167 protein-coding genes, 5 tRNA genes, 3 rRNA genes and 1 pseudogene (1 of these 176 cut by a window edge) are annotated in these 230,686 nt (G+C 63.1%); 97 read left to right on the forward strand and 79 right to left on the reverse strand.

The features are described from left to right. Positions 1–56 carry the 5' end (the start) of a type 1 glutamine amidotransferase domain-containing protein gene (locus OU994_RS07340; RefSeq protein ID WP_281610214.1) on the reverse strand. 625 nt of this gene lie to the left of the window's left edge, so the window shows 56 of its 681 coding nt (coding positions 1–56); the start codon lies at positions 54–56; its stop codon lies beyond the left edge, outside the window. A gap of 625 nt (positions 57–681) precedes the next feature. On the opposite strand from OU994_RS07340, the gene OU994_RS07345 reads away from it, so the two are divergent. The 7 genes from OU994_RS07345 (at position 682) to OU994_RS07375 (ending at position 6,079) form a co-directional block, all read left to right on the forward strand. After that, positions 682–1,248, forward strand: a complete 567-nt coding sequence (locus OU994_RS07345) for a hypothetical protein (RefSeq protein WP_281610215.1) — start codon at positions 682–684, stop codon at positions 1,246–1,248. Positions 1,249–1,339: 91 nt separating this feature from the next. Continuing rightward, positions 1,340–1,789, forward strand: a complete 450-nt coding sequence (locus OU994_RS07350; protein WP_281610216.1) for a hypothetical protein — start codon at positions 1,340–1,342, stop codon at positions 1,787–1,789. A 371-nt stretch (positions 1,790–2,160) separates the two neighbouring features. Beyond that, positions 2,161–2,856: a metallophosphoesterase gene (locus tag OU994_RS07355; protein ID WP_281610217.1), complete on the forward strand. Its 696-nt coding sequence runs from the start codon at positions 2,161–2,163 to the stop codon at positions 2,854–2,856. A gap of 362 nt (positions 2,857–3,218) precedes the next feature. Then, a complete protein-coding gene (locus OU994_RS07360; RefSeq protein WP_281610218.1) occupies positions 3,219–3,524 on the forward strand; it encodes a hypothetical protein in 306 nt (101 codons plus the stop codon). Between the two features lie 138 nt (positions 3,525–3,662). Further along, on the forward strand, positions 3,663–4,667 hold the full coding sequence (locus tag OU994_RS07365) for a YafY family protein (protein WP_281610219.1): 1,005 nt from the start codon (positions 3,663–3,665) through the stop codon (positions 4,665–4,667). Between the two features lie 174 nt (positions 4,668–4,841). Next, positions 4,842–5,417 carry a hypothetical protein gene (locus OU994_RS07370; RefSeq protein WP_281610220.1) on the forward strand — a complete coding sequence of 192 codons (576 nt, stop codon included), beginning with the start codon at positions 4,842–4,844 and terminating at the stop codon, positions 5,415–5,417. A gap of 17 nt (positions 5,418–5,434) precedes the next feature. Further along, positions 5,435–6,079: an SGNH/GDSL hydrolase family protein gene (locus OU994_RS07375; RefSeq protein WP_281610221.1), complete on the forward strand. Its 645-nt coding sequence runs from the start codon at positions 5,435–5,437 to the stop codon at positions 6,077–6,079. A gap of 16 nt (positions 6,080–6,095) precedes the next feature. Here OU994_RS07375 and OU994_RS07380 read toward each other — a convergent pair whose 3' ends face one another. Together OU994_RS07380 and OU994_RS07385 are read right to left on the reverse strand one after the other, a co-directional pair. Continuing rightward, positions 6,096–7,205 (reverse strand): hypothetical protein, encoded by a 1,110-nt coding sequence (locus tag OU994_RS07380; RefSeq protein ID WP_281610222.1) that lies wholly within the window; start codon positions 7,203–7,205, stop codon positions 6,096–6,098. Positions 7,206–7,223: 18 nt separating this feature from the next. Further along, complete coding sequence (locus tag OU994_RS07385; protein WP_281610223.1) at positions 7,224–9,323, reverse strand: AAA family ATPase; 2,100 nt, start codon at positions 9,321–9,323, stop codon at positions 7,224–7,226. Between the two features lie 271 nt (positions 9,324–9,594). Between OU994_RS07385 and OU994_RS07390 the strand changes: the two genes are divergently transcribed. Genes OU994_RS07390 through OU994_RS07400 form a run of 3 tightly spaced genes read left to right on the forward strand, consistent with a single transcriptional unit; the run spans position 9,595 to position 17,138 of the window. After that, positions 9,595–12,309 (forward strand): PD-(D/E)XK nuclease family protein, encoded by a 2,715-nt coding sequence (locus tag OU994_RS07390; RefSeq protein ID WP_281610224.1) that lies wholly within the window; start codon positions 9,595–9,597, stop codon positions 12,307–12,309. 1 nt (position 12,310) lies between these two features. Further along, on the forward strand, positions 12,311–15,754 hold the full coding sequence (locus OU994_RS07395; RefSeq protein WP_281610225.1) for an exodeoxyribonuclease V subunit beta: 3,444 nt from the start codon (positions 12,311–12,313) through the stop codon (positions 15,752–15,754). A 52-nt stretch (positions 15,755–15,806) separates the two neighbouring features. After that, complete coding sequence (locus OU994_RS07400; RefSeq protein ID WP_281610226.1) at positions 15,807–17,138, forward strand: hypothetical protein; 1,332 nt, start codon at positions 15,807–15,809, stop codon at positions 17,136–17,138. 525 nt (positions 17,139–17,663) lie between these two features. Here OU994_RS07400 and OU994_RS07405 read toward each other — a convergent pair. Next, a tRNA-Pro gene (locus OU994_RS07405) sits at positions 17,664–17,740 on the reverse strand. 209 nt (positions 17,741–17,949) lie between these two features. Between OU994_RS07405 and arsC the strand changes: the two genes are divergently transcribed. Further along, entirely contained in the window at positions 17,950–18,297 is a 348-nt protein-coding gene (gene arsC, locus OU994_RS07410; RefSeq protein ID WP_307731810.1) for an arsenate reductase (glutaredoxin), read from the forward strand. Positions 18,298–18,359: 62 nt separating this feature from the next. Here arsC and OU994_RS07415 read toward each other — a convergent pair whose 3' ends face one another. From OU994_RS07415 to ispB, 4 genes are all read right to left on the reverse strand, one after another. Beyond that, positions 18,360–19,583 carry a DUF4861 family protein gene (locus OU994_RS07415; RefSeq protein ID WP_281610227.1) on the reverse strand — a complete coding sequence of 408 codons (1,224 nt, stop codon included), beginning with the start codon at positions 19,581–19,583 and terminating at the stop codon, positions 18,360–18,362. A 9-nt stretch (positions 19,584–19,592) separates the two neighbouring features. Continuing rightward, a complete protein-coding gene (locus OU994_RS07420) occupies positions 19,593–20,996 on the reverse strand; it encodes a glycoside hydrolase family 105 protein (protein WP_131147489.1) in 1,404 nt (467 codons plus the stop codon). 275 nt (positions 20,997–21,271) lie between these two features. Beyond that, positions 21,272–21,967, reverse strand: a complete 696-nt coding sequence (locus OU994_RS07425) for a FadR/GntR family transcriptional regulator (protein ID WP_131147488.1) — start codon at positions 21,965–21,967, stop codon at positions 21,272–21,274. 152 nt (positions 21,968–22,119) lie between these two features. Further along, the gene (ispB, locus tag OU994_RS07430; RefSeq protein ID WP_281610228.1) at positions 22,120–23,103 is read right to left on the reverse strand and encodes an octaprenyl diphosphate synthase; all 984 of its coding nucleotides are present in this window, start codon (positions 23,101–23,103) and stop codon (positions 22,120–22,122) included. A 221-nt stretch (positions 23,104–23,324) separates the two neighbouring features. Here ispB and rplU point away from each other — a divergent pair, with 221 nt between their 5' ends. The 4 genes from rplU to proB all read left to right on the forward strand — a co-directional run bounded on the left by rplU (position 23,325) and on the right by proB (position 26,498). Continuing rightward, a complete protein-coding gene (rplU, locus tag OU994_RS07435; RefSeq protein ID WP_130185982.1) occupies positions 23,325–23,636 on the forward strand; it encodes a 50S ribosomal protein L21 in 312 nt (103 codons plus the stop codon). Between the two features lie 37 nt (positions 23,637–23,673). Next, positions 23,674–23,937 carry a 50S ribosomal protein L27 gene (gene rpmA / locus OU994_RS07440; RefSeq protein ID WP_130185981.1) on the forward strand — a complete coding sequence of 88 codons (264 nt, stop codon included), beginning with the start codon at positions 23,674–23,676 and terminating at the stop codon, positions 23,935–23,937. Between the two features lie 116 nt (positions 23,938–24,053). Next, the gene (gene obgE, locus OU994_RS07445; RefSeq protein ID WP_131147486.1) at positions 24,054–25,163 is read left to right on the forward strand and encodes a GTPase ObgE; all 1,110 of its coding nucleotides are present in this window, start codon (positions 24,054–24,056) and stop codon (positions 25,161–25,163) included. 201 nt (positions 25,164–25,364) lie between these two features. After that, positions 25,365–26,498: a glutamate 5-kinase gene (proB, locus tag OU994_RS07450; protein ID WP_131147485.1), complete on the forward strand. Its 1,134-nt coding sequence runs from the start codon at positions 25,365–25,367 to the stop codon at positions 26,496–26,498. 310 nt (positions 26,499–26,808) lie between these two features. Here the strand turns inward: proB and nth are convergent, their stop codons facing one another. Together nth and rsxB are read right to left on the reverse strand one after the other, a co-directional pair. Next, a complete protein-coding gene (gene nth / locus OU994_RS07455) occupies positions 26,809–27,456 on the reverse strand; it encodes an endonuclease III (RefSeq protein ID WP_281610229.1) in 648 nt (215 codons plus the stop codon). After that, positions 27,453–28,157: an electron transport complex subunit RsxB gene (gene rsxB, locus OU994_RS07460; RefSeq protein WP_281610230.1), complete on the reverse strand. Its 705-nt coding sequence runs from the start codon at positions 28,155–28,157 to the stop codon at positions 27,453–27,455. The genes nth and rsxB overlap by 4 nt, the downstream gene beginning before the upstream one ends. 171 nt (positions 28,158–28,328) lie before the next feature. Here rsxB and OU994_RS07465 point away from each other — a divergent pair, with 171 nt between their 5' ends. Beyond that, positions 28,329–29,183 carry an ABC transporter substrate-binding protein gene (locus tag OU994_RS07465; protein ID WP_281610231.1) on the forward strand — a complete coding sequence of 285 codons (855 nt, stop codon included), beginning with the start codon at positions 28,329–28,331 and terminating at the stop codon, positions 29,181–29,183. Between the two features lie 378 nt (positions 29,184–29,561). On the opposite strand, the gene OU994_RS07470 is transcribed toward OU994_RS07465, so the two are convergent. The 5 genes from OU994_RS07470 to OU994_RS07490 form a co-directional block, all read right to left on the reverse strand. Next, on the reverse strand, positions 29,562–30,785 hold the full coding sequence (locus tag OU994_RS07470; protein WP_131147482.1) for a polyhydroxyalkanoate depolymerase: 1,224 nt from the start codon (positions 30,783–30,785) through the stop codon (positions 29,562–29,564). 255 nt (positions 30,786–31,040) lie between these two features. After that, entirely contained in the window at positions 31,041–32,108 is a 1,068-nt protein-coding gene (locus OU994_RS07475; RefSeq protein WP_281610232.1) for an NAD(P)/FAD-dependent oxidoreductase, read from the reverse strand. Between the two features lie 140 nt (positions 32,109–32,248). Then, positions 32,249–32,572 carry a ferredoxin FdxA gene (gene fdxA, locus OU994_RS07480; RefSeq protein WP_131147480.1) on the reverse strand — a complete coding sequence of 108 codons (324 nt, stop codon included), beginning with the start codon at positions 32,570–32,572 and terminating at the stop codon, positions 32,249–32,251. Positions 32,573–32,770: 198 nt separating this feature from the next. Beyond that, complete coding sequence (locus OU994_RS07485; RefSeq protein ID WP_281610233.1) at positions 32,771–33,058, reverse strand: protealysin inhibitor emfourin; 288 nt, start codon at positions 33,056–33,058, stop codon at positions 32,771–32,773. Positions 33,059–33,265: 207 nt separating this feature from the next. Next, positions 33,266–34,744, reverse strand: a complete 1,479-nt coding sequence (locus OU994_RS07490) for a hypothetical protein (protein WP_281610234.1) — start codon at positions 34,742–34,744, stop codon at positions 33,266–33,268. Positions 34,745–34,935: 191 nt separating this feature from the next. Here OU994_RS07490 and OU994_RS07495 point away from each other — a divergent pair, with 191 nt between their 5' ends. Next, positions 34,936–36,195, forward strand: a complete 1,260-nt coding sequence (locus OU994_RS07495; RefSeq protein WP_281610235.1) for a putative Na+/H+ antiporter — start codon at positions 34,936–34,938, stop codon at positions 36,193–36,195. A 59-nt stretch (positions 36,196–36,254) separates the two neighbouring features. Further along, positions 36,255–36,530 carry a polyhydroxyalkanoic acid system family protein gene (locus tag OU994_RS07500; RefSeq protein WP_131147477.1) on the forward strand — a complete coding sequence of 92 codons (276 nt, stop codon included), beginning with the start codon at positions 36,255–36,257 and terminating at the stop codon, positions 36,528–36,530. Positions 36,531–36,572: 42 nt separating this feature from the next. Here OU994_RS07500 and OU994_RS07505 read toward each other — a convergent pair whose 3' ends face one another. Together OU994_RS07505 and OU994_RS07510 are read right to left on the reverse strand one after the other, a co-directional pair. Next, positions 36,573–36,827 (reverse strand): acyl-CoA-binding protein, encoded by a 255-nt coding sequence (locus OU994_RS07505; RefSeq protein WP_131147476.1) that lies wholly within the window; start codon positions 36,825–36,827, stop codon positions 36,573–36,575. A 174-nt stretch (positions 36,828–37,001) separates the two neighbouring features. Next, entirely contained in the window at positions 37,002–37,289 is a 288-nt protein-coding gene (locus tag OU994_RS07510; protein ID WP_050409188.1) for an HU family DNA-binding protein, read from the reverse strand. Between the two features lie 214 nt (positions 37,290–37,503). On the opposite strand from OU994_RS07510, the gene OU994_RS07515 reads away from it, so the two are divergent. After that, positions 37,504–38,307: a hypothetical protein gene (locus OU994_RS07515; RefSeq protein ID WP_281610236.1), complete on the forward strand. Its 804-nt coding sequence runs from the start codon at positions 37,504–37,506 to the stop codon at positions 38,305–38,307. Between the two features lie 247 nt (positions 38,308–38,554). Here OU994_RS07515 and OU994_RS07520 read toward each other — a convergent pair whose 3' ends face one another. Both OU994_RS07520 and OU994_RS07525 read right to left on the reverse strand, forming a co-directional pair. Beyond that, a complete protein-coding gene (locus OU994_RS07520) occupies positions 38,555–38,779 on the reverse strand; it encodes a hypothetical protein (RefSeq protein WP_131147474.1) in 225 nt (74 codons plus the stop codon). Beyond that, the gene (locus OU994_RS07525; protein WP_131147473.1) at positions 38,779–39,135 is read right to left on the reverse strand and encodes an FKBP-type peptidyl-prolyl cis-trans isomerase; all 357 of its coding nucleotides are present in this window, start codon (positions 39,133–39,135) and stop codon (positions 38,779–38,781) included. Before OU994_RS07525 ends, OU994_RS07520 begins: the two co-directional genes overlap by 1 nt. A gap of 285 nt (positions 39,136–39,420) precedes the next feature. On the opposite strand from OU994_RS07525, the gene OU994_RS07530 reads away from it, so the two are divergent. From OU994_RS07530 to OU994_RS07550, 5 genes are all read left to right on the forward strand, one after another. Further along, positions 39,421–40,257 (forward strand): EI24 domain-containing protein, encoded by an 837-nt coding sequence (locus tag OU994_RS07530; RefSeq protein ID WP_281610237.1) that lies wholly within the window; start codon positions 39,421–39,423, stop codon positions 40,255–40,257. Continuing rightward, the gene (locus tag OU994_RS07535; RefSeq protein WP_281610238.1) at positions 40,254–41,057 is read left to right on the forward strand and encodes a molybdopterin-binding protein; all 804 of its coding nucleotides are present in this window, start codon (positions 40,254–40,256) and stop codon (positions 41,055–41,057) included. Before OU994_RS07530 ends, OU994_RS07535 begins: the two co-directional genes overlap by 4 nt. Positions 41,058–41,344: 287 nt before the next feature. Then, positions 41,345–44,482: a transglycosylase domain-containing protein gene (locus OU994_RS07540; RefSeq protein WP_281610239.1), complete on the forward strand. Its 3,138-nt coding sequence runs from the start codon at positions 41,345–41,347 to the stop codon at positions 44,480–44,482. A 334-nt stretch (positions 44,483–44,816) separates the two neighbouring features. Next, complete coding sequence (locus OU994_RS07545) at positions 44,817–46,172, forward strand: TAXI family TRAP transporter solute-binding subunit (RefSeq protein ID WP_281611599.1); 1,356 nt, start codon at positions 44,817–44,819, stop codon at positions 46,170–46,172. A gap of 146 nt (positions 46,173–46,318) precedes the next feature. Continuing rightward, positions 46,319–48,835, forward strand: coding sequence for a TonB-dependent siderophore receptor (locus OU994_RS07550; RefSeq protein ID WP_281610240.1), 2,517 nt, complete (start codon positions 46,319–46,321; stop codon positions 48,833–48,835). A 137-nt stretch (positions 48,836–48,972) separates the two neighbouring features. Here the strand turns inward: OU994_RS07550 and OU994_RS07555 are convergent, their stop codons facing one another. Continuing rightward, positions 48,973–49,602 carry a hypothetical protein gene (locus OU994_RS07555; RefSeq protein ID WP_281610241.1) on the reverse strand — a complete coding sequence of 210 codons (630 nt, stop codon included), beginning with the start codon at positions 49,600–49,602 and terminating at the stop codon, positions 48,973–48,975. Between the two features lie 34 nt (positions 49,603–49,636). Then, positions 49,637–50,092, reverse strand: a complete 456-nt coding sequence (locus OU994_RS07560) for a rhodanese-like domain-containing protein (RefSeq protein WP_281610242.1) — start codon at positions 50,090–50,092, stop codon at positions 49,637–49,639. Between the two features lie 336 nt (positions 50,093–50,428). Here OU994_RS07560 and glnA point away from each other — a divergent pair, with 336 nt between their 5' ends. The 5 genes from glnA (at position 50,429) to corA (ending at position 56,407) form a co-directional block, all read left to right on the forward strand. Next, a complete protein-coding gene (gene glnA / locus OU994_RS07565; protein ID WP_131147467.1) occupies positions 50,429–51,844 on the forward strand; it encodes a type I glutamate--ammonia ligase in 1,416 nt (471 codons plus the stop codon). Between the two features lie 114 nt (positions 51,845–51,958). Then, complete coding sequence (locus tag OU994_RS07570; protein ID WP_281610243.1) at positions 51,959–52,456, forward strand: DUF4124 domain-containing protein; 498 nt, start codon at positions 51,959–51,961, stop codon at positions 52,454–52,456. Continuing rightward, positions 52,453–53,574, forward strand: coding sequence for a nitrogen regulation protein NR(II) (glnL, locus tag OU994_RS07575; RefSeq protein ID WP_281610244.1), 1,122 nt, complete (start codon positions 52,453–52,455; stop codon positions 53,572–53,574). Before OU994_RS07570 ends, glnL begins: the two co-directional genes overlap by 4 nt. A 58-nt stretch (positions 53,575–53,632) precedes the next feature. Next, positions 53,633–55,117: a nitrogen regulation protein NR(I) gene (gene ntrC / locus OU994_RS07580; RefSeq protein ID WP_281610245.1), complete on the forward strand. Its 1,485-nt coding sequence runs from the start codon at positions 53,633–53,635 to the stop codon at positions 55,115–55,117. A 324-nt stretch (positions 55,118–55,441) separates the two neighbouring features. After that, positions 55,442–56,407, forward strand: coding sequence for a magnesium/cobalt transporter CorA (corA, locus tag OU994_RS07585; protein ID WP_281610246.1), 966 nt, complete (start codon positions 55,442–55,444; stop codon positions 56,405–56,407). Positions 56,408–56,719: 312 nt separating this feature from the next. Here the strand turns inward: corA and OU994_RS07590 are convergent, their stop codons facing one another. After that, positions 56,720–58,351 (reverse strand): NAD(P)/FAD-dependent oxidoreductase, encoded by a 1,632-nt coding sequence (locus tag OU994_RS07590; protein ID WP_281610247.1) that lies wholly within the window; start codon positions 58,349–58,351, stop codon positions 56,720–56,722. A 239-nt stretch (positions 58,352–58,590) separates the two neighbouring features. On the opposite strand from OU994_RS07590, the gene OU994_RS07595 reads away from it, so the two are divergent. From OU994_RS07595 to OU994_RS07605, 3 genes are all read left to right on the forward strand, one after another. Continuing rightward, positions 58,591–59,340 (forward strand): tetratricopeptide repeat protein, encoded by a 750-nt coding sequence (locus tag OU994_RS07595; RefSeq protein WP_281610248.1) that lies wholly within the window; start codon positions 58,591–58,593, stop codon positions 59,338–59,340. Positions 59,341–59,773: 433 nt separating this feature from the next. After that, positions 59,774–62,839 carry a carboxypeptidase regulatory-like domain-containing protein gene (locus OU994_RS07600; RefSeq protein WP_281610249.1) on the forward strand — a complete coding sequence of 1,022 codons (3,066 nt, stop codon included), beginning with the start codon at positions 59,774–59,776 and terminating at the stop codon, positions 62,837–62,839. A gap of 371 nt (positions 62,840–63,210) precedes the next feature. Further along, positions 63,211–66,078, forward strand: coding sequence for a TonB-dependent receptor (locus OU994_RS07605; protein ID WP_281610250.1), 2,868 nt, complete (start codon positions 63,211–63,213; stop codon positions 66,076–66,078). Between the two features lie 277 nt (positions 66,079–66,355). On the opposite strand, the gene OU994_RS07610 is transcribed toward OU994_RS07605, so the two are convergent. Continuing rightward, positions 66,356–67,081, reverse strand: a complete 726-nt coding sequence (locus OU994_RS07610; protein ID WP_281610251.1) for a 16S rRNA (uracil(1498)-N(3))-methyltransferase — start codon at positions 67,079–67,081, stop codon at positions 66,356–66,358. Between the two features lie 210 nt (positions 67,082–67,291). Between OU994_RS07610 and tkt the strand changes: the two genes are divergently transcribed. Further along, a complete protein-coding gene (tkt, locus tag OU994_RS07615) occupies positions 67,292–69,289 on the forward strand; it encodes a transketolase (protein ID WP_281610252.1) in 1,998 nt (665 codons plus the stop codon). A gap of 89 nt (positions 69,290–69,378) precedes the next feature. Then, a complete protein-coding gene (gap, locus tag OU994_RS07620) occupies positions 69,379–70,389 on the forward strand; it encodes a type I glyceraldehyde-3-phosphate dehydrogenase (protein ID WP_130185952.1) in 1,011 nt (336 codons plus the stop codon). A gap of 143 nt (positions 70,390–70,532) precedes the next feature. Here gap and OU994_RS07625 read toward each other — a convergent pair whose 3' ends face one another. From OU994_RS07625 to glnE, 4 genes are all read right to left on the reverse strand, one after another. Continuing rightward, the gene (locus OU994_RS07625) at positions 70,533–71,549 is read right to left on the reverse strand and encodes an IS110 family transposase (protein WP_281606659.1); all 1,017 of its coding nucleotides are present in this window, start codon (positions 71,547–71,549) and stop codon (positions 70,533–70,535) included. A 341-nt stretch (positions 71,550–71,890) separates the two neighbouring features. After that, positions 71,891–74,599: a TonB-dependent receptor gene (locus OU994_RS07630; protein WP_281610253.1), complete on the reverse strand. Its 2,709-nt coding sequence runs from the start codon at positions 74,597–74,599 to the stop codon at positions 71,891–71,893. Between the two features lie 341 nt (positions 74,600–74,940). Beyond that, on the reverse strand, positions 74,941–77,898 hold the full coding sequence (locus OU994_RS07635; RefSeq protein ID WP_281610254.1) for a TonB-dependent receptor domain-containing protein: 2,958 nt from the start codon (positions 77,896–77,898) through the stop codon (positions 74,941–74,943). 217 nt (positions 77,899–78,115) lie between these two features. Then, a complete protein-coding gene (gene glnE, locus OU994_RS07640) occupies positions 78,116–80,857 on the reverse strand; it encodes a bifunctional [glutamate--ammonia ligase]-adenylyl-L-tyrosine phosphorylase/[glutamate--ammonia-ligase] adenylyltransferase (protein WP_281610255.1) in 2,742 nt (913 codons plus the stop codon). Positions 80,858–81,164: 307 nt separating this feature from the next. Here glnE and OU994_RS07645 point away from each other — a divergent pair, with 307 nt between their 5' ends. From OU994_RS07645 to tldD, 3 genes are all read left to right on the forward strand, one after another. Further along, positions 81,165–85,493, forward strand: coding sequence for a YhdP family protein (locus tag OU994_RS07645; RefSeq protein WP_281610256.1), 4,329 nt, complete (start codon positions 81,165–81,167; stop codon positions 85,491–85,493). Between the two features lie 4 nt (positions 85,494–85,497). Next, positions 85,498–86,310, forward strand: a complete 813-nt coding sequence (locus tag OU994_RS07650) for a carbon-nitrogen hydrolase family protein (protein WP_281610257.1) — start codon at positions 85,498–85,500, stop codon at positions 86,308–86,310. A gap of 101 nt (positions 86,311–86,411) precedes the next feature. Next, on the forward strand, positions 86,412–87,872 hold the full coding sequence (gene tldD, locus OU994_RS07655) for a metalloprotease TldD (protein WP_281610258.1): 1,461 nt from the start codon (positions 86,412–86,414) through the stop codon (positions 87,870–87,872). Positions 87,873–88,076: 204 nt separating this feature from the next. On the opposite strand, the gene OU994_RS07660 is transcribed toward tldD, so the two are convergent. Then, a complete protein-coding gene (locus OU994_RS07660) occupies positions 88,077–90,749 on the reverse strand; it encodes a TonB-dependent receptor (RefSeq protein ID WP_281610259.1) in 2,673 nt (890 codons plus the stop codon). Between the two features lie 168 nt (positions 90,750–90,917). Beyond that, positions 90,918–93,785, reverse strand: coding sequence for a TonB-dependent receptor (locus OU994_RS07665; protein ID WP_281610260.1), 2,868 nt, complete (start codon positions 93,783–93,785; stop codon positions 90,918–90,920). Positions 93,786–94,851: 1,066 nt separating this feature from the next. Between OU994_RS07665 and aroG the strand changes: the two genes are divergently transcribed. After that, positions 94,852–95,910 carry a 3-deoxy-7-phosphoheptulonate synthase AroG gene (aroG, locus tag OU994_RS07670; RefSeq protein ID WP_131147450.1) on the forward strand — a complete coding sequence of 353 codons (1,059 nt, stop codon included), beginning with the start codon at positions 94,852–94,854 and terminating at the stop codon, positions 95,908–95,910. A 135-nt stretch (positions 95,911–96,045) separates the two neighbouring features. Here aroG and OU994_RS07675 read toward each other — a convergent pair whose 3' ends face one another. The 3 genes from OU994_RS07675 to OU994_RS07685 form a co-directional block, all read right to left on the reverse strand. Further along, entirely contained in the window at positions 96,046–98,820 is a 2,775-nt protein-coding gene (locus OU994_RS07675; protein ID WP_281610261.1) for a TonB-dependent receptor domain-containing protein, read from the reverse strand. A 122-nt stretch (positions 98,821–98,942) separates the two neighbouring features. Continuing rightward, a complete protein-coding gene (locus OU994_RS07680; protein ID WP_281610262.1) occupies positions 98,943–99,257 on the reverse strand; it encodes a hypothetical protein in 315 nt (104 codons plus the stop codon). Positions 99,258–99,368: 111 nt separating this feature from the next. Beyond that, positions 99,369–102,155, reverse strand: a complete 2,787-nt coding sequence (locus OU994_RS07685; RefSeq protein WP_281610263.1) for a TonB-dependent receptor — start codon at positions 102,153–102,155, stop codon at positions 99,369–99,371. 413 nt (positions 102,156–102,568) lie between these two features. Here OU994_RS07685 and OU994_RS07690 point away from each other — a divergent pair, with 413 nt between their 5' ends. The 12 genes and pseudogenes from OU994_RS07690 to truB all read left to right on the forward strand — a co-directional run bounded on the left by OU994_RS07690 (position 102,569) and on the right by truB (position 119,524). Next, on the forward strand, positions 102,569–103,507 hold the full coding sequence (locus tag OU994_RS07690; protein ID WP_281610264.1) for an ABC transporter permease: 939 nt from the start codon (positions 102,569–102,571) through the stop codon (positions 103,505–103,507). Between the two features lie 7 nt (positions 103,508–103,514). Next, positions 103,515–104,603, forward strand: coding sequence for an ABC transporter permease (locus tag OU994_RS07695; protein WP_373922564.1), 1,089 nt, complete (start codon positions 103,515–103,517; stop codon positions 104,601–104,603). Continuing rightward, positions 104,600–106,354, forward strand: a pseudogene (locus OU994_RS07700) (ABC transporter ATP-binding protein). The gene OU994_RS07695 and the pseudogene OU994_RS07700 overlap by 4 nt, the downstream one beginning before the upstream one ends. Before the next feature lie 12 nt (positions 106,355–106,366). Then, the gene (locus OU994_RS07705) at positions 106,367–107,332 is read left to right on the forward strand and encodes a VTT domain-containing protein (protein ID WP_281610265.1); all 966 of its coding nucleotides are present in this window, start codon (positions 106,367–106,369) and stop codon (positions 107,330–107,332) included. Between the two features lie 318 nt (positions 107,333–107,650). Next, a complete protein-coding gene (locus OU994_RS07710; RefSeq protein ID WP_281610266.1) occupies positions 107,651–108,667 on the forward strand; it encodes a glucokinase in 1,017 nt (338 codons plus the stop codon). Between the two features lie 359 nt (positions 108,668–109,026). After that, the gene (gene scpB / locus OU994_RS07715; protein WP_281610267.1) at positions 109,027–109,746 is read left to right on the forward strand and encodes an SMC-Scp complex subunit ScpB; all 720 of its coding nucleotides are present in this window, start codon (positions 109,027–109,029) and stop codon (positions 109,744–109,746) included. Then, positions 109,733–111,994 carry a 23S rRNA pseudouridine(2605) synthase RluB gene (rluB, locus tag OU994_RS07720; protein ID WP_281610268.1) on the forward strand — a complete coding sequence of 754 codons (2,262 nt, stop codon included), beginning with the start codon at positions 109,733–109,735 and terminating at the stop codon, positions 111,992–111,994. Before scpB ends, rluB begins: the two co-directional genes overlap by 14 nt. Before the next feature lie 1,046 nt (positions 111,995–113,040). Beyond that, entirely contained in the window at positions 113,041–113,529 is a 489-nt protein-coding gene (gene rimP / locus OU994_RS07725) for a ribosome maturation factor RimP (protein ID WP_281610269.1), read from the forward strand. Next, positions 113,526–115,091: a transcription termination factor NusA gene (gene nusA, locus OU994_RS07730; RefSeq protein WP_131147441.1), complete on the forward strand. Its 1,566-nt coding sequence runs from the start codon at positions 113,526–113,528 to the stop codon at positions 115,089–115,091. The genes rimP and nusA overlap by 4 nt, the downstream gene beginning before the upstream one ends. Before the next feature lie 70 nt (positions 115,092–115,161). Further along, entirely contained in the window at positions 115,162–118,038 is a 2,877-nt protein-coding gene (gene infB, locus OU994_RS07735; protein WP_281610270.1) for a translation initiation factor IF-2, read from the forward strand. A gap of 107 nt (positions 118,039–118,145) precedes the next feature. Beyond that, positions 118,146–118,568: a 30S ribosome-binding factor RbfA gene (gene rbfA, locus OU994_RS07740; protein WP_281610271.1), complete on the forward strand. Its 423-nt coding sequence runs from the start codon at positions 118,146–118,148 to the stop codon at positions 118,566–118,568. Next, positions 118,565–119,524 carry a tRNA pseudouridine(55) synthase TruB gene (truB, locus tag OU994_RS07745; RefSeq protein WP_281610272.1) on the forward strand — a complete coding sequence of 320 codons (960 nt, stop codon included), beginning with the start codon at positions 118,565–118,567 and terminating at the stop codon, positions 119,522–119,524. The genes rbfA and truB overlap by 4 nt, the downstream gene beginning before the upstream one ends. 46 nt (positions 119,525–119,570) lie before the next feature. On the opposite strand, the gene OU994_RS07750 is transcribed toward truB, so the two are convergent. Continuing rightward, positions 119,571–120,260: a PEP-CTERM sorting domain-containing protein gene (locus OU994_RS07750; protein ID WP_281610273.1), complete on the reverse strand. Its 690-nt coding sequence runs from the start codon at positions 120,258–120,260 to the stop codon at positions 119,571–119,573. A 507-nt stretch (positions 120,261–120,767) separates the two neighbouring features. Further along, the gene (locus OU994_RS07755; protein ID WP_281610274.1) at positions 120,768–123,167 is read right to left on the reverse strand and encodes an ATP-binding protein; all 2,400 of its coding nucleotides are present in this window, start codon (positions 123,165–123,167) and stop codon (positions 120,768–120,770) included. Between the two features lie 230 nt (positions 123,168–123,397). Here OU994_RS07755 and typA point away from each other — a divergent pair, with 230 nt between their 5' ends. After that, positions 123,398–125,230: a translational GTPase TypA gene (gene typA / locus OU994_RS07760; RefSeq protein ID WP_281610275.1), complete on the forward strand. Its 1,833-nt coding sequence runs from the start codon at positions 123,398–123,400 to the stop codon at positions 125,228–125,230. A gap of 170 nt (positions 125,231–125,400) precedes the next feature. Further along, positions 125,401–126,444: a glycoside hydrolase family 43 protein gene (locus OU994_RS07765; protein ID WP_281610276.1), complete on the forward strand. Its 1,044-nt coding sequence runs from the start codon at positions 125,401–125,403 to the stop codon at positions 126,442–126,444. A gap of 165 nt (positions 126,445–126,609) precedes the next feature. Here OU994_RS07765 and OU994_RS07770 read toward each other — a convergent pair whose 3' ends face one another. The 6 genes from OU994_RS07770 to OU994_RS07795 are packed head-to-tail and all read right to left on the reverse strand — an operon-like array spanning position 126,610 to position 133,481. Then, complete coding sequence (locus OU994_RS07770) at positions 126,610–127,980, reverse strand: FGGY-family carbohydrate kinase (RefSeq protein WP_281610277.1); 1,371 nt, start codon at positions 127,978–127,980, stop codon at positions 126,610–126,612. After that, positions 127,977–129,011: an ABC transporter permease gene (locus OU994_RS07775; protein WP_131149287.1), complete on the reverse strand. Its 1,035-nt coding sequence runs from the start codon at positions 129,009–129,011 to the stop codon at positions 127,977–127,979. Before OU994_RS07775 ends, OU994_RS07770 begins: the two co-directional genes overlap by 4 nt. 5 nt (positions 129,012–129,016) lie before the next feature. Continuing rightward, positions 129,017–130,024 carry an ABC transporter permease gene (locus OU994_RS07780; protein WP_281610278.1) on the reverse strand — a complete coding sequence of 336 codons (1,008 nt, stop codon included), beginning with the start codon at positions 130,022–130,024 and terminating at the stop codon, positions 129,017–129,019. Then, a complete protein-coding gene (locus tag OU994_RS07785; protein ID WP_281610279.1) occupies positions 130,021–131,571 on the reverse strand; it encodes a sugar ABC transporter ATP-binding protein in 1,551 nt (516 codons plus the stop codon). The genes OU994_RS07780 and OU994_RS07785 overlap by 4 nt, the downstream gene beginning before the upstream one ends. Before the next feature lie 3 nt (positions 131,572–131,574). Then, positions 131,575–132,561, reverse strand: coding sequence for a rhamnose ABC transporter substrate-binding protein (rhaS, locus tag OU994_RS07790; protein WP_131149285.1), 987 nt, complete (start codon positions 132,559–132,561; stop codon positions 131,575–131,577). A gap of 53 nt (positions 132,562–132,614) precedes the next feature. Then, positions 132,615–133,481, reverse strand: a complete 867-nt coding sequence (locus OU994_RS07795) for a DeoR/GlpR family DNA-binding transcription regulator (protein ID WP_131147430.1) — start codon at positions 133,479–133,481, stop codon at positions 132,615–132,617. A 316-nt stretch (positions 133,482–133,797) separates the two neighbouring features. On the opposite strand from OU994_RS07795, the gene OU994_RS07800 reads away from it, so the two are divergent. From OU994_RS07800 to OU994_RS07820, 5 genes are all read left to right on the forward strand, one after another. Continuing rightward, positions 133,798–135,897, forward strand: coding sequence for a bifunctional rhamnulose-1-phosphate aldolase/short-chain dehydrogenase (locus OU994_RS07800; RefSeq protein WP_281610281.1), 2,100 nt, complete (start codon positions 133,798–133,800; stop codon positions 135,895–135,897). A gap of 86 nt (positions 135,898–135,983) precedes the next feature. Beyond that, positions 135,984–137,300, forward strand: coding sequence for an L-rhamnose catabolism isomerase (gene rhaI, locus OU994_RS07805; RefSeq protein WP_281610282.1), 1,317 nt, complete (start codon positions 135,984–135,986; stop codon positions 137,298–137,300). 218 nt (positions 137,301–137,518) lie between these two features. Next, entirely contained in the window at positions 137,519–138,964 is a 1,446-nt protein-coding gene (locus OU994_RS07810) for a glycoside hydrolase family 28 protein (protein WP_281610283.1), read from the forward strand. Positions 138,965–138,972: 8 nt separating this feature from the next. Beyond that, the gene (locus OU994_RS07815; protein ID WP_281610284.1) at positions 138,973–140,187 is read left to right on the forward strand and encodes a glycoside hydrolase family 105 protein; all 1,215 of its coding nucleotides are present in this window, start codon (positions 138,973–138,975) and stop codon (positions 140,185–140,187) included. A gap of 10 nt (positions 140,188–140,197) precedes the next feature. After that, positions 140,198–140,545, forward strand: a complete 348-nt coding sequence (locus OU994_RS07820) for an L-rhamnose mutarotase (RefSeq protein ID WP_281610285.1) — start codon at positions 140,198–140,200, stop codon at positions 140,543–140,545. 143 nt (positions 140,546–140,688) lie between these two features. On the opposite strand, the gene OU994_RS07825 is transcribed toward OU994_RS07820, so the two are convergent. The 3 genes from OU994_RS07825 to OU994_RS07835 form a co-directional block, all read right to left on the reverse strand. Beyond that, positions 140,689–141,321: a transcriptional regulator gene (locus OU994_RS07825; protein WP_281610286.1), complete on the reverse strand. Its 633-nt coding sequence runs from the start codon at positions 141,319–141,321 to the stop codon at positions 140,689–140,691. Positions 141,322–141,374: 53 nt separating this feature from the next. After that, positions 141,375–142,295 carry an alpha/beta hydrolase gene (locus OU994_RS07830; RefSeq protein WP_281610287.1) on the reverse strand — a complete coding sequence of 307 codons (921 nt, stop codon included), beginning with the start codon at positions 142,293–142,295 and terminating at the stop codon, positions 141,375–141,377. Between the two features lie 266 nt (positions 142,296–142,561). Continuing rightward, positions 142,562–143,905 carry a hypothetical protein gene (locus OU994_RS07835; RefSeq protein WP_281610288.1) on the reverse strand — a complete coding sequence of 448 codons (1,344 nt, stop codon included), beginning with the start codon at positions 143,903–143,905 and terminating at the stop codon, positions 142,562–142,564. Positions 143,906–144,026: 121 nt separating this feature from the next. On the opposite strand from OU994_RS07835, the gene OU994_RS07840 reads away from it, so the two are divergent. Then, positions 144,027–145,727 (forward strand): GDSL-type esterase/lipase family protein, encoded by a 1,701-nt coding sequence (locus OU994_RS07840; protein ID WP_281610289.1) that lies wholly within the window; start codon positions 144,027–144,029, stop codon positions 145,725–145,727. A 146-nt stretch (positions 145,728–145,873) separates the two neighbouring features. Here OU994_RS07840 and OU994_RS07845 read toward each other — a convergent pair whose 3' ends face one another. From OU994_RS07845 to OU994_RS07870, 6 genes are all read right to left on the reverse strand, one after another. Continuing rightward, positions 145,874–147,844, reverse strand: a complete 1,971-nt coding sequence (locus OU994_RS07845; RefSeq protein WP_281610290.1) for a rhamnogalacturonan lyase — start codon at positions 147,842–147,844, stop codon at positions 145,874–145,876. Between the two features lie 114 nt (positions 147,845–147,958). Then, positions 147,959–149,386, reverse strand: coding sequence for a glycoside hydrolase family 105 protein (locus OU994_RS07850; RefSeq protein WP_281610291.1), 1,428 nt, complete (start codon positions 149,384–149,386; stop codon positions 147,959–147,961). Positions 149,387–149,747: 361 nt separating this feature from the next. After that, entirely contained in the window at positions 149,748–152,162 is a 2,415-nt protein-coding gene (locus OU994_RS07855) for a TonB-dependent receptor domain-containing protein (protein ID WP_281610292.1), read from the reverse strand. Positions 152,163–152,507: 345 nt separating this feature from the next. Then, positions 152,508–153,464 carry a glycoside hydrolase family 43 protein gene (locus OU994_RS07860; RefSeq protein WP_281610293.1) on the reverse strand — a complete coding sequence of 319 codons (957 nt, stop codon included), beginning with the start codon at positions 153,462–153,464 and terminating at the stop codon, positions 152,508–152,510. After that, positions 153,461–154,759: a rhamnogalacturonan acetylesterase gene (locus OU994_RS07865; protein ID WP_281610294.1), complete on the reverse strand. Its 1,299-nt coding sequence runs from the start codon at positions 154,757–154,759 to the stop codon at positions 153,461–153,463. Before OU994_RS07865 ends, OU994_RS07860 begins: the two co-directional genes overlap by 4 nt. A 277-nt stretch (positions 154,760–155,036) precedes the next feature. Next, complete coding sequence (locus OU994_RS07870; RefSeq protein ID WP_281610295.1) at positions 155,037–156,263, reverse strand: DUF4861 family protein; 1,227 nt, start codon at positions 156,261–156,263, stop codon at positions 155,037–155,039. Positions 156,264–156,570: 307 nt separating this feature from the next. Between OU994_RS07870 and OU994_RS07875 the strand changes: the two genes are divergently transcribed. The 10 genes from OU994_RS07875 (at position 156,571) to OU994_RS07920 (ending at position 164,963) form a co-directional block, all read left to right on the forward strand. Continuing rightward, a complete protein-coding gene (locus OU994_RS07875) occupies positions 156,571–157,140 on the forward strand; it encodes a DUF2867 domain-containing protein (protein ID WP_281610296.1) in 570 nt (189 codons plus the stop codon). Positions 157,141–157,261: 121 nt separating this feature from the next. Beyond that, entirely contained in the window at positions 157,262–157,837 is a 576-nt protein-coding gene (locus tag OU994_RS07880) for a PEP-CTERM sorting domain-containing protein (protein ID WP_281610297.1), read from the forward strand. Positions 157,838–158,247: 410 nt separating this feature from the next. Further along, positions 158,248–158,817 carry a PEP-CTERM sorting domain-containing protein gene (locus OU994_RS07885; protein WP_281610298.1) on the forward strand — a complete coding sequence of 190 codons (570 nt, stop codon included), beginning with the start codon at positions 158,248–158,250 and terminating at the stop codon, positions 158,815–158,817. 250 nt (positions 158,818–159,067) lie between these two features. Next, positions 159,068–160,078, forward strand: coding sequence for a tRNA dihydrouridine(20/20a) synthase DusA (gene dusA, locus OU994_RS07890; protein WP_373922610.1), 1,011 nt, complete (start codon positions 159,068–159,070; stop codon positions 160,076–160,078). Between the two features lie 801 nt (positions 160,079–160,879). Further along, on the forward strand, positions 160,880–162,652 hold the full coding sequence (locus OU994_RS07895; protein ID WP_281610300.1) for a methyl-accepting chemotaxis protein: 1,773 nt from the start codon (positions 160,880–160,882) through the stop codon (positions 162,650–162,652). A gap of 51 nt (positions 162,653–162,703) precedes the next feature. After that, positions 162,704–163,036 carry an energy transducer TonB gene (locus OU994_RS07900; RefSeq protein WP_281610301.1) on the forward strand — a complete coding sequence of 111 codons (333 nt, stop codon included), beginning with the start codon at positions 162,704–162,706 and terminating at the stop codon, positions 163,034–163,036. Between the two features lie 33 nt (positions 163,037–163,069). Next, positions 163,070–163,405 carry an energy transducer TonB gene (locus OU994_RS07905; RefSeq protein WP_281610302.1) on the forward strand — a complete coding sequence of 112 codons (336 nt, stop codon included), beginning with the start codon at positions 163,070–163,072 and terminating at the stop codon, positions 163,403–163,405. Between the two features lie 251 nt (positions 163,406–163,656). Then, a complete protein-coding gene (locus OU994_RS07910; RefSeq protein ID WP_281610303.1) occupies positions 163,657–164,238 on the forward strand; it encodes a hypothetical protein in 582 nt (193 codons plus the stop codon). 26 nt (positions 164,239–164,264) lie between these two features. Further along, positions 164,265–164,441 carry a hypothetical protein gene (locus tag OU994_RS07915; RefSeq protein ID WP_281610304.1) on the forward strand — a complete coding sequence of 59 codons (177 nt, stop codon included), beginning with the start codon at positions 164,265–164,267 and terminating at the stop codon, positions 164,439–164,441. Positions 164,442–164,594: 153 nt separating this feature from the next. After that, positions 164,595–164,963, forward strand: a complete 369-nt coding sequence (locus OU994_RS07920) for a hypothetical protein (protein WP_131147374.1) — start codon at positions 164,595–164,597, stop codon at positions 164,961–164,963. A gap of 384 nt (positions 164,964–165,347) precedes the next feature. Here OU994_RS07920 and OU994_RS07925 read toward each other — a convergent pair whose 3' ends face one another. From OU994_RS07925 to OU994_RS07940, 4 genes are all read right to left on the reverse strand, one after another. Continuing rightward, complete coding sequence (locus OU994_RS07925; RefSeq protein ID WP_131147373.1) at positions 165,348–165,797, reverse strand: hypothetical protein; 450 nt, start codon at positions 165,795–165,797, stop codon at positions 165,348–165,350. 119 nt (positions 165,798–165,916) lie between these two features. Beyond that, on the reverse strand, positions 165,917–166,276 hold the full coding sequence (locus OU994_RS07930; RefSeq protein ID WP_281610305.1) for a hypothetical protein: 360 nt from the start codon (positions 166,274–166,276) through the stop codon (positions 165,917–165,919). A gap of 345 nt (positions 166,277–166,621) precedes the next feature. After that, positions 166,622–167,290: a pentapeptide repeat-containing protein gene (locus tag OU994_RS07935; protein WP_281610306.1), complete on the reverse strand. Its 669-nt coding sequence runs from the start codon at positions 167,288–167,290 to the stop codon at positions 166,622–166,624. A gap of 151 nt (positions 167,291–167,441) precedes the next feature. After that, positions 167,442–168,476, reverse strand: a complete 1,035-nt coding sequence (locus OU994_RS07940; protein WP_281610307.1) for an acyltransferase — start codon at positions 168,474–168,476, stop codon at positions 167,442–167,444. Between OU994_RS07940 and OU994_RS07945 the strand changes: the two genes are divergently transcribed. Together OU994_RS07945 and OU994_RS07950 are read left to right on the forward strand one after the other, a co-directional pair. Then, positions 168,475–169,191, forward strand: coding sequence for a Rap1a/Tai family immunity protein (locus tag OU994_RS07945; RefSeq protein WP_281610308.1), 717 nt, complete (start codon positions 168,475–168,477; stop codon positions 169,189–169,191). The genes OU994_RS07940 and OU994_RS07945 overlap by 2 nt on opposite strands. 110 nt (positions 169,192–169,301) lie before the next feature. Further along, positions 169,302–169,592, forward strand: coding sequence for a hypothetical protein (locus OU994_RS07950; protein ID WP_281610309.1), 291 nt, complete (start codon positions 169,302–169,304; stop codon positions 169,590–169,592). A 60-nt stretch (positions 169,593–169,652) separates the two neighbouring features. Here OU994_RS07950 and OU994_RS07955 read toward each other — a convergent pair. The 4 genes from OU994_RS07955 to OU994_RS07970 form a co-directional block, all read right to left on the reverse strand. Next, positions 169,653–169,728, reverse strand: a tRNA-His gene (locus OU994_RS07955). A gap of 325 nt (positions 169,729–170,053) precedes the next feature. Then, complete coding sequence (gene murI, locus OU994_RS07960; RefSeq protein ID WP_281610310.1) at positions 170,054–170,890, reverse strand: glutamate racemase; 837 nt, start codon at positions 170,888–170,890, stop codon at positions 170,054–170,056. A 291-nt stretch (positions 170,891–171,181) separates the two neighbouring features. After that, positions 171,182–172,711: a fumarate hydratase gene (locus OU994_RS07965; protein WP_281610311.1), complete on the reverse strand. Its 1,530-nt coding sequence runs from the start codon at positions 172,709–172,711 to the stop codon at positions 171,182–171,184. 25 nt (positions 172,712–172,736) lie between these two features. After that, the gene (locus tag OU994_RS07970) at positions 172,737–173,345 is read right to left on the reverse strand and encodes a TIGR00645 family protein (protein ID WP_281610312.1); all 609 of its coding nucleotides are present in this window, start codon (positions 173,343–173,345) and stop codon (positions 172,737–172,739) included. A gap of 280 nt (positions 173,346–173,625) precedes the next feature. Here OU994_RS07970 and OU994_RS07975 point away from each other — a divergent pair, with 280 nt between their 5' ends. The 5 genes from OU994_RS07975 to OU994_RS07995 all read left to right on the forward strand — a co-directional run bounded on the left by OU994_RS07975 (position 173,626) and on the right by OU994_RS07995 (position 180,150). Next, positions 173,626–175,194, forward strand: a complete 1,569-nt coding sequence (locus tag OU994_RS07975) for a methyl-accepting chemotaxis protein (protein ID WP_281610313.1) — start codon at positions 173,626–173,628, stop codon at positions 175,192–175,194. 169 nt (positions 175,195–175,363) lie between these two features. After that, positions 175,364–177,361, forward strand: coding sequence for an acetate--CoA ligase (gene acs / locus OU994_RS07980; RefSeq protein WP_281610314.1), 1,998 nt, complete (start codon positions 175,364–175,366; stop codon positions 177,359–177,361). A 380-nt stretch (positions 177,362–177,741) separates the two neighbouring features. Further along, positions 177,742–177,832, forward strand: a tRNA-Ser gene (locus OU994_RS07985). 705 nt (positions 177,833–178,537) lie between these two features. Next, entirely contained in the window at positions 178,538–178,945 is a 408-nt protein-coding gene (locus tag OU994_RS07990; protein WP_281610315.1) for a hypothetical protein, read from the forward strand. 2 nt (positions 178,946–178,947) lie between these two features. Then, on the forward strand, positions 178,948–180,150 hold the full coding sequence (locus OU994_RS07995; RefSeq protein ID WP_281610316.1) for a DGQHR domain-containing protein: 1,203 nt from the start codon (positions 178,948–178,950) through the stop codon (positions 180,148–180,150). Between the two features lie 1,042 nt (positions 180,151–181,192). Here OU994_RS07995 and OU994_RS08000 read toward each other — a convergent pair. After that, positions 181,193–181,993: a BglII/BstYI family type II restriction endonuclease gene (locus OU994_RS08000; protein ID WP_281610317.1), complete on the reverse strand. Its 801-nt coding sequence runs from the start codon at positions 181,991–181,993 to the stop codon at positions 181,193–181,195. Between the two features lie 214 nt (positions 181,994–182,207). On the opposite strand from OU994_RS08000, the gene OU994_RS08005 reads away from it, so the two are divergent. Beyond that, positions 182,208–183,479, forward strand: a complete 1,272-nt coding sequence (locus OU994_RS08005) for a DNA adenine methylase (protein WP_281610318.1) — start codon at positions 182,208–182,210, stop codon at positions 183,477–183,479. A gap of 390 nt (positions 183,480–183,869) precedes the next feature. On the opposite strand, the gene OU994_RS08010 is transcribed toward OU994_RS08005, so the two are convergent. Genes OU994_RS08010 through OU994_RS08020 form a run of 3 tightly spaced genes read right to left on the reverse strand, consistent with a single transcriptional unit; the run spans position 183,870 to position 185,331 of the window. Next, on the reverse strand, positions 183,870–184,187 hold the full coding sequence (locus tag OU994_RS08010) for a transglutaminase family protein (RefSeq protein WP_281611601.1): 318 nt from the start codon (positions 184,185–184,187) through the stop codon (positions 183,870–183,872). Further along, positions 184,142–184,384, reverse strand: coding sequence for a transglutaminase N-terminal domain-containing protein (locus OU994_RS08015; protein WP_307731815.1), 243 nt, complete (start codon positions 184,382–184,384; stop codon positions 184,142–184,144). The genes OU994_RS08010 and OU994_RS08015 overlap by 46 nt, the downstream gene beginning before the upstream one ends. Then, complete coding sequence (locus OU994_RS08020; RefSeq protein WP_281610320.1) at positions 184,345–185,331, reverse strand: alpha-E domain-containing protein; 987 nt, start codon at positions 185,329–185,331, stop codon at positions 184,345–184,347. The genes OU994_RS08015 and OU994_RS08020 overlap by 40 nt, the downstream gene beginning before the upstream one ends. 185 nt (positions 185,332–185,516) lie before the next feature. Here OU994_RS08020 and OU994_RS08025 point away from each other — a divergent pair, with 185 nt between their 5' ends. The 7 genes from OU994_RS08025 to OU994_RS08055 all read left to right on the forward strand — a co-directional run bounded on the left by OU994_RS08025 (position 185,517) and on the right by OU994_RS08055 (position 192,134). Next, on the forward strand, positions 185,517–186,797 hold the full coding sequence (locus tag OU994_RS08025; protein ID WP_281610321.1) for a sensor histidine kinase KdpD: 1,281 nt from the start codon (positions 185,517–185,519) through the stop codon (positions 186,795–186,797). 183 nt (positions 186,798–186,980) lie between these two features. Next, positions 186,981–187,847 (forward strand): STAS domain-containing protein, encoded by an 867-nt coding sequence (locus OU994_RS08030; RefSeq protein ID WP_281610322.1) that lies wholly within the window; start codon positions 186,981–186,983, stop codon positions 187,845–187,847. A 7-nt stretch (positions 187,848–187,854) separates the two neighbouring features. Beyond that, complete coding sequence (locus OU994_RS08035; RefSeq protein WP_281610323.1) at positions 187,855–188,211, forward strand: STAS domain-containing protein; 357 nt, start codon at positions 187,855–187,857, stop codon at positions 188,209–188,211. 19 nt (positions 188,212–188,230) lie between these two features. Continuing rightward, complete coding sequence (locus OU994_RS08040; protein ID WP_281610324.1) at positions 188,231–188,647, forward strand: anti-sigma regulatory factor; 417 nt, start codon at positions 188,231–188,233, stop codon at positions 188,645–188,647. Positions 188,648–188,956: 309 nt separating this feature from the next. Then, on the forward strand, positions 188,957–189,121 hold the full coding sequence (locus OU994_RS08045) for a hypothetical protein (RefSeq protein ID WP_281610325.1): 165 nt from the start codon (positions 188,957–188,959) through the stop codon (positions 189,119–189,121). Beyond that, the gene (locus OU994_RS08050) at positions 189,111–190,820 is read left to right on the forward strand and encodes an ATP-binding protein (protein WP_281610326.1); all 1,710 of its coding nucleotides are present in this window, start codon (positions 189,111–189,113) and stop codon (positions 190,818–190,820) included. Before OU994_RS08045 ends, OU994_RS08050 begins: the two co-directional genes overlap by 11 nt. A 354-nt stretch (positions 190,821–191,174) precedes the next feature. Then, positions 191,175–192,134 carry a hypothetical protein gene (locus tag OU994_RS08055; protein WP_281610327.1) on the forward strand — a complete coding sequence of 320 codons (960 nt, stop codon included), beginning with the start codon at positions 191,175–191,177 and terminating at the stop codon, positions 192,132–192,134. Between the two features lie 283 nt (positions 192,135–192,417). Here OU994_RS08055 and OU994_RS08060 read toward each other — a convergent pair whose 3' ends face one another. The 4 genes from OU994_RS08060 to OU994_RS08075 form a co-directional block, all read right to left on the reverse strand. Beyond that, the gene (locus tag OU994_RS08060) at positions 192,418–193,353 is read right to left on the reverse strand and encodes a transglutaminase family protein (protein ID WP_281610328.1); all 936 of its coding nucleotides are present in this window, start codon (positions 193,351–193,353) and stop codon (positions 192,418–192,420) included. Further along, positions 193,350–195,938, reverse strand: coding sequence for a circularly permuted type 2 ATP-grasp protein (locus OU994_RS08065; RefSeq protein WP_281610329.1), 2,589 nt, complete (start codon positions 195,936–195,938; stop codon positions 193,350–193,352). Before OU994_RS08065 ends, OU994_RS08060 begins: the two co-directional genes overlap by 4 nt. Before the next feature lie 44 nt (positions 195,939–195,982). Then, positions 195,983–199,375, reverse strand: a complete 3,393-nt coding sequence (locus OU994_RS08070) for a DUF2126 domain-containing protein (RefSeq protein WP_281610330.1) — start codon at positions 199,373–199,375, stop codon at positions 195,983–195,985. A gap of 212 nt (positions 199,376–199,587) precedes the next feature. Then, the gene (locus OU994_RS08075; RefSeq protein WP_281608087.1) at positions 199,588–200,724 is read right to left on the reverse strand and encodes an IS481 family transposase; all 1,137 of its coding nucleotides are present in this window, start codon (positions 200,722–200,724) and stop codon (positions 199,588–199,590) included. Positions 200,725–201,050: 326 nt separating this feature from the next. On the opposite strand from OU994_RS08075, the gene OU994_RS08080 reads away from it, so the two are divergent. From OU994_RS08080 to OU994_RS08090, 3 genes are all read left to right on the forward strand, one after another. After that, positions 201,051–202,463 carry a circularly permuted type 2 ATP-grasp protein gene (locus OU994_RS08080; protein ID WP_281610331.1) on the forward strand — a complete coding sequence of 471 codons (1,413 nt, stop codon included), beginning with the start codon at positions 201,051–201,053 and terminating at the stop codon, positions 202,461–202,463. A 1-nt stretch (position 202,464) separates the two neighbouring features. After that, complete coding sequence (locus OU994_RS08085) at positions 202,465–203,418, forward strand: alpha-E domain-containing protein (RefSeq protein WP_281610332.1); 954 nt, start codon at positions 202,465–202,467, stop codon at positions 203,416–203,418. A gap of 128 nt (positions 203,419–203,546) precedes the next feature. Beyond that, the gene (locus OU994_RS08090; RefSeq protein ID WP_281610333.1) at positions 203,547–204,341 is read left to right on the forward strand and encodes a transglutaminase family protein; all 795 of its coding nucleotides are present in this window, start codon (positions 203,547–203,549) and stop codon (positions 204,339–204,341) included. Here the strand turns inward: OU994_RS08090 and OU994_RS08095 are convergent. Next, entirely contained in the window at positions 204,324–205,406 is a 1,083-nt protein-coding gene (locus OU994_RS08095; protein ID WP_281610334.1) for a putative zinc-binding metallopeptidase, read from the reverse strand. The two genes, OU994_RS08090 and OU994_RS08095, sit on opposite strands and share 18 nt — an antisense overlap. 185 nt (positions 205,407–205,591) lie before the next feature. Between OU994_RS08095 and OU994_RS08100 the strand changes: the two genes are divergently transcribed. Continuing rightward, positions 205,592–206,077, forward strand: coding sequence for a DUF4265 domain-containing protein (locus OU994_RS08100; RefSeq protein WP_281610335.1), 486 nt, complete (start codon positions 205,592–205,594; stop codon positions 206,075–206,077). A gap of 78 nt (positions 206,078–206,155) precedes the next feature. On the opposite strand, the gene OU994_RS08105 is transcribed toward OU994_RS08100, so the two are convergent. The 3 genes from OU994_RS08105 to OU994_RS08115 form a co-directional block, all read right to left on the reverse strand. After that, complete coding sequence (locus OU994_RS08105; RefSeq protein ID WP_281610336.1) at positions 206,156–207,082, reverse strand: hypothetical protein; 927 nt, start codon at positions 207,080–207,082, stop codon at positions 206,156–206,158. A 272-nt stretch (positions 207,083–207,354) separates the two neighbouring features. Further along, the gene (locus OU994_RS08110; protein ID WP_281610337.1) at positions 207,355–207,828 is read right to left on the reverse strand and encodes an AtaL-like protein; all 474 of its coding nucleotides are present in this window, start codon (positions 207,826–207,828) and stop codon (positions 207,355–207,357) included. A 23-nt stretch (positions 207,829–207,851) separates the two neighbouring features. Further along, positions 207,852–208,721, reverse strand: coding sequence for an SDR family oxidoreductase (locus OU994_RS08115; RefSeq protein WP_281610338.1), 870 nt, complete (start codon positions 208,719–208,721; stop codon positions 207,852–207,854). Positions 208,722–208,825: 104 nt separating this feature from the next. Here OU994_RS08115 and OU994_RS08120 point away from each other — a divergent pair, with 104 nt between their 5' ends. Both OU994_RS08120 and OU994_RS08125 read left to right on the forward strand, forming a co-directional pair. Next, positions 208,826–209,716 (forward strand): LysR family transcriptional regulator, encoded by an 891-nt coding sequence (locus tag OU994_RS08120; protein WP_281610339.1) that lies wholly within the window; start codon positions 208,826–208,828, stop codon positions 209,714–209,716. A gap of 226 nt (positions 209,717–209,942) precedes the next feature. After that, positions 209,943–210,320 carry a hypothetical protein gene (locus tag OU994_RS08125; protein WP_281610340.1) on the forward strand — a complete coding sequence of 126 codons (378 nt, stop codon included), beginning with the start codon at positions 209,943–209,945 and terminating at the stop codon, positions 210,318–210,320. A gap of 172 nt (positions 210,321–210,492) precedes the next feature. Here the strand turns inward: OU994_RS08125 and OU994_RS08130 are convergent, their stop codons facing one another. Both OU994_RS08130 and OU994_RS08135 read right to left on the reverse strand, forming a co-directional pair. Next, positions 210,493–211,443, reverse strand: a complete 951-nt coding sequence (locus OU994_RS08130) for an alpha/beta fold hydrolase (protein ID WP_281610341.1) — start codon at positions 211,441–211,443, stop codon at positions 210,493–210,495. A 121-nt stretch (positions 211,444–211,564) separates the two neighbouring features. Then, a complete protein-coding gene (locus OU994_RS08135) occupies positions 211,565–213,943 on the reverse strand; it encodes a TonB-dependent receptor (protein ID WP_281610342.1) in 2,379 nt (792 codons plus the stop codon). 516 nt (positions 213,944–214,459) lie between these two features. Between OU994_RS08135 and OU994_RS08140 the strand changes: the two genes are divergently transcribed. Beyond that, on the forward strand, positions 214,460–215,290 hold the full coding sequence (locus tag OU994_RS08140) for an alpha/beta fold hydrolase (RefSeq protein WP_281611602.1): 831 nt from the start codon (positions 214,460–214,462) through the stop codon (positions 215,288–215,290). 560 nt (positions 215,291–215,850) lie between these two features. Here the strand turns inward: OU994_RS08140 and OU994_RS08145 are convergent. The 3 genes from OU994_RS08145 to OU994_RS08155 form a co-directional block, all read right to left on the reverse strand. Then, entirely contained in the window at positions 215,851–216,330 is a 480-nt protein-coding gene (locus tag OU994_RS08145; RefSeq protein WP_281610343.1) for a nuclear transport factor 2 family protein, read from the reverse strand. Between the two features lie 88 nt (positions 216,331–216,418). Continuing rightward, the gene (locus OU994_RS08150; protein ID WP_281610344.1) at positions 216,419–217,372 is read right to left on the reverse strand and encodes a PDR/VanB family oxidoreductase; all 954 of its coding nucleotides are present in this window, start codon (positions 217,370–217,372) and stop codon (positions 216,419–216,421) included. After that, a complete protein-coding gene (locus OU994_RS08155) occupies positions 217,369–218,325 on the reverse strand; it encodes a pyridoxamine 5'-phosphate oxidase family protein (protein WP_281610345.1) in 957 nt (318 codons plus the stop codon). Before OU994_RS08155 ends, OU994_RS08150 begins: the two co-directional genes overlap by 4 nt. Positions 218,326–218,519: 194 nt before the next feature. Between OU994_RS08155 and OU994_RS08160 the strand changes: the two genes are divergently transcribed. Both OU994_RS08160 and OU994_RS08165 read left to right on the forward strand, forming a co-directional pair. Further along, positions 218,520–219,419 (forward strand): LysR family transcriptional regulator, encoded by a 900-nt coding sequence (locus tag OU994_RS08160; protein WP_281610346.1) that lies wholly within the window; start codon positions 218,520–218,522, stop codon positions 219,417–219,419. Between the two features lie 131 nt (positions 219,420–219,550). Continuing rightward, positions 219,551–219,922 (forward strand): DsrE family protein, encoded by a 372-nt coding sequence (locus tag OU994_RS08165; protein ID WP_281610347.1) that lies wholly within the window; start codon positions 219,551–219,553, stop codon positions 219,920–219,922. Positions 219,923–220,150: 228 nt separating this feature from the next. On the opposite strand, the gene OU994_RS08170 is transcribed toward OU994_RS08165, so the two are convergent. The 4 genes from OU994_RS08170 to OU994_RS08185 all read right to left on the reverse strand — a co-directional run bounded on the left by OU994_RS08170 (position 220,151) and on the right by OU994_RS08185 (position 223,673). Then, on the reverse strand, positions 220,151–220,987 hold the full coding sequence (locus OU994_RS08170; RefSeq protein ID WP_281610348.1) for a spondin domain-containing protein: 837 nt from the start codon (positions 220,985–220,987) through the stop codon (positions 220,151–220,153). 229 nt (positions 220,988–221,216) lie between these two features. Beyond that, positions 221,217–222,233 carry an IS110 family transposase gene (locus OU994_RS08175; RefSeq protein WP_281610349.1) on the reverse strand — a complete coding sequence of 339 codons (1,017 nt, stop codon included), beginning with the start codon at positions 222,231–222,233 and terminating at the stop codon, positions 221,217–221,219. Between the two features lie 316 nt (positions 222,234–222,549). Next, positions 222,550–223,185, reverse strand: a complete 636-nt coding sequence (locus OU994_RS08180; RefSeq protein ID WP_281610350.1) for a DUF1109 domain-containing protein — start codon at positions 223,183–223,185, stop codon at positions 222,550–222,552. Next, the gene (locus OU994_RS08185) at positions 223,185–223,673 is read right to left on the reverse strand and encodes a sigma-70 family RNA polymerase sigma factor (RefSeq protein WP_281610351.1); all 489 of its coding nucleotides are present in this window, start codon (positions 223,671–223,673) and stop codon (positions 223,185–223,187) included. The genes OU994_RS08180 and OU994_RS08185 overlap by 1 nt, the downstream gene beginning before the upstream one ends. Positions 223,674–224,416: 743 nt before the next feature. On the opposite strand from OU994_RS08185, the gene OU994_RS08190 reads away from it, so the two are divergent. The 5 genes from OU994_RS08190 to rrf all read left to right on the forward strand — a co-directional run bounded on the left by OU994_RS08190 (position 224,417) and on the right by rrf (position 229,561). Further along, a 16S ribosomal RNA gene (locus OU994_RS08190) occupies positions 224,417–225,947 on the forward strand. Between the two features lie 95 nt (positions 225,948–226,042). Further along, positions 226,043–226,119 (forward strand) — tRNA-Ile (locus tag OU994_RS08195). 24 nt (positions 226,120–226,143) lie between these two features. Next, a tRNA-Ala gene (locus OU994_RS08200) sits at positions 226,144–226,219 on the forward strand. Between the two features lie 222 nt (positions 226,220–226,441). Continuing rightward, positions 226,442–229,317, forward strand: a 23S ribosomal RNA gene (locus tag OU994_RS08205). A 131-nt stretch (positions 229,318–229,448) separates the two neighbouring features. Then, positions 229,449–229,561: ribosomal RNA gene (rrf, locus tag OU994_RS08210) — 5S ribosomal RNA — on the forward strand. The 16S, 23S and 5S rRNA genes sit together here with 2 tRNA genes alongside, the layout of an rRNA operon. A 558-nt stretch (positions 229,562–230,119) precedes the next feature. Here rrf and aac(6') read toward each other — a convergent pair. Beyond that, positions 230,120–230,566 carry an aminoglycoside 6'-N-acetyltransferase gene (gene aac(6'), locus OU994_RS08215; RefSeq protein ID WP_281610352.1) on the reverse strand — a complete coding sequence of 149 codons (447 nt, stop codon included), beginning with the start codon at positions 230,564–230,566 and terminating at the stop codon, positions 230,120–230,122. Positions 230,567–230,686 lie beyond the last annotated feature (120 nt).

The raw sequence follows: 230,686 nt of genomic DNA on the forward strand, positions 1-230,686 counted from the left end.
CGGCCGGTGTTGCCGAGTTGATCGTGGGACGTGAGAACCATCAGGACTTTTTTCATGGTGTTACTCCAATAAGTTAGATTTGAATTAGACCGGTCGTCTTGGGTTGAGGCAAGCTCGACCGGGTGTTGTCATGGGTGCGGATCGCTTGTTTGCTGCACCCATGGAGACAAGATAACAGTAAGTAGACCGGTCGTCTAGAATTATTTTAAGTTTTTTTGTGGGGTAGGGATCGGTGGATGGGAAGGGTGCTGGCGCCCGGAACGGAGGTGGTGCGAAGTGTGATGAAAAGTTGGAGGCGCGAGCAGGCGGAGATGAGAAGGCAACTGACGCTGCTCCGTGCAGACTGCGGTTGAGTGCCGTGGAGCTTTCGTTCGTCAGGGATGAATCCGGCTTCAGACGTGTTCTTTGAGTAAAAAGGCAAGAAGCGATTCAAGTTGCTATCACAAGCTATCGGACCGCACTGCCTCGCTACGCTAGCGCGCTAGCATTGGATCGGCGTTAGGCGTAGCATAAAGTCTTGCGCTACAACGCCACTCGTTACTCTATCTCTGATGAAATTTTTTCGACAGTTTATCGAAGCACAGATGCTACAGTTGTTCGGAGTAATTCCGAATAAGCATGTAGATGGAAAATAAAAACTTGTAGTTCTGATCAATAGTTCGAAGGCAGAAGGGATAAGAAATGCATGATTATTTTTATTTGAGGTTTCCCCTCCAGCTCAGGAGGCTACGATTTGAGACGACCCCAAGGCATATCGATGAGATTTTCCGTTTGGATAGCGCGCAGTTTTTTGGAGGTGAAGATTGGCAACGAGTTGAAGAAGATTTGTCAGGTATTCCGGGAGTGGATCGCGCACGTTTCATCCTTTCCCTATTCATGATTGTTGTCACGGATCAAACACTGTACACGTATAACGCCAAGACATACGACACGTGGAGAGATGCAACACGGTATCCGAAATTTGGCTGGTTCGGATATGATGTGCATTACGGGAATCCGCTGAAACTTTTGTGGGCGCCCGAGAATGCAGAGCTCATCGATGCCCCAGCCGTTATCGCCGAGATACCGGCGTTCGTTGATTTCTTCGTCACTGAAACTGAGCGTGTGGTCATCGCGAACGGTTATGCCTCGAATCTCAACATCCATTTTGCCAATATGCGGAACGATCCTGCCTGGGCTTTTAACAGAGGCATAGTAGTTCCTGCCTTTAAAGCGGCACTCGATGCGCGATTTCCGCCCCAAATTTGAACGAAAGGCCACCTTGGCATTCTGCTCATTAATTTCGACATTTAACGTAAATGATCCTAGGTCATAAGGCGTAACTGACCTGAGTGCGAAGATGAGTACCATTTTTCCCGACTGCTTGCACATCAACGCGGCCATATACAAGATCGACGTACACCCCCTTGAAGATTACCTAGTGCTGTTGCCAGTGCAACCTCCAAGGCGGGTGACACCATTTACCTCGACGGGCTATGTAGCGACATGGGAAATTCACGAGGGCATCATGTACCTGGTGGAGATCACTTCGGAACCCCATGCAGCATTGTTCTCGAGAATGCCCCGTCCGGTGGCTGCCTCTTGGTACAGCGGTTTCATCCATGGTAGGCGCGGAAATCATCGCTACACCGGCTATCCTCCACGCAAATTCTGCGACGATGAAATCGTTCTCGAGATCAATGCGGGAATCGTTATGCGTGAATGGCTACTGGACCTGCGAGCCGTTCCTGATCAATCAAATGCAGAACAGCGTCAGTCTCTTCCGTCGTTTTTACTCAAAAGCACGTGATTCAACAAGCGAATGGGGCGGATCTGTATGTTCCATGCTCTTTGGGAGAGCTTTGTTGCACTGTTTGTGCGCCTGACTGGATCACCAGGCGGCGCTGAACTTTCGAAGGCCCAAAGGCAGCGTGTCCTAATACGGTAGTTTCACCTCAGTATCAGTGCCCGATGCGACACTAGCTGTCGCATCGGGTTTCATAATTGGTCTTACGGCGCATGAGCATCCCGATGCTCATGCAGGCACCCGTTCCGGTAGCGTGGGAGCGTCGGCAGCAGTCATAGGGCCAGATGTGGCTGGTCTATTGGCGACCCGATGCTGGCGCAACAAGCACTGCAACGCTTGCGTTCTAGAATATTTCACAGCAGATACTTTCTTATATGACCTCTTTCGTTCGACGCGTGAATGCGAATCAAGTCGGCCGTGATTTTGTCGTGGGCGACGTTCACGGTTGTTTTAGTGAATTGCAGGCAGAGCTGGATCGACTCAAGTTCAATGGTGACGTTGATCGCCTGTTCAGTGTCGGCGATCTGGTCGACCGTGGTCCTGAGTCAGCAGCGGTCGCCGAATGGCTAACCCGGCCTTGGTTTTACGCTGTACGCGGCAATCATGAGCAGATGGCACTGGACTATCTCGTCGGCGACCTGGATTACCTGGACTATCAACAAAATGGTGGCGCCTGGTTCTTGGAGCTTGATCTCCCGAACCAGGAGAGCATTGCTGCCCAGTTCGATGCACTTCCTGTAGTTCTGGAAATAGAAACCTGGTCAGGCCTGGTTGGCATTGTGCATGGTGACTGTCCATTTGCGTCGTGGGAAGCGTTAATTTGGGAATTGGAAAGCGATGATGCACCCCAGGTCGCTGATACTTGTCTTTACAGCCGCAAGCGTATCACCGAGATGGATGACTCTGGCGTGGCGGGCGTGTCCAAAATATTTGTCGGGCACACGCCCGTGCCGAGGCCAATCGTGCTTGGAAACGTACACTACATCGATACAGGTGCAGTGTTCGGCAATCGCCTGACAATCGCCAGATTAAATGGTGGGACTCCACGAGGGCACCGCAACCTGCTGTAGTCCAGTAGCTTCCCAAGTGGTTACTAGTGCTTTTAATGATCAGCCATATGGTTCGTCTTCATTTTCAGAGTATAAGCAGCCAGTATGCTAAGCTACTTCGCAAAGCCAAGTTTATCCAGGAAGAAACTGGCGAAATCGATTTAACCTGCGTGGTGATGAGCTTGCCGGGATGGTATTGCTGTATTTGGGGAGGCTGGGGTCGATAGGGTCACGGATACGCATTATTTCGTTCTTTGAATTTTAGCGGATCATGCAGTACAGCGCCGTGGATAAAAGCCGTGGTGTTTACGTTAGTCTGGAAGGCAGCATTTATTGTCTAGGTTAGGCGTTGTCTTCGATGCCTGCATTATGGAAGGAAAGTTATGAAAGCTATTCATTTCATCGAAAAGATCAACAAGGTAAAGCGAATCTCCGATACGCCGTTGATCTATGAAACTGGGGACTGGGACGTGTCAGAGGCGGCAGCCTCGGCGTTGATTGGTGGCGACCTCTACCTCCATACTGCACAAAATGAACCTTCTCATTTCGGCGGCCGCATCCTGGGTTATCGCGTGTTGTCAACGGAACCGGTAGGGCGCATCGTATTCCAGATCGCGCCAACAATGGATCACAAAGGTGTGCGTGCAGGAAGAGGGGGATGGCGTAACGAGCAAAAGCGTGATAAGTAGAAATTTTTGAGTGGCGATAACCAGATACAGTCCTGGTGCACCGAACTTTCAATTGCCTACTCCCAGATCTCGCATGATCCAGGTGTACACTGGTAAGCCGCTTTGATCGTGCCATCCGTGTTCTGAAAATAGACAATCTTGACAGCTAACTTAACGCTTCTCCGTCACTGGACGATGCTCCGCCTCATACCGCGAGCGCCTGCCAAGATCGCCGTCAGGGATTTGCAGCGGCAGCTTTGCGATGCGGATTTCAAGGTAACTACGCGTACCGTCCAACGTGACCTGGTCGAGTTATCGACTCTGTTTCCGCTGATATCCGACGACCGGGAAAAACCGTATGGCTGGAGTTGGCAACGCGAGGCATCCAGCTTCGACCTTCCAGGACTGTCAATTCCTGACGCGCTGACGCTGACGCTGGTCGAGCAACATCTTGGCAACCACCTTCCTCCTGCAGCACTGGACGCATTGCAGCCCCAATTTCGCTCCGCAGCACGAGTGCTCAACGCCATGGAGCAATCAGCCGGTTCAAAGGCCTGGCTTGGCAAGGTGCGCACGATAGCCCCGCTGCAGCCTCTGCAGGCCCCAGCGCTTGATGAACATTGTCAACGCACTGTTTACCAGGCCTTGATGAAAGACCTCCAACTCAAGTTAAGTTATAAGAAGCGGGATGCGGAGGTTGTAACGGTTTACCCCGTTGTCCATCCCCTGGCGATCGTACAGCGCGGCGGAATCATCTATCTGGTGTGCACCTTCGCGGAATACAAAGACGTACGCACGCTTGCCTTGCATCGCGTTAAACAGGCTGAACTCATTTACACGTCTGCAAGACGAAGCCCGGACTTCGACCTGGATGCTTTTATCGCCTCTGGCGCCTTCGGTTTCCTGACCGGCCCCCCTATCGTCTTGCGTGCGACATTCCAACGCCCTGTAGGCGAGCATCTTTTCGAAACACCGTTATCGTCTGACCAGGTACTCGAAGTGCAGGACGACGGGTCGATTCATTTGACAGCGACCGTTGCCTCTACACGTACGCTTGTTTTCTGGCTCACTGGTTTTGGCGCGGCCGTCGAGGTACATCGCCCGGCGAAGCTTCGCGCTGAGTTGAAAGCAATTGCAATCGCCATGGCGGCAAACTATGCCTAGCTGATCGCCTTGCGACACATATTGTCGCGTCCCGGCGTAAGCTGCGGAGGTCGTCAGCAGCATACATGGCGGTGGAACAGTTTGGGCACGTACTGAGATTGTTCACGGGTGGGACGAAATATTCCCCTACGAAGATGCTGTTAGATTCGCACGCGTTCAAACCAAGGAGTGATCATGACCATTTTTCGCGCCGTACCACGTGCTGCATACAAAGCTGAGAAAGTTCACACGCGGTATCCCGGCGCTCGCCTGCCGGGAAATGTCCCGTATTTTGTCGATAATATGTGGGAATTCACGCGGCCAGAGGATAAACCTTCGCGGCGCCACGCGGTATATGCCAGCCCGACTGCCGCACTGGCCCTGGATGGCGCGGCTGGCGTCGGGCAACCGCAAGATGGCTTCATCGCATGCCGCGTTGAATGCCGCACTTCACCAAAGACGTTTCAATTGTCGGTGGTGGATGCGCGTTACCACCCCGATGTCAAAAGACTGCAGAGAGTGGTCCACGACAGGCTCGGGGGGCATCCCCACATCGGGCTTGAAAGCAAGCTCGCCCTGGCGCCACTTTTCCTGCCTGGAGTGACCCGCGATGAGTTGAGGAGCGCAATGGAAGGAAATACCGAGCTTGACGGTTTGGTAAAGGAACTTGCGGCCCTTGTCACCCTGTGGACGGATACGCCCGACACCGCTGTTGGCGAACTGTTCTTCGAGATCGACGAAGACAATTCCTATACCTTGCACCAGATCTAGACTTTTTGGGGTTTTGCATGCGTCATATTTTTCTGCTGGGCGACTCGATCTTCGACAACGTCTCATACGTGTCACCGGGATGTGAAGTCCAGGCGCAATTGCAGGCGCTGCTGGGGGAGGGCCATCGTGTCATTCTGCTTGCACGCGATGGCGACGTGCTGGAGGACATGCGGACGAAGGTAAGTCGCTTGGTTGGCATGCCGGCCGAGTCCACGCACGTCGTCGTAAGTTGCGGTGGCAATAACGTCCTGGGGCTGATCGGACACATGCAATCGAGTGTCAAGTCAGTTCTCGAGGCCACCGAAATGCTGGCGTCATGGCAAGCCGACTTTCGCATCGAGTACCAGCGTATGCTCGGTCAAGTACTGGCACTGGGCTTGCCAGTAGCGATTTCAACCATCTATGACGGTGTGCCGGGTCTCTCATCGGGCCTGCGCACCGCATTGGCTGTATTTAACGATGTAATCCTGCGCGAAGCAGCAGAAAGAGGACTGCCTTTGCTCGATCTTCGACTGGTCTGTAACGACCCCGGCGATTACTCACCGGTTTCGCCAATCGAACCTTCCCAGCAGGGCGGGCGCAAAATCGCAGCTGCGATCGCTGAATTAGTGCGCTCGCAGGCTGCGCAGCGGACGGTCGTATTCGGCCGAGGCAGAGATTGAGAGCTGCAGATGCCGTCTACCTCCTGGTTACGCGGACCCACTCTCCAAGCCGGATTTCTTCTGTGACGTACATCATCGTGCCGCGCAGGCGGAACTGCGCCAATCCACCAGCAGTGACGATCTCAAGCGTCCCTTCGTGACCAGTAAATCGATGACGGACCTTATCCCATCGTGCAAAACCGGTTTCCTCTTCCAGTGAATACGCCTCGATTTCATCGATCTGCTTGCGAAGAGAATTAAGCTCGTCTTCCGCCTGCATCCGGTCCTGGCGAAGCTGCTCCATTTGCTCCTTCAGGGAACGGGTTCGACGGTAAACAATCGCCTGCTGTTCGGGTTTCATCGCGCCCGCGCGGCGCAGTGCGGTCTTACGGGAGCGGAGCTGTGCGATCAGCGCATCGCTCTCGGTAGGGAAAGTAGGTAAAAGTTGAATGTCCAGGCATTCTTGGTCCAGGCGGCCCCGCTCCACCAAAGTCTCCATGGCCTGTACGTCTCTCATCAGGCTGCGCCTGGTCGCCGGATCAATCTGCATGGTTTGCCAGTTGCCATTGTCGTCCGTACTGCCGATCACATAGGCCATGAGGAATTCGAATTCGCCCGCATCGCCGATGCTTTCCCGATGGCGTGCAAAATACAAATTGTCTCCGCTGGTTATTTCGCAATCAGGAACCGTGGAGGGATTGAATAGCGGGCCGTCGAACCGTATGACGAGGAAAGTGATTCCGTTCACCATGTTCAGGCCCACTACTGCCTGATTGTCCTCCCAGAATGCGTCAACTGGATCGCCATCCGCGCGCGCAGGATGGGCAAGTGAATTGCGGATTGCATCGAGCGAAAGCAGGCGTCTTGTCATTTTCGATAAGCTTGCGATAGCGCTTGGTTTAGGACCCGAATGCGAGATATTGGCAAGATGAAAAAGATCGCTGACAATCGGCGCCGCATTGGCAGCTATGGCTGCCGCTTGGGCCGGGCTGGCCTTGCATAGCGCCCAATATCGGTCGATTTCAGCTCGGCGAGCTCTTTCGGCCTCCGCCAGCATGCGGTCGGCCTCGCGGCTCGAAAGTTCCGTAATCTGGCGCGCACAACTTGATGGCGAAGGAGTGCAATCTGGAGGCGTATCGTTTCGCATGGCTTTGCCTCCACACCCTTAGGGCAGGAATCCGATTGCCGAAGACACCGGCGATTTCAGCATGCATTCCTGCATGAGTGCCTGGACGAAAGCCGCCGCCGACATGACCGGGCGGAAGCGATTCTGGCGGACCACGGCCGCGAAATCGCCAGGGGTAAGATTACGCAGCGAGCGCAACTTGCCGAGTTCAGCCGCCGTCGCGGGCTCGAGCTTGAGGCTGGCGAGGTAACGTGCAAGCAGCAGTGCCGCCTGATCCGGCAACAGGAAATCGAAGCAGACTTTCAGGTCGAACCTGCGCAGCGCAGCGGGATCGAGGCCAGACATCAAGTTGGTCGACGCGATGAACACACCGGAATATGCCTCCATCCGCGTCAGCATTTCGTTGACCATCGTGACTTCCCAGGACTGGCGCGCATGGGCACGGTCCTGCAGAAAACTGTCGACTTCGTCGATGAGCAGCAGGGCGCTTTCGCTTTCGGCCCGGCGAAATGCGGCGGCAATATTCTTTTCGCTTTCGCCCACCCATTTCGATACCAGGTCGGACGCGGTATAGAGCAAAAGTGGCATCCCCAGCCGTTCGGCCAGCCAGCGGCCATAGGCAGTCTTCCCGGTGCCGGGAGGACCATACAGGCAAAGCCTGGCTGCACGCGTTGCGGCAAGTCCCTCGGCAAGCTGCAGCATGTCAGTGCCTGCATTGAGCAGCGCGGCGTCATACTCGAGCGGCAGGCGTGCTGCATCGCCTTGCTTCAACGACGCGAGTCCCTGGGCTTCGAGCGACTGGTCGATCAGAAACTCGACGGCGCGCGCCGCAGATGCGGAATCGATACGCCCGCCAATGGTGCGCACCACGTTGGCCGCGCGGCTGACGACCGCAGGTGCCAGCTGCTGCGAGGACGCGACGCGGCGCACGGCAGTGTCGTCCAGCATGCCGGCGCAGGCATGACGCACGATCCGTTCGCGCTGCTTGCGCGGTGGCACCGGCATTTCGATGACCATATCGAAACGCCGCAGGAAGGCAGGATCGATGCCGTCGATCGTGTTGGACAACCACAGCGCCGGGACATCATTCTGCTCCAGCGTGCGATTGAGCCAGGCCTTGCGCTTTTGCGCCGTGCTCTTGCGGCCAAACACACGGTCGCCATCGTTAAAGACATCTTCCACTTCATCGAACAGGATCATGGCCTTGCGCTGCGAGAAAAAACTCTGCGCGGCGCGGAAAGCACGAAGGCGCCGTTCTCCCAGCACCGGATCGCCATCGGTGTCTTCGCTGGCGACTTCAAACAACTGGCATTCCAATGCTTGAGCCATCGCGCGCGCCAGTTCGCTCTTGCCGGTGCCCGGGGTACCATGCAGGAAAATATTGACGCCCACTCGTTCAGTGAGCAGTGCCTGCTCGAGATATGGCTTCAACAGGGCAAGGGACTCTGCGAGATGCTCGTAGTCGGCCAGGTCGAGCAGTGCCGGCGAGCTGGGGCTGACCATGTCCTTCAACAGGGCCATTGGGTCTGCTTCTTCGCCCAGGATCATGTCCGCAAAACTGTCGGAGAGCAGATCCAGTTTGCTGCGCAGGGAGCCGCTGCTTCCCCGGTCGATCGCCAGCAGGCCGGAGCGGGCCAGCAGGCCTTGCGAGCTGAGCGCACTTTGCACGCAGCGGCGGTCGAGAGCCAGGATGGTAGCCAGTGCGTCGATAACCTTCAGCGAGTTGAGCCGTCCAAGGGTGTCAGCGCAGTCGTCGAGTACCCGGTCATGGTGGATCGTCGCGGCGAACTCGAGGATGCGACAGTCGATCTCCGACAATCCGACCAGCTGGGAAAGCCGTGCCATGTTGGCACGCAATCCGGGAGACGGTGCAAGGCGCGCCGCACGTGCTTCCGCATCGACATGCAATTCCCGCAACTGGGTGCGAACGGCAGCGCTGTCAAAATCGAGCTCATCGTTGTCCAGCCAGTCTCCTACGCCGATAAAACGGGCTACCGTGTCCTCCGAAAAGCCATTCCGCATGACAAAGTCTTTATGACCGGACAAGGGGACGAGGATGCGCAACATCCAGAGCTCGCTGATCGAATCAATCTCCTTGACCGGGGAAGGGTTGGAAGCACTGCGGCGGCGGGTTTTCATAGAGCATCTCCTTAAGAGATACTCATCATACGGAGGGGTGCGACCGGTTGTGTCGCACCAGGCCGTCCGGGATGAGGACGTCCATGCTTTCGTGGGTGTAGATAAGCTGATAAAAAAGGTGTGTCGCGACTGCAACGGCAAGGGGCGAATAGACAGGTAATCGGGCCGCCTGGCCGGTTTCCGGGTCACACGAATAGACAAACCAAAATGCCTTGGCCATACTTTCTGTGCGGCAATCACTTCAGCTTCTTCTCGTCAAGTCTTCCACCCCATGACAAGTCCAATCATCCTTTGTGCCACGAACCGGCTTGCCCAGACCTTGCGTTCGGCAATTCCGGAACATGCTGCTGCGGTATGGAACACGCCTCAGGCCTTTGCACTCGAAGCCTGGATGGATCAGCTTGGTGAGGAAGCCATGCTGTCAGGCGTCATATCGGCGGCAATCCTGCTGGATGCGTTTGCCGAAAAGCTGCTATGGCAGCAGGTTATTGCCGACAGCATCAACCTCGACGATACCCCTCTGTTCGATATCGCGGCGATGGCGGTCAAAGCGGCGGATGCCTATGCCATTGCACGGATATGGGCTCTTGATTCATGGCCAGATGCAATGTCGCGAGAGGCTCAGCTGTTTGCACAGTGGCGCATGGAGTTCCAGCGCAGGCTTGGCGAGAATGGCTGGACCGTTGCCGTCGATCGTCGTGAAGCGGTCGTGGGAGCACTCGAACAGGGCGCGCTGCGTATGCGCTCACGCGTCGTGTTCGCCGGGTTTAATGAGCTAAACCCGCTTCATCAGCGCCTGCGCGCCGCCCTCGATGCGACGATGCTTGCTTCCCCCATGGGAAACCAATCCGCCGGTGCACCAACAGTAATCGCGTTCCAGGATGTCGGCGCTGAATGTCGGGCGGCTGTACGCTGGGCTGGCACTCAGCTGGCAACGAACCCATCATGGCGAATCGGTATTGTCGTTCCCGACCTGAGCAGCGTGCGCGACCATCTTGAACATGAGCTGGAACATGCACTGCACCCCGAGCTGGCAGGCCCGGCATTTGCGGAACATCCACGCCGTTACAACTTTTCACTTGGCCGCGCGCTAGCCGACACGCCGATCGTCGCATGTGCATTGCAGCTGCTCGGCTTTGCCAACGACATGGACGAAATTGAGCAGCCAGTCCTGACCAGCCTGCTGCTGAACCCGTATTGGTCAGACAGCGTGAACGAAACCGATGCGCGTTCGGTACTCGATGCGCAAGTGCGCCGGCGGCTGAGGCGCCATCTCAGCGTTGCACAGGTCGTCACACTCGCCTCCAGGCCGAGTGTACAGGCCAGGCTTGCATGTCCCATGGCACTCCAGCACCTGTCGCAGTTGCTCCACCATGCCGCCATCTGTGCCGGTGAGGCGCGCTTGCCGTCCGAGTGGGCACAGGTCGTGCGCGCTCTGCTGCACGCGGCAGGCTGGGCCGGCAGCGGTGCCCGGGAGTGCCGCACCCTGTCAAGCCATGAATACCAGGCGCGAGAGGCATGGTCCGAGCTGCTCGACCGCTTTGCCCGTGCCGACCAGATCATCGGCGCGCTGCCGTTCTCGCAGGTTCTGGCGCACCTGCACGCGCTATGTGGGGAACGCATGTTTCAACCGCAGACTCGTGGCACGCCATCGGTGCATGTCGTCGGCATGCTCGAGAGCACCGGACTGCATTTCGATGCCCTGTGGGTCATGGGAATGCATGATGGTGCCTGGCCGCCGGCGCCTGCGCCGAATCCCCTGATTCCCGTCGCGCTGCAGCGATCGCACGGCATCCCCAACTCCTGCGCTGCGGTGCAGTTGGCCTATGCACGCACGATCCTGCGCCGCCTGCAATGCCAGGCACCGGTGGTGCACTTTTCATGTGCGCTGATGAACGGCTCGCAGGAATTGCGCCACAGCCCGCTCTTTGTGTTGGCGACCGATGGCCCGACTGCCGCACCAGTAGGAACAACGCCGGCACGGTGGGGCATGGCCCTCGAGTGCCTCGATGACGCGGCCGGTCCGGCACTTCAGGAAAACGAACGTGTACGAGGTGGTGTGTCGTTGCTGCGCGCGCAGGCGGTCTGCCCGGCATGGGCGTTTTACCAGTACCGTCTCGGCGCTGCCGCACTGGAACGGCCGCAAGCGGGACTAGGAGCGCAAGAACGGGGGACGCTTGTGCACGACGCCCTCGAGTGGTTCTGGAACCAGGTGGACAGCAGGCAGGCATTGGCGGATCTGGCAGCCGCCCCGGGGGCACTTGACCTCCAAATCCATGCCGCGGTCATTGCGAGCCTGGAAGCATACGAGGCCCGCTCGGACGCGATGCCGGCTGGTGCGCGCGAACTGGAAGTGCTGCGTTTGACCCGGCTGCTGCGTGAGTGGTTGCAAGCGGAAATATGCCGCGCGGATTTTGTCGTTCTCGAGTGCGAGCGCGAACTCAAGCACCAGATTGGCCCGGTGGCGCTGACATTGCGGATCGATCGGATTGACCAACAGGACGGCAAGCTCGTCGTCATCGATTACAAAACCGGAACTCCCGGGAGTATCCATACCTGGGCTGCGACGCGCATCATCGAACCCCAGTTGCCCATTTATGCGCTTGCCCTGTCGAACACGACGCCGACAGTGCAAATCGGGGCGCTGGTCTATGGCAAAGTGCGCCTGGGGGAATCGCGATTCCTGGGCCTGAGCGCTACCGATAACTTCGTCGACCGCGTGCGCGGCATGCACCATGTGCGCGGCGCGCCGTTTGCTGCGTTTGCTGACTGGGAAGCGTTGCAGGTGCACTGGCAGGAGCGCATCGAAGCGGTGGCTGACGAGTTCGCGCGCGGGATGGCCGGCGTCAGTATCGACGGTATGAACGGGCTGGACTACTGCGAAGTACTGCCACTCCTGCGCCTGTCCGAACGCGAAGCGTACCGGATGGGGCTATTGAACGAGCCCGTTGGCCATGGCAATCAGCCGTCACGACAGGAATTCTGAGATGCACAATGCACGCTTTACCCCGGCGCTCGAAGAAGATGCACGCGCGCGCCACCGTGCGCTCGACCCCGAGTCTTTCATTGTCCAGGCACCGGCCGGCTCGGGGAAAACCGAACTGCTGACCCAGCGATTCCTGGCGCTGCTGGCCCGCGTCGACCATCCCGAAGAGGTAGTTGCCTTGACCTTTACGAACAAGGCCGCCGGCGAGATGCGCAGCAGGATCGTGGCCAGCCTGGGGATGGCAGCAACCCGGCCGCGGCCTGGCGATGAGCTACCGCACCGGCAGACAACGTATGACCTGGCGAGCGCTGTGCTCGAGTGTGACCGGGTACGTGGCTGGGACCTGGTCGAGCATCCCGGGCGCCTCAACATCCTGACTATCGACGCCTTGTGCGGCAACCTTGTGCGCCAGATGCCTTACCTGAGCCGTTTCGGCCACCAGCCACAAGTCGAGCCTGACGCCACGCGCTACTACCGAATCGCGGCGGAGGAAACCCTTGCCATGGTAGAGGGGACGGATGCCGATGCCCAGTGTGTCCGCAGCGCCCTGCGTTACTTCCATAACGACACCTTCACTTTGGGTTCAATGCTGGCCAGCATGCTGGCACAGCGCGACCAGTGGCATTGCCACGGAGCGAACGGACAGGACGTACGCACCGGTGCACAGCAGGGCCTGGACGTGCTGGTGGCAAGCATTCTCCGCGAAGGCGCTGATATCCTCGATGCGCCGGTACAAAAGCGGATCATGCCTGCGGCGCGCTTTGCCGCGTCGACAAACAATGAGCTTGCCGCGCTCCTTGACTGGAACGAAGTGCTGACGGGGCAGGCCAGCGAACTGGCGGCGTGGCAGGCGCTCGCGTCGCTGCTTCTGACTTCCGATGGCAAGGTTCGCCGCACGTTGAGACGGCCGGACGGCTTTCCTGCTGGAGATCCACAAGCCAAGGCGATGCGCGATGACCTGCTGCATCTGCTGGGTGAATTGCCAGTTGAGGCGGCGACATGCCTGCATGGACTGCGCAGCCTGCCGCAGCCGAGTGCGATCCAGGACAGCTGGGAGATGGTCGACATAATGGACCGCCTGCTGACGGTGGCCGAAGCCCGCCTCACGCTCGTGTTTCGCCAGGTCGGCGCGGTCGACTTCGTCGCCATTGCGCAGCATGCGCTGGGTGCGCTCGGCACCGAGGATGCACCGACGGATCTGACCCTGGCACTTGAGCACCGCATCTCGCACCTGCTGATCGACGAGTTCCAGGACACCAGCCCCGGGCAGGTCGCGCTGGCTGCGGCGCTGACGCGGGGTTGGCGACCAGGCGACGGACGGACGCTGTTCGTCGTCGGCGACCCGATGCAATCGATCTACCGCTTCCGCAAAGCGGAGGTGGGCCTGTTCCTGGACGTTGCGCGCAAAGGCATCGGAGACATCCGCCTTGAACACCTGCGCTTACATCGAAATAACCGTTCCGATCCTGTCATCGTTGACTGGATCAATGCTGTTTTTCCTTTTGTCTTTCCACAACAGGCAGACGCCCGTGCCGGCGCCGTCAGCTATGCCTCATGCTCGACAGACCGCCCGGCATGTGGCCATGCGAAAGTCAGCGTTCATTCCGTGCATGCGGGTCAAGACGAGGAAGCGCTCGGGAGCGACGAAACCAACCGCATCATTGGTATCATCGAGGCAACGCGCGCTGCTCATCCATTGGCAAGTATTGCCGTTTTGGTTCGGGCCCGCCGCCACCTGAATGATCTGGTAGGCACGATCCGGCAACTTCGCCCTGATCTGCTCTATCAGGCGGTCGAAATAGAGTCTCTCTCAGGCCGCCAGGTCGTCCAGGATCTTCTGTCGCTCACCCACGCCGTGTCGCACCGTGCAGACCGCGTGCATTGGCTGGCGATCCTGCGCGCTCCATGGTGTGGTCTCACACTCCACGACCTGCACTGCCTGGCCGGCGACGATCACGACAGCACGATCTGGCAGCTCATGCATGACGATCGACGTTTTACAACCTTGTCACAGGATGGGCAGCGGCGCCTGCTGCATCTTCGCCTGGTATTGGAGGAGGCCTTCGCCCACCAGGGGCGGCAGCTGCATGCTCGTTGGATCGAGCAAATCTGGCGACACCTTGGCGGCCCGGTTTGCTTAAGCACCGATGCCGACCTGCAGGATGCGAACGCCTATTTCACCTTGTTGGGACAATGCACACGCTCCGGCAACATTGATCTGGAATTGCTGGTTGAACGTGTAGAGAAGCTGTATTCAAGTCCGAATCCCGACGCCGCAGCTCGCCGGGTTCAGTTAATGACGATCCACAGGTCGAAGGGCCTGGAATTCGATTGCGTCATCGTACCGGGACTCGGTCAATCTCCCCGTCCACCGGACAGGCGCCTGATGTTGTGGGAGCGTCTTGATTTACCGACGGCAGGCACGTGCATTATTCCGGCTGTTGTGCCGCCGAAGGCCAGCGAGGACACAGAAGGCGACCCCGGCGCCGGTGATAAGGGAGACCTGGTCTATAAGCTGCTGCAGCGGATGGAGGCCAAACGCGAGTATTTCGAGGCGCAGCGCCTGCTCTACGTGGCAGTGACGCGCGCGCGTCAAAAGCTTTATCTGCTCGGAGCCTTGAAGGAAAAAGGCGGTGAATTCGAGCCGGCAAAGGGGAGCCTGCTGTCGCTGTTATGGCACAGCCCGGCTAAGGAGGCATTTGTACGAGCTGCACTAGCCTCGGTGCCGAACAATATAGAGGTGCCGCAGATTGGCCAGCAGGACGAGTTCGTAGCGCCACTCGTGCGCTTGCACAGTCCAGTGATCGCCGGCCACTCAAAACATCGGAATCACTGCACGCCAAACCCCAGGGCCGGAGCTGTTGTTAAGCTCGACCGTGATAAATCAGACATCTCGCTGGATGCGGCAACGGGTACGCTCGTTCACCGCTACCTTGAAATGATCGCGAACGACGGTTTGGCATTATGGCCGGTAGCACGCTGCGCCGCGCTACAACCGGCTTGCGAAGCCTGGCTGCATAGCCAGGGTTTTTCTCATCAATATGCTATCGAAGGTGCACAACGTGCGCTGCTCGCATTGTGCGCGGTGCTAGAGTCGGACATCGGTAAGTGGATCTTGAGTGAACATCAAGAAGCGCATGCCGAGAAACCGCTGACGAGCCGTCTGCAGGATGATGGTGGACAGGTGAATCACATTGTCGACAGGACGTTTGTGTTTCAAGGCGAGCGCTGGATTATCGACTATAAGACTGTGTGCTGTAATGATGCACATCCACGGGATTTCCTGGAGCGTCATGCTGAGGAGAATTATCGTGGGCAACTGGAACGTTATGCTGCGCTATTTTCCGACGAAGGGCTTAAAGTGCGAGCTGCGATTTTATACGTGATGCAAGGGGAGTTGGTTGAGCTAATGCCCAAGCATAACGTGTCAAAACAGTTGATTTAATACGATTTACACGACAACTATCTTGACGCGCATTGTTGCAAGGAAGACATAGATGATTGAAGATATTCTGAAAAACTTGTGGAACAACTGGATGTTCCGGCTCAGTCTTTCCTCTAACGAGCTGTTTCATTCGAACTTCCTTCAAACAGCCTTAAGTGATCCATTGCCCGACATGGCTAACGAACACGCGGGCGTAAGTTCATGGGCACGTGTACAGGAATTTGCGGCATGGGTTGGCCTTGACGCTGCGTGGCTGGCAGAACGCCAGGTGGAATATGCGCTCCATCCAGTATTCGTCTACCGCGAATGGAAAGATCTCGACTTGGCCATCGTAGTTCGCGTGCCGCGCGAAAATGGTGGCTATCGTGAAGTAGTCATTTTCGCCGTCGAGGTGAAGATTAAGTCGTATCCCGCGCTGGAACAAGTCAAACGCTATCTTGCTTTGATGGTGAGTCACAATCGAGAAACCGCATTCATCCCGAGGCTCGTGCTTCTGTCGCTAGTCCCGCCGCCACCACACTTCAACTTGATCGAAAATCTGACTGTGTCGCATTTTGGAGCGCTGGCGGAAGGTATCGCTCATGTTGTTCCCTACCAGCCCGCACTGCAAGCGCCGATCGATGAATATGCACGTTTGTGCCAGCTACTGGATCAGCTGAGTCAATTCTGGAACGAAAGCTTGAGTCCGTTGACTCCCCTGCATGCCGTGACGGGACAGCGAAACGTCTATCGCCGGCTGAATCCGATCTGGTCCAAGCTGTGCGCGGCTTATCTTTGCGAACTCGTAAAGCAGGAAATGGCCGACTTTGCGCTACATGACGACATCACTCTGCAAATCGACCCCGGCTTCTCACGCTCTACCTGGAAAGCCGATTTCCTATGGTGCGCAAGCTCCGGTGGCGCTGCAGCAAGAGAAGTCATCGCCAAGGCCGGTGTACAGGTGGAAGGGGACACTATCCGGTTTATGCTCAACGCACAGAACGTGGGCAGTGGAGGAGTAAATGCGCGCTTGATCGTGCAAGAGACCCTGCTGGCCCAAGCCAATGCCAGCGGCTTGTACCAGCGTCTGCACCAGTTGTATTGCATCACTCAAGAGCCGAACGTAGACCTAGCGGTCGAGGTCACGGCATTCTGGCAGAATGCCAATGGCATCAGGCGCGACAATTACGGAATACCTTGCCTGAGTCTGCCTCAAGGCGATTTTACCCTGCCCGGCTACAACAACAGCCCGACCTTTGGCCACGCTGACTATCGTTTGAAACTTCATAAAAATGCGACCCTGAATGAGATCTGCCACTTAGTCTGTGCTGCATTACGTGGTGAGTACAATGCTAATGGCGCCGCCGCGTTCCTCCCAGTGCTCACCGATCTAGACGTATTTTAGGCGCTTGGCAGTAAGCGGCGAAGCACGCCACTTTTCAGCAGTATGCCGTGTGAGCCGCAGCCGTGTCGGCTTTCGGTTCGAGCCTGCCCTCCAGGGAACCGATCTCGGCGCCTAATTGAAGCTATTTGCGCCGCGTCACCAAGTGAGACGAGTAAATGCCTTCCTGCCGGAGCAAGGCGCTGATTTGCCCATGGACCGTGCAGACGTTCGCAGCGGCAAGAGTGCGCAGTCTCTCTGCCTTGGAGAACGTGCGTCGCTTTGCGACAGCGACCACCACGGGATCGAGGCTCGAGGCCTCTACGGACGATAAATCGATAGCGTTATTGGAGGCTGTGGGAGTGCTAGCCTGATGCTTTCGGTTTGTGCATGTTATTAACCTGCCGCTGTACTCCTAATTAATCGGGTTGGCGCCTCAAGTTATTGGCACAGGGGTGATGCCATGTCTGCGGAAAACCTTAGACCTACGATCACGACCGCACAAAGCAAAACAGCAGACCAAAGGTCTGCTGTTTTCAGAAAAATTCTTGGTCGGGGTGAGAGGATTCGAACCTCCGGCCTCTACGTCCCGAACGTAGCGCTCTACCGGGCTAAGCTACACCCCGACTGGTGAGGCATTATTAGACCAGATTTCAGCGCGCCTGGCAACCACCTCTGCAGTAATTTACCCTGCCGCCACGCCAGCGGGCCTTTGTGCTGTTGGCTCGGTTACGCCAACGGGCTCCTCTATGCGGTTGGCTTCCTTGCGCAGTTGGCCACTTACCCGGCAGGCTCCGTTATGATCCGGCCTCGCCAACATGACTCGGAAATTTCCATGGCCATCACCATCTACCACAACAACGCGTGCAGCAATTCGCGTGGCGCGCTGGCGCTGATCCGCGAGGCGGGCATCGAGCCTGTGATCATCGACTACCTGAAGAACCCGCCCACGCGCGCCGAGCTGGCGGACCTCATCGTCCGCGCGGGCCTTACGCCACGCGGCGCCATGCGCGACAAGGGAGACGTGTACGAACAGCTGAACCTCGCCGATCCAACGCTGACGGATGACCAGCTGCTCGACGCGATGAGCGCGCATCCGGCGCTGATCAACCGGCCGTTCGTGGTGACGGACAAGGGCGTGCGGCTGTGCCGGCCGCCGGCGGTCGTGCACGAGGTCTTGTAAGAGACCGGAAAAAGAAAAGGCCGGCATGAATGCCGGCCCGAATCGCTGTAACGTGCCCCTGCTTAAGGCTGCGTTTGCAGGCCGACCTTGACGGGATTCGCGGCGCGCTTCGCGAAGTCGGCCACGTAGGCTTGCCATTGCGCGGCCGTGGTGATTTCCTTCGCGCCGCTCCATGCGCCGCCCGCGTAGTAGCGCAGCGGTTCGCCCGATTTCACTTGCGCGAATACGAGGTTGTTCAGGGCATCGTCGGTGAAGTCCTGCGCCGAAGGCAGGATCACGGCGGTACCGAACGCGCCCTTGCTGCGCTGCTCGATCCACTGCAGCAGCGTGCCGGTGGACTTGTCCCGCTTCACGTCGACCACGCCGTTCTCGCCCTTGTCGGTGGGCGCCTTGTTCAGGCCCACGGCCACCGTCAGCGTGGCCGGGCCCTTGAACTCGAACGTGCTGTCGATGCGGTCCAGCTGGTGGCCCGCGTCGACCGTGAAGCGCTTCACTTCGGTGACGGGCGTGCCGGCCGCGTCCCAGCTGTCGTAGCGCAGTTCGAAGATCGAGCGGATCGGGCCGTTGGCCAGCACCTTCCAGCCCGCGTAGTTGGCCGAGACGTGCAGCGCCTTGCCATCCCACACGCCGGTGCCGCCGGCACCGCGCGACTTGCCGACGTTGTAGAAGTCCATGCCTTCGCCTTCGTCCTTGTGGTAATGGTCATGGCCCTTGTTGTACCAGCGGTCGACGACCGGATACGGCACGCGCTTGAACCACAGGTCCAGGCCTGACGTCTGCAGCACTTCCTTCACGGTGCCCGGCGCCGCCGGCGCCATCAGCGCGGGGCCGTAGGTGCGGTGCGCCAGCTTGTCGTTTTCCCAGCCGAAGTCGTCGAGCCGTTCCTGGATATAGCGCGCCGTCGTCTGCTGCGGGAATACCGGCGCGATCGCGTCGGACTTCTCCACCGTGTACGTGGCGCTCTTCTCGCCGGCCTTGAAGCTGTGCTGGAAGATCAGTTCACCGTAGGCGGCGCCCACGTTGTGCGGATCCTTGGCCTGCGGGGCCACGTTCGTCACCTGGAACGGCACCGCCTTCCCGGCCGCATCCTTCACCACGATGCGCTGGATCAGCGCGCCGGGCAGGGCGGCGTTCACCTCTTTCCACGGCACCGTCACCGTTTCGGATGGGCGGGCACTGTCCAGGTCATGCGACAGCGTCACGCGCAGTGCCGCCGCATTGGCCAGGCCGGCTGCCAGCAGCAGCGCGGACAGGGCCGCCAGTTTGGGGGTATAGCGGGAAGTCATCGTCGTCCTTTACTGGTGTTCGCGGTAGTCGGTCTTGCCGCCATCCTTCGGCTGGTAATGGTAGGTGCGCAGCTTGTACTCGACGCTCACGTTCGGGTTCTTCAGCAGCTTGATCATCTCCGCGCCGGCCAGCAGCACCGGGCCGTAGCCGTGCAGCGCGTGCACGCTGGTCGGGCGGTTGTAGTAGTACACCTGGTCCGATGCCAGCGTGGTGCCCACGCAGGTGCCTTCGACCTGGCCCTTGTCGTTGATCTTCGTCGTCAGGCCCACCCAGCCGGCCTGCGCGATCGAGCCGTACGTGGTGGGGCTGATCCAGCCCTGGTTGATGGCGTGGGCGATCACGTAGGTGAACATGGCCGACGCGGACGTTTCCAGGTAGGAGTCGTTGCGGTCGATCATCTGGTGCCACAGGCCGGTGCCGGACTGCAGTTCGGAGATGCCCTTGATGGCGCCGCGCAGCTGGTTCAGCACCTTGTCGTAGCCGGGATGGTCCTTCGGCAGCACGTCGAGCAGGTCGCTCATCGCCAGTACCGCCCAGCCGTTCGCGCGCGCCCAGTAGAAGCGCGGCGAGTTCGGCACGTGCTCGTGCCAGCCGTGCGTGAAGATGTTCAGCTGCGGGTTGTACAGGCGCTCGGACATGCCCAGCACATTGGCCACGGCCAGGTCGAAGTACTTGCGCTCACCCGTCATGCGGCCTGCCTCGGCCAGCGCGGGAATACTCATGTACATGTCGTCGCCCCACAGCGAGACGGCTTGCGGGCGCTTGCGCGCCATGGTGCCGTCGGCCAGGCGGAACTGCTTGTTGGCCACCCAGTCGTTGCAGCTGTCGATCATCCACTTCAGGTCCGGGCCGATCTTCGCGGCCTTCGCCCGCATCAGCGCGGCGCACATGGAGCCGGTGTCGTCCAGCGAGCGCGGATCGATGAAGCGCGCGAAGCTGTTCTGGCGCTCCAGGTGGAACTTGGCTTCCTGGGCGCGGAAGTAGGGCAGCGTCTGGCCGAAGAAGTCGAAGTGGCGCTTCGTCATCGCGGTGAAGTTCTTGTCGCCCGTGGCTTCGGCCGCGCGCAGCAGGCCGGCGTGCACCACGCCCATCTCATAGACCATGATGCCGTAGTCGCCGGCCGCCTCGGCGAAGGCGGCATCCGCCACCGGTGTCTTGAAATCGGTGATCGGCGCGCCGGTCTTCTTGTTGACCACGCGGGTCGGCGTGGCGTGATCCATGTAGGCGCGGATGCGGTTCAGCTGTTCGGTGATCTCGGCCACCACCGGCATCTTGTACGGTACCGGGTACGTGCCTTCGGACACGTCCTTCAGGTTCTTGTTGTCCGTGTTGCGGAAGGGGCCTTCGGCATGGGCGGTGCCCAGCAGCGTGCAGCAGGCCAGGGCGGCCAGCAGTTTGGTCGAGTTCTTCACCTTGTCTCCGTCAGGGTTGGCGTGGCTTTTTGGTCAGGCCATTCTAGATTGGTCTGGCCAGTTAAGCAAGGTGGGCGACCACGATGACGGTAGAGAGTTGCAGCCGAGCCCGTGTCATGGTGCCTGACCCCCTGACACGAACTCAGCAAGATTTACGCTTGCTTTCCGATTGCACATAGGGCGTGAGCAGCGCGAGCCATGGCCGAGCCCGTGTCATGGTGCCTGCCCCCCTGACACGGGCTCGGCAGGAGGCGGAGCTGATTGGTGGAGGGCGGTCAGCCGCGCGAGAAGGTGCGCGTGACGCGCTCGAGGTGCGAGCGCATGGCGTGGCGGGCGCCGGCGGGGTCGTGCGCGGCGATGGCTTCGAGGATTTTCCGGTGGTCGGGCAGCGTTTGCAGCCGCAGTTCCTCGGTCTGGTAGTGTTCCTTCAGCTTGTGCCACAGCGAGCCGCGGTTGTTCCACAGGTATTCGACCACGCCGACGAGGGCCGTGTTGCCGGTGGCGCGGGCGATGGCCAGGTGGAAGTTGCGGTCGGCCAGTTCGTTGCTGGCGCGGTCTTCGTGGTGCCGTTCCATCTGTTCGACGGCCTTCAGGATCGCGTCGACGGCGGCGCCGGTGGCGGCCTTGGCGGCGATGGCGGCGATCTCGGATTCGATCATGCGGCGCGCGGCCAGCACCTCGAACGGGCCCGGGCCGGTTTCCGGCACGTCCGCCGGCAGCGGCTGCTCGCAGACGTAGACGCCGGAACCTCCGCGCACTTCAACGACGCCACCCAGTTCCAGCGCGATCAGCGCTTCCCGCAGCGAGGCGCGGCTGACGGACAGTCGGGCGGCCAGGTCGCGTTCGGCGGGCAGCCGTGCGCCGGGAGCGATCTTGTCGTCCTGGATCATCTGCTGGACGCGATCGGCAACGACGCGGTAGAGCCGCGGTTCTGCGGTGGGGGTCTCGCCGTTTGCGGAGTTCTTTTTCATGAATGGATTCCCTTGTGGAACGCCGATTATAGTTGTGTTCCAGCCAATGCGTGCAGGGGGCAGCGGCTTATTTCGGGCACATTCGGGGGTAAATTTGGGGCCGGGTGGAAACGATCACCATCTTGCGTGGCCAGCCCCGGCCGGAGCGGCGTTCAGTGCGTGCGTTCGACGGCGAAACGGGCCAGCTGCAGCAGCGAATCCTTGTAGCGGCTTTCCGGCATGGAGGCCAGCGCCGCGGTGGCGCGGTCGGCCTGCACTTCGGCGGCGCGGCGCGTATAGTCGAGCGCGCCGCTGCTGGTGATGGCGGCCAGCACGGCATCGAAATGCTGTTCGTCGCCCGTTTCGATGCAGGAGCGCACCAGCTGGCGCTGTTCCTCGCTGCCATGTTCCATCAGGTAGATCAGCGGCAGTGTCGGCTTGCCTTCGCGCAGGTCGTCGCCGACGTTCTTGCCGATCTCGCTGGCGTCGCCGGCGTAATCGAGCACGTCATCGATCAGCTGGAACGCGGTGCCCAGCGAGCGGCCGTATTCGCCGGCGGCGGCGATCTGCGCGTCGCTCGCGCCGGCCACCAGCGCGCCCAGTTCGGCGGCCGCCTCGAACAGCTTGGCCGTCTTCGAGCGGATCACCTTCAGGTAGCTCTCTTCGCTGACATCCGGGTCGTGCATGTTCAGCAGCTGCAGCACTTCGCCCTCGGCGATCACGTTGGTGGCATCCGACAGGATCCGCATCACGCGCATATTGTCGAGCGAAACCATCATCTGGAACGAACGCGAATACAGGAAGTCGCCCACCAGCACCGAGGCGGCATTGCCGAACAGCGCATTGGCCGTGGCGCGGCCGCGGCGCAGCGACGATTCATCGACCACGTCGTCGTGCAGCAGCGTGGCAGTGTGGATGAATTCGACCACCGCCGCCAGCTCGTGGTGCGCGGCGCCTTCATACTGATAGGCGTTCGCCACCAGCAGCACCAGTACCGGGCGGATCCGCTTGCCGCCGGCGCTGATGATGTATTCAGCGATCTGGTTGACCAGTGCCACCTCGGAATGCAGTCGCTGGCGGATCACGCCGTTGACGGCATCCATGTCGGCCGCGATGGTGCTGATGATGTGGTTCTGGCTGGTGGGTTGGGTGGACAAGGCGAGCCTGCTGCGGTCGGGTTTGAAGTGCCGCGATTATACGACATGCACGCTTGCCGTTGCCGACATACCACGAGCACGGGGCTTTGTGAATAAGTTTTTGACGTCAATTTGCCTTGCATGTATAATCGTTGGTTCTCTGGCCTCCGCCCAGCTGTTTGCAGTACCGCCGCGGGTCGTCGAGGGAGGGAATTTTCTTAACATTTGTGAGGTTTCAAATCATGTACGCGGTCATAAAAACCGGTGGCAAGCAATACAAAGTTGTCGCTGGCGAAAAACTCAAAGTAGAACAGATACCTGCTGACATTGGTTCCGAACTCACCATCGATCAAGTCCTCGCCGTTGGCGCGGGCGACAGCATCAAGTTTGGTGCTCCACTGGTTGAAGGTGCAACGGTTCTGGTGAAAGTGGTTTCCCAAGGTCGTCACGACAAGGTCAAGATCTTCAAGATGCGCCGTCGTAAGCACTACCAGAAGCACCAGGGCCATCGCCAGAACTACACCGAAATCCAAATCGTTTCGATCAACGGCTAATCGCTGTTATCTGAATTAGTCAATCAAGGAGCAATAAATGGCACACAAAAAAGGTGGCGGTACTACCCGCAACGGCCGCGATTCCGAATCAAAGCGCCTGGGCGTTAAGGTTTACGGCGGTCAAACGATCAACGCCGGCGGCATCATCATCCGCCAGCGTGGTACCCCAGTGCGCGCCGGCGAAGGCGTGGGCACCGGCAAGGACCACACCCTGTTCGCACTGGTCGACGGCGTGGTCAAGTTCGTGACCAAGGGCGCTGGCAGCAACAAGTTCGTCACCGTCGTTCCGGCTGCTCAGTAATCCAGCCCAAACGGTGATGTAAGGCGCAAGCCTTTGTTATCGAAAGGCTCTGCCATCGGTGGAGCCTTTTTTATTTCCAGGCGCCTGTTTCCGGGCGCTTAGTCAAGGCGGTAATCATGAAGTTCATCGACGAAGCACGTATCGAAGTCATCGCTGGCGACGGCGGCAACGGCTGCGCCTCTTTCCGGCGCGAGAAATTCCGTCCGTTCGGCGGTCCCGATGGCGGCGACGGCGGCAAGGGCGGTTCCATCTGGGCCGTGGCCGACCGTAACATCAACACGCTCGTCGACTACCGCTATTCCAAGATGCACCGCGCGTCGAACGGCGAAGCGGGCCGCGGCTCCGACTGCTATGGCAAGGGCGCGGACGACATCATGCTGCGCATGCCCGTCGGCACGCTGATCATCGACAACGTGACCGGCGAGATCCTCGCCGACATGACCGAACACGGCCAGGTCGAACTGCTCGCCAAGGGCGGCGAGGGCGGCTGGGGCAATATCCACTTCAAGACGTCGACCAACCGCGCACCGCGCCAGAAGACGGAAGGCAAGGAAGGCGAACGCCGCGACCTGCGCCTGGAACTGAAGGTGCTGGCGGACGTGGGCCTGCTGGGCATGCCGAACGCCGGCAAGTCGACCTTCATCACGGCCGTGTCGAACGCGCGCCCGAAGATCGCCGACTACCCGTTCACCACGCTGCACCCGAACCTGGGCGTGGTGCGTGTGTCGCATGAAAAATCGTTCGTGATCGCCGACATTCCCGGCCTGATCGAAGGCGCCGCCGAAGGCGCCGGCCTTGGCCACCAGTTCCTGCGCCACCTGTCGCGCACGGGCCTGCTCCTGCACATCGTCGACCTGGCGCCGTTCGAGGCGACCGTGGATCCGGTGAAGGAAGCCAAGGCGCTCGTCAAGGAGCTGGAAAAATACGACGAGGCGCTGGTCGACAAGCCGCGCTGGCTGGTGCTGAACAAGCTCGACGTGGTGCCGGAAGCGGAGCGCGCCAAGCGCGTGAAGGACTTCGTCAAGAAGTTCGGCTTCAAGGGCCCCGTGTTCGAGATCTCGGCACTGTCGCGCGAAGGCACGCAGGAACTCGTGACGGCGATCTACCAGTACCTGGAACAGAAGCGCCACGGCGAGCAGCGTGCCGAGGAAACCCAGATGACGGAAGAAGCACGCGGCATCTCCTCGATCGATCCGGACGATCCCCGCTTCAAGGTTCTCGACTAAATTGTCGGCGAGATGAACAAGAGGCCCGTTTAACGGGCCTTTTCCTTATCTCCTTCGGTAAAGAAGGACGTTACCGGTTAAAATTCTCTTTACCTGTTACCTGCACGGTTCGCGATCCGCGAAGCGCGCGGCGTCAGCGGCAAAGCGGGGCGACCGGCCCGGCGACATGCAGTCCACTTCCAACAAGAGATTTGCCGCCCAATGAATTCGCGCACCACACAATCCGTCGTCCAGAAAGCCGGCCGCATCATCGTCAAGGTCGGTTCGTCGCTCGTCACCAACGATGGCCGTGGCCTCGACCAGGCCGCCATCGCCCGTTGGGCCGCGCAGATTTCCGCGCTGCGCGCGCTGGGCAAGCAGGTCGTGCTGGTCAGCTCCGGCGCGATCGCCGAAGGCATGCTGCGCCTGGGCTTCGAGCACCGCCCCACCGACGTCCACGAATTGCAGGCCTGCGCCGCCGTGGGCCAGATGGGCCTCGCGCAAATCTATGAAACGAGCTTCCGCGCGCATGGCATCGGCACCGCGCAGGTGCTGCTGACGCATGCCGACCTGGCCGACCGCGAACGCTACCTGAACGCGCGCTCCACGCTGACCACCCTGCTGTCGCTGGGCGTGGTGCCGATCATCAACGAGAACGACACGGTCGTCACCGACGAGATCAAGTTCGGCGACAACGACACGCTGGGCGCGCTGGTCGCCAACCTGATCGAGGCCGATGTGCTGATCATCCTGACCGACCAGCGCGGCCTGTTCTCGGCGGACCCGCGCAAGGACCCGGCAGCCTTCCTGATCACCAACGGCATCGCCGGCGATGCGCAGCTGGAAGCGATGGCCGGCGGTGCCGGGTCGAGCCTGGGCCGTGGCGGCATGCTGACCAAGATCCTCGCCGCGAAGCGCGCCGCCAAGTCCGGCGCGCACACGGTGATCGCCTTCGGCCGCGAAGAGGGCGTGCTGACGCGCCTGGCTTCCGGCGAAGCGATCGGCACCGAACTGCAGGCGCAGACCGGCCACCTCACGGCGCGCAAGCAGTGGATGGCCGATCACCTGCACACGCTGGGCCAGGTCGTCATCGATGCCGGCGCCGTCGAGAAGCTGTCACGCGAAGGCAAGTCGCTGCTGCCGATCGGCGTGCTGGAAGTGCGCGGCGAATTCGGGCGCGGCGCCGTCATCACCTGCATCAGCGAAAAGGGTGTTCCCATCGCCCGCGGCATCACCAACTACACGAGCGGCGAAGCACGGCGCATCCTGCGCAAGCCATCGGCGGAGATCGAGAGCATCCTCGGCTTCCTCGAAGGTCGCGAGCTGATTCATCGGGATAATCTGGTGCTGCTGTAGGCGTTGGCGCTGGGTCAGTGTTGGCTGCAGGGGGGGCAGGGGCTGCCGTACCGCCCCGCCAGTCGCTGACGGTCGAGTCGCTGGGGTCTGTCCCCGCCAGTCGTTGGCCGCAAGCTTTGTACGCGGCTTCTATCGAGGGGACTGACCCCGGTGTTTGCCGGCGTCATCGCAACGCTGGCAAAAACCGGGGTCAGTCCCCTTGATCAACGCTCGCGGTTGCGTTCAAGGCAACGACTGTCGGGGACAGACCCCAGTGCTCCACTGCCAACGACTGACGGGGCGGTACGGCGCTCCGCCAGCCCCCTCAAAATCAAACTACCGCCGGCGCCGCCGTCTTCGGCTTGTACTCGCACAGGTCCACGATCATGCAATTCCAGCACTGCGGCTTGCGCGCCACGCACGTGTAGCGGCCATGCAGGATCAGCCAGTGGTGGGCATCCTGCAGGAATTCCTTCGGCACGAACTTCAGCAGCTTCTGCTCGACGATGTCCACTGTCTTGCCCGGCGCGAGATTGGTGCGGTTCGCTACCCGGAAGATGTGCGTGTCGACCGCGATCGTCGGTTCGCCGAACGCGGTGTTCAGCACCACGTTGGCGGTCTTGCGGCCCACGCCGGGCAGCGCCTCCAGCGCCTCGCGGTCGCGCGGCACCTCGCCGCCATGCTGCTCGACGAGGATCTTGCAGGTGGCCATCACGTTCTTGGCCTTGGTGTTGAACAGGCCGATGGTCTGGATGTACGGCACCAGTCCGTCGAGGCCCAGGTCGAGGATCGCCTGCGGCGTGTTCGCCACCGGGTACAGCTTGCGCGTGGCCTTGTTGACGCCCACGTCCGTCGCCTGCGCCGACAGCAGCACGGCGATCAGCAGTTCGAACGGGGTCGTGTATTCGAGCTCGGTGGTGGGGTGGGGGTTGGCTTCGCGCAGGCGGCGAAAGATTTCGTGGCGTTTGGCTGCGTTCATTGTTCCGGTTTGTTTTCCTGCGCCGCTGCGGCCTTGGCCGCTTCGGCCTTCAGGCGGGCGCGTTCCATCGCGGCGGCGATGATGGCCCGCTTGCGCTCTTTCTCGGCCAGTTCGGCGGCATTTTCAGGGGCCAGGTTGTCGACCGCCGCCATCTTGGCCTGGGCCTTGGCAGCCAGCCGCGCATCGTTTTCCTCGCGCTCGCGCTTCAGGCGGGCGATGCGGAAATCGTGGCGGTCGCGCGCGGCGTCGGCGGCGGACTGCGACCAGGCATCCCAGCCCGTGGCCTCGGTCACCGGGTACATCACGATGCAGTCTACCGGGCACGGCTTCACGCACAGGTCGCAACCCGTGCACAGTTCGGGAATGATCGTGTGCATCTGCTTGGCCGCGCCCATGATCGCGTCGACCGGGCATGCCTGGATGCACAGCGTGCAGCCGATGCACAGGGCTTCGTCGATGAAGGCGACGGCACGCGGCCGTTCCAGCCCGTTCTCGAGATTGAGGGGAATGACGGGAAGCCCGGTAACGGCCGACAGCCGCACGATGCCTTCGGCGCCGCCCGGCGGGCACTGGTTGATGCGCGCCTCGCCCGCCGCGATCGCTTCCGCGTACGGCCGGCAGCCGGCATAGCCGCATTTCGTGCACTGCGTCTGCGGCAAGACGTCTTCGATACGGTCGGCAAGGGAAGTCGGTTGGGTCACGATGGCAGCCAGGATGCGCTAACAACAGCAAAGACGCATTATCCTTCATTCGCGCGCCCTCGTGCAGCGGGCCGGCACGTGCGCGCAGGCTCCGCTTGGCTTTGCCGCCGCCTTGTGGGAGCATGCGAACATGGAACAAGCAACACCGCCCGTCATGAAAACGATCCGCGCATGAGCGTGCGCCGAGCGCTGGCTCACACCGCGGCCCGGATGCTGGCCGCCGTGCTGGCCTCTGCACGGTCCGCCACGCCGGCCCGCATGCTGCATTGCGTGCTCGGCGGCGCGGCTGCCGCCGTGTTCACTTCGGCCGCGGCGCAAACGCCCCAGACCATCCGCTTCGCCGCCGAGGAATGGCCGCCATTCGTCAGCGATGCCTTGCCTGACGACGGCCTGTCCGGCGCGATCCTGCGCGCCACCCTCGACCGCCTCGGCTACACGGCCCGGATCGATTATTTCCCGTGGAAGCGCGCGATGGACCTGGGCTTGAACGACAGCCGCTATGCCGGCTTCCTTGCCGTCTGGCGCACGCCGGAACGGGAAAGGCTGTGCCATTTCTCCAGCCCGGTCGGCAATACCCTGACGGTGCTGGCCTACCTGAAGGACAAGCCCGTGCGCGCCGTCCAGTTGCCCGACCTGCGCGGCATCCGCATCGGCACCGTGGGCGGGTTCGCCAATGGCGACCAGTTCGATGCGCTGGTCCGCCAGGGCCTGCTCGACGTGGAAGAGGGCGTCAACGACGAGACCAACCTGCGCAAGCTGCTGGCACGGCGCTATCCAGCGATCCTGATCGAGCGGCGCGTGCTGCGCCACCTGCTGACCACGCGCTTCCCGGCGGCGGAGCGGGGCCGCATCGCCCTCAACGAGCGCCTGTTCAGGGAGCGGCCGGTGCATGTGTGCTTCAAGCGCACGCAGGCGGGGCTGGTGCAGCAGCGGGCCTTCAACGACGCGGCGAAGACGGTCGATTTCGGCCAGGTGGAGAAGGACTACTGGCGCAGGATCGGCGAGGTGGGCGTGGCAGGCGACTGACGTAAGGGATTAGGGACGCAAGCAAAAAAAACCGTGGCAGTGCCAGTGCCGTTAAGTCAAGCGTCCTTTGGCATATTGAAGGCGCATGCATTCACCCCAACAGCGAAGGGCTGGGGTCAGGAGGGGGTGCTGGCCTGCATGCCAGCACCGTTCCGCAGGCGCGAAGCATGCTTCGCGAAACCCCTGCTTCACCCCGGCGGGTCTGACCCCGGAATTTGCCCTTGGGTGGAATTACATTAACGGCATTGGTGACTGTCACCGTTTTTCGTGAAACTTTTCCCGGAAATCGTGCCTGTCACCATGGCGAGCGCCAGCGTGCGCGGGAAGCGGAACAAAAAAAAGCCGCCCCGTAGGGCGGCCAGTCTTCGAGGAGACGGATCAGGCGTGCTGCCGGATGAACGACGTGATCTTCGGGCACACCAGTTCGCGCCAGCGGCGGCCGGAGAAGATGCCGTAGTGGCCGGCCTGCGGCACCACGAAGTCTTCCTGCATGCCGGCCGGGATGCCGCTGCACAGTTCGTGCGCGGCCTGCGTCTGGCCGGCGCCGGAAATGTCGTCCAGCTCGCCTTCGACGGTCAGCAGCGCCACGTTCTTGATGTCCTGCGGGCGCACCAGCTGGCCACCCACTTCCCACGTGCCGTTCGGCAGGCGGTGTTCCTGGAACACGGTCTTGATGGTGTCGAGGTAGTACTCGGCCGGCATGTCGAGCACGGCGTTGTATTCGTCGTAGAACTTGCGGTGGCTTTCCGCCGATTCATCGTCGCCGCGCACCAGCTGCATGTAGAACTCGCGGTGCGATTGCGCATGGCGGCCCGGATTCATCGCGATGAAGCCGGCATGCTGCAGGAAGCCCGGGTAGACCTTGCGGCCGAAGCCCGGATAGTTCGGCGGCACCGGATAGATCACCGTGTTCTCGAACCACGAGAACGGCTTCTCGGTGGCCAGGTTGTTGACGGCGGTCGGCGACTTGCGCGGGTCGATCGGGCCGCCCATCATCGTCATCGTCTTCGGCAGCTTCGGATCGTTGTTGGACGCCATCAGCGAGATCGCGGCCAGCACCGGCACCGTCGGCTGGCACACGGAAATCACGTGCACGTCCGGCCCCAGGTGGCGGATGAAGTCCTGCACGTAGTAGATGTAGTCGTCGAGGTGGAACGGGCCTTCGCTCAGCGGCACCATGCGCGCATCGGTCCAGTCGGTGATGAATACATCGTGTTCCGGCAGCAGGCCGCGCACGGTATCGCGCAGCAGCGTGGAATGGTGGCCGGACAGCGGCGCGACCAGCAGAACGGTCGGCTGCTTCAGTGCCTCCCGCGTATCCTTGCGGAAGTGCAGCAGGCGGCAGAATGGCTTGGTGACGGCGGCGTGCTCGATGATCGAGACAGGCTTGCCGTCGACGGTGGTGGTATCGATGCCGAATGGCGGCTTTTCGTAATCCTTGCCCAGGCGGTACAGCAGTTCATAGCCGGCAGCGATACGCTGCGCGAACGGCGTGTGCGCCAGTGGCGACACCGGGTTGCTGAACAGTTTCGAGGACGCTTCGGCCCACTGCATCAGCGGGTTCAGGAAGGTCCGTTGCATCTCATGGAGTTGGTAAAGCATAGGTGTTCCCGGGTCATAATGCGCTGCTGAAATAAGATGCAGCGCGGAAATCATAAGCCCATTATAGGCCGTTTCTTATTAACGTAAAGCATTTTCAAGGTGTCGCGAGAAAGGTGTACAAAAGCAACAAATCAGGCAAAGATGCCCGTAGTTCCTACGATAATAGTGCCGCTGAAACAAAAAAAGCAGCGTTTCCGCTGCTTTTTTGTAGGACAGGTCTGAACACTTGGTCAGACTCATGGTTGCACCCCTAGATCAGTCGAAGACTGGCGATTCGACACCCAGCACCTTGTGGAGTTTTGGCGACGTCGTGGTGTACTGCATGTGGATTTTCTTGTCCGGGAAGATATACGGCGCGGCGCCAAAGGCGGCCAGCGCGGCTTCGTGGAAGCCCGACAGGATCAGCTTCTTCTTGCCCGGATACGTGTTGATGTCGCCCACGGCGAAAATGCCCGGCACGTTCGTTTCGAATTTCTCCGTGGAAGTCACCTTCAACTGCTTGCGCTCGATGTCCAGGCCCCACTCGGCGATCGGGCCCAGCTTTGGCGACAGGCCGTAGAACACCAGCAGCATGTCCAGCGGTACGCGGCGGGTCACGCCGTCGGCGCCCGTGACGCGCAGTTCGGACAGCTTGCCCTCCTTTTGCTCGATGCCGGACACCTGGCCGATGATCAGCTGCATTTCATAGTCTTCGCACAGCTGCTTCATCTTTGCCACGGAAGCGGGCGCGGCGCGGAAGTCTTCGCGGCGGTGCAGCAGCACCACGGACTCGGCCTTGCCGACGAAATTCAGTGCCCAGTCCAGCGCGGAGTCGCCGCCGCCGCAGATGACCAGGTTCTTGCCTTCGAATTGCGAAGGATCCTTGACGCGGTAGAACACCTGCGAACCTTCGAACGCTTCGAGGCCTTCGGTCTTCATCGTGCGCGGCTGGAACGAACCGACGCCGGCGGCGATGAAAATGGTCTTGGTGATGAACTTGGTGCCCAGGCTGGTCTCGACGTCGAAGCGGCCATCTTCGCGCTTGTGCACGACGGTGACTTCCTGGCCCAGGTGGAAGGTGGCGCCGAACGGCTCGATCTGCTTGAGCAAGCCATCGGTCAATTCCTGGCCGGTGCAGGAAGGAATCGCGGGAATATCGTAGATCGGCTTGTCCGGATACAGTTCCACGCACTGGCCACCGACGGCGGCCAGCGAGTCGATCACGTGGGCCTTGATTTCCAGCAGGCCCAGTTCGAAGACCTGGAACAGGCCGACGGGACCGGCGCCGATGATGACGGCATCCGTTTCATGGAAGCCACCTGGAGGGGTGCTGACGATATTCATGACGATTTCTATCCTGTGTATTCAATGGCGGCAGGCGCGCATGACAATGAAAGAGCCGATTACAGAGTCAATGACAAAGCCGATTACATAGCCAATAAGCGCGGGCGTGGGCGCGCGGCGCGACTGCCGGGAAACTGCCGTTAGCGGGCCAGCAGGTGGAGTTTTTCCTTGACGTCCTTGAACTGCTCGGCTTCCGGCAGGGCTGCCTTGGTCTTCGTGATCGAAGGCCAGTTGCGGGACAGGTCCGCATTGAGCTTGATGTATTGCTGCTGGTCGGACGGCACATCTTCTTCCGCGAAAATGGCGTTGACCGGGCATTCCGCCACGCACACGGCGCAGTCGATGCATTCGTCGGGGTCAATTGCCAGGAAATTCGGGCCTTCGCGGAAACAATCTACCGGGCAAACATCGACGCAGTCCGTATACCGGCAGGCGATGCAAGATTCGGTGACAACGTGGGTCATAGCAGTCCTATCAATGTTGGTGCGAAGCGGTCGATAACACAATCCCAACTTCAGCAAAGCACTGTATTTTAGGGCAATTCTCCCTTTCTCACAATTCAGGCTTAGACACAATACATATAAGCAAATGCGCCGCGCGCCGTTGCCGGTGCGCGGCGCCAGCGGGTTGCCAGCCGCGTGGATGCCGCCGTGAAAAAGGCGTCAGGCCGCCAGGATACGGTCCAGTAATTCGCGCCAGCGCGCGTTCGCCGGGTTGCCATCCTCGGCGAAACTCACGCTGTGGCGCTGGCCGTTCGCATCGACCGTGATGGTCCAGCGGGGAATGTCGGCGCCGACCGGTTCCTCGGCCGCGCCGCGCGGGTTGGCGAAGAAAGCGCGGGAAGCCAGCTCGGCTTCCAGTGCCTGGCCCGCAGGACTGGTGGCCGTATCGACTTCATGCTGGCGGGTGATGCCGGCGAAGCCGCCGCTGCTGGTAGCGCTGATTTTCATGAGGTTCTCCGGTGAACATGTAAAGTACGGACCAGCCGTTGAAGTACGAACCGGCCGTAGAAGTACGAACCAGCCGTTGAAGTACGAACCGGCAGTACGAACCGGCCGCTGGCCGAACCGAACAGAACCGGCCGATCCGCCGCGGGGGGCAGCGCCGGTGTCCAGCCGCCAACGACCGGCGATCGGCGCAATCGACCGGCAAGCAGGCTATTTGTTCACGGCCCGCTCGCCGCTACCGGCGGCTGCCGCGGCGGCATCCTTGTGCTGGTGCCGCGCGGCATACCCCTGGCACCAGCGCGCCAGCGCCTGCCGCTCCGCTTCCAGCACGTCTTCCAGGTCGAAATACTGCGCATTGTTCATGGTACCGCAGCAGGCGCGGCGGTCCTGCATCGCCTGAGGCTGGTCGACGATCGCGGCCGCCAGTGTCGCATGGGGCGGCACGTCGTCCGACAGCGGCGTGTCGGACACGACCACTTCGCGCAGCGTGAAGCGGTTGCGGATGAAGTTGCGGTACTCGACCGGCTTGCCGTCCGCCTCGGCCAGGCGCAGCATGTGGTTCGCCACGTCCGCATAGGTGGCGCCCGCGTCCGGCGCGGCCACCAGCGCGCGCAGCGTCAGGCTGCACAGGTAGCCGCCTACCCGGTGCAGCACGGCGGCGTCGTCTTCCAGCCCCGGCTGGCGTTCGTACGAAAAAATGTCGGCCAGGATATCGTAGACGGCCCCGGTGAACACCTGGGAGATCGCGTGCACCTGGTTGCCCGCTTCCGCCAGCGTCAGGTCGTTGTCGGCGTTGCGCAAGCCATTGCTGCGGCCCAGCGCCAGGCCGAACTGTTCGGCCATGTCGGCCAGGAAGGTCTTGTCGTGCAGGTCGGCCTTGGTCTGCGCGATGACGGCTTCCACCTGGTCCATCTGCGACAGCGCCAGGAAGATCGCGGTCAGGTCGCCGAACGATTCGTGCAGGCCGCCCGTTTGCGGCGGCGCGGAGGACAGGATCCACTTCGGCTTCAGCCCGTCGAGCACGGCGTGGCCCGTTTCATGGGCCACAATGTCGAACGAGCGGCAGGTAAACATGCGCTCCGGTGCGCCGCTGGGAATGAAATGGCCGAATTTCAGGGCCCGTTCGGTGCGGCTGTAGTAGGCGTTCATCACATCCGGCAAGCCGTGCGGGAACACCTGCAGCGGCGCCGTGTTGTTGCCGCTGTTCCAGGCCCACGGCAGCAGGGCGCCGCTGTCGTCCGCGGCCAGCACGCGCTGGTACATCGTCAGCGTCTGGCGCACCACCGTGAAGGTGTGCACGGCATCGAACTGTTCGGTGTCCGGCGGCACGATGAAATCGCCGAACGCGTTCGGGCTGACCGGCGCGATGCCGGGCTGGCCGGACGTAATGCGGGCATCGCGCGGACCCTCCAGGATCACGCCGTGCAGGAAAGCCTTGCGGGTGCCCACGTCGCTGACGGAAGGGTCCTGCTTCCACATCAGCACGCGTGCGCCGGCCGAGGTCGCCGGTACCGGCAGCGGCACGCCGGGTGCCGTCCTCAGCCGCGGGTAACCCGGCTGCTCGGTCAGCTTGGCCACCTTGCGGTGGGTGCGGTAGGGTGCGGACGGGGTCGGCACGAATCCAACGGGCAATTCAGGGCGGGTCGCCAGCACGGCTTCCAGTCCCGGCACGATCACTTTCTGGTCCATGGCTATCTCCTCGGTATCGATGCGCGGTGCGTTGCAGGGCACTTGGCAATTCCGCACCCCGAGGAACGATGGTCATCCCGCGCCAAAGACGGAAGTTTGATTCGCGTCAAACTTCGCACGCGCCAGCATTGATACGTGCCCTTTCACTATTGCTGACTTACAATTCCTGTCTTCACAGCCCGGAGTTGCGCATGACGCCCAGCATCATCGAGAGTGCCGGCGCGGTATTGTTTGCCGTCGCCATCCTGCATACCTTTTCCGCCCAGGTGTTCGAGCGCCTGGCGCAGCGCTATCCCGCGCACGCCGGCATCTGGCACCTGCTGGGCGAGGTCGAGGTGGTGTTCGGCTTCTGGGCCATGGTGCTGGTGGCGTTCATCGCCATCACGGGCGGTACGGGCGACGCGGTGGCCTACGTCGACAGCCGCAACTTCACCGAGCCCATGTTCGTGTTCGTGATCATGGTGATCGCCGCCACGCGGCCGATCCTGCAGACGATGAAATCGGCCGTGGCCCTGCTGGCCCGCGCCATACCGCTGCCGGACGGCATGGTGACGTATTTCCTCGTGCTGGCCGGCGTGCCGCTGCTGGGCTCGTTCATCACGGAACCGGCCGCGATGACGCTGGCCGCGCTCATCCTCTCCGAGCGCATCTTCGCCAGCGGCATCTCGGAACGGCTGAAGTACGCCACGCTGGGCGTCCTGTTCGTCAACGTGTCGATCGGCGGTACGCTGACCCCGTATGCCGCGCCGCCGGTGCTGATGGTGGCCGCCAAGTGGGGCTGGGACCTGCCGTTCATGCTGTCGCACATCGGCTGGAAGGCGGCGCTGGCGGTGATCGTCAACGCGGCCGGCGTCACGGCGCTGTTCGCCCGCGAACTGGCCGCGCTGCGCCCCGGCGCCACGGCCGGGAAGGACACCGCGGTACCGCTGCCCCTCGTGCTGGCGCACCTGGCATTCCTGGCCGGCGTGGTGCTGTTCGCGCACCATCCGGCCGTGTTCATGGGCCTGTTCCTGTTCTTCCTGGGCGTGGCGCATGCCTACGAGCGCTTCCAGGACCGGCTGATCCTGCGCGAGGGCTTGCTGGTGGCATTCTTCCTGGCCGGCCTGGTAGTGCTGGGCGGACAGCAGCAGTGGTGGCTGCAGCCGGTGCTGATGAGCATGAGCAGCGATGCCGTGTTCTATGGCGCGACGGCGCTGACAGCGGTCACCGACAATGCCGCGCTGACTTACCTGGGCTCGCTGGTGGAAGGCTTGAGCGACGAATTCAAGTATGCGCTGGTGACGGGCGCGGTGGCGGGCGGCGGCCTCACCGTGATCGCCAATGCGCCGAACCCGGCCGGCATGTCGATCCTGAAAGGACACTTCGCGCTGGAGACGGTATCGGCGCTGCACCTGCTGCTGGCCGCGCTGCTCCCGACGGCGGTGGCGATCGCCGCCTTCCGTTTGCTGTAGCCGCCTGCTGGAAAGGCTGCCGTTATGGCATGATGGCGCCTTTTTTTGCCGACCCAAGCATGATCAACATCATCCAACCCCATAACCTCGCTCCCGACGCGGCGCGTGCCGCCGCCCAGCAAGTGGCCGACAAACTGGCGCGCGAACTGGACCTTTCCTGCCAATGGCAGGGCGACGTGCTGCGTTTCGGAAAAAGCGGCGTGGAAGGCACGCTGACGCTGCTGGACAAGCAGGCGCAGATGGAAATCAGGCTGGGATTCCTGTATGGCGCTTTCGCGCCGGCGATCCAGAGCAAGGTCGCCGAGAAGATGCGCAAGGTGTTCGCGCCGGAATGATGGGCCGGCGCGTGCCAGGCCGGGCCGGCACGCGCTGGAAGGTCAGGCCTTCAGGTCGGCGATCAGGTCGATGTACTGCTGCTGCGCGTCTTCCTGCGGCGTGCCTTGCAGGGCGGCCCAGGCGTCGTACTTGGCACGGTTGACGAAATCGGTCATGCCGGGGCGCTCGCCGGTGGCGTCGCCGGACGAGCCCTGCTTGTACAGCGCGTACATCTTCAGCAGCGTCATGTTGTCCGGGCGTTCCGGCAGGGTCTTCGAATCGGCGACTGCCTGGTCGAACTGTTGTTGCAGGCTCATAGGGTCCTCTTGGGGTTGCAGGGTTGCAGGATGTTCGGCGCATCATACAAAACCCGCGCGCCGGCCGGAGCGGGAAACTGTAGAGCAAGCCCTCGAAATGGCCCGCCAAATGAACACGGCGGCCAGGACCCGAGGCGACCGGGGCCTGACCGCCGTTTGATCTCGACAGCGGGATTACTTTTTCTTGGTCGGGTTCACAGCCGCCTTCAGCGTGGCGCCGGCCGAGAACTTCGGCGTCTTCGACGCGGCGATCTTGATCGCTTCGCCGGTTGCAGGATTGCGGCCTTTGCGAGCAGCGCGCTTGGCAACCGAGAAGGTGCCGAAGCCGGTGATGCCGACCGTATCGCCTTTTTTCAGGCGCTCGGTAACGATGGCAATCAGGGTATTCACTGCGTCGTTGGCGGCGGCACCGGACATTTCGGTACGCTTCGCAAATTCTGCAATCAGTTCGCCTTTTTTCATTACTACCTCCGTGGTTAATAGAGGCCGCAGATTAGCACAATATTTGCGGAAAGTAATCCTTTGAACCAACAGAAACCCTTATGGCTGTTGGGCTGCTGCGGTGCGGCATGGTCTGGCGGGCCGGTGCGCGCCAGACCGGCGCAGCCGGACGCCTGACCAGTGCGGCGCGGTGCTAATATGAAGCATCGTCCCTTGAACACAGGCGGGCCACATCATGAGCTTTTCCGACGAAACCCTGATGGCATATGCCGACGGCGAACTGGACATGGCTACCCGCCGCGCCGTGGAGCAGGCCTGTTCCACCGACCTGGCGCTGGCCCGGCGTGTCGCCCATTACAAGACGCGGCGCAGCAACGTCTTCGCCGGCTTCGCGCCCGCCGACGACGGGCAGCGCATGCGCCCGGCGCGGCAGGCCACCGTGGTCAGCCTCGACGCGGTGCGCGCGCGGCGCGAAGCCACCCAGCTGGCGGCCCGCAAGGCCACGCGCGAGCGGCGCTGGTCGTGGCCGGAATGGATGGCGCTGGGCGGCGTGCTGGTGGTGGGCGTACTGGCCGGCACGTTCGGCCTCACGTACTTCCAGGCCGATGAACCGCGGGTCGAACTGGTCGCCAGCCACGAGGGCACGCTGGCCGCCGAGGGCCGCCTCGTCGCCGCACTCGAGCAGCAGCTGTCCGCACCGCCGGGCGCGGCGGGCGTGGCCACCAACGCGGCGGCGCGGGCCGCCGGCGCGGTGCGCATCGGCATGTCGTTCGTCTCCACCGATGGCAGCTACTGCCGCAGCTTCGCGAGCGGCAGCGGCACCTTCGAGATCGAAGGCCTGGCCTGCAAGACAGGGCAGGAATGGCGCCTGCCGCTGGTGATGCAGAACCCGCGTCCGTCGCCGGCAAGGAACGCCGACGCGGCCGCCGCCACCGAGCTCTCGCCACCGGTCAAGGCGGCGATCGAACAGCGCATCTCCGGCGAGCCGCTGGATGCCAAGGCGGAACAGGACGCCATGCAGCGCGCCTGGCAGCGCTAGCGCACAAAAGGCAGGGCAAGAAAAAGGCGCCGCAAGGGCGCCCGGGGTGATCACCGTGTGATCGCGGCGGTGATCCGCCGATGTGGTTCCGATGTAATTCCGATGTAATTCCGAGGTGATCCCGATGGGTTCCCGATGAGTTCCCGATGTGATCATCATGTGATCATGATGTGATCACCACGGGAACCCGAAGTGACCGGCAGCGTGTTCCGGGTTTGACCCGGTTTTCCCGCCAGTTCGGCTTCCGCTACTTCTTCTTCTCGTCCTCGTCTTCCTCGTCGTCGTCCGACAGGGCAGCCTTGCCCACGTAGACGACGCCCTTGCCGGCAGCGACGCCCACGTCGACCGCGGTCGATGCGACGCTGACTCCCGCACCCACCACGGCCGCGCCGACCGTGACGACGGCGCAGCCGGACAGGGCCGCCGTCGCCAGCAGGGCGGCCGCCAGGCGCGTCAATGCCGGCAAGCGCATCACACGCCCAGCAGTTCTACGTCGAAGATCAGCGTGGCGTTCGGCGGGATCACGCCGCCCGCGCCGCGCGCGCCGTAGCCCAGGTCGGCCGGGATGATCAGCTGGCGGGTGCCGCCCACTTTCATGCCCTGCACGCCTTCGTCCCAGCCGCGGATGACCATGCCGGCGCCCAGTGCGAATTCGAACGGATCGTTGCGGTCCTTGCTGGAATCGAATTTCGCGCCCTTGCTGCCGTCGGCGTTCTGCAGCCAGCCGGTGTAGTGCACGGTGACATTCTGGCCTGCTTTCGCCTCGGCGCCGTCGCCGACCTGGATTTCGTCGTATTGCAGGCCGGATGGGGTGGTGGTGATGGACATGGGCGTTCCTTTACATGTTGGTTCGGGCTGACGATTGTAGTGCAACGCGGGATGGGGGGCTAGTGCGGAGCGGCGGGCGCCGGCCTGCGGCCCTTGCGGCCAGGCCGGGCATTGGCCGTAGAATACGGCTTTGCCTTCCCAGTCGCGAGTTCCCATGTTTCGCAATACCCGCCGTGTCCCTGATGATCCCGGTATCCACCCTGCCGGCCCTGGCAACCTTGCGGACGATGCGTTCGACGGAACCGCACGGTCCCTGGCCGGCCGGCGCGGCAGGAGGGCGCACTGATGCGCGGCGTCCTGAATGCCTATGGCCGCGCGGTGCTGTCGCAACTGCATGGCCGCATGCTGATCCTGTCCGCGGTGCCGTTCCTGCTCTCCCTCGTCGTCTGGGGCGTGGTGCTGTACTTCACGCTGCAGCCGCTGGTGGACTGGATCGAGAGCCATTTCTTCCGGCTCGAGCTGTACACGTATTCGACCGCGTGGCTGGAAACCATCGGCATGACGTTCCTGAAGACCGTGATTCCGGTGCTGGTTTCCCTGCTGCTGCTGTTGCCGCTGATGATCCTTACGGCGCTGGTCTTCATCGGCGTGGCGGCGATGCCGGCGATCGTGAAGCACGTCGGCGACCGCCATTTCCCGCACCTGGAGAAAAAGCAGGGCGGCAGCCTGGTGAAAGGCGTCGCCAAGGCGATCTCGCTGTTCCTCGTGTTCATCGTGGTCTGGCTCTGCCTGCTGCCGCTGTATGCCGTGCCGCCGCTGGCGGTGGCGGCGTCGGCGCTGCTGTGGGGCTGGCTCACGTCGCGCGTGATGAGCTACGACGCGCTGTCCGAACATGCCAGCGCCGAGGAGATCGAGATCATCCAGCGCGAAAAGAAATGGCCGCTGCTGGCGATCGGCGTGGCCTCCGGCGCGGCCGGTACGCTGCCGGCGATCGCGTGGATCGGCGGCGCCGTGGCGCTGGTGGCCCTGCTGCCGTTGCTGCTGGCCGCGGCCCTGTGGCTGTATGTGCTGGTCTTCATCTTCACCGGCTTGTGGTTTGAGTACTATTGCCTGGAAGCGCTATCGCAGCTGCGTGCCCGCAGCGCCCCCACCGCCCCCACCGAAAACCTGGAGCAGATATGAGCAACAAGGTCACCACCATCGGCCTGATCGTGATCGGCGATGAAATCCTGTCGGGCAAGCGCGTCGGTGCGCACCTGGCGAAAGTCGTGCAGCTGCTGGCCGCGCGCGGCCTGCAACTGGGCTGGGCCGAGTACATCGGCGACGAGCCGGAGCGCATTACGGCCACGCTGAAACGTACCTTTGCCACGGATGACATCGTGTTCTCCACCGGCGGCATCGGCGCCACGCCGGACGACCATACGCGCCAGGCCGCCGCGGCCGCGCTGGGCCGTCCGCTGGTGCTGCATCCGCAGGGCGCCGAGAACATCCGCCAGCGCGTGCGGCAGGTGGCGCAGGAAGAGGGGCGCGAGGTGGACCTGGAAGCGCCGGAAAACCTGCAGCGGCTGAAGATGGCCGAATTCGCCGAGGGCGCGGAACTGATCCCGAACCCGTACAACAACGTGGCCGGCTTCGCGCTCGGTACCCATTATTTCGTGCCGGGCTTTCCCGTGATGGCCTGGCCGATGATCGAATGGGTGCTCGATACGCACCATGCGCACCTGTTCAACCGGCAGGCGCGCGCCGAGCAGGCGGTGCTCGTGTTCGACGGCGCCGAGGCGGCGCTTACGCCGCTGATGGAAGAGATCGAAGCGACCTGGCCAGGCATCAAGGTGTTCAGCCTGCCCAGCGTGGGCGATGCGCGCACGCGGCGGCACATCGAACTCGGTGTGAAGGGCGATCCGGCGCAGGTGGCGGCCGCCTTCGTGCGGCTGTGCGCGGGGCTCGATGCGCAAGGCGCCGAGTACCAGCGCATCGCGTGACCGGGGCGTGACCAAAGCGTGACCGCCGTGTGACGGCGGCATGACACGCCAGGGCCGCCGCCGGGCAGGTACTGTTGCTTGCAGATCAGGGTCGTTGTTTTTTTGCGAAAATACCCGTACCGCCCTAAATATTCGGCCTGTTTTCGGCCAGTTAACCCGTGCGCATCCATGCGATGTGGTGCAATGGCAATAAGCCGTGCGCAGTGCGCGGCAAGGCCCCTACAGCAAACAACTCGTAGCAGAACCCGTAGCAGAACCAGTAGCAGAACGTAGTTTCACTCGCAATCATGTCTTCCCAATACGATCAAGAAAGGCAAGGCCTGGACGACGAACAGACGGCCACGCCGCCGCCGTCCGAGCCCAAAAGCCGTCGCTCCCGTAACGCATTCATCCTGCTGATGCTGGTATTGCTGTCGCTGGTCATCTGGTGGATGGTCCACGAATCGCGCACCTCGACGATGCAGGCGAAATACTTCACCGGCGTCGTCAAGCAGCTCAATTACAAGGTCGAGCCGGGTCCCAGCAATGCGATCCGCTTCCCGCAGGACAGCCCCTATGACGAGCGGCTCGGCTATGCCAACATCCCGGACTACCTGGCACGCCTGAAGCAGCGCGACTACCAGGTGCTGGCGCAATCGCGCTTCTCGCCGAAGATGGTGCAGCTGGCCGACATGGGCATATTCACCACGTTCCGTGAAAAGACCCGCACCGGCCTGACGATCTACGATTGCCGCGCCCAGCCGCTGTTCTCGGCCAGCTACCCGGAACGCATCTACCCGGGCTTCGACCAGACCCCGGCGGCATTGGTGCACAGCCTGCTGTTCATCGAGAACCGCGAGCTGCTGGACAACACCTACCCGAAACGCAATCCCGCCGTGGAATGGGATCGCCTGTCGAAAGCGATCCTGGAAAAATCGGCCAGCGCCGTGGGCCTGGCCAGCAGCCGCGCCGCCGGCGGCAGCACGCTGGCCACGCAGATCGAGAAATACCGCCATTCGCCGGAAGGGCGCACCGGTTCGATGAAGGACAAGCTGCAGCAGATGGTGTCGGCCACGCTGCGCGCCTACCAGCAGGGCGAGGACACGACCGCGGTGCGCCGCCAGATCGTGACCGATTACCTGAACACGGTGCCGCTGTCGGCCAAGCCCGGCTATGGCGAGGTGAACGGCATCGGCGACGGCATGTGGGTCTGGTATGGCCGCGACTTCAACGAAGTGAACCGCCTGCTGGCCGGCCGCATGGACCAGCCGGGCAGCGCGCTCGTGTTCAAGGAAGCGCTGTCGCTGCTGATCGCGCAGCGCCGCCCCAGCTACTACCTGGGCGACGGCGACCAGGACCTGGAAACCCTGGCCAACAGCCACCTGCGCCTGCTGGCGCAAGTGGGCATCATCACGCCGTCGCTGCGCGATGCCGCGCTGAAGGAACGGCTGCGCCCGGCCAAGGGCAACGGCCTGCAGGCCGCGCCGCCGGTCAGCTACGTGACGAAAAAGGCCGCCAACACGGTGCGCGTGCACCTGGCCAACCTGCTGGGCGACAACCGCATGTACAACCTGGACCGGCTGGACCTGTCGGTGGTCAGCACGCTGGATGCGGACGCCCAGCGCGCCGTGGCCGCCATGCTGCGCGACCTGAAGGATGCCACCGTGGCCCAGGCCGCGGGCCTGACCGGCAAGGGCATGCTGGGCAATGGCGACCCGGCCAATGTCGTGTACAGCTTCACGCTGCTCGAGCGCGGCGACAAGGTCAACTACCTGCGCGTGCAGACGGATAACTACGACCAGCCGCTGGACATCAACGAAGGCGCCAAGCTGGACCTGGGTTCCACCGCGAAGCTGCGCACGCTGGTCACCTACCTCGACATCATGGACCAGCTGTTCAAGAAGTACGGCGCCATGAGCGCCGATGAACTGGGCAAGGTGCAGTTCGATCCGAAAGACCGGCTGACCGCGTGGGCCATCGAGTGGCTGTCGATCACGCCGCCGGACAAGCGCGACCTGACGGCGATGCTGAACGCGGCGATGGAACGCACCTATTCCGGCAATCCGGGCGAGGGCTTCTTCACCGGCGGCGGCCTGCATTACTTCGGCAACTTCTCGAAGGAAGACAACGGCCGCATCCTGACCGTGCGCGAAGGCCTGCGCCGCTCGACCAACCTGCTGTTCGTGCGGCTGATGCGCGACGTGGTCAAGTACTACATGTTCCAGATGCCCGGCTCGTCCGCCAGCCTGCTGGCCGACGCCGACGATCCGCGCCGTGCCGAGTACCTGGCCCGCTTCGCCGACAAGGAAGGCAAGGAATTCCTGTACCGCTTCTACGCGAAATACAAGGGCAAGCCGAAGTCGGAGCTCGACAAGATCCTGGTCGACAGCATCCGCCCCACGCCGCTGCGCCTGGCCAACATCCACCGCACGCTGTTCCCCAAGGCTTCGCTGGGCGAGTTCGCCATGTTCGTCAACGGCAACCTGCTCGAACAGAACGAAGTGCCGCAGGAGCGGCTCGAGAAGATGTACGAGCAGTACGCGATGGACAAGTGGAGCCTGGCCGACCGCGGCTACCTGGCCAACGTGCACCCGCTGGAACTGTGGCTGGTGGCTTACCTGCGCCAGCACGAAGGCGCCACGCTGTCGCAGGTGGTGGCGGCGTCCGACAAGGAGCGCCAGGAAGTCTACCAGTGGCTGTTCAAGACGCACCGCAAGCACGCGCAGGACCGCCGCATCGCCGGCCTGCTGGAAATGGAAGCCTTCATCGGCATCCACAACCAGTGGAAGAAGATGGGCTATCCATTCGGTTCGCTGGTGCCGTCGTATGCGACCACGCTGGGCGCCTCGGCCGACCGGCCTGCCGCGCTGGCGGAGATGATGGGCATCATCGTCAACGGCGGCGTGCGCAAGCCTACCCAGCGCATCGAGTCGCTGCACTTCGCCGCCGGCACGCCGTACGACACGAAAGTGGCGCGCGCCGAGAAGGTGGCCGCGGAACGGGTGCTGGCGCCGGAAGTGGCGCGCGTGGTGGCCGATGAAATCCGCGGCGTGGTGTCGGACGGTACCGCGAAGCGCGCGAAGACCGCCTTCGTGGCCGCCGACGGCACCAACCTCCCGGTCGGCGGCAAGACCGGTACCGGCGACCAGCGCTTCGACGTGTATGCCGGCGGCGGCCGCCTGATCGAATCGCGCTACGTGAACCGCTCGGCCACGTTCGTGTTCAATATCGGCGAGCGCTTCTTCGGCAGCATGACCGCCTACGTGCGCGGCCCGGAATCGAAGAACTACGACTTCACCAGCGCGCTGCCGGTGCAGCTGCTGACGGTGCTGGCGCCCAGCCTGATGCCGCTGATCGAGCCGAACCAGGCTGCGCTGCCCGCCAATTCTTCCGTGGCGGCTGCCGCTGCCGCGCTGGGGGCGCCTGTCAAGGCCTGCGGCGGGTGAGAAGAAAACCGGTGTCAGACACCCTGTAGGGTGTCTGACACCGGTTTTTGAAGCGTTACCCGACACGTTGAATGTGCATGCATTCACCCCAACAGCGAAGAGCTGGGGTCAGACCCGCCGGGTCTGACCCCCGCATCTGCCTCTGGGTAAATGGCTGCGCTAGCTCGTTTCATCCGCCATTTCCCTTGCAGGTTTCACCATTTGTTGGCATCGTGCCACCTATGATGAAATTGCTACTCAACCGTCGTGCCGGCTGCGGCCTGGCAAGGCTGCAGCGTTCCGCATTCACGGAGCATGCTCCGTGAATGCCCTGCGTCACCCACTCCGCTCCACGATGAACCGCCTGAAGAAGTTCACCAGCTTTTCGCTGCGCGACCTGGTCGCTTCGGCCGGCCCCACCATCCTCGGCATCGCCGCCGTCTGCATTGCCGCCTACCTGATCGTGGATCCGGCGCCGCCGCGCAAGGTCACGCTGGGCACGGGCCAGGACAACAGCGCGTATGACGTGTTCGGCAAGAAGTACCAGGAGCTGCTGAAAAAGGAAGGTATCGCCGTCACGCCGCAAGGCTCGCACGGGTCGCGCGACAACCTCAAGCTGCTGAAGGAAGGGAAGGTCGACATCGCCTTCATGCAAAGCGGCACGACCGATGAGGCGGCGCCCGAACGGGAAGGCCTGGTGTCGCTGGGCAGCCTGTTCACGGAACCGGTCTGGCTGTTCCTGCGTGCGAAGGAGGGCGCGCCGCCGCTTGCGCAGCTGACGCAATTGCGCGGCCTGAAGATCAACATCGGCGCGCGCGGCAGCGGCACGCCCCGCCTGGTGCGGCAGATCCTGGCCGTGAACGGCGTCGAGCGCGAAGAACTGCAGACCACGCAGCTCGACAACACGCCGGCCACGGTGGAATTGCTGGAAGGGCGCATCGATGGCCTGGTGTTCGCCGCCGCGCCGGACGACCCGCTGATCCAGATGCTGTTGCAGACGCCCGGCATCTACCTGTTCGACTTTGCCCAGGCCGAGGCGTACACGCGCCGCCTGCCGTTCCTCACGCACGTGACCCTGCCGCGCGGCATCGTGGACCTGGGGCGCGACCTGCCGGCGCGCGATTACCACCTGATCGCGCCGACCGCGACCCTGGTCGCGCGCGAAGACCTGCATCCGGCGCTGGTCGAACTGTTCGTGCAGGCCGCGGCCAGGATCCACGGCGGCGCTGGCTGGTTCCAGCAGCAGGGGCAGTTCCCGTCCGCGAAGTACACGGAAATCCCCGTGGCCGACGAAGCAGCCAAGTTCTACAAGGATGGCGCGCCGTTCCTGCAGCGCTACATGAGCTTCTGGCTGGCGAACTTCCTCGACCGGATGTGGGTGCTGCTGCTGGCGCTGTCCGCGCTGATCCTGCCGCTGTCGAAGATCGTGCCGCCGCTGTACGTGTGGCGCGTGCGTTCGCGCATCTACCGCTGGTACGGGCAGCTGCGCACCGTGGAGGGAGCGATCGAGGATGCGGTGGAAGTGGCGCCGGAAGAGCGTGGGCCGATCTATGCGGAGCAGCTGGTGCGCCTGAACGAGATCGAGGAACGCGTCAACCACCTGTCGATCCCGCTGTCGTTCGCCGACGACCTGTATGGCTTGCGCAGCCATGTGCATTTCGTGCGGCAACGGATCGAAGGGTTGATGGGCACCGCGGCAGTAGCCCCGTAAGCACTTTGTTCGGTACCGGTACGTAGAAGTACCGTGTAAATATTGCGACATTTTCAGCCGGCGGCAGCGTTACAAAATTGACACCCCGGCAGTCCGGCCCCGATGATGAGTCCGTCATTGACTTCATCACGAGATAAGGGACCAGGATGCTTTGCAATACCTTACCAGCCAGGGCGCTGCTTGCCGGCGCCATCGCCTCCCTGTTTGCCGGCACCACGGCGCAAGCCCAGCAAAACCAGCAAGCCCAGCAAACCCAGCAAGCCACTTCCACCGAAGACAACCAGGCCACCGTGGTGGTGACCGGCACGCGCGTCTCGAACCGCACCGTGCTGGACACCGCCGCGCCGGTCGACGTGATCTCGGCCGACACGATCAAGAATTCGGGCGTGCCGGAGATCACGCAAGCCCTGTCCGTCGCCCTGCCGTCGCTGAACTTCCCGCGCCCGGGCCTGGCCGATGGTACCGACACGATCCGCCCCGCGACCCTGCGCGGCCTGGCTCCGGACCAGACGCTGGTGCTGGTGAATTCGAAGCGCCGCCATGCCGCGTCGCTGGTCAACTTGAACGGCACCATCGGCCGCGGCTCGGCCGCCGTGGACATGAACACGATCCCGACCGGCATCGTGAAGAATATCGAGGTGCTGCGCGACGGCGCATCGGCGCAATACGGCTCCGATGCGATCGCGGGCGTCGTCAACATCCGCCTGCGCAACGACCGGAGCGGCGGCGAAGCGACCGTCAGCTATGGCAAGCGCATCACCGAATATGAATTCGCCGTGGCACCGCCGCCGGCCGGCGCGAACTGGGGCACGCAGGATGAACGCGAGCGCCGCGATGGCGGCGTCGCCACCGTCAGCCTGTGGAAGGGCTTGCCGCTAGGCGAGACCGGCTTCCTGACCATCGCCGCCGAGTACAAGGACCAGGAGCACACGGAACGCAGCGGCTACGACACGCGCCAGCAGTATCCGCTCGTGAACGGTGGGTTCGACCCGCGCGAGGCGACGATCAACCGCTTCAACGCCTGGTATGGCGAACCCGAGATGAAACAGTCGACCGTGTTCGCCAATGCCGGCGGCCAGGTCAGCGAAACGCTCAAGTGGTATGGCTGGGCCAGCTACCAGAAGCGCGAGGCGGAATCGGGCGGCTTCTTCCGCCGCGCCCTGCAGGACAACAACACCATCGAGATCTACCCGAACGGTTTCCTGCCGATCATCGCGCCGGACGTGGACGATTTTTCCGCGGCGGCCGGCTTCACGTGGACGAGCGGTGGCTGGGACATGGATTCCTCGTTCAGCTACGGCAAGAACAAGATGGACTTCACCATCCAGAACACGCTGAACCGTTCGCTGGGCCCGTCCAGCAAGACCGAATTCGAGGCGGGCGGCTTCTCGTATGACCAGCTGACCTACAACCTGTCGGCCGTGCGCCAGTTCGACGTGGGCCTGGCGTCGCCGCTGAACGTGGCACTGGGCGGCGAAGCGCGGCGCGAAGGCTACAAGCTGGAAGCGGGCGAACCGGATTCGTGGCGCAATGGCGGCGTGCTGCTCGCTTCCGGCCTGCCCACCGCGTCCGGCTCGCAAGTGTTCCCGGGCTTCCGCCCGTCCGACGAATCGGACAGCCACCGCACCGCCTACAGCGTGTTCGCCGACGTCGAGGCGACCGTGCTGCCTTCGCTGCTGGCGTCGTTCGCCGTGCGCGGCGAGCATTACTCCGACTTCGGCAGCAACTGGTCCGGCAAGTTCGCCGGCCGCTACGACTTCACGCCGAACTTCGGGCTGCGCGGCTCGGTGCAGAACGGCTTCCGCGCGCCGTCGATGCAGCAGCAGAACTTCACGTCCACCTCGACCAACTTCATCAACGGCGTGCCGTTCGACATCACCACGTTCAAGCCGACCGACGCTGCGGCGATCGCGCTGGGTGCCAAGCCGCTGGATGCCGAAAAGTCCACCAACTTCTCGCTGGGCGCGGTCACCAAGCTGGGCCGCGGCAGCCTGACGGTCGACGCCTTCCACATCGAGATCCGCGACCGTATCGTGCTGTCGGAAAACCTCACGCAGGCCAACGTGCGCAATTACCTGACGGCGAACGGCTTCCCCGGCGTGGGCGGCGGCCGCTTCTTCATCAACGGTGTCGACACGACCACGAAGGGCGTGGACGTGGTGCTGAACTATCCATGGAACCTGGGCGCCGCGGGCCGCTTCGACCTGACCGTGGCCGGCAACTACACCAAGACCAGCGTGGACAAGGTGCCGCAAACGGCCGAGCTGGCCGCCCTGTCGCCGGCACCGGTGCTGTTCGACCGCGTCAACGTGCTGACCTTCGAGCAGGGCACGCCGAAGACCAAGTTCACCACCAGCGGCACGTGGAACCTGGGCCCGTGGGGCGCCACGCTGCGCGCCACGCGCTACGGCAAGATCCTGACGCCGGGCACCACGCCGGCGCTGGACCATACGATGTCCGCGAAGACGCTGGTGGACCTGGAAGGGCGGTGGAAGATCAACCCGGCGCTGTCGCTGGCCGTGGGTGCCGAAAACCTGTTCGACCAGTATCCGGACGCCTACCCGGCCGCGCTCAACACGACCGGCAACGCCCCGTTCACGAACTACTCGCCGTTCGGCCGCTCGGGCCGGTTCGTGTATGCGCGGTTGACGTACGCGCTGTAAGCGTTAGAGCCGAGCCCGTGGTTAAAGCCGAGTCCGTGTCATGGTGCCAGGCACCATGACACGGACTCAAGCATGTTGCGCCCTGGTCAACCTCACCTCGCCAGCTGGGTAGCGTCGGGAATGACCCCGCCTTCGCCTCAAGCGTCGCGCGCAGGCGGAGGCCAGGCTCCCGCCAGTTCCGGGCGCCCGACCAGGTGCGGATAGTCGGTCAACAGTTGCTTGATCAGCTCTTCCGAGCGGGTGATCTGCTCTTCCACCTGCTGGATACTGTTGGTGATCGGCTCTGTCACGTCCGGGTTATCCGTCCAGTCGCCCAGAAGGGCAGTCTGGGAAACATGGAGCTTGCGCATATCGGCCAGGTTCTTGCACATCGCCCGCAATATGAATACCTCCTCGGGAGGTGCGACCCACAGGGGCGGATTCGCGGCGGCGCAATAACGTGCCAGCGCGCTGGCGTCGATCTTGTCCACCGGATTTCCCGCCACGGATTCGCGCAATGCCGCCGGCTCGACCAGGCTGACATTCGGCACTCCCTGGCCGCGCAGCCACAGGGCAACGCTCTCCGCCTGCCCGGTGCCGGACGTGATGCACACATGAGCCTGGCCGGGAACGACCTTTTGCCTGCGCATCCAGTCGATCAGGTCGAGGACACCGAAGGGCGAATTTTCCGCAGCCTTGACCTTCAGCTTGCCACCGGCAAACAGCGCAAGATGAAGCTTTTTCGAGCTGATCTCGATACCGGCTGTCGGGGAAGATGCCGTGCTCATGAGATCGATGCCTTCGCAGCCGCGGCCCTGGCCATCAGGCCCCCACCCAGGGCAGCCCCGCCTTGCACCACCCGCCCACGCTCTTGCGATGCCCCTCGGCATTCTTGTCGCCTTCAAAACCTTCCAGGATATCGAAGCTGTTGGCAAAACCGTTTTCGGTGGCCAGCTTCGCCGCATGCCGGGAGCGCACGCCGGAACGGCACAGGAACAGCAGCACGTCGTCCTTGCGGGCGATGGCGCTCAGCTGCTGGACGAACTCCGGGTTCGGTACACCGCCCGGATAGGTGCTCCACTGGACGGCGCCATGCTGCGCATCATCGATCGCCACGCGTCCCACCCAGTCGCGCTCGGCATTGGTGCGCACGTCGATGAGGCGTACGGTCGGGTTGCCCTGGATCAGCTGGTGCGCTTCCTGGGGCGTGACTGCGCCAGCATAGGGCAGGCCATTGCCGCGCTCGCGGGCGCGCTCGAGAATGTCGTTGGTGCTCATTTGGCGTTAAATCCTTGGGAACTGTCTCTATCATCGAAGGGCTTGTATCGAGGAAAATTTCGCCCTGGATACGTATGCCACATTTTGGGGCGCGGTGGTCGAAATTGGTGCAAAATGGTCTATCTGCACCAAAGTTGGGCGAGGTCTAGGATGCGCAATCCTGGTGCATTTCGCCGCACGTTTCCGTACGGATGATTTTAGTTTCCGTAGGGAGCAAGATCAATGTAACTCGCCGCATATGGATAGAAGCTTAATGCTGGCACGCTTCGTGCATTACAGTACGCGAGTTACCGCCGCACAATGTGACGGCAGCCCTTTTCACTTAGGAGATGAGTAATGGCACGTACCGCCGAAGAAGTCCTGCAATTGGTCAAAGACAACGAAGTCAAGTTCGTCGACTTCCGTTTCGCCGATACCCGTGGTAAAGAGCAGCACGTGACCGTGCCTGTGTCCCACTTCGATATCGACAAGTTCGAAAGCGGCCATGCTTTCGACGGTTCTTCCATTGCAGGCTGGAAAGGCATCGAAGCATCCGACATGATCCTGATGCCGGACCCGAGCACCGCCAACATCGATCCGTTCTTCGAAGAAACCACGCTGTTCATGCAGTGCGACGTGATCGAGCCGTCGGACGGCAAGGGCTACGACCGCGATCCGCGTTCGATCGCCAAGCGCGCCGAAGCGTACCTGAAATCGTCCGGCCTGGGCGACACCGCCTACTTCGGCCCGGAACCGGAATTCTTCATCTTCGACTCCGTGAAGTGGAAGATCGACATGTCCGGCGCGATGGTCAAGATCGATTCCGACGAAGCTTCCTGGTCGACCGACAAGGACATCGAAGGCGGCAACAGCGGCCACCGTCCGACCGTCAAGGGCGGCTACTTCCCGGTGCCTCCGGTCGATTCGTTCCAGGACATGCGCTCGGAAATGTGCCTGATCCTCGAATCGATGGGCATCCCGGTCGAAGTGCACCACCACGAAGTGGCCGGCGCCGGCCAGAATGAAATCGGCACCAAGTTCTCGACCCTGGTCGAGCGCGCCGACTGGACGCAGAACATGAAGTACGTGATCTGGAACGTGGCGCACAGCTACGGCAAGACCGCCACCTTCATGCCGAAGCCGGTCGTGGGCGACAACGGCTCGGGCATGCACGTGCACCAGTCGATCTGGAAAGACGGCAAGAACCTGTTCGCCGGCGACGGCTATGCCGGCCTGTCGGACTTCGCGCTGTACTACATCGGCGGCATCATCAAGCACGCCAAGGCGCTGAACGCGATCACCAACCCGGGCACCAACTCGTACAAGCGCCTGGTACCTGGCTACGAAGCACCGGTGAAGCTGGCCTACTCGGCACGCAACCGTTCCGCATCGATCCGCATCCCGCACGTGGCGAACCCGAAAGGCCGCCGCATCGAGACGCGCTTCCCGGATCCGCTGGCCAATCCGTACCTGTGCTTCGCCGCGCTGATGATGGCCGGCCTGGACGGCGTGCAGAACAAGATCCACCCGGGCGAAGCAGCGTCGAAAGACCTGTACCACCTGCCGCCGGAAGAAGACGCGCTGATCCCGACCGTCTGCGCATCGCTGGAAGAAGCGCTGGATCACCTGAACAAGGACCGCGAGTTCCTGACCCGCGGCGGCGTGTTCACCGATTCGATGATCGATGCCTACATCGAACTGAAGATGACGGAAGTGACCCGCATGCGCCAGACCACGCACCCGGTCGAGTTCGACATGTACTACTCGCTGTAATGGCGAAGCTGCCGGACGTCATGGACCGGTAGCGATCGACGCGGGGAGGGCAGCAGCCTTCCTCGCGTTTTTTTTCGGTTGTTGTATAGTCGGGGCATGATCGCACGCTGCTCGTTGTTACTGTTTTTGCTCACGGCCACCGCTGGCGCTTCGGCCCAGATCTACCGCTGCACGGATGCCGAAGGGCGCAAGGAATACACGGATCGCCAGATCCGCGGCAAGCAATGCGTGCTGCTGGATTTGCCGAATGCGGCCATTCCGGCACCGCCGCCAAGGGAGGCAGCACGGCCACGTCCGCTGGCGCCCGCACCGGCGGCCAGTCCGGCGCCGCGAGCCGCCAGCCCGGGCCCGGTGGCGTTTCCTCGCGTGAACACGGCGGAACAGAAGGCCCGCGATGCCGACCGCCGCCAGATCCTGACCGACGAACTGAACGCCGAAATGCAGAAGCTGGGCGAGTTGCGCCGTGAATTCAACAACGGCGAGCCGGAACGGCGCGGCGACGAGCGCAACTACGCCAAGTACCAGGAGCGGGTGGCCAGCCTGCGCGACGCCATCGCCCGCTCGGAACAGAACGTGGCAGCACTACAGCGCGAGATCGCCAACATACGATGAAAATTGTGACCAATATCGCCCGTGCCGCCGCTGCGGCGGCGGGCGCCATCCCGCGTTCGCACACGCTCGCGGGCCTCGACCTGCTGGCTTCCGCCGTGGTGATCGTGGATGCCGGCGGCCGCATCGCCTTTGCCAACGCTGCGGCCGAGAACATGCTGGAAAGTTCGCTGAAGGCCCTGTCGCGACAGCGGCTGTGCGACCTGTTTTCCAACCCCGCCGAGCTGGAGCACGTGATCACGCAGGCACGTGCCCACAAGTTTTCCGACCTGCGGCAAGAGCTGACGCTGGACCGCCCGGCCCGCGAGCCGCTGCACGTGCATGCCATCGCCAGCGCGATGGATGAGCCGGATGGCAACGTGCTGCTGGAATTGCGCGAGACCGTGCAGCAGATGAAGCTGGACCGCGAAGAGCGGCTGCTGGACCAGAGCCAGGTCAACAAGGAACTGATCCGCAACCTGGCCCATGAAATCAAGAACCCGCTGGGCGGCATCCGCGGCGCGGCCCAGCTGCTCGAGATGGAATTGCCGCCGCTGCACCTGCAGCAGCTGCGCGAGTACACGCAGGTGATCATCAAGGAAGCGGACCGGCTGCAGACGCTGGTCGACCGCCTGCTGGCGCCGCACCGCCGCCCGCACATCGTGGGCGACGTCAACATCCACGAAGTGCTCGAGCGCGTGCGCAGCCTGATCCTGGCCGAGTTCCCCACGGGCCTGCAGATCGTGCGCGACTACGATGCTTCCCTGCCCGAATTCCGCGGCGACAAGGAGCAGCTGATCCAGACGGTGTTGAACATCGTCCACAACGCGGCGCAGGCGCTGGCCGAGCGCATCGAAACGGGCGATGCGCAGATCACGTTCCGCACCCGCGTGGCGCGCCAGGTCACGCTGGCCAAGGTCCGTTATAACCTGGCATTAGATTTGCATATCATCGACAACGGACCGGGCATTCCGCCCCAGATCCGCGACCGCATCTTCTACCCCCTCGTCTCGGGGCGCGATGGCGGCAGCGGCCTGGGTTTGACGTTGGCGCAAACCTTCGTGCACCAGCACATGGGCGTCATCGAATGCGAAAGCAGGCCCGGCTTTACGGACTTCCGCATCCTGCTGCCCCTGCCATAAGCGGGGGAGGGATAGCCGAAGTCGCTGATGAATCCAAATTGCGGGAAGCACATCACATATGAAGCCAATCTGGATTGTCGATGACGACGAATCGATCCGCTGGGTACTGGAAAAAGCACTGGCGAGGGAAAACCTCGCCACCAAGAGTTTTGCCAATGCGCGCGACGCGATCGCCGCGCTGGAGTACGAGACGCCGCAAGTGCTCGTCTCCGATATCCGCATGCCGGGCGACTCCGGGCTCGACCTGCTGTCGCTGGTGAAGTCGCGGTTGCCGGGCCTGCCCGTCATCATCATCACCGCGTTTTCCGACCTGGATTCGGCCGTGGCGGCCTTCCAGGGCGGCGCCTTCGAATACCTCGCCAAGCCGTTCGACATCGACAAGGCCGTGGAACTGATCCGCCGCGCGCTGGACGAAAGCCTGCGCGAAGCCAGCGTGGAGTCCGGCCCGGCCGACACCCCCGAGATCCTCGGCCAGGCGCCGGCGATGCAGGAAGTGTTCCGCGCCATCGGCCGCCTGTCGCAATCGAACGTGACGGTGCTGATCACCGGCGAATCGGGCTCCGGCAAGGAACTCGTGGCGCGTGCGCTGCACAAGCACAGCCCGCGCGCGCAGCAGCCGTTCATCGCGCTGAACACGGCGGCGATCCCGAAAGACTTGCTGGAATCGGAACTGTTCGGCCACGAGCGCGGTGCCTTCACCGGCGCCCAGGCCACCCGGCGCGGCCGCTTCGAGCAGGCCGAGAACGGCACGCTGTTCCTCGACGAGATCGGCGACATGCCGTTCGACCTGCAGACGCGGCTGCTGCGCGTGCTGTCCGACGGGCACTTCTATCGTGTCGGTGGCCACCAGCCGCTGAAGGCGAACGTGCGCGTCATCACGGCCACGCACCAGAACCTGGAACAGCGCGTGCGCGACGGCCTGTTCCGCGAAGACTTGTTCCACCGTCTGAACGTGATCCGGCTGCGGCTGCCCAGCCTGCGCGAACGCAGGGAGGACATCCCCATCCTGGTGCGCCACTTCCTGGTGCAGAGCGCCCGGCAGCTCGGCGTGGAGACCAAGCGCATGAGCGATGCCGCGCTGGCCTTCCTGCAAAGCCTGGACTTGCCGGGCAATGTGCGCCAGCTGGAAAACCTGTGCAACTGGATCACCGTGATGGCGCCCGGCCAGACCGTGGAAGTGAAGGACTTGCCGCTGGAATTGTCCGAAGGGCAGAGCGCCATGCAGGCCGCGCCCGAGCTGGCGGAGGCGCTGCCGCATCACGCCGCGCATGGCGTGCCGATGGCCGCCGCCATGGCGCCCGCCGCGCCAGGCCCGGATGGCTGGCTGTCGCTGCTGGAATTGCAGGCGGCCACCATGCTGTCCGACGGCCAGCAGGATGTGATGGACGTGCTGGGCCGGCAGTTCGAGTCCGCGCTGATCCGCACCGCGCTGAAATACACGCACGGGCGCAAGAACGATGCCGCCGTGCGGCTGGGCATCGGCCGGAACACCATCACGCGCAAGATCGCCGAGCTGGGGATCGACGGGGCGAAGGAGGATTGACGCCCAGTGGGGCGTAGCAGGGAATTCGAGGAGCACAGCTCCTCGCCTGCGAAGCGGGTGAAGGCATGCATGCCGTCACCCTCCCAATCCAACTGATAAGCCCACCCCAAGTGCAGATTCCGGGGTCAGGGAGGAATACTGGCCTGCAGGCCAATACCGCTACGCCGGCAAGGAGCGATGCTCCTTGAAACCCCGGCTACGCCCCGCCGTGTCTGACCCCAGGGCCTGCAGTTGGGGTGAGCCCGGCAACAGCACGATTTCAGGTAAGCTCCCGGTGTCGCCACCGGGAGCTTTTTTCTTGAACCGCATCGTCTTCGCCCTCTCATGCTGATCAACTGCGTCGCCTACCAGCACGGCCGCAAGCTGGCCGACCTGCCGCCGGCCGATATCAGCGACTACCTCGCGCGCGACGATACGTTCGTCTGGGTGGCGATGCGCGATGCGGAGCCGGCCGAGCTGGCCGAGATGCAGCATGAGTTCAACCTGCACGAACTGGCGGTGGAAGATGCGCAGCGCGGCCACCAGCGGCCCAAGATCGAGGAATACGGCGATTCGCTGTTCGTCGTCGTCAAGACGGTCGAGCAGCGGGAAGAGGAACTCGTGCTCGGCGAGATCGACATCTTCGTCGGCCATAACTATGTGCTGTCGTCGCGCCAGAACAGCTCGCACGGCTTCCTCGGCGTGCGCGCGCGTGCCGAGCGCGAGCCGCACCTGCTCCGGCATGGCGCCGGCTTCGTGCTGTATGCGCTGATGGATGCGGTGGTCGACCGCTACTTCCCGGTGGTGGATGCCTTCGAGTCCGAGCTCGAGGCCATCGAGGACCGTATCTTCACGGGCACCTCGCAGCGCGACAATATCGAGCGGCTGTATGACCTGAAGCGCAAGGTGATGACCATGCGCCACGCCGTGGCCCCGCTGCTCGATGCCATCGGCAAGCTGCACGGTGGCCGCGTGCCGTCCGTGTGTGCCAGCAGCCAGGAATACTTCCGCGACGTGCACGACCACCTGGCCCGCATCAACGGCATCCTCGACTCGATCCGCGACACGATCGCCACCGCGATCCAGGTGAACCTGTCGATGATCGCGCTCGATGAGGGCGAAGTGAACAAGCGCCTCGCGGCATGGGCCGCGATCTTCGGGGTGCTGACGGCATTTGCCGGCATCTGGGGCATGAATTTCGAGTTCATGCCCGAGCTGAAGTCGAAGTGGGGCTATCCGCTGGCGCTGGCGGCGATGTTCTCGGTGTCCTTCTATCTGTATCGCCGCTTTAAAAAAGCCCGCTGGCTGTAGACAATGCCGCTTAGATAAGCCCTACCCGACACATTGAGGCGCATGCAGTCACCCCAACGGCGAAGGGCTGGGGTCAGGAGGGGGTACCGGCATGCATGCCGGTACCGCGACGCAGGCTAGGAGCAATGCTCCTCGAAACCCCTGCTCTGCCCCGCCGGGGTGAAGCAGGGGTTTCGCGAAGCATGCTTCGCGCCTGCGGAACGATGCTGGCATGCATGCCAGCATTCCTCCCTGACCCCGGAATTTGCACTTGGGGTGGATTTATCTAAGCGGCGTTACTGGCTATAGCCGCTGTGACGCTCGCTTCCAGGCTCAAGCCACGTCCGCGGCCGCCATCGACAGCGCGACCGCCTCCGCCACCTTGATGCCATCCACCCCGGCCGACAGGATGCCGCCCGCGTAGCCGGCGCCTTCGCCGGCCGGGAACAGGCCGCGCGTGTTCATGCTCTGCAGGTCGTCGTCGCGGCGCTTGATGCGGATCGGCGACGAGGTGCGGGTTTCCAGGCCTGTCAGCACGGCGTCGTGCTTGAAGTAGCCGCGCACCTGCCGGTCGAATGCCGGGAATGCCTCGCGCAGCGCTTCGGTGGCGTAGTCCGGCAGGATCGTTGCCAGGTCCGTCAGGTGCACGCCCGGTTTGTAGGATGGGATCACGGCGCCGAACTCGGTGGAAGGGCGGCCCGCCACGAAATCGCCCATCAGCTGGCCAGGCGCGTTGTAGTCCTCGCCCCCCAGGCGGAAGGCCGCTTCTTCCAGCCGGCGCTGGAATTCGATGCCGGCCAGCGGCCCGCCCGGGTAGTCTTCGGGGCTGATCGAGACCACGATCGCGCTGTTGGCATTGCGCTCGGCGCGCGAATACTGGCTCATGCCATTGGTGACCACGCGGCCCGGCTCGGAAGCGGCTGCCACCACCGTGCCGCCCGGGCACATGCAGAAGCTGTACACGGCACGGCCATTCTTGGCATGGTGCACCAGCTTGTAGTCGGCTGCGCCCAGGATCGGGTGGCCGGCGTTCGGGCCGAAGCGGCAGGTGTCGATCAGCGACTGCGGGTGTTCGACGCGGAATCCGATCGAGAACGGCTTGGCTTCCACGTATACGCCGCGCTCGTGCAGCGTGTAGAAGGTGTCGCGCGCGCTGTGGCCGATCGCCAGCACCACGTGGTTGGTCGCGATGCGCTCGCCGGAAGCCAGTTGCAGGCCGCGCAGCTGGCGCACGCCGTTCTTTTCCTCGATCTCGAAATCGGTCACGCGCTGCTCGAAGCGGATCTCGCCGCCCAGCGCGACGATTTCCTCGCGCATCGCCTCCACCATCTTCACGAGGCGGAAGGTACCGATGTGCGGCTTGCTGACATACATGATCTCTTCCGGCGCGCCGGCCTTGACGAACTCGGTCAGCACCTTGCGGCCCAGGTGGCGCGGATCCTTGATCTGGCTGTACAGCTTGCCATCGGAGAAAGTGCCGGCGCCGCCTTCGCCGTACTGTACGTTCGATTCCGGATTGAGCGCGCGCTTGCGCCAGAAGCCGAAGGTGTCCTTGGTGCGCTCGCGTACCGTCTTGCCGCGTTCCAGCACGATCGGGTTCAGGCCCATCTGAGCCAGGATCAGTGCGGCGAACAGGCCGCATGGCCCCATGCCGATGACGACAGGGCGCGGCTGGCGGCCATCGCGGTTCACGCCATGCGCAACGAACTTGTACGCCATGTCGGGGGAGGGCATCAGGTGCACGTCGCGCGCATTGCGGGCCAGCACATCTGCGTCGTCCACGGTTTCCAGGTCCACCGAGTAGATCAGCACGATGTGTGCTTTCTTGCGCGCATCGTAGCTGCGCTTGTGCACGGTGAAGCCCAGCAGCGCCTCGGCAGGAATGCCCAGCCGCTCGAGAATGGCGGCGCGCAACGCATCGGCATCGTGGTTGAGTGGCAGTTTCACTTCGTTCAGTCGCAACATCTCTAATCGTGTCCTGTGGTACCGCGGCGCGGCATGAAAAACCTCCATTTTACCTGTTCCGGTCGGCCGGCCCTCCGCTAGCACGCCCGCGCAGTCCATGAAAGTTGTTGCGGCAAAACGTCACTATCCTCGGGTTCACACTTTGACGACATTTTTCCATGGTCGCCATGTCATGATTGTTGATAGTTGTTTTTTCTTAACTTTCGAGAAAGCGGGACATCATGCGTGATAAGTGGGCAATGCTGGCCATCGTGCTATCCGCCGGGCCGGCGCTGGGCGCCGATCTGGCGACCGCGCAAAAACAATGGGAAGCCAAGCAGTTCAGCGAGGCATTCCGCAACTTCAAGGTACTGGCCGAGGGCGGCGAAAGTGCCGCGCAGCTGCAGCTGGGCGAAATGTACGGCTTCGGCGAGGGCACGGCCGAGGATCCGAAGCAGGCCGAGTTCTGGCTGAACAAGGCGCTGGCCGCGGGGCAGGCGGAGGCGAAGAATTCGCTGGCCCTGGTGCAGCAGCGGCAGCGCATGAAAGCCGACATCGCTGCCTATACGCACAACTTCACGGGCCAGCAGCTGGCCTATGGCAGCTACGGATGTGTGCGGCCATCGATCCCGGAACACTCCAGCACCAACGCCGACATCGCGCGCACCAATGAGGCCATCAACAAGTGGCGTGCGTGCTACGAAACGTTCGCCACCCGCCTGAACGGGGCGCTGCCCGTGACCAACACGATCCCGCCCGACATCATCAATGTGATGAACAACGACGAATTCCAGCGCGCCTCGACATCGATCGAAACGGTTTATGCACGGCTTGCGGCGGAAGGGCAGGCTGTCGCGGATCAGGTGGCTGCTGAAAATAAATCGTGGGCGGATAAAACCGTGCAGTTCGCCGATAAAACCAAAACGGATAAAGAGGTATTAATGCGCGAGTTCGAGAGAATCACGCGCGATAAACAGAACATCCGGGCCAATCTGCCATCAGGGAAATAACTATATTCGCTATTCATGCTTGGAAAACGCCGTTTTTTTAGCGGAATGGCAGTGTATGTGGCGTTTTCGCAACTTTGTTTCACCACAAGAATTGATACTTTTTTTGGCATGCCTCGTGGTTGCCCGAATTTTCTTTGGCTGAGCCACGGGTAGTAGCCCCTGTAAGTGCGCAGATTTTGCGCCCTTGCAGGGGCACGGATGCTAGTGACACGAGCGCTGCGACAGGCTCTTCGGCGCGTCAAGCAGCAAAAGTTGCAGCGTTGACAGCGCTGCTGAGCATATGGTTTGATGACCTTACGTCGACCAGTTAACAAAACTAGGCGGCAGACGACATTTACGCACAAATAGTCGGGACAAGTAGGCAGCTCAGGATCGCCTAGATAAAGGCAGCCGGGTGGCCTATTAACAGGTTATAAAATAACTAGGAAATCATATGATTCAAAAAACCATTCTGGTACGAGCTTTGTCCGCCGCGTTCAGTGCGGCGGCGTTGACGGTCGCGGTTGCGCCTGCCGCCTTTGCGCAGTCGAACGCGGCAGGTAACGTGTTCGGCCGTGTCGAGGCGCCCGCTGGTGCGACCGTGGTGCTGAACAACGTGGAGACCGGCTACCGCCGTTCCATCACGCTGGACAACAACGGCCGCTACAACGCGACCGCGATGCCGCCGGGCCGCTACAAGGTCGAGCTGGTGCGTGACGGCAAGGTCGAGAAGACGACCGAAGTCGAAGTGCTGGTTGGCCAGGGTACCGACGCTTCCTTCGTCGCCGCCGGCATCCAGGCCGTGCAGGTGACCGGCCGCCGCAGCCGTATCGACGTGTCGAACTCCAACAATGGCGCGACGTTCACCGCCAAGGAACTGGCCAAGCTGCCGATCGCCACCAACGTGGACGCGATCATCCAGCTGGCACCGAACACCACCCGTGCCGACTCGCGCTATGCCGCGGGCGCTTCGTTCGGTGGCGGCGGCGCTTCCGAAAACGCCTACTACATCAATGGTTTCCCGGTCACCAATCCGCTGACGCAGCTGGGCGGTTCCGAGCTGCCGTTCGGCGCGATCGCCCAGGCGCAAGTGCTGACCGGCGGCTTCGGTGCCGAATTCGGCCGTTCGGTCGGCGGCGTGCTGAACGTCACCACCAAGAGCGGTACCAACACGTGGGAAGCCGGCGCGAAGTGGGAATACGAGCCGAATCGCCTGCGCGCCGAAGCCAGGGACGTGTACTACCCGAATACCGGTGCCTATCCGAACGACGCCGAGCACCCGAATGGCACCGACAACACCATCTTCCGCCGCAATTCGAACAGCACGGTAACCGGCCGTACCTACAGCACCTATGTCGGCGGCCCGATCATCAAGGACACGCTGTTCATGTTCGCGGCCATCGAGCGCAAGGAAACCGACCGCGGCAACGTCAACCGCTACAACAGCACGCTGGGCATCCCGACCAGCCCGTCGCTGGCACGCACCGGCTGGGAAGACCGCCAGGACAGCTCAAACCGCTACCTCGCCAAGTTCGACTGGAACATCACGGACAATCACCGCCTCGAGCTGACCCTGCTCGGCGATGACAACAAGCAGGATCGCCAGCTGTACGGCTACGACTACAAGACCGGCCAGAAATCGTCCCAGCAGTCGTCGTCCGAGCACTACCGCAACAACTCGAACTACACCCCGGTCGGCGCCGACTCGCAGATCCTGCGTTACACGGGCAACATCACGGAAGACCTGACGATCACCGCCCTGTACGGCCAGAGCAAGACCAAGGTCGAGAACATATATGACGGCGACCTGAGCTCGCAGTACCAGATCACCGCGGCGGCCCGCGCCCAGTACCCGGGCCTGAACTATACGACCAGCCAGGTGCTCGCCGGCACGATCTTCCCGAACGATGCGAAGAACGATACGTCCTCCGGCCGCATGGACCTGGAATACAAGATCGGCAATCACCAGATCCGCGCCGGCTTCGACAACAACAAGCTGAAGTCGATCGCTGCGGGCGACGTGAACGCCGGTGGCGGCGTCTGGTTCTACGACTACAATCCGAACACCACCACGGCCGTCTCGCTGGGCGGTGTGCCGACCGTGCTGGGCAGCTATCCCGGCCTGGCGCGGGAGGGCTATTTCGTCAGCCGCCGCCTGTTCGACTCGTCGACCAACGCGTATTCCGACCAGACCGCGCAGTACATCGAAGACCGCTGGCAAGTTACGAAGGACGTGCTGGTCACGCTGGGCCTGCGTAACGAAGGCTTCAAGAACAAGAACGGCGATGGCGAGACCTTCCTGGAAGTGAAGAACTTCAAGTCGCCGCGCCTGGCCGCCACGTGGGACGTGAACGGTGACGCGTCGCTGAAAGTCTTCGGTTCGGCCGGCCGCTACGCGCTGCAGATCCCGACCCACCTGGCGGTGCGCGGCGCCAGCCGCTCGCTGAACACGCGTGAATACTTCAGCTACACCGGCACGGATGCCAACGGCAACCCGACCGGCCTGGTGGCCATGACCCCGGTAGTCTCGACCAACAACGAGTACGGCCAGGCCAAGGACGTCAACACGCTGACCTCGGTCGACATCAAGCCGACCTACCAGGATGAAATCACGCTGGGCCTGGAAAAAGTCCTGACCCCGTCGCTGAACGTGGGCGCCAAGGTCACCTACCGCAAGCTGAAGGAAACCATCGACGACTACTGCGACGACCGCGCCGTGGTGGCCTGGGCCGAGCGCAACAATGTCAGCCTCGACAACTTCCACGGCCTCGGCTGCGTGACGTTCAATCCGGGCAAGGACAACACGTTCCGCGTCGACTTCGAAGGCAACCAGCAGTACACGCTGGTCAACCTGAGCGCCGCCGAGCTGGGCTTCGAAAAGGCCAAGCGTACCTACTCCGCACTGGACCTGTTCGCCGAACACCCGCTGCGCAACGGCTGGTATGGCCGCGTGAACTACACCTGGTCGCGCAGCCGCGGCAACACCGAAGGCCAGACCCGTTCGGACAACGCGCAGACCGACGTGGCGGCAACGTCCACCTGGGATACGCAGGAGCTGATGTACGGCGCCTACGGCCCGCTGCCGAACGACCGCAAGCACCAGGTCAAGGCATTCGGCTACTACGAAGTCACGCCTGAGTGGAGCGTCGGCGGCAACTTCCTGGCAGCCTCCGGCCGCCCGCGCAGCTGCTTCGGCAACTACGGCAACCTGCCGGACGACGCGCCCGACTACGGTTCCGTGTACTTCTGGTGCGGCGACAGCGCAGCCCCGCGCGGCAGCCGCGGCAACCTGCCGTGGGATATCCGCCTGGATGCCAACGTAGCGTACCGTCCGGCCTTCATCCCTGGCCTGGCCGTGAAGGTCGACGTGTTCAACGTCACCAACAAGCAGGTCGCCCAGAACGTGGACGAAACGTACAACCTGACCGGTTCCACGATCAACGCGATCTACGAGCGCGTGATCAGCTACACGGCACCACGTTCGGCCCGCCTGACGATCGAGTACAACAAGCGCTTCTGATGAAACCAGGGCCGGCCTCGCCGGCCCCGCTCGACCGAACCCCGCCTTGCGCGGGGTTTTTTATTGTCTGCGCGCTCGACAATAGCCACGGCAGGGAAGGCGTGGGCGGGCATACCACTTTCAAGCCGTGGTACCCCCAGCAAGAGCGAAATACATGCATTTGTTGCACGTTTGCCGCATACCAATGTTTATAAATTGACACTTCATTTCCGCGCGTGGTTTCATGTCGGATTCGGAAATAAATAACAACAGCCACTGGTCTTCCGAGCGAATCGTTCCCGCGCATGGCGCGGGGGCGCGATCCATACAGCCTTGCCGAAAGCGTGATCCGAGATCGCGCCGCCGGCATCGCTGGCTCATAGAGGAAATCCATGATGGCAAACAAAACCGTTCTCGTACGGTCGCTGGCGCTGGCTTTCGGCGCCGTGGCCGCTCTTCCCGCACTCCCCGCACTGGCACAAAACACCGGCCCCGCTGCCGCTGAACAGCAGCCGATGCAGCGCGTCACGGTCACCGGCTCGCTGATCAGCCGGGCCGACAAGGAAACGCCCAGCCCGATCCAGGTGCTCACGGCAGCCGACATCGCCAGGTCGGGCCAGACGTCGATCGCCGAGGTGCTGAGCAACCTGTCGGCCAATGGCCAGGGCGCGCTGGGCTCGGGCTTCGCCGGCGCTTTCGCCGCCGGCGCCTCCGGCGTGTCGCTGCGCGGCCTGTCCGTCGGCCTGACGCTGGTGCTGGTCGATGGCCACCGCATGTCGCCGTACCCGCTGTCGGACGATTCGCAGCGCCAGTTCGTCGACGTATCGTCGATTCCGTTCGATGCCGTCGAGCGCATCGAGGTGCTGAAGGAGGGTGCCTCGGCGCTGTACGGGTCCGACGCTGTCGCGGGCGTGGTCAACATCATCCTGAAAAAGGAATTCAAGGGCTTCAGTGCCAGCGCCGAGGTCGGCAATTCGCAGCACGGCGGCGGCAAGATGCACAAGGTGACGGCCACCGGCGGCATCGGCGACCTGGATACGGATGGCTACAATGCCTACGTCAGCGCCGAGTACCGCCATGCCGATCCGATCAAGGTGCACCAGCGCGAACAATACGGCTGGGCCAGCGGCGACTGGACCACGCGCGGCGGCCTGTCCGTGCTGCGCGGCGTGCCCAACGAGAGCAACAGTTTCCTGACGGCCGCCAGCAGCCCGTTCCTGTACAACCCGGCCACCGGCGTCAACAATCCGGCCAGCTACCAGTTCCTGGACCCCACCTGCAACTTCGTCAAATACCGTGCCGGCCAGTGCATGGTGCGCGACGAAGTATCGAACCTGCAGCCCGAGTCGGACCGGATGAGCGTGCTGGCCGGCTTCACGAAGAAGCTGGGCGAGGACTGGACGCTGGCGCTGAAAGCGTCGATGTTCCGGCGCGAGAGCACCAACGGCCGCGGCCTGACGAATGCCGTGGCATTCACGCCCAGCAATACTTTCGGCGGCTATACCGCGCTGGTGCCCGGGCAGCCGCCGCGCATCGTCAACGGCGTGCCCGATACCCGGATTCCGGCGGGCGGCATCAACCAGCTGGGCGCGCCGGCCCGGCTGTACGGCCTGATTCCCGGCGCGGGCTCGGCGGCGCAGCAGAACAATGAATCGACCGCGACGCGCTTCGCGGCCGACCTGAACGGCAGCTGGGGCGGCTGGGACATCGGCGCCGCCGCCGGCTATTCGAAGGTGAAGACCGAGTCGGTCTACAGCGGCTTCGTGAACCGCGTGGCGCTGTACAACGCGCTGCGCCGCGCCACCAACCCGTACAACCCGCTGGGCGGCAATTCCGCGGCGGACAATGCGGCGATCGTGCCCACCTTCGGCGACAAGGCCGAGTCCGAGCTGACCTTCGCCGAGGCGCACGCGCAGCGCGAGCTGGCCCGCCTGCCGGGCGGCGGCCCGCTGACATTCGCGGCCGGCCTCAGCTGGTACAAGAAGGAACTGAACGCGCCGCCGCCGGACCTGCTGGCGCAGGGCGTGGTCGGCAACGGCGCCGCCTATGTATTCGGCGACGAAACCAACACGGCCGCCTTTGCCGAACTGAACGCGCTGCCGCTGCAGAACCTGGAGCTGAGCGCTTCGGCCCGCTATGACCACTACGATACGTACGGCAACTCGTTCACGCCGGGCGCGAAATTCAAGTGGAAGGCGCACCCGTCCCTGACGGTGCGCGGCACCTTCGCGCGCGGCTTCCGCGCCCCGAACGCGGCCGAATCGGGCATCTCGTCGTCCACCTTCTCGTTCAACGCGATCGACGATCCGATCCTGTGCGCGGACGGCGACCGCACCACGGCCGGCAACGTGCCATCCGCGTGCGGCTTCGTGCCCGCGTTCGTGCAGACGACGAATCCCGACCTGGAACCGGAAAAGTCGAAGTCGTTCACGCTGGGCCTGATCGTCGAGCCGGTGCGCAACCTGAGCGCCACGCTGGACTACTACAGCATCGAGGTGAAGAACCAGATCAACACGGAATCGGGCTTGCCCGACTTCGTGCCGGTGTACGCGCGCAATCCGGCGGTACCGATCGACATCGCCGACGGCAACGGCGGCCTGGTCACCGGCGTGCCGCCGGTCGGCACGATCGCCTATGCGCAGTCGTCGTACGTGAATTCCGGCGGCGTGAAGACCACGGGCGTGGAACTGGACCTGAGCTACCGCTGGAACGCCGGCGACATCGGCAACTTCCGCACTCAGCTGAGCCTTAACCACATGATCAGCTACAAGCTGGACCAGGTGGGCGTCGAATACGAACTGGCCGGCACGCATGGCCCGTCCGTGGTTTCCGGCAACACGGGCAATCCGAAGAACCGCGCCCAGCTGACCCTGGGCTACGAGAAGGGGCCGCTCACGCTGACCGGCACCTTCAACTGGACCGGTTCCTATAGCGGCCTGGACCCGTCGCTGGGCGTCAACGACTGCGCCGACATCGCCGGCAGCGTGGGCGGGCGCGCGTACTTCAACAACAACCCGAACGGCACGCCGCCGGAATACTGCAAGATCCGCTCGTTCATGTCGACCGACCTGAACGCCGTGTTCCGGCTGAACCGGAACCTGACGATCAAGGCCTCGATCCTGAACGCCTTCGACCGCCAGCCGCCGATCGACGTGGCCACCTACGGCAATGCCGGGCCGCAAACCGCGTACAACGCAACGCTGCACCAGGCCGGCGCGGTGGGCCGCTACTTCTCGCTCGGCGCCAGCTATACGTTCTGATAGCGTTACTTGGCATCGTGCGGGTTGGTGAACACATTCCACCCAACGGCAAATGCCGGGGTCAGAAGGGAGTGCTGGCCTGCAGGCCAGCACCGTTCCGCAGGCGCGAAGCATGCTTCGCGAAACCCCTGCTTCACCCCGTCGGGGCAGAGCAGGGGTTTCGAGGAGCATTGCTCCTAGCCTGCGTCGCGGTACCGGCATGCATGCCGGTACTCCCTCCTGACCCCAGTCTTTCGCCTCTGGGGTGTCTCATGCCCTTCGGCTCGCTCGGGAGCACTTACATCCCACCCCACAACCCGTTCAACATCGCCACTGCGGCCAGCGCCGCCGTTTCCGTGCGCAGCACCCGCGGTCCCATCGATACCATGGTCGCGCCGGCGCGCACTGCCGCATCCTCTTCCTCGTCCGTGAAGCCGCCCTCGGGCCCCACCAGCAGCGTGACCGGCTGGGGACCGGCCTGGCTCCCCCACTCGACGAGCGACGCCGTGGCGCGCGGCGACAGCAGCAGACGGGGCCCGGTAGCCGGCGTGCCGAGCCAGTCGCGGAAGTCCACCGGCCCGGCCAGGGCGGCCAGCCGGTTGCGCCCGCTCTGCTCGGCCGCGGCAACGATGACGCCCTGCCAGTGCTCGAGCTTTTTCTGTGCCCGCTCGGCCGACAGGCGCACCACGCAGCGCCGCGCGGCCAGCGGCTGCACGGCCGTGACGCCCAGTTCGACGGCTTTCTCGATGATCCAGTCCATTTTCGTGCCCTCGGGCAGCGCCTGGGCCAGCGTGACAGGGTAGGGCAGCTCGGCCTCGCGGCCATCGAACGCCTTGATCTCGGCCGTCGCGCGTTTCTTGCCGACCTCGACCAGCTCGGCTTCATATTGCCCGCCGGTGCCATTGAACAGGGTCAGCGCATCGCCCGGCGCCAGCCGCACGACGTGGATATGATGGGCGACTTCGGCCGGCAGGTCGAGCAACTGGCCGGTGGCGAGGGGGGCATCGATGTAGAAACGTGGCATCGTTATAAGAATAAGTCCAGAATGCACTGATTTTAAGCGCCGCCGCCGGCCTCTGGTAAAATAGCGGGCTACGCAGCCAAGGCGGTTTCAGCATGGTGGCAGTTCGGCAGTCCACCAGGTAGGGTACGTACCAGCGCTTTGATCAGCGCACTTACCAGCTCGAAACGGCTTGTAGCCCCCGGAATTCCAAACCTCCCGCACCAACTGATTATGAACGCTAAGCTTCCCCACACCCAGATGGCCAACGCGATCCGCGCGCTGGCGATGGACGCCGTCCAGAAAGCCAACTCCGGCCACCCAGGCATGCCGATGGGCATGGCCGAGATCGCCGTCGCGCTGTGGAGCGGGCACCACCGCCACAACCCGGCCAATCCGGACTGGGTCAACCGCGACCGCTTCCTGCTCTCCAACGGCCACGGCTCGATGCTGCACTACGCGCTGCTGCACCTGTCCGGCTACGACGTGTCGATGGACGACATCCGCGGTTTCCGCCAGCTGCACTCGAAGACGCCGGGCCACCCGGAAGTGGACATCACGCCGGGCGTGGAAACCACCACGGGTCCGCTGGGCCAGGGCCTGGCCAACGCGGTCGGCATGGCGCTGGCCGAGTGGCTGCTGGCGAACGAGTTCAACAAGCCGGGCCACGACGTGGTCGATCACTACACGTATGCGTTCGTCGGCGATGGCTGCCTGATGGAAGGCATCTCGCACGAAGTGTGCTCGCTGGCCGGCACGCTCGGCCTGCGCAAACTGATCGCGCTGTATGACGACAACGGCATCTCCATCGACGGCAAGGTCGAAGGCTGGTTCACCGACGATACGCCGAAGCGCTTCGAAGCCTACGGCTGGAACGTGATCCGCGACGTGGACGGCCACGACGTGACCGCCGTCGATGCCGCCATCGAACAGGCGAAAAAGTCCGACAAGCCGACGCTGATCTGCTGCAAGACCGTCATCGGCAAGGGTTCGCCGAACCTGCAGGGTGGCGACAAGGTGCACGGCGCCGCGCTGGGCGACAAGGAAATCGCCGCCGTCCGCGAATACATCAGCTGGGGCCACGAGCCGTTCGTCCTGCCGGAAGAAGTCACCACCGCCTGGAACTTCAAGGACAAGGGTGCTTCGTTCGAAACCGAATGGAACACGAAGTTCGACGCGTATGCCGCCGCATTCCCGGCTGAAGCTGCCGAGCTGAAGCGCCGCATGAACGGCGACCTGCCGGCCAACTTCGATGAAACGCTGAAGGCCGCCATCGCCGCCTGCGTCGAGAAGAAGGAAACCATCGCCACCCGCAAGGCTTCGCAGAACGCGATCCAGGCCCTGTCGGCGGTGCTGCCGGAATTCCTGGGCGGCTCGGCCGACCTGACCAGCTCGAACCTGACCAACTGGAAAGAGTCGACCAACATCCGTTCCGGCAAGCCGGGCAACCACGTCAACTACGGCGTGCGCGAATTCGGCATGAGCGCGATCATGAACGGCGTGGCCCTGCACGGCGGCTACATCCCGTTCGGCGCCACCTTCCTGACGTTCTCCGACTACAGCCGCAACGCGCTGCGCATGGCCGCGCTGATGAAGCAGCGTTCGATCTTCGTGTTCACGCACGACTCGATCGGCCTGGGCGAAGACGGCCCGACCCACCAGTCCGTCGAGCACGTGTCGTCGCTGCGCCTGATCCCGAACCTGGACAACTGGCGTCCTGCCGACACCGTCGAATCGATGGTCGCCTGGGGCGAAGCGGTCAAGCGCAAGAACGGCCCGAGCACGCTGATCTTCTCGCGCCAGAACCTGCCGTACCATGAGCGCACCGAGCAGGCCATCGCCGACATCGCCAAGGGCGGCTACATCCTGTCCGACGAAGCCGATGCGAAAGTCGTGCTGATCGCGACCGGTTCGGAAGTGGAACTGGCCGTCAACGCCGCCGCCGCGCTGAAGAGCGAAGGCATCCCGGCCCGCGTGGTGTCGATGCCGTCCACCGACGTGTTCGACCGCCAGGACGCGGCCTACAAGGCCAGCGTGCTGGGCAAGGGCATCCCGCGCGTGGCGGTGGAAGCCGGCGTGACCGACTTCTGGTACAAGTACGTGGGCCTGGAAGGCGCCGTCGTCGGTATCGACACCTTCGGCGAATCCGCCCCGGCCAGCGTGCTGTTCAAGCACTTCGGCTTCACGGTCGAGAACGTAGTGGCGAAAGCCAAAGCTGTAGTTAAAGCATAACCCTCGCTGCATAAAGAACCTCGCGCCCCACTCCTGTAGTGGGGTGTTGCATAATAAGAACCGTTTTTCTTTTATCAGGAGCATAGGTAATGACGATCAAGGTAGCAATCAACGGCTACGGCCGTATCGGCCGCAACGTACTGCGCGCTTTCTACGAAGGCGGCAAGAAGCAGGACATCCAGATCGTGGCCATCAACGACCTGGGCAATGCGCAATCGAACGCGCACCTGACCCGTTACGACACGGCCCATGGCAAGTTCAACGGCACCGTGGAAGTCGACGGCGATTTCATGATCGTCAACGGCGACAAGATCCGCGTGTTCGCGCAGCGCAATCCTGCTGAAATTCCATGGGGCGAGCTGGGCGTGGACGTCGTGCTGGAATGCACCGGCTTCTTCACCACCAAGGAAAAGGCTTCGGCCCACCTGAAGGGCGGCGCCAAGAAAGTCATCATCTCGGCACCGGGCGGCAAGGATGTCGACGCGACGATCGTCTTCGGCGTCAACGAAGGCGTGCTGAAAGCGTCGGACACCGTGATCTCGAACGCTTCGTGCACCACCAACTGCCTGGCCCCGCTGGTCAAGCCGCTGAACGATGCGATCGGCGTGGAAACCGGCCTGATGACCACCGTGCACTCGTACACCAACGACCAGGTGCTGACCGACGTGATGCACGAAGACCTGCGCCGCGCCCGTTCCGCCACCCAGTCGATGATCCCGACCAAGACCGGCGCCGCCGCCGCGGTCGGCCTGGTGCTGCCGGAACTGAACGGCAAGCTGGACGGCTTCGCCATCCGCGTGCCGACCATCAACGTGTCGCTGGTCGACCTGTCGTTCATCGCCAAGCGCGACACCACCGTCGATGAAGTCAACCAGATCATGAAGTCGGCCGCCGAAGGCGCGCTGGCAGGCGTGCTGACGTACCAGACCGAACCGCTGGTCTCGGTGGACTTCAACCACAACCCGGCATCGTCGAACTTCGACGCCACGCTGACGAAAGTCTCCGGCCGCCTGGTCAAGGTCTCGTCGTGGTACGACAACGAGTGGGGCTTCTCGAACCGCATGCTGGACACCACCGTCGCGCTGTTCAACGCGAAGTAATCGCTCCCGCGGTACCCGCAAAAAAGGCGCCTCCGGCGCCTTTTTTGTTGCCCGAACCGGGGGCGGACCATAACGCAACTCACGCAAAGGTTCATTGACGATACCGCTAGCTATTGCATTCACCCAAGACCCAACTGCTGGGGTCAGATACCGTCTTGTTTTGCAAGGCCCGAATTCAAAAAATTCGGGTCGAATGGCTTGCCAGAGCAAACCACGCCGTAAATCAGATGAACCAGCTTGCGCATGACGGCGCCGGTGACGGCCTTGGGAGCCATGCCATTGGCGCTCAGGCGCTCGGCAAAGGTCTTCAGCAAGGTGTTGTACCGCTTGGCGACCATGCCAGGCATGTACAGTGCACTACGCAGATCATTGTTGCCGATCTTGCTCATGCTTGTCCGACCGCGCACTGATGTTCCAGAGCTTTTTTGCTTTGGACTGACTCCAATAAATGCCGCAAGTGCCTTGGCCGATCCGAAGCGCCTAATGTCACCAATGTGGCCCAGGACCTTAGCTATCGTAGTGCTGCCAATGCCCGGAATACTGCGCATCAGATCGGCGTCATGTTTCAGGCCAGGATGCCTGTCGATGTGATCGTCGATCTCCTTTTCCAGCTCGGTGATCTTTTGATCGAGCCATTTTACGTGCTCATCGACGTTTTTCACCAAGTCGCCCTGACCGGCAAAATCATGAGCTTCCATCCGGTTCTTTTCCTGTTGCCTGATGTCCTTGAGCGCAAGCAGCCGATCGCTCAAACCCTTGAGTTCACGCTGTTCCTTTGGAGGTGGCACCCAAACTGGCGGCCTCTTCGCAGCACAGAATCGGGCGATCAGCCCGGCGTCAATTTGATCGTTTTTGTTGCGGATGTTTTCGGACTGCCCAAAACCTTTGATGCAGCCTGGATTGATGACGCTCACCATGATGCCCGCATCGTGCAACCACAGAGCAAGCGGCTCGCTATAGACACCGGTCGCTTCCAGACACACGTGAGCGCTGTCTGGAGAGACCTTCTGCTTGACCAACCATTGAACCAGTTCCTGGTAACCCTCCGGCGTATTGCTGAGCGTCTTCGATTTCGCTTTGCCACTGACCAGCAGAACAATATCGAGCTTCTTCTTACTCACATCAACGCCAACTACCGGGGTTACTGCCATTTCCATCATTTCCTCTCTCGTATGCGGGCTTAGCGTAAGAACGCCGTCCCAAGATACCGTACGGACTTCAATGAAAAAACAGGCAAGGCCACCTATCTGACCCACAGGCTCGAAGCCTTAATCCCGAGCGGTGTGACCTTGCCTGGCCGGAACTGCAGCGGAAGTATCCACTGAATTGCCGGTACGCTCAAGATACGAGACCCGATGGGTCTGACCCCGGAATTTGCCCCTGGGTGGTCTCAACGTATATTTGTGCAATGTTTCCTGAAACCGGGTCTGACCCCGGTTTTGAGCAATGAAAAAAGCCCCGCCGGCGCGAGCCGGCGGGGCTTTGTCATGCGGCGTAAAGCTTAGAAGCTGTACGAAGCGCGCAGGTAGAACGTGCGGCCGATCGCCGAGGCGAAGCGCGGGTCGTAGCCGGCCTGGAAGGTGTCTTCCTGGTAGGACAGCGGCGGGTCGCGGTCGAACATGTTGCGCACGCCGAACGTGACGGCGTAGCCCTTCGGCTGCGTCCACGACAGGTAGCCGTCGATCGTGGTGTAGGATGCCACGCGGTGGTTTTCCTCGAAGGCGTTATCCGCGTCCAGGTAGCCGGACTTGTGATTCGCGGTCAGGCCGGCACCCAGCTGGCGCAGGCTCCAGCGCACGTTGGCGGTGTTCTGCCAGCGGAACACCGGGCCGATGCCGCGGTAGGCGCCCAGGCGGTCGATCCATTCGCCGCCTTGCGACGTCTGGTACTTGAAGCCGTGCACCCAGGTGCTGTTCAGCGCGAAGTTGTACGTGCCGAAGTCACCCGTGCGCAGGCGGTACTGGGCAGCCAGGTCCACGCCGTGGGTCTTGATGTCGCCCAGGTTTTGCGTGCGCAGGTCGACGTAGCCGCAGTTGGCCGGCGTGACGCACTGCGAACCGTCGATCGACAGGTTGCCGGCCGGGTTGCGGTGGTACAGGGCCGCATACTTGGCGCCGTTGGCGAACACGTCATCCTCGGACAGGCCGTCGATCTGGTGTTCCAGCTTGATGGCCCACAGGTCGGCCGACAGCGTCAGGTTCTTCACGCCTTCGTAGACGATGCCCAGCGTGGCGTTCTTCGATTCTTCCGGATCCAGGTTCTGGTTACCGCCCTCCAGTTTCTGGAATTGCACGCGGCAGTTGGTGGCCGAACCTTTACCCGGGATCGGCGTGCCGTTCGGGCAGTTCACCGGATCGTTTTGGGTGGAGGTGTTGGTGTACGTCTGCGAAGCGTTGATCTCGTACAGCGACGGCGCGCGGAAGCCGGTCGAATACGAACCGCGCACCAGCACTTCCGGTGCCGGCTGCCAGCGGAAGCTGAACTTCGGATTGGTGCTGTTGCCGAAGTCGCTGTACTTGTCGTAGCGCACGGCGGCGGTCACGTCCAGCGTCTTCAGCAGCGGCACGTTCAACTCGCCGTAGGCGGCGTACACGGTGCGCGAACCTTCGTTGTGGGCGGTCGGGTCGATACCCGTGCTGGCCACCACTTTCTCGGCGTACTCGGTGTTCGATGCCTGCACGAAGTGCTCGCGGCTCGCCACGGCGCCGATCGCCAGCGCGGCGGCACGGCCGGCGCCCAGCCAGTCGGCCAGTTCGCGGCTGGCGTTCACGTCGAAGGTCTTGGTGGTGCCCTTGGCGTTCTGGATGTTGCCGTTCAGTGCGGCGGAGTGGATCAGGTCCAGGCCGGCCGCGGTCTGCTCGCCGAACGGGTTGATCACGCCATCGAGCACGCCCTTGGTGATGATGTCGCCGTTGCTGTAGCCATTCAGGTTCACCTTCACCTTGTTCTCGTTGTACGACAGGGCGGTCTGGTAGTCCCAGCCGGCCACCTTGCCGGACAGCGAAGCGACGAAGCGCTGCTGGCGGTTGATGTTTTCGTCGGCGCGCGAGCCACCCGGCAGGTTACGCCACATCACGTTGATGTAGCCGGGTTCGGCGCCTTCCGGCAGGCCGGATTCACCGATGAACGCCGGATCGAGCGGGATGTTCCGCGTAATGGCGCCGGGGTTGCCCGGGTAGTAGGGATTGAGCGAACCATTGGCCAGCGTACGGTTCATGATCAGGCCGCCGTACGGCACCGGCGCGATCGCGCTTTCCACCTTGCTGCGGCTGATCAGGTATTCCAGGCCCAGCTCATGGTTGTTCGGCAGCTTCAGCGTGCCCTTGAACAGGCCGGTGGCGCGCTCCGAGCGCGGCACGTAGTCGACGAAGCTCGACGTCGTCATCTTGCAGCTGGTACCGTCCGGCACCAGGTTCGGCGCGCTGGTGCAGTCCGGCGCGGCCGGGTTGCCGGCATCGCCTTCCTGGTAGTAGTTGGCCGGGCTGGTGGAGCCGGACAGGCCGCCGGCGTAGCGCGTGTTGAAATCACGGTCCAGGCCGCCGATGGCGCGCTGTTTCTGGAAGTCGCCCATGGCGAAGAAGTTCCAGCCATCCGTGTCCAGGTCGCCGAAGCCCAGGCCGATATTGCTGTTCAGGCTCTGGCCGCCCTGGTGGTGCGGCGAATCGCCACCCACCGTCACGACGCCGCCGGTAAAGTCTTTCTTCGTGATGAAGTTGATGACACCACCCACCGCGTCCGAACCGTACAGCGACGATGCGCCGTCGCGCAGCACTTCCACGCGCTCGATCGCCGCGAACGGGATCATGTTCAGGTCCGGCGCCGAGCTGTCGAACGCATTGTTGGCCAGGCGGCGGCCGTTCAGCAGCACCAGCGTCTTGTTCTGGCCGATACCGCGCATGTCGGCGAACGAGGCGCCGCCGGTGCCCAGGCCCACGACCTGGCTGGTGCCCTGGGTAGCCTGCATCGCGGAGACGGTGGACAACACTTGTTCCACGGTCGTGATGCCTTCCGCCCTCAACTGGTCCATCTTGACCACGGTGATAGGAACGGCGGTTTCGGCATCGATGCGCTTGATCGCAGAGCCGGTAACCTGTACGCGCTGGATCGGCTGATCCGTGGTTTGTGCTAATGCCGGCACGGCGATCATGCCCGCGAGCCCTGCCGCGCAGATCAGCCTGATCGAATGGGAGAGTGTTGTTTCTTTAATCATTGTAAGTTCCAGTGTCATGGTTCGCACGCGCGCGTCGCGGGGTTGTGCCCTGTTGGCGCGATCGCACATGAAACACTGTCACATTACTTTGAGTCAACAATAATTCAACTTCCAGCGCAATATTCATGTTTCATACAACATGCTTGTAAATTTTTGATATGAAACATCTAGAAATGTAGTAAGAGGATTGCCGCGACCGAACATTATTTTCCGTATTCTTATTTTGCGTTCGCCGGCCGCTGCATCGTGCAGGTCGTCAACCCCGCGTGAAAGCGGCCGGCGGTGTCGAAAAAAAGCGTTCCCGGGCATGGGCCAGGGAACGCTCGACCGGCCGGGCCACATCACAGGCTGAGGCGCAGGCCGGCGTAGTAGCGGCGGCCGATAGGGTCGTAGGTGCCGGCGACGGTTTCCGCCCCGGTGTCGCTGCCGGGCAGGCCGGAGACGACCGGCGGCGCTTTCGTGTCGAAGGCGTTGTCGATGCCGAGGTACAGCTCCCATTTCTTCCTGAACTCGTACGAGAGCTGGAAGTCCTGGTAAGTCTTCGCACCGACCCGCACGCCGTTGCGGGGAATCTCGAACTGGGCCAGGAACTGGTCATCCAGCGCCGCCTTGCCGATATAGGTGGTGGTGCCGTTGATGCTCCACGGGCCCCATTTGTAGCCCAGGTTCAGCGTGGCCCGGTTCTTCGCCGCGCGGTTCACTTCGCCGGCCCAGTAGTCGCGTTCCGCACCTGGCGTCGGTACCTCATAGCCTTCGCGCAGCCACGTCCAGGCCAGGCGGCTGGAGAGCCGCCCCGGTCCCACGCGGTCGGCCCACGAAACCGTCACGTCCACGCCTTCGGTGGCCACGCCGCCGCTGTTGCTGACCAGCGAATCGATGTACTCCAGCGAGCCGGCGCTGTTGCCGCCGACCTGCGTGGGGCGGCGGATGATCACGTTGCACAGCGAGCCGTCGCCGCCATAGCAGTTCTCCAGCGCGAACTGGCGCGGCATGAACACCAGCGCATCGTCGATCTTGATGTCGAAGTAGTCCACCGTGAACGCGAAGTTCCGGATCGCGGGGATCGAGCGGGGCGTCCACACGAAGCCGAGCGTGGTGGACCAGCCTTTCTCGGCTTGCAGGTTCGGATTGCCGCGGTCGTAGCCGCTGATGCCCTGCAGGTCGGACTGGTTCAGCGTGAACGCGCCATTGGCCGCGATGTTCTCCATCACGCCGGGGGCGGCCCGGCACGCGGCATCGCGCGTGCCCTGCGACGACGCGGTCACGCCTTCGCAGGGGTCCACGATATCGCCGGGGAAGGTCTGTTGTGGTGGCTGGAACAGTTCGTTGATGTTCGGTGCGCGGGTCGACAGCGCGCGCGTGGCGCGGAACTTCAGGTCGCTGACGGGCGACCATTCCACGCCCGCGTTCCAGCTGCTGGCATAGCCGACCGTCGAATAGTTCCCGCGGCGGAAGGCGCCGGTAAAGTCCAGTGCGCGCGCGAACGGCTTGTCCTTCAGGATCGGCACGCGGATCTCGGCGAACAGTTCCTTCACGTTGAAGTCGCCGAACGTCGGCGGCAGCTCGTTGCCGCCATTCAGGCCGGCCTGGGTCAGCGCATCGGGCACGGCGCTGGATTCCTCGCCGCGCCACTCGAAGCCGGCCGCGAAGCCCACCGCGCCCGCAGGCAAGTCGAAGATATCGCCGGTGATGGAGCCGCCGGCCAGTTTCTGCGTGATCTGCGTTTCCAGGCTGCCCGGCGCGCCCACGTACTTCAGCGCTTCCGGCGAAATCGTGCCGAAGCCGAACACGTTGATCGGCACGCAGCCCTGCAGGCGGGCATTCGCGTCGCGGCAGATCGTCTCGGTGCGGTTGCCGTTGTTGTTGTCGTCGTCCACGTCCTGGATGGTTTCCAGCGCGTTGCGGAAGTTCAGCACGTTGACCTGGCCCGTCGAGCTTTGCGCTTCCTTGGTCTGCCCGTAGGCCACAAAGGCTTCGTAGTTCCATTCGCGCACCAGGTTGAAGCTGCCCTTGACGCCGCCGGCAAGGCGGAACGTGTCGCGGTTGGCCTGGGCCGAGCGGGTGCCCACCTCGGCCAGCCGGCGCGTGAAGTAGTAGTCGCGCAGGCCATCGCCATCGGTGTCGCTGATGCGGTCGTACAGGTATTGCGGCACGATCGGATTGCGGCGCAGCGTGCCGTCGACGAGGAACTCGGCCGGTACCGCGCCGCCCGTGGCGGGATAGACGTCTTCCGCGCCCAGTGCGAAAGGTTCGATCCGGGTCGAGACCCGTGTGGCCGCGTAATTCCCTTCGAAGAACAGCGAATGCTTGTCGTTGAGCGCCAGGTTGCCCGTGGTGGCCAGCAGGTAGCGTTCCGTCGGCACGGCGATCGAGCGGTATTCCGAGCGGTTGAAGCCGGTGGCGGCTTCGGTGTCCGAGCCGTTCGTGTTCCACGGGATCACATTGCCGGCGCGGTCATACGTGTAGCTGCCTTCGTCATGGAAGAAACGGCCCTGCGGCGCGAAGCTGGAGTAGAACGGGCGGTCCACCAGGAACAGGTCGGTGGGATCGTTCTGCGAATTCTGGTCCACCGCGGTGGCCGGCCGGTCCTTCGAGTAGACCGCACCCTGCTTGCTGTAGCCGAAGTGCGTCATGATGTTGCTGGTGCCTTCGCCATTGCTGACACCCCACGTGAGCGAGAATTTCTTGCGCGTGTCGTCGTGCTTCGTGCTCTGGCCGCCCTGGGCATCGAGGATGAGGCCGTTGAAATTGCGCTTGGTGATGATATTGACGACGCCGGCCACGGCATCGGAACCGTAGGTGGACGACGCGCCGCCCGTCAGCATGTCGACGCGCTCGATGAAATCGGTGGGAATGACGTTCAGGTCGACGGCCGACTCGCCCGGCATGCCGGCCACGAAGCGGCGGCCATTGAGCAGCACCAGCGTGCGTGCCGTGCCCAGCGAGCGCAGGTCGACGGTCGATACGCCGCCGCTCGATGTCAGGAAATTCGAGTTCGTGCGGCTGACGGTCGGGGTACCCAGCGTGGGATTCTTCAGCAGCAGTTCCTGCAGGTTCGTGACGCCCGAGGCGGCGATGTCGGCCGCCGTCAGTACCTGCAGCGGCGATGCCGCTTCGGCGCCGGGCGCCCGGATGCGTGAACCCGTCACCTGCACCGTCTGCATCGGCCCTTGCTGCGCGGTTTGCGCGGGGGCCGCCTGGAGCGGCGCCTGCTGGTCCTGCGCCTGTGCGGCCATGCCCACCATGACGCCGCCGAGGCACATCAGGCGGACCGATTGCGAAAGTGATCGTTCTCTCATGCTCTCTGCTCCCTGGTTGGTCGAAGGTCGGCGCAGCGGGCCGATAAAACATTCTTTAGCCAGGGAAGCAAAAACTACCAATAACTTTCAATAAAAGAGGCACCGATGTGTGGGATGTACAACGGATCCTCTTGAAGGCCAGCAATTGTTCGGTATGGGCATTGGCACAGGCCGTGCTGCAAGCTTCGATGCATGCCGGCCTGAACCGCGCCCGCATTTACGCGACGTCACCCTCGCCGAACAGTGTCCGCCACAGCCGCGTCACGTGTTCCGCATGGAGCGCCACGCGCGCCGGATCGACATGTGACTGCTCGCCGCCCTGCAGCCGGATCTGGTGCTGCAGCTTGCGCATCGCCCGGTAGGCGTCGCCCACCTGCGCGGCCAGTTCGCCATCGATCAGGCCCAGGTCGGCAAACATGCGCAGCAGCGCGATATTGCCCCGGTTGGCCGTCAGCTCGCGGTGCCGGCCAGAATGCTGCAGCACCAGGTACTGCACGATGAATTCGATGTCGATCATGCCGCCGGCATCCTGCTTCAGGTCGAAGCTGGCCGGCCGGCTCGGGTAGGCGTCGTGCATGCGGCGCCGCATCGCCAGCACTTCCTGTTTCAGTTCGTCGCCCGTCACGCGGGGCTGCCGCAGCACGTCGCAGCGGATTTCCTCGAAACGCTGGCCGATCCCGGCATCGCCGGCGCAGAAGCGGGCACGGGTCAGCGCCTGGTGTTCCCACACCCAGGCCGACTGCTTCTGGTAGCGCTCGAAGGCGCCGACCGACGACACCAGCATGCCGCTGGCGCCATCGGGCCGCAGCGCCGTGTCGATGTCGAACAGGATGCCGGCCGGCGTGTGCGTGGTCATCCACGTGATGAAGCGCTGCGCCAGCTTGGCGTACAGGCCGGGGGCTTCCTGGTCGTCGTCGTCGTACAGGAAGATCACGTCCAGGTCGGAGACATAGCCCAGTTCCTTGCCGCCCAGCTTGCCGTAGGCGATCACGGCGAAGCGGGGCACGTCGCGGTGGCGCTTGGCGACCGTGCGCCAGGCGGCCTGGATCACCGCGGCCACGATCACGTCGGCCAGCGCGGACAGGTGGTCGGCCAGCTTTTCCACCGTCAGGTCGCCGGCCAGGTCTTGCGCCAGCAGGTGGAACAGCTGCGCATGGTGCACTTCGCGCAGGATGTCGAGCTGGCGCTCCGTATCGCCTTCGTAGACGGCCAGCTGGCCATCCAGGTCCTGCGCCAGCGCCACCGGGTCGAACACGGCGGTGCGGATGCGTTCGTCCAGCAATTCATCGAGCAGGATCGGGTGCTGGGTCAGGAACGTGGCCGCCCAGGCGCTGGCATGCATCATGTCGATCACCCGCGCCAGTGTGTGCGGATATTCGGTCAGCAGCGACAGGTACGATGAGCGGCGCGCGATCGCTTCCAGGAAATCGAGCAGGCGGCCCAGCGTGCCCAGCTGCGTGCCCACCGGGTTGTTCTCGGCCGCGCGGGCAATGCGGGGCAGGGCGGCGTTGATCAGCGCCACGAACAGCTGGCGGCTCGCTTCCGGCATCGACTGCACGCGCGGCGCCTGCCACGTGGCGATCAGCCGGCGCGCCGCGGCGGATGGGTTGTCGTAGCCCAGGCTGGCGAAGCGCGATTCGATCGCCTCGAAATTGTCCGGATCGGCGCATTCGTTGCTGGTGGCAGGGTCGATTTCCTCGTCGCTGCCCTTGTCGGCGAACATCGCGTCGAACTGTTCGGCCACGAAGCGCCGGTGGCCTTCGAGTGCGGCCAGCAGGGTGGCCGCGTCGGCCAGGCCCATCATGCGCGCCACCGTTTCGCGGTCGGCCTCGTTCGGCGGCAGCGTGTGGGTCTGCGCGTCCTCCAGGTATTGCAGGCGGTGTTCCAGGTTGCGCAGGAAGGTGTACGAGGCCAGCAGGCGTTCGACGATGTCCGCCGTCAGCAAGCCCTTGTCGGGCAATTGCCGCAGCGTGGCGCGGGTGGAGCGGTCGCGCAGGCTGGGGTCGCGTCCGCCGCGGATCAGCTGGAACACCTGGGCCAGGAACTCGATCTCGCGGATGCCGCCGCGGCCCAGCTTGACGTTGTGGCTGCGCTCCGGGTGCAGCCGTTCCTGCCGGTTCACCTCGGCGCGGATCTGCATGTGCATGGTGCGGATCGCGTCGATCACGCCGAAGTCCAGGTAGCGGCGGAAGCAGAACGGCCGCACGATCGCGTCCAGCGCGGCGATATCCTCGGCGCGGCCCGTCACGGCGCGCGCCTTCACCCACGCATAGCGTTCCCACTCGCGGCCCTGCACGATCAGGTATTGCTCGACCATGCCCAGGCTGGCCGCCAGCGGGCCCGAGCCGCCGTTCGGTCGCAGCGCCATGTCGACGCGGAAGGTGAAGCCGTCCTCGGTGATCTCGGCGATCGCCGCGATCAGCTTCTTGCCCAGGCGGACGAAATACTCGTGGTTCGACAGCACGCGCTGGCCCGGCGCCGTGGGCACCGTGTCGCCGTCTTCCGGATAGACAAAGATCAGGTCGATGTCGGACGACACGTTCAGCTCGAAGCCACCCTGCTTGCCCATCGCCAGCACAATCAGTTCCTGGGGGACCCCCGACTCGGCGCCCGTCGGCACGCCATGCGCCGCGCGCATCTCCGCATCGAGTTCGGCCAGGTGCGTGCGGATCGCGAAATCGGCCAGCCGCGTCACCGCCGTCACCACTTCGTTCAGGTCGGCCAGCCCTTCCAGGTCGCGCCGGATCAGGCCGGCGATCAGCAGGTTGCGCAGGCGGCGCATGCCGCGCGCCGCCGGCAGCGCGCCCCCTTCGCGTTCCACGGCCAGCAGGGCGGCCAGGTCCGCGCTGTCCAGCGGCTGCTGCACCAATGAATCGATCTTCGCCTGGCGGTCGGGCGCGGCGGCCAGCCAGCGCTGGTAGAAACGGCTGCTGGAGACTTCGGAGACTTGAGATGGCATGAAAGGACTTCGTAACGTTGTGTAATGGTCAGCTTTGTGCGGGCTAGTTTAACCGGGCCTTGGGGTAGAATGGGCACCCCTTGCGCCCTCAGGGGTATCTGGCAAGCGATTGGCCACCGATTCGCAACCGATTCGCAACCGATTCGCAACCGATTCGCAACCAATTCGCAACCGATCGTGGCATAAAAGCATGAAGATCCAGGCATTTTATGCATCGCGCCAGTGCCGGAGCCGCGTGGGGCACGGGTGAACCGACATTTATTTTTGCCGCCGGCGTTGTTTCCGCGGCTGATCCAGGGATTGTGTGTTGACGGAACAAACGGCAGAGAAAGAGCTGACAGGCGAGGGGCCGCTGGTAGCGCGCTGGCACCGTCTCCAGGCCGCTTACCGCCTGTGCAACCTGGCCACCCACCATGTCCTGGGCTTCACGATCAAGCTGGTGCTGGTCGTGTATTTCGCGCTGGCGCTGCTGTTCCTCGCGCTGCGCTGGGCCGTGCTGCCCAATATCGACCACTACAAGGACGATATCGAACGGCTGGCCAGCCGCGCCGCCGGCAATCCCGTCACGATCGAACGCATCTATGCTTCCTGGTCCGGGCTGCGCCCGACCCTGTTCCTGGGCGACGTGGTGCTGCGCGACGGCACCGGCCGGCAGGCGCTGCGGCTGCCCAGCGTTGCCGCCACGCTTTCCTGGTGGAGCCTGGCGTCGCTGGGCGTGCGCTTCGAATCGCTGGAACTGATCCGGCCCAACCTGGACGTGCGGCGCGATGCCGACGGCAAGCTCTACGTGGCCGGCGTGCTGCTCGATCCCGGCCGCAAGGACGATGGCCGGGGCGCCGACTGGCTGCTGTCGCAGCGCGAGATCGTGATCCGCGAAGGCCGGCTGGCCTGGACGGACGCGCTGCGCGGTACCGAACCGCTGGCACTGCAGGACGTGCACGTGGTGCTGCACAACAGCTGGGGCCGGCATCGCTTCGCCATCAAGGCCACGCCGCCGCGCGCGCTGGGCGGCACGCTCGACGTGCGTGCCGACTTCCGGCAGCGGGCCTTCACGCAGCACGCGGCCGACGTCAAGCGGTGGCGCGGCACGCTGTATGCCGCCGTGAAGGGCGCCGACCTGGCTGCGTGGCAGCCGCACCTGGCGTCGCCGCATGACGTGGCATCCGGCCGCGGCAGCCTGCGCGCCTGGTTCGACATCGACCGCGCCCGCCTGACGGGCATGACCGCCGACGTGGCGCTGGAGGACGTGGTCGCCACGCTGGGCCGCGACCTGCCGAGGCTGGACGTGGCCGCCCTGGCCGGACGGATCGAATTCAGCGAGGACAAGGCGCCGCGCGGCGCCGACCGCAACGCGCCGTTCGGCGCCTATGGCCACCGCGCCAGCGTCACCGGCCTCACGCTGCGCACCCGCGACGGTGCCGCGCTGGCGCCCACCACGGTGGCCGAGCGGACCACGCCGGCCACGAAAAGCCGCCCGGCGCGCACCGAGGTCACGGCGCCGGCGCTGGACCTGCAGGCGCTGGCTTCGCTGGCCACGCGGCTGCCGCTGCCGGCCGCGCAGCGCGGCTTGCTGGCCGACCTGGCGCCGCGCGGGCGGGTGGAAAACCTGCGCGCCGAATGGCAGGGGCCGTTGTCGGCACCGGCCGCATGGCGCGTCAAGGCTGACTTGCGCGAGCTCGGCATCGCGCCGCTGGCCGCGCGCGCGGCCGTCGCGGCAAGCGGCAAGGCCCCGGCGCTGCCCGCCATCCCGGCCCTGCCCGGGTTCGACAAGCTGTCCGGCACGATCGATGCCCGCGCCGATGGCGGCAGCGTCGTGCTCGATGCGCCGGGCCTGGTGCTCGACATGCCGGCCTGGTTCGAGACCGCCCGGATGCCGTTCAAGAAGCTGTTGCTGGATGCGTCGTGGGCGCGCGATGCGGACGGCCTGCGCGTCGACCTGGGCCAGCTGGAATTCGACCAGGACGGCCTGACGGGCGCGCTGTCCGGCAACCACCGCGTGCCCGCCGGCAAGGATGGCAAGCTGGCCGGCCCCGGCATCGCCGACATCCGGGGCAAGCTCGATGGCTTCGCGATCAACCGGATCGGCCGTTACCTGCCGATCGCCACGCCGCCGCACCTGAAGACCTGGCTCACCGGCGCGCTGGAAGGAGGCAGCGCGCACGACGTGTCCGTGCGGCTGGGCGGCGACCTCGCGCATTTCCCGTTCGCGGCCGACACGCCGGATTTCGGCAAGGGTGAATTCCGCATCGCCGGGCGCATCCGCGATGGCAAGCTGAACTACGAGCCCTCGCACTTCGCGCCGGACGGCAAGTCGCCGCTGTGGCCGCAGGCCGAACAGATCCAGGGCAGCTTCGTGTTCGAGCGGGCGCGCATGGAGATCCGCGGCGATACCGCGAAGACGGGCAACGTCAACCTGGCCAACGTGAAGGCCGTCATCGCCGACCTGATCCACCATGACAGCGTGCTGGAAATCGACGGCAACGCGGCCGGCGCCATGAGCGATTACCTGCGCTACGTGGCCAACAGCCCGGTGCTGGCATGGATCGGCCACTTCACCGACCAGACCACGGCCACCGGCAATGCGAAACTGGCCCTCAAGCTGAACCTGCCCGTGGCCCGGCTGCGCGAGAGCAAGGTCAACGGCACGCTGCAATTGCAGGGCAACGACGTGACCCTGTGGCACGACATGCCGCCCGTGCTGCTGGCCACCGGCAAGATCGAGTTCAACGAACACGGTGTCAACCTGAACGGCCTGAACGGCACGCTGCTGGGCGGCCAGCTGGCGGTCGGCGGCGGCACCCAGCGCGACGGCACGATCGCCGTGCGCATCGGCGGCAACGTCACGGCCGAGGGCCTGCGCCGCACCTGGCCATCGCCGGCGATGCAGCGGCTGGCCCGGCATATCGACGGCAGCACCCGCTATAACGGCCTGATCACGGCGCACAACCACCAGTACCAGGTCGTCGTCGAATCGCTGCTGACCGGTGTCGGGCTGGATTTCCCGGCGCCCCTGGCGAAGAATGCGGCGGATGCGCTGCCGGTGCACTTCGTGCTGAACGGCGCCGCCACGGATGAATCCGGGCTGGCGCGCGACGAGATCCGCATTTCGCTCGGCAACACGGTGGCCGCCTACTACCAGCGCCAGCGGCAGAACCGCGGGCAGGAACGCGGCACCTGGCAGCTGGTACGCGGCGGCATCGGCGTGCACACGCCCGCGCCGGAGCCGGACAGCGGCATGGCGCTCAATGTCAGCATGAAGTCGCTGAACGTGGATGAATGGCTGGCGCTGGGCACCGATATCGCCGGCGCGGGCGGCGCTGGCGACAGTAGCGGTAACAGCAGCGGTAACAGCAGCGGTAACAGCAGCGGTAACAGCAGCGGCGCCGGCACCGGTGGCGAAGGCATCAACCTCACGCAGTACATCGTGCCGGAAACGATGGCGGCGCGCGCCGATGAACTGATCCTGGCCAGCCGGAAGCTCGACGGCGTGGTGCTGGGCGCCACGCACCGTGGCGGCACCTGGCAGGCCAACATCGATTCGAAGCAGGCCAACGGCTACATCACGTGGGCCGAATCGCCCACCGGCCGCGGGCTGGGCAAGGTGACGGCCCGCTTGTCCAGCCTCATCATTCCCGAATCGGCGGCGGGCGACGTGAAGGACATGCTGGAACGCTCGGCCACGTCGCCGGCGATCCCGGCGCTCGACATCGTGGCCGAGCGTTTCGAGCTGTTCAACCGGCCGCTGGGAAGCCTGGAACTGCAAGCCTATAATGCGCTGATCACCTCGTCGCGCGAATGGCGCGTGTCGAAGCTGGCGCTGGTCAATGCCGACGGCGCGCTGCACGGTACCGGCCGGTGGGTCAGCCGCGGCGCCCGCCAGGAGGGCAGGAACGACGAGCGGCACAACACGGCGCTCAACTTCAACCTGGAGATCCATGACGCGGGCAAGCTGCTGGAACGCTTCGGCTTCGCCGACACGGTGAAGGGCGGCAAGGGCAAGCTGTCCGGCGATATCGCGTGGAAGGGGCTGCCGTACTCGCTGCACATTCCCACGCTGTCCGGCAAGCTGGACCTGAACGTGGAAAAGGGCCAGTTCCTGAAGCAGGACCCGGGGGCGGCGAAACTGCTGGGCGTGCTGAGCCTGCAGGCCCTGCCGCGGCTGCTGAAGTTCGATTTCAACGACGTGTTTTCGCAGGGGCTGCAATTCGACGGGCTCACGGCCGGCGCCCAGATCGACCGCGGCATCGTGAAGACGGAAAACCTGAAGATGCACGGCGTGCAGGCCACCGTGCTGATGGCGGGCACGGCCGACATCGCCAACGAATCGGCCAACCTGCACGTGGTGGTGATCCCGGAGCTGAACTTCGGCACCGCGCCGCTGGTCTACGCGCTGGCCGTCAATCCCGTGATCGGGCTGGGCAGCTACCTGGCCCAGCTGTTCCTGTCGCAGCCGATGATGAAGGCGCTGACCTACCAGATGCAGGTGACGGGGCCGTGGAAGGCGCCGGTCATCACAAAGCTCGACAGCAATAAACTTGAATCCGGCAAGCTCGACTCCGGCAAGCTCGATGCCGACAGGAACGATCCCAACAAGCTCGCCACGCCGGACCTGCCGGCCACCACCCGAACCCAGTGAGGACATGATGACTTCCGTCGCCAACTTCGTTGCCGCCGTCCAGATGGTTTCCACGCCCGACGTGGAAGAAAACATCGCCACCGCCCGCCGCCTGGTCGCGCAGGCCGCCGGGAACGAAGCCGGGCTCGTCGTGCTGCCCGAGTACTGGCCGATCATGGGCATGGCCGATACCGACAAGGTGGCCGTGGCCGAACAGCTCGGCAGCGGGATCATCCAGCAGACCATGGCCGAGCTGGCGCGCACGCACGGCGTCTGGCTGTTCGGCGGCACGCTGCCGCTCGTCAGCGGCGAGGCCGGCAAGGTGCTCAACACCACGCTCGTGTTCGACCCGGCCGGCGAGCAGGTGTCGCGCTACGACAAGATCCACCTGTTCGGCTTTGCCAACGACAGCGAATCGTACGACGAGGCGCGCACCATCGTGCCGGGCAAGCATGTCGGCACGGTCGAGACGGGCGCCGGCAAGGTGGGCATGGCGATCTGCTACGACCTGCGTTTCCCGGAACTGTTCCGCGCGATGGGGCCGGTGGACCTGATCGTGGTGCCCGCCGCGTTCACCTACACCACCGGCGCGGCCCATTGGGACACGCTGCTGCGCGCCCGCGCCATCGAGAACCAGTGCTACGTGCTGGCCGCGGCGCAGGGCGGCACCCACGTCAACGGCCGCCGCACCTGGGGCCGCAGCCAGCTGATCGACCCGTGGGGCGAGGTGCGCGCGATCATCGAGGAAGGCGAGGGTGTCGTCGGCGGGCTGGTCGACCGCGAGCTGATCGACAGCGTGCGGCAGAAGCTGCCGGCGCTGCGGCACAGGACGATGTAAGGCGCATGCTGGTAAAGCGCACACCATGCGGCGGCGGGGTGGCGGCGGCCGTGCCACGAATCCACTACAATGACAGCCAGTCATAGCTCGGGAAATTCAACATGAAACCATTCGAACCGAACCTTTCTTCGCTGGCCGTCGCGCGCGACGTCCTGCTGACCCCGTTCGGCCTGGACGAAGCCAAGCTGATCAAGACGCTCGGCACCATGTTCACGCACAAGGTCGACTACGCCGACCTGTACTTCCAGTTCACCAAGAACGAAGGCTGGAGCCTGGAAGAAGGCATCGTCAAGACGGGCAGCTTCTCGATCGACCAGGGCGTCGGCGTGCGCGCCGTGTCCGGCGAGAAGACCGCGTTTTCGTACTCCGACGAGATTTCCGAAGCGGCGCTGCTCGACGCGGCGGCCGCCACGCGCACCATCGCGCGCGCCGGCGCCGGCAAGATCAAGGTGGCCGGCAGCCTGGCCCAGCAGGGCGGCCGGTCGCTGTACCTGCCGAACGACCCGCTGGCCTCGCTCGACGCCGCCGCCAAGGTGAAGCTGCTCGAACGCGTCGAGAAGATCGCCCGCGCCAAGGATCCCCGCGTGGTGCAGGTGATGGCCGGCCTGGCCGGTGAATACGACGTGGTGCTGGTGGTGCGCAGCGACGGCGTGCTGGCCGCGGACATCCGCCCGCTGGTGCGCGTGTCGGTCACCGTCATCGTCGAGCAGGATGGCCGGCGCGAGATGGGCTCGTCCGGCGGCGGCGGCCGCTACGACTACGGCTACTTCACCGACGAGCTGCTCACGCAGTATGCGGAAGATGCCGTCAAGGGCGCGCTGGTGAACCTGGATTCGCGCCCGGCACCGGCCGGCCCGATGACCGTGGTGCTGGGCCCGGGCTGGCCCGGCATCCTGTTGCACGAAGCGATCGGCCACGGCCTGGAAGGCGACTTCAACCGGAAAGGTTCGTCCACCTTCTCCGGCCGCATCGGCGAGCGCGTCGCGGCCAAGGGCGTCACGGTGGTCGACGACGGCACGCTGCAGGACCGCCGCGGTTCGCTGAACATCGACGACGAGGGCAATCCCACCCAGTGCACCACGCTGATCGAGGACGGCATCCTGCGCGGCTATATCCAGGACACGCTGAACGCGCGCCTGATGAAGATGCCGGTGACGGGCAATGCCCGCCGCGAATCGTTCGCGCACCTGCCGATGCCGCGCATGACGAACACCTACATGCTGGCCGGCGACAAGGACCCCGCGGAAATCCTCGCCTCCGTGAAGAACGGCCTGTACGCGGTGAACTTCGGCGGCGGCCAGGTCGACATCACGAACGGCAAGTTCGTGTTCTCGGCCAGCGAAGCCTACATGATCGAAGACGGCAAGATTACGTACCCGGTGAAGGGCGCCACGCTGATCGGCAACGGCCCGGACGTGCTGAACCGCGTATCGATGATCGGCAACGACATGAAGCTCGACCCCGGCGTGGGCGTGTGCGGCAAGGAAGGGCAGAGCGTGCCGGTGGGCGTCGGCCAGCCGACCCTGCGGCTCGACGGCGTGACCGTCGGCGGTACCGCGTAAGCGCGTTTCGCTCACACAAAAAAGGCGCCTCGCGGCGCCTTTTTTGTTGTTGGATGCGGAAGAGTCCCTATTTTTGGGTTCCTGGTTTTTGACTTCGCCCGCGACCCGGCATGCATGCAGGTACCCCCGAAGCAACCCCTGGGGTCAGACCCGGCGGGTCTGACCCCGGCTTCTGCCGTTGGGGTATGAAGCGCCAGGGTCCGTTCAGAACGTGTACGAACCCCGCAGGTACAGCGCCCGCCCGATCGGGTCCGTATAGCGCGGGTCGTAGCCCTTCTGGAACACCGTGCCCTGGTTCGAGAATGGCGGGTCCTTGTCGAACAGGTTCTTGACGCCGGCCGTCAGCGTGATGTCCTTGAAGCCCGTGTACGTGCCCGACAGGTTCACCAGGCTGTACGAGGACACCCGGTTGACGAACTCCGGATCGACCAGGTTCTGGTCGTCGTAGCGCGTCTTGAAGTTGTGCGCGACGGTGGCGCTCCACGGGCCGGAGCGCCAGGTCACGGCCATGTTGTGCCGCCAGCGGAATACCACGTAGTTGTCCGCATAGCGGCCCACGTTCTCGATGAACTCGCCGTCGCGCTCGTTCTGGTACTGGTAGCTGTGCACCCACGTGCCGTCCAGCGTGAACGACAGGCCGCCCCAGCTCTGGTTCGGCGTGCGCGCCGTCAGGCTGACGTCGATACCGTCGGTTTCCACTTTCCCCAGGTTCTCGTTCAAGTCCAGGATCGCGTTCGGCGAGCCGTCCGGGAAGCGCAGGAAGCGGTCGCGGTACCGGTCGAAGTTGCCGAAGATGGTCTGTTCCGGCAGCGCGCCGATCTTGTCGCGCAGGTGGATGTCCCAGTAGTCGACCGCCAGCGTGAGAGCGGGCACCGGCTGGAACACGGCGCCGACCGAGAAGGTGCGCGACTTTTCCGGTTTCAGGTCGGGATTGCCGCCTTGCAGCTTGAACTGCTGCAGGTCGCAGTCGCGCAGCGGATTGGCGCCCGGCTGCGGCACGCCGCCCGGGCACAGGATCGGATCGTCATAGCTGTTGCTGGTATCGTTGCGCGACAGCGGGGCGTTCTTCTCGAACAGCGTGGGTGCCCGGAACCCGGTACTGGCCGAGCCGCGCAGCACCAGCGCCTGGTGCGGCTGGAAGCGCAGCGAGGCCTTGGGATTCCATGTGCTGCCGGCATCGCTGTAGTGGTCGTAGCGGGCGGCCAGCGAGGCTTCCAGGTTCTTCATGAACGGCGCGACGACTTCGCCGAACACGGCCTGGATGGTGCGGCTGCCATCCTTCGACAGCGAGCCGGACAGGCCCGAGCTGGCAGCCTGGCCGGCGATATCGCGGTTCACGTTGAAGTCGGCTTTCTCGTGGCGCAGTTCGGTGCCCAGCGCCACGGCGAACTTGCCGCCGGCCATGTCGAACAGTTCGCGGCTGGCCTTGAAGTCGAAGGCCGTCTGCTGGTTCTTGGCATCCTGCACGCGGCCGCGCAGCGCCGTGGTGGCCAGATAGGCGCGGCCCGCTTCATCCTGCAGGCCGAACGGGTTCAGGATACCGTTCAGCACACCCGCGGCGAAGCCGGCGTCCTGCACATACCCGCCCGTGAACAATTCCTCCGACCGGCTGACCGAAAAGCTCAGGCCACCCTGGTAATCCCAGCCGGCAATGAGGCCTTCCAGCGAGCCGACCAGGCGCGTGCCGCGGCCTTTCGACTGGATCTGGCGCTGGCCCGCCTCGGTCGGCCGCCAGCTCACATTGAGCGGTTCGCCGGACAGCCCCGGCTGCGCCGGCACGCCGCCCGCATTGCCCGGATACCAGCGGCTGCTGGCCGGCAGGATCAGGCCGGTCTGCGGCGGCGGCGCCGTGCGCGACATGACGTTGTTGACCGAGTACAGCAGCTCGACGGACGCGGTATGGTCGGCGCCCACCTTCATGCTGGCCTTGCCGTACGCGGTGACGTGCTCCTGTTCCGGGATGTTGTCGATCAGGCGCGTGTAGTCCTGGCGGCAGGTGCCGTCGCTGGCGCGCGGGATGGACAGCGGCGCGTCGCAACCGGTGGCGAAATAAGGGTTGCCGGCCACTTCGCTGACGGGATCGAAGTAGTTGCCCGGGAAGGGCGTGCCCGAGGTTTCGTTCAGCCCGCGCGAGGGAATCACGCCGGTGGCCGAGAACGGCCGCTGCTGCGACGTCATCACGTCCTGCTTGTGGTAGTCGAACACGCCCAGCACGGTCCAGCGGTCGCGGTCCAGGTCGCCGCCGCCGGCGGTCAGGTTGGCGCGCCGTTCGCGCCCGCCCGTCTCCTCGGGGAAGGTGGCTTCCAGCGCGATGGTGGCGCGGTCCACGCCGCGCTTGGTGATGAAGTTGATCACGCCGCCGATCGCATCGGTACCGTAGATCGCGGAGGCGCCATCGCGCAGCACTTCCACACGTTCCAGCGCCGCCACCGGGATCAGGTTCAGGTCCACGCTGGCGCCGTCGTACGGGTGAGTGGCCAGGCGGCGGCCATTGAGCAGCACGAGCGTCTTGTCGCCGCCCAGCCCGCGCAGGTCGGCCGTGGCCTGGCCGCCCGTCGGCAAGCCGCTGGCATTGCCGCCCACCGCGTTGGCCGCGCCGAAGCTGCTCTGGTTCGACGGGATCCGGTCCAGTACTTCCTGTGCCGTCGTCAGGCCCTGCTTGACGAATTCCTCGGCGCGGAACACGGTGAGCGGCGTGGCCGTTTCGGACTGGATGCGCTTGATCGACGAGCCGGTGATTTCCACGCGCGCCATCTGGCCTTCCTCGGCCTGCTGGGCATAAGCCGGCGCGGCAGCGGTGGCAAGGGAAGCAAGGGCGAGGGGCAGGGTAGCGAGGCGGAGGTTGAAGCGGGGATGGCGCGGACGGGTGGTCTTCATGGATGGGGGTTCTTCCTCAAGTAGTTTTCATGGAACTGCTCAGAAGTAGCCGATGTTTTCACTTGTGTGCATCAGCTCGCAATAACACTTTGACACGATATTGATCGTCAACAAATCGCAGGTGAAAAAAATGGGCCCGAAGGCCCATTTTTGTTGTAGCGATGTAGCTTAGAACGTGTAGCGCATGCCCACCTGGAAGTAACGGCCCAGTGCGCCGCTGTAGTCCAGCGGGTTGTAGCCGGCGGCACCGTAGGTCAGCGGATCCAGCGGCGGCTCCTTGTCGAGCACGTTCTGGATCGTGGCGAACAGTTCGGCCTTGTTGGTGAAGCGGTACTTGGCCGTCAGGTCCAGCGTCGTGAACGAGCTGATCTTGCAACCGTTCGGGGCATCGCCGCCACCAGCGCCTTCGGAGAAGTGGGAGGCGCAGCCTTCCGGATCGTCCTTGAACAGCGTGTTGTCGAACTTGCCGCGGTGGTTGATCACGCCCGACAGGCGCAGCGGGCCGCGGTCCCAGGTCAGACCCAGGTTGATGCGGTTATCCGGCGTGCCCATGCAGTTGGTAGCGTCGCAATTGCCGTGCGTGCCGGCGTAGTCGACCGTGTTGCCTTCCAGGTCGGTGCGCTCGAACTTGAACATGTGCGTCCACTTGATGTCGGCCGTCAGCGAACCGGCGTCGCCCATCTGGAACGTGGTGCGCGCATCGAGGTCGATACCGTTGACCTTGGTCGAGTTCGAGTTGATGTAGTTGGTCAGCACGGCCACGATCTGGCCGGGATCGCCGGGAGTTCCCGCCTGGATCGAACCCGGGTCGCGTACCACGTTACCCGCGGCGATCGCCGCCAGCGTCGTCTCCTGGTTGATCTCGTTCTTGCGCTCGATCTGCCAGGCGTCCAGCGAGATGCTGGTGCGCGGCAGCGGATCCCACACGGCGCCGACCGAGAAGCTCTTCGATTTTTCCGGCGCCAGGTCCGGGTTCGGCGAGGTGATCACCGCCACGGAAGCAGGGTTGCAGGCGCTTTCGATTTGCAGGGCGCAGCGGACCGGATCTTCCGACGTCGAATAGGCCGCCAGGCCGCCACGGCCATTCTCGGCCGCGCTCGGTGCACGGAAGCCCCGGGCGAAGGTACCGCGCAGGGCAAAGCTGCGCACCGGCGTCCACTTGAAGCCCGCTTTCGGCGTGTACGAATTGCCCACGTCGTTGAAGTGGTCGTAGCGCAGTGCGGCGGACAGTTCCAGCGTGGAGTGCACCGGTGCCACGAATTCGGCGTACAGTGCCGCCGAATTGCGCTGGCCTTCGTAGGCCGAATAGCCCAGGCCGATGATGTTGCCGCGCTCGGTGCCCGAGGTCGGCTGCAGCTCGGTCTCGTCGTGGCGGAACTCCGCGCCCACGGCCACGCCCATCGCGCCGCCCGGCAGCTGGCCGAATTCGCGCGACGCTTTCACGTCGGCCACGGCGATGCTCGTGGTGGCATCGTTGGTAATCGTCGGCGACAGTGCGTCGTAGATGGCTTGCGAGTTCAGGCCGGCGTTTTCGCCGATGCGCCAGAAGCTGCCGGCTGGCAGGCCGCGGTAGGCGGCGCTGCCGGCATTGGCGGCGGCAATGTTCGCATCGGTCGGGTTCAGCAGGGCGAATGCCACGTCGCGCTGGAGGTAGCCGTTCTGGTCACGATTCGTCTTGCTTTGCGAGAACAGCAGGGCGCTGTCGATATCCCAGCCTGCCACCGAGCCCTTCAGGCCGGCGACGGCGCGCACGAAGTTCGTTTCGATGGCGCTGGTGCGAGGGCCCACGTCCCATGCGTAGTAGCGCAGGCGCGCGGCGGTGCCGAAGTATGGATTGTCCGGGTGCGTCGCGCCCAGCGACACGGGAGCATTGTTGACCGGACCGCCTGGGTAGCCGACGCTGCCGCTGATGCCCGATGGCGTGGACCACGATTCCGAATCGCTGTGGTAGCCGTTCAGTTCCACGTAGGCCTGCCAGTCCTTGTTCAGCTGGAACGTTGCGCGGCCGAACAGGTTCAGCGTTTCCTGGCGCGGCTGGATCTGGCTGTATTCCTGCGTCGTATCCGTCAGGCAGCCACCCAGTGGATCGCCTTGCGGATGGTTGGTGAAGTTCGAGCAGGCCGCGCCCGGGAAGGTGCGGGTGAAGCCCACGCCGGCCGGATTGCCGCGGCTGTAGTAATCGTTGGTGAGCGGGTTGCGCACGTTGCCGACCACCGAGCTGCCCGACAGGTTGTTGTCTACGATCGCGCCGGTACCACCCAGCGATTCCTGCGCCGAGAAGCCGAAGTCGCGCAGGTCGGAGCGGCCGACGGCGCCACGGCCGGCACGGTCGCGGTTCCAGATTTCCCGTTTCTTGCCGTATTCGGCCGAGAACAGGAAGTTGTAGCGGTCCGTTTCCAGGTCGCCCACGCCGTGCGTGACGGCCAGGCGGGTGTCGCCGCCGTCGCTTTCATTCGACAGGCCCTGCGACAGGCGCACGGTGGTGCCCACGTAGTCCTTGCGCAGGATGACGTTGACCACGCCGGCGATGGCGTCGGAACCGTAGATGGCCGAGGCGCCGTCCTTCAGGATCTCGACGCGTTCCACGGCTTCCGCGGGAATGATGTTCAGGTCGGCGAAGACTTTCTGGCCATCGTCGGCCAGGCCGTACGGCGCGATGCGGCGGCCGTTCAGCAGCACCAGCGTGGACGCGGCGCCCAGGCCGCGCAGCGAGATGCCGGACGCGCCGGAAGCGAAGCCGTTGCCGAAAGTGGTCGGCACGGAGCCCTGGTTGTCGACCGCCAGCGTCTGCAGCAGTTCGGCAACGGTGGTCTTGCCCGATTTTTCGATATCGGCGCGGTTCACGGTCTGGACCGGGGATGCCGTTTCGGCCTGCGCGCGGCGAATGTTCGAGCCGGTGATTTCAACGCGCTGGATCGGCTGCGCGGTGGTCGTGGCAGGGGCGTTCTGCGCCTGTGCCGTCAGCATCGTCATCAACAGCGGTGCCGCGATGGGGAAGGCCCGCCGTACTACACCCGGAATTGGGCGTATTTTCATTCGTTTCATCTTCAACTCTCCGGAAATGTATCCATTTGTATTCGTGAGAATGAACGTTATATAGGAGTTAACGGTCATATGGAACTCGGATGTCTCCTGTGCGCAACAGATGCAACGGTAAGCGGGCTTTGAGATTAGCTGTGGTATATCCCCATATCAAAATCATATTCTCTGGTGAAATATATAGGGAGATTCGCCCACGTCATTCGCTAACGCCAATTTTTAGCTGCAGATAGACTGTTATTTATCGAAGTTGATTTGTGTTGCTGCAAGATGTCGCGTGATGGACGTGGCGTAGCACGGCTATTGCAAGCAAACCGGCCCATGATCAGGGCAGTTACGGAACATCCAGAACACCCTCCGGCGGCCCGGTCGCTATCTCCTCCAGATGCCCGGGCTTAAGAAGACTTAAATCTGCCTTAAATAAGAACGGCTCACCGACTATCAAATCGATACCATCGAGAAACCAATATTTGGTCGATCGGGGAATGTTATTTGCCGGGCCTCCTGCATTATCGGGCGGAGCGGCATTTATTCTGATAGCGCAATCTCACAGGTCACCGCACTGCCGGGCGAGGCGATGAATGGCCGCGCCGGTGTGTGCCGGGATGGAGCGATCTGGCAGTCAGGGGGCGCATGGCGAGTGTCGACCCGCATGGCTTGTCCACGGTGGCGATACGGCAGGCACTCCCGGGCACGCCGCATGGACATGGCTGGGCCATGAGGGCTCCTGGCGAAGCGTGCAAGCTGCCCCGTCAAACAATTCCTTGCCAAAACTCGAAGCTTGTTGTTATAGTGAACTTCACTCAAAGGACTCGATCCCATGCACCGCTTTGTTTTCTTTACCGGCTTTTTTTACTTTTGGCTCCCTGCCCCAAGGCGGTTGAGTAAAGGCCGGTGCACGTAAGCGAGAAGCAAGCGAGACCAGCAGATACGAAGAAACCGCCAGCGATGGCGGTTTTTTTTTGGCCGTACTTCTACCCGAACTTCCAGACCCGAACTTTCAAACCGAACTTTCGAACCCGACTTTCAATCCATTCGAGCCGCATTTTTCCAGGAGAGCACCATGCAACGCACCGACGACCTGCGCATCCGCGAGATGAAGGAACTGACTCCTCCCTCGCACCTGATCCGCGAATTCCCCTGTACCGAAGCCGCATCCGCCACGGCATCCGGCGCGCGGGTGGCCCTGCACCGCATCCTGCATGGCCAGGACGACCGCCTGATGGTCGTCATCGGCCCGTGCTCGATCCACGATCCGAAGGCGGCGATGGAATATGCGCGGCGGCTGGTCAAGGTGCGCGAGGCGTTGAAGGATGACCTGGAAATCGTGATGCGCGTTTATTTCGAGAAGCCGCGCACGACGGTGGGCTGGAAGGGCATGATCAACGACCCGTACATGGACAACAGCTTCCGCATCAACGACGGCCTGCGCATGGCGCGCGAACTGCTGCGCGACATCAACGAACTGGGCTTGCCGGCCGGTACCGAATTCCTCGACGTGATCAGTCCGCAGTACATCGCCGACCTGATCGCCTGGGGCGCGATCGGCGCCCGCACCACCGAATCGCAGGTGCACCGCGAGCTGGCGTCGGGGCTGTCGTGCCCGGTGGGCTTCAAGAACGGCACCGATGGCAACATCAAGATCGCTGTCGAAGCCATCAAGGCCGCCTCGCAGCCGCACCACTTCCTGTCGGTCACGAAGGGCGGCCACTCGGCGATCGTGTCGACCAGCGGCAACGAGGATTGCCACGTCATCTTGCGCGGCGGCAAGGCGCCGAACTACGACGCCGCCAGCGTCGAAGAAACCAGCAAGGCCATCGCCGGCTACGGCCTGGCCGCGCGCCTGATGATCGACGCCTCCCACGCCAACAGCTCGAAGAAGCCGGAAAACCAGGTGCCCGTGTGCGCCGACATCGCCGGCCAGGTGGCGGGCGGCGACACGCGCATCGTCGGCGTGATGGTGGAATCGCACCTGGTCGCCGGCCGCCAGGACCTGGTGCCGGGCAAGGAGCTGACGTACGGCCAATCCGTCACCGACGGCTGCATCGACTGGGAAGCCAGCGAGCAAGTGCTCGCCCAGCTCGCCGACGCCGTCCGCCAGCGCCGCCTGAAGGGCGAATAAACAACAAAAAGCGTTGTAAAACCGCTGGGGACTGTCCCCCTGGAGGGGACTGTCCCCAGCGGTTATGCAACAAAAAAGCGGCGCACGAGGCGCCGCTTTTTAATTGGGCCACCGGGCCGCGAGGCCCGGGGTCCATCAGAACCGGTAGGAACCGGACAGGTACAGCTGCCGGCCCAGCGCGCTGGAGTAGGCAGGGTTGTAGCCCATCTGGTGCGAACCGGCGTTACGCAGCGACAGCGGCGGGTTGCGGTCGAACATGTTCAGGAAGCCGGCCGAGATTTCCACGTTGGACAGCGGGCGGTAAGCCACCTGGTAGTCGAACGTGGTGTAGCTCGGCACCTGCAGCGCGGCGGCATGGCATTCGCCAGCCGAACCGGCCACGATCACGGTGCAGTCATCCTCGGTCCACACCTTGTCGGCGTAGCCATTGCGGTAGCTGGCCGTCAGCGTGTGCGTCAGCTGCTTGGTCTCGAACGAGGTCGACGCCTTGACCACGTGGCGGAAGCTGACCTTGTTGTCGATGCCGTAGCGGTTCAGGCTGGAGGTCCAGTCGTCGCTGGTGCCCGGCACGGTGAAGCGCGAGCGCAGCAGGTAGGTACCGGCCAGGCGGCTGGTCAGGCGGCCGCCCCAGATGTTCTGCTTGTGCGTCAGGTCGTAGTCGATACCGCGGTTCTCGCGCTTGCCGATGTTGATCGGGGCGAAGATCACCGCCAGCTGGTCGGCGCCGGTGGCGCTGACATGCTTCGTCGTGTACAGGTACGAGTACTTCACCGGATCGGCGAAGATCAGCGATTCGGACACTTCGTCCACCTGGTCGCGCATTTCCACGTTCCACAGATCCAGCGCCAGCGACAGGTTGTTGGTCGGCTCCCACACGGTGCCGATCGACCACTGCTTCGACTTTTCCGGTGCCAGGTTCGGGTTGCCGGAGCGGAAGGCTTCGAACTGCGTGCGGCCGACGCCGTTGCAGTACGATGCCAGCGGCAGGCCGGTGCCGGTCAGCGGGCACTGGTAAGTGCCTTCGGTGACGCCCCAGTCTTCCTGCACGCCGGCGATTTCCTGCATGTTCGCGACGCGGAAGCCCGTGCCGGCCGCGGCGCGGAACATCAGGCTCTTGGTGGCCGAGTACTTGGCCGACAGTTTCCACGTGTTGGCGCTTTCGGTATCGCCGTAGGTCTTGCCGCCGACGTTGTCCTTGACGGCGCCGATCCGGTCGTAGCGCGCCGAAGCGGTCATTTCCAGGGCCTTCGTCAATGGCATCATCAGCTCGGCATAGGCACCGGCATTGGCGCGGTGGTAACCGCTGTCGACACCGCCGCTCTCGGTCAGGATCTCGGCATTCGCAGCGACCTTTTCATAGGCCATGTGGTAGTTGGTGTCGCGGTAGTCGACACCCACGCCCAGCATGGCGGCGCCGCCCGGCAGCGTGAATGCTTCACGCGAGCCGCGTGCATCCCAGCCCTTCATGATCACGGTCTGCGTCTGGCCCAGGCCGGAGAAGCCGGTGCCCAGCAGCGTGTTGCGCATCGACTCGGGCATTTCGCCCAGGCCGTAGCTGAACGGGTCGAGCAGGCCGGCGTCGATCGCCGCTTCGAACTTCGCGGTCAGCGGGAAGCCGCGCACGTAGTCCTGTTCCTGGCGGTTGCGCGACCAGGTGAAGGCCGTATTCAGGTCCCAGCCGAAGGCATTGCCGTCCACGCCAGCCACGATATGGGTGGCCTTGGTGCCGTAGTCATACGTACGGTTGCCCATCTCCATCAGGCGGTAGTTGGCGTTCACGCTCGTCACGCCGGCAGCCTGCTCGGCCGTCAGGTACGGCAGGATGTAGCGGTTGTACAGGGAAGAACCCTGGTCGATCGAGAATTGCGCCGGCACCGGGGCGATCGCCGAACGCACGTTGGCCTTGGTGAAAGCGAAGTCGTAGAACGCGCGGAAGCCGCTGTTGCCCAGCTTCAGTTCGCCGGAGCTGAACACGCCGTCACGCTTGGTTTCCGGGTTGATCTCGATGGTCGACGAGGAATCGAACCAGCAGTTGCCGTCGTCGTACAGGTTGGCGTTCATCGGCGCGCACGCGCCGTTGTGCGACAGGGCGTACGGGTTCAGGTTGACCGAGCGGGTCGCGCCGTTGGCGTCCTTGTAGCGTACCGCGGCGTTGGCCGGCAGCGCGCGGCTCGAGCCGGTCGCGAACATCAGCGCCTTGCCGGTGGCCGGGTCGGTGAAGTCGATGAAGCCGCTGCTGGCGAAGTTGCGCTGCGAAGCCTTCAGCGACTTCTGCACGTCGTGGCTGGCCGAGAAGAACACGCTGTAGCCGTCTTCATCGATGTCGCCGAAGCCCTTCGAGATGGACACCGAGTTCGATGCGCCACCGGAGCGTTCCGGGTTGTTGTACTTGGCATCGATCTGCCAGTCGGAGGCACCCTTCTTCAGGATGAAGTTGACGACGCCGGCGATGGCGTCGGCACCGTACAGCGCCGAGGCGCCGTCGGTCAGCACTTCCACGCGCTCGACGGCCGACAGCGGGATCGAGTTCAGGTCGATCGTGGTGCCGGAGTTGGACGGGGCGATACGGCGGCCGTTCAGCAGCACCAGCGTGTATTGCTCGCCGATGTCGTGGATGGATGCCGTGGTGACGCCGCCGCCGCCGCCGCCGACGGACTGGGACGCCGCCGTGAAGCCCTGCATTGCCGGGATTTGCTGGATGAAGTCGGTAACGGTAGTGACACCGGTCTTCTTGATGTCCTTCTGGCTGAAGGACTGTACCGGCAGCGACGCTTCGGCGGCGATGCGCTTGATGGACGAGCCGGTAATTTCGATACGCTGCATGGGCTGCTCGGCGGCTTCCTGCGCGGTCGCGGCATGCATGCCCATCGCCAGGCTGCCCGCGAACATTACGCGCAGGGAGCGAGACAATACTTTCTCAATCATGAAACTTCTTTCAGGTTATTGCGAACGACAAAGCGGCCGCCGCCCGGATAGGGCGGAGGCCGGCGCAGCCCATGCTGCAACTGGAAGTAACTGTTTTGCAGTAACCACTAGCCCCGGTGATTCTCACAAATAATCACGGGGGGCATATCAAACCATCTAAACGTGCCTGTTGTCAATTTTTGTTCGGCGGATGTAAGTAAAAGTGACGGCCCGCTGCCAAGTTTTGGCAAATGGTCAAAAAGCGGCGTGACCAGGCTGGTAGCTATGAAAGTGGATATTTCATGAATGTATATCGGCTCTGCGGCGGCGCTTGCGGAAGACTCGCGGTGGCACGAAGTCCGGCAGTGATGTTGTTTCATCACCACAAAAATAGCCCTCGTGCGCGGCGGTCCTGCGGCTGGATCGTCGGGAAACGTCTGCATGAAGTATCCCGGCGGGACCGGATGCGGTGTCCCGGAGGGCGCGGGGTGGCGCGCCAGCGCAAAAAAAAAGCGCCCCTCGCGGGGCGCCTTTCAGGATTGCCGGATGCCGGCTTAGAAGAACTTGTAGCTTGCGCCGATCTTGAAGTAACGGCCGATCGCGCCCGATGCATCCATCGGGTTGTAGCTGATGCCGCCGTAGGTCAGTGGATCGAGCGGGGCGACGCGGTCGAACACGTTGTTGACCGATGCGAACAGCGTGAAGTTCTTGTTCACGTTGTAGCGGGTCGACAGGTCCAGCGTCGTGAACGAAGCGATTTCGCAATCCTTCGTGCCCGGCTGGCCGTTGGCCAGCGTGGATGCGCACTTGTCGCCGGCGAACAGCACGTTCTGCATCTTGTCGCGCCAGTTCAGGTTGGCGTTGAAGTTGAAGGCGGCGATGTCCCAGGTGGCGGACAGGTTGACCTTGTTCTTCGGCGTGCCGGCGCAGTTCGACGTGTCGCAGTTGCCGTGCGTGCCGGCGAACTGGTAGACCGTCGTCGCGGACTCCTGGCGCTTCCACGAGGCCACGTGCGTGATGACCATGCCCAGCGTGGCGCGGCCGTAGTCGCCCAGGCGCAGGCGCTGCTTGATGTCCAGGTCGACGCCCGAGATCTCCGTGAAGCTGGAGTTGCGGTACGGTGCCTGCGTCAGGATCAGCGTGCCCGAGTTCGGGATCACCTGGCCGTTCTGCACCAGGTTGTTGTCGTTGCGGATCGCGGTCGGCAGGGCGGCCGCTTCGTTGTACGGCAGCGGGTTGATCTCGTTTTCACGCTTGATCTTCCAGCCGTCCAGCGCCACGGAGGTGCCTTCGAATGGATCCCAGACCATGCCCAGGGTCACGCCTTTCGACGTTTCCGGCTGCAGGTTCGGATCGCCGACCTTGACGGCCGCGACCGGGATCGCGCAGTCGGTCTGCGTTGCGCCGCCGGCGGCAGGGCCGTTCGGGCAGCGGATCGGGTCGCGCACGGTGGACGTGCCGGTCGACTGCGACGACGAGCTGCCTTCGGCGGCGCCCGGTGCGCGGAAGCCTTCCGTGTACGTACCGCGCAGGGCGAACGTGCGGATCGGCGTCCACTTCAGGCCGACCTTCGGCGTGGTGGAGTTGAAGTTGTCGTACTTGTCGTAGCGGACGGCGGCGGACAGTTCCAGCGACTTCAGGATCGGTGCCAGGATCTCGGCGTAGACGGCGGACACTTTCGCGTCGCCGAACGCAGCCACGTAGGACGAGTTGATCGAGCCATTCTCGGAACCGGCCAGCGACGGGTTCGACACCTTCTCGCGGCGGTGCTCGGCGCCGATTGCCAGGCCGATGTTACCGCCCGGCAGGGCGATCGGCAGTTCGCGCGAAGCCTTGAAGTCGATCACGGACAGGCTGGTCTTCGAGTGCGACATGGCGTTCACGACCATGGCCTGGTACAGCGAGGCCGGGTTGCGGTGGGCCTGGTCGCCGATGTAGTACGGGAAGTACTGCGAAGCCGGGTTGGACAGCGCCTGGGTAACCACGTTCATGTTCAGCATGTTCGTGTATTCCAGGTCCAGCTCGGAATCGGAGTACGTGAAGCCGGTGTCGTAGTCCCAGCCTGCCAGGGAACCTTTCACGCCCACGACGAAGCGGCGGAATTCGTTGTCCGCGCGGCGCTCGGACGGGCCGATGTCGGTGGCGATGTAGCGCATGCGGGCATTGGCGCCGAACGGATTCTGCGGGTGCAGGGCCGACATCAGGTTGGCATTGCCGTAGTTGATGAAGCCCTGCGGCGTTTGCGCGTTCGGCGGGAAGGCCACGGTCGGGGTGACCGACGGCGGCGTCATCATGAAGGCGGTCGAGCGCTTCGAGTAGCCCAGTTCCACGTAGGCCTGGGTCGCTTCGTTGATCTGCAGCGTGCCCTTGGTGTACAGGTTCAGCGACTCGATCTCCGGCTGCATGTCGCGCCACTGGTCGACGTAGTACAGGCAGCCGCCGTTGGCGCCCGTCTGGTTCGTGGTGGCCGAGATGCCCGCGCAGCCTGGCAGGTTCACGTAGTTCGTGGTGACCGGGTCGCGCACCATGCCGGTCGGCGACGGGCTGACGCTGTTGGTGCCGTTGATGTAGCCGCCGGCGAACTGCGTGCCGACCGGGAAGCCGTAGGCGCGCAGGTCGCCGTTGCCGATGTAGGCACGGTCCTTGCGGTCGCTGTTCTTGATGCGGTCGGACTGCATGTACTCGGCGTTGACCACCCAGTTGTACTTGTCTTCGTCCAGGTCGCCCTTGCCGAACGTGACCGAAGCCTTGTTCTGCTTGCCGTCGTCATAGCGCGACCAGCCGGTGTCGGCCTTGAATTCCAGGCCTTGCACGTCCTTGCGCAGGATGATGTTGACCACGCCGGCGATCGCGTCGGCGCCGTAGGTGGACGAAGCGCCGTCCTTCAGGATCTCGATGCGCTCGACGATCTGCATCGGCACGGTCGACAGGTCGGTGAAGCTCTTCTGGCCATCGTCGGCACGCGCGAACGGCGCCATGCGGCGGCCGTTCAGCAGCACCAGCGTGGAGGTGGCGCCCAGGCCGCGCAGCGAGATCGCGGTGGAGCCGGCGGCGAAGCCGTTGCCGAAGCCGGTCGGCAGCGAACCGGCGCCGTCGACGGTCAGCGTCTGCAGGTATTCGGAAACGGTGCTCTTGCCGGAGCGCAGCAGCTCTTCGCGGCCGATCACCTGTACCGGCGACGCGGTTTCCGCGGTCGCGCGCTTGATGCTCGAACCGGTGATTTCCACGCGCTGCATGTTCGTGTTGTCCTGGGCCGCGGCCGTGCCTGCCATGCCCAGCGTGGCCATCAGGCCGCCCGTGAATAACAGGCGAACCGAACGGGCCATCATTTTCTCTACCATGGGTACTACCTCCACAAATAATTTCTGATGAGCTACAAAGGCGGCGTTGTGTGCGTATCCGTTGCTCGTGTCCAGGAAGCGCTCCGCTTCCTTGAGGCTGCATGTAATCATTTCGCGTTCGTGACGGTCAAATAAAAAGTTGTCGAAGTGAATTCCCCGGCGCGCGCGACTTATCATTTTATTAATCGAAAGACAAGCAAAGCGTGACAATTTTGCTCACTTGGATATCTTCTGTAATGATCTTCGGCCAACTCTAGGTTTCCTTGTTGAATAGTCGGGAGATCACGCTTGTGGACGAATTGATACACTTCTTGTCGAAAATTTGCATGTAGCAACTTTATTCGGCGCAGGCGGCGTGCCGCCGTGCCGCCGGGTTTTACGTTACCGTTACGTTTTCGCTCCCTGGCCCCTCCATGCTTCCATTCGTCCTGCGCCGCCTGTGGCAGATGCTGCCCACCATGGCCGGCGTGGTGCTGCTGGTATTCATCCTGTTCAACTGGGTCGGCGGCGATCCCGCCTATGTGCTGGCCGGGAAGATGTCGAGCGCCGAGGCCATCGCCGGCATCCGCCGCCAGCTCGGCGTGGACGAGCCGTACCACGTGCAGCTGATGATCTTCGTGCAGCAGATCGCCACCTTCGACTTCGGCCAGAGCTGGGCCACCGGCGAACCGGTGGGGCACATCATCGCCTCGCGCCTGGGGCCATCGCTGACGGTGCTGGTGCCGCTGACGATCCTGGAAACAGCGCTGTGCATCGCGCTGGCGCTGGCGATCGCCTTCGTGCGCGGTTCGCTGACCGACCGCGCCGTGATGGTGGCGTGCACGGCGGCCATGTCGGTATCGATCCTGGTCTACATCATCGCGTTCCAGTACGGCCTGGCATACCGGCTGGGGCTGTTTCCGGTGCAGGGCTGGGGCGACAGCCTGGCGGAGAACCTGCTGCGCTATGCGCCGCTGCCGATCCTGATCGGCCTGGCCGTCTCGGTGGCGCCCACGCTGCGGCTGTACCGCAGCTTCATGCTCGATGAAGCGAACCAGGATTACGTGCGCACGGCACGCGCCAAGGGCTTGCCGGAGCGGCGCGTGATGTGGGTGCACGTGCTGCGCAACGCCGCGATCCCGATCATCACGCACGTGATGGCCAGCCTGCCGGCGCTGCTGATCGGCGCATTCCTGCTGGAGCGCTTCTTCGGCATTCCCGGCATCGGGCGCGAAGTGATCCTGGCCGTCGAGCGCAGCGATTTCCCCGTCATCAAGGCGATCACCGTGTACGTGGCGGCCGCCACGATGGTGTTCAACCTGCTGGCGGACGTGCTGTACCGGATCGTCGATCCGCGGGTGCAGCCGGCATAAGGCGACGATGACGACGATGGTGACGATGACGACGACCAGGACGACCATGACGACGGCGCTGCACGCCAGCCCGGCCGGCCTGTGGAGGCTGGCCTGGCGCCGCCTGCGCGCCGACCGGCTGGCCATGGCGGCGCTGGCCGTGGTGGCCGGCTGGCTCGTGCTGGTGGCGCTGTCCGCCGCCGGGCTGGTGGCCGCAGGCTGGGAGCGCGAGGTGGGCGTCAGCCATGCGCCGCCATCGTTCCTCGGCACGCCGGCGCCGGGCGCGGCACCGGCCGCCATGCCGGGGCCGCCCGCGCGCGCCAATCCATTCGACCCGCTCGCCGCCGAGATCGCCGCCTTGCGGGCCGGCCTGGCCGCCTCGCCAGAGCCGGCACACGGCGCCGGCGCTGGCGCTGGCGAAGAGGGCGGGCGGCGGGCCACGCTGCCGTTCGGTGCCGACAAGTGGGGCCACGACATCGTGCAAAAAACCATCAAGGGCGCCGAGACGTCCATCGTCGTCGGCCTCGTGGCCGCGTTCGTCGCGGTGGGGCTGGGCACCCTGTGCGGCGCGCTGGCCGGCTATTGCGGCGGCATCGTCGACGACCTGTTCGAGTGGCTGTACAGCGTGTTCACCGCCATTCCGGCCATCCTGATGATCCTGACCGTGGCCGCGGTGCTGCAAACCAGGGGCGTCGCCACGATCGTGCTGATCCTGGGGCTCACCGGCTGGACCGGGCCCTATCGCCTGATCCGCGCCGAATACCTGCGCCACAAGGCGCGCGAATACGTGCTGGCGGCGGAGGCGATCGGCGCTTCGGCATGGCGCAAGATGTTCGCCCATATCTTCCCGAACGTCAGCCACGTGGCGCTGGTGCAGGTCTCGATCCTGGTGGTGGGCTTCATCAAGGCCGAGGTGATCCTGTCGTTCCTCGGTTTCGGCGTGCCGGCCGGCGTGGTGTCGTGGGGCTCGATGCTGAACGAGGCGCAGAACGAGCTGTTGCTGGGGAAATGGTGGCAGTTGACGGCCGCCGCGGCGGCGATGGCGGTACTGGTGACGGCATTCTCGCTGCTCGCCGATGCGCTGCGCGATGCGCTCGACCCGAGGGTGAAGGGATGAGCGCGCGCCTGCCCGGTGCCCTGCTGGAAGTGCGCGACCTGCGGATCGCCTTCAAGGTGGACCGGCGCACGACGATGGAAGCGGTCAAAGGCATTTCCTTCGACGTGCCGCGCAATGCGACGGTGGCGCTGGTGGGCGAATCGGGCAGCGGCAAGTCGGTCAGCTCGCTGGCGGTGATGGGCCTGCTGCCGCCGGATACCACGCTGGTCGACCCGGCGGCCAGCATCCGCTTCGATGGCCGCGAGCTGCTGCGCCTGCCGGCGGCCGAGCGGCGCGCGCTGTGCGGGCGCGACATCGCCATGATCTTCCAGGAACCCATGTCGTCGCTGAACCCCGTGTTCACGGTGGGTTTCCAGGTCGGCGAAGTGCTGCGCCGGCACCTGGGCATGAACCGGCGCCAGGCGCGCGCGCGCGCCCTGGCATTGCTGGACGAAGTGGGGATTCCCGAACCGGCCGTGAAGATCGATGCCTATCCGGGCCAGCTGTCCGGCGGGCAACAGCAGCGCGTGATGATCGCCATGGCGATCGCCTGCGCGCCGAAGCTGCTGATCGCCGACGAGCCGACCACCGCGCTGGACGTGACGATCCAGAAGCAGATCCTGGCCCTGATCGCCCGGCTGCAGCGCGAGCGCGGCATGGCGGTGCTGTTCATCACGCACGACCTGGGCCTGGTGGGGTAGATCGCCGACCAGGTGATCGTGATGCGCCATGGCGAGATCCGGGAAGCGGGCACGGCGGCGCAGGTGCTCGGCGCCCCGCGCGACCGGTACACGCGGGCGCTGCTGCATTGCCGGCCGTCGCTGCAGGGCCGGCCGGCGCGGCTGCCGGTGATCGGCGACTTCCTGCGCGAGGGCGTGGAGGAGGACATGCAGGAGGACAGTGAGCAGCAGGAAAATGAGCAGGAGGAAAATGAGCGGCGGGCCGGGGCGATCCCGCAGCGCGCGCGCGGCACCACGCCCGACGATGAGATCATTCTCGACGTGCGCCACCTGCGCAAGAGTTTTATCCTCCGCGAGGGGCTGTTCGGCAAGCGCGAATTCCAGGCCGTGAAGGATGTGTCGTTCCAGCTGCCGCGCGGGAAGACGCTGGGCGTGGTGGGCGAGTCCGGCTCGGGCAAGACGACGATGGGCCTGACCCTGCTGCGGCTGCACCGGCCCAGCGGCGGCAGCGCGCTGTTCGACGGGCGCGACCTGCTGGCGCTGCCGGACCGCGAGTTCCACCCGTATAAACGGCGTATCCAGGTGATCTTCCAGAATCCCTACGCCTCCCTGAATCCCCGCTTCACGGTCGGGCAGATCCTGCTCGAACCGATGCGATTGCACCGGATCGGCGCCGATGACGCGCAAAGGGTGGCGATGGCGCTGGAATTGCTGGACCGCGTGGGCATGCCGGCGCAGGCATTCCACCGCTATCCGCACGAGTTCAGCGGCGGCCAGCGCCAGCGCATCGCCATCGCCCGCTGCCTGGGGATGCGGCCGGAAATCCTCGTCTGCGACGAATCCGTGTCGGCCCTGGACGTTTCCGTACAGGCCCAGGTGCTCAACCTGCTGCAGGATTTGCAGGATGAATTCGGCCTGTCGTACATCTTCATCTCGCACGACCTGGCCGTGGTGAAGCACATCTCCGACCGGATCATGGTGATGCAGGGCGGGGCGGTGGTCGAGACGGCCGATGCGGACGAGCTGTACCGCAATCCGCGACATCCGTATACTCGCAGCTTGTTGTCGGCGTTTCCCCGTGGCGTGGAGTAAGATGGCGGGACTATGGCGAACTTGATCTATCTGTTACAGGAATACGGCGTACTGATCGTCTTCATCGTCGTCCTGGTCGAGCAGATGGGCGCGCCGATTCCCGCTTACCCCGTGCTGATCGTGGCCGGCGCGCTGGCCATGAATGGCGGCACCCCGCTGCCCGGCGTGCTCGCGGTGGCGCTGGCCGGCTGCGTGATGGCCGACCTGTTCTGGTTCAGCGCCGGGCGCCGCTACGGCAAGCGCATCCTGAAGCTGCTGTGCCGGATCTCCCTGTCGCCCGACTATTGCGTCTCCCAGACGGAAGACAATTTCAGGAAATGGGGCGTGAAGTCGATGGTGGTGGCCAAGTTCATCCCCGGCTTCAACACGATCGCGCCGCCGATGGCCGGCGCGATGGGCACGCGCCTGTCGCTGTTCCTGGCGTTCAGCCTGGTGGGCGGCCTGCTGTGGAGCCTGACGGGCATCCTGATCGGCGTGTATTTCAACGAGAATATCGACGAAGTGCTGGAAATCCTGTCGACGATGGGCGGCACCGCGCTGGCCGTGCTCGGCATCCTGCTGGCCCTGTTCGTGCTGTTCAAGTATGTCGAGCGGCGCCGTTTCCAGCGCGCCATGCAGACCGAACGCATCAACGTGGAACAGTTGCGCGAACTGCTCGATGCCGGCCACGAACCGGTGATGGTCGATGCCCGCAGCGCCACGGCGCGCCAGCTGGACCCGCCGGTGCCCGGCGCGCTGCCGGTGGACGGCAACCTGGCCGCCCTGCTGGGCGCACTGCCGCGCGACCGGCATATCGTCGTCTACTGCAGCTGCCCGAACGACGTCACCGCCGCCAGCGTGGCCAAGCAGCTGCACGACCAGGGCTATGCGCTGGCCCGGCCGCTGCATGGCGGGCTGGAAGCCTATAACTCCGCCTTCCGGGCCGGCGGGACGATCGTCGTCGGCGAGCAGGTTCCCGCGGTGGATGGACCGCGCTAACTTCGGTCCACCCCGACAGCAAACTGCTGGGGTCAGGAAGGAATGCTGGCATGCACGCCAGCACCGTTGCGCAGGCGCGAAGCAGGCTTTGCGAACCCCCCGCTTCACCCCGCCGGGTCTGACTCCGGAATTTGCCGTTGGGGTGGCCTGCACTTCACGGCATCGGAGCCTGTCACCGGTTTTTGGTAGTCATACTACCAGCGTGATTTTGCAGTGTTCCCACACTCATCACGCAGTTTGTACCCAAACTACAGCCAACTCTTGCGCGTTAGCCAAGAAATCCGCTAGCATTGGGGTTCATTTTTCTCTCTCGTGCCCATGAACGCCATGTCGACTCCCGCGCAGCAGATCCTCGTTACCGCATTTCCCGGTGGGCCCAGGCTGCTGGCCGACGTGGGCGGCACCAATGCCCGCTTCGCGCTGGAGTCGGCGCCCGGGCAGGTGAGCCACATCCATGTGCTGCCCGGCGCGGAATATCCGACGCTGGCGGCGGCGCTGCAAGCCTATCTGGCGGTGCCGGACGTGGTGGCCGCCGCGCCCGCGGTGCGCCATGGCGCGATCGCGATCGCCAATCCCGTCACCGGCGACTACGTGCGGATGACCAACCACCACTGGGAATTCTCGATCGAAGGCATGCGCCAGGAGTGCGGCTTCGAGGTGCTGGCGGTCGTCAACGATTTCACGGCGCTGGCCCGTTCGCTGCCGTTCCTGGGCGAACACAAGCGCCAGGTAGGCGGCGGCGCGGCGGTGGCCGAAACGCCGCTGGGCCTGATCGGCGCCGGCACCGGCCTGGGCGTGTCGGGCCTGATCCCGGGCCCGTCGGGCTGGACGGCGCTGCTGTCCGAAGGCGGCCACGTCAGCTTCTCGCCCGTCAACGAGACCGAAGTGGCGATCCTGCAGTTCGCCTGGCGCGAATTCGAGCACGTTTCGGCCGAACGGCTGATGTCGGGCGCCGGCATCGAGCTGATCTACCGTGCGCTGGCCGATCACCGCAAGCTGCCGGCCGAGGCGCTCACCCCGGCCGAGATCGCACGCCGTGCGCTGGCCGGCGATTGCGCGCTGTGCGACGAAGCGATCGAAACCTTCTGCGGCATGCTGGGCACGATCGGCGCCAACCTGGCGGTCACTCTGGGCGCGCAGGGCGGCATCTACATCGGCGGCGGTATCGTGCCCAAGCTGGGCGCGCGCTTCGACCGTTCCTGCTTCCGCGCCCGCTTCGAGGCAAAGGGCCGCTTCCGCCAGTATCTGTCGGGCATTCCCACCTTCGTCATCACGGCGGAATATCCGGCCTTCCTTGGCGTTTCCGCAATCCTCGCCGAGCGGCTGGCCGGCTGACCGGGCTACACTTGCCGGTTACCCCATAAATTCGCCTGACACCGCGAATTGCACTTCCCGCGGTTTTATGGAGTACAATGCCCGTCATTGGATGAAACGGCGCCACCCGATCCCGCAACTCTTCCGGGTAGGCCGACAAGGTTTTCAGGTCTTGAAAACACTTCGCTCCATCGTTGACCTAATTTGATAACTGACGCCCGGGTTTGATCACCGACCCAGGCGGCCCCCGGGCTTTACGCCCCGGTGTTTCCGGCAATCCGCTGAGATATTCACTAACTCGCTGAGGTAATTCGGCGACGTAATTCAGTGAACCTGTCAGCGGAATTTTTCAGCCGGACGCGGCGACCACATGTTGGTATATGGATACAGCTGAGGCGAAAAAAGTCCTCGAGACCGCATTGCTGTGCGCGCGTGAGCCGTTACCGGTGCAAAGCTTGCGACGGCTGTTTGTCGACCCCGATGCCGGCCTTCCGCTGGCGGACGGTATCAGCGCCGACGAAATACGGTCCCTGCTGGAGCAATTGCGGCAGGACTGGCAGGGCAGGGGTGTCGAAGTCGTCAGCCTGGCTTCCGGCTGGCGCTTCCAGAGCCGGCCCGAAATGAAGCAGTACCTGGATCGCCTGAATCCGGAAAAGCCGCAAAAATACTCGCGGGCCACGCTCGAGACGCTGGCGATCATCGCTTACCGCCAGCCCGTGACACGCGGCGATATCGAGGAGATTCGCGGCGTGGCGGTGAATTCGCAGACGATCCGGATGCTGGAAGAACGCGGCTGGGTCGATACGATTGGCCACCGCGATGTGCCGGGCCGTCCGGCGCTCCTCGGCACCACGAAACAGTTCCTGGATGACCTGGGCTTACAGTCGCTGTCCCAGCTGCCGCCTCTGCAGCAAATCAGCGATACGCAGAACGCCAATTCGATCGAGATGCTCGAAGCCGCGCTGCAGGAGAATTTCGAGAAGGCGGCACATGCCGCCGATGTCACTGACAATGTAGCGCCCGGGGAAGCATCCGCCACCGATGCGGTGCAGGCGCCTGACGCTGAGCCCACGCAAGAAAACACGCATGAACAATACTGAGAACATTATCGAGACCGGCACGCCGGCTGAACCGGCCGTGAAGCCGAAGCGCCGCACCAAGGCGCAGATCGCCGCCGAAGCGGCAGCCGCACCAGTGGCAGCCGAATCCGTGGCAGCCGCCGCGCCGGCGGAATCGGCCGATGCGCCGGCCAAGCCGAAGCGCACCCGCAAGAAGGTCGAAGCCGCCCCCGCCGCGGAAGCGCCAGTTGCTTCTGCTCCGGCCCCTGCTGCTCCGGCCGCTGCTTCCGCCCCTGCCGCGGCCGCGGAAGATGCAGCGCCCGTGAAGAAGCCCCGGGCCCGCAAGCCGAAGGCGGAAACCCCGAACGAAGCCGCCACCGTGGCCGCGCCGGCCCCGGCGGTAGCGCAACCGGCCGCCGAAGTCGCCAGCGCGGCTTCCGAAGCGGCAGGCAGCGCGGAAGCGGCGCCGAAAAAGCCCCGCGCGCCGCGCGGTCCGCGCCAGATGCGCGAAGAGCGCGCCGTGCGCGAGGCATTGAAGGCCGAGCAGGCACCGGCCGCCGAAGCGCAGCCGGCCGAACAGCCGGCCCAGCCGGCCGCCCAATCCGCCGCTCAGTCTGCTGAAAATGTGGGCATCCCGGTGCAGGCGGAAGGCGCGCCGCAGGAGCGCGCCGCGCGCGATGAAGCGCCGCGCCGCGAAGGTGGCCGCAACAAGGGCAGGAACAGGAACGACGGCAATCGCGGCGAAGGCGTCCGTGCCGAAGGCAACCGTCCCGAGGGGAATCGCCCTGAAGGTACTCGTCCTGAAGGTACTCGTCCTGATGGCAGCCGTGCCGAGGGTAATCGTCCCGAAGGTGGCCGCAACGACAGGAATGCGCAGAATCCCCGCGGCAAGGGCCAGGGCCCGCGCCAGGGCGCGCAAGGCCAGCGCCAGGGTAACGGCAAGCTGAGCGAAGCCGATGCCGTGTTCTCGTTCGTCACCTCCGAAGCGTTCGACAAGGAAGATGGCGCCCGCGGCAAGGGCCAGCAAAAGCCGGTGCGCCGCGACCTGACGGCCGAAGACGACGCGCCGAAGCTGCACAAGGTGCTGGCCGAGGCCGGCCTCGGTTCGCGCCGCGACATGGAAGACCTGATCGTTGCCGGCCGTGTGTCGGTGAATGGCGAGCCGGCCCACATCGGCCAGCGCATCCTGCCGACCGATGCGGTGCGCATCAACGGCAAGCTGATCCAGCGGAAGGTGTCCAAGAAGCCGCCGCGCGTGCTGGTGTACCACAAGCCGGCCGGCGAGATCGTGTCGCATGACGATCCGGATGGCCGTCCGTCCGTGTTCGACCGCCTGCCGCAGATGAAGGTCGGCAAGTGGCTGGCCGTGGGCCGCCTGGACTTCAATACCGAAGGCCTGCTGCTGTTCACCACGTCCGGCGACCTGGCGAACCGCCTGATGCACCCGCGTTACAACATCGACCGCGAATACGCCGTGCGCACGCTCGGCGAGCTGGAAGAAGGCATGCGCCAGAAGCTGCTGGCCGGCGTGGAGCTGGAAGACGGCCTGGCGCAGTTTTCCAAGATCGCCGACGGTGGCGGCGAAGGCGTCAACAAGTGGTACCGCGTGGTGATCGGCGAAGGCCGCAACCGCGAAGTGCGCCGCATGTTCGAAGCCGTCGGCCTGACCGTGTCGCGCCTGATCCGCACCCGCTACGGCGCGCTGACGCTGCCGTCGAACCTGAAGCGCGGCCGCTGGGAAGAGATGGAAGAAAACACCGTGCGCGACCTGATGGCCTTCGTGGGCGTCGAGAAGAAGGCCGCCCCCGGTGACAAGAAAGCCGGTCCGGTGGGCGAACGCAGTGGTGGCGAACGCAATGCCGGCGAGCGCAACGGCGGCGAACGCAATGGCAATGGCGGCGAACGCGGCGAAAAGCGCGGTGGTGGTGGCCGTGGCCGCGAGCGCGAGAGCGAGCCGAACTTCAACCGGATGGATATCTCGAACAAGAATGCCGATCCGTTCCCGCAGTCGCCGCGCGGTGGCCGTCCGGGCGGCCAGGGTGCCGGCAGCTACTTCGGCGCCGGTTCCGGCCTCGGTCGTGCCGGCCGCGGCCAGGGCGGCGTCGGCCGTGCCGGCCTCGGTGAGCAGGGCAGCGGCCGTCCGCAGCAGCAGGGCAAGAGCGGGCGTCCGCGCCAGCCAGACCCGCTGCAGACCACGTTCGGCTTCGGCGGCCAGCCGCAGCGCCGTGGCGGCGGGCAACCTCGCGGCGGTGCGACCGACCACGGCATGCCACGGCGGCGAAAGGGGTAAGCCAGGGGTTTCGTGGAGCCTGCTCCACGCCTGGCGAACGGCCCGGCCTTGCAAGGCCGGGACTGGGGATGCGCAGGGGTTTCGTGGAGCCTGCTCCACGCCTGGCGAACGGCCCGGCCTTGCAAGGCCGGGACTGGGGATGCGCAGGGGTTTCGTGGAGCCTGCTCCACGCCTGGCGAACGGCCCGGCCTTGCAAGGCCGGGACTGGGGATGCGCAGGGGTTTCGTGGAGCCTGCTCCACGCCTGGCGAACGGCCCGGCCTTGCAAGGCCGGGACTGGGGATGCGCAGGGGTTTCGTGGAGCCTGCTCCACGCCTGGCGAACGGCCCGGCCTTGCAAGGCCGGGACTGGGGATGCGCAGGGGTTTCGTGGAGCCTGCTCCACGCCTGGCGAACGGCCCGGCCTTGCAAGGCCGGGACTGGGGATGCGCAGGGGTTTCGTGGAGCCTGCTCCACGCCTGGCGAACGGCCCGGCCTTGCAAGGCCGGGACTGGGGATGCGCAGGGGTTTCGTGGAGCCTGCTCCACGCCTGGCGAACGGCCCGGCCTTGCAAGGCCGGGACTGGGATAGGGTTCGGATTAGCTCCTTGATTTTTCGCACAGTGTCCATAGATAGGACACCTGCCGGTCCGTGGCGTTGCGAGCAGCGCCACGCATCCTCTGTTTCTCCGGTTTGCCGCCACCCGGCGGTATAAAAACCAACCTTGACTCTGTTGTAACGGCGTCCGCTTTGCCTATGCGGCATTGCAGCGAAATGGATATGCCGTTATAATAAGCGGCCTAGTAAAAGTTCTCCAAAAGGATAGTTTCCTTAAGGGATTGTTCCCTTGAAGAGCCTGTTCCTCGAAAAGATGCTTTCAACTGGCCAGTAGGACAAGAAGATGGGCAGTTGCCCATTTTTTTTTTGCTCACGCAAAAGTAAGTGCTCCGTTGGTGCCGTGCAAGTGCCGAGTGGAAGCCTGCTGAGCGAACAGCAAGCTGTTAATTTGAACTGTTTTTTGGCGGTCCGCGGCGAGTTTGCCGGCGGCCCCCGATCTGGAGATTTTCCTTTGCAACTGCCGGAACTGATTGAGAAGACCGTCGCGGGTCTCGGCTACGACCTGGTCGATTTTGAACGGGCCGAGCGCGGCCTGCTGCGCGTGTATATCGATTTCCTCCCTGCGGACGCAGAGGAAAAGGGCCCGATCACGGTGGAAGACTGTGCCACGGTGAGTCACCAGCTGTCCCACGTGCTGACGGTGGAAAACGTGCCGTACGAACGGCTCGAGATTTCCTCGCCCGGCCTGGACCGGCCGCTGCGCAAGCTGTCCGATTTCGAGCGCTTCGCCGGCCACGAGGCCATCGTCAAGCTGCGCATGGCGCTGCCGGGCACGGCCAACCGCAAGTCCTACCAGGGCATCCTGCAGGCACCGGAAGGTGACCAGCTGGGTATTGAATTTGAAAGTAAAGATGGTCCTGCGGTGCTGAATTTCACGCTCGCGGATATGGATAAGGCACGCTTGGTGCCACAGGTGGATTTTAGGAGCCGCAAAGCATGAGTCGCGAAGTTTTGTTATTGGTGGACGCGCTTGCGCGCGAAAAGAACGTCGACAAGGACGTGGTATTCGGCGCGCTCGAATTCGCATTGGCGCAAGCCACGAAGAAACGCTATGAAGGCGAAGTCGACATCCGCGTTTCGATCGACCGTGATTCCGGTGAATTCGAGTCCTTCCGCCGCTGGCACGTGGTGCCCGACGAAGCCGGCCTGCAATTGCCCGACCAGGAAGTGCTGCTGTTCGAAGCCAAGGAGCAAATCCCCGATATCGAAGTCGACGAATACATCGAAGAGCCGATTGAATCGGTGGAATTCGGCCGCCGCTTCGCGCAGGACACCAAGCAGGTCGTATTGCAGCGCGTGCGCGATGCCGAACGCGAGCAGATCCTGCAGGACTTCCTCGAGCGCGGCGACGCGCTGGTGACCGGCACGATCAAGCGCATGGAACGCGGCGATGCGATCGTCGAATCCGGCAAGATCGAAGCCCGCCTGCCGCGCGACCAGATGATCCCGAAGGAAAACCTGCGTATCGGCGACCGCGTGCGTGCCTATATCCTGCGCGTGGACCGCAATATGCGTGGCCCGCAGGTGATCCTGTCGCGCACCGCGCCGGAATTCATCATGAAGCTGTTCGAGCTGGAAGTGCCGGAAATCGAGCAGGGCATGCTGGAAATTAAATCGGCTGCCCGCGATGCCGGCGTGCGCGCCAAGATCGCCGTGTTCACGGCCGACAAGCGCATCGACCCGATCGGTACCTGCGTTGGCATGCGCGGTTCGCGCGTGCAGGCGGTCACCGGTGAACTGGGCGGCGAGCGCGTGGACATCGTGCTGTGGTCGGAAGACCCGGCGCAATTCGTGATCGGCGCGCTGGCCCCGGCCAACGTGTCGTCGATCATGGTCGATGAAGACAAGCACGCGATGGACGTCGTCGTCGACGAGGAAAACCTGGCGATCGCGATCGGCCGCTCCGGCCAGAACGTGCGCCTGGCTTCCGAGCTGACCGGCTGGAAGATCAACATCATGACGGCCGAGGAATCGGCCGACAAGGCGGCCCAGGAAACGGCGGCGGTACGCTCGCTGTTCATGGAGAAGCTCGATGTGGACCAGGAAGTGGCCGACATCCTGGTCGAGGAAGGCTTCAGCAGCCTGGAAGAAATCGCCTACGTGCCGATCTCCGAAATGCTGGACATCGAAGCGTTCGACGAAGACACCGTCAACGAACTGCGTACCCGTGCACGCGATGCGCTGGTGACGGAGGCGATCGCTTCGGAAGAAGGGCTGGAAGGGATGGACGAAGGCCTGGTCGGCCTGGAAGGCATGGACCGCATCACGGCAGGCAAGCTGGGACTGGCGGGCATCAAGACGCTGGAACAGTTCGCCGGCCTGGCGTACGACGAATTCGGTGCCATCCTGGCGCTGTCGACGGACCGTGCAACTGAACTGATTAAAAATGAATTTGAAGATGTGACCGACGATGAAATGAAGCTGGTCGACGGAAAGTACGACGATCGTGCCAAGGCCCTGCAGGCCAAGGCATGGTCGCTGGCCGAGGCGGCCAAGGCCTGAGCGCCCTGGACACCCCAACCAGCCAAGCTTGTAATTATTCATCTACGCGACACATAGAAAAGAGGACTGAATGGCGAGTAACAACGTAGCCCAATTTGCCACCGAACTGAAGATGCCTGCAGACCTGCTGCTGACGCAGCTGCGATCCGCCGGCGTCGAGAAGAGCTCGGCGTCAGATCCATTGTCGAAAGATGATAAGGACAAGCTGCTGGAGCACCTGCGCCGTACGCACGGCGCGGCAGGTCAGAGCGAGAAGAAGAAGATCACGGTCACGCGCAAGGAAACCAACGAGATCAAGCAGGCCGATGCCTCTGGCAAGACCCGCACGATCCAGGTCGAAGTGCGCAAGAAGCGTACCTTCGTGCAGCGCGACGACCTGCCCGCGACCACCACGCCCGCCCCGGCGGCACCGGTGGTCGACGAAGCCGAGAACGCCCGCCGCGAGGAAGACGCACGCCGCCAGGCCGAGCTGATCGCCCGCCAGGAAGCGGACCTGCGCGAAAAGCAGGAAGCCCTGGCGCGCCTGGACGCCGAGAAGGAAGCGCAAGCCAAGGCCACCGCTGCTGCAGAAGCGGAAGCCAAGCGCCGTGCCGAAGAGGAAGCCGCGAAAGCAGCCGCCGAGAAGGCAGCCGCCGACAAGGCCGGTGCACGCGATGCGCAGAAACAGGCCGACACGGAAGCCGCCGACAAGAAACGCGCGGCCGACGCCGAGGAAGCCAAGAAGAAAGCCGAGCAGGCCACCAAGGAAGCCGCCGAACGCGCCGCGGCAACCGAGCGTGCCCGCAAGGCCGTAGCCGACGAAGTGGCCCAGATCAAGGCCATGATGGCGCAGCCGCGCCGCGTCATCAAGGCGCCGGAACCGGCACCCGTGGCCGCCAAGCCGGCTGCGCCGGCTGGCACGCTGCACAAGCCGGCCGACAAGAAGCCGGGCACCACCACGCCGGCAACGACCGACAAGAAAGACGATAAAAAGCCGGGCGATCGCAAGTCGATCAAGTCGGCCAACGTGTCGTCGACCTGGTCGGACGACGCCAAGAAGCGTGGCGCACCGGGCGGCGGCAAAGGCCGTGGCACGAGCGCCGGCCCGGCCAGCCGCGATGGCTGGCGTGCCGGCGGCGGCCGCGGTGGCCGTGGCCGCAATTCGCACCACGATGACCGCGAATCGAACTTCCAGGCACCGACGGAAGCAGTGGTCAAGGAAGTGCACGTGCCGGAAACCATCACCGTGGCCGAACTGGCCCACAAGATGGCTGTCAAGGCATCCGAGGTGATCAAGCAGCTGATGAAGCTGGGCCAGATGTGCACGATCAACCAGGTGCTGGACCAGGAAACGGCGATGATCGTCGTCGAGGAAATGGGCCACAAGGCGCATGCCGCCGCCGAGGACGATCCGGAAGCGATCCTGGCCGACCAGGGCGAACAGACGCATCACGAAGCGAAGCCGCGCGCTCCGGTCGTGACCGTCATGGGCCACGTCGACCACGGTAAAACGTCGCTGCTGGACTACATCCGCCGCGCGAAAGTCGCGTCGGGCGAAGCCGGCGGCATCACGCAGCACATCGGCGCATACCACGTCGACACGCCGCGCGGCATGATCACGTTCCTGGACACCCCGGGCCACGAAGCCTTCACGGCAATGCGTGCCCGCGGTGCCAAGGCCACCGACATCGTCATCCTGGTGGTGGCGGCGGACGACGGCGTGATGCCGCAAACGAAGGAAGCGATCGCCCACGCCAAGGCGGCCGGCGTGCCGCTGGTGGTGGCGATCAACAAGATCGACAAGCCGGGCGGCAACCTGGAACGCGTGACGCAGGAACTGATCACCGAAGGCGTGGTGCCGGAAGAATACGGCGGCGAATCGCCGTTCGTGCCGGTGTCCGCGAAGACGGGCCAGGGCATCGATGCGCTGCTGGAAAACGTGCTGCTGCAAGCCGAAGTGCTGGAATTGAAGGCACCGGTGGACAGCCTGGCGCGTGGCCTGGTGGTGGAAGCCCGCCTGGACAAGGGCCGCGGTCCGGTCGCCACGATCCTGGTGCAGTCCGGTACGCTGAAGCGCGGCGACGTGGTGCTGGCCGGTTCGTCGTATGGCCGTGTGCGTGCGATGCTGGACGAGAACGGCAAGTCGGTGACCGAAGCCGGTCCGTCGATCCCGGTCGAGATCCAGGGCCTGACCGAAGTGCCGGCCGCCGGCGAGGAAGTCATGGTCATGGCGGACGAGCGCAAGGCGCGCGAGATCGGCCTGTTCCGTCAAGGTAAGTACCGTGACGTCAAGCTGGCCAAGCAGCAGGCCGCCAAGCTGGAGAACCTGTTCGACCAGATGGCCGAAGGCGAAGTCCAGAACGTGCCGCTGATCGTCAAGACCGACGTGCAGGGTTCGCAGGAAGCGCTGGTGGGCTCGCTGCAGAAACTGTCGACCTCCGAAGTGCGGGTGCAGATCGTGCACGCGGCCGTCGGCGGCATCACGGAATCGGACGTCAACCTGGCGACCGCGTCGAAGGCAGTCATCATCGGCTTCAACGCCCGTGCCGACGCCCAGGCGCGCAAGCTGGCCGAGACCAACGGCGTGGACATCCGCTACTACAACATCATCTACGACGCGATCGAAGAGGTGAAGGCGGCGATGTCGGGCATGCTGGCACCGGAGAAGCGCGAGCACATCACCGGCCAGGTGGAAATCCGCCAGGTCATCCTGGTGTCGAAGGTCGGCGCGATCGCCGGCTGCCTGGTCACCGATGGCGTGGTCAAGCGTTCCTCGTCGGTACGCCTGCTGCGCAACAACATCGTCGTGTGGACCGGCGAGATCGACTCGCTGAAGCGCTTCAAGGACGATGCGAAGGAAGTGCGCGCCGGTCTGGAGTGCGGCCTGTCGCTGAAGAACTACAACGACATCCAGGTTGGCGACACCCTGGAAGTGTTCGAGATCCAGGAAGTGGCACGTACGCTGTAATCGCAGCACCAAGCGCAGCGCTCGGCGCAGCACGCGGTATCCAGGCGGGTGCCGTCCGTCCCGAAAGGGGCGGGCGCCACCCGCCATATTTTTATTGGTAAGACATCATGGCTAAACACAGCAAATCGATCCCCGCGCGCGGCCTGCGCGTGGCGGACCAGATCCAGAAAGACCTTTCCGAACTGATCGCCTTCGAGCTGAAGGACCCGCGCGTGGGCATGCTCACGCTCGCCGAAGTGCAGCTCACACCCGACTATGCGCACGCGAAGGTGTACTTCACGATGCTCAAGGACGATCCCGACACGGTGAAGAACACGCTGGCCGGCCTGCAGGCCGCCGCCGGCTACCTGCGCAACCAGCTGGGCAAGCGCCTGCACATCCACACGCTGCCGCAGCTGCACTTCGTGCACGACACATCGGCTTCGCGCGGCATGGCGATGTCGGCCCTGATCGACAAGGCCAACGCCACGCGCGCGGCCGACTACGAAGACGATACCGGCAAAGAAAATACGGGCGAAGACAAAGAATGACGGAGGAAGTGAAGGCTGCCCGCGTGAAGCGGGTACGCGACCTCGTCGATGGCGTCCTGCTGCTCGACAAGCCGGTCGGCCTGTCGTCGAACGATGCGCTGATCAAGACCAAGCGCGTGCTGAACGCGAAGAAGGCCGGCCACACCGGCACCCTCGACCCGTTCGCCACCGGCTTGCTGCCGCTGTGCTTCGGCGAGGCCACCAAGTTCTCGCAGGACCTGCTGGAAGCGGACAAGACCTACGTGACGACCGTGCACCTGGGCGTGCGCACCGACACGGGCGATACCGAAGGCCTGGTACTGGATGCCGATCCGGCGCTGGCGCGCGATCCCGCCACCATCACCGCCGGGGACATCGAGGCGGTGCTGGCGCGCTTCCGTGGCCCGATCGCGCAGGTGCCGCCAATGTACTCGGCCCTGAAGCGCGACGGCAAGCCGCTGTACGAATATGCCCGCGCCGGCATCACGCTCGAGCGCGAGCCGCGCAACGTCGTCATCCACAAGCTGGAACTGCTGTCGTATGAAGCGCCGTTCCTGCGCCTGGAAGCCACGGTCAGCAAGGGAACCTACATCCGCGTGCTGGGCGAGGACATCGGCGCGGCGCTGGGCTGCGGCGCGCACCTGAATGCCTTGCGGCGCACCGGCGTCGGCGCGCTGGTGGCATCGAACATGGTGACGCTGGAGGAAGTGCAGGGGCACGCCGCGCCCCTGTCCCTGCTGGCACCGGTGGATGCGCTGCTGTCGACGTTCCCGCGCATCGAACTGAGCGCCGAACTGGCGAAACGCTTCCTGCAAGGCCAGCGGCTCCCGCTCGGCAAGGAGCCGGAAGTGCAAACGCCGGCACCCTACGAAGGCCGCGTGCGCGTGTACGCGGAGGGGAAACTGCTCGGCACCGGGCTGTTCGAGCAGTGGGCCATCCTGAAGCCCGAGCGCCTGATCGCCGCCGCGCAGGCCTGAGCCGGCGCCGTCACCGGCCCGCGGTCGCCGCGGGCCGGTGTACCCGTCACCCGTTGCGCCGCCGGCGCGCCATCACTCCCATCACCCCCAGGCCCAGCGCCAGCATGCCGTAGGTTGCCGGTTCCGGCACGGGCGCGGCGACCGACAGGTGCAGGTCGTTGACCGTCCCGTAGATGCCAAAGCCATCCAGGCCGTCCTGGCCGCCGGACGTGACCGACAGCGATACGATCAGCGCATCGGAAACGAAGCCGAGGAACGACGTGGGCGTCGGACGCTCGACCGTGTAGGTGAGCGTGGCGCCCTTGCTGTCGGTCGCCGCGACGATGATGTACGGCGCATCGACGGTGAAGCCGGCGATGTCGCCGCCGAAGAAGAAGCCGCCCGCGCCGGCGATCGGCGCGCCGAAGCCGGAGAACGTCAGCGTGTCTTCGCGTTGCGCCGTGCTCAGGTACCAGTCGATGTCGTTGTCGCTGGCGCCGTAGGCATTCGTGCTGGTCGGTCCCGTGGTGGCGACATAGGTATAGTCGCCGGCCTCGCGGTGAAACGGCGTGGCGTAGGCTACGATGTCGAGGTCGTCGTAGGTATCGACGCCGGTTTCGCCGACCGCCGCAAGGTAGGCTGACTGGCTGGTATAGGTGGTGAGCGCGGCATGGGCCGCCGGGCCGGTGATCAACAGTGCGGCGGTTGCCGCGGCGAGGGTGACTGAACGGTACGTTGAACGGTAGGTCTTGCGCACAATGTGCTCCTTGTGGAAGTGGATGAGGAAGACTCGGTTACGCCAGCGATGGCTTACTAATGTAGCGCTATCATCGCCACCCGCTCAACAGGAATTTCAAGAAAGATAATAATGATCACAAGAGGGGCGCGCGACCGTTGCAAACGCATGACCCATCCCGGCTGGCTGAGGCGCCAGGGCGGCTGGTGTCGGACACCGGTCTTCACATGAGGCATCGACGGCCCGGGGAAACACCGGTGTCCGACACCTTTTCCGCGTTCACCCCAAGAGCAGACCCCGGGGTCAGACCCGGCGGGGTGAAGCAGGAGTTTCGCGAAGCATGCTTCGCGCCTGCGGAACGGTGCTGGCATGCAGGCCAGCATTCCTTCCTGACCCCAGCCTTTCGCTGTTGGGGTGAATGCATGCGCTTTCAATGTGCCGAATGACGCTTGATTCAACGGTATCAGTGTTGGACACCTTTTCCGGAAAAAGCGCCCGAAAAAATGTCCGACACCAGGCCACGCCAGGCTACACGGCCTGCAACGCCAGCAGCAGTTCGGCCGGATCGGCGGGCTTGACGAGGTGCCGGTTGAAGCCGGCGGCGTGCGACTGGGCGCGGTCGCTGGGCTGGCCGTAGCCGGTCAGCGCGATCAGCGTGGCGCCGGCCGTGGCGGGATCGGCGCGCAGGTGCCGCGCCAGCGTGTAGCCATCCATGCCGGGCAGGCCGATGTCGAGGATGAAGGCGTCGGTCGCCGCCAGGTCGGCGCGGCGCAGCGCCGCTTCCGCATCCTCGGCCACGGCCACGTCATGGCCCTCGGAGCGCAGCAGTTCGGCCAGCACGCCGGCCGCGTCCGGATTGTCTTCCACCACCAGTAGCCGCAGCGCCCGTGCCGCCGGCCGCCTCGTCTCGGCGGGGGCGTGGGCCGCCGCCGGCACGCCTTCGAGCAGCGGCAGGTGAATCGCGAATTCGCTGCCCCGGCCCGGGCCATCGCTGTGCGCCGTCACGAAGCCGTCATGCAGCATGGTGATGCTCTTCACCAGCGTCAATCCCAGGCCAAGTCCGCCCTGGGCCCGGTCGGGGTTGCGTTCGCCCTGGATGAACAGGTCGAAGATGTGCGGGAGCAGCGTGGGGGCGATACCGTTGCCGTTGTCGCGCACCGTCACGCGGGCGTGGCTGTCCACCACGTCCAGGTGCAGCGCGATCCGGCCGCCGTGCGGCGTGTACTTGGCCGCGTTGTTGAGCAGGTTGGCGATCACCTGCACCAGGCGCGTGCGGTCGCCGTGCACCCTTGCCGGGATGTCGGGCAAGTCCAGGTCGAGGGCGTGGCGCCGTTCGTCGATCAGCGGCAAGGCCTGCTCGACGGCGCTGGCCACCACCTCGGCCAGGTCGAGGTCCGCCATGTTCAGCTGGACCAGGCCGCGCGTGACGCGCGACACGTCGAGCAGGTCGTCCACCAGGTGCGCCATGTGCCGCACCTGCCGCGAAATGATGTTGCTGGCGGCGATGCGCGTCTTCTCGTCCGCCAGCCCGCCCTGCAGCAGTTGCGCGGCGGTGCCGATCGGCGCCAGCGGGTTGCGCAGCTCGTGCGCCAGCATGGCCAGGAACTCGTCCTTGCGCGCCGCCGCTTCGCGCAGCGCATCCTCGGCCAGCTTCTGCGAATGGATGTCGGTGCAGGTGCCCATCCAGCGGATGATCCGGCCGGTGTCGTCGCGCACCGGCAGCGCGCGGCCCAGCGTCCAGCGGTACTCGCCGGAGCGGTGCCGCAGCCGGTACTGGATCTCGTACACATCGCCCGTGTCCAGGCTGTGCTGCCATGCGGCCCAGGCGCGTTCGCGGTCATCCGGATGGAACATCTCGTTCCAGCGCACGCCATCGGTGGAGCCGGGCGGCATGCCCGTGTAGTCGTACCACTGGGCATTGAAGTAGTCGTGCCAGCCATCCGGCAGCGTCGACCACACCATCTGCGGCATGGCGTTCGTGATGCTGCGGAACTTCGCCTCGCTGGTGGCCAGCGCCTCCATGCTGCGCGCGCGTTCGCTGGCGGTGCGGATGCGCTCGGCGAATTCGCGCATCAGCGTGACGTCTTCGCCGGCCCACTGGCGCGGCACCGTATCGCTGACGACCAGGATGCTTTTCAGCCGCCCCTGTTCGATCACGGGAATGTCGACGAACGACTGCGCGTGATGGCGCCGGAATGGCCCCGCGTGCGCCGCCGTGCGGGGATCCTGCGCCACGTCGTGCACCACTACCGCCTCGCCGCGGAGCATCTCGTCCACGAACGAGCCGAATTCGCGCAGGTGCACCGTGCCCTCCAGCGACGGAATGCCGGGCGTGCACCAGTCGGGCCCCACGTAGAGCGTATCGGTGGCGTCGTTGTAGCGGCCGAAGGAGACCCGGCTCACGCCCAGCACTTCACCCAGGATCTCCAGCGCCGTGCGCACGATCTCGCGCGGGGCGCGTACGTCGCGCCATGCATCGGCCAGGCTGCGCAAGGCATCGCGCCGCGCCGTGCCGCGCATGCGCGCCGTCACGTCCTTCACGTAGTGCACGATATAGGCGACATTACCGGCATCGTCGAGCACCGGCGAATTGACGGCGCTCCAGTACTTTTGCTGGAACAGGCCCGGCTGGCCGGGCAGGGGGATGTCGTAGCGCTGCACCGCCATCTCGTCCGGCGCCCTGGTGTCGAGCACCCTGGCCAGCGACGCGTGCAGGTTGGCCATGGTGCGCGCGTTGGCCTGCGGATCGGTGGGAAGGGCGGCGAACACGGCGAACACGTCCCGGCCGATCAGCTGCTCGCGCTGCCAGCCGTTGGCGCGCAGGAAGGCATCGCTGGCCAGCACGATCGTGAAGTCGGGAGTCAGCAGTACGTAGGGTGCGGGCAGGGCGCCGAACACGGCGGCCGGATCAGGCGTTCGATCGCTCATCGGTATCCAAGGAAGAATCTGGACATGATGCCAGTCTGGCAATCGCCGGTCGGTGGGCCAGGTCACACAACGCCGGCTGTCTTTGAGCTGTCACAAGCCCATGCTATACTAGTGGGTTCAGTGCATCCGCATTTGCCGGGGCGCCTGCTCAGCAGACGTCAGCTTTACGACTATCTTTTTATGTAAGCCGCAGCTTCGGCGTCCCACCCGTTTTTACAAACACAATGACCATGTCTAATACTAAACGCGCAATTCGCAACATCGCCATCATCGCACACGTCGACCACGGCAAGACGACCCTCGTGGACCAGCTGCTGCGCCAGTCCGGCACCTTCCGTGAAAACCAGCAGGTCGATACCCGCGTCATGGACTCGAACGACCTCGAAAAGGAACGCGGCATCACGATCCTGTCGAAGAATTGCGCGGTTGAGTACGAAGGCACGCACATCAATATCGTCGACACCCCGGGCCACGCCGACTTCGGCGGCGAAGTGGAACGCGTGCTGTCGATGGTCGACTCGGTGCTCCTGCTGGTCGATGCCCAGGAAGGCCCGATGCCGCAGACCCGTTTCGTCACGCGCAAGGCGCTGGCGCTGGGCCTGAAGCCGATCGTGGTGGTCAACAAGATCGACCGTCCGGGCGCGCGCGCCGACTGGGCGATCAACGCCACGTTCGAACTGTTCGACAAGCTGGGCGCCAACGACGAGCAGCTGGACTTCCCGATCGTCTACGCATCGGGCCTGAACGGCTATGCCGGCCTGACCGAAGACGTGCGCGGCGGCGACATGAAGCCGCTGTTCGAAGCGATCCTGAAGCACGTGCCGGTGCGTGACGACAATCCGGACGGCCCGCTGCAGATGCAGATCACGTCGCTGGACTACTCGTCCTACGTGGGCAAGATCGGCATCGGCCGCATCTCCCGTGGCCGCGTCAAGGCCGGCCAGGATGTCGTCGTGGTCGACGGCCCCGGCGCAAACCCGATCAAGGGCCGCATCAACCAGGTGCTGAACTTCAAGGGCCTGGAGCGCGTGCTGGTCGACGAAGCCGTCGCCGGCGACATCGTGCTGATCAACGGTATCGAGGAAATCGGCATCGGTTCGACCGTGTGCGCACCGGACACCGTGGACCCGCTGCCGATGCTGACCGTCGACGAGCCGACCCTGACGATGAACTTCATGGTCAACAACTCGCCGCTGGCCGGCCGCGAAGGCAAGTTCGTCACCTCGCGCCAGCTGCGCGACCGCCTGGACAAGGAACTGAAGGCCAACGTGGCACTGCGCGTGGCGCCGACCGACGACGACACGATCTTCGAAGTGTCCGGCCGCGGCGAACTGCACCTGACGATCCTGATCGAAAACATGCGCCGCGAAGGCTTCGAGCTGGCCGTGTCCCGTCCGCGCGTGGTGTTCAAGATGGTCGATGGCGTGCGCCACGAGCCGTATGAAAACCTGTCCGTCGACGTGGAAGAAGTCAACCAGGGCGGCGTGATGGAAGAACTGGGCCGCCGCCGTGGCGACCTGCAGAACATGGAATCGGACGGCAAGGGCCGCGTGCGCCTCGAGTACCGCATTCCCGCCCGTGGCCTGATCGGCTTCCAGGGCGAGTTCATGACGCTGACGCGCGGCACCGGCCTGATGAGCCACGTGTTCGACGCCTACGCACCGGTCGACAACACCCGTGGCGAGCTGGCTGGCCGCCGCAACGGCGTGCTGATCTCGCAGGATGACGGCGCCGCCGTCGCCTACGCGATCTGGAAACTGCAGGATCGCGGCCGCATGTTCGTGTCGCACAACGACCCGGTGTACGAAGGCATGATCATCGGCATCCACTCGCGCGACAACGACCTGGTGGTCAACCCGATCAAGGGCAAGCAGCTGACCAACGTGCGTTCGTCCGGTACCGACGAAGCGGTGCGCCTGGTGCCCCCGATCCAGATGTCGCTGGAATACGCCGTGGAATTCATCGAGGACGACGAACTGGTCGAGATCACGCCGAAGTCGATCCGCCTGCGCAAGCGCTTCCTGAAAGAGCACGAGCGCAAGAAGGCATCGCGCGAAGCGTAATCCTGCCGGCCCGGCCGACATGAAAAAACCCGCCGTGGCGCAAGCCCGGCGGGTTTTTGTTTTTTGTTTTCCTGTCTCCAGGCGCCTTCGCGCAAGTCGCTGAGCGATGCATGGACGCGCCGTGCCATTGGCGGTATAACGATGGCTTACCGCATCGCACCGATAACATAATGACGAGACAAGCCATATGCGCAGGCGCGGCCGCCCTGGCGGCGCTTCTGCTTGCCGGCGCCCCCGCCGCCGCTTCCGCTTCCGCTTCCGCCGCCGCGCCGGCATTCGGCAACCCGCTGGTGAAACAGCGCGCCGATCCGCACGTGACCCTGCAGCCGGACGGCTGGTACTACTACACCGCCACCGTTCCGGAATACGACCGCATCGAAGTACGGCGCGCCCGTTCGCTCGATGAAGTGGGCAAGGCCGAGGTGCATACGGTGTGGCGCAAGCATGCCAAGGGAGAGATGGGCGCGCATGTCTGGGCACCCGAAATGCACCGGATCGACGGCAAGTGGTACATCTACTTCACCGCCGGCCGCGCGGAAGCGATCTGGGAAATCCGCCTGTACGTGCTCGAATGCGAGTCGGACGATCCGCTGCGCGGGCCATGGAAGGAACGCGGCCAACTGAAGACGGGCTGGGAATCGTTCGCGCTCGATGCCACCACCTTCGCGCTGGACGGCAAGCGCTACCTGCTGTGGACCCAGCGTCCGAAGGAAAGCGGCAAGAAGCAGACCGACATCTACATCGCGCCGATGGATACGCCGCTGTCGATCGCCGGACCGGCCGTGCTGCTGACCGAGCCGGAATACGCCTGGGAGCAGGTGGGGCACCACGTGAACGAAGCGCCGGCCGTGCTGGTGAAGAACGGCCGCGTGTTCATGACCTATTCGGCATCCGCCACCGATGCCAACTACGCGCTGGGCATGCTGACCGCGCCCGCGGGAGCCAACCTGCTGGACCGCAAGTCGTGGACCAAGTCGCCGCGTCCCGTATTCGCCAGCAGCGTGGAAAACAGCCAGTACGGCCCGGGCCACAATTCGTTCACCACCACGCCGGACGGCAAGACCGACATCCTCGTCTACCATGCGCGCAACTACCGTGACATCGCCGGCGACCCGCTGCGCAACCCCGACCGGAACACGCGGGCACAGGCTATCTCGTGGCGCGCCGACGGCACGCCGGACTTCGGCGTGCCTGTGGCGGACAAGTTGCGCTAAGAAGGCTGTGACAGACACCGGTTTTCCCAGGCGTTCACGGTCAGCGCACACGAAAACCGGTGTCTGACACCATTTTCCGGAAAACCCGCCCGGAAAATATTGTCAGACACCAGGGGATCGGCGGCCACTGGTGTTAGATACACCAGTGGTTCGGCCGCCGCGGATTTACGCTACCTGGGCGAGCCACCGCTCCCGGTATTGCGCCCAGCCCTGCAGCGCGATGGGATCGGCGGCGTGCGAGCGCACGGCGGGGGCGGTGCCCCAGTGCGCCAGCATCCAGCCACCGCACGTGGTGCCGCTGGCATCGTCGGTGACGGTAACCTGCTGGCCGCGCCGCAGTGCAGCCAGCAGCGGCGCGAAGTGCGGGTTGTTGGTGAAGCTGCCTTCGACGACGATGTCGCCCGCCGAGCCCAGCGCGGTCAGGCACCAGTCGCTCATCAGCACGCAGTACAGCGTGGCCAGCGCGGTGCGTTCGGCATCGGTCGGCAGGGCTGGGCCGACGACGGTGCCCTTGCGCCCGGCGAACGGGCCGCCCGCTTCGGCGAACGCGGGCAGGGCATACGTGCCCTGGTCGATGATCTGCTGCAGGTCGGCCACGCTGCACGGCACCGCGTCCGTGCCGGCCAGCGCGCCGAATTCGCGGCCGCCCATGAAGCGGATGCACGGCACCGGCTGGCCCAGCGCGCTGCAGTTGGCCAGCATGTCCGAGGCTTCCTGCAAGCCGTCGAGCTGGCCGCCGGGCAGGGCTGCGATCACCCACGTGCCGGTCGACAGGATGGCCGGCGCCGCCGCATGGCTGCCCGTCGCATCCAGGTGCCGCAGCAGCGAGGCATTGCTGTCGTGGATGCCGCATACCACCTGGCAATCGGCCGGCAAGCCGAGGCGCTCGCGCAGCGCGGGCAGCACGGGCCCCAGCGCATCCCACGCATTGCGCAGTGGCGGCATCCGCGGGTTCCAGCCCGACTGCTCGACCAGCTGCGAATACTGCTGGCGCGAAGGCTGCCACAAGTCGGTATGGCAGCCGAGCGACGTCACCTCGGCGGCGGCCACGCCGGACAGGCGCCACGCCCAGTACTGCGGATACATCAGGATGTGTTTCGTGCGCGCGAAGTCGGCAGGGAAGGTCGACGCCAGCCACGCCAGTTGCCGGCCCAGGTTCAGGCCGGCCGGCAGCGACGGCGAATACGTCGTGTCGTAGGCGGGCCGCTGGGCCAGGTATTGCTCGCGCTGCGCGGCCGGCGGTTCGAACTCGTAGTCGAGCACCGGCAGTACCAGCCCGGAATCATCAACCAGCGCCGCCGTGGCGCCATGCGTCACCGGCACGATCGCCCGCACCGGCGCGGTGGCCGCGAACTCCGCGATCGTGTCGAGCATCCAGTGCCAGATGCCTTCCGTGTCGTGGTGCGGATACGGGCCGTCGCGCAGCACGGTGTTGGCCTTGCGGCGCTCGGCCAGCTGCTCGCCGGCCGCGTCGATCAGCGCCAGCTTGACGTTGGTCTTGCCGATATCGAGGACGATGATTGCAGAGTCGGTCATTTCGCCACCTTCTTTCCACGCAGCAGGCGCGGCAACGCGATCGTCACCAGCAGCAGCAGCCCGATCACGATCGTCATGTAGATGCCCGGGATATTGGCCATCGACAGGCCATACGTCACGGTACCGAGGGTCAGCACGGCCAGCATCACGCCGCCGATGGTGCCGGCGCCGCCCGCGATCGATACGCCGCCCAGGATCACCATCGTGATCACTTCCAGCTCCCAGCCCATGGCGATGTTCGGGCGCGTGCTGCCGATGCGGCCCGTCAGCAGGAAGGCCGCCAGGCCAGCCATCGCGCCGGTGAGCATGAACAGCACCATGCGGTAGCGGTCCACCTCGATGCCGGAAAAGCGCGCGGCGACCGGGTTGTTGCCGATCGCGTAGATGCGGCGGCCCCAGCGCGTGGCGTGCAGCACGAACGCGAACAGCGCCGCGAACACCAGCAGGATCACGAATTCGCGCGGGATGAAGTCGAAGAAGTAGCCCTGGCCCCAGTCCGTCATCACCTGCGGGTAGCCGGTGAAGGCTTTATCGCCCAGCACCACGGATGCCAGGCCGCGGAACAGCGACACGGTGCCGATGGTGACGACGATGGCCGGCAGGCCGAAGCGCGTTACCAGCACGCCGTTCAGCGTGCCGCATGCCACGCCGGTGGCCAGCGCCACGAACAGCAGCGAGGCGGGCGGGAAGCCGGCGTTCATCGCCAGCCCCATCGCCACCGACGACAGTGCCAGGATGCCGGCCACCGAGATATCGATCTCGCGGCAGATGATCAGCAGCGCCATCGGCAGCGCGATCAGCGCCTTCTCGCTGAAGTTGAAGGTGCCGTCCGCCAGGTTGTACGGATCGAGGAAGTGCGGCAGCAGCATGCCGTTGGTCACGAAGGCCAGCAGGAACAGCAGCGCCAGCAGGGTTTCCCACTTGCCCAGCACGCCCTTGATGCCCAGTTTCGGCTGGTCGAGGATGGTGTACCGGGATTTGCCGGCGGCCGGCGGGTTCGCGGGTTCGGTCGTATTGGTGGTGGCGGTCATGGTGTTCACGCGGCGCTCCGGACAGGTGCGGTTGGCGAGGAGTGATTGTCGAGGTGCAGCGGCAGGATCTGCCGGCCTTCCTTCTTGCGGTCGCGGGCGTTGATCAGCACGGCGACCAGGATCACGGCGCCGGTCAGCGCGCTTTGCCAGAACGGCGAAACCTTCACCACCGGCAGCGCATTGCCGATCACGGCCAGGAACAGCGCGCCCAGCACGGCGCCGGCCACGGAACCGGTGCCGCCGGCGATGTTGATGCCGCCAATCACGCATGCGGCGATCACGGTGAATTCGAAGCCGTAGGCGATCTCGGTGTAGGCCACCGCGTAGCGCGCCACCCACAGGTAGCCGCAGACGCCGGCCACCAGGCCGGAAATCCCGTAGGTCCACAGCAGCCGCTGCGCCATCGGGATGCCGACATAGCGGGCGCACGACGGCGCGTTACCCACCGCGTACAGGTCGCGGCCGAAGCGGCTGTGGCTGGCCAGGTACCAGGCGGCCAGTACGGCCAGCGCGGCGATCCACACCAGGTGCGTCACGCCCAGCAGCTTCGTCAGCGGGAAGGCGATGAACGCTTCCGGCATCTGGTGCGACGAGACCCATGCACCGCCGGACAGCACGAACACCAGGCCGCGGTACACGCTCATCGTGCCCAGCGTGACGACGATGGCCGGCAAGTCCAGGTAGCCGATCAGGTAGCCGTTGACGAGTCCCAGCACGAGGCCGAGCGCGGCGGCGGCCAGCACGATCACCGGCAGCGGCAAATCGGGATTGTTGGCGGCCAGCAGGGCGGCGGCCATGCCGGACAGGGCAAGATTCGACGCCACCGACAGGTCGACGCCGCGCGTGACGATGACCAGCATCTGCGCCAGCGCCAGCATGACCAGCAGCGTGCTGTCCGTCAGCAGGTTGGCCAGGCTGGCACCGGTGATGAACACCGGGGCACGCATGCCGACGCCGACGATCAGCACCACGATCGACGCGGCCAGCAGCATTTCCCTTTTCATTGCCTTCATGCCGCTTCCTCCAGCACGGCGCCCGAGGCGGCCGCGCAAACATTCTCCGGTGTCGCTTCGCCGCGCGCATACACGCGCTCGACGCGGCCCTGGTGCATCACCACGATGCGGTCCGACAGCCCCAGCACTTCTGGGAGTTCGGACGAAACGAGGATCACCGACAGGCCCTGCTGCACCAGTTCGCCGACGAAGCGGTGCACCGCCGCCTTCGAGCCGATGTCGATGCCCTTGGTCGGTTCATCGAGGATGATCACTTTCGGATTGGTGGCCAGCCACTTGCCCAGCACGACCTTCTGCTGGTTGCCGCCGGAGAGTTCGGACACGTTCTGGCGCAGGTGGTGCGCCTTCAGTTCCAGCTGCTCGCTGTACAGCCGCGCCACGCCCAGCGATTCGCGTTTGGCTTTCCCGCCGCGCAGGAACCAGCCCATCTTGTCCAGGATCGGCAGCGTGATGTTGTGCAGGATCGGCATCGTCAGGTGCGCGCCCTGGTGCTGGCGGTCTTCCGGCACGTAGGCGATGCCGTGCGCGATGCCCTCGGCGGCGCAGCCGATCTTGACTTCCTTGCCGTCGATGAGCACCGTGCCGCGCGACGGTTTCGTCAGCCCGAACAGGGCCTGCATCACTTCCGAGCGGCCGGCGCCCACCAGGCCGTAGAAGCCCAGGATCTCGCCCTTCTTCAGCGAGAAGGAGACGTCGTCGAATTCGGTGGGATGGCAGAAATTCCTTACTTCGAGCAGCGTGGCGCCCGGCGTCACGTCCGCCTTCGGATACGCCTGCGTCACGGCGCGGCCCACCATCAGCGATACCAGTTCGCCTTCGGTGATATCGGCCAGCACGCCTTCGGTGATGTAGTGGCCGTCGCGCAGCACTGTGTAGCGGTCCGCCACGGCATAAATCTCGTCGAACTTGTGGGTGATGAAGATGATGGCCGTGCCGGCCGCCTTCAATTGATTGATGATGCGGTACAGCTCACCGATCTCGCGCTGCGACAGCGCGGCGGTCGGTTCGTCGAGGATCACCACGCGGGCATCCTGCGACAGGGCGCGGGCGATTTCCACGAAGTGGCGCTGCGCCACCGACAGGTCCTTCACCTTCGTGCGCACCGGTAGCGGTACCTCGAGCCGCGCGAACAGCTGCTCGGCTTCGCGTTCGATGCGGCCCCAGTCGATGCGGCCACCCTTTTGCGGCTGGCGGCCCACGTAGATGTTCTCCGCCACGGTCAGCTCGTCGAACATCACGCTTTCCTGGTGCACCGCCGTGATCCCGGCATGCATCGCATCCTGGGCGTTGGCGAACTGCACGCGCTGGCCATTGAGCGTGATGGTGCCTTCGTCCGGCTGGTAGATGCCGGTCAGCGTCTTCACCAGGGTGGACTTGCCCGCGCCGTTCTCGCCCAGCAGGGCCATGACTTCGCCGGCGCGCACCGTGAGTGCCATTTTATCGAGCGCGGTGATGCCGCCGAAGCGCTTGCAGATGCCCTCGAGGCGCAGCACGGCCTCGCCCGCCGGGATGGCACTCCCGGCAGGTGTGTTCGTTGTCTGTTGCATGGCTTAGAAGATCTTGGCGAATTTGTCGACGTTGTCGCGGTTGTACGTGAACGGTTCGGCCATCGCGGCCTCGCCTTTCGCGTCGATCGCGATATTGCCCATCCGGCCCGCGGCGAACTTGCCGCCCGCCTTGGCATCCGGCGCGCCCTTGACGAAGTCATACGCGGCATAGGTGGCCGCGTAGCCCAGGTCGATGGGATTCCAGATCGCGAACTCCTTCACGGCGCCGCTCTTCACGTGGCCGGCCATCTCGGAGGGCAGGCCCAGGCCCGTGACGAACACCTTGCCGACCACGTTCTCGTCGACCACGGCCTTGGATGCCGCCACGATGCCGACCGTGGTCGGCGCGATGATCGCCTTCAGGTTCGGGTAGCTGCGCAGCAGGCCGATCGCCTCGCGGTAGCTCTTGTCGGACTGGTCGTCGCCGTAGGTGGTGGCCACCAGCTTGAGCTTGGAGAACTCGGGCGTGGCCAGCTGCGACTTCATCACGTCGATCCAGATGTTCTGGTTGGTGGCCTGCGCCGAAGCGGACAGGATCGCGATCTCGCCGGCGCCGCCGATCGAGCCGGCCGCCATCTGCAGCTGCTTGCGGGCGATCAGTTCGGCGTTGGAAGGGTTCAGCTGCATCAGCCGGCCTTCCTGCGCCAGGCCGCTGTCGAACGACACCACCTTGATGCCGCGCTGCATGGCCTTCTTGGCGATCGGCACCAGCGCATTCGGATCGTTGGCGGAAATCACGATCGCATCGACCTTCTGGCTGATCAGCGAGTTGACGATTTCGATCTGGCCTTCGGCCGACGGCGTGGTCGGGCCGGTGTAGATGATTTCCACGTCCTTCAGCTGGCCCGCGGCTTCCTTGGCGCCCGTGTGGGCCGCGTCGAAGAAGCCGTTGCCCAGGCTTTTCACGACCATCGCAATGCGGATTTTTTCACCATTCGCGCCACCGGCACCGGCGGCGGCGTTGTCGCTCTTCTGGCCACAGCCCGTCATGCAGGTCGCGCTGACCGCGGCGGCCAGCGCCGCGTAGATAAAAGTCTTGCGTTTCAATGTGCAGCCTCCGGATGGAACAGCGATGATGCGGGGAAGTCGTAGCCGTGCGAGAACTGCAGCGACGCCACCTGGGTCGGCACCGGTTCCGGCTGCACGGTCACGACTTTCACGCCGGACTGCTCGAGCAGCTGGACGGCGGCATCCGACGCATTGGTATCGGTGATCACGCACGACACCCGATCGAGGCCGCACAGGATCAGGCCGGCCTTCTTGGCGAACTTGGAGCTGTCCGCCAGCACGATCAGTTCCTCGGCCTGGCCGATCAGGCGCTTCTCGGCCTGGATCAGCAGCGGGTCCGCTTCCATCAGGCCCAGCAGCGACAGGCCATACACGCTCATGAACATCTTCGCCGCGTAGTGGTGCTGCGTGATGTCGTTGTCGAACGGCGAAAGAATCACGTTCTGCTCACGGTACACCTTGCCGCCCGGGAGGATCACTTCGTTTTCCGACGACAGCAGCAGGCGTTCGGCCATCAGGAACGAGTTGGTGAGGATCTTCAGGTGCTTGTCGACCAGGAAGTCCGCCATCATGAACGTGGTGGTGCCGCCGTTGATGACGATGGTTTCGCCTTCCTCGCACATGCCGGCCGCGTAGCGGGCAATGGCGCGCTTGCGGTCGGCAAAGCACTGGATGTTGTGTTCGAAGGTTTCGCTCGTGAGCGTGAGGTTGCGCTTCTTCTGCGCCAGGTTCGCCGCGCCGCCGCGGGTGCGGGTCAGCAGGTTGCGCGCGGCCAGCCAGCTGATGTCGCGGCGCACGGTGGCGGGGGAAGCGCTCAGCCATTCGACCAGCTGGGGAACGCTGGCATTCTGGTGCTCGGCGAGCAGTTTGAGCAAACGTTTACGGCGCTTGTGATTCACCATGTTTCCGTCTCCTTGTCGTGATCCTACTTCGCGGCGGATGCCGGGAGTGGTCTATTTATTAAGGGCAAGCCTAAACCCATTCAAAGTGACCGGTCAATCATCCTGCGCTCAAATGTATGATTTTTTCCAAAATGCCTTGTCACGTTCTGATCATTTCGCTCAAGTAAATGATTAATTCATTCTTGGTCACGATGTTGATCGCTTGTGCATTGACACCCCCGAGGGCTCTGATTTCTACTGACTCCGCTTGCTTGACCGGCCGAAAAATGAGCGGAAACGGGGGCAAAACCGAATGCAAATCAACGATGGAGACCACATGAACCAACCGAAGCAGAAACAGCCCATCACGTCGCTGTGGGATGACGCGAAGGCCGCAACGATGAGCGAACCGGAGCTGCTGCTGTACCGCTCCAATTTGCTGGGCTCGGACCTGCGCATCACCAACTTCGGCGGCGGCAACACATCGGCCAAGGTGATGATGGAAGACCCGCTGACGGGTGAACAAGTCGAGGTACTGTGGGTCAAGGGCTCGGGCGGCGACCTGGGCAGCATCAAGCTGGATGGCTTCTCGACGCTGTACCTGGACAAGCTGCACGCGCTGAAGAAGCGCTACCGCGGCCTGGAACACGAAGATGAAATGGTCGGCTACCTGCCGCACGCCACGTTCAACCTGAACCCGCGCGCCGCATCGATCGATACGCCGCTGCATGCCTACATCAACAAGAAGCATGTCGACCACATGCACCCGGATTCCGTGATCGCGATCGCCGCGACCGCCAACAGCCGCGCGCTGACGGAAAAGATCTTCGAAGGCGTGCTGGGCTGGCTGCCATGGAAGCGCCCCGGCTTCGACCTGGGCCTGGACCTGGAAAAACTGTCCACCGAACAGCCGCAGCTGAAAGGCATCATCCTGGAAGGCCACGGCCTGTTCACCTGGGGCGATACCGCCAAGGAAGCCTACGAAACCACGCTGGCGATCATCAAGCGCGCGGAAGAATGGCTGGACGCGAACATCGCGCAGCCGGTATTCGGCGGCCAGAAGCACCAGTCCCTGCCATCGGCCGAGCGTGCCGCGTTCGCCGCGAAACTGATGCCCCTGCTGCGCGGCAAGATCAGCAAGACCGAATACAAGCTGGGCCACTTCGAGGATTCCGACACGATCCTGGAATTCGTCAACAGCGCCGACCTGGCACCGCTGGCGGCGCTGGGCACCTCCTGCCCGGACCACTTCCTGCGCACCAAGATCCGCCCGTTCGTGGTCGACTTCGACCCGACCAAGCCGGACTTCGACGCCGTGGCCGCCGGCCTGGACGACGCGCTGGAAGCCTACCGCGCCGACTACACCGCGTACTACAACCGCTGCAAGCGCGACAACTCGCCAGCGGTGCGCGACGCCAACCCGATCATCTACCTGATCCCGGGCGTGGGCATGCTGTCGTTCGCGAAGGACAAGGCCACTGCCCGCATCGCCGGCGAGTTCTATGTCAACGCGATCAACGTGATGCGCGGCGCGAACGGCGTCGACAAGTATGTCGGCCTGCCGGAGCAGGAAGCGTTCGACATCGAATACTGGCTGCTGGAAGAAGCAAAGCTGCAGCGCATGCCGAAGCCGAAATCGCTGGCCGGCCGCATCGCGGTCGTCACCGGCGGTGCCGGCGGCATCGGCCAGGCGGTGGCGAAGCAGCTGCTGTCCGAAGGCGCCTGCGTGCTGCTGACCGACATCGACGGCGGCGCACTGGAAGAGGCGAAAAGCTCCCTGGCGAAGGTGGCCGGCAAGGACAACGTGGCCACGATCACCGGCAACATCACCAGCGAAGAGCAGGTGGAAGCCGTGTTTACCGAATCGGCGCTGCGCTTCGGCGGTGTCGACCTGCTGATCTCGAACGCCGGCATCGCTTCCTCGGCGCCGCTGGAAGACACCACGCTGGAAGTGTGGGACCGCAACCAGGACATCCTGGTAAAAGGCTACTTCCTCGCCAGCCGCGCCGCCTTCCGCATGATGAAGACGCAGAAGCTGGGCGGTTCGATGGTGTTCGTCGCCTCGAAGAACGGCCTGGTCGCCTCGGCCGGCGCATCGGCCTACTGCACCGCCAAAGCCGCCGAGATCCACCTGGCGCGCTGCGTGGCGCTGGAAGGCGCACCGCTGGGCATCCGCGTCAACGTGGTCAACCCGGACGCCGTGATCAAGGGCTCGAAGATCTGGGACGGCAAGTGGAAGCAGGAACGCGCCCAGTCGAACAAGATCGAGGCGGACGACGTGGAAGCCTTCTACCGCGACCGCAGCATGCTGAAGCGCTCGGTGCTGCCGGAAGACATCGCCGAAGCCGTGTACTTCCTGTCCAGCGACAAGGCCGCGAAGAGCACCGGCAACGTGCTGAACGTGGATGCCGGCAACGCCGGTGCGTTCACGCGCTGATCGCCACTGCATCCAGCCACGTAAAATAAACTAGCCAAATGAAGCCGCCGCGCCTGTCGCGGCGGCGGTACTTGAAGGAGACAAGCATGACCGACATGAAGAATCCCGTGATCGACGCCAATATGGTGGCCGAGCACAACGCGCAGCAGCAGGCGGACCTGCAGGCGGACTACGACGCGCTGGGCGGCATGCTGGCGCGCCGCGGCGTCGACATCGAGAAGCTGACGGCGCTGGCGGGCACCTTCGCCGTGGCCGTGCCCAGCTGGGGCGCCGGCACCGGCGGCACCCGCTTCGCCCGCTTCCCGGGCCGCGGCGAACCGCGCAACGTGTTCGAGAAGATGGAAGACTGCGCCGTGATCAACCAGCTGACGCGCGCCACGCCGGCCGTGTCGCTGCACTTCCCGTGGGACCGCACCGACGACCCGGCCGCGCTGAAGGAAATCGCCGACGGCTATGGCCTGGGCTTCGACGCGGTGAATTCCAACACCTTCCAGGACCAGCAGGGCCAGGACCACACCTACAAGTACGGCAGCCTGTCCGCGCAATCGGGCGCGGCGCGCGCGCAAGCCGTGCAGCACAACATCGACTGCATCGAACTGGGCCAGAAGCTGGGCTCGAAGGCGCTGACCGTGTGGGTGGGCGACGGCGCCAACTTCCCCGGCCAGAACAACCTGCGCGGCTCGCTGGAACGCTACCTGGACAGCATGCGCGACATCTACGGCGCGCTGCCGGCCGACTGGAACGTGTTCATCGAGCATAAACTGTTCGAGCCGGCGTTCTACGCCACCGTGATCGCCGACTGGGGCACCAGCTTCGCCTGCGCCACGGAACTGGGCCCGAAGGCGAAATGCCTGGTCGACCTGGGCCACCATGCGCCGAACACGAACATCGAGATGATCGTGGCGCGCCTGGCGCAGTTCGGCAAGCTGGGCGGCTTCCACTTCAACGACAGCAAGTACGGCGACGACGACCTGGATTCCGGCTCGATCAACCCGTTCCAGCTGTTCCTGGTCTTCAACGAACTGGCCGACGCGGCGGAACGTGCGAAGAGCGGCGCCACGGACTTCAACCCGGCCTACATGCTGGACCAGTCGCATAACGTGACCGATCCGATCGAAAGCCTGATGTCGTCCGCCGTGGAAGTGCAGCGTGCCTTCGTGCAGGCCGCGCTGGTGGACCGCAACGCGCTGCGCGGTTTCCAGGAGTCGAACGACGTGCTGAACGCCGCGCAAACGCTGAAGAAAGCCTACCGCACCGACGTGTCGGCAATCCTCGCCATGGCCCGCGTGCGTGCCGGCGGCGCCGCCGACCCGGTCGCCGCTTACCGCTCTTCCGGCTACCGGGACGGCGCTGCCGAGCGGCGCCCGGCCAAGGCCGGTGCCAGCAGCAGCGGGATCGTTTGACGCTGCTGTAGGGAAGCCTGCCCACGCTACGGCCGTGGGCAGGCTTTTGCACGTCCGGATGGTGGATTACGGTACCAGGAGCCTGCGCGCCGACAGCGCATGCGTTCACCCCAGAAGCGAAAGGCTGGGGTCAGACCCGCCGGGTCTGACCCCGGATTTTGCACTTGGGTCTGGCATGCAATCCGCCTCCTTGCTATAAAAACACAGGAGGAGACCCCATGACCCACTGGCTACGCGCGCTCGCAGCACTCATGCTGTCGGCCGCGTTCAGCATGATGTCCAATGCAACCCACGCAGCGGACTTCAGCGTTGAAAAATATGGCGCGAAACCCGACGGCAAGACCATGAACACGAAGGCCATCCAGGCCGCCATCGATGCCGCGGCGAAGCAGGGCGGCACCGTCACATTCCCCGCCGGTACCTACCTCACCGGCTCGATCTTCGTGAAGAGCAACGTCACGCTGAAGGTCGGCAAGGGCGTCACGCTGCTGGGATCGCAAAACATCAACGATTACCCGGTGCTGCCCACCCGCATCGCCGGCATCGAGATGAAATGGCCGGCCGCGCTGGTCAACGTCTACCAGCAGAACAACGCAAAGATCGAAGGCGAAGGCACGATCGACGGCGACGGGAAGGTGTTCTGGGACAGCTACTGGACCTTGCGCAAGCAGTACGAGCCGCGCGGCCTGCGCTGGGCTTCCGACTACGATGCGCAGCGCCCGCGCCTGATCCAGGTGTTCGACTCGAAGGAAGTGAAGCTGGGCGGCGGCCTGCTGCTCAAGCGCGCCGGCTTCTGGACCGTGCACATCTGCTACTCGGAAGGTGTGACCGTCGACGGCGTCATCATCCGCAACAACCAGGATGGCCTGGGCCCGTCCACCGACGGCATCGACATCGATTCCTCGAAGAAGATCCTGGTGCAGAACGCCGATATCGACGTCAACGACGACGCCCTGTGCATGAAGGCCGGCCGCGATTCGGATGGCCTGCGCGTGGCGCGCCGCACGGAAGACGTGGTGGTGCGCGACTCGATCGTCCGCTCCGGCGCGGCCGGTTTCACGTTCGGCAGCGAGACCTCGGGCGGCTTCCGCAACGTCGAGGCCTATAACATCACGGTGCTCGACAAGGTACCGGTGGGCATCCTGTTCAAGTCGGCCCACACGCGCGGCGGCTTCGGCGAGAACATCCGCCTGCATGACTTCACGATGAAGGGCACGCCCGTGGTGCTGCGCGTGACGATGAACTGGAACCCCAGCTACAGCTACGCGAAGATCCCGGACGACGTGAAGAACGTGCCGCCGTACTGGAAGGTACTGGCCACCCAGGTGCCGAAGGAGCAGGGCATGGCCCAGTTGCGCGACGTGCAGATCTGGAACATCAAGGCCACCGGCGCGAAGACCGCCTTCGAAGTGGACAGCTACAAGGAAAAGCCGGCCACGCGCTTCACGCTGAAGAACCTGGATATCCAGGCCGAGCAGGGTGGCCACATCTACGATATCGCCGACTGGACTTTCGAGAACGCGAAGCTGGCGCTGGGCAAGCCAGTCGAGCTGGAAGACGGCCAGGCCGTGCGCGGCCTCGCCGCGGGCAGCTTCGTCGTGCAGCCCCGCCCGGTCAAGGAAGACCCCTCCAAGAAGAGCTTTGAAGAACAGGACAAGTCATGAAACAACCCATGAAACAACGATTCACATCGCTGGCCGTTGCCGTTCTGACCCTGTGCGCGAGCGGCGCCCTGTATGCCCAGTCGCCGAAGGTCGACTATCCGCAGCCGACCGCCGCGATGCAGGCGATCATCGACAAGGATATCCGCCGCAAGTTCGGCGATGCGCCGGAGGATGCCGGGCCGCTGGCCAGGGACCTGTCGCCGGCCATCACCAAGAAGGATATCGACAAGGTGCTGCGCAAGGTGGCCGACTGGCAGCTGCGCCGCACCATGGAATACACCGACCAGATCTGGACCGCCAGCGTCACCTATGCCGGCTTCATGGATGCGTCGAAGGCGACCGGCGATCCGAAGTACCGCGATGCGATGCTGAAGCTGGCCAAGGGCTTCGACTGGTCGCTGCGCGCCGGCCAGTACCCGAACGCGGACGACATCAGCATCGGCCAGATGTACCTGGAGCTGTACCTGCAGGAGCCCAGCCCGGAGAAGATCGCCACGCTGAAGAAGTACCTGGACGTGCTGATCGACCTGGACACGCTGCGCCCGAACGATCCGCGCCTGCCGTGGTGGTGGTGCGACGCGCTGTTCATGGCGCCGCCCGTGTGGCTGAAGATGGCCCAGGCCACCGGCGAGCAGCGCTACGCCGACTACGTGCATGAACAGTGGAAGAAAACCTACGACCTGCTGTATGACAAGGAAGAACACCTGTTCGCCCGCGACACGGCTTACGAGGACCCGAACAAGCGCGAGCCGAACGGCAAGAAGATCTTCTGGTCGCGCGGCGAAGGCTGGGTGATGGCCGGCCTGGCCAAGGTGCTGGAACTGACTCCGAAGGACGATCCGAACCGGCAGTTCTATGTGCAGCAGTTGCAGGAGATGTCGGCCAAGCTGGCCTCCATCCAGGACGAGAACGGCGAATGGCATGCCGGCCTGCTCGACCCGCAGGCGTGGCCGCTGGCGGAAACGTCCGGCGCGGCGATGTTCATCCACGGCATGGCCTATGGCGTGAACAACGGCTACCTGGACGAGAAGACCTACCGCCCCGTGATCGAGAAAGCGTGGACGGCGCTGGTGACGAAGCACATCTACGCGGACGGCCGCCTGGGAGGCATCCAGCAGACGGGCGCCGAGCCAGCCCACTACCGGCCGTCGTCGAGCTACAACTACGGCGTGGGCGGCTTCATGCAGGCTGCCGCCGAATTGAAGAAGATGGCGACCAAATGACGGGATTCAAATGACGGGATATACAACCAAAGCCTTCAAGATGCAGCTGAAACCCGGCGTGGTGGAGGAATACAAGCGCCGGCATGACGAGCTGTGGCCCGACCTGGCCGCGGCGCTCGATGGCGCCGGCGTCTTCGATTACTCCATCTTCCTCGACGAGGACACGCTGTCGCTGTTCGCCGTGCTGAAGGTTCGCGACGGCGCGCCGATCGCGGAGCTGCCGCTGCAGCCGGTGATGAAGCGGTGGTGGGACTACATGGCGGAGTTGATGGAGGTGGACCCCGAAGGTCAGCCGAATACGCGTCCGAAGGAATGGGCGCTACCGCAGATGTTCCACTTTGCGGGACGCTCGGTCTGATACGCCTGCCGATTGCTGCCGGACGCTTTCACCCCAGATGCAAACCAGGGGTCAGACCCGGCGGGTCTGACCCCAGCCCTTCGCTGTTGGGGTAAACGCATGCTCCGTCGGCTTGCAGGCGAGATGAATGCCGTTCGCGCCGCCTACTTCACGTCGTTATAGGCTGTCGCCCGCGAAATCCCCAGGTGCGCAGCCGCGATCTCCATCGCCCGCCGCACCTCGAGGAAGCCGGCAGCCTTCAGCTCGCGCATCAGCGCACGCCGGTCCTCGGCCTTCAGCAGTTGCGGCGAGGCGGCCAGGCCGGCCGCGTACTGGTCGATGCGGCGGCGGATCGCCTCGGCATTGGCCGGGTCCAGCGTTTCCTGGAATGGCGCCGCACCGGTGGCGGCGAACTGCTGCAGCGCGTTCTGCATGGAGCGGAACAGCGACATGTCCACGTTCAGGCACAGCGCGGCGACGTAGTTGCCCTGCGCATCCCGGATGCCGATCGACGTGCTCTTGGCCGGGCGGCCATCGGCGAACCGGTTGGCGTAGTTGGCCACCACCTGCGGATAGGCGCTGTCCGCGATGCGCGCCAGCCCCAGCTCGGTCGCCGGATCGCCGGGCGCCCGGCCGGACAGGTTGTTGTGGATGGCGAGGATCGCGTGGTCCGGGTCGCGCAGGTCGTGCACGACCACTTCGCAGAAGGGCGCGAAGGTTTGCGCCAGGCCTGCGGCGATCTGGTCGAGCTGGGCGACCAGCGCGGCGGCGTCGGATTCACTGGGAGACTTGGACATGCCTGACATTGTATCCGCTGGCCGCCGGCTCACCGGCGGCATACTTCGGCCGCTTACTTGGCCGCCGGCGCGGCCGGTGTCAGCAACCCGCGGGCGCGCAGCCATTCCTCGGCGCGGCGCGGCCATTGCGAGGCGTTGCCCAGGCCGTCGCGCATGCCCATGCCGTGCGAACCCTTTTCGAACAGGTACATCTCGGCCGGCACCTTGTGCTTCGTGAGCGCCTGGTAGAACAGGATGCTGTTCTCGACCGGCACCGTGGCATCGGCCTGGGTGTGGATCAGCAGGGTAGGGGGCGTTTGCGCCGTGACCTGGCGGTCGACGGACAGCAGCTGCAACAGCTCGGGCGATGGATTGGCGCCCAGCAGTGCCTTGCGCGAACCGATGTGCGCGGCCGGCGCTCCTTCCATTGCGATCACCGGATACATCAGCACGAGGAAATCGGGGCGGGCGCTCACCTTGTCCAGCTCCGCGCCGGTGCGGCCGGCCGGGTTGTCGAACAGCGTGCCGGCGCTGGCGGCGAGGTGGCCGCCGGCCGAACTGCCCATCACGCCGATGCGGTTCGGGTCGATGCCGAATTCCGCCGCGCGCGAACGGAGCAGGCGCACCGCGCGCAGCACGTCCTGCAGCGGGGCGGGGTGGCCGAATTCCTGCATCCGGTAGTTCAGCACGAATGTCGTCACGCCCAGGGTACTGAGCCAGTTGGCATACTGGGTCCCTTCGCGGTCGACTGCCTGGCGCACGTAGCCGCCGCCCGGCGCCACGATGATGGCCGTGCCGTTCGGCCGGTCGACGGCGGGGCCGACCAGCGTGAGGGTGGGGTTCGACGTGTTCTGGATATAGCCCTTGCCGTTCTGCTCGGGGCCGATATCCTTCATGCCGGGCACCCCTTCGGGCCACAGGGGGAAGACGGTGGAGGCTGAGTATGCGGACGACATGGACATGGCAAGCAGGATCGGAACGACGAATTTTTTCATGACGGGGGAAGTGTAATGATCAAGAAGGTATTGTGCACGGGACTGCTGGCTTTGTGTGTCCCGGCTGGCGCGGCCGAACCACCCGCCAGAAGCTGCAGCACAGCCGCGCTCGTGTCATGGAGCCAGGCACGCTGACACGGGCTCAACGGGAGAATAGTGCGCGCTCGTGTCATGGGGTCAGGCACGCTGACACGAGCTGAACGGGACAATAATGCCGAGCCCGCGTCATGGGGTCAGGCACGCTGACACGGGCTCGGCAGTAAGGTTCACTTCCGCTTCAGCCAATCCTCAGGCACCGGCACCACCACGATATTCATCGCCTTGCCGTCGGCCGACAGCATGGCCGACTGGATCTGGATCTTCGTGCCGTCGGCATTGAAGGTGGGGTGGGGATGGTCGGCCGCGGTGTCCTTGTGGCCGGTGGTGAGCAGCTTCATCTCGCGCGTCTTGCGGTCGATCAGCCACAGCGAGCGGGAGAAGTCGTCGCCGACGGCGAAGCGGCCGTCGGGCGAGCCGTGCACGTGCCACAAGCCGCTGCCGGACGGCGTCTGGCCGGCGATCGTCATCTCGCGCGTGCGCAGGTTGACGATGGCCAGGCCGGTCGGCTTTTCGCGCGTGCCGGCATCGCCCCAGGCGGCATCCTGCCCGGGATTGGCGCCGTAGACGCCCGTCGCCGGTGCCGCGACACCGCCGCCGCCATCCTTTACCGGCCGGTGGCCCATCAGCGCCATCGCCACTTCATCCTTGCTGATCACCGCCTCGTGCGTCACCCATTCGTACGGTGCTTCCGGGTACAGCGGGCGCAGGCCGGTGCCGTCCGAACGGACGGTCCACGTGCGCTGCGGCGACTTGCCCCCGGTCTCCCAGCAAAACACGATCTCGCCCGGATTCCACAGGTTGGCCTGGATATGCCCGATCTGGAAGCCGACCGATACCACGTGGCGGATCTCGCCCGTCTTCACATTCATCCGCGCGATGCCGTTCGGCCCTGCGCCCATATTGCGCGGGCCGAAGTTCGCCTCGATCTTCGCGCCCGCCGGCAGGTGCTTCGCCGCCGCGTTGCGGCCCACGCGGAAGTACACCCATTCCTCGCCGGCGTCCAGCGCCATGTCGCCGCCCGCTTCCAGCTCGGCCGGAGTGGTGCCGGCGATGCGCTGGTACTCGGCGGCCGGCTTCATCTTGCCGGCGGCGCTGTCGCGGAACACGGCCGCCAGGTCCACCTCCACGATCTGCAGCACGCCTTTGTCGGAGCCCTGCCGCATGAAGAACAGCTTCATCGACTTCTGCGCCAGGTTCAGCATGCCCGTATAGCCGCCTTCCGTTACCTGCACCAGGTCACCGGTGGTTTCGTTGACGGCCATCGCCTCGCCCTTGACACGATTCGAGCGGAACACCAGCCACTTGCCGTCCGAGGTCCATTGCGGGTGGGTCGGGTAGATCTTCGAATCTCCCTGCGGGGTGCTGGTGAGGAAGGTCAGCGTGGTGCCCGTGACCGGGTCCTTGACGACCTTGCGTTCGGACGGAAAGCGCTGGCCGATACCGGCATGGGCGGCGGTGCTGAAGCAGAGCGCCACGCACACGGCGGCGCGCAGCAGGGAGGAGGTGTTCATGTGTGTGCCCCGGATCGAAAGGGCCGATTGTGCGCTTGTTCGCCGCGGGGCTTTACTCATCTTCCTGATCGTTTGAAAGCCTGCCGGGCTGCCGCGAAAACCGCTGCCGTAGAATGAGTCCATGAAACGCTACCTCCAATCCCTCTTCCTTTTCCTGCTCTTCCAGTCAGTCGTTCATGCCCAGGCGCCCCTGCCGCCAGCCGCGAATACCGATCCGGCCAAGGCGCAAGTGGTGCTGCCGGAACCGGCCAATCCAGCGCTGCCGTCACTGATCCTGATCGGCGATTCCACGGTGCGCAACGGCCACGACGACGGGCAGAGCAAGGGCCCGGCCGGCCAATGGGGCTGGGGCAACCCGATCGCGAACTACTTCGACACATCGAAGATCAACGTCGTCAACCGCGCCGTCGGCGGCCTGTCGAGCCGCACCTACGTGACCAGCGGCCACTGGCAGCGCACGCTCGCACTGGTCAAGCGGGGCGACGTGGTGCTGATGCAGTTCGGGCACAACGACGCCAGCGCCATCAACGACACCAGCCGCGCGCGCGGCACGATCCGCGGCACGGGCAACGAGAGCGAGGAAATCGACAACCTGCTGACGAAACGGCGCGAGACGGTGCGCAGCTACGGCTGGTACCTGGGTGACTACATCGCCCAGATTCGCGCGAAGGGCGCGACGCCGGTCGTCGTGTCGCTGATTCCCCGCAAGCGCTGGGACGACCATGGCAAGGTGCTCCGCAATGCCGGCGATTACGCGGGCTGGGCGAAGGACGTGGCGCGCCGCGAGAACGCCGGCTTCATCGACCTGAACGAACTGGCGGCGCGCCGCTACGACGAGATCGGCCGCGATGAAGTGATGAAGCTGTTCCCCCAGGTGACGCCGGATGAAACGGTGCACACCAACTGGGCCGGCGCCGACCTGAACGCGCGGATCGTCGTCGGTGGCATCAAGGCGCAGGGCCTGCAGCCGCTGGTCGGCGCATTGAATGAACGGGGCAAGGCCATTCTCGCCAACCCCACCAACCCCGCCAGCGAGGATGAGCGCCCGGTTGTCGATGCAAAGTCCGTGAAGGCCGAGCAGGCCGCGAACACCGCTCTGCCCACGCTGCACCTGGTCGGCGATTCCACCGTGAAGAGCGGCGGTGCAGGCGGTCATGTGGGATGGGGCGAGCGCATCGCGCCATACTTCGACACCGGCAAGGTGAACGTCGTCAACCATGCCATCGGCGGTCGCAGCAGCCGTACCTTCTTTACCGAAGGGCGCTGGAACAGGGTGCTGGAGCAGCTGAAGGCCGGCGACGTGGTGCTGATCCAGTTCGGCCACAACGATGGCGGCAGGATCGGCGACCCGGCCATGAAAGGCCGCGCCTCCGGCCCCGGCACTGGCCCGGAAACCGTGGAAGACAAAAAGCCCGACGGCACGGTGGAACAGGTGCACACCTTCGGCTGGTACATGGCGCGCTACGTGCAGGATGCGAAAGCGAAGGGCGCGACGGTGGTGCTGCTGTCGCCGGTCCCGCACCGCGACGCCTGGCAGGACCGCCGCGACTTCGAGGACTTCGCCCAGTGGGGCCGCGAAGTCGCGCAGCGCCACGGCGCCCGGTTCGCCGACCTGACGATGGCGATCACGGACGGCTACCGGCGCGCCGGTGCCAGCGTCGTCGACACGTATTTTTCCGACGCGCGCACGCATACCAACGATGCCGGCGCCGCGTTCAATGCCCAGCGCGTGGTCGCCGCGTTGAAGGGCCTGCCGGGCGCGTTGGTGGATCAATGGCTGTCGGCACAGGGGCGAGCAGCCGGTACTGCAGAAAACCGGTGACAGGCTCCATTTGTTTTTGAAACATTCCTAGGATATCGGAGCCTTGTCACTGTCTTTGTGCGTGTCAGTAGCGCATGCTTCAACCCAGATGCAAGACCAGGGGTCAGACCCGGCGGGTCTGACCCCGGCAGTTTGCTTTTGGGGTGCTATTTTGCTTTCGGCATCCCCTCGCCGATGTAGTACGACGGCCAGGGCGGCTGGTTGTAGGCGGTGTTCTGCCAGGCGATGGCGGCGCGGTATTGCGGGTCGTGCATCAGCGTGGTCAGTTTGTGCGTGGTGGGGATGTCCGTCGAGTAGATGCGCAGGCTGTTGTTGTCGGCGGCGCGCCAGATGACTTCCTCGCGCCAGTCGCCGAACAGGTCCGCCGACAGCGCGGGGTTGGCCTTGGTGCCGTTGTTCGACGCGGCGCCTTCCGCATCGAGCAGCAGGTCGGACTGGCTGCTTTGCCAGTTCCACTTGAACACCCTGGTACCGTCCAGCAGTTCGCGCTGCAGGTCGCCGTCCCACCACACCATGAAGTTCGCTTGCTGCGGGCGCGCCGGCGCGATCACGTTGCCTTTTGCATCGAACAGGTTCGGCGAGGCGAACGACCACGCCTCGGCGCCCGGGAAGCGGGGATCGATGTCGCCGGCCGCGCCGCGGCCCGTGTCCTTGGTGGCCGGGGTGGACCACAGCACTTCGCCGCTGCGCGCATCGACCATCGCCGCGCCGCGGCCCCGCGCCATCGCCATGTTCTCGTGCACGCCCCATTTTTCCAGGCCGGGCCGGGTCGGATCCAGGTCGCCGACATGCATCGCGTCGCCGTGGCCCATGCCGGTGGTCCACAACGGCTTGCCGTCGTCGTCCAGCGCCATCGCGCCGTACAGGATTTCATGCCGGCCGTCGCCATCCAGGTCGGCCACGCTGAGCTGGTGGTTGCCCTGGCCCGAATACCCCTTCGGCACGCCGGCCGCCTCGGAATCGAAGTACCAGCGCTGTTTCAGCTTGCCGCCCGCGAAATCGACGGCGGCGATCGTGGTGCGCGCATAGTAGCCGCGCGCGAAGATGGCGCTCGGGCGCTTGCCGTCCAGCCAGGCGGTGCCGGCCAGGTAGCGGTCGGAGCGATTGGCGTAGGCATCGCCCCAGCGCGCTTTCAGCTCGTCGCCGGGCGGGTTGTCGCCGTCCTCGCCCCGTTTCGATGGATACGGGATGGTGTCCAGCACGCGCCCGGTGGCACCCTCGAACACGGACAGGTATTCAGGGCCCTTCAGGATGCGGCCCATGAAGCCGGCCATCAGCTTGCCGTCGTCGGTGCGGCGCGCGCCGGTGCGGTCGGTCTGCTCGATTTCGCCGCTGCCGCTCACCCAGTTGGCGCGCGCGTCGCCGATCACCTTGCCGGCGCCGTCGAGCGTGCCGTCGGCCGTCTTGACGACCATTTCGGCCTTGCCATCGCCATCGTAGTCGGCCACCTGGAATTGCGTGTAGTGTGCGCCGGCGCGGATGTTCGGGCCCAGGTTCACGCGCCACAGCAGCGTGCCGTCGAGCCGGTAGGCGTCCAGCAGAACGTTGCCGGTGAAGCCCGCGCAGCAGTTGTCCTTCGATTCGCTCGGGTCCCATTTCAGCACGATCTCGTAGCGGCCATCGCCATCGAGGTCGGCCACCGACGCATCGTTGGCGTTGTAGGTGTAAGCCTTGTCGTCCGCGGTGGTACCGCCGGCCGGGCGCTGCAGCGGCACGGTCAGGTAGCCATCGATGGCAAGCGCCTTGCTCGCCGCGCCCTCCGCGCCGTTGCGTACTTCGCGCACTTCATAGCCGCCCGCGCCAGCAGCCTTGTCGTTGAAGTTGGTGGACGTGGCGATGGGTTCCGCGTTCAGCTTCGTGCCATCGCGGTAGACGTTGAAGGCCAGGCCCGGCGCATCGCTCGCCAGGGCGCGCCAGCTCACCAGCGTGCCGGCCTTGCCGCGCACAGCCACGGCGCCGCGGTCGAGTTTTTCCAGCTGCATGGCAGTTTTCGCCGGCACCACCGCGGTGGCGATCGTTGCCGCTTCAGGCCGGGCGGCCAGGTTTTCCGTGGCGCAGCCGGCGGCCATCGCCGCCAGCGCGACGGCGGCCGCGCAGCGTGTCATCGTTGTCTTCACTGATCTGTCTCCTGCGAGATGAAAGCGGCCGCGGTCCCCGGGAGGGAGCGCAGCCGCATGGTCGTCGAGCGCCGAATGCCTGACGCTCAAGGCTCAAGGTTCAAGGTGCACGGCTCAGGGCTGCTGGCCCTGGTACATGAAGCCGCTGTCGTTCAGGCCGAACTTGAACTTCCTGTTCATGTCGATGATCTCGGCGCCGGCCAGCAGCAGCGGGCCGTAGCCATGCGCGGCGCGCGTGCTGGTCGGGCGGTAGTAGTAGAACGCCGGGTCGAACGCCATGCCGGTGCCCACGCAGATGCCTTCGATCTCGCCCTTGGCGTTGACCTTCGAGGCCACCGCATTCCAGGCCAGGTTGGCCATCGGGCCGTACATTTCCTTGTCCAGGTAGCCCCGGTTCACGCCGCGCGCGATCGCATACGCGTAGATCGCCGTGGCCGACGTTTCCAGGTACGAGTCGTTACGGTCGATCAGCTGGTGCCACAGGCCGTCCTTGTGCTGGAACTTGGCCAGGCCCCTGGCGTGCGCGCGCAGTTGCGCTTCCACCGCCTTGTAGCCCTTGTGGTTCTTCGGCAGCACTTCCAGTACTTCGACCATGGCCATGATGGCCCAGCCGTTGGCGCGCGCCCAGTGCAGTTCCGGATGGTCGCGCATGCCTTCCACATAGCCGTGCATGTAGATGCCCAGCTGCGGATTGAACATCCGCTTCGAGAACTGCAGCACCTGCTTCACGGCGTCGTCGTAGTATTTCGTGTTGCCGGTATCCTTGCCCAGCAGCGCGATCGTCGGCACGCCCATGAACATGTCGTCCAGCCACAGCGTGTTGGTCAGCGGGCGCTGCTTGTTGCCGCCCTTGCCATCCGGTCCGCCGCGCGCCAGCGTGCCGTCCGGCAGCCGGTATTCCTTCTCGGTGACGAACTTGCCGCAGACGTCGACCATCTGGCCGTAGTTCACCGTGGAACCCATCTGCTTCGCCTTCAGGAAGCTCATGCACAGTGCGCCGGCATCGTCCAGCGCGTGCGGATTCAGGAAGCTCTTGATCGGCGCCTGCGCATTCGCCGGATCGGCCTTCACGCCGGGCAGGTAGAGGCGCGTGAGGTCGGCCAGCAGCTGGTGGCGCTTCGTGGTGTATTCGGTATAGCGCTTGTCGCCGGTGGCCGCGCCGGCGGCCAGCATGCCGGCGTACGTGACACCCCATTCATAGCTGGTCAGGCGGAAGTCGCCGGGCTTCAGCACGGCATCCGGATCGGCCTTGTCCAGCTTCGCGATGGGCGCGCGCGAAGTCTTGTTGATCAACTCGGCCGGCGTGGTGGCATCGAGGTATGCGAACACGCGGTCCATCACGGCCTTCACTTCGGCCGTTTCCATCGCGCGGTACGGGTTCGGGTATTTCACGACGAGCGCGTGCAGCATCGCATCCGCGGCGGCCGGGCCTTTTTCCTGCGGCGGCGGGGCTTCCTGCGCCATCGGTTGCAGGGAAGTGCAGGCGAGCAGCGTGCCGATCAACAGCCGGCCAGCCTTCATCTTGAACGGGGTCTTCTTCACTTGAACAAATGTCTCCGAGGTTAATGGTGGCCGCGCTTGCGATCCATGGTGACAGTAGCCGATATGAAGGGACGGTGCAATGCGGTGAGCGCCGCGGGGCGCTATTGCTCGCATTGTTGATTGGAGAGGGGCTGGTGGTGCGTTCAGGGGCCTGGGGTTGGTTTCCTGGCGGCGCATGCATCCGCCCCAACAGCGAAGGGCTGGGGTCAGACCCCCGTTACCGCCAACGGCAAGCACTGTCGGTAGCGGCGATGGGGGTCTGACCCCGGAATGTGCGTTCGGGGTAGGCTTATCCGAGCGGCATCAGGACCAGACCCCGGCTGCGCATCGGTGATTCGCGACCCCGCGAATAGCGTGGTGCCTACATGCCCGGGCCGAAGCCGCCAGGAGCGAAGCCGCCCGGGCCGGGGCCGCGCGGGCCGTCGCCCTGCGGGCCGCGGAACATGCCGGGGTTGTTGCGCAAACCCAGGTCGCCGGACACGCCGCCGAACCGGTAGCTGAGGGCCACGGTCAGCATGCGGCCCTGCTGTTCGCTGTAGCTGACCTGGCGCACGGTGTCGGACACCTGCGTGAACTGGTTCACGTTGCTGTCGAAGACGTCGCGCAGGCTGGTGCGCAGCGACCACTCGCGCGACAGGTTCCAGCTCCACGACAGGTGCACCTGCCAGTTCGGTTCCGTCTCGAACAGGCCGTTCAGCGCGCGGCCCGTGTAGTTGCCGTTCACCTGGAACTGGTGGTCCGGGATGCCGGAATACTGGGCCCGCAATTGCAAGGTCGGGGTGTTCTGCGTGCGCTCCGCTTCCACCGAGTAGCGCGCGCCGTCGTCGTTGGTCAGCGTGGCCAGGTAGGACTGGGCGATGCGCCGGAAGCCCAGCGTGGCGCCCAGGTTCACTTCGCGCGACGGGCGGCCCTGCAGGTTCAGGCTGACGCCGTCATTGGTGCGCGCGCCGAAGTTTACCGATTCGCTGATCACGGCCGTGCTGCCCGGCACCGGCGTGAGGAAGCGGCCCAGCAGCGGGCTGTCCTTCTCGCGGTACACCGACAGGTTGGTGTTCAGCCACGTCAGCCAGGTGTCGGTGTATTTCAGCTCGTACTTGTCGTTCTTCGTGGGAGCCAGGCGCGGGTCGCCCTGCGTATAGTTCTGGTCATCCACGTATTGCAGGTTCGGATTGATGTCGTTCAGCGTTGGCCGGCTGATGCGCCGCGCATAGCCGCCCGTCAGCGAGGCGCCCCGTTCGCCCCAGCCGTACTGCACGTGCAGGCTGGGCAGCAGCTCCTTCGTCGCATCGCTGGCCGAGTTGTTCTGGTTGATGTAGTCGATGTGGCGGTCCACGCGCTCGTAGCGCAGGCCTGGCAGCACGGCCCAGTTCTCGTCGATCCGGAAGTTCGGCGACACGTAGACCGCATAGGTACGCTCGGTATAGCGGAAGGCGCTGGCGCGGTTCTCGTCGATCACTTCCTCGCCGGTCAGCGGATCGATGTTGAAGTAGTCGGCGTCGGACTGGCCCGTGGAGCGGCCCAGTTTCACGCCGGTCTTCAGGTTGAACATGGGCGTGATGCGCTTCTGGTAGTCGACGCTGAACTCCGTCAGGCGATTGCGCGTGTCGTTGCCGTTGGTGCTTTCCGGGCGCGCGCCGGACGGCGGCGCGATCACATAGGTGTTGCGATTGCGGCTGTCGGCATCGGACAGGTTGCCCGAGGTGCGCAGCTCGGCGTTCAGCTTCTCGGTGGCGCTGTACTTTCGCTCGTAGCCCAGCGCCAGCTCGTAGACCGTGCGCTCGTTGTCGCGGTCGACGGCGCGCCGGTACTCTTCATAGGGCGTGGTCCCGCCGTGATAGGTGCGGTAGTACTCGTTCGACACCGTCTCGTTGTCCACGTGGTTGAACTTCATCGCGGCGCTGACCCGGTCCGTTTCGCCGATGTTGTAGCCGACCGAGGGATTGAAGGTCACTATAGTCGACGGCGCGCGGCTGTCGTTCTCGCGGCGCGTCGTCCAGACCGCGTTGCCCACGTCCGTTTCCGTCTCGGACCAGCCGGTGCGCTCGTTCACGTTGCGCATCACGCCGGCCTGTCCTTCTACCTGGAGGCGGCCGTTGTTGTAGCTGCCGGAAGTGAAGCTGCCATAGCGGCCGTTCGGCCCCGCGTTCACGGAAACCTGGCCCTGCGAGCCCTGCGGCCGCACGCGCCGCGTGACGAGGTTCAGGATCGGCCCGCTGCCGCCCTCGGAGCCGAATTCCGCGCCCGGCGTGGTGATCACTTCGATGGACTCCAGCGATTCTGCCGGATAGCTGTTCAGCGCATCGCCGGCGGTCTGGCCGGAGAACATGGCCGAGCGCTTGCCGTTGACGAAGATCTGCGCATTCTGGTTGCCGCGGATGGCGACCTTGCCATCCTGGTCGACAGTGACGTTCGGCACGTTGGCGATCACGTCCGCCGCCGATGCGTTCGGCGTCACGACTTCGGCCTTCACGTCATAGGTCGAGCGGTCGATCTGCTCGGCGGGACGTTCGGCCACCACGGTCACGGTCTGCATCTGGGTAGTGCCCGGCTGCTGCGTGCTGTCCTCCGGCTTCTTCGCGGCGTCGTCCGGCTTGCCGCCGATGGTTGGCGTGGCGGCAGGCGTGGCGGGTGCGGCAGCGGGCTTTGTCACGGCAGGCGCGGCGGCGGGGGCTGCGGCCGGTGCCTGCTGCGCCTGGGCCAGGCCGAGCTGCCCGACGAGGGCACCGAGCAGCAGGGCGGGGAGGGGGCGCAGTGCGGGACGTTTCGATGGATTCATTGCGTGACGACGGTTGTTGATATTGTGGGCCGGATTGTACCCGCCGCACCCGTTGCCATTATTTCCACCGCAAGTCGTTAAGTAACATAGTGTGAACCGGCGTAAATCCAGGTAAAGCCGGATCAGGCGGTAGTGCCGTTTAAGCCCACCCCAGTTGCAAATTCCGGGGTCAGAAAGGAGTGCTGGCATGCAGGCCAGCACCGTTCCGCAGGCGCGAAGCATGCTTCGCGAAACCCCTGCATCACCCCGGCGGGTCTGACCCCAGCCCTTCGCTGTTGGGGTGAATGCATGCGTTTTCAACGCGTTGGTAACGCTTATCCAAGCGGCACTAGGATCAGGCGGCGCTCAATTGGCCGCGCGCAGCTTCGCCAGCGTGGCTTCCGGCACCTGGATCACGGTGCCATGCCGCATGCGCACCGGCGTGCCTTCGTCAGGGAAGTGCATCCGCCCGGTCACGTTTTCCCACGTCTTCATGTCGCGCGAGCGCAGCGCGCCGTAGTGCTTCGTCGTGTACGCGTCGAAGTACATGATGACTTCCTGGCCGGCCTGGATCGCCGTCGGGCCTTCGACCCACAGGCCGGCCGGCGTGATCGGGCCGGACAGCGGCTTGAACGGCCCGCGCAGGTCCGGCGCCTCGGCCACCTGCAGGTACTTGCGCGGCGGCTTCACGGTTTCATCCTTCACCACCAGGTAATCCTTGCCATTGGCGCGCACGAAGGTGGCGTCGATGACGGAAAAGCCCGGGTCGTAGAACAGCCGCGTGGGCGCGAAGTTCGTGAAATCCTTCGTGGTGGTGTAGTACATGCGGTGGTTGTACTTCTGCTCGGAGGAGCCGGCCGTTTCGGTGAACTTGCCCGGCACGGTCGAGGCCCAGAAGACCAGGAATTCGCCGCGCTTGTCGTCGTACACGATTTCCGGCGCCCACGAATTCAGCACGCCCGGCTCGTGCGCCATCACCGGTACCTCCTTCTGCTCCGACCAGGTGATCAGGTCCTTGGACGAGGCGTAGCCGATGTTGTTCTCGTTCCAGCCCGACGTCCATACCATGTGGTACGTGCCATCGGGCCCGCGCACGATGCACGGGTCGCGCATCAGCTTCGACTTGCCGACCTTCGGCGTGATGAAGCTCTTGCCGCTGGCGACCTTGTCCCACTGGTAGCCATCGGTGCTGGCGGCGAAGTGCAGGCCATCCTCGCCGTTCTTCGTGAAGTAGGCGAACAGGTAGCCGTCAGCGGCCAGGGCCGGCAGGGCGCAGGAGAATACAGGGGCGGCTATGGCGGTGGCGAGCAGTTTGCGGATCATCGGTTGGCCTCGTCGCCCAGCGGGCGTTCGTTGGTGTAGCGGGGGCTGGCCGGCACGGCGAATTTCTCGAACGGGTCGGGGCGCGCGGCATCGAACGCGAAACCATCCACGATCTGCGACGCCACCGGCAGCTTCGCATCGCGCAGGCCGCTGGCGACGGCCTTGGCCAGCAGGTAGGCACCGTAGTTGCTGTGGTGCGTGTTGTCGATCTGCCCGTCCTTGGTGGCGAAGGCCGGCTTCGAACCTTCCACGCCGAGTGCGCCGTAGAGCACCTTGCTGGTGGCGTTCAGGTCGATGTACGGCACGCCCAGTTCCCCGGCGGACTGGCGCGCGGCGGCGGCATAGTCGGCCAGCGTGGACTCAGGCTTGCCGTCGGCATCGAAACGGCGGCGCTCCATCGACGACACCACGACGGGCAAGCCGCCCGCGGCACGCACCATCTCCACGTGCTGGCGCAGCTCCGCCTTGTAAGTCGTGAACGGCCCGCCGCTGCCGGCCTTGATCTGTTTCTGGTCGTTGTGGCCGAACTGCAGCACCACCACATCGCCGGGGCGCACCTGCGACACGATCTTGTCGATGCGGCGGCGCGCCAGCGAATCGCGGAACGTCTCGCCCGATTGCGCATGGTTGGCGACGGCCACGCCGGGCTTGAAGAAGCGCGTCAGCATCTGGCCCCAACTGGCATACGGTTCGCCTGGCTGGTCGCTGACAGTGGAGTCGCCCAGCAGGAAGATGGTGGGTACCTGCACCGGCTTGATGTCCACCTTGTCGACACCGCCGTGGATTTCCAGCGTCAGCCGCCGGTCCCAGTTCCACGCTTCCTGCACCGTTTCGCGCGGCGCCTTCAGGTTGACGACGCCCGGCTTCATGCTGTTCGCGGCGGCGATCTGCGGCGTGCGGGTGTTGACCACGAAGGTCCGCGTGACCGTCTGCCCGGCGGGAACGACCACGTTCTCCAGCATCAGCCGGCGCACTTCGGACTTGATGGTATGCGTGCCCGGGCCGAGCGTGACGGTGACGGCCACGTTCCCTTCCGGGACATCGGCGGAGAAGAACGTGGCGGTAGCGCCATTGGCACCCTTGTCCGCGTTGACGCCGGCGCCCTTGGCCGCGCTGTTGTCCAGCTCATGGCCGTACCCGCGGACTGGGTCGTAGGCGGCGCCGGCCTGCACGGCGGTGTAGCCCGGCGCGGGCTTCGCAGTGAAATCGAAGCGCCAGCCATCGGCGGGCATGGCGGCGAAGGAGGCGGGGGCAGCCAGGGCGAGCAGCAGGGTGGCGAGCGGTTTGATCTTCATGGGGACGAGGGAGTGGTTGCCGGCGGGGTATTTTAGGATGTGCGTCGTTCGCCGTTGCTCTGGCTCCGGAAAGAATCAGCGGGGTGAGCGTGGGGAACGCCTAAGGTGCAGACGGCCATGGAAGCACACTGGTGTCTGATACCAATGCCGCTCGATATGGCCACCCCAGGTGCAAATTCCGGGGTCAGACCCGGCGGGTCTGACCCCAGCCCTTTGCCGTTGGGGTGAATGCATGCGCTTTCCAAATTCCGGGGAAAGCGTCGAAAGCCGATCAGCCCTACTTCGTCGCCGCCACCACCACCTTCACCGGCGACTTCGCCCGCGCGGCGGTCAGCGCCACCTGCTTCGCCCACTCGTCCTTCGTCCTGATCTCGCCGGCCCGGCTCCAGGCGGCGCCCACGTAGTACGTCAGCGGCTTGCCGGAGGTGACCGGGGCGATCACGAAATCGTTGGCCTGGTCGGAACCCGCATCCTTCGCCGCCGGCACCACCACCGCCACGCCGAACGCATCGTTGCTCTTCTGCGTGACCCACTGGCGCAGCGAGCCGTCTGCCGGCACGCGGTCGGTGGCGATCTGCGGGTCCTGGCCCTTGTCGCTCGGCGTCTTGTTCAGGCCGACCACCGCGTTCAGCTGCTGGCCACCGTTGAAGGTGAAGGTGCTGTCGATGCGATCGAACCAGTGGCCGGCATCCACGGTGAAGCGGCGCACTTCCGATACCTGCGTGCCGGCCGCGTCGAACGCGTCGTACGACAGCTCGAAGATGGCGCGCACCGGTCCGTTGGCCAGCACCTTCCACTTCGCGTAGTTGGTCGCCTTGGCGATCTTTGTGCCATCCCAGATGCCGGTGCCGCCCGCGCCCAGCGTGCGGCCCACGTTGTACATGTCCATGCCTTCGCCCTGGTCCACGTGGTAGTGGTCGTGGCCCTTGTTGTACCAGCGGTCCACGATCGGGTAGGGCACGCGCTTGAACCAGATGTCGTTGCCGCTGGTGACCAGCACTTCCTTGCCGCCCCCGGCCGGTGCCGGGGCGCCGAGCGCGGGGCCGTAGGTGCGGTGCGCAACCTTGTCGTTCTCCCACGCGAAGTCGTCCAGGCGCTCCTGCACGTAGCGCGCGAACACCTTGGTGGGGAACGGCGGCGACACGGTTTCCGTTTTCTCCACGGTGAACGTGGCGCTCTTCTCGCCGGCCTTGAAGTCGTGCTGGAAGATCAGGTCACCGTAGGCGATGCCGCGGTTTTCCGGGTCCTTGGCCTGCGGCGCCACGTTCGTCACCTGGTAGGGCAGCAGCTTGCCGGAAGCGTCGCGCACGGCGATCTTCTGCAGCAGCGCGCCGGGCAGCACGCGGTTCACTTCCGACCACGGCACCGTGATCGTCTCGGCCGGGCGGGCCTGGTCGAGCGCGTGGGTGACGGTGATCGTCAGCTTTTCCGCGTGGGCGGCGGGCATGGCGAAAACGGCGGAGACGGCGAATGCGGCGGCGGCAGGCAGGAATCGATTGTTCATGGTGCTCTCAAGGCGAAGGTTGAGTGGAACTGCGGGACTGGCAGCGCGAGGATAGCCCGGCCCGGGCAGGTCGTGCCACACGGCGATGCGCCGGGGTGTTCGTCGCGGGCGCCCGGCGTGGATGCGGCACGGGCGCGGCCAGGGCCGCCGTCGGTCCCGTCATGCTTGCAGGAATGGCAAACGAGTATCGGGACTCGCTCAGCGGGTGTCAACGGAACGGCGAGATTCAATCAACAAGGTGATCGTTCCGCCGGCGCCGGCCGCGGGCCGTTCCACGCGGTTGCCGGCGTTGCGCTATGCTGGGCCCATGACGGCAACCATCTCCAAGCAACCGGTTCCGGCCGCGAGCCGGCTCCACCGCACCATCCCGGGTGCGCACTTCCACGACAGCTACCGCATGGCGCTGGCGTCCGATCCCCGCTCCGCGCTGCAGCTCTATTTGGACACGGTGGTGCGCACGCCGGCATGGGTTGACCGGCTGATGGCGCTGCGTAACGCGGTGGTGTCGCGCATCGGGCTGAAGGACCTCGGCGCGCTGGGCGAATTCGACCGGAACAAGCCGGCCAGCGCCTACCGCCCCGGCGACCGGATCGGCATCTTCGAGTTGCGTCACGTGTTCGACGATGAAGTGATCCTTGGCGATTCGGACCGGCACCTGGACGTGCAGGTGTCGGTATGCCGGGAAGGCGGTGAGCTGTCGATGTCGACCGTGGTGCACGTGCACCGGCCGCTGGGCCATGTCTACATGTTCTTCGTCGCGCCTGTTCACCGGCGGATCGTGCCCGCGGTGATGCGGCGGATACGCCTGGGGGTGGGCGCTGACGGTGCCGGAGCACTCGCGAAGGTGCACGACACGATGACCGATAGGCTGCCCTGATCATTGCATCTTGCAAGTGTTGCGCTAGATCAACAAGCGCAGATCTCGCAGACATGTTTCATTTAGAATTGATTTCCAGACAATATTTGTCGAACGACGGGTCAACTCCTGAAGGGAAGCAATGATGAAGAAAATGTTGAGGGGGGCTATTCTCGCAGCATGCTGCATGTCGGCGCAGTCCGCGATGGCGGACGAATGGGAAGTCACATGGCAGGGGTTTGAAATTATCAGTCCGTGGGGGATGGAATTCGCTCCCGAGCTGACCCACACTGCACGGTTCAGCGGTGTCGATGCCAATCACGACAGCGTCCTTAGTCTGGATGAGCTCGATTCCCTCAAAATCGACTGGCGCAACGTTACCAGCTGTCCGGGCGAGAACTATAGCTGCGGCGTTTCCGCGTTTTCGTACAGCGTGGCCGGCGGCGTGAAATTCTCGGCATTTTACCAATCCAGTTATGTGGATGAGTGGTCCGGCACCATCGACTCCGACAACTACGGGTACACGGTCGGTGGGGATTTCAGCTGGATGCACCTGGGCCAGGGCAGCTCGGACGAATGGTGGAACCATGCTTTCACATCGCAGACCGTCGAAACCGTAACGCTGATCAGCTCGGTACCCGAACCGACGACCTATGCGATGTTCGGTGCCGGCATGCTGTTGCTGGCCGCTGCGGGCAAGCGGCGCAAGCAGCAATAATCGGCGCGGCCCGGCCGCCCTGGTGGATCACGGCGGCCGGGCATGCTTGCATGGTCGGTTGCCGCCCGCGCCGCGATCGGCGGACGGCTGCGGCAAATGGATTTGGCGGAACAGCACTGGCGGGCGAACATCGGCTGCGTAGTCGGCAGATTTTGCCCGCCAGTGCCTGTATAGCGTGCGGCCCCGTTCGACTTCCCCGCCGCGCTGCACTCCGTTACCTCGCCCGCCGAAAATTTCTAGACGCAAATCGCGCAATCCGGGGAGGATCGTGGGCGATAAGCCAAGCCGATTGCATCCTGCTAGTGTTGCGCTAAGTCAACAGCTACACGGTTCACTGGCATGTTTCTTTTATAATTGTTTTACAGACAATATTCGCCACGTGACGGGTCTAACCCTGAAAGGAAACAAGAATGAAGAAGATGTTGAAGGCGGCTGTTCTCGCTGCATGCTGCATGTCGGCGCAGGCTGCTATGGCGGACGAATGGGAAGTCACATGGCAGGGGTTCCAACTGAGCCGTCCAGATGGTTCGTATGAGTTCAACCCTACCTATACCCATACCGCAAGGTTCAGCGGGATCGATGCGAACAACGACAGCATCCTCAGCCTGGACGAGCTCGATTCCTTGAGTGTTGACTGGCACAATCTTGTGAGCTGCCGGGAGGGTTACGAATGCAGCGTTTCCGCGTTCTCGTATAGCGCGGCCGGTGGCGTCGATTTCACAGGGTTTTACGGCTATACGTACCCGGGCGACTGGGGCACCACCGACTCGGAAAGTTACCGATACGTGGTCGGCGAAGCGTTTACCTGGACTCTCTCGGGCCAGGGCAACGAGGGCCAGTGGACGCAGGATGAATTCACTCCGCAAACGATCGAGACGGTAAAGCTGATCAGTTCGGTACCCGAACCGACCACTTATGCGATGTTCGGTGCCGGCATGCTGTTGCTGGCCGCTGCGGCCAAGCGGCGCAAGCAGCAGTAACCGGCACGGCCCGGCCGCCTTGGTGGATCACGGCGGCCGGGCATGCTTGCATGACTGGTTGCCGCCCGCGCCGCGCCGCGATCGGCGGATGGATGCGGCGGATGGATATTTCGGAACAGGATCAGCAGGCGGGAATTGGCTCGCGGGCAGGCAGCTTTCGCCCGCCGGTGCCTGTATAATGTGCGGCCCCGTTCGATTCCCCGCCGCGATGAACACCGTTACCTCCCCCGCCGAAGTTTCCGAGACGCCGATTGCCCGATCCGGGCAGGATCGTGGCCAGTCTGCCGGACAGTATCGCGGCCGCCGCCTGTCCGTCGCCCCCATGATGGACTGGACCGACCGCCACTGCCGCGTATTCCATCGCCACATCACGAAGCACACCTGGCTGTATACAGAGATGGTGACGACCGGCGCGCTGGTGTACGGCGACGTGGAGCGCCACCTGCGCTTCAACGAGGAAGAACATCCAGTGGCGCTGCAACTGGGCGGCAGCGACCCGAAAGATCTCGCAACGTCGGCGAAACTGGGCGAGAAATGGGGCTATGACGAGATCAACCTGAACTGCGGCTGCCCTTCCGAGCGGGTGCAGAAGGGCGCGTTCGGTGCCTGCCTGATGGCCGAGCCGGAACTGGTGCGCGACTGCGTGAAGGCAATGCGCGACGCGGTATCGATCGACGTGACCGTCAAGCACCGGATCGGCATCGATGAAACCGAAAGCTACGATTTCGTGCGCGATTTCGTCGGCACCGTGGCCGATGCCGGCTGCAGCACCTTCATCGTCCATGCCCGCAATGCGATCCTGAAGGGTTTGTCGCCGAAGGAAAACCGCGAAATCCCGCCGCTCAAGTACGAATATGCGTACCGCCTGAAGCGCGATTTTCCGCAGTTCGAGATCCTCATCAACGGCGGCATCAAGACCGAGGCCGAGATCGACCAGCACCTGGCGCACGTGGATGGCGTGATGCTGGGCCGCGAGGCGTATCACAACCCCTACCTGATGGCCACGTTCGACAGCAAGTATTACGGCGATGCCGCGCCCGTGAAAAGCCGCGAGGAAGTGCTGCGCGCGATGATGCCGTATATCGCCGCGCAGCTGGCGAAGGAGGGCGGCCGCGGGCTGAAACTGAACACGATCACGCGCCACATGCTGGGCCTGATGCAGGGCCTGCCCGGCGCGCGGCAGTTCCGGCAGACGCTGTCGGACTCGAAGCGGCTGGCTGCCGGGGATCCCGGGCTGCTGCTGGAAGCGCTGAGGCGATAGGACAAGCAAGGTTGGGAGGCAGGGAGGCCGGAACGTGCCGGTACTCCTGTGCTCAAGAAAATTGCCTGGAAAAAGGGGTCCGTCCCCATTTTCCAGGCAATTGTTTTTTGTGGGTCTGCTTCTGCCCTGGAGGCCACTGTGTGGCACCGATGACCGGTGAAGCGAGGATGTCGTGCCCGGTGTCGGACATGTTTTCCGGACGTTTCATCCAGAAAATTTGTCGGACACCGGCTTTTCTTGATAAGTCGGCAACATCATGCGAACACCGGTGTCCGACACCAGGAGGCCGGTGTCCGACACCAATACGCCAGCGCCGCGGACATATCGCATTCCGCTAACGCAAGGGCATCAGTACCTGTCACTGTCTTTCGCCTGATGTCGCCGGCGTTCCGGCATGGTGCACGCATCGTTCAGGTGCGCCAACGCACTGTTTTTGTTCATAAATCGCCCGAAACGCTCAGTTTCGTGCGCATTCCGGCCAATCTGTCGTAATTTCCCCATAGAAATCAACAATACGCATTTGTGCGTAGGATTTCGCTTGCCCGTAAGCAAGGCCTAGAATTATACTTTCCTTATGGACACACATTTAGCTCCTTTCGATGTGTGGAACAGGACTGAAAAGCTACAGATGTTCCGCCTTTTCTTCCTCTTGCTTTGCATGCGCAGTCAAAGCTTGCTACCGTAATACAGTGCTGTATGGAAATATAAAATTCTGAAAAAGAAGAGTTTCACGAGGTAGAGCTGGCGGTGCCCGATCTTGATCGCCAGGTGTCACATAACTCCAAATAACGAAGAGTCGAAATGAATCTTAGCAAAATGAAGGTAGGCAGCCGGCTGGCGCTTGGTTTCGCACTGGTACTGGTGTTCCTGGTGGCCGTGACCGTGGTGGGTATTTTCCGCCTGGCGCAGATCCAGGATCGCCTCGATCACGTTGTTAGCGTTAACAACGTGGTAACGCGCCTGGTGATCGACATGCGCAACAACGTTGCCGACCGCATCGGTTCGCTGCGCGTGCTGACCCTGATGTCCGACCCGGCCGACATGGAACCGGAGTTTGCCCGCATCAAGGAACAGACCGCAAAATACCAGGCCGACCTGCAGAAACTGGAAGCCAAGTTCGCGATCGAGGGCACCCCGGAAGAAAAGAAGCTGCTGGCGGCGATCAAGGAACATGAAGGCGTGGCGATGCCCGCCATCGAGCGCGCTTCGCAGTTCTGGCTGGCCAATGACGCGATGAGCGCCACCCGCGTGCTGATCAAGGAAATCCGTCCTGCGCAGAAGAAGTGGATGGAAGCGCTGGACCAGCTGGGCGCGCTGGAAGACAAGGTCAACAAGCAGTCCGCGATCGAAGCCAAGGAAGGCTTCACCAGCGCCCGTAACTTCATGATCGGCATGGGCGTGCTGGCCGTGCTGCTGTCGGTGGCTGCCGCGATCGCCATCACCCGTGGCCTGCTGAAGCAGCTGGGCGGCGAGCCGGACTACACGGCGTCGATCGCCGGCAGCATTGCCAACGGCGACCTGTCGATCTCGATCGACACGAGCGGCGCCGCGAAGGAAAGCCTGCTGTCCGAAATGAAGGAAATGCGCGACAGCCTGGTAGGCATCGTCAGCCAGGTGCGTGTGGGTACCGAAACGATCGGCACGGCATCGCGTGAAATCGCCGCCGGCAACATCGACCTGTCGTCCCGTACTGAAATGCAGGCATCGTCGCTGGAAAAAACCGCGTCGGCGATGGAAGAACTGACGTCGACCGTGAAGCAGAACGCCGACAACGCCCGTGAAGCCAACCAGCTGGCTGCCAGCGCCTCCGACGTGGCCCGCAAGGGTGGCGCCGTGGTGTCGCAGGTGGTCGACACGATGAGCTCGATCAACGAGTCCGCCAACAAGATCGTCGACATCATCGGCGTGATCGACGGCATCGCCTTCCAGACCAACATCCTGGCACTGAACGCCGCTGTCGAGGCAGCCCGTGCCGGTGAACAGGGCCGCGGCTTCGCCGTGGTGGCTTCCGAAGTGCGCAACCTGGCCCAGCGTTCGGCCGGCGCCGCGAAGGAAATCAAGGCGTTGATCGGCGACTCCGTCGAGAAGGTGGAGCGCGGTTCGAAGCTGGTCGGCCAGGCCGGCGTGACGATGGATGAAGTGGTGGCTTCGGTGCGCCGCGTAACCGACATCATGGGCGAGATCGCCAACGCCAGCCAGGAACAGAGCGCCGGCATCGAGCAGGTGAACCGCTCGATCATCGAGATGGACGGCATGACCCAGCAGAACGCCGCGCTGGTGGAAGAAGCGGCCGCCGCCGCGCAAAGCCTGCAAGACCAGGCTGGCGAACTGGCCCGCGTGGTATCGATCTTCAAGCTGGAAGCAGGCGAAGAGCGCGCCGTGATCGAAGCCGTGAGCACCGCCGCCAAGGCCGTGCCGACCACGGCCAGCGTCAAGGCGATTGCCAAGCCTGCCGCCCGCAAGCCGGCGCCGGCCATCGCCGCCAAGCCCGCTGTTGCCAAGTCCGATAGCGCCAAGCCGAAGAAATCCGTGGCTTCCGCCCCGGCCGGCGCGGACGAGTGGGAAGAATTCTAAGCAAACAAACGAGACAACAACCTCAATTCACAACTTTCTGGAAAAAATAATATGAACAAGCATCTGATCACCTTCTTCGCTGCCACCCTCGTTGCTGGCGCCGCCTTCGCTTCCGAAACCCCGGCCTCCGTCGATGCCCGCAAATGCAAGGCCGACTACCCGAAAGCCTCGCTGCTGAACGAAGAGCAGGGCGCGGTCACGATGGCCTTCCTGGTGTCCACGAGCGGTGACGTGGTGGAATCGAAAGTCGAGAAATCGAGCGGCTTCAAGAACCTGGACAAGGCGGCACTGAAGGCGCTGACCGCATGCAAGTTCACGCCGGGCAAGAAAGACGGCGCCGTGGCCCAGACCTGGACCAAGGTCGATTACGTTTGGGCGCTGTAATCAACCGTAGCTGATAACACAAGGGGAAATCAGATGAACAAGCGTTTCATGGGTGTACTGACCGCGGTGCTCTTCGCTGGTGCCGCTTCCGCTGCGGAAGTGCCGGCTTCCTTCGATGCCAAGAACTGCAAGGCCGATTATCCGAAGGCATCGCTGATGAACGAAGAACAGGGCACGGTATCGATGTCGTTCCTGGTCTCGGCCGGCGGCGAGGTGAAGGATTCCAAGCTCGACAAATCGAGCGGCTTCAAGAACCTGGACAAGGCGGCCATCAAGTCGCTGTCCGCCTGCAAGTTCAAGCCGGGCTCGAAGGATGGCGCACCGGCCGAAACCTGGGCCAAGGTCGACTACGCCTGGAAACTGGACTGATTTCCCGAGCGCGCCTGACCGGCGCGTGGCGAATGCATAGACAAGCGCAGTGACAAGCGCATTGACAAGCGCAGTGACAAGCGCATTGACAAGCGCAGTGACAAGAATTCCTGCTTTACCTGTTTTACCTGCTTTACCTCTTTAGCCGGCTCACGCCGGCTTTTTTTTGTCCCGGTTTTGTTCCGCACGTGCGTGCGGTTACATGCGCTCACATCTGTTAATCTGGTGACTGTCTCTTATTGCCGATTGCCATGAAAACCCCGCTTTGTCTTTCCATGATGTCGCTGGCGCTGCTGTCCGGTTGCACGATGATGCGCAACCAGAACGATCCGGCGCGCCTGAAGCAGACCGTCTCGGTAATCAACGCGGTGACGTGGACGAATCCGCTGTCCGGCAAGCGCGACGGGGTGCGCACCACCTGGCCTCTGCTGCAGCTGGCCGGCCACGAGGAAATCTTCCCGCTGGCGCAGATCAAGAATTGCCCGGCGAAAGAAGCCACCGGCGCGGTGCCGTGCGCATGGGGCGTGCTGAGCACGTCGCGCACCATCACGCGCTATGCCTACATGGCCGGCGGCGTTACGCTGGACCTGGGCGTGCTGGTGGATGTACATCGGCGCCAGCAAGACCGCCGGCGCAACTTCCATACGTCGATGGCGATTCCCACGGATGTGCCGGCGCTGCAATACCGCAAGGTACTGCAACAGGGCGTCGCGCTGCCTTACGGGAAGGTGTACCGGATGGATTTCGACCATGGCGTGCGCTTTGAAATCTGCGCGCAGCGGCGCGACGCGAATGGTCGTGCGCTCGATGATTGCGACATACCGTATATTTGATTTGCCGAATCAACCGATGGAGGAAAATGATGGCGCAATCGAAATCTACGGGTAACCAGAACAAGCAGTCCGCCACCGAGGCGGAAGTGAAATCCACGCCCTCGAACAAGAAAGCCAAGAGCGGCAAGGAAGCGGCCAGCCATACCAAGGCAGGCAGCAATGAAGGCGCCGGTGGCGGCAAGAAGCAGGCTCGCCACCATTGAGGATTGCCAGCTGCGTGGCGAGGCCGCGCGGCTGTTTTCCAGGCATGGGCAACATTGAATATTGCGCTGTTGTTTGCCGCTGTAACGGTGTGTAAATCCGCGGCGGGCGGGCTGGAAATTCCCTATAGTTCTCTATTGGGAAGGAGATTTACCATGAAAAGCTTGTTGATTTTGCCTGTCGTGGCAACCGTGCTGGCTGGTTGTGCCGTTCCCGGCCCTTACTACGCCGCGCAACCTGTCGATCCATACCAGTGGCGCACCGTGTCGGTAACGCCGGTGGCGCCGGGCACCGCGGCCAGGAACGGGTCGACCGTTACCTACACCACCGAGCCGCTGCCCGCCGTGACGTATGTGCCGCAGCCGGTGTATGTGCCGCAACCCGTCTATGCGCCGGCGCCCGTGTATGCGGCACCGTCATACTGGTATCCGCCGATTTCGATCGGACTCGATTTCGTGTGGAGCCACCGTTCCGGCGGCTGGGGGCGTGGTCACCACGGCCGCGGCTGGCGCGGTCGCCGTTGATCTGTTCCGCGGCCTTGAACGCTGATAGCCGGCTCGATACAGCCGGCTTTCTTGCGTTAGTTCAATGCTGCTTGTTCAATGCAGCCCGCTTAGTGCAGTCCGCTCAGTGCAGTCCGCTCAGTGCAGCCCGCTTAGTGCAGCAGGAAGAACGTGGCGTTGTGCAGCAGGTCGGTGGAGCACAGCAGGTACGTGGACGTGCCGACCAGGCCGAGCAGGATGGTGCTGAAGGTGAGGGGAATGTGCCGTGCCATGATGGGCTCCTTTTGACTTAAGTTCATCTTAAGTGGGCGCCTGTCCGGCGTCATCGGCAAAAGGTGGGGCGAGTTGTAGGAGGAACGCCCGTCGACATGCGCAGCTTTTCTGGCTGCGCATTTTTTACGCGGATCAGCGGCGACCGAACGTAATCACGCTGCTTTCGGGGGCGGTGTCGAGCGCATCCGAAATTTTCAGCCACAGGCTCACGCTGTCGGGCTGCTTCAGCTGGATGCCGGCGCCGTCGATATAGCCCACCAGTTCCAGCGTGCTGGCATTCATTTTTGCCTTTGAAACTGTTGGCGCTACCATCACCAGGCGGTCGTACGCCTTGCGCACCTTGTTTTCCCACTTGTGCAGGCTGGTTTCCTCGAACCGGTTCGATTCGAAGTACACGGTCAGCGTGCCATCGGGATTCCCGTAGCCGACAATGCCCGAACCTTTGCGGATCGGCCCGTTGCCCAGGTCCAGTGCATCGGTGGGCACGAACACGCCGGCGCGGCCATCGAGGCCCGGGCGCTCGGTGGGGGTGTCCTTGCTGTACGTGGAAAATTCTTTCGATGCGGGAGCGGCGGAGGACATGGTGGTTATTAGTATTTGGCAATACCAATATTGTACCGGCAAATAAATTCCGTGGCGCAACTCATTCGGGATATTTCACTCTGGACGCCCACCGAACAACGGTTCCGTGCGAAACAACCTCATTTATCGGCGTGTGCCTGCGGAATATCTTGCTCGGTATCCATCGCGGCGCTGATGCCCACCGACCAGGCATAGTCATACGCGTTGAAATGTACCTGTGCCATGTATCCGCAGGCGATCATTTCCTTGCAAAGATCCACTGCCTGCTGTTCCGTTTCGCAGGAAATCTCGTCCGGAAGGCGTTGTCCAGCCATGCTGCTCTTCGGGATCGCCACATTGAGCGGCGCGCGCTCTGCTGGCGCGCTTTTACCCAGCATGCGCCCAAGGAAGCGGGACAGGGCTTGGCCCAGACCCGCAGCCGTTTCCTTCAGCACGAATCCGGGAGAGAGAGGCAGTGCTTCGCTTTTTTGCTGATTCATCGACGGCCTTGCGAGTAGCCTGCTGGACCGGGACGGGCAGACAGGTTCTTTAAAGAAATTTAAATTGGCAAACTGCACCAATTATAAAGTTTCCTTAGGGCATTGCGATTAAATTTACTGGAATCGTGGGCAATAAACCACGCGGGTCGCGCAACGGTTTTACCGCCTGTCGGGGGGGGGCTGCTGGCAAGCTGCGGACGTTTGATCTGGAACAGATAGAGCGGAATTAGCCAGCAGGCCATGTCGATGAAAAGTAGACCGGCGTGGCGTGGACCTGGAGGAACGGGGCGCGAAAGAAGGCGAGGCGGGTATGAAACGAAGCCTGCCGGTCGGGATCGCCGGCGGTCAGCCGACCCGCAAGCCCATCTCCGCCAGCACTTCTGCCGCCTGCCGCAGCGAGATGAGGGCGCCCTGGAACAGCTTGATGTCCGACAGCTTGAGCCCGCCGAGATCCGCTTCCCGCAAGTCGGCGTTGTCGAAGCGCGCGCCTTTCAGGTTGGCATTGCGCAGGCTGCCGCCGTGGAACAAGGTGTCGCGAAAATCGCAGCCGGCCAGGTCGGCATCGGCGAAATCGAGCTGGACCAGGGTCGCCTTGCGAAACGACATGCGGCGCATGTCGGCGCCGACCAGCAGGCAGTCTTCGAACGCCAGTCCCAGGTGGGCGGCTTCTTCGAAATTCGCGCCGGTCAGCTTGCAACCTTTGAGCAGCGCCGAAGCCAGCCTGGCCCGCCGCCAGCTACTGTTGTTCAGGTCGCAGCCGTGGAATTGGGCGTCGGTAGCATCCGCCGACTCGAAATCCGCCTGGCGGCCGCGGCAGCGTTGCCATGTGGTGTGCGTCAATTTCGCCGCATAGAACGAGGTTTCCGCCACGCTGCAGTTCACGAAGGCCGCGCCGCGCAGGTCCAGCCGCGACAGGTCGGCGCCATCCAGGTCGCAGTGCTCGAATGTGGGGGTGCCTTGGGCGATCGCGCTTTCAACATCGGCGCGGGTCAGGGTTTGTTCTACGACGTGCATCGGATTCCAGTGGTTGCGGATGCGCCAGCGCGATCCCATGGGGATCAAGTGAGGACTTTGCCGGCGAAGGCGGCAATTATAGGGGCTGCTGGCTGGCGCGTGCTGGCCCGCGAAGAGGGCTGTTGAACGCGCCGGCGATGCGGGTTGGCTGTCAGGCGGCGGCGCGGTCGGCTTCGTGGGGAACGGCGGGCACTGCCGGGCGCTTGAACTTGAGTGCCGGCTTTTCGATGGCGAACCAGCTGGCGGCGCCCAGCGCCAGTGCGGCCGGGGCGGCGATGGCGAACACCAGCCATGGCGACATGCCGGGGAAATACCAGACCAGCAGTTTCTGGATCGGCCAGGCGTACAGGTAAGTGCCGTACGAAACGTCCGGCAGTGCGTTGAACCGGTTCAGGAATGCCGACGGTTTCTTGGCCAGGTAGATCAGCGCATAGCAGCCGCCGGTGGCCAGCGCCAGTTCGCTCGCGCTCCACGAGAACATGCAGACAATCACGGCCGCCGTCACGGCAATGGCGACGCGGCCATCCAGGCGGATCTTGTCACGGTAGATGTAGAAGCAGCCGCCGGTCAGGAAGAAGCTGGGCAGCCGCAGCAAGCCCACGTCGAAGTGCACGACTTTCGACAGGGCCAGGGCGCCGAGGACGGCCAGCGTTATCGCCAGCCAGAAGTGGCGGATGCGCAGCGCGCCGGTGAGCCCCGCGGCCAGCACCAGCAGGTAGCAGGCGAATTCGTACGAGATGGTCCACATCGACAAATTCACCTTCGGCAGCGGCGTGCCCTGGAAGACCGGCGGCACCACCGGCGCCTGCAACAGCAGTGCCCCGCTGGCGAAAGCGCCGATGTCGAACGCGGTGAAATACGCGGCGGCGTCGGCACCCAGCGGCCCGACCAGCAGGGCGGAGATCACGCTCGCCACCAGGAAGCCGGGATAGATCCGCAGCATGCGGCTGCGCAGGAACTGCTTCGCGCTGGGAGCGAGATCCCAGCTCTGCACGATCAGGTAGCCGCTGAGCACGAAGAACGCGTCGACCGCGGCGAACCCGAGCGGGATCGTGTCGAACAGGCACATCAGCGGCTCGCGATGGTTGTCGCCATCGGTCAGCTCGGGGGAGTGGGACAGGATGACGCACAGCGCCAGGATCAACCGGATCAGGTTGAAGTTGTTTTGCCGATCGGCCTGCGCCATGGGAACCTCCATTTTTCCGCTGCACAAGTATGCAGCAAAAATGGCGGTAAATGTATTTATGGCAACTACCAACAAGCACGAAAACAACAAAACCGTGCTTCCCCATTGCTTTGTGGATGGCTTCGATCCGGCGCAATCAATGGAGATAACCTCGGTAGCAAACTTTGATAGTCAATCTTTCGGAGACATTCACATGTATCACTCGCCACCGCCAGCCCGCCAGTGTTTTTTCTTGCAGCAGGTGCCCCCATCCCATCAGTTCCAGGCTGTCATCGGATTAAAAGAGGCTGCGCTACTCATCATTTCAGGCTTCGTTACATTGTTCCCCAGCGTTGCGCATACCAAATCCGCTTACGCCTACACGCTGACCGGCGACCGATTCATCCAAATGATAGGCAGCACCAAGGCGCTTGACAGCTATGAATACACCTTGCGCGAAAAGGCTTATAGCTACCTCGACGGCGTGCGTGATGGCGCCGAAGGCCATGACTGGTGCGATGTAAATCAGTTGAAAACGCCAGATCTTGCATACGAACTCGCCGCCGACATCGCCAGGCTTCCTGCCGCGGAGCGGAAGAAAAACGCGTCGATTCTCCTGCTCGATCTGCTGCGTCGCAGGTTTCCGTGTCCCGTCAAAGGAGGTAATCATGAAGCCGTTGTTCAATCAGGTGGAACAGAATTTCCCGCAGAGCGAAAAACGCGAGGCGCTGTATGAGGAAATTGGCTGGTCCGATTTGACCAGCAACCCTGCTTTCTACGATACATGTGCGATCCGGATGAGCGTGGCCTTGCTTCGAGCCGGAGTGAAGCTGCCCGGAGCAAGGGATGGCGGCAAAAAGTGGACGCCTGAAGGGAAAGCGGATTGAACCCGGACAAGGGAAGCTCTCACAGATCCTGAAGCGGATCTGGGGAAATCCTGAAGTGTACAAGGGCGAGCAGGCTGCCAGGGATGGTATCGGCAGACGAGCCGGCGTTGCTTCGTTCTTCCGTATTCATGGCACACCGAACAGCGGTGGCCACATCGACCTGGTTCTGCCCGCCGCGAGCGGGTTTCCCGTGTGCGCCCGCACCTGCTTCTTCGGCGCGATGGAGGTTTGGTTCTGGCCGTTGAAGTAACGGGACGCAAAACAAAAAAGGCCACATGCCGGAGCAGGTGACCTTTTTCATTGAATTCGGTGGGGTGGCTGATGGGGCTCGAACCCACGACAACAGGAATCACAATCCTGGACTCTACCAACTGAGCTACAGCCACCACTGAACTACGTTTTCTGTTTCGCCAGTAGCGCAACAGAGGCCGCATTATACAAGGCCGATTGGCATCTGGCAAACCCCTATTTCCCGGAAAGTTTCCAAAAACCGGGGTCAGACCCCGGTTTGAGGAAATATTTCCGTGGAGTAAGTGAAAAACCGGTGACAGGCTCCGATTATTGTTGAAATCGGAGCCTGTCACCGGTTTTTTGGCACTGTCTTCCGGCGATGCCAGGCGACGTCGACGGCTTCAGAAAATGGTGCCTGTCACCGTTTTTCTGGAAATGTTTCCCGGAAAATGGTGACTGTCACCGTTTTTCCGGCAACACTCAGGCGACGTCGACGGCTTCGACTTGCGGGGTAAGCGAGAGCAGGGCGCGGAAGGCTTCGGCGAGGACGGCGGCGCTGGCGGTGGTGTAGCCGCGCAGGTGGGGCACGCCGGCGGGGCGCAGCATGCCGGCGCCTTCGAGCAGGCGGGCAAGCTGGCGGGCGACGGCGTCGCCGGTGTCGATCAGCGCGATGGGCTGGGTGGTGTGCTTCGCCACCACGTCGCGCATTGCCTGCTCGACGAACGGGTAGTGCGTGCACCCCAGCACCAGCGTATCGGCGCCGGCGTCGAGCAGCGGCACCACGTACTGTTCCAGCAGCGCCATGGTGCCCGCCGAGCCCAGTTGCCCCAGCTCGATCTGGTCGACCAGGCCGATGCACGGCTGCAGCAGGAATTCGGTTTGCGTGGCAGCGGCGATCTGGTCGCGCAGTGTCAGGAGTTTCTCGCTGTGCAGCGTGCGGTCGGTTGCCAGCACGCCCACCTTGCCGGACTTCGTGGCCGCGGCGCCCGGCTTGAGGCCCGGTTCCACGCCGACGATCGGCACGCCCGGCCACTGCGTGCGGATGGCCTTGATGGCGGCGACGGTGGCGGTATTGCACGCCACCACCAGTGCCTTGACGCCTTGCCCGAGCAGGAATGCGGTGACAGCCAGCGAGCGCTGGATCACCCATTCCTCTTCGCGGTCACCGTAGGGCGCGCGACCGGAATCGGCGAAATAGATCAGGTGCTCGTGCGGCAGCTGCGCATGCACGTGGCGCAGTACCGACAGACCGCCCACGCCGGAATCGAAGATGCCGATCGGGGAATCGGCATTGACGGGATGGGTGGGATGGGTCATCAGGGGCTCCTGGTTCGAGGGATGCGGCGTGTCGCGTGGTGGAAATAGTTGGCGCGCCGAATTGCATGCGGCCACCCCAGAAGCAGAGTCCGGGGTCAGAAAGGAGTGCTGGCCTGCATGCCAGCACCGTTCCGCAGGCGCGAAGCATGCTTCGCGAAACCCCTGCTTCACCCCGTCGGGTCTGACCCCAGCCCTTCGCCGTTGGAGTGAACGCACGCCTGCCGACCCGCAAGCACTCCAGCCATCCGCCGTTGGGGTGAATGCATGCCAGCCGACCGGCGAGGATAAACCTTAAGCCAGCGCGCCCTCAGCCTTCAGATTCTCGATCTTCACCGCCCACTCCTTCGGCCCGGTCTGGTGCACCGAGGTACCGGTGGAATCGACAGCCACCGTGACCGGCATGTCCACCACGTCGAACTCGTAGATCGCTTCCATGCCCAGGTCTTCGAAGCCGACCACGCGCGCGTTCTTGATCGCCTTCGACACCAGGTAAGCGGCGCCGCCCACGGCCATCATGTAAGCCGATTTGTGGCGCTGGATCGATTCGATCGCCACCGGGCCGCGCTCGGCCTTGCCCACCATCGAGATCAGGCCGGTCTTCTCCAGCATCATGTCGGTGAACTTGTCCATGCGGGTCGCCGTGGTCGGGCCAGCCGGGCCCACGACTTCGTCGCCCACCGGATCTACCGGGCCCACGTAATAAATCACGCGATTGGTGAAGTCCACCGGCAGCGGCTCGCCCTTGGCCAGCATGTCCTGGATGCGCTTGTGCGCGGCGTCGCGGCCGGTCAGCATCTTGCCGTTCAGGAGCAGGGTCTGGCCCGGCGTCCACGAGGCCACTTCTTCCTTGGTCAGCGTGTTCAGGTCGACGCGCTTGGACTTCTCGGTATCCGGCGCCCACGACACGCTCGGCCAGTCGGACAGCTTCGGCGGCTCGATATAGGCCGGGCCGGAACCATCCAGCACGAAGTGCGCGTGGCGCGTGGCGGCGCAGTTCGGGATCATGGCGACGGGCTTCGACGCAGCGTGCGTCGGGTACATGTTGATCTTCACGTCCAGCACCGTCGTCAGGCCGCCCAGGCCCTGCGCGCCGATGCCCAGCGCGTTGATCTTGTCGCACAGTTCGATGCGCAGCTCTTCGAGCTTGTTCTGTGGGCCGCGCTTTTTCAGCTCGAACATGTCGATGTCTTCCATCAGCGACTCCTTCGCCAGCAGCATGGCCTTCTCGGCGCTGCCGCCGATGCCGATGCCCAGCATGCCCGGCGGGCACCAGCCGGCGCCCATCAGCGGCACGGTCTTAAGCACCCAGTCCACCAGCGAGTCGGAAGGATTGAGCATCACGAACTTGGTCTTGTTCTCGGAGCCGCCGCCTTTCGCAGCCACGCCCACGTCCACCGTGTTGCCTTCCACCAGTTCCATGTGCACCACGGCCGGCGTGTTGTCCTTGGTGTTCTTGCGCTCGAAGTGCGGGTCGGCCACGATCGATGCGCGCAGCTTGTTGTCCGCGAAGTTGTACGCGCGGCGCACGCCTTCGTTGACCGCGTCGGTAACGGTACCAGTGAAGCCCTCGAAGCGCACGCCCATGCCGATCTTCAGGAACACGTTGACCATGCCGGTATCCTGGCAGATCGGACGCTTGCCCTCGGCGCACATGCGCGAGTTGGTCAGGATCTGCGCGATCGCATCCTTGGCGGCCGGGCTCTGCTCCGACTCGTAGGCGCGGCCCAGGTGCTGGATGTAGTCGGCCGGATGGTAATAGCTGATGTACTGCAGCGCTGCGGCCACGGATTCGATCAGGTCTTCTTGCTTGATGATGGTCATGACTGTTCTCTTGCGATTGGCTGGATTAGTGATGCTTGGAACCGTTTTGCGTTCCGGTCATCAGGCGGTCGGTATAGGCGATCGCAATGGCGGACAGCAGGAATGCAATGTGGATAAGGGTTTGCGCCATCAGCGTCTTGGCGTCGTACACCTGGGCGTTGATGAAGGTCTTCAGCAGGTGGATCGACGAGATGCCGATGATCGCCGTGGCCAGTTTCGTCTTCAGCACCGAGGCGTTCACGTGAGACAGCCATTCCGGCTGGTCCGGGTGATCCTGCAGGTTCATGCGCGAGACAAAGGTTTCATAGCCGCCCACGATCACCATGATCAGCAGGTTCGAGATCATGACCACGTCGATCAGGCCCAGCACCACCAGCATGATGGTGGTTTCGTTCAGCTTGGTGGGCGGCGGCGCGCCAGGCACCGTGACGGCGGCGATGATGTGCTCCAGCGATGCCTGGTTGCCCAGCGCGGCACCGATCAGATCCTTCAGCTCGACCCAGAAGTGGAACACGTAGACGCACTGCGCCAGGATCAGCCCCAGGTACAGCGGCAGCTGCAGCCAGCGGGACATGAAGATGAAGGAGGCGATGGGGGAAAGGCGGCGTCCGTTGGAAAACTTCGGATCGGTCATCGAATAGTGGCTCCGGTGGGTGGTGCGGATAAAAACACCCGACATTCTACACCTGAGCGCCCCTTGCCGCAGCTCAAGGCCAGGCCGTCTGCTGCCTGTTATCTGTGCGCTTGTTGCTGAGCTGAAACAAAAGTGAATGTAATGTTTGGTTACGGCAACATCTTCGATTTACAATCTTGGCCTTTCGGCCGCTGCCCATCCCCCTGCAGCCACTGGCCGGCATGCACTTCGCGAAATGGCCCTGTCCCCGCCGCCCGCGCCAACTCCGGAAAAACAACAAATGTTCAATAACCTGAAAATCGGCACCCGCATCAGCATGGTGCTGGGTGTACTGGTCTTCCTGCTGCTCGTGGTGAGCGGCCTCTCCCTGCAAGGCGTCGCGCGCAACAACGAAGGCATCCGCGACCTGAAAAACAGCAGCGCCGGCCTGGTGGCCGCGCAGAACGCCATGTGGGAACTGCGCTTCGGCGTGGCCAACTTCATGACGGCCAACGAGCAGGGCCGCGCCAAGATCCTGGGCGACGAGCAGAAATGGGCCGGCATCATCGAGGACAACCTCAAGCTCTACGAAGCACTGCCGCACTCGGACGAAGAGAAAGCCGGCCTGGCGCAGCTGAGGGATTCGTATGCCAAGTACTTCGCCTCGCGCCCGCGCTGGTTCGAACTGTATTCGGCCGGCCAGACCGAGGAAGCCGCCGAATGGCGCGCCAACAACACCAACAAGTTCGGCGCCGCCACCGTAAAGGGCTTCAAGTCGCTGATCGAAATGCAGGAGAAGCGCGCCAGCGAGGAAGTGGACCGCCTGCTGGCCGCCAACGCCGCCAACCGCAACGAGATGATCGTGGCGGTGCTGCTGGCGATCGCCATTTCCGTAGCGGCCGGCTACCGTGTGGTGCGCTCGGTCACGCTGCCGCTGCGCGACGCGCTGCACCTCGCCGAAACGGTCAGCAAGGGCGACCTGACGAGCCGCGTGACGGTGCGCAGCAACGACGAGATCGGCCAGTTGATGCGCGCGCTGCAGGACATGAACGACAGCCTGGTGCGCATCGTTTCCGAGGTGCGCAGCGGTACCGATACCATCGCCACCGCGTCCAGCGAGATCGCCGCCGGCAACCTGAACCTGTCGCAGCGCACCGAAAACCAGGCTGGCTCGCTGCAGCACAGCGCCGCCTCGATGGGCGAGCTGACGACGACCGTGCGCCAGAACGCCGACAACGCGCGCCAGGCCAACCAGCTGGCCCAGTCGGCCTCCGACGTGGCTGTGAAAGGCGGCGCCGTGATCGGCGAAGTCGTCTCCACGATGGATGCGATCAATGCGTCGGCCCGCAAGATCGTCGACATCATCGGCGTGATCGACGGCATCGCCTTCCAGACCAACATCCTGGCGCTGAACGCCGCGGTGGAAGCGGCCCGCGCGGGTGAACAGGGCCGCGGCTTTGCCGTGGTGGCCTCCGAAGTGCGCAACCTGGCGCAGCGTTCGGCCAGCGCCGCCCGCGAAATCAAGCAACTGATCGGCGACTCCGTGGACAAAGTGGATGCCGGCACCCGCCTCGTGTCGCAGGCCGGCAGCACGATGAACGACGTGGTGGAAGGCGTGAAGCGCGTGACCGACATCATGGCCGAGATCACCAACGCCACGGTGGAGCAGAGCGCCGGCATCGAGCAGGTCAACGTGTCGATCGTGCAGATGGACGACATCACGCAGCAGAACGCCGCGCTGGTGGAACAGGCCTCCGCCGCCGCCGCATCGCTGCAGGAACAGGCCGCCGGCCTGGCCCAGGCGGTCTCCGTGTTCCGCCTCGACAGCTCGGCCCCTGCCGGCCGCACGCTGCTGGCGCACCGCAACTGACAGTCACCGTCGCGGTATCCGGGCGGGAGGGCGGCTGCGGCCACCCTCCCGCTTTTTTCATTGTGGTTAGAATGGCAGTACGGTTTGCCGGGCACGCGCGTCCTGTAAGGGCGTTGTAAGCGCCTCGCCTTACTGTCATGGCAAATAACTACCACGATGGAGACAAAGCATGAACGCAGCTACCGAACAACAAGGTCAGCAGGGCCTCGGCGAAACACGCGTGTTCAACCCGCCCGCGGACTTCACGGCCAACGCCGCCGTATCCGGCATGGAAGCGTATAACGCGCTGGTCGCCGAGGCCGAGCGCGACTACGAAGGCTTCTGGGCCCGCCTGGCGCGCGAAAACGTGGACTGGCAAACGCCGTTCACCCGCACGCTGAACGAAGACAACGCGCCGTTCTACAAATGGTTCGAGGACGGCAAGCTGAACGTGTCGTACAACTGCCTGGACCGCAATCTGCAAAACGGCAACGCCGACAAGACCGCCATCATCTTCGAGGCGGACGACGGCACCGTCACCAACGTCACCTATCAAGAGCTGCACGCCAAGGTGTGCAAGTTCGCCAACGGTCTTAAGTCCCTCGGGATCAGGAAGGGCGACCGCGTGGTGATCTACATGAGCATGTCGGTCGAAGGCGTGGCCGCGATGCAGGCCTGCGCCCGCATCGGCGCCACGCACTCGGTGGTGTTCGGCGGCTTCTCGGCCAAGAGCCTGCAGGAGCGCATCATCGACGCCGGCGCCGTGGCCGTGATCACCGCCGACGAGCAATCGCGCGGCGGCAAGCAGCTGCCACTGAAAGCCATCGTCGACGAAGCGCTGGCCATGGGCGGCTGCGACACGATCAAGAATGTGGTGGTCTACAAGCGCACCGGCGGCAACATCGCCTTCACCGAAGGCCGCGACATCTGGCTGTCCGACCTGGTCGACAACCAGGCCGCCGAATGCGAGCCGGAATGGGTGGAAGCGGAGCACCCGCTGTTCATCCTGTACACCAGCGGCTCCACCGGCACCCCGAAAGGCGTGCAGCACGCCACCGGCGGCTATCTGCTGTGGGCCGCGCTGACGATGAAGTGGTCCTTCGACATCAAGCCCAGCGACGTGTACTGGTGCACCGCCGACATCGGCTGGGTCACCGGCCACACCTACATCGCCTACGGCCCCACGGCGGTTGGCGCCACACAGGTGATCTTCGAAGGCGTTCCGACCTTCCCGCACGCCGGCCGCTTCTGGGAAACCGTGCAAAAGCACAAGGTGACGATCTTCTACACCGCCCCGACCGCGATCCGCTCGCTGATCAAGGCATCGGACGCCGACGAGAAAGTGCACCCGAAGAGTTTCGACCTATCGTCCCTGCGCCTGCTGGGCACCGTGGGTGAACCGATCAACCCGGAAGCGTGGATGTGGTACTACCGGAACGTGGGCCGCGAAGCCTGCCCGATCGTGGACACGTTCTGGCAAACGGAAACCGGCGGCCACATGATCACGCCGCTGCCGGGCGCCACGCCGATGGTGCCGGGCTCCTGCACGCTGCCGCTGCCGGGCATCATGGCCGCCATCGTGGACGAATCCGGCGCCGACGTGCCGAACGGGCAGGGCGGCATCCTGGTGGTGAAGCGCCCATGGCCTTCGATGATCCGCACCATCTGGAACAACCCGGACCGCTTCAAGGCCGGCTACTTCCCCGAAGAGCTGGGCGGTAAATACTACCTGGCCGGCGACGGCGCGATCCGCAACAAGGACACCGGCTACTTCACCATCACCGGCCGCATCGACGACGTGCTGAACGTTTCCGGCCACCGGATGGGCACGATGGAGATCGAGTCCGCCCTGGTCGCCAATCCGCTGGTGGCCGAGGCTGCCGTGGTCGGCAAGCCGGATGACACGACCGGTGAATCGATCTGCGCCTTCGTCGTGCTGAAGCAGGCCCGGCCTACTGGCGAGGATGCCAAGAAGATCGCCGCCGAGCTGCGCACGTGGGTGGGCAAGGAGATCGGGCCAATTGCCAAGCCGAAGGAGATCCGGTTCGGGGATAACCTGCCGAAGACGCGTTCCGGCAAGATCATGCGGCGCCTTCTGCGCGTGCTGGCCAAGGGGGAGTCGATCACCCAAGACGTTTCCACGCTGGAAAACCCGGCAATCCTCGAGCAGCTCAAGGAAACCGCCTAAGCCTGCGGCTTATGCCATGGGGTCTGACCCTGCGGGGCATTGCAGGGGTTTCGCGGAGCACTGCTCCGTGCCTGCAATGCGGCGCTGGCCTGCAGGCCAGCGCTCCTTCCGGACCCCAGCCTTTGCTTCCGGGGTTGGTGTCTAATCCCGCTACCTAGACGCCAGGGGAAAGGCACCGGTTCTCGCGGTTGGTGCCTGTCCCCGGTTCCTCAGCGCACGGCCTTCGTGATCCCGATTGCCCTTGTTCTTGGGTTTGACAGTTTTGCGCCCGTGGGCCTGCAGGGGGACCCTTGACCACGCCCGTCCCTTTTCGAGAAAAAACTTTGCACTCTACAGGCCACCTGCTATAATCTGCGCCTCTCGCAACGCGGGAGAATGCAGGAGAGATGGATGAGTGGTTTAAGTCGCACGCCTGGAAAGCGTGTTTAGGTTCATAGCCTAACGGGGGTTCGAATCCCCCTCTCTCCGCCAAGGACAAAATGAAGTAGCGGCGGCTGGTTTTTCGCTACCAAGTGCTGCTCTCAGAAAGTTTTAAGATACGTGAACCAAGCAATTCGCCTTTGAAAGCCCGCCCAGTGCGGGCTTTGTATTTTGCCGTTCTTGCCTTTCTCCACAACTCTTCAAGTTGCTTGCCCAACGCTTGTTAGCATTCCATCCCTACACAATGATGGCCGCATGCATGGTCGTCATTTGCGGGCAGGGTCGTGAACTTCTGGACGTGGTGCGTAACTGCCTAGGCCTATAGATATAGTCGCGCGTGCATATTTGCAACTCAGCTCACTGCAAAGCATCTGTTCGCTGCCAAGACGTATCTATTGGTCGCGTATTGAAGTAACATCTTCATCTCCTATCATTACGAGAAGCAACGCATAGGGAGTTGTTGCATGATTCTCATCTGCTCGACAGGCCTATAAGAACACTTTACGTACCCACCGAAGAATCATGAACCTACCTCGAGTTCTAGCGAGCATTCCCCACTGCCTACAGAAAGTTGGAGGTTTTCTGCTTGACCTATTACGGGTCCTTCCGCTTGTGGGTGGGCTAGCCGATTGTAGCCGCAAAGACCACAAAGCAGCCGTTAAAGACTTTTTCATCACGTTTGTGTTTTCTACTATGACGTTTTGGATCACAGTGATCATTATGAGCGTTCTTAGCCGAAACTCAGCAACTAGCGCAATGGATCTCGTGATCGGAACTGTATCGAACGGCGAGTTACTGATCTTCTCGGTCTCGTTTGCGAGTCCAATTTTTCTCGCAGCAATGCAAGATCGGGGTGGAAAAAGCCCTTTTCCTGGTGCTATTTGGCATATATTTACCCTTATAGGATTCGCCATAGGTGCTGCGGCTGTATTTGGATTATTGAAGATTGAAGCGTTAGTGCCAGAAATAAAGTTGGGCTTAAATATGGATGCGATACGGACGCTTTCATACTACATTTTTGCTGCAGCTCTTTTGCTGCGCTATACGACAATGGTGTACCAAAAGATGCTTTCAGCAGCTGATGCATCAGGGCCAAAGCAAGATAAAGACTTTGCAGATCGTTGGGCTGCGCATGCTGAAGATAAAGAAAATAAAGGACGATAACTATGAGGCAACAAAGTATTCTGACCGAAAAGTTCAGCGAGTCCTTCCCTTGCTTGAAAGTGCGTCAGCCAATCGGTGATTTCTTTATTGCTACAATAAGTGCAAAAACACTGTGTCAGATCACATACTCAGATGTACGCCGAATGGAACAGGAAGATCGCCAGTTCGAGCAGTACCTTGGAATTCAGCGTCCACTGTCTACTTCGCGAGTGAAGGAAATTGGTCAGTATGTTAATACTGTAGATGCATGCTTTCCCACTGCCATTATATTGGCAATCGACGGTAGGTATGTCGAGTATATCGAAAGTGAAAATCGTATGATTTTGCGAAACTTCACTGATGAGGATGAAGGCGGCGAAAATTTGGAATGTACTCGTATCGCTCAAGTGCTCGATGGCCAGCATCGGATCGCTGGCTTACAATTATTCGGTGGGCGGCAGTTCGACGTAAATGTAAGCATTTTCGTAGACATGGACGTCGAAAGTCAGGCATACGTTTTCTCGACGGTAAACTTAGCGCAAACGAAGGTTAATAAGAGTTTGGTGTACGACCTATTTGAACTGTCCAAAGCTCGTAGCCCACAGAAGACTTGTCACCAGATCGCTGTCGCTCTAAATACGTATAGGAAGAGCCCCTTTTATTCAAAGATCAAGCGGCTCGGAACCGCTACGCAAGGGAAGTTCACAGAGACTCTGACGCAGGCTACTTTTGTTGAGGCACTTATCTGTTATTTAACGGATGATAAAGTCCACGATCGTGACCTTTATCGAAGGCACAAAAAACCCAAGATGGATGAGTCAAAAGGAAATAAATTAATTTTCCGATCCTTGTTTCTACAGGAGCGCGATCTTGAGATCGCCGATATAGTATCAAACTATTTTTCCGCCGTCGCCGAACGTTGGCCGAGCGCGTGGCCTATGACGGATGAAAATGATGGGCCAGAGCGGCCTGCGGAAATGAAAGGTTTGGTGCTGGATAAGACGAATGGATTCCGGGCGCTTATGCGGTTTTTAAAGCCAGTTTATTTGAGTTTGCGTTGGAAAGGTGAAGTCTTATCCAAGAATGATTTCCTGGCAATTCTCAATAAGATCAACTTAAGAGATGAAGACTTTAATACAAACCGTTTTAGTCCAGGAAGTAGTGGCGAGAGCGGCTTATACAAAACCTTTATGGTTGATTCCGGGCTGGAGGAGAAATATAAGTGACTGAATTTTTCTGTTGTGTAGATGTAACGGATTTTAGGCTTTTTAGCAAGATTAAGTAGGAAGAGATTGGAGCGTCTGATTCGTTCCTTCATTGGGTTTCGATCCAAGCTCACTTGCTGTGTTCAATTGGTGGAATATACAATAATGCGAATGAATTTCGATAGCGCATTATTTTGGAATTAGAACATACTAAATACGGGTTTGGTTTTAGCTTGCCGTTACCAATCCAATGCTCAAAGAACTAGGGAGCTTATGTTCCGCTCGGTATAGCTGGGATGCTTCCATCGTACATTATATGTCTAGGCTAGTGGCTCATTATCACTAACGTTGCGACCATTGCCTTGCATTAGATATCCTCTCCTTATCTACCTAATAAGCGCAGGTAGTGAGAAAAGCCTTCCCGGCCGGAGAAATAATGCAGGCAAGGGATGAGCGACGTTTTTGGCGTAAGGCGCTACACTATCTTATATTCAACCCTCAGTATATCAATTCCTCTTATGGACGACTACAGATAGCTCAGTGCGGCATGGTTGCTGTGTCAATGAGGAAATATGGTGAACGTATAGATCTGTTCGGGAGGGCAGTAGGACGGCATTCAAAAACTGCCGTAGTTTTGTCAGAAGCGCCCTATTTTAGCGTCTGGATTAGAGGGGCAGTGACCGCAAGTATTCGAGAGAGGGAATCGGTTCGAACTTGGTTTGCTGAGGGTTATCAGTTTCTGCGATTGGGCGGGCGCTCGCCTGCTCATAAAGCCGATTACTCCCCGGTGCTGTCTGCCTTTGGCTGAGCAGGCGTGCCATATCCCATCGAAATCACGAAGAAACGAGCGAACTGCCGGGCTTCCGCTTTTCCGCGCCTAGCTCGGGGGATATGATTCGCGCAGACGATCTCGATGATTATATCAACACAACTCAGGGGCTTGGCATCATAGCTGAGCTACCTCACCCCTGCGAAATATTGAAGTCAGAAACTCTTGGCGGAGAGTGTCCCGCTAGAATGAGTTCAAAATTATTTGTAGGTGCTATATATTTCGACAGCCGAACTACTCGTCTTCCGCTTCGTTTGCCTCTACCATTTGGATTCGATCCGTTGGATCAAAGCTTACTATTGAAGCAGGTAAACCAATTAATAATAGTGGACACGGATGACCCACACCTCTATCCACTCGGTCCATGAGCTTCCGCCAGTGAGTAGTTGCTTGTCCATATTTGTCTGAGACGAAATGGGTGGCCCATGCATCACCGAAATCTAGCGGATTTTTCTTTCGATTCACCCGGCCATTCACTGTTTTCACCTGCCGGCTGGTTGGCCTCAGCCCGAGGGATTTTAAGTCCGTAAAGGACTGGACATCGCGTTCAATAGTAAATCGTCGAACCAAGCCACGTAGTCCGTTCTGCAGCTCCGTCCCTCTTGTTATGATAATTCCCATACTGATTCCACCTTCAGCGTGCAAGCGCTTGAAGTTTTCCAGATCCCGGTCGAAAAATGGATCCTTGTTATTCCATTCAATCTCCATCGCAATGATGGCTTTACCGCCTTCATAATCGAACTCTCGCACATGGTCCACTTCATGCGAAATCGACTCGCGCGGTACCCCATTAATTGATTTCACTAACTCAAATTTAGTTTTGACCCATTTTTGGGCTGCAAGGCTTCGCCGTAAACGTTGCGTTCCAAGGGCTTCCCCTCCACCTGAACCGATGATTTCTGTGATGGGAATGCTGAAATTCACGAGCGATTTTTCAATTTCTTCGCTAGCTTCTGGAAAGTCCTGCTTGAGGATAGCTTCAGCATGGGACAGAAATCTTATTTCATATCCCTGCTGACGAAGGCTGTCAAACACTGTGGCTCCGATGTCATCTGTAATGGCATTATTTTATGCCATAAGGAAACTAAGTTCCATCAAATTCCAGTTTCCGTGACTAAAAATTTGCTACCTGTTCCGCTCGATCCCTACTTTTAGATGATTTGTCTCAAAGAGTCTTTTCAAAGCTTAGTTACAATGATATAGTAGACGATGGATTTTTATTGCTTGAAAGTATGATTGGGGTCTTAGCATGGATGTGGCTGTGAAGAACGAGGTGGCGGTATCTAACGACATCGGGGCGGTTGGCGAACGTCCTCGCGTATCGGACTATGCGCCGCGTGCGTACCCGCAGGTCATTAAATACATGGGGTCGAAGGCATCTATTTTACGGTTTATCGGTGAAGGATTCGCCAAGATCCATGAGCCGGATAAGCCGTTGGTTGACCTTTTTGCAGGAGCTTGCGCTATCAGCGGAGGCTTTGGGCATTTGGCGCCGATTATTTCCAATGATATACAGAGTTACTCAGCAACAATTGCGAGTACGTACCTGCACAAAGCGCAGAATATTGGTGCATTCGACATCGTTAGTTTGGCTTACAAGGTCGTGCAAGAAAAGCTCTCAGCGTTGCCTGCTGGCTTACTCTACCCCGAGAATCTTAATCTGGAAGACTTTAACGAGTTAGAGGGGAGGAATCGTGCGCTCTTGCAATTGGATTTCTCGTTTGCTTATCACCTTTTTACTAAAAACTATTCTGGGACTTGGTGGAGCGCTGAGCAGTGTGTTTGGATCGATTCCATTCGCGAGGTATTGGACCAGTTGCACGATAACCGCAGCATTGGTATCGCTGATTTTCAGCTCGGTTTAACTTGTTTAATGCACGCGATGGCATATACTAGCCAAGGAACTGGTCATTATGCTCAGTATAGAGATGCTAAAACAGTTTCATCAATGAAGGATATAAATAAGTACCGTCGACAGTCCGTCGCCAGTTACTTTGCTCGAAAGTTTGATAGTTTGCTGCGATGGAATTTGGCTAATGCCACTGATCGTCGTCACCAGCTGGTATCACAAGATTACCATGATTGCCTTGCAGATTTGCAGCCGTCAGTAATTTACGCCGATCCGCCATATGCATTCGTTCACTACAGTCGTTTCTATCATGCTATTGAAACACTTGTTAAATATGACTACCCAACCTTACAAGTGAAGAGTGGGGAGATTGTAAAGGGCCGCTACAGAGTGGACCGCCATCAGTCGCCATTTTGCATTCGTACGCAAGTACGAGAGGCGTTTGCGGATTTGTTTGATGGAGTAAAAGAATCAGAAAGCGACTTGCTATTGAGTTATTCCAATACCGGGATGATTAATATAGAAGAGCTGATCGACTTAGCTTCAAGTTCCTTCGGGAAAAGATACGAAGTTTGGTTTGAGAACATTGATCATGATCATATGACAATGGGGCGGCTAAAAGATCGTTCCCGTCAGGTAAAGGAATCTTTGATTATGGCTAAGAGACGGTAAGCTCTGTCGTTCGCGCGGGCAAATTTGTATGTAGCGACACCATGCTGTCAATATGTGTCATGCGCTAGAAACAGTGACAGTCGACTAGAGGAACCTCCCTACTTCAGCGATAATCGTTTTTAGCCGAGCCGTATTGATTGCGAGCGCTTACAAGGCGTAAATCTGTATCTCAGCTTGGTATGTAGTCACTTTGACGAAGGATTCAGTTGATGTTTTATTGAACAAGTTCTACGCGGGAACAGGACCACCTGTACTGGCTTCCTATGTAACTTCCGCTAGCATACATCGTAGCAGTCCCCACCGAGCTATTGTTCAGATCAATGGTTTACGGGGATATAGTGAAGTTTAGTGACGCCTACGACCCCAATGGGGTCTTAGTAACCTCCACATCTAGCACCGGCTTCCCACTCCCAACACAATCCCCCGCATCGGCGTCACATCACTAAAATCCCGTCCCCATCCCAAGGTGATGTGCTCATGCCCCACCAGGCACCGGTTAGTAGGATCAAAATCCACCCGCCCTAAAGAAGGGCAAAACACCGAAACCCAAGCATGCGAAGCATCCGCCCCCACCAGCCGTGGCTTCCCCTCCGGCGGATGCGTGAGACTGTACCCGCTAATGTAACGAGCTGGCAGCGCAAGACTGCGCAAGCAGCCGATCATCAGCTGAGCAAAATCCTGGCAAACCCCACGCCGCTCCCGCAGCACCTGTTCCAACGGCGTCGAAATCTCCGTCGCCCGCGCATCGAACTCGAAGTCCCGTCGCGCGCATCGTCCACGGCCCGGTCCAGCCAGATCTGGTGTGATTCCGTCTGCTGATAAGCAAACGAGCGCGGCGTCAGATGCAGGTACTGCTGCGACAAGGTCACCGTGCTCTGATACCGATACCGCGTCTCATGCACCACCCGATACCGCGCGCAAACCTCGCCAGGCGCACCGTCAAGAAGCAAAGAACTGATGATCTCGGGCTCCTCTGCTGCCCATCCGTATAACTGAAGAACTGCACGCTGATCTGCTCAGACAACGCCGCACTGGCCACCTGGATGCGGTTCAGCAGGTCGCTCAAATGCGCATTGGCGTAATTGAGGTTGGCATCCGGTTCCAGCGCCAGCACTTTCGCCCGCAACGGCTCCAGCAGCTCCACGCCGCAAGCCCCATGCGTCTGCGCGATCTTCCTTAATGCCCCGAGGATGCCGTCCATCTGGAACAGGATCGAGCGCGGATTCGTGCCGTCGCGCAGGAGCAGGTCGAGCACCGGCAGCCACTCGGGCTGGGCGCGGTAGCGGGCCCGATAAGTGATGATGCTGTCGGACAGTTCGAGCAGCCATTCCAGGTTGCCGTTTTCATTCATCGCCAGCGCGCGCTGCAGCACCAAGCTCTGGAATTGCAGCCGTTCCAGGCGGCGGCCGATCGACATGAAGCGCCAGCCGAGGTCGCGCGTCATGCCGTCGAGCGCGAAGCCGGCCAGCGTCATCAGCGCGGAGGCCGCGTCGTCGAGGATGGTCATCACTTCCGACTGCGATGGCCGCTCGCCGGGCCGGGCGGCGGGCTGCACCATGCGGTTCAGCGCGCGCCAGTTGTCGACCGAGAAGCGCTCGTGCAGCTGGCCAGCGATGCGCACCAGGTGCTGCTGTTGCCGGGCCAGCCCGGGCACGTTGGGCGACACCACCGCCAGCAGCAGGGCCGATTCAAGTTCGGCATCTGTGAAGATGGCGACCGCCTGGCCCTGGCTTTGCGATTGACCACCATGGCCGGAAGTCTGGCTTTGCATCTGCGCCGCCTGACCCGCCACCGGCCGCTTTTCCCCATCGATCAGCTGGAACCAGATGTACAGCGCCTCGACGCAGTTCATGCGCTACTCAGTCCCCAGCGTAACGCCCCTCAGCCAAGCATCAACCGCCAAAACACCACCGCACCCACCCCACCAGCAGCACCCGATGCCAGCGAAGTTGTCGCCATCCGCCCCCATCCCCACGCTAGAATGCATCGATCTACATCATTTTCGCGACCCGCCATCGCCAGCCCAGCCCCCCACCTATGCTAACCGTTGAACTCCTCAATGAATTTGATGTCTTTTCCGCACGCCAGCGCGCCTTGCAGGTCGCTGCGATCTGCGGCTTCAGTTCGTTGAACCAGGTGAGGCTCGGCACCATTGTTTCCGATATCGTCCGCAGCGTGGTCTCGTCCGGTGCCGTGGGCACCCTGCAGTTCACCCTGGGCGGCGCGATGCCGTCGACACGCCTGGGCATCTCCATCGCGACGGGAACCTCGAACCCACTCGATCGCAGCGCGCTGGCCGAGCCGCTGCGCCTCGCCAACGATTGGGCCGATACGATCGACTACGACCAGGCGGGCGGCTCCATCGTCATGTGGCGGGAGTGTCCGGCCAGCAGTTCGCTGACCAGGGATTCCTTCGCAACCGGACTCGCCAAGGTAGATGCCTCCACGGCCGATATCCGCCGGGGCTCCAGCCTTCGCCAAGACCCTCTGCATCAGAAGATCGCCGGTCTCACCGCGGACAACTCGGTCCTGGCGGCACGCGCCGACATGCTCGAACGCCAGGCACGCCAGTTCGAAGAGCGCCAGTTGAGCAATGAGGCGCGCTACGCCGCGGCCGTGAAGGCCGATGCGCAGAAGGGCGAGTTTCTCGCCGTCCTGGCCCACGAACTGAGAAGCCCGCTGTCAGCGGTCAACGGCGCCGCCGACCTGCTGATCAACGCGCGCCACCTCGACGCCGCACGCATCGCCGGCATCGGCAGGCTCGTCAAGCGCCAGGTAGGGTACATGAGCCGCCTTGCGGAAGACCTGCTCGATGTGTCCCGTTTCGAACGTGGGACGATGGCGCTCGGGCGTGAAGTCGTCGACCTGGACCAGGTGACGGAGGCGGCGATCGAGCAGGTGGGGGCGCTGATCGCCGCGAAGGTCCAGGCCGTGCGGATGGTCGCATGCGCCGACGCCGTCGTCATCGGCGACCGCACGCGATTGATCCAGGTGATGAGCAACCTGTTGTCCAACGCCAGCCGGTATTCGCCTTCCGGCAGCGAAATCCGCATCCGCCTGGCCATCGACGGGGAGCACGCGGTCGTTGAAATCGCCGACGATGGCATCGGCATCGATCCGCAGCTGATTCCCACCATGTTCGACCTGTATGTCCAGGCCGACCTGGCGGTGGCCGCCCGCGACAGTGGCCTGGGCCTTGGATTGGCGCTAGTCAAAAGGCTGGTCGAAGCACATTCCGGCACGGTATCCGCGCACAGCGGCGGAACGGATGCCGGCAGCACTTTCTCTGTGCGGCTGCCCCGTCATCGCGGACAATAGCTCCCGCCATCTCATCGCCATAATTCATGCACTGAAGCGGTATCCCACGCCCGGGATACCGCCGTTGTCGTCAGCCGCCGATCATTCCGGCCCACTCGCGACGATTAATGCATTGATAACTTATTTGTGTGTGATACTGGATAAGCCACTCATTAAGTAGTTCGGCAATAACCAGGAGAATGCATGAGCATGGCAACCACAGGCCTGTTGGCCAAAACCCTCAACGAACACCAGGCAGCCTTGCTGGAGGTGTGGCTGGGCGGCATGCTGTCCCGCATGGTCCGCCGGGACAAGGTGGCCGAGGGCGAGATCCGCCAGCAGGCCACGCGATTCCTGCCGGAGGTTGCGGCCACGCTGGAGAAGAGCCAGAACCATGAATTCGACTCGCCAGCCTGGGCCGACGTGCGCCAGACACTGGCCGAGATCTCCCTGGGGCGCGTGCGCCAGGGCTATTCGTCGACCGACACGGCCGCGTTCATCTTTTCCCTGAAGGAACCGCTGTTCGCGGTACTGCGCCAGACGATGGCGCATGATCCGGACACGATGACCGCCGTGCTGACGGAAGCGGGCACGCTGTTCGACCGCATGGGCCTGTTCACGGTGGAAGAGTACCAGCGTGGCCGCGAAAGCGTGATCATGCGCCAGCAGCAGGAATTGCTGGAACTGTCCACGCCCGTCGTGCAGCTGTGGAAGGATGTGCTGGCGCTGCCGCTGATCGGCACGCTGGACAGCGCCCGCACGCAGGTGGTGATGGAAAACCTGCTGCAGAAGATCATCGAGACCGGCGCATCGATCGCGATCATCGACATCACCGGCGTGCCGACCGTCGACACGCTGGTGGCGCAGCACCTGCTGAAGACGGTGGCCGCGGCGCGCCTGATGGGTGCGGACTGCATCATCAGCGGCATCCGCCCGCAGATCGCGCAGACCATCGTGCACCTGGGCGTCAACCTGGAAGAAGTAACCACGAAAGCCACGCTGGCCGATGCGTTCCTGGTCGCCCTGAAACGCGTGGGCGCCACCGTGACGCGCGCCGAACAGTCCTTCTGAGGTGGCGATGGAGCATATCCCCATCCTGAAAATGGGCAACCTGCTGCTGGTCACGATCCAGGTCGACATGCACGACCGGCTCGCGATGACACTGCAGGACGACCTGACCTCGCGCATCGTCAAGGACCAGGCGAACGGGGTGCTGATCGACATCTCGGCGCTGGACATCGTCGATTCGTTCATCGGCAGGATGATCAGCAATACCGCGGCGATGGCGCGTATCCTCGATGCGCGCACGGTGCTGGTCGGCATGCAGCCAGCTGTTGCCATCACCCTCGTCGAGCTGGGCCTCACGCTGCATGGCGTGCAGACCGCGCTGAACGTTGAAAAAGGCATCGCGCTGCTGCAGCGAAACGCCACTTGATCCCTGGGACAGGCGATCTTTGAGCCATACAGACGCCGATACGCAACACCTGTCACTCCGTTCCGACGAGGATGTCGTGCGCTTGCGCCAGTGCGTTCGCGAACTGATGATCGCCGCGGGTTTTTCGCTCCTCGAGCAGACCAGGATGATCACCGCCGCCAGCGAACTGGCGCGCAATACGCTGCGCTATGGCGGCGGCGGAGAAGCCCATGTACGGCGGCTTCTCACCGGTTCGCGCAAGGGAATCGGCCTCGCGTTCATCGACCAGGGACCCGGCATCGCCGATATCGATCTCGCCTTGACCGAAGGTTTTACCACCGGTGGCGGAATGGGCGTGGGACTGTCCGGCGCCAGGCGGCTGGCGGACGAATTCGATATCGCATCGGCCCCCGGCCAGGGCACTACGGTGCAGATCAGCAAATGGAAGTCGTTCTAGCGGATCGGCCGACGGCGCCAACGCCGCCGGCCGGTTCGCGTCAGTTACATTAAAAGGCAGCGCGGCCCATCTGCGCCGGTTGCCACCTCGACAGGCCACTGGCCATCGTCCAGCACTTCCCGCATTTCCAATACCTGAAGTTACACAGGGCGCTCGTCCTACGAAGGCTGGTGTCTCCGTCCCACGCCGGACGGCATCGGTCTGCTCGTCCGCTGTCTATACTGGTTAAAAGTGACTCAGCCCGGGAATTGCGATGCACCGCGCCGGTGATCGATCGATAACACGGGAGGAGATATGAACAAACCATGCATGAACAAACCGCGCCAGGTGATGGCCGTTGAAGAACACCATGACGCCGCCACCATGCTCGCCGAGCTGGTGCGCTGGCCGGGCTGCAAGGTAGTGGCCCACGATGGCGTGCACGCGCTTGCGCGATTGCAGCCTCGCTCGACACTGGTCCATCGTGGACGCTGACCAGTACGACGAAACCGAGCGTCTTGCCATACTCGATTCCTACGACATCCTCGACACGCCTGCCGAGCAGGCCTTCGACGACGTCGTCAAGCTCGCCAGCCAGCTGCTCGATGCGCCGATCGCCGCCGTCAACCTGATTGCCAAGGATCGGCAGTGGTTCAAGTCGGAAGTGGGCCTCGGTACCCGCGAGATGCCGCTCGACGATTCGATCTGCAAGTTCGCATTGCTGGAGGCCGAGCAGATGATCGTGCCCGATACGCGGGAAGATGCGCGCTTCGCCTGCAATCCCCTGGTGACCGGCGAGCCGGGCTTGCGGTTCTACGCCGGCCAGCTGTTGAGAACCAAGGCGGGCATCCCGTTGGGCACCTTGTGCGTGCTTGACCTGGAACCGCGGCCGCATGGCTTGACGCAGCAGCAGCAGTTCGTGCTGGCCACGCTCGCCCAGCAGATCATGAGCCAGATCGAGTTGCGCAAGGTGGTGAAGGACCAGGCGGTGCTGATCGCCAGGCAGGCACAGATCCAGGGCGACCTGCGCAAGAGCCAGCTGCGTGCGCTGGAAGTGTCCCGCCAGGCCGAAGCCGAGCGCAGGCGCACCGACGCGCTGCTGGAGGCCGCGCCTGTCGGCATTGTCATCGCCGATGCCAACGGCGTGATCGTCAAGATGAACGCCGAAAATCGCAGGATGCTGGGAGTGGACCCCGAGGCCACCGACCTCGGGCCGGGTCAACCATGGCGGGGCTGGTGGGCCGATGGCTCGGCACGGCACGGACAGCCGCTTGCGGCACACGAATGGTCGCTGGCGCGGGCCCTGCTTGGCGAGGAATCGCCCCGCCAGGTGATCGAGATCGCGCCATTCGATGCGGCCACGCCCCGCCGCACCGTGCTTAATTCGGGCCGCCCGGTGCGCGACGAGACCGGCGCGATCATCGGCGCCGTCATCGCGCAGATGGATATCACGGACCGGGTCGACGCCGAGAGTGCACTGCGCACGGCGGACCAGAAGAAGGACGAGTTCCTTGCCATGCTCGCGCACGAGCTGCGCAACCCGCTCGCACCGATCATGTCGGCATCCGCCATCCTGTCCAACTTCCACTTCGACGAGGGCGTCGTGCGGCGTACCGGTGCGATCATCGCCCGGCAGGCCGGGCACATGACCTCGCTGATCAACGACCTGCTCGACGTTTCACGGGTCACGCGCGGAAAGGTGGAACTGGACACCGCGGAACTGAACATCAAGGACGTGATTGCCGACGCCATCGAACAGGTGCGGCCACTCGTCACACGCCACCAGCATCACCTGGATGTGCTGCTCGCGCCGGCGCAGGTGATGGTGAAGGGCGACCGCAAGCGGCTGGTGCAAGTGTTCGCGAACCTGCTCGGGAATGCGGCGAAATACACACCGGATGGCGGACGGATCGAACTGCTGCTCGAGGCGCAGGCCAGGACGTTGACGGTATCGATCCGGGATAACGGTGTCGGGATGTCCTCCGAGCTGATCGATAGTGCGTTTGACCTGTTTTCACAGGGCGTGCAGGGGCTGGATCGGAGCCAGGGTGGGTTGGGGATTGGGCTGGCGCTGGCCAGGAGCCTTGTGCATCTGCATGGTGGGGTGGTTAGTGCGAAGAGCGATGGGGCGGGGATGGGGTGTCAGTTGGAGGTGACGTTGCCGCGGGTTTGGGCGGCAATGTACAGTGGCTGAGCTAACCGTCAACTGACGGGGCCTTTGCTTGGCGTAGATCTCAACTTCTCGAACCGATCGACGCGGACCCGCATGCCGGGAGGTGTGCAGGGGCGCCGCTTTAAGCTGCCCCTTATGCCGATAGCCACTTTGTCATTGAGGCGCCGCCTGCTAGCGGGCGGAGGCGGATCGCGGGCGTCGCGAGCCAAAAGCGCGCGTTGTGCTCTATCTCACGTCGAGCTTAAGTCCACTTGTTATAGGTAAGAAGCGTCGGGCCAGCACCGTCTGCAGGCAATCAGCTCCACTGCGTTTCGTGCAGATTGGTACAAAAAGTAGTTACACTTAATACCAGACGTCACCGGTCAGGAGTGTACGATGGGCATCAAGATGAGCAAGGCACTTGACAGCGCTGGCAACGAATGGACTGCCGATCATTATTCGAAAGGAAAGGGTGTCGAACCGCTCCATTGCCTCTATTGCCCGGTGCAGGTTACCCACCAAAGCGCCCATCCCAGGGAACGGTATGACAAACCGATTCTGGTCCCTGCTTACTTTCGCTTGCTTCCTGGCAGGCGGCATGTGGACGGTTGCAAATATGCGGTAGATGCAGCAATCAAAACGATCGCGAGCGAATCACAGGATATCTTCGAAACTGTTCGCGATGGCCGGTATCGCTTGCGCCTCGTCATGGTCAGGGATGCCCTGGTCGCATTGAGCAAAAGCCCTTCCAAGGCAGGCAGCGAGAAAGGCAGCAGCCCTGGCAAGACTTACGAGCGGTCCCCAGCCCAACTGGCAGGCTATGTGAACTCGGCTAGGCGTGTGTTGAAGGTGCGGGCCATGTGCGACGCCGAAGCTGAGATTGCAGCTCACCTGGAACTGATCTTCGAGGGGAACATTATTGTGCCATGGTCACAGGTCTATTTCGAGACCGAGCGGTATCTCGACGCTTACCGCAGCTTGGCACACAATACGGTTCAGTATCCGATGGCCTTACATGGAACCGTGAAATCAAAGCGTCCAACGCGCGACAAGTATGGTGCGACAAATGTCTTGAACCTTGTGAAGCCGAAATGTATCCGCGATCCGAACGACTCGCAAACCGGTATCGGTATCGAGGCCAGCGTGTGGTGCCGCGACGTTGACTGGCTTGCGGACATCGACGTAGGGGACGAAATCGTCGTGTTCGGCATGTGGAAGGCAACTGCCGCAGCGGACACGCAGCCAGCTGATCCTCGGAAATATCACTACAAGTCGTTCAAGACACATAAACTGGCGATCTGGCCAGTCGTCAAGGCGCAAATTGCCCGGCTACCATCACCGTTGCAAACACGATGATAAGAAACTGGCCGCATCATTAAGACGTCCCATTGGCCCGCCACCGGATCTTGATCATATAACTGGCATCGGGAAAAGAATCGTCAAACGCTCATCTTGAAAGCGATGCGGCGGATCGTGCAAGCGTCGCCAAGTAGATAGCGTCACGTTGCGGTCGTAGGGCAGTGAAGCCAAGCGCAGCTTCAGTCATACCTTCCGTATGCGGTTGTTTAGACAGATGGCCGATGGCAGAGCAGCGAAAGCGATGGGCATGGGCATGGCAGTATCAGTGTCTCTGTGCCCATTAACTCTGGCCTGCCACCTCCAAAGGCGTCACGGTAACCTCCACATCCAACACCTGCCCCCCACCCCCCAACACAATCCCCCGCATCGGCGTCACATCACTAAAATCCCGCCCCCACCCCAAGGTGATGTGCTCATGCCCCACCAAGCAGCGATTGGTCGGATCAAAATCCACCCACCCGATGGAAGGGCAAAACACCGAAACCCAAGCATGCGAAGCATCCGCCCCCACCAACCGCGGCTTCCCCTCCGGTGGATGCGTGAGAATGTACCCGCTAATGTAACGAGCCGGCAGGCCCAAGCTGCGCAAGCAGCCGATCATCAACTGAGCAAAATCCTGACAAACCCCACGCCGCCCCCGCAGCACCTGCTCTAAAGGCGTCGAAATCTCCGTCGCCCGCGCATCAAACTCGAAATCCTCGAAGATCCGATGCGTCAGCTCCAGCGCGGCATCCAGCTGCGGCCGGCAAGGGGTGTAACTGACCCGCGCATACGCTTCCAGCTCCGGGAACATATAAACATGCGGCGATCCATATAGATACCGGCAAGCCTCCAGGGTCGCGGCGCTCTTCTCCTTGGCCATCATGTCCCGCGTCCCCTCCCAGGGCAAAGTGCCGGCAATCTCCGCCAACACAGGCCGCGCAGATAAAGCCACCGTCGACTCGGCATGCACCAGCAAACTGTCATGCGGCACGGTCAGCGAAACATGCCGCGTGCAGTTCCCGAAATAATCCGTCCCATCCCGCGCATCGTCGACAGAACGGTCCAGCCAGATCTGGTGCGACTCGGTCTGCTGGTAAGCAAACGAGCGCGGTGTCAGGTGCAGGTACTGCTGCGACAAGGTCACCGTGCTCTGATACCGATACCGCGTCTCATGCACCACCCGATACCGTGCGCAGACTTCAGCGTCAGATCCAAAAGTAAGCAAAGAACTCATGATCTCCGGCTCCTCTGCTGCCCATCCGTATAACTGAAGAACTGCACGCTGATCTGCTCCGACAACGCCGCACTGGCCACTTGGATGCGGTTCAGCAGGTCGCTCAAATGCGCATTGGCGTAGTTAAGGTCGGCATCCGGTTCCAGCGCCAGCACTTCCTCCCGCAACGGCTCCAGCAACTCCACGCCGCAAGCCCCATGCGTCTGCGCGATCTTCCTCAACGCGCCCAGGATGCCGTCCATCTGGAACAGGATCGAACGCGGATTGGTGCCGTCGCGCAGCAGCAGGTCGAGCACCGGCAGCCACTCGGGCTGGGCGCGGTAGCGGGCCCGATAGGTGATGATGCTGTCGGACAGTTCGAGCAGCCATTCCAGGTTGCCGTTTTCGTCCATCGCCAGCGCGCGCTGCAGCACCACGCTCTGGAACTGCAGCCGCTCCAGGCGGCGGCCGATCGACATGAAGCGCCAGCCGAGGTCGCGCGTCATGCCGTCGAGCGCGAAGCCGGCCAGTGTCATCAGCGCCGAGGCGGCGTCGTCGAGGATCGTCATCACTTCCGACTGCGACGGCCGCTCGCCGGGCCGGGCGGCGGGCTGCACCATGCGGTTCAGCGCGCGCCAGTTGTCGACGGAGAAGCGCTCGTGCAGCTGGCCGGCGATGCGCACCAGGTGCTGCTGCTGCCGGGCCAGCCCGGGCACGTTGGGCGACACCACCGCCAGCAGCAGGGCCGATTCGAGTTCGGCATCGGTAAAGATGGCCACCGCCTGCCCCTGGCTTTGCGATTGACCACCTGGGCCGGAAGTCTGGCTTTGCATCTGTGCCGCCTGGCCGGCCACCGGCCGCTTTTCGCCATCAATCAGCTGGAACCAGATGCACAGCGCCTCGACGGTTGGCCATTCGGCGCCGCGCTGGTCGAAGCGCACGTTGAACAGGAAATTGAGCGCCACGCGCAGCAGGCGGGCGATGTTGTCGCAGCGTTCCGCGTATCGGCCGAACCACAGCAGGTTTTCCGCCACGCGGCTCGACAGGTTGCTGTCTTCGCGCACCAGGTCCTTGCCGGTGATGCTGCGCTTTTGCAGGCGCGGCACCGCCACACGGGCGCGCGCCTGCACCCAGGTGTCCTTGCTGGCGCCGCCCATCTTCATCGTCAGCACGCGCGCATCCGGGCCGGTGGCCACGCGGGTCAGGCCGCCCGGCATGACGACATATCCGTTCGGCGTGGCGCAGGCGAACACGCGCAGGCCGATGGCGCGCGGCTGCAATCCCGATGTCGCGCCGGCCTTCCATACCGGTGCGCGCGACAGCTGCACCACTTCCTGGGCGATGTAGTTATTCGGGTTGGCGCGCAGTTTGGCGATCAGCTCCGCGCGCGCCTCGCCGGCCAGGTCCTGGCCGAACACCGTGACCGGTGGCAGTTGCGAGAAGCTGGGTTTGATGACCAGCCGATCGAGCTTGCCGATCACCGCTTCCAGCGCGGCCGGCTCGCCGCACCACCAGGTGGCGACGGATGGCATCTTCAGCGGCTCGCCCAGCAGCCGCCGCGACAGCGCCGGCAGGAAGCCGAGCAGGGCGCCCGATTCCAGCAGGCTGGAACCCAGGCTGTTTGCCACCAGCACGTTGCCGCGGCGGGCGGCCTGCGTCAGCCCCGCCACGCCCAGCATCGAGCTGCACAGCTCCAGCGGATCGCACGACTCGTCGTCCACGCGGCGCATGATCACGTGCACCCGGTGCAGGCCCGCCAAGGTTTTCAGGTACACCACGCCGTCACGCACGGTGAGGTCGCTGCCTTCCACCAGCGGCAGGCCGAGGTGGCGGGCGAGATAGGCCTGCTCGTAGTAGCTCTCGGTGCGCGGGCCGGGCGTGAGCAGCACGATCAATGGCATTTCGCCTTCGCGCAGCGGCGCCGGGGAATCGCCCTTGGCCGCGCACAGGCGGCCCCAGTGCACCAGGCTGTCGCGCATGGTGCGGAAGAAGCCGGCCAGTGGCTGCACTTTCAGTTCGCGCAGCAGGTCGGGAAAGGTGGGCGAGATGATCGCGCGGTTTTCCAGCGCATAGCCGGCACCGGAGGGCGCCTGCGTGCGGTCGGCCAGCACCCACCAGCGGCCGTCCGGCGCGCGCGCCAGGTCCACCGCGTAGAAGTGCAGGGCGATGTCGTCGTGATGGCCCATGCCGTGGCACGGGCGCAGGAAGCCGGCGTGGCCGTGCACCAGCGCCGGCGGCAGCAGGCCTTCGCGCAGCATCTCCTGCGGGCCATAGACGTCGCCGAGGATTTTATTGAGCAGCCGGGCGCGCTGGATCACGGCCGCCTCGATGCCGGCCCATTCCTCGTGCGGCAGGATCAGCGGCAGCACGTTCAAATCCCACGGCCGTTGCAGGCCGTCGGCATCGGCGCGCACGTTGTACGTCACGCCATTTTCACGCACTTGGCGCTGCACCATTTCGTGGCGCTGGCGCATCATGTCCGGCGGTTCGTGCTCCAGGCTGTCGAGCATGGCGCGCCAGTGCGCGCGCGGCACGCCGGCCGCGTCGAGCATTTCATCGAAACCATCTGGCGCTGAAAGATAAGACTCAAGGAGGTTATTGGACATGTCGCACGGCAGCTTTACTTTCCATCAGGAACTGAAACAGTAGATCAATCTGCCTGCCAGCGCAAATCCAATGTCATCGGGAAGCTGGGATTCCGTTCCTCTTTTCGCACAGTCATCGGCCCCGGTGTGTGGCCGTGCGGCCAGAAGCGCGCGAAACGGCGTGCCTCGGCGGCGTTGGCGTTCACCGGCGAACCCACTTCGTTGCGCCCGCCCGGATGCACCACGTGATAGGTGCAACCGCCGATCGCGCGCCCGCTCCAGGTGTCGACCAGGTCGAAGGTGAGCGGCGCCTGCACGCGGATGGTCGGGTGCAGCGCCGACCACGGGCTCCAGGCGCGGAAGCGCACCCCTGCCACATACTCGCCCGGAATGCCGGTGGGGTGCAATGGCAACATGCGGCCATTGCAGGCGATCACGTGGCGGCCGTTGGTCAGCCCGCGCACCAGCAGCTGCATCCGCTCCACGGACGAATCGACATAGCGCGCGGTGCCGCCCGCGCTGACTTCCTCGCCCAGCACGTTCCACGGCTCGATCGCCTGGCGCAGCTCCATTTCCACGCCTTCGTAGACCACGGTGCCGAAGCGGGGGAAGCGGAATTCGATGAACGGCTCGAACCAGTGGTCCTCGAATTCATAGCCGTGCGCGCGCAGGTCGCGGGCCACGTCGCGGATATCCTGGGCGACGAAATGCGGCAGCATCCAGCGGTCGTGCAGCGCCACGCCCCAGTTCACCAGCTTGGCCTGGTACGGTTCGCGCCAGAAGCGCGCGACGAGGGCGCGCAGCAGCAACATTTGCAAAAGGCTCATGCGCTCGTGTGGCGGCATCTCGAAGGCGCGGAATTCCACCAGGCCCAGGCGGCCGGTGGGGCCGTCCGGCGAGTACAGCTTGTCGATGGAGAATTCGGCGCGGTGCGTGTTGCCCGTCAGGTCCACCAGCAGGTTGCGCAGCAGGCGGTCGACGATCCACGGCTTGTCGCCTTCGTGCAACGTCGGCAGCACCTGGTCCATTTGCTGGAAGGCGATCGCCAGTTCATACAGGTTGTCGTCGCGCGCTTCGTCCACGCGCGGCGCCTGGCTGGTCGGCCCGATAAACGTGCCCGAGAACAGGTACGACAGGGCGGGGTGGTTCTGCCAGTAGGTGATCAGGCTTTTCAGCAGGTCTGGCCGGCGCAGCATCGGGCTGTCTTCGGCGGTGGCGCCGCCCAGGGTGGCGTGGTTGCCGCCGCCGGTGCCGGTGTGGCGGCCGTCGAGCATGAATTTCTCGGTGCCCAGCCGCGTCAGGCGGGCTTCCTGGTACAGGGTCGACACGTTATAAACCAGTTCGTTCCAGCTGGCCGCCGGGTGGATGTTCACCTCGATCACGCCCGGATCGGGCGTTACGCTGAGCAGTTTTATTCGCGGGTCGCGCGGCGGTGCGTAGCCTTCGATGCGCAGCTTCATCGCCAGCTTGGCGGCGGTGCGTTCGACGGCGCTCACCAGCGCCAGGTAATCCTCGATGCGTTTAATAGGCGGCATGAACACGTACAGGCGGCCGGCGCGCACTTCGACGCACAGCGCGGTGTGGATCACGTCGCGCGGTGCCGGCTCGGCCGGTTCGGCCGGCTTGATGGGCCGGATGGGTTCGACGACCGGCCTTCCTGCCTTCGCGGTCGGCTTGTCCCCCGCCTTGCTGGCGGCCAGGCCCAGGATCGGCCGCTTTTCCTTTTCCTTCTTGCGTTCCTCGGCCGGAAGGGCGGAGCGTGACGCGAACGGGTCGACATCGAATTCCGGTTCGCGTTCTTCCGGCAGCACCCACGGCAGCGTGGCCAGCGGCAGGCGCAGGCCGATCGGCGAATCGCCTTCGATCAGGTACAGGTTCTCGCGCCGGATCGGCCATGGCGATGTTTGCCACACGGTGCCCAGCGTCGACGGATCGTAATCCTTCGCCTTCAGCGGCAGCACGTAGCCGGCCACCTCGCCCAAGCCGCGTTCCAGCAGGCGGGCCAGGCGGCGGCGCTCTTCCGGCGCGGTGAGGTCGGCGTCCAGAGGATCGAGGTTGCGCGGCAGTGCCTGTTCGCGCTGGGCTTGCAGCAGCACGTCCTCGTAGGCCGGGATGGCGCTGTTGGCGGGCAGGGCGAGGGACTTCACCAGTTCGGCGGTGAAGCGGCCGGCATCGTCGGGGCCATAGCCATCGTCGAGGTGTTCGTCCGAGAACAGCGTGGCGTCGAGCCACATCGGCTGGCCGTCGATGCGCCAGTAGATGTTGAGGGCCCAGCGCGGCAGTGGTTCGCCCGGGTACCACTTGCCCTGGCCGTAGTGCAGCATGCCGCCCGGCGCAAAGTGGTTCTTCAGGCGGTGCATCAGGTTGCCCGCCAGCTCGCGCTTCTTGTCGCCGTGGGCCAGGGTGTTCCATTCGGGGCCGTCCATGTCGTCGATCGACACGAAGGTGGGTTCGCCGCCCTGGGTCAGGCGCACGTCCTGCCGCTTCAGGTCCGCATCGACCTGCTGGCCGAGGCGGTCGATCTTCTGCCAGTCCGCCTCGGTGTACGGTTTCGTCACGCGCGGGTCTTCGTGGATGCGCGTGATCGTCATCTCGTGGAAGAAGGTGACTTCGGCCTTGTCCGTGTAACCCGAGACCGGGGCCGCGGACGACGGCAGTGCCGTACAGGCCAGCGGGATGTGGCCCTCGCTGGCCAGCATGCCGGACGTGGGATCGAGCCCGATCCAGCCGGCGCCGGGGATGTACACCTCGGTCCATGCGTGCAGGTCCGTAAAGTCGACGTCGGTGCCGCTGGGGCCGTCGAGCGCTTCCTGGTCGGCGCGCAGCTGGATCAGGTAGCCGGACACGAAACGCGCCGCCAGCCCCATCTCGCGCAGGATCTGCACCAACAGCCAGCCGGTGTCGCGGCACGAGCCGGAGCGCTTCTGCAGCGTTTCATCGGGCGCCTGCACGCCGGGTTCCATGCGCAGCAGGTAGGCGATGTCGCGCTGCAGGCGCTGGTTGACGGCCACCAGGAAATCGTTGGTGCCCATCGGCTTGCCCAGCAGGTCGCGGCGGGCCGCCGTTACCCATTCCATCACCAGCGGGCTGGAGGGTTCCGTCTGCAGGTAGGCGCTCAGTTCGGCCGTGAGTTGCGGCGGGTAGGCGAACGGGAAGGTTTCCGCGTACTTCTCGACGAAGAAGTCGAACGGGTTGATGACGGTCATGTCGGCCACCAGGTCGACCGTGAAGTCGAGCGTGTCCGATTTTTCGGGGAACACAAAGCGGCCGATGTAGTTGCCGTACGGGTCCTGCTGCCAGTTGATGAAGTGCTCCTGCGGTTGCACCGTCAGCGAGTAGGACAGGATCGGCGTGCGCGCATGGGGCGCCGGGCGCAGGCGCACTTCATGGGGGGAGAGGCCGACCGGGCGGTCATAGCGGTAACTGGTCTTGTGGTGCAGCGCGATACGGATAGCCATGCGGGACTGCCTTTCGAAATGGGCGCGATGTGGGGGTGATGAAGCATGATTCGTACCTGCTATAAATGCAACTGTTGGATGGTGCTGAAACCAACGGCTACTCGTGTTTTCACCCCAACGGCAGAGTGCTGGGGTCAGACCCGCCGGGTGTATGGTCGGGGGACATAGGTAACACATGTCGGGAGACATGGGTTACACATCATGGACCTATGTTACGACGGATTCTGGAGGTCTATCTCCCGAACTTTATGTTTGCAGAAGAAGACCTCCAGTAGACCGTCGGTGCAAGTTGGACGGATCGCCACAGATTCAGCATGCAGGCCTTCGCCGACGAAGTAGCGGTGATGGCCGTAGGAGAGGTAGCCGTTCTTGTCGACCTTCCTGATCTGGTCATCGGGGAGGTATTCGACAGGTGGCAGGACCGATGGAAAGGACCTGCCGCTACACCGGTACCTGCTAATCGGTGGCTGCTGATTGAGCGATTGGTGAGGTCGTACAGCGTTATAGATCTCGCGCCAAGCATCGAACGCGCTCTGACACTGAGCAAGCGAGCCGTAGCCTCTTCGCCCTATTACCTCAAGTTTCAAGGTTCGATGGAAACGCTCATCCTTACCTTGAGTCTGCGGATGGTTTGGCCTGCTGTGGCCCACAGCAATACCCAGCCGTGCCAGCCATACCTCAAGCTTTGTCAGTCCGATGAGACCTGTGCTGCCCCATGGCGGGCCGTTGTCGGCGGTGAAGCGAGCAGGCATTCCGTAACGCTCAAATGTCGACTGCAATGCCGTGCGCACAGTGGCGTAGCGTTCGTTACCGCAAGCAGCGATACATAGGCTAAATCGCGAGTGGTCATCTAAAATTGTCAGCGGATGACACCGACCCGCAGCTGTGTCTGTCAGTGCAAAGTGTCCTTTGAAGTCCATCTGCCAAAGGTCATTGGGCAACTCATGCTCAAAGCGCTTGAACACGACGCTCTGACTAATCGGCACGCCAAGAACCTGGCACTCATGGCGCTGCAAGATCGCATGAACGGTGCTGTGATGGGGCCGCTTGACCGTATCCGGCAGTAGCGCGCAAAGCTTGCGAGCTCCCCAGTACGGGTACTCAAAATGCAACGCCAGAACTTGCATCTCAAGCTCACCGTCAGCGGTGCAGGGCGAACAATGCGGCTGCCGTGAGCGATCCTGCAGGCCCCCTTCGCCTTCAGCATGATAACGCTCCAACCACTTGTAAGCAGTCTTGCGGCTGATGCCAAATCGGCGGCAAAGCTCAGCGATGTTTGCCGAAGCGCTCAGTACGAGCAGCACGAATTCCAGTCGGGATGACATAGAGGTGGACTCCTTCCAAGGCATTGCACGCTCCCGTTAATGGATGTGCAATGATCATAAAAGGTGTTACCTATGTCTCCCGACAGATGTTACCCATGTGTCCCGACAAAACACCCGCCGGGTCTGACCCCGGATTTCGCACTTGGGTGCAAGGAGACTGTCCCCGGCTTTTTAAAGTGTTCCGGGAATGCTGGCAAAAACCGGGGTCAGTCCTCTAACGAAGCTAATGGCGAGCACTGATGCAATCACTTACCGGGGACAGACCCCTGCGGCTCGACCGCAAGCATTGCATCCGACATCTGAACCCTGGCACGTTTCTTGATAGCACTTTGGCTACGAGGAGGAATTCGATGCCGAACTTTTACGACGAAATGTATTCCACCGAGGCCAGCGTGCGCCCCCACTACCAGGCGTTCGCCCAGTGGCTGGCGGAGCAGCCACCCGGCCTGATCGACCAGAAGCGCACCGAAGCGGAGCTCATCTTCCAGCGCGTGGGCATCACGTTCGCCGTGTATGGCGACACGGCCGGCAAGGAGCGGCTGATCCCGTTCGATATCATCCCGCGCGTGATCCACGCCGCCGAATGGGCCACGCTGCAGGCCGGCCTGGTGCAGCGGGTGACGGCGCTGAACCGCTTCCTGCACGATGTCTATCACGACCAGGAAATCCTCAAGGCGGGCGTCATACCGCGCGAGCAGGTGTTGAACAACGCCCAGTACCGCCCGGCCATGCAGGGCATCGACGTCCCCGCCAGCATCTACGCGCACATCGCCGGCGTCGATATCGTGCGGGCCGGCGAGGGCGAGTTCTACGTCCTGGAAGACAACCTGCGGGTACCGTCCGGCGTCTCCTACATGCTGGAAAACCGCAAGATGATGATGCGGCTGTTCCCCGCGCTGTTCGCCAGCAACCGGGTGGCGCCGGTCGACCATTATCCCGACCTGCTGCTCGACAACCTGCGCACCGTGGCGCCGTACGACAGCGCCGATCCGACCGTGGTGGTGCTTACGCCCGGCATGCACAATTCAGCCTATTTCGAGCACGCTTTCCTGGCCCAGCAGATGGGCGTCTCGCTGGTGCAGGGGCAGGACTTGTACGTGAAGAATGAAACCGTCTACATGCGCACCACGCGTGGCGCGCGGAAGGTCGACGTCATCTACCGCCGCATCGACGACGACTACCTCGATCCCCGCGCATTCCGCCCCGAGTCCACGCTGGGCGTGCCCGGCCTGATGGACGTGGTGCGCGCCGGCCGGGTGGGCCTGGCCAACGCCATCGGCACCGGCGTGGCCGACGACAAGTCGATCTACCCGTTCGTGCCGGACATGATCGAGTTTTATCTCGGCGAGAAGCCGATCCTCAACAACGTGCCCACCTACCAGTGCAGGAAGAAGGACGACCTGGCGTATACGCTGGCGAACCTGCCGGAGCTGGTGGTCAAGGAAGTGCACGGGGCCGGCGGCTACGGCATGCTGGTCGGCCCGGCCGCGACGAGCGCCGAGATCGAGGCGTTCCGCGAGCGGCTGGTGGCCAACCCGGCGGGCTACATCGCCCAGCCCACGCTGGCGCTGTCGGCCTGCCCGACCTATGTGGAGTCGGGCGTCGCGCCGCGGCATATCGATTTGCGCCCGTTCGTCCTGTCGGGCAAGACGGTGACGATGGTGCCGGGCGGGCTGACCCGCGTGGCGCTGCGCGAAGGCTCGCTGGTGGTGAATTCGTCGCAGGGCGGCGGCACCAAGGACACCTGGATACTGGAGAACTGACATGTTGAGCCGCACCGCAGATCATTTGTTCTGGATGGCCCGCTACACCGAACGGGCGGAAAACACGGCCCGCATGCTCGACGTGCGCGTGCAGTATTCGCTGATGCCGCAAACGGCGCTGGCCGCCCAGCAGGGCTGGCGCACCATGTTGGGTGTCTCGGAATTGGAACAGCAGTTCGATGCCAAGTATTCCGCGCTGACCCAGAAGGAGGTCATCGACTTCATGGTGCGCGATCCGGACAATCCTTCCTCGATCGCCAGTTGCCTGACCGCGGCGCGCGAGAATGCCCGGGCCGTGCGCGGCACCCTCACCACCGAAGTGTGGGAAACCGAGAACACCACCTGGATCGAGCTGCAGCAGCATCTCAGGAGCCGCATGTTCGAATCGCACCCCGGCCAGTTCCTGGAGTGGGTGAAACACCGCTCGCACCTGTCGCGCGGGGTCACGCTGGGCACCATGTTCCAGGATGGGGCGTTCAACTTCATCCGCCTCGGCACCTTCCTGGAGCGGGCCGACAACACGGCGCGCATCCTCGACGTGAAATTCCGCTTCCTCGATTCCGATGCGATCAAGGCGGGGCCGCAGGGCGAGTTCTATTACCTGGCGGCGCTGCTGCGCTCCGTGTCCGCGTTTGAAACGTACCGCAAGGTCTATCGCGATGCCATCACGCCGTCGCGCGTGGCCGCGCTGCTGATCCTGGAAGAGAAGATGCCGCGCTCCCTGGTGGCCTGCATGGCCGCCGTGGTGGCGAACCTGCAGGAAATCAGCAACGAGGTGTCGCAGGAAACCGAGCGGCTGGCCGGCAAGCTGCATGCAAAGGTGCGGCTGGCGGTGATCGACGACATCCTGGAAGAAGGCCTGCATGATTTCCTGACGTCGTTCCTGGCGTCGATCGAGGAAATCGGCAACGGCATCGGCAGCGATTTCCTGGTGCCGGCGGAGGACCACGCTTGAGGTGTCGGCCTGCCTGCGGGATGTCACACTTCTGCACCAGAACATGACGCACCGCACCAAAATGGTAATATTTGCAACTCTCGCGCCTTATTGGTGCGCTTATGCCGACAAGTGAAAGCGAGCCCGACATGTTGTTGCGCACCCGTTGCAACCTGAGTTTCATCCTTGCCGAGCCGACGCCGTTCATCCTGATCCTGCGCCCCCGCAGCGACGCAAACCAGTGGGTGGCGCATCAAAGCTATAACCTCGCCCCCGGCGTGCCGGCGGTGGAATTTGCCGATGCCTACGGCAACCTGTGCCAGCGCCTGGTGGCGCCGCCCGGGGCATTTTCGATCTACACCTCGGCCGACGTGATGACAGCTGCGACGATCGAGGTTGCACCCGGGGCGCCGTTCGTCGAAGTGCAGCATTTGCCGGACGAGGTGCTCACTTACCTGCTGCCAAGCCGCTACTGCGAATCCGAGCTGTTCCTGGACATGGCCACCGAGATCGTTGCCGGCGCCGCGCCCGGATACGACCAGGTGGCCCGCATCACCGAATGGGTGCGCGACTCGGTGCGCTTCAATCCGGCATCGCCCTACAGCCACATGGCGGCGTCCGACGTCAACGAGCGGCGCGAGGGTGTCTGCCGCGACCTGGCGCACCTGGGCATCGCCTTGTGCCGCAGCCTGTGCATCCCGGCGCGCATCGTGGCCGGCTACCTGCACGGACTGCAACCAATGGACTTGCACGCATGGTTCGAGGCTTACGTGGGCGGGCGCTGGTACACCTTCGATCCGACCCAGGCGGGCCCGCGCGGCGGCCGCGTGACGATCGCCCGCGGCCACGACGCCGCCAACGTGGCGATTTTCAGCCAGTTCGGGCCGCCGCTGGAACGCCAGGACATGGAGGTGTCCGTCGATCTCCTAGATGGGGCGCTTTGAGGCGCGCGGCCGCTGGGCACGCACCACCTTGTGCACGAACTCCAGCTTTTCCAGCACCGGCGTGCTGAGTTTAAACGGATACGAATCGGGCATGCCGATGCTGCGGTTCAGGCTGTTGAGCACGTAGGTGAGGGCGAACCAGTCGCTCAGGGTGTCCTCGAACGAGGCAACCTTGGTGGGCGGCGCGGTGATGTCCAGCGACGGTTCGAGCGGTTTGGTCGGATGCAGCGACAGGCCGCAGGCGTGCGCCGTTTCCAGCGTGTCCATCATGTGCAGGTAGTGGGCCCAGGTTTCCGCCCAGTCTTCCCACGGGTGCGAGCTGGCGTAGCTGCTCACGAAGCGCGACTCCCAGTCTTCCACGGGGCCTTCGGCGTAGTGGCGCTTCAGGCTTTCGCCGTAATCCTGGCGCTCGTCGCCGAACAGGGCGCGGAAGCCGTCGATGAATTCGCTGTCGACGACCAGCCGGTCGAAATAATAATGCCCGCTTTCGTGGCGGAAGTGCCCCAGCAGGGTGCGGTAGCGTTCATGCATCTGCTCGCGCGTGCGTTCGCGTTCGGCGGGATCGGCTTCGGCGATGTTCAGGGTGATGACCCCGTTGGCATGGCCGGTCATCACGCACTGGTCGGTGACGCCGTCTTCCAGGAACTGGAACGCCAGGCCCGTTTCCGGTTCCTCTTCTTTTGAAGCGGGCGTGAGGTTCAGCGTGGCCAGTGAGAACAGCAGGCGGCGCTTGGCGGTTTCAAGCCGGGCCCACAATACGTGGTTCTTCTCCGACGACAGAGCCGGAATCACGACGGTCAGCTGGCACGACGCGCACAGCTCGTGGGGATCGTCCGCGGGCAGCATCCAGTTGCAGACGTTGTGCTCGACATAGTTGCCGCATTTTTTATACAGCTTGCCTTCGTCGATGCGGTTCAGGCTGCGCCAGTGGCCATCCTCGGTTTCCTCGAAACTGTTGATGCTTCGCGTGGCGGGCTGGTAGCCCAGCGTGCTGTCGCAGTTGAAGCACAGGGTGTTCTCAAAGAAGACTTGTTGCGAGCATTTGTCGCAATGGAACGTTTTCATGGGACAGGACCGATACGAATGAGGTTGAATTGCGGATATTGACAATCTAGCAGTAAATGCTGTTGCGTTTCGGTCGTGTCGGACAACGCCTCATATCGTGCGCGGGGTCGCGCATCCTGTAAGCTCGGCGTTGGCACCCATGGCCAGCTTGGCGATGGAATGCCTTAACTGAAGGGGAAGCTGTCATGCACCATGTGGACGAAGATGGGACGACACTGATCGCGCTGTTCGTGGCGATGCGGGAAAACGGGCCGGTATGCGAAGAGATACCGGCACAGAGCCTCGGCGGCAACCAGTATGAGTTGCTGTCATCGCCCGGGCTGGCGCTGAACCTTGCGCGGGGCGATATCGTGGAAATCAAAAGCGGCACGGCACCGGCCACGGTGGTGCGGCGCGGCGGCAACTTCTGTATCCAGATCTATGCCGACGAACTCGCCGCGGGGCATGTCGCGGAACTTCGGGAAAACGTCGGCGAGAAACTGCATGGCACGCTGGACGGCAGCTATCGCGGCAACCTGGCGCTGTCGGTCCCGGCTTCCGCAGGGATGGCCAGTATCTGCGAGGTCTTCGACGGATTCACCGCGAGGACGGGCGTTCCGTGGTATTTCGCGAACGTCTACAAGAACTTCGACGATGCGGAGGATGAGACGCTGCTGGATTGGTGGCAGTGAGGCCTGGTCGCGGCGGCCTTGTTTGCAAAGGCCGACGTTCGGAGCAACCGGCGGCTCGATAACCGCCGCTATTCATCTTTATCGCTCGCTGTAGGCGCCGGCGCTGAGCCCCAGCGCGCAGTAGCGAGCCCACAGCATCATGCTCCACTCGCGCTGCTCCCACGTCAGTTCCAGCCGCTGCAATGCCTCGATGAAGGCCGTGTAGGTGACGACGTGGAACGAGCTGTCGCCGTCCCTGAGCATGGACCGGAACGCCTTGCCGGTGGCGATGGCGCTGTCATCGCCGGGCTCGCAGAACAGGCCCGTCATCCGGAACGCGTACTTCTTTTTCTCGCTCACCTGATGTTCGGCGATGAGCTGGTTGCGGAACAGCTGGTTGAATTCCGGCTTGATGCAGGCTTCGTATGGCACGGTGAACGCCTCGCATGCCGTTGCCAGCTTGCGGTAGTCATCGTTCTTGTATTCCGTTGGCGAGAATGGCTCGGTGAACTTGCACTCCAGTCCGAGCAGGCCGCTGCGGCCCTGCGACGTGATCTCCAGCGCCACGTCGAAGGCGGAATTGTCGATCCATTGGTCCGGCGCATATTCGAACAGGATGGCCGTCACTTCGTCGACGCCGGGGAACAGCGCCTGGACCACCCTGGTCGCCAGCCCCAGGTCCTGCTGCAGCGGACCGAAGAAGTTGAACACCAGCGGCTGGCTGGAGAGCAGGTTGTTGAACAGGCGGCGCTGGTCGATCAGGCCACCCGATGCCTTGCTGCGCGCGGCCAGCGTTGCTTCCACGGCGGCCACGGTGCCTGGGCCGAACAGGTTCTTCTTCGAGATCTCGCCGCCATCCAGCACATTGCAGACGGTTTCGCCGGCGCGCAGCGGGTGGGCGCCGGCCGGCTCGGCCAGCACGAAGGTGCGCCACCAGCCTTGGTGGAAGCGGATGCGGCGCTTGCGCTGCGATTCGTCGGGCAGGTTGCCTACTTGCTGGTAGAGGGTGGGGTGTTGTGGGTGCATTGGGTTTGTTCCTGGTGGATGGCGGGTGGCGCGATAGGCGCCTCGAAAAATGGACAGTGATGCTCGTATGCGTTCGTGCCAGCATACGGGCCGGACCGACAAGCGATGTCGCAGCTGTGGTTCAGATATTTTTCATATTAGCAAAAATGATTGCCAAAAGAAAATCTCGAAGCATGGATTTGCCGTGGTTTCCGCTGCAGCGCGCCCGGCATCGGATGCCAAGCCACCACTAGATGAGCAGGCAGGAGCCGCGCCCCCTGCCAACACCAGCATCAAAGCCGTCCTTCCCCAGCCAGTTCCCGAGTCCTCTGCAACGTCGACAGCAAAGCGGTCCGATAGCCCTTGTCGCTATCCATCCAGGCCTGCTCGGCCTGTTCTTCCGTCCCACCGGGTTCCTTCCCCCGCAACCCCAGGTAGCAGTAGAACTGCAAGTGCAACGCGCCGTTTCCATCCTCGAACAGCTCGTTGACGATCACGCCTTCGCGCGGCCCGCTGGCCTGGAAGAACGATACCTTCGCCATGGGCTCGAAGCTGATGATCTCCCGTAAAGCTTCCCCGGCAATGACGGCCTCGCGCACGAGATGCGTCGCGCTCTCCTCGACGACATCGCAGCGGGTGCACAAACCGGGCGGCAGGAACAGGCGCGCATCCCGGGCCTTCGATACCAGCCCGGCCCATGCTTGCGCACGCGTCAGCGGCGCCGCGCCTTCTGGATTCACGGGCACGGTCGCAGTCGAATAAATCATGCTGATCTCCTCGGGAAAAAGGGTCAGACCGCGGCGGCCACGCCAGCAGCGAACTCACGGTAGGAGCGCAGCGGCCGGCCCAGCATCTCTGTCAAGCGCTCCACATCCCCGGCGCCGGGCAGCATGCCGTCGCTGATGAAGCGCTCGGCCATCAGGCGCATGTCGAACGCCATCCACCCCGGCATGAAGTTCCGCAGGTTCCGCTCGAATGCGGCGGTATCGTCGCCGCCATAGCCCACGGGCCGACCCAGTACCTCGCTCCAGATGCCGGCGATCTCCGGGCCGGTCAGCGTGTCCGGTCCGACGAGGTTGATGCGCTCGAACGGCAGTGCCACGTCGGAGCGTTCGCGCCGCAGCAGCTCGATGGCGGCGATCTCGCCGATGTCGCGCGCATCGATCATCGCCAGCCCCTTGGCGCCGACCGGCATCGGATACACGCCATGGCCCAGCACCGCATCCTTCACGGTGAGATCGTTGTCGATGAAATAGGCGGGCCGCAGCACGGTGGCCTGGAAGCCCATGTGTTCCAGCATCCGCTCGACGCCGAACTTGCCGGCGAAATGCGGCACGTTCACGTACACGTCGCTGTGGATCACCGACAGGTAGACCACGCGCTTCACACCCGCGGCGCGGGCCACGTTCAGCGCCACCAGTGCCTGGGTGAATTCGTCCGGCACCACAGCGTTGAGGAGGAACAGTGTGGAGACGCCTTCGAAGGCGCCGTGCAGCGAGTCCACATCGAGCAGGTCGCCTTGTACGACAGTCACGCCGGCGGGGAAGCTGGCCTTGGAAGGATCGCGGACGAGCGCCCGCACGCTGGCGCCGCGGCGGGCGAGTTGTTCGACGACGTTGCGGCCGACAGTGCCCGTGGCACCGGTAACGAGGATGGTCATGATGTTTGCTCCGTAGTGGTAGATGACGGTTCCCATGGTAGGTATTCCACAGGCGGTCCGATAGACGGTATAGTTGGATGGACTGTCTCACTGGTGGAACACATATGGACTTGCTTGCCCTTGCCGATTTCAATCTCGTTGCCCGCCACGGTGGCTTCGGCCGCGCCGCCCGCGCCACCGGACGCCCGAAGGCCACGCTGTCGCGCCGCGTGGCGGAACTGGAAGGCAGCCTGGAACTGCGTCTGTTCGAGCGGGGCGCGCGCACGTTGAAGCTCACGCAGGAGGGCAGGGCGCTGTTCGAGCGCACGGGCGCCTTGCTCACCGAGATCGACGAAACGGCGGCCGCCATCGCATCGGGCGGCGACCGGCCGCGCGGCCGCTTGCGCATCAGCGCGCCGCTGCTGTTCTCGCAGACGGCGATGGGACGCCTGGCGGCGGGGTTCGCGCTGAAGTATCCGGAAGTGCGCGTCGAGGTCACCACGGAAGACCGCTCCGTGGACATGGTGGAAGAGGGCTACGACCTGGTCATCCGCGTCAATCCGGCGCGGGATGAAAACCTGGTCGGCCGCATCCTGCTGCGTGACCGGCTGGTGGTCGTGGCATCGCCTGGCCTGGCCCGGCCAGCGGATGGTTCACCGGTGCCCGCCGTGGTGCGCGGCGCGGGCGACCGGACTGCGGCATGGGAAGTGGCTGGCACGGCGGGCAGGAGCAGTATCGCGATCGATCCGGTGCTGGCGCTGTCGTCGCTGGTGATGGTGCGCGACGCGGTGCGAGCCGGCGTCGGCGCCGGGCGCCTGCCCATATCGCTCGTGAGCGGCGACCTGGCGGCTGGCAGGCTGGTGCATTGGGGCGACGTGGAAGGCCCCGCCATCGAACTGTGGGCGCTCTATCCGAGCCGCCGGTTGCTGAGCGCCAGGGTGGCCGCGTTTCTCGATTTCCTGAGGGAGGCTTTTCCGAAGGGGACGCCGGACGAGCTGGCGGCGTTTATTGGATGAAGCCCGGTGCGCGCGTGCGTCGCGAGGCATCACGTTCAGGACCGATACCGCCGCCACGAATTCCGCTCCAGGAAATCGCCGATCAGCGGTACCATCAAAACGGACTGCTTCATCCATACGTGCGGCATCCGAGCTTCAATGATGACGAAGTGAGCAAGGTACTAGAACGTGTCCGATACATGAATGGCCATGATGACCGTATCCACATTCAAATCCGGGAGACTGTATGCATGCCCAAGCTATGATCATTGCGATCGCGCTCGCATTTTCTCCAGCTTCCAATGCTGAAGGTAAAAAGGAAGAGGTGCGATTCGGCGCGTATCCGCTGAAAGGTGACTACTACATGTATGGTGGAACGCTGGGTGAGATGACACCACCAACCCCGAGAGATCGCAAGATCTCGCTCATGTTGACTGGGGCGCTGGCGAAAGATCTCTTTCACGAAATTGGTCCGGACTTGAAGGATGCGTGCAGTTCGGATGGGGGCTATCGTGAAAGACGGAGAGGTGATCTCAACTGCACGTACACCAAGGTAGACGGTTACGAATGTTATATAGGAATCGACGTGCGGAATGGGAAATCAATGAATGGGTCGATTTGTTAGATCGATAGCCCTGAACGATAGGTAACAACTCGATCATCTCCAGCTGCTCAGTGCAATGTGCCGGCCTTCCTCGATGTCCTGAGGGTGGCTATTTCAAAGGGGACGCTGGACGAACTGGCGGCACTCATCACAACAAGCCCGGTCCACTCCCGTGGGCCGCGAGGCACCACCCTCAAGACCGATACCGCCCCCACGAGTTCCGCTCCAAAAAATCGCCGATCAGCGGCACCATCGCATTGAACTTGTCCTCCAGCGCATAGTGCCCCGTCTCGAGAACATGCAGTTCCGCCCTGGGCAGGTCGCGCAGGTAAGGGTGCGCCCCCGCTTCCGGAAAAATCGGATCGTTCTTCCCCCACAGGATCAGCGCGGGCGGCTTGCAGCGCCGGAAGAAGGCCTGGAATTCCGGATACAGCGCGACGTTGCTGCCATAGTCGTGAAACAGGTCGAGGTGGATCTCGCGGATGCCGGGCCGGTCGAGCAAGGCCTGGTCGATCATCCAGCTGTCGGGGCTGACGCGGGCGATATCGCTCATGCCATCCATGTAATGAAGCCTGGTCGTTTCCAGCGTGACGAAGCGGGCGAGCGCCTCGCGGCTGGCTTGCGATCCATCCGCCCAATAAGCCTTGAACGGATCCCAGAATGCGCCCGCGATGCCCTCGTCATAGGCATTCCCGTTCTGGATGACCAGTGCCTGGATACGGTCGGGGTGCGCGAGCGCGAGCCGATAGCCGATCGGTGCGCCGTAGTCCATCAGGTACATGCTGTACTTCATCGCGCCCAGCAAGACCGTCAGCTTGTCGACGATGGTCGCCAGGTTGGCGAAGGTGTACGCGAACGCGGACCGGTCGGGCACGCCGCTCTGGCCAAAGCCGGGATAATCGGGCGCGATCACGTGGTAGCGTTTCGCCAGCACGGGAATGAGGTTGCGGAACATGTGGGAAGACGTTGGAAACCCGTGCAGGAGCAGCAGGACCGGCGCGCCCACCGGCCCGGCTTCGCGGTAGAACACCTCCACGCCATCGATGTTCGCCGTCTTGTAGCGAACGACCGGCAATGCCGCCGGAGTTGGGCCTTCCACGACCTCCGCGCAGTCGGCTTGTGAAATGTGGTGAAACTCTTTCATCGAGTTCTCCAGTAGGAAAGCGCCGGGCGTACCTGGCTCCGGCGCTTTCGGAAGAGGCATGCAGGCTGCTGAACAAGCGGCGGTTGATCCGGGCCAGGCAGCCTGCGCTGCAGTCACTCTCTCAAAACTTCGCCGCCAAACTCACCCCGATACTCCGCGGCGCCACCCGATACCCCTGCACGATCGACGCCACCTGCGGATGCTGGATCACGGTATCGTCATCCAGCACGTTCTTCACGAACACACTCAGCTTGTAGCGCGAGAACGCCAGCCCGCCACTCAGGTCGGCGGTGTGATACGAAGGCCGTTCGTAGTCGATCAGTTCCGGATTGAGCGAGCCCTTGCTCGGTCCCACCCACTGCACCCCACCGGCAACGAAGCCGCTCATGCTGCCGCCCACCGCGAAGTTGTACTGGGCGGTCACCGAGGCGTTGTACTTCGGTACCCCCTGCACTTTGGCGCCGCGCACAGCGCCGATCACGCCGTTCTGGATGCCTTCGTCGTTCGACAGTTCGGCATTCACGTAGCCGCCGGCCGCGCCCAGCGTGAGGCCGGGCAGGGGCTTGGCCTTGATGTCGATCTCGACGCCCTTGCTGACGGCATTGCCGGCGTTGGCGTTATAGGTGTACGTGCAGGTCGGCAGGTACACGCCTTGCTGGATGTTCTTCCACTTCGCGTAGAACAGCGCGGCATTCAGCGACAGCCGGTTGTTCAGGAAGCGCGACTTGCTGCCCATCTCGTAGTTCCACAGGCTGTCCGGCGCGTAGGTGGCCGGGCCTTCGGCAAGCCCGTTCGCTTCCAGGTCGGGCCCGCAGGTGGTGGGTGGCACGAACACGTTCGAGCCGCCCAGCCGGAAGCCCTTGGCCACGGTGCCGTAGACGGTGTGGGCGGGATCGACTTCCCAGGTCACCGCATATTTCGGCATGAAGGCGTGCGACGAGAGGCGCGCGCTGCTGTTGTTGCCGGCGCCCGCCAGGTACAGGCCGTTCTGCTGGTCGAGCGTGGAGGTGCCCTTCAGGTAGCGCGCGCCCACCGTCACGTGCAGGGTCGGCGTGAAGTAGTAGTTCGCTTCGCCGAACACCGAGCTTTGCTTCTCGTGATAGTGGAAGATGCCCATGAAGGCGTTATCGTTCGGGAAGGCGTTCGGCCGGGCGTCCGGCAGCAGGTCCGGGTCGGCGCTGCTGAAGCCGAACTGCGCGAACGTGTCGTTGACGCCGAAGATCGGGTCGTTCTCGTTGATGTTGGTGTGCTGGTTCGATACGTAGAGGCCGGCCAGCCACGTCCATGGCGACAGGGCCTGGCCGTATTTGTCCGCGATGTACGGGCGCGACGCCAGGCGCAGTTCCTGCGACACCTGCCGCACCCGGTTGTTGAGCAGAACGGCGGAGGGCAGGGCGGCGATGGCCTCGATCAGTTCGGGCGGCGCCGTGCCGCCGTCTTCCGTCGAGGTGAGGAAGGTCGACAGCGAATAGCTGTTGTAGGCCGAGCCGTTCTGGGTGCGGTCGAACTTGCGCTTGAAATGGCTGGTGCTCGAGGTGAGGTCGGCCCAGCCCAGGTCCCAGTTGACCAGCACCGTGGCCGTTTGCAGGATGTCCTTCGACGGTTCGCGGATCTGCTTCTGCGCCTGCCACTCGGGCAGTTCGATGTTGAAGGCCGAGATATCCTTGGCATCCACCTTCTGGTAGTACACCGACGGCGACACCGTCAGCCTGGCGGACGGTTTCCACTTCAGCGCCACGCGCACTTCCTGGTCGTCGACCCGGTTGATGTCCTTCGCCAGCACGGCGCCGTCGCCGTCGACCTGGTCGATGAAGCCGCCGGCGCGCTGGGCCTGCACGCCGACGCGCAGCGCCAGCTCGTTGGCGACCAGCGGCAGGTTGGCCACGGCCGATGCGGAATAATTCATGCCGCCGCCGCGCAGGGAAGACGTTTCGGCATAGGTCTCGAATGCGCGCTCCTGCAGGTCCGGCTCGTTCGGCACGAACTTGATGGTGCCGCCCATCGAGCTGGCGCCGTACAGCGTGGCCTGCGGTCCGCGCAGCACTTCCACGCGGTCGATGTCGAAGAACTTCGGTTCCACCGCGCCCATGGTGTACACATTGCCGACCGTGAGCGACACGTCGCCCAGGTAGATGCCGACCGTGGCCGCGCCGGCGCCCGAACTGATGCCGCGCACTTCGATGTTCGACGTGCCCGGGCCGGCGCCGCCGTTGCCGGTGGCCGCGGTGAACGAGATGTTGGGCACCACGCGCGTGAGGTCGGTGATGTCGTTGACGTGCTGCGACTGCAGCTGCGAGCCGCTGATGGCGGAAATGCTCATGGCCACCTTGGCCGGATCTTCCCTGCGCTTTTGCGCCGTGACCGTGACGACTTCGATCTGGCTGTCCTGGGCTACCTCCTGCGCTGCCTGCTGCGCAGCCGCCATCTGGGGATAGAGCGCCGCATGGATACACATGGCGACAACGGAACGGCGCAACACGACAGGCGGGCGAATTTTCATGGGCATGTTTTTATGTGGCTGGAGAGAGGGCGACAGGGCGCGGCCGCGCGGGCGGCCGCCGGGTCATTGTAAGCAATCAGCTTTGCAATAATTTAACTTTTGAAACATTGTCGGATCGGCGCGACAGTCGGCCCGGCGCGGCCAGCCCTGATCCGCCGTCACCCGCATCGCGGAAAACTGGAACCGTCCCGGCCCGCCTCCACCCCCTTCCGGCCATATGGCCGCCTATACCTTTGGTAGCTGCCGGGCCCGGGCCTTCCCGAGGACAATGATGGCATTGGCGATCGCGGCGCAAGCCAATCGAACCAGCGGCAACGCAAGCCACCGGGCAGGCAGCCGCACACCAGAACAGGGACCACACAGATGACAACCGAAGACAAGAACATCGACCAGAAGCGCCGGCACATCCTGCTTGCCGGCGGCAGCGCGGCGGCATTGCCGCTGGCCTGGATGAGCACCATCGCACCCGCGCACGCCGCAGCGGGCGCGCAACCCACCACGAAAGGAAAATCACGCATGGTAACGAGCACTGTCACCACCAAGGATGGGGTCGAGATCTTCTATAAAGACTGGGGCAGCGGCACGCCGATCGTGTTCTCGCATGGCTGGCCGCTCAGTTCCGACGACTGGGATGCGCAGATGATGTTCTTCGTGGCGCAGGGCTTCCGCGTCGTCGCCCACGACCGCCGCGGCCATGGCCGTTCGAGCCAGGTCGCCACGGGCCACGACATGGATCACTATGCCGACGACCTGGCCGCCGTGGTCAAGCACCTGGACCTGAAGGGCGCGATCCACGTCGGCCACTCCACCGGCGGCGGGGAAGTGGTGCGCTACCTGGCGCGCCATGGCGAGTCGCGTGCCGCCAAGGCGGTGCTGATCGCCGCGGTGCCGCCACTGATGGTCAAGTCGGCCTCCAACCCGGGCGGCCTGCCGAAGGACGTGTTCGACGGCATCCAGCAGCAGGTCGCCACGAACCGCGCGCAGTTCTACCGCGACCTGCCATCCGGCCCGTTCTACGGCTTCAACCGGCCGGGCGTGAAGCCGCAGGAAGGCGTGATCCAGAACTGGTGGCGGCAAGGCATGATGGGCGGCGCGAAGGCGCACTACGACGGCGTGGTGGCGTTCTCGCAGACCGATTTCACCGAAGACCTGAAGAAGATCTCGCTGCCCGTGCTGGTGCAGCACGGCGACGATGACCAGATCGTGCCTTACGCCGATTCCGGTCCACTGTCCGCCAAGCTGCTGAAGAACGGCACCCTGAAGACCTACAAGGGCTACCCGCACGGCATGCCGACCACGCATGCGGACGTGATCAACGCGGACATCCTCGCCTTCATCAAGGGTTGAGCCATCGGCACCGGGCAACCGTTCATCGGACCTGGTCGAAAAGCACCGCGGGGATCAATCGCTTTCAGCATGATTTATGTTTAATTATTCGCCGCGGTGATGATGGCTATCCGAACAATCAATTGGCAAGCCGGTCGATAAAATGAAATGATGCACCTGTCTCCTCCAACTCTTCACAGAATTGGATTTTGGCCGGCGCGATGCGCCGGCCATTTTTTTTGTGCGTCCGGCGCAGGTAGCGGAAATCTTATTATCGCGTTGACCGGCCGATCGGCTGGCTGTCGAATGCGCACTGGCCGGGACCCTCGTCAGCGCATGGCAGGCGGGAAAACGAATGCCGAAAACACGCCAAATACTTGAATCGCTTTCAATCATTCACCGCGGTGATGAGCACTATCCCAACAATCAATTGGCATGCCGGCCGCGAAAATGGGATGATTCACCTGTCTCCTCCAACTCTCTACAGAATTGGATTCAAGCCGGCCGATAAGCCGGCTTTTTTTTATCCGCGTTTTTGAAAGCAGGGCGCAGGATATTCCACCAAGGCGCCCGGCCACGCTTCACAGTCCCAGGTCGCTCAAGCCGGGATGATCGTCCGGCCGCCGCCCCTGCGGCCAGCGGAACTTGCGATCCTCTTCCCTGATCGGCAAGTCGTTGATGCAGGCGAAGCGCCGCGCCATCAGCCCGTGCTCGTCGAACTCCCAGTTCTCGTTGCCATATGAACGGAACCAGTTGCCCGAGTCGTCGTGCCACTCATAGGCATAGCGCACGGCGATCCGGTTGCCCTCGAAGGCCCACAGTTCCTTGATCAGCCGGTACTCCAGTTCCCGGGCCCATTTGCGGGACAGCATCTGCACGATCTCTTCCCGCCCGTTGACGAATTCGGCGCGGTTGCGCCATTTGCTGTCCGGCGTATAGGCCAGGCTCACCCGCGAGGGATCGCGCGCGTTCCACCCGTCTTCGGCGAGCCGCACTTTGCGGATGGCGCTGTCGCGGGTGAAGGGGGGCAGGGGTGGGCGGGGTTCGATATCGACAGCCATGGCAATCTCCAGGGTGAGGTTTAGGGTGCAAAGTTCGAGGTGCAAAGTTCGAGGTGCAAAGTTCAAAGTTCAAGGTTTGAAGCGAAGTTCAGATTTCCAGCACGAGCCGGCCCGGCGCGGCGGCCCATGAGACGCAGGTGCACATGCCGGCACCGCGCATCGCGGGCGTCAGGCAGACATCCCGGTGCAACGGCGTTCCCGCCAGCACCGGGGTATAGCAGTTGCCGCATTCGCCGCGCCGGCAGTCATACGACACGAACGCATCGGCGGAGATCAGCGCATCCAGGATCGGGGTGCCCGGCTCCACCTCCACGGTGATGCCCGACAGCGCCAGCTCCACCGTCAGCGGTCCATCGGCGGTATCCGCCCGGCTGCCGAAGCTTTCGTAGCGTAGCGCATCTTGCGGCCAGCCGTGGCGGCGGCCGGCATCGGCGAGCGCCTGCAGCAGCGCGACCGGTCCACAGGCATACACGCTGTCGCATGCGGTGAAAGCGCCGAGCAGGGCATCAAGATCGGCCCGTCCGGACCCCTGCGACAGGTGGGTGATCACCTCGCCGCCCGGGATGGCGCGCAGTTCTTCGAGCAAGATCAGGTTGGCGTGCGTGCGTGCGAGGTAGTGCAGCGTGAAGGCTGCGTCTTGCATGCTCTGCGCATGCGCCATCGAGACGAGCGGCGTGATGCCGATGCCGCCCGCGATCAGCAGCACCCGCGCACCCGATACATCGGCGGGGCGCAAAGGAAAGCTGTTGTATGGCCCGGTCACATCGATTGCGCCGCCCGCATGGAATTCATCGTGCAGGCATACTGACCCGCCGCGCCCACGCGCCTCGCGCTGCACGGCGATCCGGTAGACCTCCGCATCGCCCGGCCGCCCGACCAGCGAATAGCGGTTCTCGAAACGGCGGCCATCGGCCGAAGCGAACGACAGCACCACATGGTCGCCCGCGCGCCATGCCGGCAGCGACTGGCCGTCCGCGCGGCGCAGCTCGAATTCCCTGACCCTGGCGCCGTGCGGGATCACGTTCGCGATCACGCAGTTCATGGCGTGTTCCCCGTATCCGGTTCCGCATGCCGCACGGCGGGATTGAACGGCGAGGCATCGAGGTATTCCCATTCCATCGCATGGGGCAGGTCGCGCAGGATCCAGTGCCGAACCTTGAATTCCCAGTAGCGCCGCGTGCCGCCCGTTTCGCCGTGCGGATCGTCCTGGTTCCATAGCACGGCCGCGGTGCCGGTCAGCTGCAGCACCTGGCCATGCGTGAAATCCAGGATGCAGAGGCCGGCGCGGCCGTCCGCCGCGAGATTGCCGAGGGTGTTGAACAGGCTGTTGCCGTGGTAGTCCGGGATGCGCAGCGTGGTGTCGTCCACGAGTTCGATGAAGCCCGCCTGGCCGCCGCGGTGGGAAGCGTCGGCGCCGGCGCCGTCATGGCGGCTGGCCACGAAGAGCGTGTCCGCCCTGGTGGCGATCTCCGCCACCGCGCCGCGCAGCACCGTGCCATGCGCGGCCTGCACCGGCAGCTTTGATTCGCCGATCTGGCGCAGGTAGCGGCGCTGGATGTATTTCGGGCAGTTCGGGTAAGCCTCGCGGATCGCCAAGCTGGCGCCGTGCGCGTCCAGGCGCTGCACGGTGCCGTTCACGCGGTAGCGCCGCCGCGAGCTCAGTTCGATGAACAGCATGCCCAGGTCGGCCTGGGCCGCCATGTTGTCCCACAGCGGGTCGGCCAGGTCGCGGTCCTTGTACGGCACGTCGATGGCGATCGCATGGCCATCGTCCGTATGCAGGAAGCCCGGCTTGCCGAATACCACGGAAGCCCATACGGCACCCCTTGCATCCGTGCTGGCCAGTACGGCCATCGACTGCTTCGCGATGAACGGGCGGGCGCCGCCGATCACGCTGTCCGACAGTACCGCGATGTTGCGGTCGGCGATGGCGGTTTCGCCGGCCAGCACCTGCATCCTGCGTTCGCCGTCGTGGAAGGCGGTGGTCTCGTTCATGGTCTTCTCCTGGTCATGCCGGGCACTCCCGCGTTGCATTTCTCCGCATTGCATCTTCACGCATTTCATTTACCATTCTGTAGAGCTGCGGTGGGAATCCGGCTTATCGATTGCTGGTGACACTATTCTGCGAAATAATGGGCCTTGCCGGAATGGCCATTCGACGCAACACATTATTTCGCGGGGAGAAATGCATGGACCAGATCCACTTGATGAATGTGTTCGTGGCCGTCGGCGAGGAAGAAGGCTTTGCCGCGGCGGCGCGCCGCCTCGACCTGTCGCCGGCCGCCGTGACGCGCGCCATCGCCGGACTGGAGGAACAGCTGGGCGTGCGCCTGCTGATGCGCACGACCCGCAACGTGCGTCTCACCGAAGCGGGCCAGCGTTACCTGGACGACTCGCGCAGCATCCTGGCCAGCATCGAGGAAGCCAACGAAGCGGCGGCCGGGGTCAATTCCGCGCCGAAGGGCAACCTGTCGGTGACGGCATCCGTCCTGTTCGGGAAGATGTTCGTGATGCCGTGCATCCTGCGCTACCTGAACGAGTTTCCCCAGGTGGAGGTTTCGGCCCTGTTCCTGGACCGCGTGGTGAACCTGGTCGACGAAGGCATCGACGTGGCGGTGCGCATCGGCCACCTGCCCGATTCCAGCCTGAAGGCGCTGCGCGTGGGCCAGGTGCGCCGCGTGCTGTGCGCCGCGCCGGACTACCTGGCGCGGCACGGCATGCCGCAGCATCCGGCCGACCTGCTGCGCCACACCATCGTCGCCGCCGCCGGCATCTCGCCGCGGGTCGAATGGAAGTTCGGCGCCGTCGACGACCCCACGCTGGTGCGGCTGCGGCCCCGCCTCACGGTATCGAGCAACGACGCGGCCATCGAGGCCGCCGTGTCCGGCCTGGGCATCTGCCGGCTGCTGTCCTACCAGGTGGCAGAGGAAGTGAAAGCGGGCAGGCTGCGGATCATCCTTGCCGACTACGAGGAAGCACCGTGGCCGGTGCACCTGGTGCACCGGGAAAGCAAGTTCGGTTCGTCCAAGGTGCGCAAGTTCATCGACCTGCTGGCCGAGCACCTGCGCGCGCACCAGCATCTGCAATGAGCCCACGATCTAACCATTTCGCTTGACGCAATAATCAATTGAAGCTGGCGTAGTTTCCATGCGTTTTGCGGCTCCCTAGAATGGCCTCATCCGCTGCACATCGCGGCGGGCCAAACCTTGAAGGGAACACCATGAAAGCTGCCATCATCATCCTCTCCGATCCGAAAGCAGGCGAAGAAGCACTGGGCCGCATGTTCAACGGGCTTGCCGCCGCCTACGACTTCAAGCAGAAGGACACGGAAGTCGGCATCTATTTCCAGGGCACGGGCACGCGCTGGCCGGGCGTGCTGGCCAACCCGTCGCACCCGGTGCATGCGCTGTACAAGGAAGTGGAAGACCGGGTGGTGGGCATTTCGTGCGGCTGCGCCGACGTGTTCGGCGCCCGCGAGGAAGCGGAGAAGGCGGGCTTCGACCTGATCACGGATAACAGCGTGCCGGGGACTTCCGGCTTGCCGAGCATTGCGCGCATCGCGGCGGATGGCTACACGGTGTTCATGTTCTAAGGTTCTCTTCGCGGCGCGGCTGCCTGGCCGCGCCGCGATGTCCGGCGGCTGAAACTCGCCGCTGCGGCACGCTTTCCCCCTTCCTGCATTTCCCCTTGCTGCGTTCCCGTCGCACCCTCGGCTCGACCTCGAGGGTGCATCGCGCTGCTGCTTTACTGCTGCTCCACTGCTGCTCCATTCCTGATCCGGCGAGCGTCCGATCGTCCGGACGCCCGCCTCGGGTTCTGCTTACCTGACGATGAGCGTTACCCGCGCCACGGGGTTCATCCACCGGTACGTGGTGTGGTCCAGCACACTGTCGCCACTGGCAGCGCTGCCGACGATGCCGCGATGTACGTGCACATACCCTTCGGCGCTGGTATTGGCGAAGCCTGGCGCGCCGCGATGGAGGTCCGGTGCATCGTCGAGAAATGGCGGCAGCCCCAGTCCCGGCTGGCCGACGCCCGGGGCACTGGCCTGCGCTTCGTTGTTGGCCTCCGTGCCGGCATCGTAGCCGTTGAGCGTGTACACATACTTGCCCGGCTTGGTGGGAATCTCGATCGCGTTCAGGGCGGTAAAGGCATCGTTGGTGGGCACCAGCATCGCGAAGATGGACAGGCGCGTGTCGAGATTGCCCTTGCGCGGGGGGAGCATCGTCGTGGTGGTGTCCCCTGGCTTGAGCGGACCGGTGGCGGGATTCAGCACGGCGACCGAGCCGGCAGGCAGGCTTTCCGCCAGCGGTGCGATGTCGCCGATTTCGGCCAGCGCCTGCAGTTCGGGCGTTGCCGGCTTGCCTTCCGTGAAAGCGGTGTACTTGGCGGGGTGCGCGGCCACCAGGATCGGTGCGAACCAGGTGGCATGCGTGAGGTTCGTGACGCTGACGGTAACGCTGAGCGGGCGGATTCCGGCGGGGGATTTCATGTCCGCTTCGTCCGCATGCACGGGCATCGCCGCACCGGACGCCGCGAGCGCGCACGCGAGGGCGACGGCTGCGCGCAGTACTGGCTGGCGTGCCGCGGGAGTGGACTGGGCGTTGGTGGAAGAGACAGGGGCGACGCGTTCACCGAAAGCGAAAAACTTGTTCATGACATTCCTTTGCATGGCAGTGCCGGGGATCGGCGGTTGAGGGAGCTGCTGCTGCCGGCCGCATCCGGATGCGGGAAAACTGCCGACGCAAGTGAATTCGCCGGCACGCACCGAATGGTTACAAGGGAATGCAAATATTTTTTTGAAGGCGCGGTTCGCCCTTCGTGGAGGTCACCGCCGGGTGCTAATGCCGTTCAGATAAGCCCACCCCCAAAGGCAGATTCCGGGGTCAGATACCGTCTTGTTTTGCAAGGCCCGAATTCAAAAAATTCGGGTCGAATGGCTTGCCAGAGCAAACCACGCCGTAAATCAGATGAACCAGCTTGCGCATGACGGCGCCGGTGACGGCCTTGGGAGCCATGCCATTGGCGCTCAGGCGCTCGGCAAAGGTCTTCAGCAAGGTGTTGTACCGCTTGGCGACCATGCCAGGCATGTACAGTGCACTACGCAGATCATTGTTGCCGATCTTGCTCATGCTTGTCCGACCGCGCACTGATGTTCCAGAGCTTTTTTGCTTTGGACTGACTCCAATAAATGCCGCAAGTGCCTTGGCCGATCCGAAGCGCCTAATGTCACCAATGTGGCCCAGGACCTTAGCTATCGTAGTGCTGCCAATGCCCGGAATACTGCGCATCAGATCGGCGTCACGTTTCAGGCCAGGATGCCTGTCGATGTGATCGTCGATCTCCTTTTCCAGCTCGGTGATCTTTTGATCGAGCCATTTTACGTGCTCATCGACGTTTTTCACCAAGTCGCCCTGACCGGCAAAATCATGAGCTTCCATCCGGTTCTTTTCCTGTTGCCTGATGTCCTTGAGCGCAAGCAGCCGATCGCTCAAACCCTTGAGTTCACGCTGTTCCTTTGGAGGTGGCACCCAAACTGGCGGCCTCTTCGCAGCACAGAATCGGGCGATCAGCCCGGCGTCAATTTGATCGTTTTTGTTGCGGATGTTTTCGGACTGCCCAAAACCTTTGATGCAGCCTGGATTGATGACGCTCACCATGATGCCCGCATCGTGCAACCACAGAGCAAGCGGCTCGCTATAGACACCGGTCGCTTCCAGACACACGTGAGCGCTGTCTGGAGAGACCTTCTGCTTGACCAACCATTGAACCAGTTCCTGGTAACCCTCCGGCGTATTGCTGAGCGTCTTCGATTTCGCTTTGCCACTGACCAGCAGAACAATATCGAGCTTCTTCTTACTCACATCAACGCCAACTACCGGGGTTACTGCCATTTCCATCATTTCCTCTCTCGTATGCGGGCTTAGCGTAAGAACGCCGTCCCAAGATACCGTACGGACTTCAATGAAAAAACAGGCAAGGCCACCTATCTGACCCACAGGCTCGAAGCCTTAATCCCGAGCGGTGTGACCTTGCCTGGCCGGAACTGCAGCGGAAGTATCCACTGAATTGTCGGTATGCTCAAGATACGAGACCCGGCGGGTCTGACCCCAGCCCTTCGCCGTTGGGGTGAATGCATGCGCTTTCAATGTTTCGGGTAATGCTTAACTTAACGGCATTACCGCCGGGTACGGATTTTCTCGAATGGAGAAGGGCGGCCTACCAAGCCAGTACCGCACGGCCGATGAGGGCGCCCACGGCGGTAGGGATCAGGATGCCGAGCAGGTACCAGAACGCCACGAAGCTCGGCGCCAGTTCCGGGCAATGCAGGCAGTACAGCAGCGCCGCCGTGGCGCCCGCCGCGAAACCGGCAATGGCGCCCGCAAGCCGGAGCCGGGTGGGGGCGAGCCCGCGCATCACGTTCAGCATGGCCGCGAAGATCGGCAGGGCCAGCAGTGCGATCAGGAAGGGGCAGCTGCGCCACGTGCTGCCCCAGAACTGCTGTGCGCGGGTGTCCGTGTCGGCAACGAGCAGCGTGGCCGCGGCGGCGATCGCCATCACCACCAGCGGGGCTGCCAGCAGCCAGGGCAGGCCGCCGAAGCGGGCCCCGGGAATGGCCGCGATGCTGGCCGCACGCAGGCCAGCGGTGGCAAGGGCGGCAACGAAGGCGCACTTGAGCCAGAAAAGCGGTGCGCCGGCCCACTGTTCCAGGTGTGGCCGCACGCCCAGCGTGGCCGCCATCAGTACCGCGCTCAGCACCGCGGCCATGGCCACCGGCGCCCACGTGAGCAGGGAAGGGCGCCGGTGCACGGCGCCATCCTTTGCGAGCATCGCTATCAAATCGTCGGTTTGCATTATTTGATCCGTAGTTTTTCCGCAAGCGCCTTCAGGCCCCGGTGCACCGCCACCTTCACGCTGGCTTCCGAGATGCGCAGCGCAGTGGCGGTTTCCCGCACCGACCAGCCATCCACCTTGGTGTGCAGGATCGCCGCGCGCTGCTGCTCGGGCAGCAAGGTGAGCACCTTGTTCAAGTCGCGGCCGGCATCCGCCGCATCCGATGCCGCGCTCGAAAACAGTTCATGCTCGTCGTCGAGCGGATCGTTGAGCGCATCCTGGCGGGCATGCCGGCGCATCCAGTCTATCAGCTTGTACTTGGTGATCGCATACATCCAGGACGTCAGCGGCGCCGCCGGGTCATAGGTGTGGCGCTGGTTGTGGATCGCCAGCAGCGATTCCTGGACGAGGTCTTCCACCTCATCCGGCCATTTCTGCATGCGCCGCCGCAGGAATGCGCGCAAGTGAGTGGCGGCGGTCTGCAGGAACAGGCGGTAAAGCGGCATCATTGCCTTCCATTCCCTTCGATATCAGGGCCTTCAAATGCGTTTCCGTGGTTTGCAGGGCCGCTCGAGGGGACATTCGGTGCACGTTGGTGTGGCTTTGAAGTGAGAGAGGGCGAATGCACTTCCTCTGGTTTGCAAGAGGATGATAACTTATTTGCAACTTCGATAATAGTTGTGGCTGGCCCAATCCGGTCGAAGCTGGGCGCATGGTGATCGGCTGTACGGGGAATCATCATCCGACTTTCCTCAGCGTTACGCCGCGTGTCGCAGCGGCAGCGAACCAGATAAGGCGCCAGCGCGGTTCTTGCATAAAGGTCATCGCTATATTGCAAGGGTAGCGAAATGAATGCGGGGGTATTGCAGAGTCGAATCGGCTTTGCTATAGTTCTGTCCCTCGCAGCGAACAACGACGCAGCGAGCGGTGGAAAGCGCAGGGATGGATACTGAGGCTGGAAACTGAGGGGTTGACGAGATGCACGAAACACCTGATAATCTCGCTTCTCTGCTGCTGACAAACACAACGATTTGTCGACAATGTGGCAAGGCCTTCAAGGGCAGAATTCTTTAACAATCAACAGTCGATAAGTGTGGGCGTTTGATGTGATGTGCCTCCCGGACTTCGGTCCGGAATGCTCAAAATATAGCAACAAACGTCTGCACAAGAAATAAACGTAATCATCTTCGGATGATTCGTCAGTATTCTTGAGTAGATGACCTCCGATAGCAGTATCGGAAAAACAGAGATTAAACTGAAGAGTTTGATCCTGGCTCAGATTGAACGCTGGCGGCATGCTTTACACATGCAAGTCGAACGGCAGCGCGGGCTTCGGCCTGGCGGCGAGTGGCGAACGGGTGAGTAATATATCGGAACGTGCCCAAGAGTGGGGGATAACGTAGCGAAAGTTACGCTAATACCGCATACGATCTATGGATGAAAGCAGGGGACCGCAAGGCCTTGTGCTCCTGGAGCGGCCGATATCTGATTAGCTAGTTGGTGAGGTAAAGGCTCACCAAGGCGACGATCAGTAGCTGGTCTGAGAGGACGACCAGCCACACTGGAACTGAGACACGGTCCAGACTCCTACGGGAGGCAGCAGTGGGGAATTTTGGACAATGGGGGCAACCCTGATCCAGCAATGCCGCGTGAGTGAAGAAGGCCTTCGGGTTGTAAAGCTCTTTTGTCAGGGAAGAAAAGGGTACGGCTAATATCCGTGCCTCATGACGGTACCTGAAGAATAAGCACCGGCTAACTACGTGCCAGCAGCCGCGGTAATACGTAGGGTGCAAGCGTTAATCGGAATTACTGGGCGTAAAGCGTGCGCAGGCGGTTTTGTAAGTCTGTCGTGAAATCCCCGGGCTTAACCTGGGAATGGCGATGGAGACTGCAAGGCTAGAGTTTGGCAGAGGGGGGTAGAATTCCACGTGTAGCAGTGAAATGCGTAGAGATGTGGAGGAACACCGATGGCGAAGGCAGCCCCCTGGGTCAAGACTGACGCTCATGCACGAAAGCGTGGGGAGCAAACAGGATTAGATACCCTGGTAGTCCACGCCCTAAACGATGTCTACTAGTTGTTGGGTCTTAATTGACTTAGTAACGCAGCTAACGCGTGAAGTAGACCGCCTGGGGAGTACGGTCGCAAGATTAAAACTCAAAGGAATTGACGGGGACCCGCACAAGCGGTGGATGATGTGGATTAATTCGATGCAACGCGAAAAACCTTACCTACCCTTGACATGTCAGGAATCCTGGAGAGATCTGGGAGTGCCCGAAAGGGAACCTGAACACAGGTGCTGCATGGCTGTCGTCAGCTCGTGTCGTGAGATGTTGGGTTAAGTCCCGCAACGAGCGCAACCCTTGTCATTAGTTGCTACGAAAGGGCACTCTAATGAGACTGCCGGTGACAAACCGGAGGAAGGTGGGGATGACGTCAAGTCCTCATGGCCCTTATGGGTAGGGCTTCACACGTCATACAATGGTACATACAGAGGGCCGCCAACCCGCGAGGGGGAGCTAATCCCAGAAAGTGTATCGTAGTCCGGATTGTAGTCTGCAACTCGACTGCATGAAGTTGGAATCGCTAGTAATCGCGGATCAGCATGTCGCGGTGAATACGTTCCCGGGTCTTGTACACACCGCCCGTCACACCATGGGAGCGGGTTTTACCAGAAGTAGGTAGCTTAACCGCAAGGAGGGCGCTTACCACGGTAGGATTCGTGACTGGGGTGAAGTCGTAACAAGGTAGCCGTATCGGAAGGTGCGGCTGGATCACCTCCTTTCTAGAGTCGGCACTGATCGCAAGGTCGTGCATCAAACGCTCACACTTATCGACTGTCGAATGAAGAAGAAACAGTAGCACCGCTAGTATGAATGCGGGTCTGTAGCTCAGCTGGTTAGAGCACCGTGTTGATAACGCGGGGGTCGTTGGTTCGAGCCCAACCAGACCCACCACGTATCAAGCACAAGTAATTCCCTGGGGGATTAGCTCAGCTGGGAGAGCACCTGCTTTGCAAGCAGGGGGTCGTCGGTTCGATCCCGTCATCCTCCACCACGCATTACTCGAGATATTAAACATAAGCGTGACGAGTTCACTTTTATGTTTAGTCTTTTAGAGACTACTGCTGTTTCGTTCTTTAACAATCTGGAAGAAGTAAAGTTTTATTAAGCGTATTCAGCAATGAATACACTTAGGGTAGTGTTCCGAAAGGAACGCATACAAAAACTCATCAAACACAGTAGTAAATGCTTGAAGCTATAGCCGTCAAGGTTATAGGGACAAGTGAATAAGTGCACATGGTGGATGCCTTGGCGATTACAGGCGATGAAGGACGTAGAAGTCTGCGATAAGCTTCGGGGAGCTGACAAACGAGCATTGATCCGAAGATTTCCGAATGGGGAAACCCGGCCTTATAGGTCATCACTCACTGAATACATAGGTGTGTGAAGCGAACGCGGCGAACTGAAACATCTAAGTAGCTGCAGGAAAAGAAATCAACCGAGATTCCCAAAGTAGTGGCGAGCGAAATGGGAAGAGCCTGCATGTGATAGTCGGACTGGTAGTGGAACGCATTGGAAACTGCGGCCATAGCGGGTGATAGCCCCGTACGCGAAACCAGACCGGTGGTACTAAGCATGCGACAAGTAGGGCGGGACACGAGAAATCCTGTCTGAATATGGGGGGACCATCCTCCAAGGCTAAATACTCGTAATCGACCGATAGTGAACCAGTACCGTGAGGGAAAGGCGAAAAGAACCCCGGGAGGGGAGTGAAATAGATCCTGAAACCGTGTGCATACAAACAGTCGGAGCGGACTTGTTCCGTGACGGCGTACCTTTTGTATAATGGGTCAGCGACTTACATTCAGTAGCGAGGTTAACCGAATAGGGGAGCCGCAGAGAAATCGAGTCCGAACAGGGCGCTAGTTGCTGGGTGTAGACCCGAAACCAAGTGATCTATCCATGGCCAGGTTGAAGGTGCGGTAACACGCACTGGAGGACCGAACCCACTAATGTTGAAAAATTAGGGGATGAGCTGTGGATAGGGGTGAAAGGCTAAACAAACTTGGAAATAGCTGGTTCTCTCCGAAAACTATTTAGGTAGTGCCTCAAGTATCACCATCGGGGGTAGAGCACTGTTATGGCTAGGGGGTCATCGCGACTTACCAAACCATTGCAAACTCCGAATACCGATGAGTGCGAGCTTGGGAGACAGACATCGGGTGCTAACGTCCGGTGTCAAGAGGGAAACAACCCAGACCGCCAGCTAAGGTCCCAAAGATTGGCTAAGTGGAAAACGAAGTGGGAAGGCTAAAACAGTCAGGATGTTGGCTTAGAAGCAGCCATCATTTAAAGAAAGCGTAATAGCTCACTGATCGAGTCGTCCTGCGCGGAAGATGTAACGGGGCTAAGCCAGTCACCGAAGCTGCGGATATGCATTTATGCATATGGTAGGAGAGCGTTCTGTAAGCCTGCGAAGGTGTCTTGTAAAGGATGCTGGAGGTATCAGAAGTGCGAATGCTGACATGAGTAGCGATAATGCGGGTGAAAAGCCCGCACGCCGTAAGCCCAAGGTTTCCTGTTCAACGTTCATCGGAGCAGGGTGAGTCGGCCCCTAAGGCGAGGCAGAGATGCGTAGCTGATGGGAAGCAGGTTAATATTCCTGCACCGTCGTATGATGCGATGGGGGGACGGATCGCGGAAGGTTGTCTGACTGTTGGAATAGTCAGTTTCTGGTTCATAGAAGGTGCTTAGGCAAATCCGGGCACATAATTCAAGGGACTGGGACGAGCGCCCATGTGGTGCGAAGCAATCGGAAGTGGTTCCAAGAAAAGCCTCTAAGCTTCAGTCATACGAGACCGTACCGCAAACCGACACAGGTGGGCGAGATGAGTATTCTAAGGCGCTTGAGAGAACTCGGGAGAAGGAACTCGGCAAATTGGTACCGTAACTTCGGGAAAAGGTACGCCCCAGTAGCTTGACCACTTTACTGTGGAAGGGTGACAGGGTTGCAATAAAATGGTGGCTGCGACTGTTTAATAAAAACACAGCACTCTGCAAACACGAAAGTGGACGTATAGGGTGTGACGCCTGCCCGGTGCTGGAAGATTAAATGATGGGGTGCAAGCTCTTGATTGAAGTCCCAGTAAACGGCGGCCGTAACTATAACGGTCCTAAGGTAGCGAAATTCCTTGTCGGGTAAGTTCCGACCTGCACGAATGGCGTAACGATGGCCACACTGTCTCCTCCCGAGACTCAGCGAAGTTGAAGTGTTTGTGATGATGCAATCTACCCGCGGCTAGACGGAAAGACCCCATGAACCTTTACTGTAGCTTTGCATTGGACTTTGAACCAATCTGTGTAGGATAGGTGGGAGGCTTTGAAGCGGGGACGCCAGTTCTCGTGGAGCCAACCTTGAAATACCACCCTGGTTTGTTTGAGGTTCTAACCTTGGTCCGTTATCCGGATCGGGGACAGTGCATGGTAGGCAGTTTGACTGGGGCGGTCTCCTCCTAAAGTGTAACGGAGGAGTTCGAAGGTACGCTAGGTACGGTCGGACATCGTGCTAATAGTGCAATGGCATAAGCGTGCTTAACTGCGAGACCGACAAGTCGAGCAGGTACGAAAGTAGGACATAGTGATCCGGTGGTTCTGTATGGAAGGGCCATCGCTCAACGGATAAAAGGTACTCTGGGGATAACAGGCTGATTCCTCCCAAGAGTTCATATCGACGGGGGAGTTTGGCACCTCGATGTCGGCTCATCACATCCTGGGGCTGTAGCCGGTCCCAAGGGTATGGCTGTTCGCCATTTAAAGTGGTACGTGAGCTGGGTTTAAAACGTCGTGAGACAGTTTGGTCCCTATCTGCCGTGGGCGTTGGAAATTTGAAGGGGGCTGCTCCTAGTACGAGAGGACCGGAGTGGACGAACCTCTGGTGTACCGGTTGTCACGCCAGTGGCATTGCCGGGTAGCTAAGTTCGGAAGAGATAACCGCTGAAAGCATCTAAGCGGGAAACTTGCCTTGAGATGAGATTTCCCGGAGCCTTGAGCTCCTTGAAGGGTCGTTCGAGACCAGGACGTTGATAGGTCAGGTGTGGAAGTGCAGTAATGCATTAAGCTAACTGATACTAATTGCCCGTACGGCTTGTCCCTATAACCTTGACGGTTATGAATCAATGATGATTCCTCGCATTTACTCTTTGATGAGAGTTACCCTCGCTTTACTTCTTCCGGATTGAGCAGTGACGTTGCCCCATAGGGAACGGCACTGTGTACAAGTCATGCCTGATGACCATAGCAAGTCGGTCCCACCCCTTCCCATCCCGAACAGGACCGTGAAACGACTTTGCGCCGATGATAGTGCTGCAACCAGTGTGAAAGTAGGTTATCGTCAGGCTGTTATACCGAGAAAAGCCCACCAGTGATCTGGTGGGCTTTTTCCATTTGTGCTTCGTGTTTTGTAATGCGCCGCGGACTTGGCTCGGCGTCTCGGGTTTTTTTGCTCCGCCGGGCACTGCCCGACGTCGCTCCACTCACAGGACCGTGAAACGACTTTGCGCCGATGATAGTGCTGCAACCAGTGTGAAAGTAGGTTATCGTCAGGCTGTTATATAGAGAAACCCCCGTCCAGTGATCTGGCGGGGGTTTTTTGCTTTCCAGCACCTGTTTTGGTTACAAACAAAAACCGGGGACAGGCTCCGATTTCGCCACGAAAGCTGTAGCGAAACCAGTGACAGGCTCCGATTTCGTCGCGAAAGTTGCAAGGAAACGGTGACGGACTCCAACTGCGAACAGCCTTTCGAAAACAATCGGAGCCTGTCACCGGTTTTCAGGAAGTTTTCGAAAATAATCGGAGCCTGTCCCCGGTTTTTCGGGGCGACCAGGCGCATGGGAAGACCGGTGTCCGACACACGAAGGATGTCCGGCACCAGAGTCATCGATCGACGGGGATTGGCTACGGGATCAGCTTCCGGAAGAACACCACGCGTTCGGTCTCCTCGAAGCCCAGCGCGCGGTGCATGGCCTGGCTGGCCTGGTTGTCGAGCAGGGCGTCCGACGCCAGTTCGGTGCAGGCGCAGGCCTTGGCCCAGGTGACGACCGCGGCGACCAGCAAGGTGCCGATGCCGTGCCGGCGGAAGGCCGGCGCGACATAGATGCCTTCGACGAATGCCACCGGCGAGGTATCGGTGCCGTTGACGTAATCCGTTCGAAGCGCGGCTTCCACGAAGCCGGCCGGCTGCCTGTCGTCTTCATACGCGACCAGCTGGAAGAACCTGCCCGGCTGATCGAGGAGAATCTGCATCTCGGCCAGGTGTTCGTCCGGAGAACCTTCCGGCCAAAGCTGCCGCCGCAGGGCGAGCCAGCCATTCTGGCCCGTGGAAGTGCATTGAACCAGCTGCATGGTGGACCTTTCGCGTGTTGCGGGCTCGTCGGCTTTCGGTCATCAGCTTACACCACGCCGCACGCTTCAGGTCCCGCCCGGCCCGCCCGCGCCCAATCGATTACACTGCGCAGCCAACCC

The sequence above is a fragment of the Pseudoduganella sp. SL102 genome (genome assembly GCF_027856995.1).
In the GTDB taxonomy this organism is placed as follows: domain Bacteria; phylum Pseudomonadota; class Gammaproteobacteria; order Burkholderiales; family Burkholderiaceae_D; genus Rugamonas; species Rugamonas albidiflava.

Bases quoted from the DNA above. Each gene is read 5' to 3' on its own strand.
- OU994_RS07345 (WP_281610215.1), top strand. From the start codon at position 682: ATGCATGATTATTTTTATTTGAGGTTTCCCCTCCAGCTCAGGAGGCTA.
- OU994_RS07350 (WP_281610216.1), top strand. From the start codon at position 1,340: ATGAGTACCATTTTTCCCGACTGCTTGCACATCAACGCGGCCATATAC.
- OU994_RS07355 (WP_281610217.1), top strand. From the start codon at position 2,161: ATGACCTCTTTCGTTCGACGCGTGAATGCGAATCAAGTCGGCCGTGAT.
- OU994_RS07360 (WP_281610218.1), top strand. From the start codon at position 3,219: ATGAAAGCTATTCATTTCATCGAAAAGATCAACAAGGTAAAGCGAATC.
- OU994_RS07370 (WP_281610220.1), top strand. From the start codon at position 4,842: ATGACCATTTTTCGCGCCGTACCACGTGCTGCATACAAAGCTGAGAAA.
- OU994_RS07375 (WP_281610221.1), top strand. From the start codon at position 5,435: ATGCGTCATATTTTTCTGCTGGGCGACTCGATCTTCGACAACGTCTCA.
- OU994_RS07380 (WP_281610222.1), bottom strand. From the start codon at position 7,205: ATGCGAAACGATACGCCTCCAGATTGCACTCCTTCGCCATCAAGTTGT.
- OU994_RS07385 (WP_281610223.1), bottom strand. From the start codon at position 9,323: ATGAAAACCCGCCGCCGCAGTGCTTCCAACCCTTCCCCGGTCAAGGAG.
- OU994_RS07390 (WP_281610224.1), top strand. From the start codon at position 9,595: ATGACAAGTCCAATCATCCTTTGTGCCACGAACCGGCTTGCCCAGACC.
- OU994_RS07395 (WP_281610225.1), top strand. From the start codon at position 12,311: ATGCACAATGCACGCTTTACCCCGGCGCTCGAAGAAGATGCACGCGCG.
- OU994_RS07400 (WP_281610226.1), top strand. From the start codon at position 15,807: ATGATTGAAGATATTCTGAAAAACTTGTGGAACAACTGGATGTTCCGG.
- arsC (WP_307731810.1), top strand. From the start codon at position 17,950: ATGGCCATCACCATCTACCACAACAACGCGTGCAGCAATTCGCGTGGC.
- OU994_RS07415 (WP_281610227.1), bottom strand. From the start codon at position 19,583: ATGACTTCCCGCTATACCCCCAAACTGGCGGCCCTGTCCGCGCTGCTG.
- OU994_RS07425 (WP_131147488.1), bottom strand. From the start codon at position 21,967: ATGAAAAAGAACTCCGCAAACGGCGAGACCCCCACCGCAGAACCGCGG.
- rplU (WP_130185982.1), top strand. From the start codon at position 23,325: ATGTACGCGGTCATAAAAACCGGTGGCAAGCAATACAAAGTTGTCGCT.
- rpmA (WP_130185981.1), top strand. From the start codon at position 23,674: ATGGCACACAAAAAAGGTGGCGGTACTACCCGCAACGGCCGCGATTCC.
- obgE (WP_131147486.1), top strand. From the start codon at position 24,054: ATGAAGTTCATCGACGAAGCACGTATCGAAGTCATCGCTGGCGACGGC.
- proB (WP_131147485.1), top strand. From the start codon at position 25,365: ATGAATTCGCGCACCACACAATCCGTCGTCCAGAAAGCCGGCCGCATC.
- nth (WP_281610229.1), bottom strand. From the start codon at position 27,456: ATGAACGCAGCCAAACGCCACGAAATCTTTCGCCGCCTGCGCGAAGCC.
- OU994_RS07465 (WP_281610231.1), top strand. From the start codon at position 28,329: ATGAGCGTGCGCCGAGCGCTGGCTCACACCGCGGCCCGGATGCTGGCC.
- OU994_RS07470 (WP_131147482.1), bottom strand. From the start codon at position 30,785: ATGCTTTACCAACTCCATGAGATGCAACGGACCTTCCTGAACCCGCTG.
- OU994_RS07475 (WP_281610232.1), bottom strand. From the start codon at position 32,108: ATGAATATCGTCAGCACCCCTCCAGGTGGCTTCCATGAAACGGATGCC.
- fdxA (WP_131147480.1), bottom strand. From the start codon at position 32,572: ATGACCCACGTTGTCACCGAATCTTGCATCGCCTGCCGGTATACGGAC.
- OU994_RS07485 (WP_281610233.1), bottom strand. From the start codon at position 33,058: ATGAAAATCAGCGCTACCAGCAGCGGCGGCTTCGCCGGCATCACCCGC.
- OU994_RS07490 (WP_281610234.1), bottom strand. From the start codon at position 34,744: ATGGACCAGAAAGTGATCGTGCCGGGACTGGAAGCCGTGCTGGCGACC.
- OU994_RS07495 (WP_281610235.1), top strand. From the start codon at position 34,936: ATGACGCCCAGCATCATCGAGAGTGCCGGCGCGGTATTGTTTGCCGTC.
- OU994_RS07500 (WP_131147477.1), top strand. From the start codon at position 36,255: ATGATCAACATCATCCAACCCCATAACCTCGCTCCCGACGCGGCGCGT.
- OU994_RS07505 (WP_131147476.1), bottom strand. From the start codon at position 36,827: ATGAGCCTGCAACAACAGTTCGACCAGGCAGTCGCCGATTCGAAGACC.
- OU994_RS07510 (WP_050409188.1), bottom strand. From the start codon at position 37,289: ATGAAAAAAGGCGAACTGATTGCAGAATTTGCGAAGCGTACCGAAATG.
- OU994_RS07515 (WP_281610236.1), top strand. From the start codon at position 37,504: ATGAGCTTTTCCGACGAAACCCTGATGGCATATGCCGACGGCGAACTG.
- OU994_RS07520 (WP_131147474.1), bottom strand. From the start codon at position 38,779: ATGCGCTTGCCGGCATTGACGCGCCTGGCGGCCGCCCTGCTGGCGACG.
- OU994_RS07525 (WP_131147473.1), bottom strand. From the start codon at position 39,135: ATGTCCATCACCACCACCCCATCCGGCCTGCAATACGACGAAATCCAG.
- OU994_RS07530 (WP_281610237.1), top strand. From the start codon at position 39,421: ATGCGCGGCGTCCTGAATGCCTATGGCCGCGCGGTGCTGTCGCAACTG.
- OU994_RS07535 (WP_281610238.1), top strand. From the start codon at position 40,254: ATGAGCAACAAGGTCACCACCATCGGCCTGATCGTGATCGGCGATGAA.
- OU994_RS07540 (WP_281610239.1), top strand. From the start codon at position 41,345: ATGTCTTCCCAATACGATCAAGAAAGGCAAGGCCTGGACGACGAACAG.
- OU994_RS07545 (WP_281611599.1), top strand. From the start codon at position 44,817: ATGAACCGCCTGAAGAAGTTCACCAGCTTTTCGCTGCGCGACCTGGTC.
- OU994_RS07550 (WP_281610240.1), top strand. From the start codon at position 46,319: ATGCTTTGCAATACCTTACCAGCCAGGGCGCTGCTTGCCGGCGCCATC.
- OU994_RS07555 (WP_281610241.1), bottom strand. From the start codon at position 49,602: ATGAGCACGGCATCTTCCCCGACAGCCGGTATCGAGATCAGCTCGAAA.
- OU994_RS07560 (WP_281610242.1), bottom strand. From the start codon at position 50,092: ATGAGCACCAACGACATTCTCGAGCGCGCCCGCGAGCGCGGCAATGGC.
- glnA (WP_131147467.1), top strand. From the start codon at position 50,429: ATGGCACGTACCGCCGAAGAAGTCCTGCAATTGGTCAAAGACAACGAA.
- glnL (WP_281610244.1), top strand. From the start codon at position 52,453: ATGAAAATTGTGACCAATATCGCCCGTGCCGCCGCTGCGGCGGCGGGC.
- ntrC (WP_281610245.1), top strand. From the start codon at position 53,633: ATGAAGCCAATCTGGATTGTCGATGACGACGAATCGATCCGCTGGGTA.
- corA (WP_281610246.1), top strand. From the start codon at position 55,442: ATGCTGATCAACTGCGTCGCCTACCAGCACGGCCGCAAGCTGGCCGAC.
- OU994_RS07590 (WP_281610247.1), bottom strand. From the start codon at position 58,351: ATGTTGCGACTGAACGAAGTGAAACTGCCACTCAACCACGATGCCGAT.
- OU994_RS07595 (WP_281610248.1), top strand. From the start codon at position 58,591: ATGCTGGCCATCGTGCTATCCGCCGGGCCGGCGCTGGGCGCCGATCTG.
- OU994_RS07600 (WP_281610249.1), top strand. From the start codon at position 59,774: ATGATTCAAAAAACCATTCTGGTACGAGCTTTGTCCGCCGCGTTCAGT.
- OU994_RS07605 (WP_281610250.1), top strand. From the start codon at position 63,211: ATGATGGCAAACAAAACCGTTCTCGTACGGTCGCTGGCGCTGGCTTTC.
- OU994_RS07610 (WP_281610251.1), bottom strand. From the start codon at position 67,081: ATGCCACGTTTCTACATCGATGCCCCCCTCGCCACCGGCCAGTTGCTC.
- tkt (WP_281610252.1), top strand. From the start codon at position 67,292: ATGAACGCTAAGCTTCCCCACACCCAGATGGCCAACGCGATCCGCGCG.
- gap (WP_130185952.1), top strand. From the start codon at position 69,379: ATGACGATCAAGGTAGCAATCAACGGCTACGGCCGTATCGGCCGCAAC.
- OU994_RS07625 (WP_281606659.1), bottom strand. From the start codon at position 71,549: ATGATGGAAATGGCAGTAACCCCGGTAGTTGGCGTTGATGTGAGTAAG.
- OU994_RS07630 (WP_281610253.1), bottom strand. From the start codon at position 74,599: ATGATTAAAGAAACAACACTCTCCCATTCGATCAGGCTGATCTGCGCG.
- OU994_RS07635 (WP_281610254.1), bottom strand. From the start codon at position 77,898: ATGAGAGAACGATCACTTTCGCAATCGGTCCGCCTGATGTGCCTCGGC.
- glnE (WP_281610255.1), bottom strand. From the start codon at position 80,857: ATGCCATCTCAAGTCTCCGAAGTCTCCAGCAGCCGTTTCTACCAGCGC.
- OU994_RS07650 (WP_281610257.1), top strand. From the start codon at position 85,498: ATGATGACTTCCGTCGCCAACTTCGTTGCCGCCGTCCAGATGGTTTCC.
- tldD (WP_281610258.1), top strand. From the start codon at position 86,412: ATGAAACCATTCGAACCGAACCTTTCTTCGCTGGCCGTCGCGCGCGAC.
- OU994_RS07660 (WP_281610259.1), bottom strand. From the start codon at position 90,749: ATGAAGACCACCCGTCCGCGCCATCCCCGCTTCAACCTCCGCCTCGCT.
- OU994_RS07665 (WP_281610260.1), bottom strand. From the start codon at position 93,785: ATGAAAATACGCCCAATTCCGGGTGTAGTACGGCGGGCCTTCCCCATC.
- aroG (WP_131147450.1), top strand. From the start codon at position 94,852: ATGCAACGCACCGACGACCTGCGCATCCGCGAGATGAAGGAACTGACT.
- OU994_RS07680 (WP_281610262.1), bottom strand. From the start codon at position 99,257: ATGCAGACGTTTCCCGACGATCCAGCCGCAGGACCGCCGCGCACGAGG.
- OU994_RS07685 (WP_281610263.1), bottom strand. From the start codon at position 102,155: ATGGTAGAGAAAATGATGGCCCGTTCGGTTCGCCTGTTATTCACGGGC.
- OU994_RS07690 (WP_281610264.1), top strand. From the start codon at position 102,569: ATGCTTCCATTCGTCCTGCGCCGCCTGTGGCAGATGCTGCCCACCATG.
- OU994_RS07695 (WP_373922564.1), top strand. From the start codon at position 103,515: ATGACGACGATGGTGACGATGACGACGACCAGGACGACCATGACGACG.
- OU994_RS07705 (WP_281610265.1), top strand. From the start codon at position 106,367: ATGGCGAACTTGATCTATCTGTTACAGGAATACGGCGTACTGATCGTC.
- OU994_RS07710 (WP_281610266.1), top strand. From the start codon at position 107,651: ATGAACGCCATGTCGACTCCCGCGCAGCAGATCCTCGTTACCGCATTT.
- scpB (WP_281610267.1), top strand. From the start codon at position 109,027: ATGGATACAGCTGAGGCGAAAAAAGTCCTCGAGACCGCATTGCTGTGC.
- rluB (WP_281610268.1), top strand. From the start codon at position 109,733: ATGAACAATACTGAGAACATTATCGAGACCGGCACGCCGGCTGAACCG.
- nusA (WP_131147441.1), top strand. From the start codon at position 113,526: ATGAGTCGCGAAGTTTTGTTATTGGTGGACGCGCTTGCGCGCGAAAAG.
- infB (WP_281610270.1), top strand. From the start codon at position 115,162: ATGGCGAGTAACAACGTAGCCCAATTTGCCACCGAACTGAAGATGCCT.
- rbfA (WP_281610271.1), top strand. From the start codon at position 118,146: ATGGCTAAACACAGCAAATCGATCCCCGCGCGCGGCCTGCGCGTGGCG.
- truB (WP_281610272.1), top strand. From the start codon at position 118,565: ATGACGGAGGAAGTGAAGGCTGCCCGCGTGAAGCGGGTACGCGACCTC.
- OU994_RS07755 (WP_281610274.1), bottom strand. From the start codon at position 123,167: ATGAGCGATCGAACGCCTGATCCGGCCGCCGTGTTCGGCGCCCTGCCC.
- typA (WP_281610275.1), top strand. From the start codon at position 123,398: ATGTCTAATACTAAACGCGCAATTCGCAACATCGCCATCATCGCACAC.
- OU994_RS07765 (WP_281610276.1), top strand. From the start codon at position 125,401: ATGACGAGACAAGCCATATGCGCAGGCGCGGCCGCCCTGGCGGCGCTT.
- OU994_RS07770 (WP_281610277.1), bottom strand. From the start codon at position 127,980: ATGACCGACTCTGCAATCATCGTCCTCGATATCGGCAAGACCAACGTC.
- OU994_RS07775 (WP_131149287.1), bottom strand. From the start codon at position 129,011: ATGACCGCCACCACCAATACGACCGAACCCGCGAACCCGCCGGCCGCC.
- OU994_RS07780 (WP_281610278.1), bottom strand. From the start codon at position 130,024: ATGAAGGCAATGAAAAGGGAAATGCTGCTGGCCGCGTCGATCGTGGTG.
- OU994_RS07785 (WP_281610279.1), bottom strand. From the start codon at position 131,571: ATGCAACAGACAACGAACACACCTGCCGGGAGTGCCATCCCGGCGGGC.
- rhaS (WP_131149285.1), bottom strand. From the start codon at position 132,561: ATGACGGGCTGTGGCCAGAAGAGCGACAACGCCGCCGCCGGTGCCGGT.
- OU994_RS07795 (WP_131147430.1), bottom strand. From the start codon at position 133,481: ATGGTGAATCACAAGCGCCGTAAACGTTTGCTCAAACTGCTCGCCGAG.
- OU994_RS07800 (WP_281610281.1), top strand. From the start codon at position 133,798: ATGAACCAACCGAAGCAGAAACAGCCCATCACGTCGCTGTGGGATGAC.
- rhaI (WP_281610282.1), top strand. From the start codon at position 135,984: ATGACCGACATGAAGAATCCCGTGATCGACGCCAATATGGTGGCCGAG.
- OU994_RS07810 (WP_281610283.1), top strand. From the start codon at position 137,519: ATGACCCACTGGCTACGCGCGCTCGCAGCACTCATGCTGTCGGCCGCG.
- OU994_RS07815 (WP_281610284.1), top strand. From the start codon at position 138,973: ATGAAACAACGATTCACATCGCTGGCCGTTGCCGTTCTGACCCTGTGC.
- OU994_RS07820 (WP_281610285.1), top strand. From the start codon at position 140,198: ATGACGGGATATACAACCAAAGCCTTCAAGATGCAGCTGAAACCCGGC.
- OU994_RS07825 (WP_281610286.1), bottom strand. From the start codon at position 141,321: ATGTCCAAGTCTCCCAGTGAATCCGACGCCGCCGCGCTGGTCGCCCAG.
- OU994_RS07830 (WP_281610287.1), bottom strand. From the start codon at position 142,295: ATGAAAAAATTCGTCGTTCCGATCCTGCTTGCCATGTCCATGTCGTCC.
- OU994_RS07835 (WP_281610288.1), bottom strand. From the start codon at position 143,905: ATGAACACCTCCTCCCTGCTGCGCGCCGCCGTGTGCGTGGCGCTCTGC.
- OU994_RS07840 (WP_281610289.1), top strand. From the start codon at position 144,027: ATGAAACGCTACCTCCAATCCCTCTTCCTTTTCCTGCTCTTCCAGTCA.
- OU994_RS07855 (WP_281610292.1), bottom strand. From the start codon at position 152,162: ATGAATCCATCGAAACGTCCCGCACTGCGCCCCCTCCCCGCCCTGCTG.
- OU994_RS07860 (WP_281610293.1), bottom strand. From the start codon at position 153,464: ATGATCCGCAAACTGCTCGCCACCGCCATAGCCGCCCCTGTATTCTCC.
- OU994_RS07865 (WP_281610294.1), bottom strand. From the start codon at position 154,759: ATGAAGATCAAACCGCTCGCCACCCTGCTGCTCGCCCTGGCTGCCCCC.
- OU994_RS07870 (WP_281610295.1), bottom strand. From the start codon at position 156,263: ATGAACAATCGATTCCTGCCTGCCGCCGCCGCATTCGCCGTCTCCGCC.
- OU994_RS07875 (WP_281610296.1), top strand. From the start codon at position 156,571: ATGACGGCAACCATCTCCAAGCAACCGGTTCCGGCCGCGAGCCGGCTC.
- OU994_RS07880 (WP_281610297.1), top strand. From the start codon at position 157,262: ATGATGAAGAAAATGTTGAGGGGGGCTATTCTCGCAGCATGCTGCATG.
- OU994_RS07885 (WP_281610298.1), top strand. From the start codon at position 158,248: ATGAAGAAGATGTTGAAGGCGGCTGTTCTCGCTGCATGCTGCATGTCG.
- OU994_RS07895 (WP_281610300.1), top strand. From the start codon at position 160,880: ATGAATCTTAGCAAAATGAAGGTAGGCAGCCGGCTGGCGCTTGGTTTC.
- OU994_RS07900 (WP_281610301.1), top strand. From the start codon at position 162,704: ATGAACAAGCATCTGATCACCTTCTTCGCTGCCACCCTCGTTGCTGGC.
- OU994_RS07905 (WP_281610302.1), top strand. From the start codon at position 163,070: ATGAACAAGCGTTTCATGGGTGTACTGACCGCGGTGCTCTTCGCTGGT.
- OU994_RS07910 (WP_281610303.1), top strand. From the start codon at position 163,657: ATGAAAACCCCGCTTTGTCTTTCCATGATGTCGCTGGCGCTGCTGTCC.
- OU994_RS07915 (WP_281610304.1), top strand. From the start codon at position 164,265: ATGATGGCGCAATCGAAATCTACGGGTAACCAGAACAAGCAGTCCGCC.
- OU994_RS07920 (WP_131147374.1), top strand. From the start codon at position 164,595: ATGAAAAGCTTGTTGATTTTGCCTGTCGTGGCAACCGTGCTGGCTGGT.
- OU994_RS07925 (WP_131147373.1), bottom strand. From the start codon at position 165,797: ATGTCCTCCGCCGCTCCCGCATCGAAAGAATTTTCCACGTACAGCAAG.
- OU994_RS07930 (WP_281610305.1), bottom strand. From the start codon at position 166,276: ATGAATCAGCAAAAAAGCGAAGCACTGCCTCTCTCTCCCGGATTCGTG.
- OU994_RS07935 (WP_281610306.1), bottom strand. From the start codon at position 167,290: ATGCACGTCGTAGAACAAACCCTGACCCGCGCCGATGTTGAAAGCGCG.
- OU994_RS07945 (WP_281610308.1), top strand. From the start codon at position 168,475: ATGGGAACCTCCATTTTTCCGCTGCACAAGTATGCAGCAAAAATGGCG.
- OU994_RS07940 (WP_281610307.1), bottom strand. From the start codon at position 168,476: ATGGCGCAGGCCGATCGGCAAAACAACTTCAACCTGATCCGGTTGATC.
- OU994_RS07950 (WP_281610309.1), top strand. From the start codon at position 169,302: ATGGCGGCAAAAAGTGGACGCCTGAAGGGAAAGCGGATTGAACCCGGA.
- murI (WP_281610310.1), bottom strand. From the start codon at position 170,890: ATGACCCATCCCACCCATCCCGTCAATGCCGATTCCCCGATCGGCATC.
- OU994_RS07965 (WP_281610311.1), bottom strand. From the start codon at position 172,711: ATGACCATCATCAAGCAAGAAGACCTGATCGAATCCGTGGCCGCAGCG.
- OU994_RS07970 (WP_281610312.1), bottom strand. From the start codon at position 173,345: ATGACCGATCCGAAGTTTTCCAACGGACGCCGCCTTTCCCCCATCGCC.
- OU994_RS07975 (WP_281610313.1), top strand. From the start codon at position 173,626: ATGTTCAATAACCTGAAAATCGGCACCCGCATCAGCATGGTGCTGGGT.
- acs (WP_281610314.1), top strand. From the start codon at position 175,364: ATGAACGCAGCTACCGAACAACAAGGTCAGCAGGGCCTCGGCGAAACA.
- OU994_RS07990 (WP_281610315.1), top strand. From the start codon at position 178,538: ATGGATCTCGTGATCGGAACTGTATCGAACGGCGAGTTACTGATCTTC.
- OU994_RS07995 (WP_281610316.1), top strand. From the start codon at position 178,948: ATGAGGCAACAAAGTATTCTGACCGAAAAGTTCAGCGAGTCCTTCCCT.
- OU994_RS08005 (WP_281610318.1), top strand. From the start codon at position 182,208: ATGGATGTGGCTGTGAAGAACGAGGTGGCGGTATCTAACGACATCGGG.
- OU994_RS08020 (WP_281610320.1), bottom strand. From the start codon at position 185,331: ATGAACTGCGTCGAGGCGCTGTACATCTGGTTCCAGCTGATCGATGGG.
- OU994_RS08025 (WP_281610321.1), top strand. From the start codon at position 185,517: ATGCTAACCGTTGAACTCCTCAATGAATTTGATGTCTTTTCCGCACGC.
- OU994_RS08030 (WP_281610322.1), top strand. From the start codon at position 186,981: ATGAGCATGGCAACCACAGGCCTGTTGGCCAAAACCCTCAACGAACAC.
- OU994_RS08035 (WP_281610323.1), top strand. From the start codon at position 187,855: ATGGAGCATATCCCCATCCTGAAAATGGGCAACCTGCTGCTGGTCACG.
- OU994_RS08045 (WP_281610325.1), top strand. From the start codon at position 188,957: ATGAACAAACCGCGCCAGGTGATGGCCGTTGAAGAACACCATGACGCC.
- OU994_RS08055 (WP_281610327.1), top strand. From the start codon at position 191,175: ATGGGCATCAAGATGAGCAAGGCACTTGACAGCGCTGGCAACGAATGG.
- OU994_RS08060 (WP_281610328.1), bottom strand. From the start codon at position 193,353: ATGAGTTCTTTGCTTACTTTTGGATCTGACGCTGAAGTCTGCGCACGG.
- OU994_RS08065 (WP_281610329.1), bottom strand. From the start codon at position 195,938: ATGTCCAATAACCTCCTTGAGTCTTATCTTTCAGCGCCAGATGGTTTC.
- OU994_RS08070 (WP_281610330.1), bottom strand. From the start codon at position 199,375: ATGGCTATCCGTATCGCGCTGCACCACAAGACCAGTTACCGCTATGAC.
- OU994_RS08075 (WP_281608087.1), bottom strand. From the start codon at position 200,724: ATGCCTTGGAAGGAGTCCACCTCTATGTCATCCCGACTGGAATTCGTG.
- OU994_RS08080 (WP_281610331.1), top strand. From the start codon at position 201,051: ATGCCGAACTTTTACGACGAAATGTATTCCACCGAGGCCAGCGTGCGC.
- OU994_RS08085 (WP_281610332.1), top strand. From the start codon at position 202,465: ATGTTGAGCCGCACCGCAGATCATTTGTTCTGGATGGCCCGCTACACC.
- OU994_RS08090 (WP_281610333.1), top strand. From the start codon at position 203,547: ATGTTGTTGCGCACCCGTTGCAACCTGAGTTTCATCCTTGCCGAGCCG.
- OU994_RS08095 (WP_281610334.1), bottom strand. From the start codon at position 205,406: ATGAAAACGTTCCATTGCGACAAATGCTCGCAACAAGTCTTCTTTGAG.
- OU994_RS08100 (WP_281610335.1), top strand. From the start codon at position 205,592: ATGCACCATGTGGACGAAGATGGGACGACACTGATCGCGCTGTTCGTG.
- OU994_RS08105 (WP_281610336.1), bottom strand. From the start codon at position 207,082: ATGCACCCACAACACCCCACCCTCTACCAGCAAGTAGGCAACCTGCCC.
- OU994_RS08110 (WP_281610337.1), bottom strand. From the start codon at position 207,828: ATGATTTATTCGACTGCGACCGTGCCCGTGAATCCAGAAGGCGCGGCG.
- OU994_RS08115 (WP_281610338.1), bottom strand. From the start codon at position 208,721: ATGACCATCCTCGTTACCGGTGCCACGGGCACTGTCGGCCGCAACGTC.
- OU994_RS08120 (WP_281610339.1), top strand. From the start codon at position 208,826: ATGGACTTGCTTGCCCTTGCCGATTTCAATCTCGTTGCCCGCCACGGT.
- OU994_RS08125 (WP_281610340.1), top strand. From the start codon at position 209,943: ATGCATGCCCAAGCTATGATCATTGCGATCGCGCTCGCATTTTCTCCA.
- OU994_RS08130 (WP_281610341.1), bottom strand. From the start codon at position 211,443: ATGAAAGAGTTTCACCACATTTCACAAGCCGACTGCGCGGAGGTCGTG.
- OU994_RS08135 (WP_281610342.1), bottom strand. From the start codon at position 213,943: ATGAAAATTCGCCCGCCTGTCGTGTTGCGCCGTTCCGTTGTCGCCATG.
- OU994_RS08140 (WP_281611602.1), top strand. From the start codon at position 214,460: ATGGTAACGAGCACTGTCACCACCAAGGATGGGGTCGAGATCTTCTAT.
- OU994_RS08145 (WP_281610343.1), bottom strand. From the start codon at position 216,330: ATGGCTGTCGATATCGAACCCCGCCCACCCCTGCCCCCCTTCACCCGC.
- OU994_RS08150 (WP_281610344.1), bottom strand. From the start codon at position 217,372: ATGAACTGCGTGATCGCGAACGTGATCCCGCACGGCGCCAGGGTCAGG.
- OU994_RS08155 (WP_281610345.1), bottom strand. From the start codon at position 218,325: ATGAACGAGACCACCGCCTTCCACGACGGCGAACGCAGGATGCAGGTG.
- OU994_RS08160 (WP_281610346.1), top strand. From the start codon at position 218,520: ATGGACCAGATCCACTTGATGAATGTGTTCGTGGCCGTCGGCGAGGAA.
- OU994_RS08165 (WP_281610347.1), top strand. From the start codon at position 219,551: ATGAAAGCTGCCATCATCATCCTCTCCGATCCGAAAGCAGGCGAAGAA.
- OU994_RS08170 (WP_281610348.1), bottom strand. From the start codon at position 220,987: ATGAACAAGTTTTTCGCTTTCGGTGAACGCGTCGCCCCTGTCTCTTCC.
- OU994_RS08175 (WP_281610349.1), bottom strand. From the start codon at position 222,233: ATGATGGAAATGGCAGTAACCCCGGTAGTTGGCGTTGATGTGAGTAAG.
- OU994_RS08180 (WP_281610350.1), bottom strand. From the start codon at position 223,185: ATGCAAACCGACGATTTGATAGCGATGCTCGCAAAGGATGGCGCCGTG.
- OU994_RS08185 (WP_281610351.1), bottom strand. From the start codon at position 223,673: ATGATGCCGCTTTACCGCCTGTTCCTGCAGACCGCCGCCACTCACTTG.